The organism is Viridibacillus sp. d25.2, from assembly GCF_055456015.2.
Genome location: NZ_CM196652.1, coordinates 3,805,902 through 4,036,587, shown reverse-complemented (window position 1 = coordinate 4,036,587; position 230,686 = coordinate 3,805,902). Strand labels below are relative to the sequence as shown.

At 35.8% G+C, this 230,686-nt stretch carries 199 protein-coding genes, 4 pseudogenes, 2 riboswitches and 2 other annotated features (2 of these 207 only partly in view); of the genes and pseudogenes, 154 read left to right on the top strand and 49 right to left on the bottom strand.

Going from position 1 to position 230,686, the window contains the following annotated elements; all coding sequences use genetic code 11:
- Together ACZLO7_RS19760 and ACZLO7_RS19755 are read right to left on the bottom strand one after the other, a co-directional pair.
- Positions 1–177 carry the 5' portion of a hypothetical protein gene (locus ACZLO7_RS19760; RefSeq protein WP_464938055.1) on the bottom strand. The gene continues 81 nt to the left of window position 1, outside the view, so the window shows 177 of its 258 coding nt (coding positions 1–177); its start codon is at positions 175–177; the stop codon falls past the left edge of the window.
- Complete coding sequence (locus ACZLO7_RS19755; RefSeq protein ID WP_464938056.1) at positions 149–316, bottom strand: hypothetical protein; 168 nt, start codon at positions 314–316, stop codon at positions 149–151. The genes ACZLO7_RS19760 and ACZLO7_RS19755 overlap by 29 nt, the downstream gene beginning before the upstream one ends.
- 334 nt (positions 317–650) lie before the next feature.
- Between ACZLO7_RS19755 and ACZLO7_RS19750 the strand changes: the two genes are divergently transcribed.
- The 7 genes from ACZLO7_RS19750 to ACZLO7_RS19720 all read left to right on the top strand — a co-directional run bounded on the left by ACZLO7_RS19750 (position 651) and on the right by ACZLO7_RS19720 (position 14,552).
- Entirely contained in the window at positions 651–1,460 is an 810-nt protein-coding gene (locus ACZLO7_RS19750; protein ID WP_464938058.1) for an ABC transporter permease, read from the top strand.
- 23 nt (positions 1,461–1,483) lie between these two features.
- Positions 1,484–2,290, top strand: a complete 807-nt coding sequence (tagH, locus tag ACZLO7_RS19745; protein WP_464938059.1) for a teichoic acids export ABC transporter ATP-binding subunit TagH — start codon at positions 1,484–1,486, stop codon at positions 2,288–2,290.
- Between the two features lie 31 nt (positions 2,291–2,321).
- Positions 2,322–3,875, top strand: a complete 1,554-nt coding sequence (locus ACZLO7_RS19740; protein WP_464938060.1) for a glycosyltransferase — start codon at positions 2,322–2,324, stop codon at positions 3,873–3,875.
- Positions 3,876–4,356: 481 nt separating this feature from the next.
- Positions 4,357–6,921 carry a GW dipeptide domain-containing protein gene (locus ACZLO7_RS19735; protein ID WP_464938061.1) on the top strand — a complete coding sequence of 855 codons (2,565 nt, stop codon included), beginning with the start codon at positions 4,357–4,359 and terminating at the stop codon, positions 6,919–6,921.
- Between the two features lie 503 nt (positions 6,922–7,424).
- Positions 7,425–8,249 carry a hypothetical protein gene (locus tag ACZLO7_RS19730; protein WP_464938062.1) on the top strand — a complete coding sequence of 275 codons (825 nt, stop codon included), beginning with the start codon at positions 7,425–7,427 and terminating at the stop codon, positions 8,247–8,249.
- 605 nt (positions 8,250–8,854) lie between these two features.
- Positions 8,855–12,238 (top strand): toxin-antitoxin system YwqK family antitoxin, encoded by a 3,384-nt coding sequence (locus ACZLO7_RS19725; protein ID WP_464938063.1) that lies wholly within the window; start codon positions 8,855–8,857, stop codon positions 12,236–12,238.
- Between the two features lie 859 nt (positions 12,239–13,097).
- Positions 13,098–14,552 carry an IS1182 family transposase gene (locus ACZLO7_RS19720; protein WP_511261349.1) on the top strand — a complete coding sequence of 485 codons (1,455 nt, stop codon included), beginning with the start codon at positions 13,098–13,100 and terminating at the stop codon, positions 14,550–14,552.
- A 143-nt stretch (positions 14,553–14,695) separates the two neighbouring features.
- On the opposite strand, the gene ACZLO7_RS19715 is transcribed toward ACZLO7_RS19720, so the two are convergent.
- The gene (locus tag ACZLO7_RS19715) at positions 14,696–16,054 is read right to left on the bottom strand and encodes an erythromycin esterase family protein (protein ID WP_464939539.1); all 1,359 of its coding nucleotides are present in this window, start codon (positions 16,052–16,054) and stop codon (positions 14,696–14,698) included.
- A gap of 566 nt (positions 16,055–16,620) precedes the next feature.
- Between ACZLO7_RS19715 and ACZLO7_RS19710 the strand changes: the two genes are divergently transcribed.
- The 7 genes from ACZLO7_RS19710 (at position 16,621) to ACZLO7_RS19680 (ending at position 28,832) form a co-directional block, all read left to right on the top strand.
- The gene (locus ACZLO7_RS19710) at positions 16,621–21,228 is read left to right on the top strand and encodes a S8 family serine peptidase (protein WP_464939540.1); all 4,608 of its coding nucleotides are present in this window, start codon (positions 16,621–16,623) and stop codon (positions 21,226–21,228) included.
- Between the two features lie 69 nt (positions 21,229–21,297).
- Positions 21,298–22,869, top strand: coding sequence for an Ig-like domain-containing protein (locus tag ACZLO7_RS19705; RefSeq protein ID WP_464939541.1), 1,572 nt, complete (start codon positions 21,298–21,300; stop codon positions 22,867–22,869).
- Positions 22,870–23,081: 212 nt separating this feature from the next.
- Positions 23,082–24,446, top strand: a complete 1,365-nt coding sequence (locus ACZLO7_RS19700; protein WP_464939542.1) for a S41 family peptidase — start codon at positions 23,082–23,084, stop codon at positions 24,444–24,446.
- Between the two features lie 686 nt (positions 24,447–25,132).
- Positions 25,133–27,460, top strand: coding sequence for an MORN repeat-containing protein (locus ACZLO7_RS19695; RefSeq protein ID WP_464939543.1), 2,328 nt, complete (start codon positions 25,133–25,135; stop codon positions 27,458–27,460).
- Between the two features lie 210 nt (positions 27,461–27,670).
- On the top strand, positions 27,671–27,901 hold the full coding sequence (locus ACZLO7_RS19690) for a hypothetical protein (RefSeq protein ID WP_464939545.1): 231 nt from the start codon (positions 27,671–27,673) through the stop codon (positions 27,899–27,901).
- Between the two features lie 136 nt (positions 27,902–28,037).
- Positions 28,038–28,238 carry a gamma-type small acid-soluble spore protein gene (locus tag ACZLO7_RS19685; RefSeq protein ID WP_464939546.1) on the top strand — a complete coding sequence of 67 codons (201 nt, stop codon included), beginning with the start codon at positions 28,038–28,040 and terminating at the stop codon, positions 28,236–28,238.
- A gap of 399 nt (positions 28,239–28,637) precedes the next feature.
- Entirely contained in the window at positions 28,638–28,832 is a 195-nt protein-coding gene (locus ACZLO7_RS19680; RefSeq protein WP_464939547.1) for a hypothetical protein, read from the top strand.
- Between the two features lie 8 nt (positions 28,833–28,840).
- Here the strand turns inward: ACZLO7_RS19680 and ACZLO7_RS19675 are convergent, their stop codons facing one another.
- Both ACZLO7_RS19675 and ACZLO7_RS19670 read right to left on the bottom strand, forming a co-directional pair.
- Complete coding sequence (locus ACZLO7_RS19675) at positions 28,841–29,206, bottom strand: hypothetical protein (RefSeq protein ID WP_511261367.1); 366 nt, start codon at positions 29,204–29,206, stop codon at positions 28,841–28,843.
- A 781-nt stretch (positions 29,207–29,987) separates the two neighbouring features.
- Complete coding sequence (locus ACZLO7_RS19670; RefSeq protein ID WP_464939549.1) at positions 29,988–31,715, bottom strand: ABC transporter ATP-binding protein; 1,728 nt, start codon at positions 31,713–31,715, stop codon at positions 29,988–29,990.
- A gap of 307 nt (positions 31,716–32,022) precedes the next feature.
- Between ACZLO7_RS19670 and ACZLO7_RS19665 the strand changes: the two genes are divergently transcribed.
- From ACZLO7_RS19665 to ACZLO7_RS19645, 5 genes are all read left to right on the top strand, one after another.
- Positions 32,023–33,261: an ABC transporter permease gene (locus ACZLO7_RS19665; RefSeq protein ID WP_464939550.1), complete on the top strand. Its 1,239-nt coding sequence runs from the start codon at positions 32,023–32,025 to the stop codon at positions 33,259–33,261.
- A 13-nt stretch (positions 33,262–33,274) separates the two neighbouring features.
- The gene (locus tag ACZLO7_RS19660) at positions 33,275–34,765 is read left to right on the top strand and encodes an ABC transporter permease (protein WP_464939551.1); all 1,491 of its coding nucleotides are present in this window, start codon (positions 33,275–33,277) and stop codon (positions 34,763–34,765) included.
- Positions 34,766–34,791: 26 nt separating this feature from the next.
- Entirely contained in the window at positions 34,792–36,594 is a 1,803-nt protein-coding gene (locus tag ACZLO7_RS19655; RefSeq protein ID WP_464939552.1) for an ABC transporter substrate-binding protein, read from the top strand.
- Positions 36,595–37,100: 506 nt separating this feature from the next.
- Positions 37,101–38,285: a sensor histidine kinase gene (locus tag ACZLO7_RS19650; RefSeq protein WP_464939553.1), complete on the top strand. Its 1,185-nt coding sequence runs from the start codon at positions 37,101–37,103 to the stop codon at positions 38,283–38,285.
- Positions 38,282–38,956: a response regulator transcription factor gene (locus ACZLO7_RS19645; protein ID WP_464939555.1), complete on the top strand. Its 675-nt coding sequence runs from the start codon at positions 38,282–38,284 to the stop codon at positions 38,954–38,956. Before ACZLO7_RS19650 ends, ACZLO7_RS19645 begins: the two co-directional genes overlap by 4 nt.
- A gap of 177 nt (positions 38,957–39,133) precedes the next feature.
- On the opposite strand, the gene ACZLO7_RS19640 is transcribed toward ACZLO7_RS19645, so the two are convergent.
- Positions 39,134–39,277, bottom strand: coding sequence for a hypothetical protein (locus ACZLO7_RS19640; protein ID WP_464939556.1), 144 nt, complete (start codon positions 39,275–39,277; stop codon positions 39,134–39,136).
- A 571-nt stretch (positions 39,278–39,848) separates the two neighbouring features.
- On the opposite strand from ACZLO7_RS19640, the gene ACZLO7_RS19635 reads away from it, so the two are divergent.
- From ACZLO7_RS19635 to ACZLO7_RS19590, 10 genes are all read left to right on the top strand, one after another.
- Positions 39,849–40,880 carry an alpha/beta fold hydrolase gene (locus tag ACZLO7_RS19635; protein WP_464939557.1) on the top strand — a complete coding sequence of 344 codons (1,032 nt, stop codon included), beginning with the start codon at positions 39,849–39,851 and terminating at the stop codon, positions 40,878–40,880.
- Between the two features lie 362 nt (positions 40,881–41,242).
- Positions 41,243–41,650, top strand: coding sequence for a hypothetical protein (locus tag ACZLO7_RS19630; protein ID WP_464939558.1), 408 nt, complete (start codon positions 41,243–41,245; stop codon positions 41,648–41,650).
- A 608-nt stretch (positions 41,651–42,258) separates the two neighbouring features.
- Positions 42,259–44,706 carry a hypothetical protein gene (locus ACZLO7_RS19625; protein WP_464939559.1) on the top strand — a complete coding sequence of 816 codons (2,448 nt, stop codon included), beginning with the start codon at positions 42,259–42,261 and terminating at the stop codon, positions 44,704–44,706.
- A 198-nt stretch (positions 44,707–44,904) separates the two neighbouring features.
- On the top strand, positions 44,905–45,192 hold the full coding sequence (locus ACZLO7_RS19620) for a hypothetical protein (RefSeq protein WP_464939560.1): 288 nt from the start codon (positions 44,905–44,907) through the stop codon (positions 45,190–45,192).
- A gap of 459 nt (positions 45,193–45,651) precedes the next feature.
- Entirely contained in the window at positions 45,652–47,112 is a 1,461-nt protein-coding gene (gene hpaB, locus ACZLO7_RS19615; protein WP_464939561.1) for a 4-hydroxyphenylacetate 3-monooxygenase, oxygenase component, read from the top strand.
- Positions 47,113–47,256: 144 nt separating this feature from the next.
- Positions 47,257–48,102: a ComEC/Rec2 family competence protein gene (locus tag ACZLO7_RS19610; protein WP_464939562.1), complete on the top strand. Its 846-nt coding sequence runs from the start codon at positions 47,257–47,259 to the stop codon at positions 48,100–48,102.
- Positions 48,103–48,217: 115 nt separating this feature from the next.
- Positions 48,218–48,913 carry a YqjF family protein gene (locus ACZLO7_RS19605; protein WP_464939563.1) on the top strand — a complete coding sequence of 232 codons (696 nt, stop codon included), beginning with the start codon at positions 48,218–48,220 and terminating at the stop codon, positions 48,911–48,913.
- 94 nt (positions 48,914–49,007) lie between these two features.
- Complete coding sequence (locus ACZLO7_RS19600) at positions 49,008–49,301, top strand: hypothetical protein (protein WP_464939564.1); 294 nt, start codon at positions 49,008–49,010, stop codon at positions 49,299–49,301.
- A gap of 419 nt (positions 49,302–49,720) precedes the next feature.
- The gene (locus tag ACZLO7_RS19595) at positions 49,721–50,695 is read left to right on the top strand and encodes a nuclease-related domain-containing protein (RefSeq protein ID WP_511261424.1); all 975 of its coding nucleotides are present in this window, start codon (positions 49,721–49,723) and stop codon (positions 50,693–50,695) included.
- A 94-nt stretch (positions 50,696–50,789) separates the two neighbouring features.
- Positions 50,790–50,921 carry a hypothetical protein gene (locus tag ACZLO7_RS19590; protein WP_464939565.1) on the top strand — a complete coding sequence of 44 codons (132 nt, stop codon included), beginning with the start codon at positions 50,790–50,792 and terminating at the stop codon, positions 50,919–50,921.
- Positions 50,922–50,934: 13 nt separating this feature from the next.
- On the opposite strand, the gene brnQ (ACZLO7_RS19585) is transcribed toward ACZLO7_RS19590, so the two are convergent.
- On the bottom strand, positions 50,935–52,260 hold the full coding sequence (brnQ, locus tag ACZLO7_RS19585) for a branched-chain amino acid transport system II carrier protein (protein WP_464939567.1): 1,326 nt from the start codon (positions 52,258–52,260) through the stop codon (positions 50,935–50,937).
- A gap of 68 nt (positions 52,261–52,328) precedes the next feature.
- Positions 52,329–52,581 (bottom strand) — a binding site (T-box leader).
- A 225-nt stretch (positions 52,582–52,806) separates the two neighbouring features.
- Here brnQ (ACZLO7_RS19585) and ACZLO7_RS19580 point away from each other — a divergent pair.
- Positions 52,807–53,394, top strand: a complete 588-nt coding sequence (locus tag ACZLO7_RS19580) for a restriction endonuclease (protein ID WP_464939568.1) — start codon at positions 52,807–52,809, stop codon at positions 53,392–53,394.
- A 311-nt stretch (positions 53,395–53,705) separates the two neighbouring features.
- Here ACZLO7_RS19580 and pruA read toward each other — a convergent pair whose 3' ends face one another.
- Positions 53,706–55,250, bottom strand: a complete 1,545-nt coding sequence (pruA, locus tag ACZLO7_RS19575; protein WP_464939569.1) for an L-glutamate gamma-semialdehyde dehydrogenase — start codon at positions 55,248–55,250, stop codon at positions 53,706–53,708.
- Positions 55,251–55,392: 142 nt separating this feature from the next.
- Between pruA and ACZLO7_RS19570 the strand changes: the two genes are divergently transcribed.
- Positions 55,393–56,715 (top strand): AAA-type ATPase lid domain-containing protein, encoded by a 1,323-nt coding sequence (locus ACZLO7_RS19570; RefSeq protein ID WP_464939570.1) that lies wholly within the window; start codon positions 55,393–55,395, stop codon positions 56,713–56,715.
- A 29-nt stretch (positions 56,716–56,744) separates the two neighbouring features.
- Here ACZLO7_RS19570 and ACZLO7_RS19565 read toward each other — a convergent pair whose 3' ends face one another.
- Complete coding sequence (locus tag ACZLO7_RS19565; protein WP_464939571.1) at positions 56,745–57,716, bottom strand: proline dehydrogenase family protein; 972 nt, start codon at positions 57,714–57,716, stop codon at positions 56,745–56,747.
- A 1,052-nt stretch (positions 57,717–58,768) separates the two neighbouring features.
- Positions 58,769–58,903: a sporulation histidine kinase inhibitor Sda gene (locus ACZLO7_RS19560; protein WP_464939572.1), complete on the bottom strand. Its 135-nt coding sequence runs from the start codon at positions 58,901–58,903 to the stop codon at positions 58,769–58,771.
- 2,526 nt (positions 58,904–61,429) lie between these two features.
- Here ACZLO7_RS19560 and ACZLO7_RS19555 point away from each other — a divergent pair.
- From ACZLO7_RS19555 to ACZLO7_RS19515, 9 genes are all read left to right on the top strand, one after another.
- Complete coding sequence (locus ACZLO7_RS19555) at positions 61,430–65,815, top strand: S8 family serine peptidase (protein WP_464939573.1); 4,386 nt, start codon at positions 61,430–61,432, stop codon at positions 65,813–65,815.
- Positions 65,816–65,978: 163 nt separating this feature from the next.
- The gene (locus tag ACZLO7_RS19550) at positions 65,979–66,215 is read left to right on the top strand and encodes a hypothetical protein (protein WP_464939574.1); all 237 of its coding nucleotides are present in this window, start codon (positions 65,979–65,981) and stop codon (positions 66,213–66,215) included.
- 921 nt (positions 66,216–67,136) lie between these two features.
- Entirely contained in the window at positions 67,137–67,868 is a 732-nt protein-coding gene (locus tag ACZLO7_RS19545; protein WP_464939605.1) for a YybI family spore inner coat protein, read from the top strand.
- 115 nt (positions 67,869–67,983) lie between these two features.
- Positions 67,984–68,130 (top strand): hypothetical protein, encoded by a 147-nt coding sequence (locus ACZLO7_RS19540; RefSeq protein ID WP_464939575.1) that lies wholly within the window; start codon positions 67,984–67,986, stop codon positions 68,128–68,130.
- 169 nt (positions 68,131–68,299) lie between these two features.
- Positions 68,300–68,409: riboswitch (TPP riboswitch) on the top strand.
- Positions 68,410–68,513: 104 nt separating this feature from the next.
- A complete protein-coding gene (locus ACZLO7_RS19535; RefSeq protein WP_464939576.1) occupies positions 68,514–69,506 on the top strand; it encodes an ABC transporter substrate-binding protein in 993 nt (330 codons plus the stop codon).
- 13 nt (positions 69,507–69,519) lie between these two features.
- Positions 69,520–69,810: a thiamine-binding protein gene (locus ACZLO7_RS19530; RefSeq protein ID WP_464939577.1), complete on the top strand. Its 291-nt coding sequence runs from the start codon at positions 69,520–69,522 to the stop codon at positions 69,808–69,810.
- Entirely contained in the window at positions 69,810–70,562 is a 753-nt protein-coding gene (locus tag ACZLO7_RS19525; RefSeq protein ID WP_464939578.1) for an ABC transporter permease, read from the top strand. The genes ACZLO7_RS19530 and ACZLO7_RS19525 overlap by 1 nt, the downstream gene beginning before the upstream one ends.
- Before the next feature lie 5 nt (positions 70,563–70,567).
- Positions 70,568–71,314 carry an ABC transporter ATP-binding protein gene (locus tag ACZLO7_RS19520; protein ID WP_464939579.1) on the top strand — a complete coding sequence of 249 codons (747 nt, stop codon included), beginning with the start codon at positions 70,568–70,570 and terminating at the stop codon, positions 71,312–71,314.
- A 5-nt stretch (positions 71,315–71,319) separates the two neighbouring features.
- Positions 71,320–72,087: a TatD family hydrolase gene (locus ACZLO7_RS19515; RefSeq protein ID WP_464939606.1), complete on the top strand. Its 768-nt coding sequence runs from the start codon at positions 71,320–71,322 to the stop codon at positions 72,085–72,087.
- Between the two features lie 135 nt (positions 72,088–72,222).
- On the opposite strand, the gene ACZLO7_RS19510 is transcribed toward ACZLO7_RS19515, so the two are convergent.
- Entirely contained in the window at positions 72,223–73,359 is a 1,137-nt protein-coding gene (locus ACZLO7_RS19510) for an MFS transporter (RefSeq protein ID WP_464939580.1), read from the bottom strand.
- A 204-nt stretch (positions 73,360–73,563) separates the two neighbouring features.
- Here ACZLO7_RS19510 and ACZLO7_RS19505 point away from each other — a divergent pair, with 204 nt between their 5' ends.
- Positions 73,564–74,700 (top strand): FIST signal transduction protein, encoded by a 1,137-nt coding sequence (locus ACZLO7_RS19505; protein ID WP_464939581.1) that lies wholly within the window; start codon positions 73,564–73,566, stop codon positions 74,698–74,700.
- 11 nt (positions 74,701–74,711) lie between these two features.
- The gene (locus ACZLO7_RS19500; RefSeq protein ID WP_464939582.1) at positions 74,712–75,695 is read left to right on the top strand and encodes a methyl-accepting chemotaxis protein; all 984 of its coding nucleotides are present in this window, start codon (positions 74,712–74,714) and stop codon (positions 75,693–75,695) included.
- Positions 75,696–75,753: 58 nt separating this feature from the next.
- Here ACZLO7_RS19500 and ACZLO7_RS19495 read toward each other — a convergent pair whose 3' ends face one another.
- Positions 75,754–76,071, bottom strand: coding sequence for a YflT domain-containing protein (locus ACZLO7_RS19495; protein ID WP_464939583.1), 318 nt, complete (start codon positions 76,069–76,071; stop codon positions 75,754–75,756).
- A gap of 338 nt (positions 76,072–76,409) precedes the next feature.
- Here ACZLO7_RS19495 and ACZLO7_RS19490 point away from each other — a divergent pair, with 338 nt between their 5' ends.
- The 4 genes from ACZLO7_RS19490 (at position 76,410) to ACZLO7_RS19475 (ending at position 82,135) form a co-directional block, all read left to right on the top strand.
- Positions 76,410–76,868, top strand: a complete 459-nt coding sequence (locus ACZLO7_RS19490) for a hypothetical protein (protein ID WP_464939584.1) — start codon at positions 76,410–76,412, stop codon at positions 76,866–76,868.
- Positions 76,856–77,146 carry a DUF2653 family protein gene (locus ACZLO7_RS19485; RefSeq protein ID WP_427753271.1) on the top strand — a complete coding sequence of 97 codons (291 nt, stop codon included), beginning with the start codon at positions 76,856–76,858 and terminating at the stop codon, positions 77,144–77,146. Before ACZLO7_RS19490 ends, ACZLO7_RS19485 begins: the two co-directional genes overlap by 13 nt.
- A gap of 177 nt (positions 77,147–77,323) precedes the next feature.
- A complete protein-coding gene (locus ACZLO7_RS19480) occupies positions 77,324–78,571 on the top strand; it encodes a hypothetical protein (RefSeq protein ID WP_464939585.1) in 1,248 nt (415 codons plus the stop codon).
- Positions 78,572–79,204: 633 nt separating this feature from the next.
- Positions 79,205–82,135, top strand: coding sequence for a toxin-antitoxin system YwqK family antitoxin (locus tag ACZLO7_RS19475; protein WP_464939586.1), 2,931 nt, complete (start codon positions 79,205–79,207; stop codon positions 82,133–82,135).
- A gap of 480 nt (positions 82,136–82,615) precedes the next feature.
- Here ACZLO7_RS19475 and ACZLO7_RS19470 read toward each other — a convergent pair whose 3' ends face one another.
- Positions 82,616–83,047, bottom strand: a complete 432-nt coding sequence (locus tag ACZLO7_RS19470; protein ID WP_464939587.1) for a hypothetical protein — start codon at positions 83,045–83,047, stop codon at positions 82,616–82,618.
- Positions 83,048–83,371: 324 nt separating this feature from the next.
- On the opposite strand from ACZLO7_RS19470, the gene bioD reads away from it, so the two are divergent.
- The 4 genes from bioD to ACZLO7_RS19450 all read left to right on the top strand — a co-directional run bounded on the left by bioD (position 83,372) and on the right by ACZLO7_RS19450 (position 86,949).
- A complete protein-coding gene (bioD, locus tag ACZLO7_RS19465; RefSeq protein ID WP_464939588.1) occupies positions 83,372–84,052 on the top strand; it encodes a dethiobiotin synthase in 681 nt (226 codons plus the stop codon).
- Positions 84,042–85,403 carry an adenosylmethionine--8-amino-7-oxononanoate transaminase gene (gene bioA, locus ACZLO7_RS19460; protein WP_464939589.1) on the top strand — a complete coding sequence of 454 codons (1,362 nt, stop codon included), beginning with the start codon at positions 84,042–84,044 and terminating at the stop codon, positions 85,401–85,403. The genes bioD and bioA overlap by 11 nt, the downstream gene beginning before the upstream one ends.
- Before the next feature lie 52 nt (positions 85,404–85,455).
- Complete coding sequence (locus ACZLO7_RS19455; RefSeq protein WP_464939607.1) at positions 85,456–86,010, top strand: biotin transporter BioY; 555 nt, start codon at positions 85,456–85,458, stop codon at positions 86,008–86,010.
- A 612-nt stretch (positions 86,011–86,622) separates the two neighbouring features.
- Entirely contained in the window at positions 86,623–86,949 is a 327-nt protein-coding gene (locus tag ACZLO7_RS19450) for a DUF5658 family protein (protein ID WP_464939590.1), read from the top strand.
- Positions 86,950–87,134: 185 nt separating this feature from the next.
- On the opposite strand, the gene ACZLO7_RS19445 is transcribed toward ACZLO7_RS19450, so the two are convergent.
- From ACZLO7_RS19445 to ACZLO7_RS19430, 4 genes are all read right to left on the bottom strand, one after another.
- Positions 87,135–87,275 carry a hypothetical protein gene (locus tag ACZLO7_RS19445; protein WP_464939591.1) on the bottom strand — a complete coding sequence of 47 codons (141 nt, stop codon included), beginning with the start codon at positions 87,273–87,275 and terminating at the stop codon, positions 87,135–87,137.
- A 147-nt stretch (positions 87,276–87,422) separates the two neighbouring features.
- Positions 87,423–87,545, bottom strand: a complete 123-nt coding sequence (locus tag ACZLO7_RS19440) for a hypothetical protein (protein ID WP_464939592.1) — start codon at positions 87,543–87,545, stop codon at positions 87,423–87,425.
- Between the two features lie 89 nt (positions 87,546–87,634).
- Positions 87,635–88,357 carry a WecB/TagA/CpsF family glycosyltransferase gene (locus ACZLO7_RS19435; RefSeq protein ID WP_464939593.1) on the bottom strand — a complete coding sequence of 241 codons (723 nt, stop codon included), beginning with the start codon at positions 88,355–88,357 and terminating at the stop codon, positions 87,635–87,637.
- 97 nt (positions 88,358–88,454) lie between these two features.
- Positions 88,455–89,540: a CapA family protein gene (locus ACZLO7_RS19430; protein ID WP_464939594.1), complete on the bottom strand. Its 1,086-nt coding sequence runs from the start codon at positions 89,538–89,540 to the stop codon at positions 88,455–88,457.
- A 148-nt stretch (positions 89,541–89,688) separates the two neighbouring features.
- Between ACZLO7_RS19430 and ACZLO7_RS19425 the strand changes: the two genes are divergently transcribed.
- Positions 89,689–91,128, top strand: coding sequence for a S1C family serine protease (locus ACZLO7_RS19425; RefSeq protein WP_464939595.1), 1,440 nt, complete (start codon positions 89,689–89,691; stop codon positions 91,126–91,128).
- 158 nt (positions 91,129–91,286) lie between these two features.
- On the opposite strand, the gene ACZLO7_RS19420 is transcribed toward ACZLO7_RS19425, so the two are convergent.
- From ACZLO7_RS19420 to ACZLO7_RS19405, 4 genes are all read right to left on the bottom strand, one after another.
- Entirely contained in the window at positions 91,287–92,036 is a 750-nt protein-coding gene (locus tag ACZLO7_RS19420) for a C40 family peptidase (RefSeq protein ID WP_464939596.1), read from the bottom strand.
- A 537-nt stretch (positions 92,037–92,573) separates the two neighbouring features.
- The gene (locus tag ACZLO7_RS19415) at positions 92,574–93,695 is read right to left on the bottom strand and encodes a C40 family peptidase (RefSeq protein WP_464939597.1); all 1,122 of its coding nucleotides are present in this window, start codon (positions 93,693–93,695) and stop codon (positions 92,574–92,576) included.
- A gap of 256 nt (positions 93,696–93,951) precedes the next feature.
- Positions 93,952–94,878 carry an LCP family glycopolymer transferase gene (locus tag ACZLO7_RS19410; RefSeq protein WP_464939598.1) on the bottom strand — a complete coding sequence of 309 codons (927 nt, stop codon included), beginning with the start codon at positions 94,876–94,878 and terminating at the stop codon, positions 93,952–93,954.
- 340 nt (positions 94,879–95,218) lie between these two features.
- The gene (locus tag ACZLO7_RS19405) at positions 95,219–95,695 is read right to left on the bottom strand and encodes a competence protein ComK (RefSeq protein WP_464939599.1); all 477 of its coding nucleotides are present in this window, start codon (positions 95,693–95,695) and stop codon (positions 95,219–95,221) included.
- Between the two features lie 226 nt (positions 95,696–95,921).
- On the opposite strand from ACZLO7_RS19405, the gene ACZLO7_RS19400 reads away from it, so the two are divergent.
- From ACZLO7_RS19400 to ACZLO7_RS19390, 3 genes are all read left to right on the top strand, one after another.
- Positions 95,922–96,422 carry a sigma-70 family RNA polymerase sigma factor gene (locus ACZLO7_RS19400; protein WP_464939600.1) on the top strand — a complete coding sequence of 167 codons (501 nt, stop codon included), beginning with the start codon at positions 95,922–95,924 and terminating at the stop codon, positions 96,420–96,422.
- Between the two features lie 533 nt (positions 96,423–96,955).
- A complete protein-coding gene (locus ACZLO7_RS19395) occupies positions 96,956–98,284 on the top strand; it encodes an NAD-dependent malic enzyme (RefSeq protein ID WP_464939601.1) in 1,329 nt (442 codons plus the stop codon).
- Between the two features lie 243 nt (positions 98,285–98,527).
- On the top strand, positions 98,528–99,022 hold the full coding sequence (locus tag ACZLO7_RS19390; RefSeq protein WP_464939602.1) for a S4 domain-containing protein: 495 nt from the start codon (positions 98,528–98,530) through the stop codon (positions 99,020–99,022).
- Positions 99,023–99,092: 70 nt separating this feature from the next.
- On the opposite strand, the gene ACZLO7_RS19385 is transcribed toward ACZLO7_RS19390, so the two are convergent.
- A complete protein-coding gene (locus tag ACZLO7_RS19385; protein ID WP_464939608.1) occupies positions 99,093–99,413 on the bottom strand; it encodes a tyrosine-type recombinase/integrase in 321 nt (106 codons plus the stop codon).
- A gap of 194 nt (positions 99,414–99,607) precedes the next feature.
- Here ACZLO7_RS19385 and ACZLO7_RS19380 point away from each other — a divergent pair, with 194 nt between their 5' ends.
- Both ACZLO7_RS19380 and ACZLO7_RS19375 read left to right on the top strand, forming a co-directional pair.
- On the top strand, positions 99,608–100,207 hold the full coding sequence (locus tag ACZLO7_RS19380) for an NUDIX domain-containing protein (protein WP_464939603.1): 600 nt from the start codon (positions 99,608–99,610) through the stop codon (positions 100,205–100,207).
- A gap of 449 nt (positions 100,208–100,656) precedes the next feature.
- Positions 100,657–102,426 (top strand): IS1182 family transposase, encoded by a 1,770-nt coding sequence (locus ACZLO7_RS19375; protein WP_511261366.1) that lies wholly within the window; start codon positions 100,657–100,659, stop codon positions 102,424–102,426.
- 61 nt (positions 102,427–102,487) lie between these two features.
- Here ACZLO7_RS19375 and ACZLO7_RS19370 read toward each other — a convergent pair.
- Positions 102,488–102,823: pseudogene (locus tag ACZLO7_RS19370) on the bottom strand (hypothetical protein); the annotation flags it as partial.
- A gap of 495 nt (positions 102,824–103,318) precedes the next feature.
- Here ACZLO7_RS19370 and ACZLO7_RS19365 point away from each other — a divergent pair.
- From ACZLO7_RS19365 to ACZLO7_RS19355, 3 genes are all read left to right on the top strand, one after another.
- Positions 103,319–103,795 (top strand): RNA polymerase sigma factor, encoded by a 477-nt coding sequence (locus tag ACZLO7_RS19365; RefSeq protein WP_464938210.1) that lies wholly within the window; start codon positions 103,319–103,321, stop codon positions 103,793–103,795.
- A 2-nt stretch (positions 103,796–103,797) separates the two neighbouring features.
- Complete coding sequence (locus ACZLO7_RS19360) at positions 103,798–104,487, top strand: zf-HC2 domain-containing protein (protein ID WP_464938211.1); 690 nt, start codon at positions 103,798–103,800, stop codon at positions 104,485–104,487.
- 155 nt (positions 104,488–104,642) lie between these two features.
- A complete protein-coding gene (locus ACZLO7_RS19355) occupies positions 104,643–104,840 on the top strand; it encodes a hypothetical protein (RefSeq protein WP_464938212.1) in 198 nt (65 codons plus the stop codon).
- 8 nt (positions 104,841–104,848) lie between these two features.
- On the opposite strand, the pseudogene ACZLO7_RS19350 reads toward ACZLO7_RS19355, so the two are convergent.
- The 4 genes and pseudogenes from ACZLO7_RS19350 to brnQ (ACZLO7_RS19335) all read right to left on the bottom strand — a co-directional run.
- Positions 104,849–105,160 (bottom strand): annotated as a pseudogene (locus ACZLO7_RS19350) (helix-turn-helix domain-containing protein); the annotation flags it as partial.
- Positions 105,161–105,181: 21 nt separating this feature from the next.
- Positions 105,182–105,358: a helix-turn-helix domain-containing protein gene (locus tag ACZLO7_RS19345; RefSeq protein ID WP_464938213.1), complete on the bottom strand. Its 177-nt coding sequence runs from the start codon at positions 105,356–105,358 to the stop codon at positions 105,182–105,184.
- Between the two features lie 363 nt (positions 105,359–105,721).
- A pseudogene (locus ACZLO7_RS19340) lies at positions 105,722–107,297 on the bottom strand (FMN-binding glutamate synthase family protein).
- A gap of 206 nt (positions 107,298–107,503) precedes the next feature.
- Positions 107,504–108,823 (bottom strand): branched-chain amino acid transport system II carrier protein, encoded by a 1,320-nt coding sequence (gene brnQ, locus ACZLO7_RS19335; protein ID WP_464938214.1) that lies wholly within the window; start codon positions 108,821–108,823, stop codon positions 107,504–107,506.
- Positions 108,824–109,166: 343 nt separating this feature from the next.
- Here brnQ (ACZLO7_RS19335) and ACZLO7_RS19330 point away from each other — a divergent pair, with 343 nt between their 5' ends.
- Together ACZLO7_RS19330 and ACZLO7_RS19325 are read left to right on the top strand one after the other, a co-directional pair.
- Positions 109,167–110,861 carry a methyl-accepting chemotaxis protein gene (locus ACZLO7_RS19330; RefSeq protein WP_464938215.1) on the top strand — a complete coding sequence of 565 codons (1,695 nt, stop codon included), beginning with the start codon at positions 109,167–109,169 and terminating at the stop codon, positions 110,859–110,861.
- A gap of 303 nt (positions 110,862–111,164) precedes the next feature.
- Complete coding sequence (locus tag ACZLO7_RS19325) at positions 111,165–112,208, top strand: glycosyltransferase family 4 protein (RefSeq protein ID WP_464938216.1); 1,044 nt, start codon at positions 111,165–111,167, stop codon at positions 112,206–112,208.
- A 264-nt stretch (positions 112,209–112,472) separates the two neighbouring features.
- Here ACZLO7_RS19325 and ACZLO7_RS19320 read toward each other — a convergent pair whose 3' ends face one another.
- Positions 112,473–113,552 carry an LCP family protein gene (locus ACZLO7_RS19320; protein WP_464938217.1) on the bottom strand — a complete coding sequence of 360 codons (1,080 nt, stop codon included), beginning with the start codon at positions 113,550–113,552 and terminating at the stop codon, positions 112,473–112,475.
- Between the two features lie 137 nt (positions 113,553–113,689).
- Positions 113,690–114,325 (bottom strand): YigZ family protein, encoded by a 636-nt coding sequence (locus tag ACZLO7_RS19315; RefSeq protein ID WP_464938218.1) that lies wholly within the window; start codon positions 114,323–114,325, stop codon positions 113,690–113,692.
- Positions 114,326–114,508: 183 nt separating this feature from the next.
- Between ACZLO7_RS19315 and ACZLO7_RS19310 the strand changes: the two genes are divergently transcribed.
- The 27 genes from ACZLO7_RS19310 to ACZLO7_RS19180 all read left to right on the top strand — a co-directional run bounded on the left by ACZLO7_RS19310 (position 114,509) and on the right by ACZLO7_RS19180 (position 141,672).
- Positions 114,509–115,663 (top strand): sensor histidine kinase, encoded by a 1,155-nt coding sequence (locus ACZLO7_RS19310; protein ID WP_464938219.1) that lies wholly within the window; start codon positions 114,509–114,511, stop codon positions 115,661–115,663.
- 26 nt (positions 115,664–115,689) lie between these two features.
- Positions 115,690–116,364, top strand: coding sequence for a response regulator (locus ACZLO7_RS19305; protein ID WP_464938220.1), 675 nt, complete (start codon positions 115,690–115,692; stop codon positions 116,362–116,364).
- A 460-nt stretch (positions 116,365–116,824) separates the two neighbouring features.
- Positions 116,825–117,472, top strand: coding sequence for a nuclear transport factor 2 family protein (locus ACZLO7_RS19300; RefSeq protein WP_464938221.1), 648 nt, complete (start codon positions 116,825–116,827; stop codon positions 117,470–117,472).
- Between the two features lie 161 nt (positions 117,473–117,633).
- A complete protein-coding gene (fakB, locus tag ACZLO7_RS19295; RefSeq protein ID WP_464938222.1) occupies positions 117,634–118,476 on the top strand; it encodes a fatty acid kinase binding subunit FakB in 843 nt (280 codons plus the stop codon).
- Between the two features lie 696 nt (positions 118,477–119,172).
- Complete coding sequence (locus ACZLO7_RS19290; RefSeq protein ID WP_464938223.1) at positions 119,173–120,612, top strand: ATP-dependent helicase ComFA; 1,440 nt, start codon at positions 119,173–119,175, stop codon at positions 120,610–120,612.
- Positions 120,609–121,214, top strand: coding sequence for a ComF family protein (locus ACZLO7_RS19285; protein ID WP_464938224.1), 606 nt, complete (start codon positions 120,609–120,611; stop codon positions 121,212–121,214). The genes ACZLO7_RS19290 and ACZLO7_RS19285 overlap by 4 nt, the downstream gene beginning before the upstream one ends.
- A 124-nt stretch (positions 121,215–121,338) precedes the next feature.
- Entirely contained in the window at positions 121,339–121,758 is a 420-nt protein-coding gene (locus ACZLO7_RS19280; protein ID WP_464938225.1) for a TIGR03826 family flagellar region protein, read from the top strand.
- Between the two features lie 1,144 nt (positions 121,759–122,902).
- A complete protein-coding gene (gene flgM / locus ACZLO7_RS19275) occupies positions 122,903–123,166 on the top strand; it encodes a flagellar biosynthesis anti-sigma factor FlgM (protein WP_464938226.1) in 264 nt (87 codons plus the stop codon).
- Positions 123,167–123,184: 18 nt separating this feature from the next.
- Positions 123,185–123,676 carry a flagellar protein FlgN gene (locus ACZLO7_RS19270; protein ID WP_464938227.1) on the top strand — a complete coding sequence of 164 codons (492 nt, stop codon included), beginning with the start codon at positions 123,185–123,187 and terminating at the stop codon, positions 123,674–123,676.
- A 21-nt stretch (positions 123,677–123,697) separates the two neighbouring features.
- The gene (flgK, locus tag ACZLO7_RS19265) at positions 123,698–125,344 is read left to right on the top strand and encodes a flagellar hook-associated protein FlgK (protein ID WP_464938228.1); all 1,647 of its coding nucleotides are present in this window, start codon (positions 123,698–123,700) and stop codon (positions 125,342–125,344) included.
- Between the two features lie 12 nt (positions 125,345–125,356).
- Positions 125,357–126,274, top strand: a complete 918-nt coding sequence (gene flgL / locus ACZLO7_RS19260; protein ID WP_464938229.1) for a flagellar hook-associated protein FlgL — start codon at positions 125,357–125,359, stop codon at positions 126,272–126,274.
- 67 nt (positions 126,275–126,341) lie between these two features.
- Positions 126,342–126,905 (top strand): DUF6470 family protein, encoded by a 564-nt coding sequence (locus tag ACZLO7_RS19255; RefSeq protein ID WP_464938230.1) that lies wholly within the window; start codon positions 126,342–126,344, stop codon positions 126,903–126,905.
- A gap of 2 nt (positions 126,906–126,907) precedes the next feature.
- Entirely contained in the window at positions 126,908–127,351 is a 444-nt protein-coding gene (fliW, locus tag ACZLO7_RS19250; protein WP_464938231.1) for a flagellar assembly protein FliW, read from the top strand.
- Positions 127,351–127,584 (top strand): carbon storage regulator CsrA, encoded by a 234-nt coding sequence (gene csrA / locus ACZLO7_RS19245; protein WP_464938232.1) that lies wholly within the window; start codon positions 127,351–127,353, stop codon positions 127,582–127,584. Before fliW ends, csrA begins: the two co-directional genes overlap by 1 nt.
- A 132-nt stretch (positions 127,585–127,716) precedes the next feature.
- Positions 127,717–128,610 (top strand): flagellin Hag, encoded by an 894-nt coding sequence (hag, locus tag ACZLO7_RS19240; protein ID WP_464938233.1) that lies wholly within the window; start codon positions 127,717–127,719, stop codon positions 128,608–128,610.
- Between the two features lie 549 nt (positions 128,611–129,159).
- Positions 129,160–129,513 (top strand): DUF8042 domain-containing protein, encoded by a 354-nt coding sequence (locus ACZLO7_RS19235; protein WP_464938234.1) that lies wholly within the window; start codon positions 129,160–129,162, stop codon positions 129,511–129,513.
- Between the two features lie 21 nt (positions 129,514–129,534).
- Positions 129,535–131,385, top strand: a complete 1,851-nt coding sequence (locus ACZLO7_RS19230) for a motility associated factor glycosyltransferase family protein (protein ID WP_464938235.1) — start codon at positions 129,535–129,537, stop codon at positions 131,383–131,385.
- Positions 131,378–132,379: an NAD-dependent 4,6-dehydratase LegB gene (locus ACZLO7_RS19225; protein ID WP_464938236.1), complete on the top strand. Its 1,002-nt coding sequence runs from the start codon at positions 131,378–131,380 to the stop codon at positions 132,377–132,379. The genes ACZLO7_RS19230 and ACZLO7_RS19225 overlap by 8 nt, the downstream gene beginning before the upstream one ends.
- A complete protein-coding gene (locus ACZLO7_RS19220; RefSeq protein ID WP_464938237.1) occupies positions 132,376–133,530 on the top strand; it encodes a LegC family aminotransferase in 1,155 nt (384 codons plus the stop codon). The genes ACZLO7_RS19225 and ACZLO7_RS19220 overlap by 4 nt, the downstream gene beginning before the upstream one ends.
- Positions 133,531–133,534: 4 nt before the next feature.
- Positions 133,535–134,698 (top strand): UDP-N-acetylglucosamine 2-epimerase, encoded by a 1,164-nt coding sequence (neuC, locus tag ACZLO7_RS19215; RefSeq protein ID WP_464938238.1) that lies wholly within the window; start codon positions 133,535–133,537, stop codon positions 134,696–134,698.
- 11 nt (positions 134,699–134,709) lie between these two features.
- The gene (locus ACZLO7_RS19210; RefSeq protein WP_464938239.1) at positions 134,710–135,786 is read left to right on the top strand and encodes an aspartate aminotransferase family protein; all 1,077 of its coding nucleotides are present in this window, start codon (positions 134,710–134,712) and stop codon (positions 135,784–135,786) included.
- Positions 135,786–136,862: an N-acetylneuraminate synthase gene (gene neuB, locus ACZLO7_RS19205; RefSeq protein WP_464938240.1), complete on the top strand. Its 1,077-nt coding sequence runs from the start codon at positions 135,786–135,788 to the stop codon at positions 136,860–136,862. The genes ACZLO7_RS19210 and neuB overlap by 1 nt, the downstream gene beginning before the upstream one ends.
- Entirely contained in the window at positions 136,859–137,860 is a 1,002-nt protein-coding gene (locus ACZLO7_RS19200) for a GNAT family N-acetyltransferase (RefSeq protein ID WP_464938241.1), read from the top strand. The genes neuB and ACZLO7_RS19200 overlap by 4 nt, the downstream gene beginning before the upstream one ends.
- Before the next feature lie 17 nt (positions 137,861–137,877).
- Complete coding sequence (locus ACZLO7_RS19195) at positions 137,878–138,543, top strand: class I SAM-dependent methyltransferase (protein WP_464938242.1); 666 nt, start codon at positions 137,878–137,880, stop codon at positions 138,541–138,543.
- A gap of 6 nt (positions 138,544–138,549) precedes the next feature.
- Positions 138,550–139,590, top strand: coding sequence for a nucleotidyltransferase family protein (locus ACZLO7_RS19190; RefSeq protein WP_464938243.1), 1,041 nt, complete (start codon positions 138,550–138,552; stop codon positions 139,588–139,590).
- A gap of 9 nt (positions 139,591–139,599) precedes the next feature.
- Positions 139,600–140,295: an acylneuraminate cytidylyltransferase family protein gene (locus ACZLO7_RS19185; protein ID WP_464938244.1), complete on the top strand. Its 696-nt coding sequence runs from the start codon at positions 139,600–139,602 to the stop codon at positions 140,293–140,295.
- 288 nt (positions 140,296–140,583) lie between these two features.
- The gene (locus ACZLO7_RS19180) at positions 140,584–141,672 is read left to right on the top strand and encodes a DUF2920 family protein (protein WP_464938245.1); all 1,089 of its coding nucleotides are present in this window, start codon (positions 140,584–140,586) and stop codon (positions 141,670–141,672) included.
- 74 nt (positions 141,673–141,746) lie between these two features.
- On the opposite strand, the gene ACZLO7_RS19175 is transcribed toward ACZLO7_RS19180, so the two are convergent.
- Positions 141,747–142,565 (bottom strand): flagellin, encoded by an 819-nt coding sequence (locus tag ACZLO7_RS19175; protein ID WP_511261365.1) that lies wholly within the window; start codon positions 142,563–142,565, stop codon positions 141,747–141,749.
- A gap of 132 nt (positions 142,566–142,697) precedes the next feature.
- Between ACZLO7_RS19175 and ACZLO7_RS19170 the strand changes: the two genes are divergently transcribed.
- From ACZLO7_RS19170 to ACZLO7_RS19125, 10 genes are all read left to right on the top strand, one after another.
- On the top strand, positions 142,698–143,060 hold the full coding sequence (locus ACZLO7_RS19170; protein ID WP_464938247.1) for a flagellar protein FlaG: 363 nt from the start codon (positions 142,698–142,700) through the stop codon (positions 143,058–143,060).
- 26 nt (positions 143,061–143,086) lie between these two features.
- Positions 143,087–145,273, top strand: a complete 2,187-nt coding sequence (gene fliD / locus ACZLO7_RS19165) for a flagellar filament capping protein FliD (protein WP_464938248.1) — start codon at positions 143,087–143,089, stop codon at positions 145,271–145,273.
- A 36-nt stretch (positions 145,274–145,309) separates the two neighbouring features.
- On the top strand, positions 145,310–145,714 hold the full coding sequence (fliS, locus tag ACZLO7_RS19160; protein ID WP_464938249.1) for a flagellar export chaperone FliS: 405 nt from the start codon (positions 145,310–145,312) through the stop codon (positions 145,712–145,714).
- Positions 145,714–146,073, top strand: coding sequence for a flagellar protein FliT (gene fliT / locus ACZLO7_RS19155; protein WP_464938250.1), 360 nt, complete (start codon positions 145,714–145,716; stop codon positions 146,071–146,073). The genes fliS and fliT overlap by 1 nt, the downstream gene beginning before the upstream one ends.
- A 115-nt stretch (positions 146,074–146,188) precedes the next feature.
- The gene (locus ACZLO7_RS19150; protein WP_464938251.1) at positions 146,189–146,581 is read left to right on the top strand and encodes a PilZ domain-containing protein; all 393 of its coding nucleotides are present in this window, start codon (positions 146,189–146,191) and stop codon (positions 146,579–146,581) included.
- A gap of 127 nt (positions 146,582–146,708) precedes the next feature.
- Positions 146,709–147,272, top strand: coding sequence for a ribosome hibernation-promoting factor, HPF/YfiA family (hpf, locus tag ACZLO7_RS19145; RefSeq protein WP_464938252.1), 564 nt, complete (start codon positions 146,709–146,711; stop codon positions 147,270–147,272).
- 185 nt (positions 147,273–147,457) lie between these two features.
- Positions 147,458–149,851, top strand: coding sequence for a bifunctional diguanylate cyclase/phosphodiesterase (locus ACZLO7_RS19140; protein WP_464938253.1), 2,394 nt, complete (start codon positions 147,458–147,460; stop codon positions 149,849–149,851).
- A 78-nt stretch (positions 149,852–149,929) separates the two neighbouring features.
- Complete coding sequence (gene secA / locus ACZLO7_RS19135; RefSeq protein ID WP_464938254.1) at positions 149,930–152,440, top strand: preprotein translocase subunit SecA; 2,511 nt, start codon at positions 149,930–149,932, stop codon at positions 152,438–152,440.
- A 150-nt stretch (positions 152,441–152,590) separates the two neighbouring features.
- Positions 152,591–153,692 (top strand): peptide chain release factor 2 gene (gene prfB / locus ACZLO7_RS19130; RefSeq protein WP_464938255.1). Its coding sequence is split into 2 segments (ribosomal slippage): positions 152,591–152,665 and positions 152,667–153,692, totalling 1,101 coding nucleotides; the frame shifts between segments, so codons are not numbered across the junction.
- A 204-nt stretch (positions 153,693–153,896) separates the two neighbouring features.
- Entirely contained in the window at positions 153,897–154,274 is a 378-nt protein-coding gene (locus ACZLO7_RS19125) for a YhjD family protein (protein WP_464938256.1), read from the top strand.
- Here the strand turns inward: ACZLO7_RS19125 and ACZLO7_RS19120 are convergent.
- Positions 154,252–154,743 carry a competence protein ComK gene (locus ACZLO7_RS19120; protein WP_464938257.1) on the bottom strand — a complete coding sequence of 164 codons (492 nt, stop codon included), beginning with the start codon at positions 154,741–154,743 and terminating at the stop codon, positions 154,252–154,254. The genes ACZLO7_RS19125 and ACZLO7_RS19120 overlap by 23 nt on opposite strands.
- 250 nt (positions 154,744–154,993) lie before the next feature.
- Here ACZLO7_RS19120 and ACZLO7_RS19115 point away from each other — a divergent pair, with 250 nt between their 5' ends.
- From ACZLO7_RS19115 to ACZLO7_RS19060, 12 genes are all read left to right on the top strand, one after another.
- The gene (locus tag ACZLO7_RS19115) at positions 154,994–155,176 is read left to right on the top strand and encodes an IDEAL domain-containing protein (protein ID WP_511261364.1); all 183 of its coding nucleotides are present in this window, start codon (positions 154,994–154,996) and stop codon (positions 155,174–155,176) included.
- A gap of 619 nt (positions 155,177–155,795) precedes the next feature.
- The gene (gene uvrB / locus ACZLO7_RS19110; RefSeq protein ID WP_464938259.1) at positions 155,796–157,778 is read left to right on the top strand and encodes an excinuclease ABC subunit UvrB; all 1,983 of its coding nucleotides are present in this window, start codon (positions 155,796–155,798) and stop codon (positions 157,776–157,778) included.
- Between the two features lie 5 nt (positions 157,779–157,783).
- Complete coding sequence (uvrA, locus tag ACZLO7_RS19105; protein WP_464938260.1) at positions 157,784–160,651, top strand: excinuclease ABC subunit UvrA; 2,868 nt, start codon at positions 157,784–157,786, stop codon at positions 160,649–160,651.
- Between the two features lie 78 nt (positions 160,652–160,729).
- A complete protein-coding gene (locus ACZLO7_RS19100) occupies positions 160,730–161,941 on the top strand; it encodes a DUF4097 family beta strand repeat-containing protein (RefSeq protein ID WP_464938261.1) in 1,212 nt (403 codons plus the stop codon).
- A 210-nt stretch (positions 161,942–162,151) separates the two neighbouring features.
- A complete protein-coding gene (gene ftsE / locus ACZLO7_RS19095; protein WP_427750169.1) occupies positions 162,152–162,838 on the top strand; it encodes a cell division ATP-binding protein FtsE in 687 nt (228 codons plus the stop codon).
- The gene (gene ftsX, locus ACZLO7_RS19090; RefSeq protein WP_464938262.1) at positions 162,828–163,712 is read left to right on the top strand and encodes a permease-like cell division protein FtsX; all 885 of its coding nucleotides are present in this window, start codon (positions 162,828–162,830) and stop codon (positions 163,710–163,712) included. Before ftsE ends, ftsX begins: the two co-directional genes overlap by 11 nt.
- 41 nt (positions 163,713–163,753) lie before the next feature.
- Complete coding sequence (locus tag ACZLO7_RS19085; protein WP_464938263.1) at positions 163,754–165,076, top strand: murein hydrolase activator EnvC family protein; 1,323 nt, start codon at positions 163,754–163,756, stop codon at positions 165,074–165,076.
- Positions 165,077–165,278: 202 nt separating this feature from the next.
- Positions 165,279–165,935, top strand: a complete 657-nt coding sequence (locus ACZLO7_RS19080) for a hypothetical protein (protein ID WP_464938264.1) — start codon at positions 165,279–165,281, stop codon at positions 165,933–165,935.
- On the top strand, positions 165,932–166,507 hold the full coding sequence (locus tag ACZLO7_RS19075) for a peroxiredoxin family protein (protein ID WP_464938265.1): 576 nt from the start codon (positions 165,932–165,934) through the stop codon (positions 166,505–166,507). Before ACZLO7_RS19080 ends, ACZLO7_RS19075 begins: the two co-directional genes overlap by 4 nt.
- A 79-nt stretch (positions 166,508–166,586) precedes the next feature.
- On the top strand, positions 166,587–168,020 hold the full coding sequence (locus ACZLO7_RS19070; RefSeq protein ID WP_511261363.1) for a S41 family peptidase: 1,434 nt from the start codon (positions 166,587–166,589) through the stop codon (positions 168,018–168,020).
- A 225-nt stretch (positions 168,021–168,245) separates the two neighbouring features.
- Positions 168,246–169,415: a PDZ domain-containing protein gene (locus ACZLO7_RS19065; RefSeq protein ID WP_464938267.1), complete on the top strand. Its 1,170-nt coding sequence runs from the start codon at positions 168,246–168,248 to the stop codon at positions 169,413–169,415.
- A 10-nt stretch (positions 169,416–169,425) separates the two neighbouring features.
- Complete coding sequence (locus ACZLO7_RS19060; protein ID WP_464938342.1) at positions 169,426–169,665, top strand: CsbA family protein; 240 nt, start codon at positions 169,426–169,428, stop codon at positions 169,663–169,665.
- Between the two features lie 281 nt (positions 169,666–169,946).
- Positions 169,947–170,054, bottom strand: a riboswitch (SAM riboswitch).
- A gap of 83 nt (positions 170,055–170,137) precedes the next feature.
- On the opposite strand, the gene ACZLO7_RS19055 is transcribed toward ACZLO7_RS19060, so the two are convergent.
- Positions 170,138–170,446 carry a branched-chain amino acid transport AzlD family protein gene (locus ACZLO7_RS19055; protein WP_464938268.1) on the bottom strand — a complete coding sequence of 103 codons (309 nt, stop codon included), beginning with the start codon at positions 170,444–170,446 and terminating at the stop codon, positions 170,138–170,140.
- Positions 170,446–171,153: an AzlC family ABC transporter permease gene (locus ACZLO7_RS19050; protein WP_464938269.1), complete on the bottom strand. Its 708-nt coding sequence runs from the start codon at positions 171,151–171,153 to the stop codon at positions 170,446–170,448. Before ACZLO7_RS19050 ends, ACZLO7_RS19055 begins: the two co-directional genes overlap by 1 nt.
- Before the next feature lie 71 nt (positions 171,154–171,224).
- Here ACZLO7_RS19050 and ACZLO7_RS19045 point away from each other — a divergent pair, with 71 nt between their 5' ends.
- From ACZLO7_RS19045 to ACZLO7_RS19010, 8 genes are all read left to right on the top strand, one after another.
- Positions 171,225–171,779 (top strand): helix-turn-helix domain-containing protein, encoded by a 555-nt coding sequence (locus tag ACZLO7_RS19045; protein WP_464938270.1) that lies wholly within the window; start codon positions 171,225–171,227, stop codon positions 171,777–171,779.
- 69 nt (positions 171,780–171,848) lie between these two features.
- Positions 171,849–172,469, top strand: a complete 621-nt coding sequence (locus tag ACZLO7_RS19040) for a TVP38/TMEM64 family protein (RefSeq protein ID WP_464938271.1) — start codon at positions 171,849–171,851, stop codon at positions 172,467–172,469.
- A 123-nt stretch (positions 172,470–172,592) separates the two neighbouring features.
- Positions 172,593–176,129, top strand: coding sequence for a helicase-exonuclease AddAB subunit AddB (addB, locus tag ACZLO7_RS19035; protein ID WP_464938272.1), 3,537 nt, complete (start codon positions 172,593–172,595; stop codon positions 176,127–176,129).
- Entirely contained in the window at positions 176,086–179,808 is a 3,723-nt protein-coding gene (gene addA / locus ACZLO7_RS19030; RefSeq protein WP_464938273.1) for a helicase-exonuclease AddAB subunit AddA, read from the top strand. Before addB ends, addA begins: the two co-directional genes overlap by 44 nt.
- A 12-nt stretch (positions 179,809–179,820) precedes the next feature.
- Complete coding sequence (locus ACZLO7_RS19025) at positions 179,821–181,011, top strand: DUF418 domain-containing protein (protein ID WP_464938274.1); 1,191 nt, start codon at positions 179,821–179,823, stop codon at positions 181,009–181,011.
- A gap of 39 nt (positions 181,012–181,050) precedes the next feature.
- Entirely contained in the window at positions 181,051–181,953 is a 903-nt protein-coding gene (locus ACZLO7_RS19020; protein WP_464938275.1) for a fumarylacetoacetate hydrolase family protein, read from the top strand.
- 133 nt (positions 181,954–182,086) lie between these two features.
- Positions 182,087–182,461 (top strand): YisL family protein, encoded by a 375-nt coding sequence (locus ACZLO7_RS19015; protein ID WP_464938276.1) that lies wholly within the window; start codon positions 182,087–182,089, stop codon positions 182,459–182,461.
- Between the two features lie 543 nt (positions 182,462–183,004).
- Complete coding sequence (locus ACZLO7_RS19010; RefSeq protein WP_464938277.1) at positions 183,005–184,483, top strand: alpha-amylase family glycosyl hydrolase; 1,479 nt, start codon at positions 183,005–183,007, stop codon at positions 184,481–184,483.
- Positions 184,484–184,531: 48 nt separating this feature from the next.
- Here ACZLO7_RS19010 and ACZLO7_RS19005 read toward each other — a convergent pair whose 3' ends face one another.
- Positions 184,532–185,389, bottom strand: coding sequence for a DegV family protein (locus ACZLO7_RS19005; protein ID WP_464938278.1), 858 nt, complete (start codon positions 185,387–185,389; stop codon positions 184,532–184,534).
- 21 nt (positions 185,390–185,410) lie between these two features.
- Positions 185,411–186,223, bottom strand: a complete 813-nt coding sequence (locus tag ACZLO7_RS19000) for a Cof-type HAD-IIB family hydrolase (protein ID WP_464938279.1) — start codon at positions 186,221–186,223, stop codon at positions 185,411–185,413.
- Between the two features lie 122 nt (positions 186,224–186,345).
- Here ACZLO7_RS19000 and ACZLO7_RS18995 point away from each other — a divergent pair, with 122 nt between their 5' ends.
- Both ACZLO7_RS18995 and ACZLO7_RS18990 read left to right on the top strand, forming a co-directional pair.
- Complete coding sequence (locus ACZLO7_RS18995) at positions 186,346–187,113, top strand: alpha/beta fold hydrolase (RefSeq protein WP_464938280.1); 768 nt, start codon at positions 186,346–186,348, stop codon at positions 187,111–187,113.
- 52 nt (positions 187,114–187,165) lie between these two features.
- Complete coding sequence (locus ACZLO7_RS18990) at positions 187,166–187,474, top strand: metal-sulfur cluster assembly factor (RefSeq protein WP_464938281.1); 309 nt, start codon at positions 187,166–187,168, stop codon at positions 187,472–187,474.
- 80 nt (positions 187,475–187,554) lie between these two features.
- Here ACZLO7_RS18990 and ACZLO7_RS18985 read toward each other — a convergent pair whose 3' ends face one another.
- Positions 187,555–188,250: a Crp/Fnr family transcriptional regulator gene (locus tag ACZLO7_RS18985; RefSeq protein ID WP_464938282.1), complete on the bottom strand. Its 696-nt coding sequence runs from the start codon at positions 188,248–188,250 to the stop codon at positions 187,555–187,557.
- Positions 188,251–188,493: 243 nt separating this feature from the next.
- Here ACZLO7_RS18985 and ACZLO7_RS18980 point away from each other — a divergent pair, with 243 nt between their 5' ends.
- Positions 188,494–190,641 carry an ATP-dependent Clp protease ATP-binding subunit gene (locus tag ACZLO7_RS18980; protein WP_464938283.1) on the top strand — a complete coding sequence of 716 codons (2,148 nt, stop codon included), beginning with the start codon at positions 188,494–188,496 and terminating at the stop codon, positions 190,639–190,641.
- A gap of 84 nt (positions 190,642–190,725) precedes the next feature.
- On the opposite strand, the gene ACZLO7_RS18975 is transcribed toward ACZLO7_RS18980, so the two are convergent.
- On the bottom strand, positions 190,726–190,920 hold the full coding sequence (locus ACZLO7_RS18975) for a YjzD family protein (RefSeq protein WP_464938284.1): 195 nt from the start codon (positions 190,918–190,920) through the stop codon (positions 190,726–190,728).
- A 193-nt stretch (positions 190,921–191,113) separates the two neighbouring features.
- Between ACZLO7_RS18975 and ACZLO7_RS18970 the strand changes: the two genes are divergently transcribed.
- The 3 genes from ACZLO7_RS18970 to ACZLO7_RS18960 all read left to right on the top strand — a co-directional run bounded on the left by ACZLO7_RS18970 (position 191,114) and on the right by ACZLO7_RS18960 (position 193,753).
- The gene (locus ACZLO7_RS18970) at positions 191,114–192,052 is read left to right on the top strand and encodes a beta-ketoacyl-ACP synthase III (protein WP_464938285.1); all 939 of its coding nucleotides are present in this window, start codon (positions 191,114–191,116) and stop codon (positions 192,050–192,052) included.
- A gap of 30 nt (positions 192,053–192,082) precedes the next feature.
- Positions 192,083–193,318: a beta-ketoacyl-ACP synthase II gene (gene fabF, locus ACZLO7_RS18965; protein ID WP_464938286.1), complete on the top strand. Its 1,236-nt coding sequence runs from the start codon at positions 192,083–192,085 to the stop codon at positions 193,316–193,318.
- A 150-nt stretch (positions 193,319–193,468) separates the two neighbouring features.
- Positions 193,469–193,753 (top strand): YuzI family membrane protein, encoded by a 285-nt coding sequence (locus ACZLO7_RS18960; protein WP_511261362.1) that lies wholly within the window; start codon positions 193,469–193,471, stop codon positions 193,751–193,753.
- Here the strand turns inward: ACZLO7_RS18960 and trpS are convergent.
- A complete protein-coding gene (gene trpS, locus ACZLO7_RS18955) occupies positions 193,707–194,696 on the bottom strand; it encodes a tryptophan--tRNA ligase (protein WP_464938288.1) in 990 nt (329 codons plus the stop codon). The two genes, ACZLO7_RS18960 and trpS, sit on opposite strands and share 47 nt — an antisense overlap.
- Positions 194,697–194,742: 46 nt before the next feature.
- Positions 194,743–194,961: a binding site (T-box leader), on the bottom strand.
- Positions 194,962–195,019: 58 nt separating this feature from the next.
- The gene (locus ACZLO7_RS18950) at positions 195,020–195,364 is read right to left on the bottom strand and encodes a DUF3899 domain-containing protein (RefSeq protein ID WP_464938289.1); all 345 of its coding nucleotides are present in this window, start codon (positions 195,362–195,364) and stop codon (positions 195,020–195,022) included.
- A gap of 246 nt (positions 195,365–195,610) precedes the next feature.
- Here ACZLO7_RS18950 and ACZLO7_RS18945 point away from each other — a divergent pair, with 246 nt between their 5' ends.
- The 7 genes from ACZLO7_RS18945 to mecA all read left to right on the top strand — a co-directional run bounded on the left by ACZLO7_RS18945 (position 195,611) and on the right by mecA (position 203,391).
- Positions 195,611–197,305, top strand: coding sequence for a peptide ABC transporter substrate-binding protein (locus tag ACZLO7_RS18945; protein ID WP_464938290.1), 1,695 nt, complete (start codon positions 195,611–195,613; stop codon positions 197,303–197,305).
- A gap of 179 nt (positions 197,306–197,484) precedes the next feature.
- On the top strand, positions 197,485–198,420 hold the full coding sequence (gene opp3b, locus ACZLO7_RS18940; protein ID WP_464938291.1) for an oligopeptide ABC transporter permease: 936 nt from the start codon (positions 197,485–197,487) through the stop codon (positions 198,418–198,420).
- Complete coding sequence (opp3C, locus tag ACZLO7_RS18935) at positions 198,417–199,436, top strand: oligopeptide ABC transporter permease (protein ID WP_464938292.1); 1,020 nt, start codon at positions 198,417–198,419, stop codon at positions 199,434–199,436. Before opp3b ends, opp3C begins: the two co-directional genes overlap by 4 nt.
- A 16-nt stretch (positions 199,437–199,452) precedes the next feature.
- Positions 199,453–200,520 carry an ABC transporter ATP-binding protein gene (locus tag ACZLO7_RS18930; protein ID WP_464938293.1) on the top strand — a complete coding sequence of 356 codons (1,068 nt, stop codon included), beginning with the start codon at positions 199,453–199,455 and terminating at the stop codon, positions 200,518–200,520.
- A 2-nt stretch (positions 200,521–200,522) separates the two neighbouring features.
- Positions 200,523–201,461, top strand: a complete 939-nt coding sequence (gene oppF, locus ACZLO7_RS18925; protein WP_464938343.1) for an oligopeptide ABC transporter ATP-binding protein OppF — start codon at positions 200,523–200,525, stop codon at positions 201,459–201,461.
- 449 nt (positions 201,462–201,910) lie between these two features.
- The gene (gene spxA, locus ACZLO7_RS18920) at positions 201,911–202,306 is read left to right on the top strand and encodes a transcriptional regulator SpxA (protein WP_179078282.1); all 396 of its coding nucleotides are present in this window, start codon (positions 201,911–201,913) and stop codon (positions 202,304–202,306) included.
- 416 nt (positions 202,307–202,722) lie between these two features.
- Positions 202,723–203,391, top strand: coding sequence for an adaptor protein MecA (gene mecA, locus ACZLO7_RS18915; RefSeq protein ID WP_464938294.1), 669 nt, complete (start codon positions 202,723–202,725; stop codon positions 203,389–203,391).
- 268 nt (positions 203,392–203,659) lie between these two features.
- Here the strand turns inward: mecA and ACZLO7_RS18910 are convergent.
- Positions 203,660–203,803, bottom strand: a pseudogene (locus tag ACZLO7_RS18910) (IS5/IS1182 family transposase); the annotation flags it as partial.
- A 467-nt stretch (positions 203,804–204,270) separates the two neighbouring features.
- Between ACZLO7_RS18910 and ACZLO7_RS18905 the strand changes: the two are divergent.
- Positions 204,271–205,530, top strand: coding sequence for a competence protein CoiA (locus tag ACZLO7_RS18905; RefSeq protein WP_464938295.1), 1,260 nt, complete (start codon positions 204,271–204,273; stop codon positions 205,528–205,530).
- 54 nt (positions 205,531–205,584) lie between these two features.
- Positions 205,585–207,402, top strand: coding sequence for an oligoendopeptidase F (gene pepF, locus ACZLO7_RS18900; protein WP_464938296.1), 1,818 nt, complete (start codon positions 205,585–205,587; stop codon positions 207,400–207,402).
- Positions 207,403–207,901: 499 nt separating this feature from the next.
- Here the strand turns inward: pepF and ACZLO7_RS18895 are convergent, their stop codons facing one another.
- The 4 genes from ACZLO7_RS18895 to ACZLO7_RS18880 form a co-directional block, all read right to left on the bottom strand.
- The gene (locus ACZLO7_RS18895) at positions 207,902–208,720 is read right to left on the bottom strand and encodes a ClpXP adapter SpxH family protein (RefSeq protein WP_464938297.1); all 819 of its coding nucleotides are present in this window, start codon (positions 208,718–208,720) and stop codon (positions 207,902–207,904) included.
- Entirely contained in the window at positions 208,717–209,118 is a 402-nt protein-coding gene (locus ACZLO7_RS18890) for a globin domain-containing protein (RefSeq protein ID WP_464938298.1), read from the bottom strand. The genes ACZLO7_RS18895 and ACZLO7_RS18890 overlap by 4 nt, the downstream gene beginning before the upstream one ends.
- A gap of 251 nt (positions 209,119–209,369) precedes the next feature.
- Positions 209,370–210,149, bottom strand: coding sequence for a lytic transglycosylase domain-containing protein (locus ACZLO7_RS18885; protein WP_464938299.1), 780 nt, complete (start codon positions 210,147–210,149; stop codon positions 209,370–209,372).
- A gap of 3 nt (positions 210,150–210,152) precedes the next feature.
- Entirely contained in the window at positions 210,153–210,740 is a 588-nt protein-coding gene (locus ACZLO7_RS18880) for a CYTH domain-containing protein (protein WP_464938300.1), read from the bottom strand.
- 173 nt (positions 210,741–210,913) lie between these two features.
- On the opposite strand from ACZLO7_RS18880, the gene ACZLO7_RS18875 reads away from it, so the two are divergent.
- From ACZLO7_RS18875 to ACZLO7_RS18850, 6 genes are all read left to right on the top strand, one after another.
- Positions 210,914–211,309 (top strand): UPF0738 family protein, encoded by a 396-nt coding sequence (locus ACZLO7_RS18875; RefSeq protein WP_464938301.1) that lies wholly within the window; start codon positions 210,914–210,916, stop codon positions 211,307–211,309.
- Between the two features lie 11 nt (positions 211,310–211,320).
- Complete coding sequence (gene yjbM, locus ACZLO7_RS18870) at positions 211,321–212,001, top strand: GTP diphosphokinase (protein WP_427750237.1); 681 nt, start codon at positions 211,321–211,323, stop codon at positions 211,999–212,001.
- Positions 211,998–212,801: an NAD kinase gene (locus ACZLO7_RS18865; RefSeq protein ID WP_464938302.1), complete on the top strand. Its 804-nt coding sequence runs from the start codon at positions 211,998–212,000 to the stop codon at positions 212,799–212,801. Before yjbM ends, ACZLO7_RS18865 begins: the two co-directional genes overlap by 4 nt.
- Before the next feature lies 1 nt (position 212,802).
- Complete coding sequence (locus ACZLO7_RS18860) at positions 212,803–213,702, top strand: RluA family pseudouridine synthase (RefSeq protein ID WP_464938303.1); 900 nt, start codon at positions 212,803–212,805, stop codon at positions 213,700–213,702.
- Positions 213,703–214,686: 984 nt separating this feature from the next.
- Positions 214,687–216,063 (top strand): magnesium transporter, encoded by a 1,377-nt coding sequence (gene mgtE, locus ACZLO7_RS18855; protein ID WP_464938304.1) that lies wholly within the window; start codon positions 214,687–214,689, stop codon positions 216,061–216,063.
- 48 nt (positions 216,064–216,111) lie between these two features.
- A complete protein-coding gene (locus ACZLO7_RS18850) occupies positions 216,112–216,504 on the top strand; it encodes a hypothetical protein (RefSeq protein ID WP_464938305.1) in 393 nt (130 codons plus the stop codon).
- Between the two features lie 181 nt (positions 216,505–216,685).
- Here the strand turns inward: ACZLO7_RS18850 and ACZLO7_RS18845 are convergent, their stop codons facing one another.
- Positions 216,686–217,201, bottom strand: coding sequence for a CotY/CotZ family spore coat protein (locus tag ACZLO7_RS18845; protein ID WP_464938306.1), 516 nt, complete (start codon positions 217,199–217,201; stop codon positions 216,686–216,688).
- 126 nt (positions 217,202–217,327) lie between these two features.
- On the opposite strand from ACZLO7_RS18845, the gene ACZLO7_RS18840 reads away from it, so the two are divergent.
- The 7 genes from ACZLO7_RS18840 (at position 217,328) to ACZLO7_RS18810 (ending at position 220,459) form a co-directional block, all read left to right on the top strand.
- On the top strand, positions 217,328–217,756 hold the full coding sequence (locus ACZLO7_RS18840; protein WP_464938307.1) for a YhcN/YlaJ family sporulation lipoprotein: 429 nt from the start codon (positions 217,328–217,330) through the stop codon (positions 217,754–217,756).
- Complete coding sequence (spoVAC, locus tag ACZLO7_RS18835; RefSeq protein ID WP_464938308.1) at positions 217,756–218,211, top strand: stage V sporulation protein AC; 456 nt, start codon at positions 217,756–217,758, stop codon at positions 218,209–218,211. The genes ACZLO7_RS18840 and spoVAC overlap by 1 nt, the downstream gene beginning before the upstream one ends.
- Entirely contained in the window at positions 218,211–219,215 is a 1,005-nt protein-coding gene (locus tag ACZLO7_RS18830) for a stage V sporulation protein AD (RefSeq protein ID WP_464938309.1), read from the top strand. Before spoVAC ends, ACZLO7_RS18830 begins: the two co-directional genes overlap by 1 nt.
- 9 nt (positions 219,216–219,224) lie before the next feature.
- Positions 219,225–219,590, top strand: coding sequence for a stage V sporulation protein AE (gene spoVAE, locus ACZLO7_RS18825; RefSeq protein ID WP_464938310.1), 366 nt, complete (start codon positions 219,225–219,227; stop codon positions 219,588–219,590).
- 66 nt (positions 219,591–219,656) lie between these two features.
- Positions 219,657–219,812 carry a YjcZ family sporulation protein gene (locus tag ACZLO7_RS18820; RefSeq protein WP_464938311.1) on the top strand — a complete coding sequence of 52 codons (156 nt, stop codon included), beginning with the start codon at positions 219,657–219,659 and terminating at the stop codon, positions 219,810–219,812.
- A gap of 13 nt (positions 219,813–219,825) precedes the next feature.
- Positions 219,826–220,071 (top strand): stage VI sporulation protein F, encoded by a 246-nt coding sequence (locus ACZLO7_RS18815; protein ID WP_038179588.1) that lies wholly within the window; start codon positions 219,826–219,828, stop codon positions 220,069–220,071.
- Positions 220,072–220,156: 85 nt separating this feature from the next.
- Entirely contained in the window at positions 220,157–220,459 is a 303-nt protein-coding gene (locus tag ACZLO7_RS18810; protein WP_464938312.1) for a hypothetical protein, read from the top strand.
- A 216-nt stretch (positions 220,460–220,675) separates the two neighbouring features.
- On the opposite strand, the gene ACZLO7_RS18805 is transcribed toward ACZLO7_RS18810, so the two are convergent.
- The 3 genes from ACZLO7_RS18805 to ACZLO7_RS18795 form a co-directional block, all read right to left on the bottom strand.
- Positions 220,676–221,104: a GNAT family N-acetyltransferase gene (locus ACZLO7_RS18805; protein ID WP_464938313.1), complete on the bottom strand. Its 429-nt coding sequence runs from the start codon at positions 221,102–221,104 to the stop codon at positions 220,676–220,678.
- Between the two features lie 3 nt (positions 221,105–221,107).
- Positions 221,108–221,623 carry a YjcG family protein gene (locus ACZLO7_RS18800; protein WP_464938314.1) on the bottom strand — a complete coding sequence of 172 codons (516 nt, stop codon included), beginning with the start codon at positions 221,621–221,623 and terminating at the stop codon, positions 221,108–221,110.
- Between the two features lie 87 nt (positions 221,624–221,710).
- Entirely contained in the window at positions 221,711–222,433 is a 723-nt protein-coding gene (locus ACZLO7_RS18795) for an alpha/beta hydrolase (protein ID WP_464938315.1), read from the bottom strand.
- Between the two features lie 102 nt (positions 222,434–222,535).
- Here ACZLO7_RS18795 and ACZLO7_RS18790 point away from each other — a divergent pair, with 102 nt between their 5' ends.
- The 8 genes from ACZLO7_RS18790 (at position 222,536) to ACZLO7_RS18755 (ending at position 230,077) form a co-directional block, all read left to right on the top strand.
- Entirely contained in the window at positions 222,536–223,096 is a 561-nt protein-coding gene (locus ACZLO7_RS18790; RefSeq protein WP_464938316.1) for a phosphatidylglycerophosphatase A family protein, read from the top strand.
- A gap of 114 nt (positions 223,097–223,210) precedes the next feature.
- On the top strand, positions 223,211–223,972 hold the full coding sequence (locus ACZLO7_RS18785) for a thermonuclease family protein (RefSeq protein ID WP_464938317.1): 762 nt from the start codon (positions 223,211–223,213) through the stop codon (positions 223,970–223,972).
- A gap of 255 nt (positions 223,973–224,227) precedes the next feature.
- Positions 224,228–224,638, top strand: a complete 411-nt coding sequence (locus ACZLO7_RS18780) for a VOC family protein (RefSeq protein ID WP_464938318.1) — start codon at positions 224,228–224,230, stop codon at positions 224,636–224,638.
- Positions 224,639–224,678: 40 nt separating this feature from the next.
- Positions 224,679–225,272 (top strand): histidine phosphatase family protein, encoded by a 594-nt coding sequence (locus ACZLO7_RS18775; RefSeq protein WP_464938319.1) that lies wholly within the window; start codon positions 224,679–224,681, stop codon positions 225,270–225,272.
- 322 nt (positions 225,273–225,594) lie between these two features.
- Positions 225,595–226,122: a sigma-70 family RNA polymerase sigma factor gene (locus ACZLO7_RS18770; protein ID WP_464938320.1), complete on the top strand. Its 528-nt coding sequence runs from the start codon at positions 225,595–225,597 to the stop codon at positions 226,120–226,122.
- A complete protein-coding gene (locus ACZLO7_RS18765; protein WP_464938321.1) occupies positions 226,115–227,416 on the top strand; it encodes a DUF4179 domain-containing protein in 1,302 nt (433 codons plus the stop codon). The genes ACZLO7_RS18770 and ACZLO7_RS18765 overlap by 8 nt, the downstream gene beginning before the upstream one ends.
- A gap of 1,026 nt (positions 227,417–228,442) precedes the next feature.
- Entirely contained in the window at positions 228,443–229,063 is a 621-nt protein-coding gene (locus tag ACZLO7_RS18760) for a DUF47 domain-containing protein (protein WP_464938322.1), read from the top strand.
- Positions 229,064–229,078: 15 nt separating this feature from the next.
- Positions 229,079–230,077, top strand: a complete 999-nt coding sequence (locus ACZLO7_RS18755) for an inorganic phosphate transporter (RefSeq protein WP_464938323.1) — start codon at positions 229,079–229,081, stop codon at positions 230,075–230,077.
- 589 nt (positions 230,078–230,666) lie between these two features.
- Here the strand turns inward: ACZLO7_RS18755 and ACZLO7_RS18750 are convergent.
- On the bottom strand, positions 230,667–230,686 hold the final stretch of the coding sequence (locus tag ACZLO7_RS18750; protein WP_464938324.1) for an ABC transporter permease. The gene runs 1,018 nt beyond the window's last position; 20 of the gene's 1,038 nt are visible here — the last part of the coding sequence; its start codon lies off the right edge, out of view — the gene reads right to left on this strand; its stop codon occupies positions 230,667–230,669.

Here is a 230,686-nt window from a genome sequence, read left to right as displayed (position 1 = left end):
GCTAAAGCCCCCGCGAGTAGCGCTAAACCCATCGCGAGTAGCGCCAAACCCATCGCGAGTAGCGCTAAACCCATCGCGAGTAGCGCCAATCCCATCGCGAGCAGCGCCAAAGCCATCGCGAGTAGCGCCAAAGCCGCCGCGAGTAGCGCTAAACCCAGCAAGTAGCGCCAAACCCATCGCGAGTAGCGCCAAAGCCCTCACGAGTAGCGCCAAACCCATCACGAGAAGCGCCAAAGCCCCCGCGAGTAGCGCCAAAGCCGCCGCGAGTAGCGCTAAACCCAGCAAGTAGCGCCAAACCCATCACGAGTAGCGCCAAACCCCGTGACCCCACCAACGCAACTGTAAAATTCTCTCAACTAATTACGTTTTCAAAACGGAATAAAAGGCTATTATATGATATACTATGATGTATGTTTTTATGGTAATATATAAAATATTTGGCGTCATAAAATGCCGTTATCATACACTTTTAAGACTTTTAAAAAAGCTATATAACGATGGAAGATAGTATTGCCAAAAAAGTGGAAAGCATCTTTTCGAAAACAATAGCGTCCTGGTAATCGATAATTCAACACCTAAGCTATCATTTAAACGAAACAATGCGATAAAATCATCCCTTAATGAAATTCGAGGAATTGAGGAAAAACAATATGAACGCACTTATTAAAATCGTTAAAGAACAAATATCATCTTTTTATATGGTACAAAGACTAGCAAAGTTCCAACTAAAGATTGATAATCAGAATAACTATCTGGGCTTCATCTGGGAAGTTCTTAATCCAGCAATTCAAATGGCCATGTACTATGTTGTCTTCGGCGTAGGTTTACGTGGAAAGTCAACATTGGACGGAGTGCCCTATGTCTACTGGATGCTTGCAGGGATCTCGATGTGGTTCTTTATCAATAAAGCTATATTAAATGGTTCAAAAGCAATTTATCAAAAGTATTCCATGGTCGCCAAGATGAACTTCCCGTTATCCGTACTACCGAGTTACATCATTACTGGGAAGTTTTACGGTCACTTAGCATTAGTGGGCGGCATTATGGTCGTTTTTTGGATTAAGGGTTACGCCCCAAGTATTTATTATATTCAGCTTATTTACTTCCTAGCGATGAGTTATATTTTTGCATTTAGTATTACACTATTAACTTCAACACTGACAGTTGTAGTTCGTGATGTACAGATGCTTATCCAATCCGTTTTACAGGGGATGTTCTTCTTATCACCAATCTTATGGGACCGTAGTGGGAATTTTCCTGAATGGCTACAAGGATTATTGGCGTTAAATCCATTCTTTTATTTAGCAAATGGATACCGCGCATCACTACTGTATAACAATTGGTATGTTGTTGAGCACTGGCAATTAACGCTATATAATTGGGGACTTATTCTCGTCCTATTGATCATTGGTTCATCAGCACACTATAAATTCAGAAACCGTTTCTCTGACTTTATTTAAAAGTAATATGGAGGACATAAAACATGGCAGAATCAGTCATTATAAAAAATGTAACAAAAAAATATCGTATGTATAGATCAAAAAAAGAACAATTCGGTGACTTACTTTTCCCAGGGAAAATGGGCTCGGATTTTAATGCCATAGATGGCATATCATTTGCTGTCGAAGAAGGAGATGTAGTAGGGCTAGTAGGTATAAATGGCTCTGGTAAATCTACTCTTAGTAACATCATTGGCGGTATTATTCCTCCTTCATCTGGTGAAATCGTTGCCAAAGGTGAGGTCAATGTCATCGCCATTAATGCAGGTTTAAACAACCAACTAACAGGAATCGAAAATATCGAATTCAAATGTCTACTAATGGGCTATAGCAAAGAGAAAATTGATGAAGTGACACCGAAGATTGTCGAATTCTCAGAACTAGGTGACTTCATCTATCAGCCTGTCAAAAAATACTCTAGTGGTATGAAGTCTAAACTGGGATTCGCTATCAGTGTCACAGCAGACCCTGATATTATTGTCATCGATGAAGCGTTATCTGTAGGGGATCAAACTTTTGCGGATAAGTCACTAGCTAAGATGAATGAATATAAAAAACGCGGTAAAACGATTTTCTTCGTCAGCCATAACTTAAGACAAGTAACGAGCTTCTGTAACAAAATCGCTTGGATTGAAGGCGGGCAACTAAGAGAATTCGGCCCAACGAACATTGTGATGAAAAACTACAATGATTTCATCAAACACTACAACAAGCTTTCATACGAAGATCAAAAGGCTTTCCAACAAAAGCTTGCAGATCGTCGTAAATATGGATCGAAAAAAAAGAAATAAATAAGAGCACTAGAAAGGATGTGAACCCCTAATGAAAAGAAAAATCTTCATGACAGCATGGGATATGGACATCGAAAAAGGCGGCATCAACAAAGTTATGCTCAAGCGCGCCAGCCTTTTTGCTAATGATGAATACGATATTGAACTCCTTACAATGGATTTCAAATTTAACTATGACATCATTGAAAAAGAACTGAAGCTATCAGGGCAACTTCCGAAAAGCGCTAAAATAACAAACGTCTATGATTACTATAGAAGAAAGTTCACAAAGAACAAGATGTCACCTGCAGCTCAAGCCAAATTCGAACAACAAATCAAGAAATTCGAAGAAGGATTTTGGGTAGAAGATGGTGGAGAATTCGCGCGCTACTTCCAAAACGGTACATATATAAAGTACAAAAAGTGGCAGGAAGATGGCACAATCAGCTTTATCGATTACTTTGATGATAACCGAGTACGCACACGTCGCGAAGAATTTCATCATACGGGATTCCTTCAACGCGAAGTCCTTTATCATCCAAGTAACAACAAAAAGAATCAAGAACGTTTCTATACGGAAGATGGTTTTTGCTTCTTATCACTTTGGTATAACAACAAAAGTGGCAAGCTTCAAAAAGTATACTTATTCAGTCCAGATTATGATAAGGTCGAATATTTCCCATCTAGCAAAGAATTTCATGATTTCTGGCTAAACGAAATGTGTCGCGTAGAAGTTGTCAAACCAATCATCATTTGTGATGGCTCCGCACCAACAACGCGTGTGACATCTATTGATGATGAACTTGTCTACAAAATTTATATGCTACACTCAAATCATTTCTCAGCACCTTATGGTTTGGGGAGTTCATATAGATCAGTGTACCAAGCAAAACTCGATGCCATTCCAAAGGGGTATCCGATCGTCGTGCTTACGGAGCAACAACGCCTTGATCTACACAAAGAAATTGGTAACCGTGGTAATATCCATGTCATCCCAAACTGTGTAGATGTGAATGATTTGAACGTCAAAAAGGATCCCAAACTTGTGTCAATGATAGCGCGTTATAGCTCTGAAAAACGATTAGACGAAGCGATTAAAGCTTTTTCACTAGTCGTAGCACAAGTCCCAGATGCGAAGTTGAACATTTATGGCAATGGCAATGAAGAAGAGTCGCTAAATAAACTGATCAAAGACCTCAAGTTAGAAAACAGTGTGGAGCTTAAAGGCTACACAAACAAAGTACATGAAGTACTAGCTGCATCATCTATTTCACTAGTTACTTCAGCGTATGAAGGTTTCAGCTTGGCGATGCTAGAATCCCTTGCAAATGAGACACCAGTTATAAGCTATGACATCAACTATGGTCCATCTCAAGTGATCGAAGACGGTGTAAATGGCTATCTTGTCCCAAATGGTGACCGTGAACAATTAGCGAAGAAAATCATTCATCTATTAAATAACCATGATTTAGTAGTGAAAATGGGGAAAGAAGCACATAACACTGTGCTAAAAGATTACACATCGGAGCGCTACTATGAAAAGTGGTCAAAATTACTACAAGACGTAGTGGATGAAAATCACAATCTATATACACAAGAAAACTAAGAGTTGCCCCTGGCAGCTCTTTTTTTATTCCAAAAACATCATAAAATAATAAAAAACGATGAACAACATACGCCATCTCACAATTTTGTAACATAATCGTAAAGACAATCTCTACTATTAATAAGCTATACTTAACGAGAATGCTAATAGGCCGATATACACATCAGGAAAGTTAACACATTTCGATACAAATTATCTCCTTTCCTTAAACATATAGACAATTACATAAGTCATAAGATGTGATAAAAAAGAACTAATTTAAGTATTACAACACAATTTTAATATAATTTACTATATAATGGAATGCATGTAAGCTAGTAACCTCGTTTATATAAGGCAAAAGTCTATTGTTCTGTATAAAACTGGCCATTGTATACAGACAATTGAGCTCTTCTAGTACGCCCTTCAGCACCAATTAAGTTTCCAAAGTGTCAAACGTTAATACGAATCTATTAAAGTGAAAAAAGAAAGGAAGTAGAAAATGATAAAAAAACACACATGGACTCTCATTTGCACATTACTACTAGCTATTTTCGTCATTGGAGCTAACGGAGCCCAAGCTGCGGAAAGCTACAAAACAACAGCAATCAGCAAAATCTCAGTTATCAAATCTACAAAAGTGAAAATCTATAAACAACCTGATGCAAAGTCTACAAGCAAAGCCACAACAACAGCTCAAACAAAGCAAGTAATGATGAGCGATAAAAAAGCAACAACAAGCGGTGTTACATACTATGCCATCTACAAATTCGGAGATGCGAAAAAAACACAACTAGGTTGGGTGAAATCTACAGACCTTAAAATCCGAAACTACAGCGTTACTTCTACAAAAGCCCAAACGTTCTACTTAAAAGGCTCAGGTAGAGGATATGTTAGCCCATGGGGAAGCACAGATGCTATCTACACATCACTAAAAACATATAAAAACGTAAAATTCTCGGCTACAACAGCGATTACGTCTACAAGCAAATGGTACCAAGGTAAGCTAAACGGTAAAACAGTTTGGATTCACAACAGCCATCTATCAACAAAGCCAACTGTAGATACTTCAGCAGTCCCTGCAGAAAAACCAGTAGAAACTAACGTAAGCTTTGTCGCTAAAGTTAATAGTAGTTCAGCTAAAATTTTCAAAGATATCACTAAAGCATCAACATATACAAAAGCAGGTACAAGCAATATCAACACCGTTTTATATGTTAAAAAGAAGGCTACATATAAAGGGAGCAAGTACTATCTACTAAGCACGAAAGAAAGTGCAGCATCAGGAGTCATCGGCTGGATCAAGTCAACAGATGCGAAAGCTTATAACCATAAAGCCATCAGCACAAAATCTAAAACTCTTTCTTTAACAGGAACTGGCTCAGCCTATACGAAAATTTGGGGCGGCACAAATGATGTTGCTATCAAAACCCTAACAAAATATAAAAACGCAAAATTTGTCGTAACAAAAACTGAAAGAATAGGCAACACAGATTGGTACCAAGGTAAAATTGGTACAAAAACAATATGGATTTCATCAAAATACACAAAGGCATATGTGAAAGTAGCAGCAGAACCAGAAGAAACTGATGTGAACTACCTTGGTCGCCTTTCAAGTAAAACCGTGAAAATCTACAAAGATATCACAAAACAAGAAGACTACATCTTAGCAAATAGCACATACACAAACGAAACATTTTATATTAAAAAAGAAGCGTCATATGAAGATAGCGAGTATTACCAAATTAACCGCGCAAACGGCACATCCTCAACTGTAGTCGGTTGGGTAGAATCAAGTGATGTAAATACTTACGATAATTCACTAGTTAATACAACTAAATTCACAACTTACATTGCAGGTACAAACAGTGCATATAACATTCCTTACGGTACAACAAATAACGTCGTCTACAATTTAAGTAGCCACCGTGCAAAAGCGTTCAAAGTTACGCGCACTGAAAAAGTTGGCTCAAGTACTTGGTACCAAGGAACTTTATCAAGCAAAACAGTATGGATCAATTCAGCGTACGTAGAAACAAATCCATACATCGCAGTAAACTTAAGAAAATCAACAGACCTAACGGCAACTCAAATGCGTTCATTCCTTATTAGTAAAGGAAAAACGACAGACAATGTACTATACAAGCTAGTACCATCATTCTTAGAAATTCAAAATGAAGCAGGTATTAACGCACAGTTCATGTTAGCTCACGCAATATTAGAAACAGGTTGGGGCGGTTCAGCCATTTCACAATATAAAAACAACTACTTTGGCTTCCAAGCTTATGACACATGTGCCTTTACATGTGCGAAGTACTTCCCAACAGGAAAAGACGGCTTAAACGCCTATGCATTTAAAATCTATCGTGATTACTTAACTACTACAGGTGCTTATTACAACGGCCCGACATTATTAGGTATGAATGTAAAATATGCGACAGACAAAGAGTGGAGTCGTAAAATCGCCAATCTAATGGCACAGATGAAAGCTTATAGTTCCTCTGACTATAGCAGTAAAACAGCAAGCACAAAAGTTATGACGGCTCCAAAAGAATATAATCATATTCTGCCAGAGTCTAAAGCACAACCAGTACAATTCTTAAAATTACCAACTGACGTAACAGCAACAGTCTCAGCGAGTAGCTTGAGCATCTATTATATGCCTTACGCGTATTCTAAAAAGATTGGTACTTACGGTAAAGCACAAGTGATCACATTAAAGGCTTACCATACAGATGTACGCGACTTTAAAAACAACAGCGGCAAAAACACTCGCTGGTTACGTATCTCATACAATGGCACACAAGGCTGGGTACGCACAGATGAGATTACGCTAGACAATCTATCATTCACAAAAGACGAATCAAACCTACGCTCAAGTGCAGGTGCCACAGCAAGTAATACAATTCAAGAAGTAGTGCCAAATAACGCGCCACTTAAACACGTTTACACAATTTTCGGCAACAAGAAAAAAGAAACAGTAGGAAAAGACACATGGTACCAAGTATACGCCCCTAAATCAGGCAAAAAACTATGGGTCAGTGGAAGCCTATTAACAACATTCTAATGTATGAGCCCCCTTGCAACCACAAGGGGGCTTTTATTATATAAAAGGAATCACATCGGCACCCACCAAAACGCCGCAAATTACACCAAATAACGCACTAAAAGGACATGGTTATACTGCAATAATCCAAGCAGCTCACATAAAAACGCGCAATAATAGCCCCGCATTCAAAATCGCCCATAGCTCAAATACTCAAAAAGCCGACATAAATAGCAGCTTTCCAATCTTTTTTGCTAAAAATAGATCCCTAGCTGTATAAGTTGCTCACTTTAGCGAAAATTCACCACCAATTAGGACGTGAATATTCTGCTAAATAACAATCAATCGAGTTAGCGCAACAATCGTCGGACTTAACGCAACAATCACCTCACTTAGAGCAACAAACACACCAAATAGCGCAGCAATCCACAACTCCAACCAAACTATTTATATGGATAATATTGGTTTTAAGCCAAATTCCTAGTATAATAAAAAACGAACAAAATAGATTGGAGATGAAAGAAATGAAAATGATGAAGTATATGGTAATGATGGCGGTGATGGTTATTATATCTGTATGTCTAAACAGTAATATAAGCCATGCAGAGGAATATTTTGAAAGAATTCCACTAAACAAAACGCTATCTAAAACATTAATAATGGATAAAAACAAAGAAGGCGGTAATGTGTACAAAGTGAATATTCCTAAGGATGGAGTTGCAAAGCTACAAATTGAGTCCCCGAAAAACAAAGAATTCACTTTGTTCCTTATGAGTAGCATAAAAGATCTAGGTGTAATGGATCCTAAAGTAAATTCACCAATTATTAGCTACGCCATCAGTTCAAAGGAAGCCGATTATAACAAATCAGTTATGAAAGATTCGGTCGGTGTTAAAAAAGGTACATACTATGTATTAGCCTTCACAGAAGGAAATGTAGAGAAAGTAAAATTCAAAGTATCCTTCAAAGCAGCATCCAACTACGAAAAAGAAAACAATAACACGATAAGTACTGCAACACCGATCAAGCTTGGCAGCACATATAAAGCCGACATCAAAATGTATGATATGAAAGATTACTATAAAGTCACAGTACCAAAAAAGACAAAGCTTCAAATTACAGTAAAGAAACAACTAAAAGCACCTTTTAAAATTACGCTACAAAATAGCAAGAAACAAACAATCAAAGGGCTGAAGATGAAAACATTAAACAATACATTAACTCATACTGGAGTAGTAACGGTGGATAAAGGAACGTACTATGTAAATGTATCAAGTGGAGTATATTTCGGAACTTCATCTGATTACGATAAAGCACCTTATACGATAAAAGTGAATACTATGAAGTAGGAATCGGCGTCACTAGTAGTACTGAAAGAATATTACAGCCTGTAACAAAACGTATGCAGGCTGTAATATTTGTAATGGAATTATAGGCATGCTAGTAAAAGAATATTCATATAAATTATAAACTATAAGATGAAAGCGCTTACGTATTTATGAATGAATGCTAAGAATATTGCTATATAATAGGAAGAAACTCTATTTGAATAGTAACGATGAGATTGATAAGGATACAGAGTAGAGCGGATAGCTTCTCATGAAGTATGTATCGTATATTACAGAAAAGTAACTGCTATTTAAGGTAATGGTAAAAATCTTAGTATTTTGTTAAAAATATACCTATAATGGTATTATATGACTAACTTTACAGTCAAAATCATAAGAATACCATAGTGCTTGTAAGAAACTGCTAATATATCTCAATATTACTAAAAATATTGATAAACATATCATTATAGTATTAAAGTAGCTGTTTTATACAAATCTATGGAAGAAAAAAGGGTGGAAATTCTCTTATTTATGGACGATAATTAGGCTAAGCATGATTAGCTGATGAACAAAAAAAAACAGCGAAATGCTAATCATATCCAATAAGGGAGGATTTTTTAATAATGGGTAAATTCAATCTAAAATTTGTAAAACCTGTCGCATCACTAGCAATCGGTGCAGCAGTATTAACAGGATCATTCGCAGTATCTGGTGCTGCTGATACAGCTTTCGCAAAAGCAGCAACTGTAAAAGTTTCTAAAGGTAAATTGGTATCTGCAAAATCAGGTAAAGCGGTGAAAGGTTACAAATCTTACAAAGGTATTCTTTACAAGAACGGTAAGAAATTCACTGGTCTTTACAAAAATACTTATTACAAAACAGGTAAAAAAGGCACTGGCCTTTACAAAAACGTATACTACAAAGCTGGTAAAAAAGGTAGCGGCTGGGTAGGAAGCGGTTCTTCTAAAAAATGGTACCAAGATGGTAAATTACTAACAGGTCTTGGTAAAAACTCTGGTAAACTATTTATCAAAGGTAAATACGCTAACGGTATCGTAACTTACAAAGGCGTAGAAAAATTATACAAAGACGGTGTTGTAGTTAAAACTGTAGTTGATGCAGCTAAAGCTATTAACAACACAACTGTTGAAGTAACATTCGCAGAAGCTCAAAAAGCTAGCGATATCTCAGCTGGACGTTTCGTAATCGAAGGCTTAGAAGTTACTAACGCTGCAGTTAAACAAACTAACGATAAAGTTATCGTATTAACAACTGCTGCTCAAACTGGTGGTAAAACTTACACTGTAGCTCTTGATGGCGTGAAATCACGTACATTTAAAGGTGTATCTAACGTATTACCAACAGCTATCACTAACCAAACTCCTTCATTACAAGGAATTATCGGTAAAGAAGTAACTGTTAAAACTCAAGTTGATGTTCCAGCTGGACAATCTAAAGAAGGTATCGCAGTAACATTCAACATCACTAACTCTGCTGATACTTCTCGTGGTGACTTCGGTAAGAAAATCACTGCTGAAGCATTTACGGATGCTAACGGTGTAGCTTCTTACTCTTACACTCAATATGTTGCTAATACAGATGATACTGTAGAAGCTTACCCAACAGGTAACGCATCAGTAAAAGCTACTGCAGCTAAAGTTTACTGGGGTAATACTGAACGTTTAACTATTACTGAAGTAACAACAGGTAACGCTTTAGCTAACGGATCTAAAAAAGTTTACAAAATTAAAGCTCAAGATTCAGCTTTAGAAACTTTAAATAATTCAATCACAACAGATGATTACAAATACGTAAACGTAGCATTTGCTGAAAACGTAAATGTAGCTCCTGACAAATTAGTTCGTGATGCATTTATTGAAGATACAGGTCTTAATACAAATGATCGTTACCCATCTCAAGTAACAACAGGTGGAGTAAATAAAGTACGTGTTAAATTAGATGCAAACGGTGAAGCAACATTCACAGTTACTGGTTCTAATGCCGCTGTAACTCCAATCGTGTTCGTTGATGCTGGTTCTAAAGGTGATAAACTAGATGCTACTGAATTACAAGCTAAAGCTCCAACTGTAACATTTGCACTTAGCCATACTTTAGGTTTAGCAGTTAAAGCTGAAGGTGTTCAAAACGCTGCTGCAATTAATGTTGGCAATGCTAATAGCAAAGGTACTGGTGAAGGTGGACGTAAATACACTGTAACAGTTACTGATAAAGAAGGTAAAGTGGCTCCAGCTGGTACTAAAGCATATGTAACATTTGCAGAAGGTAGCTATAGCACTGATAAAAAAGCTTACATTTTAGATGGTACAACTAGAAAACCAATAGCAAAAGCTGTTACTCAAGTAATTGAAGTAAAAGGTACTAAAGGTGAAGCGACATTTACTTTAGTAGGTGACCGTGATGCTTACGCAGCACCAACTGTTTACTTAGAAAATGGTAAAGAAGCTGGGTTAGACAAAGCAGATTTACAAACTGTAGGTGAAACTACTTACTTCGTAAATGCAGTAATTAATAATGCTGTTCTAAGTGTTACAAATGAAAAAGGCGATGATGTTACTACATTACCAACTACTCAAGATGCTTACTTCCGTTACAATTCTGTAGATCAAAATGAATTTGATTACTACGCTGGAACTGGAGTCTATGAAGTTTCTTACCAAGTAACAGCTCATTTCTCTGATGTAACAGTTTATGGTAGCCCATTTGGCGAAAAAGTAGTTAAACAAGGTACAACTGCAACTGTAAACGTAAATGCATCTGGAGGTAAAGCAGTATTAAGAATTCATTCTGATAATGTTGCTTCTAACGTAACTGTAAATGCTTCTGCTTCACAAGTAAGTTTACCAGACAAAAAAGCTTCAATTGCATTTACTAAGGGTAGTGAGTTACCAGCAATTCACACTGGTGTAGTAAGAGCTATTGATACAGAAAAACAAACAATTGCATTAGGTACTACTTATGATGCAGTATCATATGCAAATGCTACATTCAAAAATGATAAAGGTGTAGAAATCAATAAATCTACATTCGAATCTTTAGTTTCAAAAGGAACTACAGTTACTTACAAAAAAGATGGAGATAAAGTATCGTTTGAAATCGTAAGTGCAAATTCTGAAACAATTACTCAAGCAGTAGTTGATAGAGTAAACGTAGCAACTACAGAGGCTGAAGTAAAAGCTGCTCTTGCGAATCTTGAGCTATTCAAAAATCTTTCATCAGACACTGTAAGAAATACTGTAGCTACTAATATTAAAACTGCACTTGCTTCAGGAACAACTTACAATGCTTCAACATTGAAAGCAGCAATCGATGTAGAATTTAAATTATTGAGTGCAAAATATACTGATAAAGTAACTGGTGTTTCTGCATTAGCAGCTAATGGAAAAGTTACTGTTGATTCTAAAGACTTCGTAGTAGAAGCAGCAGCTGGTAAAGAAGGAGTTCTTTACAATGGTATTACTGTGAAATTTGTAGATACATTAAAAACAAATGTAACAAACACTATTTCATATGATGTAGATACTAAAACTTTAACAGTTGATTTATCTAATGCATCTGTTCTTGATCCTGCAGTTACAGCTACATTTGAAAGCGTAAAAACAGATGTTGAGGCTTTCGCTTCTCATAGTCTTGGTTTCGCAATTACACTTAATGCTTTAACAGGCGATGCATCTGCATTGATTGGTAAAGAAATTAAGCTTACTGGTGGTAAAGATACAGTACTTGCTGCTGATGCAAAATTAGTATTATCATTTGACCAAAAAGTTACTCATAACAATGCAGATGATGTAGTTCTAACATTGGCTGATTCAACAACAGTAACTGTTGATAAAGCTAAAGTTACTGTATCTGCTGATGGTAAAACAGTAACACTACAAGATACAAACTTAAATGCTTTAGATATTACTAAAGCTATCAAATCTATCACTGGTTTAACTGTAACTGGTAAAACATTACCAACTACAACATCAGTAGTTCCTTCTAAATAATCAATCGGTGCAAGTCACCCAAACAATCGTGAATTTCACGTTTGTTTGAACAATTGATACAGAATAAGTCCTAGTGACTAGCCCCTAATCTCTTCGGAGGTTAGGGGTTTTCTGTTTGCCGTAATAAGTGAGATTTCAAATATATATCATAATCATGATTGAATCAGAAGCCCTAATGCCATTGGTATAGGGCTATTTTTATTGGAGGAGGAATGAAAGATGATTGAAGGTAAAAGAGCTTCAAAAACAAAATGTGATTGAAAGGGAAGGTGAATAAGATTACGACTCTAGGACGTCTTTTGCTAGCTCTAGAAAAGGTTACTAAGGAAGAAGTATAACAAGGATATTGGTTATGAAACAGTAGAATTGTATCGAGATGAATTAGATACAAACTTAATACCAGAGAATGCAATGAAGAACTTACCTTTGAAGTTCTCGTATCATCAGCTAATTTTATAGATAAAAAAGGTGATGTGTACTTAACGAGTAATATCATATTATATGAAAATTCTGAATAATTGAGTACTGTTTGGATGAAAAATGGAGAAGTAATTGAAGAAGTGACTCAATGATTTGGGTAGGGAAACTCACGACAGTTCTTACTAACAGTTCCTTTCAAAAAAGGATCAAAAGAAAAGATTTTCTTAATCATAAGAATCAATCGGTACCATAACCCAAATCAATCAGTGCCACAGTTAAGTTTAAAGAAAATGACTCCGGCACAATACGAGGACACTGAAAAAGTCCACAAGATAACAAAAGCGATTGTGAGAAACGGATTTACGTTTTCACAATCGCTTTTTCTTTCATTGCTCTCATTATAGTATAATAAGAAAAACTTACTAGAGGTGGTGAGACCATGATTTCCAAACAAGAAACATTAAATTTAAGTCCATATATGGCATTGTATGAGTTAATCATTCCAAAAGATAATATGCTTCGCCAAATCAATGAACTCGTTGATTTTTCATTTATTTTAGACGAACTAAAATCAAAGTATTGTTTGGATAATGGTAGAAATGCTATTCCACCTATTCGTATGTTCAAATATTTACTGTTAAAAGCGATACATGATCTGTCGGATGCCGACCTAGTTGAACGTTCAAAATACGATATGTCCTTCAAATATTTTTTAGATATGGCACCTGAAGAAGATGTCATAGATTCAAGTTCCCTGACAAAATTCCGTCGTCTTCGTCTTCAAGACATGAATTTATTAGATTTATTGATTGGTAAGACAGTTGAAATTGCGTTAGAGAAAGGTCTTATTACGAGTAAAACGATTATTGTCGATGCGACACATACAAAAGCTCGTTACAATCAAAAATCACCGAAAGAATTTTTACAAGAAAAATCGAAAAATGTACGAAAAGCGGTCTATCACCTGGATGAAGATATGAAAGGGAAATTTCCAATAAAACCAACCTCTAATGAGGTAAGTGAAGAATTAAACTACTGCCGTCAGGTCGTTCAAGTGGTAGAAACACAATCAAAAGTAGCACAAATACCAGCTGTGAAAGAAAAGTTAAATATATTGAAAGAAGTGATAGACGATTATAATGTACAACTGAGCTATTCAACTGATCCAGATGCACGTGTTGGACATAAATCAGCGGATTCAGCTTTTTTTGGTTTCAAAACACATATTGCGATGAGTGATGAACGTATTATTACAGCTTCGATTGTGACAACGGGTGAAAAAAGTGATGGACATTACCTTAAAGAGTTAGTAAAGAAAAGTAAAGAAACGGGTATGGAAATTGGTACTGTCATTGGAGATACAGCTTATTCTGGGAAAGAAAATTTACAATATGCTCAAGCAGAAAAGTTTCAATTGATTTCAAAATTAAACCCAAACATTACCGGAGAAACTTCCCATCGAAAAGTAGTCTTTGAATTTAATAAAGATGCAGGAATGTATGTATGTCCAGCAGGTCATATGGCTATTCGAAAAGCACGAACTGGAAAGAAAAATCAAGGAGCTAATCAAGCAGAAACATACTCATTTGATATAGAAAAATGTAAAGTATGCCCAATGCGCGTAGGGTGCTATAAAGAAGGATCAAAAAGTAAAACATACTCTATCAGAGTTAAATCTATGGAACATAAGGAGCAAATTCGTCTTCAAGAAACAGATGAATTCAAAACCCTTTCGAAAAAACGTTATAAAATTGAAGCAAAAAATAGTGAAATTAAAAACCCACATGGTTATAAAACAGCAAAATCAGTGGGTCTATTTGGTATGGAAATTCAAGGTGCAACAACGATATTTGCGGTGAATCTCAAACGGATATTAAAACTTCTAAACGAGTAAAAGTAAGAAATAGGAAAGGAAAGAAGGCACATTCTGTTCAAATCGAACGGAATGTGCCTTCTTTTTTTCTAAAAAACCAAGAGTTATAAAAAACGTAAGTTTTTCAGTGTCCTCGCACAATACCGGAGTCAATAAATGGCGCTTTAATACTTCGTAGTCGGCTCTTTCACTTTATCGAAGACGATAATGCCGTCATACTGTTCTTTAGGAACAAACCTCATTGACATCGGTGTTATAATCTCGGATGTCATTCCGTCCTCTGCAGCATAAATGGGTTTGAACATCCAAGCGTTATTTTTATTCGATGATTTGTGCTTGGATAGATCGGCGAATGCAACTTTATAGCCGCTCTGCATCATCAGATGTTCTAAGCTTCCCTTAGGCATAGGCTTGATATTGAAGAGCTTCTGAGTCGTGATTGTACTAGCCTTACCGCTATTCATATACAGACCCATCACATATTCCTTATCCTTCAGCTTTTTGTGAAGTAGTTCTCCCATGCTGGTGAAGCTGTTTATCCATTTTCCATGTTCTTTCGTAGCGATCTTGGAAGTATTCTTCGCAAGATGGTCGTTATGCGCCCATAAAATTACCTTTTTACCTGGGTACATCTCTTTCATTAACCACTCTACATTGTCAGCCATGATACGATCTCTGAATTCATAACTTTCCTTAGCACTGTACATCCCCATTTCGATAAACTTGATGCGATCTTCCAGCGTTTTTACTGCGATATTAACCATTTGAGGGTTTTTAGGATATGCCGTAGCAAGCTGTTCTTTGTTATCTTTTATGAACTGGATCAATGCTTTGTATTTCGGTTCGTATTCATCTTTCACTTTCTTAATTTCCTTCTTGGCTTGAGGATTATTATCGTTATCCATGCCATATTTGTTGAGAACTGTATAGAAATCGGTTAGCCCTTGCAGTTCAAATTCTACATAATTTTTCCCCTGATCTTTATCTACTTTGGAAATCCAATTCCCGATAAATTGCGTTAAATGCCCTGACGTAAACTGCATATCATAGCCGGCAAGGTACAAGGGCTTGTCCGTGTCACGCTGCTTCTTAATATAATCGAACAAACCAAGCGTCTCTTTGGAATGCCATATCGGAAAAATAGAGCGCTCCATCATTTCTCTAGAAGTCAAAGAACTTGCATTCTCATAAGCGGCAAAAGAATCGCCAAGCCCCGACTCAAAAGCAATGACATCAAAATCAAGCTCTTCATGTAAATATTTGATCAGCCTTGTTTTGATACTGCTGTATTCTGCTACGCGATGGAAGTTTTCACCGAGGCTAACGACGGTTTTATCCTTTAGTAGAGGTTTTAGAAACGCTAAATCCTTGTAATCCTTTGACGTTAGAGATTTTATTTCTCGAATATTTTGCTTCAGTTCTGTGTTTTTCTGCGAGGTAGCAGAGACATTTACCGGCGACAGTAATAGAGAAATTGCCAGTCCCGCTGCCATAACGCCGGTACATATTTTGTTTGCATTCATTGATTGTTTTCCTCCTTCAAAACCATTGAGTTATTGTCTTTTAATGCCCTATCCATCGTAACAATAACTACAAATATTGGCAAGAAATTCAATTAATGTGTATCTAAATCAATTAAAATACCGCATCCGCTAGAAATATACATATAACAGAAATCAAAAAAAGAAGCGATTAAGTTAATTAAATAGTTATGAAATATCTGTAGTCATGTCAATTTAGCCATGACTATTTTTAATGTAGAAAAACAGCGAAAAAAGTAGAAATTTATCTAATATTTTTATATTTTCTGTGATAATCTTCTGATATTTTATTTTTAAAGTAATTAATATAATGCATCATTAAACAATTTGAATTTATAAAGAAAATAAATGTAAAAGAAATATTTTAATGAATGTAAATATAATTTGGAATATTCAAAATATTACAAAATTCGCTATTTACTAGCTAAATTTGTAATGCTACATTTTGTATACCTAGTAAAATAGTTGAAATTAGATTACTAGGTTTATTTCCAATAGAGAGGAGCGGGGGGTTCATTATTCCACTATTTGAAAAAGGGGAGAAACGAATGGAGAAAATTCGAAAGCTGAGAAAGAGTGCAATTATTGGTTTAGTTTCTTTATTAACTGTTTCGAATGTTGCTTTTAGCACTAGTTTTGCAAAAGCTGAAACAAGTGATCTGGACAAATTAGTTAAGGTTGAAAAATCGGACAAAAAAGTTGAAGAAGCCACGAAGGAGTATAAGGATAGTGACACTGTAAGGGTAGTTGTGGAACTGGAAGGAGACCCAGCTATCACCTACTCTACTAAACGAGGTATCAGATATAAAGATTTAGGAAAAGAAAAGAAAAACGAATTACAAAATGTTGTGAAGGAAGAACAATCTGAATTTATGACAGAAGTAAAAGCAGAAAAAATAGATTTTGATGTGGAAAATACCTTCACTACGGTCGTCAATGGAGTTAGTGGAGAAATTGAATATAGTCAAATTGAAGAACTTGAAAAACTGCCGAATGTTGAATCAGTGAGCATTGTTAATGAGTACGAGAGACCAACTGTAAAGCCTACAATGCTATCAAGTAAAGACATGGTTGAAGCTATTCAAACTTGGAATGCTGGTTATGATGGAAAAGGTATGGTCGTTGGAATCATTGATACAGGAATCGATAATACACATAAAGATATGGTTTTACAAGAAGATGCCAAACATAAATTATCTTCAGCAAAAGTGGCTGACTTTGTAAAGAATAGCAATCTTCCTGGTAAGTATTATTCGTTAAAGGTTCCTTACGGTTATAATTATGCCGATAAAAACAACGAAATTCGGGATCTTGGACCTGATGCTTCTATGCATGGAATGCACGTTGCTGGTACTGTAGGCGCGAATGGTGATGAAACAGATAACGGTATTAAAGGGGTAGCTCCACAAGCTCAATTACTGGCACTTAAAGTGTTTGGTAATGACCCAGCGATGCCAACAACTTTTGGTGATATTTATATTAAAGCCATTGATGATGGAATACTTCTTGGTGCGGACGTTTTGAATATGAGTTTAGGATCAACTGCAGGCTTTGTTGATTCAAATAGTTTAGAGCAGAAAGCAGTTGAAAAAGCGGTTGAAAATGGTATATTAATGTCAATTTCTGCTGGTAACTCTAGTCAATTTAGCTATAATTATGGAACAAATCCGTTAGCAGCGAATCCTGATATTGGACTAGTTGGTGCTCCTGGACTTACTGCTAATTCAATATCAGTAGCTTCCATTGAGAATGACAAGATTACGTTAGATCAGATGACATTGAAAATAGGTTCGGAAACACTTCCAATCGCCTATAAAACGCAGTCTTCTCCCTTGCCTTTAGATGTATTTGGAAAAGGGACTGAAAAGGATGTTGTCTACGTTGGTGATGGCAGTGAAGCTCAATATAAAGGCAAAGATGTAAAAAAGAAAGTAGTGTTCGCAGTCAGAACGGCAGCTAATCCAAACTATGGAGAAATTCAAGCACAAGCTGAAAAAGCAGGCGCAGCAGGTGTCATTATTAGAGGAACAGCAGCGCATGGTGATTACGTTAGTATGGCATTAAATAACCCAACAATTCCCCTTGTTACTTTAAGTGTAGCAGATGGGACTACTTTAGAAACGAAAATCAAAGCAGCTGGTGGTACAGGGAAAGTAGACTTTAGTGGAAAAACGGCTACAGTTGTTAATGGTTCAAAGGGGAAAATGGCAGCTTCTAGCTCTTGGGGCGTCACGCCGAACCTTGAGATGAAACCTGAGATTACTGCTCCAGGCGGACAAATCTACTCGACTTTTAATGATGATAAGTATGGTGCCATGAGTGGGACATCGATGGCGGCGCCACATGTATCAGGTGGTGCAGCACTTGTATTGGAAAAGGTTCAAGAACTGTTCCCAGGTTTAAAAGGTGTAGAAAAAGTGAAACGTGCGAAAACACTACTGATGAATACCGCTAAAATTGTAACGGATGCATCAAATGATAATATTGCTTACTCACCGCGTTTACAAGGTGCAGGATTAATGCAATTGAATGCTGCAGTGACAACGCCAGTATTTGTTGAAGCGAAGGGCACAAATGAAGGTAAAGTTGAGCTGAAGGAAATCGGTACAGACAAGTTCAGAATGACTGTTACTGCTACAAACTTCAGCAAAGAAGAGGCAACTTATAATGTAGGAGCATCTGTTTTAACTGATGCAACAACAGGTTCGGGCATATCAACAAGTAATGCTTTGAAGGAACAAGTGATTAAAGGCGCAGTAGTAAAGATAGATACTCCGAAGATTACTTTATTTGGAGGAGGATCCAAAGATATTACTGTTGAAGTTGACCTTTCTAATGCAAAAACAGCATTAGAAAATATTCAAAAGAACGGATATTTTGTGGAAGGGTTTATCACGCTTACAAATGAATCACAAGATGTCGTATTACCGGATTTATCAATTCCATACTTAGGTTTTAAAGGCGATTGGAATAAACCACCAGTGTTAGATCAAATGATTTATGACACAGGCTCTTATTATGGTGCTGCAGGAACGGTGGATGAGAAAGGAAGTTATCTTGGACACAATCCGTTTACTAAAAAATACAGCAAAGATTTGATTGCTATTTCTCCAAATGGAGATGGTAAAAATGAAGCAGTAGCACCTGTACTTTCCTTTTTACGAAATAGTAAAACAGTGGAATATGCAATTACAGATGCAAATGGCGATGTATTGCGCAAACTTCGAACTGATAAAGAACAGCGCAAAAATTACCATAATGGTAAAAGTGATAGCTCTATTTATTCATATAAACCGTCTTATACAAAATGGGATGGTAAACTGAAAAACAATATCGCGGCTGATGGAACATATTATTATCAAATAAAAACACAGGTTGATTTTGCAGGGAAAGACCAACAAATTACTAAAATCCCTGTCATTGTGGATAATACAGCACCGGTTGTTTCAAACCTTTCTTACAGCAGTAAATCAGGCATTCTTTCTTTCAATGCTACTGACAACAAAGGTAGTGGATTACAATACCTTGAGGTATATGTAAATAAAAAGCTCTTAGGTCAATTAAACCCTGGTACTAGCAATGAATTTAAAGTGAATCTAGGGAAAGTTGATGATAAAGGGGACATTAAAGTTGTTGCATATGACTATGCGTTTAACCATAGTGATCAAGAAACATCAAGTCCTGGAGACAACACAATCCCTTACATCGTATCTGATACTCCGGAAGCTCTAGGTGTCTATGATACACGTGAAGTACCATTTACTGGTTATGTAACAGATGCATCTAATGTAGATTACCTAAAAATTAAGGGCGAAAAATTAAACCCTACTTCACAAGATGTAAAATTAAAGTACAACGAAGTGACAAAAAAGCATGAGTTTGCCACACATATTACATTCACAGAAGATGGTGTCCATGATATTTATATTGAAGGGGCAGATAAAGTTGGCAATAAAATTGAATTTAGAAGACAAGTAATGATAGATACACAAGCACCTACACTTGCTGTAAGTAACCTACCAGCCAATAATTTTGTTGCTACTGGTGATGAAGGTTCTATTGAGAAACCAGAAAGTAAAGATCCAAAAGAAAATAAAGAATCTAACGAAAATAAAGAACCTAAAGAAGGTACTGAGAGTAAAGAACCTGTTGCCTCTACTGAAGGTGAAAAACCTAATAATGCAACTGAGGGTGAACAACCTAAGGAAGAACCAGAAAGTAAAGAACCTAATGGAGCAACTGAAAGTGAAAAACCTAAAGAAACAACAAAAGGTGTGGATCCTACTGTTACAGTAACAGTTGCGGATAACTTTGATGAGCTACGCTTATTAGTAAATGGTAGCGAAGAATATACAAATGATTTCAAAGAGCCATATGAAATGAGAGCTTTAACACACGATCAACAAGTTCAATTAGTATTAGATGAGGGAAGAAATGATGTTGTTTTCGAAGTTACAGATCTTGCAGGTCATTTGACTAAGAAAACTATATCAATTTATAAAGGGCCCGCTTTAAAAGCACCATTTGTAAAATCTTTAGAGATTTCAAATGGCGGTGGTGATGTAACAGTTGAAAATCCTGCAAATATTCGTGCAGAGGCTTCGGAACCAATTGTGTGGGAAGCTAAAGTTATTGATCCAGAAGGAAATGTACTAGATTTAGAAACTGCTGCTGAAAGTGAAACATATGAAGGTACTTTTACACCTGATACTTTGTCTAAGACAGGTGATTACAAATTATTAATTGGTGCAGCTGGTAGTGCTGATAGTGAAAAGCTTGAAACTAATTTTAAGGTTTCAAATTATTTTGTAAGCGTTGAATCCATTTCAACAACTGATTCAAAAGGTGAAAAGGCTAATTCCTTCACAACAGATAGCAGTGTCAGCATCAAAACAAACCTAAAAAATCAAGGGGAAAATACATTGAATCCTACAGTTGCCTTCCAAGTTAAAGATGAAGAGGGTGCAGTTGTTTACTTTAAAGAAGTGAACTCTAAGGAGATTAATAGCAAATCGAGAAATCGTTTTGGAGTAGATATCCCACTAGAAACATTTGATAAAGGTAAATACACAGTGGAAGTGTTTGTATGGGATAACGATAACAATCCTATTCCACTAGCCGATTCAAGCAAATTAGAATCATTTACAGTTAACTAATAAAAGAATGAGAGGGGGAGGCAGAAATTGCCTCCCATCTTCTTATCTACCAATATGGGAGTGAATGTTTTGAAAAAAAGCCTAATCACTAGTTTAATAGCTACTTTCTTATTTTTAAATGCAGTTTTCCCTGCCTTTGCAGCTAGTAGTGTAACGATTACAGTAAATACTGATACTGAACAATATACTTCTGGAGATAAGATAAATGTTTCGGGAATGGTATTAAAGGACGGGAAAGCAGGAACGGGAACTGCTCCTTTTATGCAAGTGAAAAAAGGGAATACAGTCGTTGAAACCTACCAATGGAAAGATCCTGAAATCGGCGCAAATGGTGAAATTACAAAAACTATCAATCCGAAAAAATATGAAAGTGGAATTTATACGATCCAACTTTCTGCAAGGGATACAAAACCTGTTTCTGTATCCATTGAAGTAACGAATACAAATCCAGTCTCAAAAAAGAGCATAAGTGTGCAAAGTGATAAATCTAAATATGAAGTGGGCGAAAAGGTAAAACTAACTGGGAAAGTTATATTTGATAATAAGCCTGTCGACAGTGAGACTGTTAATATTACTATCGAAAGAGATGGAGAAAAAGTAAGTACAGATAATACGATCAAAACTACAAAAGACGGAACATATAGCTTTAGTTATGACTCCTCAAAATCTAAAGTAGGCATGTATACTGCTTCAGTTAGTCTGGAGGATAAAAGTATTACTGCAAAAACGAATTCTTTCGAAATTGTTGCTTCAAAAAATACACCAGATCCAGTTAATCCAGTAAATCCAAAACCGAAACCAGATCCAAATCCAATACCGCCTGTAGTTCCAACACCAAAACCAGATCCAGTTCCAACAATTCCGTTGGATCCAACACCTGTGCCAGACCCAACAGTGAAACCACATGCGCCAGAAATAAACGTAGTGACATCCGAAAGTATGGAAATTAAAGGTACAGCTGATGCAGGTACTTTGGTGAAAGTAACGGATAAAAATAATTTCTACGGACAAACAGTTACTAAAGCAGATGGTACTTTTTCTATTCCATTAAATAAGAAGATTAAAGGAGGAACAATTCTTTATGTAACTGCAAGTGCTTCTGATAAAGTGAGCTCAGAAACAACAGTTATAGTTGAGGATAAAACACCGCCAACTAAACCAGTTGTCAAGAGAGTCACTGACAAAGATCGTAAAGTAAATGGAACAACAGAAGCTGAAGCAAAAGTAACTATCAAAGTTGGTGGGAAATTTATTGGTACAGGCTATTCAGATAAAAATGGTGCATTTTCTATTAATATCAATACTCAAAAAGCAGGTACTATCCTAACTATGACTGCAACAGATGATGCAGGTAATATAAGTGATTCTCAGAAAATTACAGTAGTAGACAAGACTGCACCAAAAATACCTTTAGTAAACGTAGTGAAAACGACGTCTACAAAGGTAACAGGGAAAGCAGAAGTTGGTTCTAAAGTCTATGTGAAAGCTGGCAATAAGATTATTGGATCAGCGACAGTAACTAAGAAAGGGACTTTCTCAGTAGCTATTAAAAAACAGAAAGCCAATTCAAAGTTATCTATATACTCAAAAGACAAGGCAGGTAATGTAGGTAAAGCGAAAGTAGTCACTGTTAAGAAATAAGTATAGTAGGATAGGAAATCACGTGTATTAAATGAAGAGCTTTGTGTCGAACACAGAGCTCTTTTACATTTGTAATATATAAGTTGAAAGAGCGCCCCAGAAACAACAGTATTAAAATTCCTAAGAACAGAAATAATATACTATATTAGTATCTTTTTTCCTTTAATAGGTGTAAAATAGTCTATAAAATTTACTATTATAAGAGGGATACTATGAAAAAATTATGCTTTTATGTGTTGAGTCTTATTGCCTTATTTGTTTTCTTTACGACGTCTGTTGCGTATGCAGCGGAACCACTGGATGAGGCTAAGGAGTTAGTGAAGAAATATTATTATCCAAACGTATCAAAATCAGCGTTAAATAGTAAGACGATTCAAGAAATGACAAGCCAGTTAGATCCATATTCAGTCTATATGACGAAAGATGAATATGAGGAATTTGCAAATGCAATCGATATGAAGTTGGTAGGGATCGGAGTAATGTTCGAAGAACATCCAAAGGGAGTGGTTATTACTTCCATTATGCAAAATGGGCCAGCTGATAAAGCAGGATTGCAAGCAGGAGATATTATACAAGCAGTAGAAGACAAAGATTTAAAAGGGGAAGCATTTCAAACGGTATGGGGGCTACTTACGGGGAAAGAAAACACCGAAGTAACTTTAACTATATATCGTTCTACAACTGACAGTACATTTACTAAAACGTTAAAGCGAAAAGTTATCAATATACCAAATGTTGAAACAGAAAAACTAGCAGGTAATATTGGTTTTGTACGTCTTAATAGTTTTGCGGAGAATAGTGGTAAAGAAATTCAAAAAGCAATTAAGTCAATGCCTGGTATGAAGGGATGGATTTTTGACTTAAGAAGTAATGGTGGCGGCTATATAACAGCAGCAGGAGATGTCATTGGATTATTCCCAAAAGCCAAAGTTGGTTATTTGTTAAAAGACAAAGTCGACACTTATTCTATGGATCCAGTGAAGCAAAAAGTAAGATGGAACGCACCTGTATCAGTTTTAACGGATGCCTTTTCAGCAAGTGCTTCTGAAATGACAGTAGCATCATTAAAAGACCAAAAAGCGGCAACAATATACGGACAAACTACATATGGCAAAGGTGTTATGCAGGTAGTACTTCCTTTAAAAGACGACAGCCAATTAAAATTGACTGTGGGTGAATTCACAGGACCAAACGGCAAGAAAATACAGAAAATAGGCATCAAACCAAATATCATAACACCAATTGGTAAAGAAGTAGAGTACAGCCATAGTGACTTCTTAAAAAAACAATTGAAAAGTTACAACAAGCTCTCAAGTATTAATCTGACAGCAGCTCAAAAAACGATCACCGTTAAAAGTAGTACGAAAATGAACTGGAGCACTATGAAAAAAGCGAAAGTATCTTTATTACAAATTGGTGGTAAACAACAGTCCATTAAAGTTCAAAATACATCAAAAAAACAATTGAAGCTAACACCAAATGATAAGCTAAAACCTGGCACGAAATATTATGTTGTCCTAAAAAGCAAAACAAAAAAATCTCCAGGTGCTTATGCCGAGATGAAGGTTGCAAACTAAGCGAACCTTAACCATTTTAAAATACGTAGTCGAAAAGACATGTGCTAAATGTGGCCTAGTCTTTTCTGGCTACGTTTTTTTTTGCAGTAAATTATAAATACATCAAGTGTGTTGATTAGGGGAATATTGGGTTATTTTTTACCGCTAAAATGGGTTTTTATGTTCGATATTAACTTATGATACTACATTTTTTAATTGATTGTAGCGGAGGGTGCTCGACTCCTGCGGGAAATGCAAGCGAACCGAGACCCTGCACGGAGCGTAGCAAAGGAAGCGGCTCGGTGCTTGCCCGCGGAAAGCGAGCATCCCGTAGCGGAAATCAACCTGCCACTTTAATTGAAATGGTTAAAATTGGTTGATTAACACACCTGTAAATACATAATACTACCGACAGTTCATATGCCTTTTCTGCGTAACTGATAAAATTTAATCCCTTTTGTCTTTTGAATAGTCTCAAAACTAATCGTTATAATATCATTAACTTCTAACAGAGTAACTTTGAAAATCTTAAAAAATAAATATTTGTCCATTCTGATTAAATTTCAATCCAATTTAAACCTTGAACATGATTGATATATACATTAGGCATTTTTGCATTCGCCTATTCATAAAATACCGTATTTGGTCAATGTTGATTGGTTTTAGGCTTTTAAATTCTGCGTAGTTGAAAAGTGGAGGAGATTAGTATGGGGAAGTATAATTTGAGATTTATTAAACCGTTAATATCATTATCGTTAGGCGCAGCTATTATTACAGGTGCAGTAGTAGGTGGAGCTGAAGATGCCTCAGCGGCGACAAATTACAAAATTTCTAATGGAATATTAGTTTTTAAAGCTACTAAAAAAGTAGTAAAAGGAACAGTAACTTATAAAGGAAAAGTATATAAAAACGGAGAGTTATTCACTGGTACAAAGGGTAATACTTATTACAAAAATGGAAAAAAGGCAACTGGTATATATAAAGAGAGGTATTATTTAAAAGGTAAAATTTATTCGGGTATAGCAAACGGTATTTATTATAAAAATGGTTTTAAGGGAACTGGCACATATAAAGGGACTTATTACTTAAAGGGTAAAGCCTATACAGGTTTAGTAGTAGACATATATTATTCAAATGGCAAAAAAGCGAATGGTACGTATGAAGGCGTATTTTACTTAAATGGGACAGCATTTACAGGACTTCACCCAAATACAGGATATTTATACATTAATGGTGCATTGAATACAGTTCTTAGAGTATTCGATGGCGATTTGTACAACGGTGCAAGATTAAATGAAGGTGTAATTCAATACAATGGTTTATGGTACGCCGGAAAAAAAGTGGCAAACGGTACGATTACAATACCAGGTGGACAAATAATTATAGTAGATAACGGAAGACAAACGGGTACTATAAATTCAGGTCCAGGTAGTTATTATGCCGTCATAAACGAAGCGATTGCTAAATTAGATGCTTTAAAATTTTATGAAGTGTACACAATTAATTATGTAACAAATTTAGTAGATGCTAGAAGGCAATATAACGAAGCAAAAGTAGCAGTTGATGTCGCAGTAGGGAGAGGTGCAGTAACATCAGAATTTGGTGTGAATTATTGGAGGTTAGCAGCTCAGTGGAGAGAGATTGACCGTTATGAAGGAAGAGATACGAAAGAATTAGCAATTAATAAAGCAACAACAGAATTAACAAGACTTGAATATACAGTTGTTAATTCAATTCGTAATGCAAGCAATTTATCATCGGCTAAATACCAATATGATGCAGCAAAAACGGCAGTAGATGCCGCAAGAGTGAAAGGTGCAGTAACGTCAGATTTTGGAACGAATTATTGGAAGTTAGCAGATCAAAAAGTGGAAATTGACCGCTATGAAGCAAAAGAATCGAAAGAAGGAGCAATTTCAAAAGCAACAACAGAATTAGCGAGACTTGAATATACGGCTGATAGTTCAATTCGTAATGCAAGCAATTTATCAACGGCTAAATATCAATACGAAGTAGCAAAAACAGCAGTAGATGCAGCAAGAGCGAAAGGTGCAGTAACGTCAGATTTTGGAACGAATTATTGGAAATTAGCAAATCAAAAAACGGAGATTGACCGCTATGAAGCAAAAGAATCGAAAGAAATGGCAATTACAAAAGCAATAAATGAACTAGGGAACCTCAAATTTACAGGTGTTGAATCAATAAAGGATTCGACAAGTTTAACAATAGCTAAATCACAATATGATGCAGCAAAAACAGCAGTAGATACCGCAAGAGGGAAAGGTGCAACAGTATCAGATTTCGGCCCAAACTATTCAAAATTAGAAGCGCAAGGAAAAGAGATTAATCGCTACGAAGATGTGAAAAAAGAAGCGATTAAAGATGCAGCAACCAAATTATTAGCTCTCACATTCTATATAGACAAATCAATTGATGGTGCAACAAAGTTAGAACAAGCGGAGACACAATATAATGTAGCAGACACAGCACTAAAAGCAGCAATAGCAAAAGGTGCGACAGAAGCTGATTTTGCAAACCTTGCAAATTTAGCAGCGCAAAAAAAGGAAATTGATCGCTATAAAGCAGCAGAAGATACAGAAGCCGAAGCGACAGAAGCTGTAAAATTATTTCATAAAGAACATGCAAAAGCACTAGCATTAACTGTAGAAAAAGCTGGGATTGAAAATGAAGCTGAAGTGAAAGCAGCGTTAGCAGCATATGATAAATTATCAAAAGCAGCGCAAGATAAAGTATCCAATGAAAAGAAACTTCTTGATGCATTAGGAAAAAAAATAGAGGAATTAAAAGCAGCCGAAAATGAGGCACAAATAAAGGCGACAGAAGAAATAATAAAATTTGAAAAAATTACTTGGGAAGATGCGAAGAAAGATGTCTTAGAACAAGGTTTAACAAATATTAAGGATGTAGAATTGTTGATTGAGAAGATAAAAGATAAAGTAGTGAAAGAAGATTTACGCCAACGTTATGAAAATATAAAGAGAAAAATAGAAGAAGAATATGCAAAAAGAAAATGAACCATTCGGAAAGAAATAAATATTAGCTAAAATTAGTTTTAACCGTTTTTCCAATCAAAAAGACAGATTGAAGTTGTTAAAATAGAAAAATAGCCAATAGATCAACAAAAAAATGGAGTTAAGTGTTTCATTATGGATAACCTAGAGAAGAAGTCGAAGAATAAAAATTGATTTAATAATAGTGAAAAAAACTTGAGGAGAAAAACAATCATGAAAGAATTCAAAATAACGTACTTCTTTGATGAAGAGCATTACATTAGAAGGTTTATCTTTGTGGAATCTCAAGAAAAAGCAGAAGCACTAATTCAAAGTGAGAGAGAACAGTATGTAACGTTTACGGATAGTAGAGGTATCTATCACGAGCTACATACTAGTAATGTTCGGATAATTCAAATTTCCGAATACCATAGAATCGACAAGAGTAAAAAAACGATCAATTAGATCAGGTTTTCTGAAGCTTACCGCTCGCTTTTTCCACAGGAGTCGAGCGGACGCTTCTCCAAACCATCCATACATTTCACTCATAATAATCTGTCCTTGAGGGAACATAAAGGCATACCAAAATGGAGGTGTCTTAATGAAGAATAACAACGGGGGCAATTTTACGTCTGCTGGAACAGATATTGATGAGGTAAAAAGAAAAAATGCAGAGTCCGGTTTGTCGTACAATGAAATAAAAGCAGTACTTGCAAAAACTGGCGGATTAGGTACGGCAATGTATAGTGATACGAATAGTGAGGAAGTAAAAAGCAAAAATCAAAAACAGTTTCCAAATTAATTGTGAAACCGTGATAGTTTAAACAATAGGTACCTTTTAATCCCTAATCTCTTTAGAGGTTAGGGATTTCAGTTTATCGACAAAAGCATTCAAAATGCTCACATCCTAAATGCACACGATGCGAAAGATGTTTGGGTATCATCATTACAAACAACATAAGGATGTGGCGGTGTTACAAAAGCTTATATATTTATAATTTTCAAAGAAAAACCCTCCATTATTGTCGCATCCACTGCATCTTCTGTGACCCCTATGTACAGCATCGTGATCGAGGGTGCTGAATGATTAAATAACTGCTCCCTTACCATTATTATTAAAAATTGTTTGTTATTTATTTTTTTGAGTTTATAATGAAAATTAGTAAATTTATGCATTTCATAAGAGGCAGAGGTGATAAAAATGACTAAACAAAATTTAAGTAATTTAGAAGGTAATTTAGGAGATATAGCAGATAATATATATACAAGTTTTAGAGATTTTAATATGCAATTTGAATCAAGTTTGGCAACGACAAACATATTACTAGGAATTATCGCAATAAGTTTGATAGCCCTGACTATTTTAAAATTTTTAGAGTTAAGAAAAACTAAATAAAAACAATTTTAATACATAAAAAAAGACAGCTTAAGCTGTCTTTTTATTTTATGTATTTCTATACCTATTTCTGATTGAACACAAAAAACATTAATATTCTGAATATCTAAAACCGATATCAAAGTTTTACGCATTATTATATCTGAGCCCGCACTATCACCAATAGTAAATCCAGCTTTTGTATATTCAGCTGAAAGAATTCCGTCATCATTTTTCACCGTCTGAAAAGATTTGTATATATTAAATGTGTAGTTGATTGGAGCGAAGGTGGCGACTCCAGCAGGAAAAGCGGGAAGTCCAAGCCCCTGCAGGAGCGTAGCGACGAAGCGACTTCGCGCCCGCCCGCGGAAAGCGTCCACCGTAGCGGAAATCAACGGTCTTATTTATTTGTGTAAAAAGCTAAAAGACCGTAGATAAATTCGAATTTCTTCGCTTTGTCTTTGTCTACAGTCTGAAAGAATCCCGTCATCATTTTTCACCGTCTGAAAAGATTTGTATATATTAAATGTGTAGTTGATTGGAGCGAAGGTGGCGACTCCAGCAGGAAAAGCGGGAAGTCCAAGACCCTGCAGGAGCGTAGCGACGAAGCGACTTCGCGCCCGCCCGCGGAAAGCGTCCACCGTAGCGGAAATCAACGGTCTTATTTATTTGTGTAAAAAGCTAAAAGACCGTAGATAAATTCGAATTTCTTCGCTTTGTCTACAGTCTGAAAGAATCCCGTCATCATTTTTCATCGTCTGAAAAGATTTGTTTATATTAAATGTGTAGTTGATTGGAGCGAAGGTGGCGACTCCAGCGGGAAAAGCCGGAAGTCCAAGACCCTGCAGGAGCATAGCGACGAAGCGACTTGGCGCCCGCCCGCGGAAAGCGTCCACCGTAGAGGAAATCAACGGTCTTATCTATTTTTTTAAAAAGATAAAAGACCGTAGATAAATTCGAATTTCTTCGACTTTGTCTACAGTCTGAAAGGGTCTCGTCATCATTTTCCACCAACTCAAAAGACTTGTTTATATTATATGTGTAGTTGATTGGAGCGAAGGTGGCGACTCCAGCGGGAAAAGCGGGAAGTCCAAGACCCTGCAGGAGCGTAGCGACGAAGCGGCTTGGTGCCCGCCCGCAGAAAGCGTCCACCGTAGCGGAAATCAACAGTCTTATTTAGTTACTTGAAAGCACCCAATGACCAGGCTTCACTTCTTGCAAAGTATTTTGGCTGAAATCATAACGTTGTGCTTCTACCGTTTCTTTTTGTAATTTCTTTGATTCAATCGCGGGATTAGGAACGGGTACAGCAGCTAATAACGATTTCGTATATGGATGAATCGGGTTGCTATAGAGTTCTTCACTGTCTGCGAGTTCAATAATTTTCCCTGCGTTCATCACCGCAACGCGATCACTAATATGTTTTACCATCGATAAGTCATGTGCGATAAACAAATAAGTTAAACCGAGCTTCGCTTGCAAATCCTTTAGTAATTCGACAACTTGAGCTTGTATAGAAACATCGAGAGCAGATAGTGGCTCATCACAAACGATGAATTTCGGATTAACAGCTAGAGCTCTAGCAATGCCGATTCTTTGACGTTGCCCACCAGAGAATTCATGTGGATAGCGCATCGCATGTTCTTTTTTTAAGCCAACTAGCTCTAATAATTCTTCCACACGTGTCAGTCGTTCAGCTTTTATCTTACATAATTGATGAATATCCAAAGATTGACCAATAATATCCAACACCTTCATGCGTGGATTTAACGATGCATAAGGGTCCTGGAAAATGATTTGAATCTCTTTACGGAGCTGTTTCATTTCCTTTTTATTTAATCGATTAATAGCCATTCCTTTGTACAAAATTTCTCCGTGTGTAGCTTTTTGCAACTGTAATAACAATCTTCCTGTAGTTGATTTTCCCGAACCGGATTCACCAACAAGACCTAATGTTTCTCCAGGCTGGATTGAAAAGCTAATAGAATCTACTGCTTTTAAAGTACGACCACTTCCAAGAGGAAATACTTGATTTAAATCTTGCACTTCAATAAGTGGTTTGTCAGGGTTAATATCTGCTGGTAAATGTAGTTTCCCCTTTGGTTTTTTCTTTTCATCCATACGTGGAAGAGCGTTCAATAATTTTTTTGTATAAGGATGTTGAGGAGAAGAGAAAAGCTCCTCAGTCGTATTTGTTTCAACAATTTGCCCTTCTTTCATGACGACGACACGATCGCACATACCGGCAACGACACCTAAATCATGGGTGATAAGAATAATCGAAGTGCCAAATTGCTGTTGCATTTTTTTCATTAAGCGTAGGATTTGAGCTTGTATAGTTACATCTAGTGCAGTAGTAGGTTCATCAGCAATGAGTAATTTTGGTTGGCAAGCGAGAGCCATAGCAATCATGGCGCGTTGACGCATCCCTCCAGAAAATTCATGTGGATATTGATTGTAACGTTCTTCGGCGTTTTTTATCCCTACGAGTTGCAGCATTTCAATTGATCGATTTTTCGCTTCTTTAGAAGAAAGCTGTTGATGTTTTGTTAGGATTTCATCAATTTGATTTCCCACTTTAATAGTTGTATTTAGAGATGTCATTGGATCTTGGAAGACCATACTAATCTCTTTGCCACGAACGGCTTCCATTTCGTGATCGGTAAAAGTAGAAATCGTTTCTCCTGAAAATTCAATAGAACCATCGGTCATTAGCGCCGGTGGAGATGGCAGTAAACGCATAATAGAACGTGCAGTGACACTTTTTCCAGAACCCGATTCACCAACAATCCCTAAAGTTTCTCCTTTATGTAATTCAAAAGAAACCCCTTTAACCGCTTCAAAAACTTCATGATTTGAGACAAATGAAATATGTAAGTTATCAACCTTTAAAATACTATCCATATAATAATTCCTCATTTACTAATAATTTAAAATAATTTCATTGACTTCTAATAAATTAAATTCTATACTTTGTTTCTAATAGTATACTAAATTACTAGGAATAATCAACATTAAAGGAGTGATTTTTCTGAAAATAAAAAAAGGACAGATAAAGGGCAGTTTAGAGCATGTATATAGCAATCTAAGCTCGCTCCTTTTTTATAAGTACATATTATTTTTATTAGGTTTACCAGTCCATATCGTGATGTGGTGCATCTATAAAACAAAATATAAGAGCACGCAATATCAACAAATACGGCTTAATCATATGGAAACAATCAAGAAATCTTCTACATACAGTGAACTGATTCATCGATATGAGGAACAGTACCGAAGCAAAAAGTTATATTTCAATGAGTCCGTCCGTGAACAAGAAATGCGTGAGGAGGCAACGAAGCTTGCAAATGAACAAGTATTGAAAATGGCACAAGCTCAATTGGTAACAACAGATCAAAGTAATACGAGTTATCGGCATTTCTTTGCTAAATGCTTACAAAATCAGAGCTTTGTTTTGGTCAGTTTTATACCAGGAATCCTTATGTATTTGTTCTTGGTAATCTATGCTAGACCGCTCGTTCGTTATATTTTTGAACGATTAGTGATGACTGTCTTCGTCATCATTTCGGTCACTATCTTTGTATTTACCATTTTGCATTTCTCTCCTGCCGATCCAGCGGCCAATATTTTAGGAGAATCAGCGACAGCTGAACAGATTGCAGAATTTAATCATCGATATGGTTTAGATCAATCGTATTGGGTGCAGTTATGGGATGCGACAAAAGGAATTCTGACATTAGATTTAGGCTATTCCTATACAGGTAATGAAGATGTTATGGCAAGCATTGCAAACAAATTCCCTGTCACACTCACTATCGCGTTTTGGTCATTATTAATGGCTATCGTAATAGCGATACCAGTTGGGATGATATCGGCAGCAAAGACCAATTCATTTTGGGATTATAGCTTTATGTTTGTCGCATTAATCGGATTATCTATCCCTAACTTTTGGCAAGGTCTTGTTTTCATTTTGAACTTTTCAATTAAGTGGCACATACTGCCGGCTACGTATTCTCCAGGTGATTGGTTATCGATCATAATGCCTGTGATTGTATTAGGGACTGGATTAACAGCGTCTATAGCGCGAATGACTAGGTCATCAATTTTAGAAGTAGTGAACGAAGAGTATATTGTGACTGCGAAAGCGAAAGGCTTAAAGCCGAGTCGAGTATTTATCAACCATGCACTACGTAATGCAATCATTCCTATTATTACGATTATCGGACTGCAATTTGGTGGCATGCTAGGCGGGGCAGCCGTGACAGAGAAAGTATTTAATATTAGTGGTTTAGGAAGTTATATTGTAGACAAACAATTCGTACCAGATATTCCTTCTATATTAGGAGGAGTTGTATACATTGCTATCACTATTTCGATTGTAAACTTGGCAGTTGATATTCTATACGCTTTCTTAAATCCGAGAATTCGATCGCAAATGAAAAATACTTAACGAGGTGTATGAAATGACAACACAACAGGATTTTGCTTTAAAACGGTCACAAGAGTACAAACATGCGCTCTTTGTCTTTGTTATTTCAATTGCACTAGTGCTTGTTTTTTTAGTGAATGCCTTTGATGTTACAGAGGGAACATGGAACAAAGTTTGGGGCTCTTTGACCATTGCGTATTTAGTGATAGCGTGTTGGCAAGCAATTATTCTATTTTGTATGAAACGAGATTTATTAAATACCGGGGATATCCAAAAAAGAACACGGTTAATGAGTGCAGTAAACTTAGTGACTATTTTAGTGGGGAATGTTTTTACGACAACCTTCGCATTTCGAATGTTACGACGTAAAGCTTCTATTGAGTACACGCTTTCTTATTATATGTTACTGACTCAATTGATAATTGTTTCAGTTTCATTACTAAATCTCTTTAAACCATATGTATCAGATACATTTTTACTTTCAATGATGGTATTTACCGTATTAATCATCTTTGAGGTAGCAGTTGTAGTCATCTTCGGTAAGGTGAATACGGATCACTATATCAAACCTGCATTTAAATGGCTAGGTATTGCTTTAATAATAACAGGTTTTAGTGGCAATATATTCGGCTTCATTTTAGGGTATAGCGTGTTATTAAAAAGTACAAACCGCGACATGTCAACGATTGAAAAGTGGAATAAGATTTGGTCTAAGATCACAAAGAATTTCACAGCAATGCTAGGCTTACTGTTTGTAATTTTCACCTTTGCTATTTCAATCGCTAGCTACGGTACATTTGTTTATGAATTTGCTGTGGAAAACAATTATGAAGCCATGTTATTAGAGCCAAGTTTAGCTAACCCATTTGGTACAGATAACTTTGGGCGAGATGTCTTTTCACGCATTATTTATGGGGCACGTATTTCACTAATTGTTGGGGTAATATCAACCCTCATTCCATTAGTTATTGGCGGATTCCTAGGTGCTGTTGCTGGTTATTATAGTAAGTCAATTGACAACGTAATCATGCGTATTTTAGATGTGCTTTATGCCATCCCTGGTATCTTACTGGCGATTGCAATTATTGCAGCTTTTGGTGCGAATACAATCAATTTAATCATCGCATTAAGTGTAGGGTCCATTCCGTCCTATGCGAGGACCATGCGTGCAAATGTCATGGTGGTATCAAATCTAGAGTTTGTAGAGGCTGCTAAGGCATTGGGTGAGGCAGATTGGAAAATCATCTTCAAGCAAGTAGTACCCAATTCATTTGCTCCAATGATTGTCAAAGCAACCCTAACTATAGGGGGAGCAGTTATTGCGACTAGTAGTCTAAGCTTTTTAGGTTTAGGCGTAGAACCTCATATTCCAGAGTGGGGCAATATTTTAAAAGTAGGAAGCATGTATCTTGAAACCAACCCTTATTTAGCGATTATTCCAGGGATAGCTATTATTTTATTAGTACTTTCCTTTAACTTTTTAGGGGATGGGTTAAGAGATGCTTTAGATCCAAAATTGGATTGATAAATATGATTTATGGAGGAATTCAAATGAAAAAGAGATTAGTACTTTTTTTAGCAGCAGTAGTACTCGTTTTAGCAGGATGCGTGAATACGAAATCCGATGTTAAAAAAGATGACTCAAAACCATCTTCAGATAAGAAAAGCACGTCTATTGAAATTTTAGGAATGAGCACAGGAGAAGATGATTTAAATATACTACGTGACCAACTTACAAAGAATGGATTCAATGTAAAGTTAAACATTCAACCTGATTACGGTAGTTTCACTGCACAAAAAGATGCAGGGAACTATGATTTAGCACTAAATGGATGGACAACAGTAACAGGGAATCCTGATTACGCGGTTCGTTCATTGTTTACAACAGACGGTGATAATACCTTATTTGCAGATGAAAAAGCAGATGAATTAGTAGAAGAAGCAAGTACACAATTAAAAGAAGACTACACAAATACTTATAAAGAATTAGAACAGTTAGTAGTGTTTGACAAAGCTTATATTGTGCCACTTTATGTTTCTTATAAAGCACAAGGGGTTAATAACCAAGTAATTGATGAAAAAACATTACGCTTACCAAAATCAAGAGCAGCAGTGTGGGAAGCAGTATCATTCAAAGACAAGGCTAAAAACGCATCACAACCGTTACTTGTTCAACAAGGAATTAGTGCATTAACATCATTAGATCCGATTAAAGGAAATGACGGTTCTATCAATACTTTAAATACAAATATGTATGTACGCTTGGTGAATTTAACAGATGAAGATGAAGTTGTATCAGATGGCTCATTGTCATTAAATCATGCGATTGCAGATGGTAGTAAGGATTATTACTTCTTATTACGTGATGATATTCATTTTGCATCAGTTAAAGGCAAAAAAGCAGCTGACTCAGGTGAACGTGTAGGAGCAGAGGATGTAAAATTCTCATTAGATCGTGCTAAAGACAAAAACTCTGTACCTGACCACCGTACGTACAGTCTTCATGAAAGTATGAAAGACATTTCAATCGTTAGCGATTTAAAAGAATTAGACGTAAAAACAACAGATGGTCAATCGACTGTTCGTGAACAATTAGAAAAAGGTCTAGATAAAAAGGTTTCAACATTAGTAACAGATAAAACAAAAGCAAACAACAAATCTGGCGCTTATCAAGTTGTTAAAGTAACGACAGAAAAGCCATTCCCACAAGTACTAAATTACTTAGCACACCAATCAGCTGGTATCGTTTCAAAGAAACAAGTTGAAAGCATTAACACGTATGATATTGCTAAATATGATGTAAACAAAGACATCGCGTATGGTGATCAAAAAACAATCACTGAAGGAAAAGATTATAATAATGCTCTTTATGCAAGCGGACCTTACATTTTAATTTCAAAGAATGATTACGAAGCGCATTTTGTGAAAAACCCTGCTTACATGACAGGTACAGAATATGAACCGAAAATTTCATCAGTAACAGTTAAATTTATCCAAGATCCAGAAAGTGCATTATCTGCATTACGTAACGGCGAAATTCATATTTTAAATGGTGTTCCAGAAAGCAAATACGATATTGTGAAAAAAGACGAAAAACTTACATTGCAACAAAATAAAAGTAATGGTGTCTCATATCTTGCCTTTAATATGAAAGGCCGTGATGTATCTAAAAGTGTAGCATTACGCCAATCTATCTTGTATTCAATCAATCAAGAAGAAATTAAAAACTTCTACCAAGGTAATAAAATGAACGCTGTTTCAACGTTGAGCCCTCTTGTAGAAACTGGTCTAAAACTAGAAGCAGATAATAACAAAGCAAAAGAGTTACTAAAAGAGTACCAAAGTCAGAAGTAACAATTTCACTTAGCAAAAAATCCTCTAATTACTCTGTGAAATTAAAGACAAATAAGTGTATATTCTTATTGCAAGAGCTTAGGGGTCGTTAATATTACACATTTTAAGGAAATTTAGTACAGCACTTATATATTAGTGCTGTACTTTTTTTGGTTTTTTATCATTCATTAACATAGTTAAAAACATAAAGAGTCCAGTTAAATCCTCCCAATGTCGGACCTTAATATAAATTTTCATGTAACTTTTGTTCAGCTAAAGGAGTGCTTTAGTAGAAGATCTTTGAGCTGTTCAGCTAAGGGGCAGGTTAATTGAAGAAAGAGTTAAAAAAGAAGGAAATAATTACTTTTGAATGGAAAAATATCATTATTATACCTGGAAGATTTAAAGAAAAACTATACAAGTTTTTCCATTGAAGATAAACTAAACATAATCAATTATACGAACGAAAATAGCGAAGTAGTTTTAGGAACTATGAAATAGATGACGTAGTTGGGGGATATAAAAGTATGAAAGCGGTAATGGATCAAAGGAAATGGCATTGGTTGGACTATGTTCTATTTCTCATTCGTACAATATGGATTACGAATATTGGCTACTTGATATTCATAGGTACGACAGGTTTGAACAAGTGGATTTTACTTTTGTGGGCCATTAGTTTATACATAATACCTCACCTATTTTATAGGCCTGGGCTTATAAAATTCCCAAAATATGTATTTGTAGAGGTATTGCTAACGGGTTCAGCGTTTATTTACCTATCGATCCAATATGAAATATCAGAGACTTACGGTTTTCTATTCTTGCCTATGCTTACTGTAGCTTATGCTTGTCAAGTGAAGCCGTTAATTTGGTTAGGACCTTTCTTATATATTTCTATTTTTTTTGCTGGCACATTGACTGGCGATCTCTTCGCTGATGAGGGTTTCTTTGCTCGCTTCATCGATACAACTATTTTTTATGGTATCGGGTTATGTTTAGGAAGGATGACCATTGTCAATAACGCCAATAAAACGTTAATTGCTTCTATTGAGGAAAAAAACGAGGACTTGGAATATTACTCAAAAAAGATTGAGGAACTGACGATTAAGGAAGAACGAAATAGAGTTTCGCAAGATTTGCATGATACAGTAGGCCATATTTTCACATCAGTCATAACGAGTTTAGATGCTCTTCCTTTTCTATATCGGGCAGATAAAATAGAAGCAGAAAAGAGTATAAAAGAGATTTCGGATTTAGCACGAAATGGACTGCAAGATGTGAGAAAGACAATTCACCAGATGTCGCCCATGACTCATCAAACACTTATTGAGTCTGTGCAAGAATTGATTATTGATTTTAAGAAACATACATCAACGGATATAAAATTGATTGTCGAAGGAGAAGTGACCAAAGTAGGCGAAAGGATAAAGTTAGCCATTATTCGTTGTATACAAGAAGGTCTTACAAATGCGAAAAGACATGGGAAGGCAACCTTTATTAAAGTATCTATTTCGTTTAAACAAGAAGAATTGATTGTTCTCATTGAAGATAATGGAATGGGTTTTAGTGAATTGCATTTAGGGTTTGGTTTACGCTCAATGAAAGATCGAATCTCGACATTGGCAGGTACAGTGGAATTTTATTCGAAATTGAATGATGGTATGAGGATAACATGTCACATACCTATGGCAAAGGAAGTGTCATTATCATGATAAAAGCGGCAATCGTCGAAGATCAAGAGATTTTAAGGAAGAGCTTAAAAATTGTGATTGAAAGTATATCTGACATTGAGATTATTGGAACTGCGGAAAATGGAGAGAAAGCCATTGCTTTATGTGAAAGGGAAAATCTTGATATTCTTTTAATGGACATTCAAATGCCGGTGATGGATGGTGTAAAGGCGACAGAAGAAATTAAGAAACATTGGCCCGATATAAAAATTATTATACTTACTACTTTTCAAGATGTTACACACGTTTTGAATGCCTTAAATGCTGGTGCAGAGGGTTACATATTAAAGGCTGTTGATCCTGAATTTTTGGTTCAGGGAATTAAAATGGTGTATCACGGAGGTTCCCTCATTCCTCAACAATTAGCAAAAGAGGTGTTTGGTCAGATACAATCAAATAATAACGAACACGCGGAACAATTTGACCAGTACTCTATGAAACATCCATATGATTTAAATAATCAAGAATTAAAAGTATTAAAATGTTTAACTCAAAGATTATCCAATAAAGACATTTCAGAAAAGATGTTTCTTTCAGTGGGAACTGTGAAAAATTATGTCTCTAACATTTATTCGAAATTAAATGTAAAAAACAGATCTTCTGCTATTATGAAAGCAATAGAAGAGAGTCTTGTAGAAAATAAGAAATATTGAAGTAAGAGAGTGTGGACAAAGTTAAATTAACTTTGTCTTCACGCTTTTTTTATTGCAACGAACTGGAACGTTCATGAGCAATACATAAGTTCCATCATGCAAAAGATCTCAAGGTGGATCGTCTATTATTAAGGCTGTTTTCGTATAGATTGTTGCTAGATTAAAATGACTTAGAAATTAAAATGTTATCATTCCAACAAAACGACCAACACCATATCCAGCTAATACTATAGAAAAACCACCCATAATATAGATACTTGCTTTAATGAATTGGTCTTGTTCATTGATCTTCTTAATTATGGATTTAACTATGTTGTGCAATATAAACCCTCCTTTACTTACCGCATATAGTATATTATATCAAAATTTTTAATAGTCAATTAAAAACAACAAAGTTTAAGAAAACAGCCATTATTAAAGAGGGCATCAATAAAGTTTCAATAGCCACTTATTATTAAAGAAGCAATATATTTTAGCCAATCATCATAATTAGTCATTTTTTTAAAATAGTTATGACTTATTAATGACTTATCGACACTACAGTATATGACCTTTCCTCTTTAGAATAAAAATATAAATAAAATTTCTAAAAGAGGTGAAAAAAATGAATGCTAAAATCTATTGCAACTTACAACCTGTACACATCTTGAAGTAAATAATGCAGTTTTTTTTGATGAAGACGTAAATAAAGATACAACAATTAAACTTACTGATGAGTAGAAAGGAATGAACAGTGGGAATTAAAAAATAAATAATATTCGAATTTTCTTTTTCAAGAAATGGCGCTTTAGTGGAATAAGGATTTTAAAAAATAATCAATATCCATCACATTACATAAGAACAAGTCTGGATCAATCATATATTTGGATTGTATCGAGCAGAAAGGAATCAGATGAAAAACATAAAGAAATTAATAAAATATATTGGGGTCATTATTATAATAGTACTAATCATAGCACTTTTTTTCCCTACTTGGACTTCGCATATAAAAGGTGATAACAGTATAAGTGCATTAGAACAAGTAGAGATAAATGGAAGTAGTCATGAAATTATGATACGTGGCAAAGATAAGGTTAATCCTGTTATTATTTTTGTACATGGAGGACCTGGATGTTCGGAAATACCATATGCAGAAAAATACCAAGACTTACTGGAAACTAAATTTACGGTTGTTAATTACGATCAACGAGCAAGTGGAAAATCCTATCATTTTTTTGAGGACTATTCTAATCTTTCCCCAGACTTACTGGTGGATGACTTATTGGCTTTGACGGATTATATATCAGAACGGCTCGGCAAAGAAAAAGTAATATTAATTGGTCATTCTTATGGTACATATATTGGCACGCAAGCTGCCCATAAAGCTCCTGAAAAGTATGAAGCATATATTGGTATTGGACAGATGAGTAATCAAGTAGAAAGCGAGATTGAAAGTTTGAACTACGTTATAAATCAGGCTCGAAAAGCTGGCAATACGGATGATGTTTTATATTTACAAGGGTTAACTGAAAAAATTAAAAAGGGCGGCATGTTTACCCCACGAAATTCTGTTACGAAATATGACGGAAGTGTAAGACTCATCGATAACCCCGATGGAGATAACTTAGGTATATTACTCAGTAGCGAGTATAACTTATTAGATCTAATAGGTTATAACCGTGGGGTGTCCTATTCTCAAAAGGTTTTGAGTGAGGGTGTATTAAAAAATCCATTACCAACTATCGTAACGAAACTTGAATTACCGTTTTATTTTGTTATGGGTAAATATGATTATATGACTACATCAAATGAAGCAAAAAAATATTTTGATATGATTGAATTTAATAAAAAAGAATTTATTGCTTTTGAGCAATCAGCCCATTATCCACAATTTGAAGAGAAGGAAAAATTTTATGAATGGATGTGCGATACATTTTTAAAATAAATAGGGTAGTTTTTTCTTACCTTGAAAGAGAGATTGTGAAGAATTGTACTTAAGCTAACGGGGCAGCATCAATACCTTGTCCAGAACCGTAACTGCATTATCAGGGCTCAAGCGGAAAAATTAAAATGCAGCCAGCTCTAAGTTAGAGCAAGGCAAGAAAATTTTAGAAACTATTTTCCCAGATAGAAAAGTAATTACTATAAATAATAAATAAAGGCTGTTTTCTCCAAGATTGTTGCTTCTCGTTTGGCTAGCTTCTTCAACTAAAGCACTACACTACATTGAAGAAGCTTCTCACACCACTCATAAATCCCTTTATTTTACCATTTGTGTTAAAATAACGCTGGGAAGGAGGGGTGTTTTTGAAAAAGCTAATTGGATTAATTTCTATTCTATTCGCTGGTATCACATTATCCGGATGTTCAGATATAATAGAAGATCCCGATGTTGAAATTGCTATTAAAGGAGAAACTGGAAACGGAAGTATTGAATTATTAACATCAAAGATTACAACAAAAGATAATCAATTAGAATTTATGACTGAGGGAATTGATGAAAATAAAGTAACCTTTATTAATGTTGCTAATAAAACAGTATTTGAACAAAAAATAAAAAATGACGAATCCTACAAACTTAACATTATGGATATCAAAGATGCTCATAGGACGGACTACAAGCCCAAGGTTCAACTTTGGCAAACTGTAGATGATACTGAAGATGGAGATATAGTAATCTTTAAACAAGTTAGATATACAGTTGAAAAAGATTAATTTTATTGTTATTTAATTTCAATTTGATGAAAAAAACAAACCCAAAAACTATCTTGTTCAACTAAAATGATTAGTTAGTTGAATAGCAACAGTTTTTACGAAAACAGCACTTAATATTTTAAGTGGTGGTATTCACTGTTTTACAAAGAATATTGCAAATTCAAATAGTAAATAGGTCTTTTAAGCAAGAGATTTTGTGGGGGCATTATCTGCGGATGTTCTAAATAGAATCATCGTGGAACGAAAAGGATAGATGGAGCACATTCTAACGCTGCTCATCTATCCTTCTTTTTTTTATGTTTAATAATGTGTGATATTTTAAAAAATCCATAGTTATCAAGGGTTCTATATTTCTAAATATTTAATAAAACTTTTGATTTTTGGTTTTATATTTACTTTTGATATTTACTTGACATAAATATCATTAAAATGCTCCTGTAGGTAAAAGTGTCATCATATTTATGTGATTTATATGCGGTTTAACACCAGTCTTAAAGTGGAAATCCATGATTTTAAATAAATGCCTATATTATACTATTATTGGGCATTTTGATATACTATTATTAATGGAAAGTAGAGTGTGATATCTATTAAGGAGGATTTTTGAAATGGGGAAATTTAGATTGAAATTTGTTAAGCCTGTCGCTTCGTTAGTAATTGGAGCTGCAGTTCTAACAGGGTCATTTGCAGTAACTGAAGCTACAAATACAGCTTTTGCTAAATCTGAAACTGTAACAGTTACAAAAGGTAAATTAGTTTCAGTGAAGACGGGTAAAGCTATAAAAGGCTATAAATCTTTCAAAAGTGTACTATATAAAGACGGCAACAAATTTACGGGCCTTTACAAAAAAACGTATTACAAAGCAGGGGCAAAAGGAACAGGTATCTATAAAAAAGTCTATTACAATGCTGGTAAAAAAGGAAATGGTTTGTTTGGCACGGGGTCAGTGAAAAAATGGTATCAAGACGGTAAAGAATTAACGGGTATTGAAAGCACTTCTGGAAAATTGTACATAAAAGGAACGGTAGCAAATGGTGTATTCCTTTATCAAGGTACAAAAAAACTATATAAAAACGGGTTTGTCGTTTCAACTACAGTTAATGCAGTGAAAGTAATCAATAACACTACGGTTGAGGTCACATTTGAAAATGCACAAAAGGCTAGCGAAATTACAACTGGGCGTTTTGTGATCGAAGGTTTAATCGTTACAAATGCTGCAGTTAAGGCAACTGATGATAAAGTTGTCGTATTAACAACTTCCGCACAACAAGCTGGGAGAAAGTATACTGTAGAACTTGATGGTGTTAAGCAACCAGAATTTGTAGCGATTTCTGCCGTAATACCAACGAAGGTTTCGCAAAAAAATACTTCTATTCAAGGCATTTTAGGTTCGCAAGTGACTCTTGAAGCACAAGTAGAGGTTAATCAGAATCAGGCAAAATCATATATTCCAGTAACGTTCACTATAGGGAATTCAGCGGATGCAAGTAAAAAAAACACCGTTGAAGTACTGACAGACGAATATGGTGTAGCCAAGTATAGTTACATACAACATGTCTTTACTCAAGATTCTGTATATGCATATCCATCGATAAACCCTGGACTTAAATCATCCGAAACAAGAGTATATTGGGGCGACTCAGAACGTTTAAGAATTACAGATGTTACGAAGGAATCGACTGTAGCAAACAATTCTAAAAAAGTCTATAAAGTTAACGTCAATCCAGTAGATGTATCTAGTGATACAAAAGGTAAATACGTCAACGTAACGTTTGCTGAAAATCTAGATGTCACATCAGATAAGATTAATCGCAAAGCACAGATACTAGAAAGTAATAAGACAACACCTTATCAGACTGCAACTACTCAAGCAGGAGCAAGAGTATATGTTAATGATAGAGGTGAAGGTACTTTTACAATAACAGGTGCTAGTACATCTGTAACGCCAATCGTATTTGCTAATGGCAATGATTCAAGCGAAAGACTAGATGCAACAGAACTACAGGCAAAAGGGTCAACAGTTAAGTTTGAAATTAAGCACGCAATGGCTTTAACTGTTGAAGCGCTAGGGACAGAGAAAGCGTCTAACGTTTCTACTGCGAAAAATGTCGTAGTAGGGAACACATACGGAGCGAACTTTGGCGGTCGCCAATATGTAGCAACGCTAACGGACTTAGCTGGCAATAAAGCACCTGCTAAACTTCCTGTCAAAGTAGCTTTAAAAGGTGATACAGAAACAGCGTATATTTTCCAAGATAACAAACTAATCACTCCTGATAGATATGGAAATTATACATTAGTGACTGATAAAAAAGGCACAGTACCATTTACAATAATCAATAGAAAAATAGACTCTTATATTATTCCGACAGTGTTTATCGATAACGTTTCTAATACGGGAACTGGCCAACTAGATGATGGCGATTTACAACAAACGGCTACAATTACTTACTTTAACGAAGCAATAGTGAGTATTGCTAGTATGAAGTTCGTTAACGCAAGCGGTGAGGATGTAACAACAGTTGCAGCGGATATGCCTGTGACGGTAACCTACCAAACCGTAGATCAAAATGGCTTACCATATGCACCTAAAGTTGGTGGTACAGTTACGTTTGATTTTAATACTGTATTCGCTACGGTTATGTTATCAAACGGTATAAATAAAGTGATTGTGCCTGGAAGCCTGGATAACACTCAAATAGTACCGATTGGGAATAATGGAACCATTTCATTTACCCTTAAATCAAACCTTGCAGATGTAGTGAATATCGAAGCAACTTCTTCTGATAGTTTCATCGTACCTGCTACGGCTACTTTAAATGTGAAAGCTCAGGCAACTGCATTTGAAAAAGCGAATAGTGTAACAGACGTCGATGAAATCCTTGCTGCATTATATGAAATGGATAATTTAAAAGGTAAGTTAAATTCATTGTCAGTAGTGAATAGAACAGCAGTTGCAAAATATGTGTTAGAGAAACGCCCAGCAGGAGCAGGTTATGCTAATCAAGCGGATTTAGAAAAAGAATTCAATGTAAAATACAATGAATTAAGATAATCATTCACCTACAACAAGCCCTCCAAACTTAGATTAGGAGGGCTTTGTTTTTAAGTAATTTAATTCAAAATAAAACAACAACATTCCTCCTACGACATATAGCAAAACTAAAATTCTACATATAATTAATGGTTAATTTTTCCTATTTATGATAAATTAAGAGAAAGAAATAAAATTTCTTAAAAGGGGATGGGAGAAGTGAAGTACTACTATCAAGGGGAAGAAATAATCGACTTTAGTGAAATAACCGTGCATATTATTGAGGCAGATCGAAATGAGCAGAGAATGATATATTTAGTTCGAAAATTATTTCAATTCCCGGTAATATTTATTGTTGATGACACTATGAAGACCAATTCTACTTTTGATATGGAAACTACTGAAACGAGACTTCAAAGAAAAGACTTACATAAGCATATGAAAGAATGGAAAGGATTTAAAACACACCACCATTTTATTACAAGACGAAGATCAAACGAAAAGTAGTACAATTATGCAATTTATATAGATGGAAATGATAAGTTTATTATTAAAATTGTACATTTACTAATACATAAAATAACTGTTGGAAGAATCTTGATGCTATGTCATTAGTGAAAAAGAATGAAAAAACAATAGAATTATTAAAAAGTGAACCTCCTCAAGCTCTCTAGGAGGTTTTTTGCTTTTTAAGTTAATATTTATTGTTGATGGAAAGTGGTAAAAATACATACATCAGTTTGGAAAAAACAACCGATTATTTCTCTCATAACTTCACTTAGGTTGAGGTTTTTTGTTATGTATAATGGTGCTCTTTCTTTATTAATTCGAATGTAAATTTGAGTTCATTATTCGAAGAGTAACAATAGTCAGGTCATATTCATAAAATATGACTAAAGAAATAGCTAGATGAATATTTCCATACAGCTATTTCACCATTAGCGAGTACAATTTAGGAGTGTGTGTATGACAGCAATAACCGGGAAACAGTATATTGACCGAATTAACAAGCTGAAAACGAATGTTTGGATTGATGGTAAGCAAGTAACAGGTAATATTTCTGAGCACCCTGCATTCACAGGAATCATGAAAAGCCAGGCGTTGCTATACGAGATGCAACATGATGCTTCAGTAAAAGATATCCTCACGTATCCATCACCAACTACTGGAAATTCAGTAGGTATATCTTATTTACAACCTCAGTCGAAAGAAGATTTAGCAAAAAGACGAGAAATGATTCAGCAATGGGCTAGATCAAATAATGGAATGATGGGCAGAAGTCCAGATTATATGAATACAACGTTAATGGCATTTGCATCATCGGCTAAATTTTTAGAAGGAAAAGATAATTGTTTTCCTGAAAATCTATTAGCTTTTTATGAATATGCACGAGAAAATGATATATCGATGACACACACATTTGTGGATCCCCAAGTAAATAGAGGTCAATATTATTTGGAGTCTACAGAAGAGCCTATTGCTGCAAAAGTAATGGAAAGTAACGATGAAGGCATTATTGTAAAAGGTGCGAGATTACTAGCAACACAAGGTGGCATTACTGACGAATTATTAGTCATGTCAGCTGCTGGAATATTGGAGGAGGAAAAGGGATTTGCCTTTTCGATACCAAGTAACACTAAAGGATTGAAATTTCTATGCAGAGAGTCATTTGTTGGAGGAGACTCAACATTTAACTACCCATTAAGTTCTCGTTACGATGAAATGGATACTATTGTGGTATTTGATAATGTATTGGTCCCATGGGAGCGCGTATTTTATTATAACAATTTAGGTGTATCCAATAGCTTTATGATGGCTAGTTCTTTTCAACCTTTCGCATTGCATCAAGTAGCTTGTAGACAGATTGTAAAAACTGAATTTGTTTTAGGTGTAGTACAGTCTATCATTGAAACGATTAATATTGGCGAATACCTTCATGTACAAGAAAAGGCTTCTGAAATTATTGTTGCATTGGAAACAATGAAAGCATTGGTTATGAAATCAGAAGCAGAAGCTAAGTTGGATGAATTCGGTGTTATGAGACCAGATCGTACAACATTACAAATTTCAATAAATGTATTTCCTAAGGTATATCCTAGGTTTGCTGAAATTATTCAGATTTTGGGAGCAAGCGGGTTAATGTCAATCCCCACTGAAAATGCATTCCAATCGAATATGAGAAAAGACCTGGATCAATATTTACAATCTAAAGCAGACACTGCAGAAGATCGCGTTAAAATATTCCGTCTAGCTTGGGATATGACTATGAGCGCTTTCGGCACACGCCAAACGCTTTATGAAAGACTGTTCTTTGGCGATCCCGTTAGACTTTCTAGTCAGTTGTACTTCACGTATAATAAGGATCCATACGTCCAAAGAGTGCAGGATGTACTGAGTTCTGATATCACTCAGCTAAAAAATATTTAATGTTCTAAAAGTCCCGATAGCAATAACGAAAATCTTCTTATCATTCGATAAGGGGATTTTTTTGCGTCATAATTCAACTCATTTAGAGGATACTAAAAGTAAATTAACTCGAAAAAAAATTAACGAAAAGAGGGGAGTGGTTTTATGAATCAATATCTGTCCAAAGGTAAAAGAGTGATGTTCCAGTACATAGTTATGCTCATCATTCTAACCTTAATAGGTTGCTCCTCTTACCACACGAAAACTGCTGCAAGTAGTGAGACAACACTTTTAGATATGACAATTTTTAAAATCGGTAAAGCTGACAGTATGCTTCTAATGTCGGGTGGCAAAACAATATTGGTTGATACTGGAGAAGACAAGCATGCCAAAAAGATTGTCACTTATTTAGAAAAGCATAATATAGAAAAAATTGACTACTTGATTTTAACCCATTTCGATAAGGATCATGTTGGTGGAGCAGATACTATTATAAATAGTGTGGACGTCCAGCAAATTATTACACCAAAGTATAAGCGTAGCAGTATACAATATCTAGAGTACAGATATGCGATTACAGCAAATCACATCGCCCCCAAAGCATTGACCCAAATTTATTCCTTTACTGCAGGTACTGCTGAATTCACAGTATACCCACCACAAAAAAGTAAATACAAAGAAGAAAATGATTATTCACTTGTAGTAAGTGTACAACACGGAAACAATAGCTTTTTATTAACAGCAGATGCAGAAGAAGAACGCATGAATGAAATAATGAAACATAGCGTTGTTAAGCATACATTCTTAAAAGTCCCACACCATGGGAAATTTGAAGAGAATACATTGGAATTTTACGAAAAGGTAAACCCTCTTTTTGCAGTTATTACCAGCGCAAGAAAAGCTGGTAAAGCAGTTAAGGCCTTGGAGGAATTGGGAACAAAAGTTTTTGTCACGAGAAATGGAACTGTATATGTGAAGAGTGATGGTAATTCGATTAGTATGCAGCAATAGTTATTGGTAAATAAACCCTGAACTCTTCGGAGTTCAGGGTTTATTTTTTACTAGTTTGAATATATTTATCAAAGGGAATAATAAGCATTGTGAAGTTGTTGAAAGGAGTGATTCAATGAATAAAAGACCTTGGATTATAACGCAGGAATGGCACGATGTATTATTTCTACATTGGTCAGTCTCAGCTGAAGATATACGGCAATACATCCCATCAGAACTAGAGCTGGATCTCATAAATAATAAAGCATGGATCAGTTTAGTGTTTTTTCAAGTAAAAGAGAATCGCCCAAGATTTATACCATCCTTACCCGGTATCAGTTCCTTTCTAGAATTAAATGCCCGCACATATGTTACTTATAAAGAAAAGGCTGGTATTTACTTTTTAAGCATAGATGCCAATAATCAACTAATCGCAAAACTGTTGAATTTTAAAAACTTTATGCCTTTACGACAAGCTAATGTTACATTGAAAAAAAGTGATAATATAATCACTTTTTATAGTAGAAGTAAAAAATTAGAAACGAATTACGAAACTCTTATAGCTTCATATGAACCAATTTCTGGACCAATTGAACGTAGTCAATTAGAATGTTGGCTAACCGAACGTTACCATTGCTGGACAAAAATAAACGGGCAGTTAATCAGACTCGATAATGAACACTCTCCATGGACATTGCAAAATGCCGAATGCACCATCCATGCAAATTCAATCGCTTCTTATCTAAAATATGATGACAAAGAAAACTACCCAATCGCTCACTACTCTAAAATGAAAAAAACCTATCTTTACCCTCCAGTTAAAGAAATGTGAAATTCTATGCACGTCTTTAGGGGGAAACCTCTAAAGACGTGAATATTCTGCTAAATAACAATGGAGTGAGATAGCGCAACAATCCATCGGGTTAGTGCAACAATCAGTCGAGTTAGTACAACAATCAGTCGAGTTAGTACAACAATCAGTCGAGTTAGTACAACAATCAGTCGAGTTAGTACAACAATCAGCAGAGTTAGTGCAACAATCAACAGAGTTAATGCAAGAATCGGCAGAGTTAGTGCAACAATCAACAGAGTTAATGCAACAATTCCCAAAGTTAGCGCAACAAACAAAATTCCCTTCACCCAATCCTCAAATTGCGGCCAGAATTGGTGAGTTTCCAATAAAAACAAGTTTTCCACATACGCGAGATGTCTCAAAATAAAATAAATCAATAAAATAGGACGTGAATATTCTGCTAAATAACAAAGGAGTGAGATAGCGCAACAATCCATCGGGTTAGTGCAACAATCGGCAGAGTTAGCGCAACAATCAACGCACATAGTGCAACAATCCCCAAAGTTAGCGCAACAATCAAAATTCCCTTCACCCGATCCTCAAATTGCGACCAGAATTGGTGAGTTTCCAATAAAAACAAGTTTTCCATACGCGAGATGTCTCAAAATAAAATAAATCAATAAAATAGGACGTGAATATTCTGCTAAATAACAAAGAGATGAGTTAGCGCAACAATCCATCGGGTTAGCGCAACAATCCCCAAAGTTAGGGCAACAAACAAAATATCTATTGAAATATTTTCCATATCATGATAGATTCTATCTAACTATAGTTGAAAGGGAGTGAATTTTCATCAATATTACTAGACCTATTCCAATACAAATTCAAGCACTCAATCGGCTTCTTCACCGAGTACCGAACTCACATCATCAAGCTATCAATGGCATACGGCAAGACATTGAACGTATTCTAGCAGGCTATAAAGGTGAATTGCGCGTCGACCATTTCATTCAAGAAACTCACTTTAAATTGCCAAATATCTATTTTCCCAACGTTGAATTACAAGTATCTAAATTTCGTTTTGTACAAATCGACTCACTTATTATCACACCTAGCTATATTTGTATATTTGAAGTGAAAAACATGCGAGGTGTATTACGATTTCACGAAAATCCTTATCAATTAGTTCAGATAGTAGAAGGTGAAAAACGAATATACGAATGCCCCCAAACTCAAATTATTCGTGCAGTAAGTAGCCTGAAATATTGGCTCCAAAATAATAAGTATGAAATGCCAATTTACTATAAAATTGTTATGCCAAACACCAACACATTTATAAGAAAACGCCCTAAGAAAGTGCAATTACTGTTCAACAAAGAAATCCCCATTTTTTTAGAACAGCTCAATACTCTCCCACACAAACTCAACGACGAAGAATTTCATTTGCTTTGCAATCAACTAAAGTCGCACATCAAGCCGTATAATCCCTTTCCCTTATGCTACAAATACAACCTACAACCCGAAAATTTATATTCTGGTATGATTTGCCCTTGTGGTACAACAATAGAGTATTCATCGAGAAGAGGGCAGCAATGCCCAAATTGTAAAACATCAAAGCAAGTCATTCTAAAGCAAACTTTGCTCGATTGGTTTCAACTCTTTAAACCTACCATCACAAACAAAGAATGCAGAAACTTTCTACAAATAGAAGATAAGTTTACGATATCGAGACTCTTCAAAATGATGAATCTAACCCCTATCGGGAACACTAAATCTCGTGTCTATCATTATGATTACAATCAACCATTATTCAAAAAGTAAAACCAGCAAAAGCTGGTTTTTTTTGTCCAAAAACATTGGAAATGTCGTCCACTAAGGACGTGAATATTCTGCTAAATAACAATGGGGCAAGTTAGTGCAACAATCAATTGAGTTAACACGACAATCAATTGAGTTAGTGCAACAATCAATTAACTCAGCGCAACAATCCCCGAACTCAGTGCAACAATCAAATTTACATCAAGCTATCCTCATAATTCGGCCTTAATCTTTCTCCCAGGTTATTTCTCAACTGGCTGTGAAAGAACCACGGGTGATTTTCCCTTTATGAGATATAGGCAATATCCAATGACAGTCCCTACAATTGCAGGAATGATCCAACCTAATCCAAGCTCTGCAAATGGAAGGTGGCTCATATATTTATCAACTACACCAAACTTTAAGCCGAATGCTTTTAAACCATCATATAAAGCAACTATTCCAGTAAGCGACATTGCTGTAACGTAAACATAAGAAGAACCTTTAAATAGCGGATGGAATAGAGAAATCACGATCAATACAATTGTTAAAGAGTATGCAGCAATTAAAAAAGGAACACTTACCAATAAAATTGTATTTAGTCCGAAGTTAGCTAGTCCAAAACCAATCAATGAAAAGAATAAAGAGATTTTTTTATAACTAACTTTAGGTACTAATGTAGAAAAATAGTTTGCACAAGCAGATACTAATCCAACACATGTAGTGAAGCAAGCGAGTACGAAAATAATACCTAATAATAAGTTACCATATTGTCCGAATAATAAGTAGGAAGCAGATGAAAGAAGGGTGCTACCATTTTCAAATGTACCTGTTCCTGCCATTTTCACACCAATATAGCCGAGTGAACAATATACAACAGTTAGTAAAAATCCAGCTAAAAGCCCCGCTTTAAGCACCTCTCTTCGAAGCATCTTACCTTCCGTAGCACCTTGTTGCTTCAATGCGCTCAAAATAACAATACCAAATGCAAGAGCAGCAAGAGCATCCATTGTGTTATATCCTTCTAAAAAACCTTTTAGGAAAGGAGATTGAGCATACTCTGTTGTTGCAGGAGCTAATGCGCCATTTTGTAAGCGAACAAAACCTACTACAACTAAAACAATCATACTAATTAATAATAGTGGTGTAATGATTTTGCCCATTAAATCCATCATTTTACTTTGGTTTAAACTAACTAAAAATACTAAAAGGAAAAATAAAGCCGTAAAACCGATTAGAGCAAAAGTGGAATCAGATATAAAAGGCTTTAACCCCATCTCGAATGCCAGTGTTGCATTACGAGGGATAGCAAGAAATGGTCCTACTGATAAATATGCGGTGATTGTATAAACGATACCGAAGATAGGGTGGACACGACTTCCTAGTGTACGAACACCACCTTCAACAAATGATAAAGCTATTAATACAAGTAATGGTAGACCAACTGCAGTCACGATAAATCCAGTTATAGCGAGTGGAAAGTTTGTCCCTGCATTAGCACCTAAAGACGGTGGGAAAATAAGATTACCGGCTCCAAAGAACATTGAAAATAACATTAATCCAATAAACAAAGTTGTAGATTTTTTCATTTCATTCACTCCTTCAAAATAGTAATCCATATTCAGTGAAAATAGGCACAAAAAAAACTCGCCCCTATAAAAGGGACGAGATTACTCGCGATACCACCCTAATTCTGGAATTTTGTTGTTCACAAAAAGTCCAGCACTCAGCCACCGTACTAATATACGTGATCCCTTGGTAACGGAGGATTTGCCGGCAAAATTTACTTTAGGTTCAATTTTGCTTCTCAGAGATTACTTCAGAAATGGATTTAAACATCGACTTTCAGCATGCGTCGACTCTCTATGGATTAAGTGTCCATCCGTACTTATTCTCTTCAACGAATTTGGATATGTTTCATAGCTTATCAGCTAAAAAAACAATTGTCAATATAAAATGAAGAATTAGACAGTTCAGTTAATTGGATGCGTAAAATTGGAATTTAGTGCACGTATAAAATATAAACAGTATATTAGTTGTGGTAAATAGTATCCATTAAGTTCTAATATATTACATTTTATGGTTTAATAGTATGAATAGGGATGTTGATTATTGTGTAAAGAGGGTGGTAAGCAATGCGGAATCGCACGAAAAAGGAACAAAAAATGATAGATGAATTCATTGGACTATTACTACTTATAGCCGCAATATTAGGTTGGTTTTCTTCTAATACGTTGTGGGGCGTTTTTAAAGCAGTTGGATTATGTTTAATTGTGATTATAGTATTTTCAATTTGGAGATCTATTCGTTTTAATAAAAAGATGCAGCAATCTGGTATACAAGAAATCGATAAAATGACAGGTAGACAATTTGAGGAATATGTTGGAGCGATCTTTAAGAGTCAAGGTTATAAAGTATCCTATACTTCTACAACGGGAGACTATGGAGCCGATCTAATTTTAAAAAAAGATCAACAAGTTATTGTTGTGCAGGCAAAGCGTTATAAACAAGCAGTTGGAGTAAAAGCAGTTCAGGAGATTATCCCCGCCATTAAAATGTATAATGGAACAGTCGCTTGGGTAATTACAAATAGTACATATACGAAACAAGCCTTGATACTCGCGAAAAAAAATCATGTTCGGATGATACAACGAGACGAACTAATCAAGATGAGTTTAGATATGAAAAATAAAGAAGTAAAAGTAGGGCTAAAGACAGAGTAACTTTATTGATATAGACTGAAGAATTAGATTTCGTATCACCATAAATTAGTGGCAAAACTGATATTCAATAAAACAATTTATAATGTGAAAACACCTTCGATGATATTATTTTGCGTATAATCATAAAAGGTGTTTTTATTTGTAAATATGAAATAAAATAGTATTTTTTTGCTTTATACGAGGTATTAAAAATCATTAAATGAAGATAAAAGATACGAGTTTTTTATCTCTTAATAAAAACTCGACGTATAAACTATCATACGTCGAGCATAAAAAATCTAGAGTTTCTTCCTATATAATAGGAGATGAAATTATAGAGTTTCTGAAGTTGTTTTTGCTTGCATATGAAGCTGTAAATAATCAGGGCCACCAGCTTTAGAATCTGTACCTGACATGTTAAAACCACCGAATGGTTGGTATCCTACGATAGCACCAGTACAGCCACGGTTAAAGTATAAGTTACCTACATGGAAACGTTGACGTGCATATTCGATATTTGCGCGATTTTTTGAAATAACAGCACCAGTTAAACCATATTCAGTACTATTAGCAATTGCGATCGCTTCTTCGAAATTAGAAGCTTTAGAAATAGCTACAACTGGTCCGAAGATTTCTTCTTTCATAATACGTGCTTCAGGAGATACATCTGCAAATACTGTTGGTTGAACGAAATAGCCTTCTGATTGGTCAGCAGTACCGCCAGCGATTAAGCGACCTTCTTCTTTACCAATTTCGATGTAGCTAGTAATTTTATTGAATGCAGCTTCATCAATAACTGGTCCAGTATAGTTAGTAGGATCTTCTGGATTACCTACTTGTAATGCTCTAGTTAATTCTTCTACACGTGCAACTACTTCATCATAAACTTCAGCCACAATTACTACACGTGAACATGCTGAACATTTTTGACCACTAAAGCCGAATGCAGATTTAACGATAGATTGAGCAGCTAGTTCTAAATCAGCCTCTTTATCTACTACAATCGTATCTTTACCACCCATTTCAGCGATAACACGTTTAATCCAAATTTGACCTTCATTTACAACAGAAGCGCGTTGATTAATACGAAGACCAACATCACGAGAACCAGTAAAGCTGATGAAACGAGTATGCTTGTGATCTACTAAGTAATCGCCAACTTCAGCGCCTGAACCAGGGATGTAGTTAACAACACCTGCTGGAAGTCCAGCTTCTTCTAATACTTCAATGAATTTATAAGCAACAACAGGTGTAGTCGAAGCAGGTTTTAACAGTACTGTGTTACCGGTTACAACTGCTGCTACAGTAGTACCAGCCATGATTGCAAATGGGAAGTTCCAAGGAGAGATGATAACACCAACACCTAATGGGATATAGTCATAGCGGTTAAATTCGCCTACGCGACTTTCAACAGGTTGACCATCTTTAATCGCTAACATTTGGCGACCATAATACTCAAGGAAATCAATTGCTTCAGCAGTATCAGCATCAGCTTCATTCCATGGTTTACCAGCTTCGAATGTTAACCAAGCAGAAAATTCATGTTTGCGTCGGCGAATGATTGCCGCTGCTTTAAATAAAATATCTGCTCTTACTTCAGCCGGAGTATATTTCCATTCTCCAAAAGCGGTATGTGCAGCTTGCATAGCTTTTTCAGCTAATTCTTGGCTTGCTTTTGATACAACACCTACTAATTCTGTTTTTTTAGCAGGATTGTAAGACGAGATCTTTTCCTCAGTTGTTACTTTTTCGCCGTTTATGATTAAAGGATATTCTTGTCCTAATTGTTCTTTTACTTGTTTTAATGCAACTTGATATGCATCTGCATGCTCTTTCGAAGTGAAATCAGTAAATGGTTCATGTTTGTATGGAATCATTAATTTTTTTCCCCCTAAGTTCTAAGGTGCAAAATGAGTTTGCACTTTTCTGAAAAGTATATATATAATAATGCAATATCATTTGGCATATTACAATAAAAATATTCTAAAAATTATAAAAAAGTTAAAGGGGCAGCTAAAATTGGAACTAGATGGTCTACTTCAAGTGTATAAATTTATTACGGAAATGAGTGATATCGGTATTAGTGCAATTGATGCAAACGGAATGCCGGTTATTTATAATAAAAAAATGAAAGAGCTTGAGGGCATAACAGCAGAAGAGGTTAAAAAACGCACGGCATGGGAAATTATTAATTTTGAAGCTAAAGAGAGTTTATTGCTTCAAGTGTTACATAAAGGGCAACCGATTCGAAATCATAAAAAAACATTTTGGAATCGAAAAGGGCAGGAAATCACGACCATCAATAATATTTTGCCAATTGAAAAAGAGGGACGAATTCTAGGGGCAGTGGAATTTGCACGCGATATATCTACACAAGAGTTTATGATGTATCAGCCACTTCGCCGTTATGGGCAACCATTAACGTTTGAAACAATCACAGCTGTTTCAGCATCGATGAAGAATGTTATTTCAACAGCAAAATTAGCTGCGACTAGTCGTATTTCGGTCATGCTCATAGGGGAGTCAGGTACAGGGAAGGATATGATTGCTGAAGGAATCCACCACTCACTTTTGATACCCAACGAACAATTTATAACACTCATTTGTAGAAGAGACGAAGAAGCAGTAATTACACAGTTAGAAAAATATATAACTGAAAACAATAATATTACATTCTTCGGTGAACGTATTGAGTATTTATCGATGTCTGCACAGGAAAGAATCGTAGAATTGTTAAAAATCCATGAAACAAAAAATCACGTCTTTATCGCGAGTATTGGAGGAGATCCAATTGAGCTAATAAGTGATGGGAAGCTATCAAAAAGTCTATACTTTTTCTTTTCATCACTTACAATCCGTGTTCCCTCAATCAGAGAACGGAAAGAAGACATTATGCCTTTCGTGAATGACTACTTTTCAAGGCATCGACAAGACTTCGGTTCCTTTGTGAAAGGCCTTGAGGAAGAAGTTGAAGAAATCTTTTTATCTTATGATTGGCCAGGTAATTTAAAAGAATTAGAAGTGTTATTAGACGAAATAGCATCTCTTATCACTACGGAAGAGAGTATTACTTATGAGATGTTACCAGCTTATTTTCGCTGGAAGGTTCAAGATATTCACCGTCTGGAAAATAATGCACAAAGTGAATTGTTTATCGTGCAAACAGTCAAAGATCTCCGTCCACTCGACCAATATATTCGTGAAGTAGAAGACTATTACGTGGTTAAGGCACTAGAATTCTTTGGTGGCAATGTTTCAAAAACAGCGAAAGAGCTAGGATTGAAAAGACAAAGTTTACAATATCGTATGAAGCGAATGAAAGATACTGAAGAGAAGAAATAAAAAAATCCCGCCTTTTGAGCGGGTTTTTTTTATTTGCGTTTTGATAGACGACCAACAATGAATGCTGATGCAGCTAAGCCAATCGCAGTGTTAGTTTTTTTGTTGAAAACTTGTTTTGTAACGAGTGATAAGTTTTGAGGACGCTCTGCTAATCGACGCATGAAGTATCCATACCAATCACTTCCAAATGGTACATAAGTACAGAAGTTATAACCTTCTTTTGCTAACTGAAGTTGCATATCTTTACGGAAACCATAAAGCATTTGGAACTCAAATTTATCATTCGGAATATTATTTGTTTTAACAAATTGTTTTACATGGTTAATGACACGGTGATCGTGTGTTGCGATTGAAGTAAATTTACCATTCAGTAAGTGATACTCGATTAATTTAATATATTTTGCATCAATCTCTGCTTTATCTTGATAAGCGATATTTGCTGGTTCTTTATAAGCACCTTTTACGATACGCAAACGATAGTTTTTATATTTTTCGATATTTTCATCAGACTCATGGAAGTATGCTTGAATAACGGTACCGATATTTTGATGCTCAGAATTTAGTTGCTCCATCAACTCAAAAGAAGGGTGTAAACGATCATAATTCTCCATGTCAAAGTTAACGAAAATATCGAATTGATCAGCTAGGGCAACAATTTCTTTTAAATTTTCATAACAGAAGTCGATATCAATATCTAACCCCAATTGTGAAGGTTTTAAAGAGATATGAGCATCTACTTTATGATCATGAATAGCTTGAATTAATTCTAAAATTTGATTTTTAGCAGCAGTAGCTTCGGATTTTTCAAAAACAAATTCACCTAAGTTATCAACTGTACATGCAATACCATGCTTATTTAATTCTTTAATACTATCAATCGTTTCTTGAATATTAGTACCGGCTACAACACTTTGTGCCCCCATCTTTAAACCGTATCTTTGAGCAGCTGCATTTAGTGTGCGATTTTCCGATAAATACATAAAAAAGTCTCTTAATATCATAAAAAATCTCTCCCCATCATTTGTGAACTAAATTCCAAGCGATTATATCACAAAATTTAAAATTGCAAGAGTTTTCTTTTAAAATAAATTTTTAGAAAAATGTATACTTTAGATTAAATTTCCAGTTAAAGATAGCTAGGAAGCACCAGTTTTAGGTAGAAAAATACAGTCATAATAAGAGTTTTATGAAACGAACAAATAGAAAAATGAATGATGGTATCAAAAGAGGTTTATTTACAGCGTAAATAAAATATTAATATAATAATTGTGGGTAATGAATTATGTAGGATCACAAAATAGTTGGAATAGTAATGATGTGTTTGAATATAACAGTAATACCCCAAAAAAAGAAGCATATCTGTATTGGTTTCCCATGTTTAGTTGCTTATTTATAAGCTATTTTACATAATAAAATTGTGAAAAACGTTGGATTATGAATGTTCTTATATGAGTATAAAATAAGGGGAGAGAAACTGAATTAGAGATAGTTGGAAGAGTTATAAGTGAAAAAGTACTTCGTTCAAAGTTATTTAAAAATAGTTAAAAATGAAGGGCACATTAGTATATCTAGCTAATGTTTGTTAATGGTTCTATTAGAGAAGGTCAAGGCGGAACTTACATGCTTGTTGTTAAAATGGATTGCCAGAGTGATAGGAAAACACCACTCTGGCAATTATAAATTCTTTATTACTAAATCTATTATTTTCTAGATATCTTTATCAAGGTTATAAAATCATTGTACTTTTCATTGGTGTATAAAATTCATCAGTTGAAATCACTATCATCAACTTATAATAATACTTTCAAATCTTACAAAAGATTTAGAGACATCGGTTATGAGTTTCCGTACAATCAGCAGATAAACTATCAATTAATAAATGGTGATATGGTGCGTATTATTAAAATATTTTAAAGTTGAAATACATGACAATGTATCGGATATCTAATTCACGTTGGTGTTCAAACGAAGAAATAAATAGCTGCTTATATTTGAAATGCCTATCATTAACAAGAAAAGCTAATTCCTCATTTTTTTAAAATGCTGAATCAGTTTAACATGGGATTTTCTTAATTAGAGAGCGGCGTATAATTTCAGTTTTTAATAGGTAAATAAAATCTGGATTTAACATGCTATTAGTTGCCGTGACGTAAGCTTTAATCAATAAATCGTCCGATAATTTACTCACGAATTAGTTCACCTCCGTATTTTTGTGAGTGGAGTTCTAAATCTAAACAAGATGTAATATATTGATAGTTAACTTTGCTATAAATAATGTAGCAAATTGCTTGGATCAAGACAACCACTCCTTTATCCACAGACTTTCGTGGATAATTTGTGATTAACTTATGGATATATTGGAAGAATATAGAGGTAACAGTGTGTGTAATGTGTATAAAGTTATCCACAGTTCTATATACCCTTAAATTTTGTCGAAACATTTTTTTGAATTATCAGCTTTTCGTTGGTATTTCGAGTTGAATTGACATCATAAATGGTATTCTTTTTCATAAAAATAGAGATATTAAACATTCATAAATCAGCGCGGGAGCTAGAATCCACTAATATTAAGACGTGAATATTCTGTTAATAATTAATTTGAAAGGTTAATACAATAATTAGTCACTGTATTACAAAAATTATCAATACCAACGGAGCAATTATTACAAACTCCACAACAATCACCGTTTTTAGCTCAATAACCCTACAGTTCCCTTTCTTCAAAACTAAATAACCTGGATTTTCGTGAAATTATGTCGATTATAGTTTTATATGTAATTATGGGCAAAAGAGTCCTTGTTTAGTTATTCTCTTAATCAAAATAATGATCAGGTTTTCCGAAGCTTACCGCTCGCTTTCCGCGGGCGAGAGTCGAGTCGCTTCTTCGCTACGCTCCTGCAGGGTCTCGTCTGTCTCGCTTTCCCGCAGGAGTCGAGCGGACGCTTCTCCAAACCAATAAAGTGCTACCTGCTTCTAATTTTCTACCTCATTCATTTTAATAGATGTTAGGCTGTAGACAAATTGCGAAGAAATTCCGGTTTATCTACAGTCTTTTTAATTTGTATACAGGATAGATCAGGTTTTCCGAAGCTTACCGCTCGCTTTCCGCGGGCGAGCGCCGAGCCGCTTCGTCGCTGCGCTCCTGCAGGGTCTCGTCTGTCTCGCTTTCCCGCAGGAGTCGAGCGGACGCTTCTCCAAACCAATAAAATGCTACCTTCTACTAATTTTCTATATCCTCATTCATTTTAATAGATGTTAGGTTGTAGACAAATTGCGAAGAAATTCAGGTTTATCTACAGTCTTTTTATTTGTATACAAGAGAAATCAGGTTTTCCGAAGCTTACCACACGCTTTCCGCGGGCGAGCGCCGAGCCGCTTCGTCGCTGCGCTCCTGCAGGGTCTCGTCTGTCTCGCTTTTCCCGCAGGAGTCGAGCGGACGCTTCTCCAGACTAATAAAATGCTACCTTCTACTAATTTTCTATATCCTCATTCATTTTAATAGATGTTAGGCTGTAGACAAATTGCGAAGAAATTCAGGTTTATCTACAGTGTCTTTTTATTTGTATACAGGATAAATCAGGTTTCCGAAGCTTACCACTCGCTTTCCGCGGGCGAGAGCCGAGCCGCTTCGTCGCTACGTTCCTGCAGGGTCTCGTCTGTCTCGCTAATCCCGCAGGAGTCGAGCGGACGCTTCTCCAAATCAATAAAATGCTACCTTCTACTTTTCTATTGACTCATTTATTTTATTAATTGAAAGTAATAATAATCTTGAGTTGATGGAAAATAACGGGGTAAACAAAAATCATGAAATTGGAGTGAGTTCAATCAGTTGCCTTTTGACTTCAATCTCCTAATCAAAAAAACTAGGAGATTTTTTGATTGTATTTCGCTTTAATCAAGTTTTTATAAAACCTTCATAAAATTATTAGTTCAGTGGAAGAATTAGATTATTTTTTTTCTTTTCTTTTCTATAACCTTGAAAGAGTTATTATGTCGTTTTAAACCTTCCTAGTTAACGAATCAAGAATGTGTGTTGAAAAGCTTCTCAATACAATTTGTTACTATTAGGATATAAGTCCTTTAAATAGAAATGGTAGAATCAATATTTTAGATTTTAATAAAAATGAGAAGGAGTATATTAAGAGCTTGTAAATGATAATCTAAACCTCATATTTTAAAGGTTTTATGTAAAAAGTTGGTATCATGAAAAGGTAGGAGATTTTTATAAGGTGATAGTCATTTAGTGCTACCTATTTATTGTGAAAAACTAGAAGGTTTATTAACCTGCTTTGGATTTTGTGGGTATATTTAGGTGTTTTACATGTAAATTGAAAATTCAGTAAATTTAACATAAATTCACTTATGCCTCATAAATATTGTCATATCAACATTTCTGTACTTTTTCGATTGATTACTTCAATAAAAAGGAATAGTGTTTTTGTGATTTAAGTCCTGTGGTTGAATGGTAAATTGTTAGTGTTTATGAAAAAGGAGAAAAAAATCGATAAAAAATGACAAAAATTTGAATTGTAATCTTATATAGTTGTAATTACAACTAGAGATTGATATTTGGCACCATTGATTCTGTTTACCAAAATGACTGTTTGGGAAAGGAGGCAAAGGTGTTTTTCTTTGGTCTTTTTAGGGTGACTTTAAAAGACTATTGGCTTTAGCAAAGAACAAATATCTTTATAAAATTAGGGGAGGAATGAAGATGAGGAAAAAAAGTAGTTCTGTCAAAGCATTTAGCATCGCTGCATCTGTACTCATGGCATTTTCTTTAGTCGCTCCAAATGTTGCTAGTGCAAAAACGACTGGTAAGCTTCATCAGTCTTTCAGAGATTCAAATTCTAATACAACTCTAGTGAAAGATAAGCTAAGCGATCGATTACTCAATAATTTTAAAGATGACGAAAAGGTAACGTTCCTTATCAAATTTAAAGAAAAATCCGCTGCAAATAAGGTGGCAGCTGAAGCTAAGAAAGATGCACAGACAGATAAAATGACTGCCCATCAAGCTAAGCTTTTTCAACGATCTGCAGTTGTATCAGATTTGAAGGCAACTTCACTTGAGTCGCAAGAGACAGTCAAGCAATTCCTCGAACAGGAAGAGAAAAAAGGAAATGCTAAAGACATCACATCTTACTATATCGTTAATGGAATGGCTGTTACGGCAACAAAAGAGATTGCTGAAAAAGTGGCGACATTTGCAGAAGTAGAAAAAGTATTACCTAATGAAAAACGTCAATTATTTACGACAAAAACAATAGATACACCTGCTCCTAAATCAAAAACGGCAAATGTTGAGTGGAACGTAGAACGTGTTAAAGCTCCACAAGTTTGGGCAAAAGGTATTGATGGGGCAGGAACAGTGGTTGCAAGTATTGATACTGGCGTGCAATGGGATCACCCAGCTTTAAAGCAAAAATATCGAGGCTTTAATGCGTCAAATGGACAAGTTACTCATGACTTCAACTGGTTTGATGCAACTGTAGGACGTAACACTCCGTACGATGACGTTGGTCACGGTACGCACGTAACAGGAACAATGGTTGGTAGCGAACCAAATGGCTCTAACCAAGTTGGGGTTGCACCCGGTGCGAAATATATTTCTGTAAAAGCATTTACTTCAGAGGGAGGATCAGATGAGGATCTTCTGGAAGCAGCACAATGGATTTTAGCACCGACTGATGCAAATGGAAATGCACGAGTAGATATGGCTCCAGATATTGTGAATAACTCTTGGGGTGGCGGTCCAGGTCTTGATGAATGGTACCGAGACGTAGTACGCAATTGGCGCGCTGCAGAAATTTTCCCAGAGTTTTCTGCAGGGAACACAACTAGAACAAATCCAGGTGGACCGGGTTCTGTTGCTGCACCAGCAAATTACCCAGAAGCGTTTGCAACTGGAGCAACTGATATTAATAACAAAGTGGGAAGTTTTTCTCTTCGTGGACCATCGCCATATGATCAAATCAAGCCAGACATTTCAGCGCCTGGTGTGAACATCCGATCAACTGTACCTGGCAGTGGCTATGAAGGTGGCTGGAACGGGACATCAATGGCTGGACCAGCAGTTTCAGGGGTATTAGCTCTTCTTCGTCAAGTAAATGCAAACATAACGGTTGACGAAATGGAACAAGTTTTAATGGATACAGCACTACCATTAACTGACTCTGAATATAAACAAACACCTAATCATGGATATGGTTATGGATTAGTAGATGCTCAGGCAGCTGTTTCTTCAGTAATGACAGGCCTAGGTACGTTAAAAGGTCAAGTAACAAAACAGGGTAATGACAATGAAGCACCAGTATTAAAACATAAAAGTCCTGCAGAAGCATATGCAGGGATGAATTTAGAGTTAACAGCTTCAGTAACTGACAATATTAGCGTTTCATCTGTTGTGTTAAATTACAAAGATGCAGAAGGAGCTTGGCAATCGATTACCGCAACTCACAAATCAGGGGATTATAAATCAGGGGAATTCGGAGTGACAATCCCAGGTGAGAAGATTAAAGTAGGTTCATTCAAGTATAAGTGGACAGTCAACGACTTTGGTAACAATGAAGTAAGTAGTGATGAATTTGCAATTCAAGTAAAATCAGGTATTACAGTAGGATACTCTGAAAACCTAGAAACAAAACCTACTGGTTGGACTTCTTATGGCAATAAAAACAGCTGGGAGTGGGGAACACCGACGTCAGGTCCAGGAAAAGCTGCGTCTGGTGACAAAGTGTATGCAACAAATTTAGCTGGTAACTACGACAGCCAAATGAATGCAACACTAGAGATGCCTCCAGTTGATCTACCACAAGGAAAATCTTATTTACAGTTCAAACAATGGCATAATTTCGAGGAATCCGCATCGGGTAGAGCTTGGGATTATGGACATGTCTTTGTCTCAACTGATAGAGAAGATTGGACACAAGTAATGATGGTCCAAGGCGCTTCAAACGGTTGGACCAATGCAGAAGTTGATTTATCAGCTTATGCAGGTCAACGTATTTATATCGGATTCAATGCGTACTCAGATGGAAGTATAAATAAAGAAGGTTGGTATATTGATGACATCGCACTAGTTGATGTCTCACAAACAGGTAAAGTTTCTAAAGACAAGAATAAAAACAAAGGTGCGAATGGTAAATCTAATAACGCTAACGATAATAACAGCAATAACAAAGGTAATATAGGAAAGGATCAAGATAAAAACGCTATGAAAGAAGCGGTTGATCCTAAAACTATTCGTCCTGTAATGCCTACAAAAGAAAAAACACCGATAGAAGAAGCTGTTGTGAATCCAACACTTTTACCACTTGGTGCACAAGTAAGTATTCTTGAATCTGGAAGATCAGTCTATTCAAATCCTGCTGATGGTTCGTATTCATTAACACTTGCTGCAGGAACATTCACTGCGAAAGCAGAAGCATATGGATTCACTTCTAAGCAACAATCCGTTTCTATTACAGCAGATGGCACGTCGACTGCAAACTTCACATTGAATGAGGTTGCACAAAATACAGTTAGTGGTAAGATTACTGATAAATCAACAGGCGAAGGCTTAGCAGGAGTAACGGCCTTACTCGTTGAAGATGCTAACATTACGCCAGTTACTACAGATGCAGAAGGTAACTATTCATTGACTGCATATGAAGGAGACTACACATTAAAAGTAATCGCTCGTGGTTACTATAGCCAAGAAGTATCAGTTAAAGTTGGTAAGCAAACTACGACACAAAATGTTGAGCTTAAACCATTCAACACGTACCCAGGTGGCGAAATTGGCTACGACGACGGTACTCCTGAAAATGCGCGTGCATTTAATGCAGCTGGCAACGCTTGGGCAGTGAAAATGTCTCTTCCTGAAGGAAAAGAAAACGGAATCGTTACAGATGGCGTATTCCGATTCTGGGACACTGAATGGCCAGTTCCAGGTGGTACGGCATTCGCAGTTGAAGTGTGGGACGCAACTGGAGCAGATGGATCGCCTGGTAAGAAACTTGCAGGCCCAATTGATGCAACAGCTCTACGCAATGGTGAATGGACAGTTGTAGATTTAAGCGAGCACAATATTATTGTAAAAGGTGATTTCTACATGGTGTATCGCCAAACATTCGCTAGTCCGAACACACCAGGGCTTGCAACAGATGAAAGCGGAAAAAATGCAGGACGAAGTTACCAAGGTGTTTCTGATGCTTGGTCGCCATCACCAGCTGAAGAAGGCAATTACATGATTCGTGCTCGTGTAAGCTACGAAGTACACGGTCCAATTATCACTTCACCAGCAACAAAATCTGTTACAAACCAAGCATCAACAAAAATTGAAGGAACAGCTTCACCAACAACAACGATTAAATTAAAACAAAATGATAAAGAAGTTGGATCTGCTGTCGTAGGAGCAGATGGTAAATTCTCAATCGAAGCTAAATTATTAGAAGGTGCGAATGATTTCGTAGCAGTGGCAACTTTAGATAATCGAGTGGTAGGGGAATCTGAAGCCGTCAATGTTATTTTAGACACAGTGAAACCTGAACTGAAAATCGAAAGTCCTCTAGATGGAGATAAAACAAATCGTGAGTCAGTAACAGTTGAAGGTACTGTTGATGATGCGAATCTAGATTGGGTTCGTGTAAATGGAAAAGACGCACCAGTAGTCGACGGAAAATTTTCAAAACGCATTCTTCTCGACAATGGTGTAAATGAAATCAAAGTAGTAGCCAGTGATAAAGCAAATAATAAAGAAACAAAGAAAATTAGCATAACAGCAAATTACGATGCACCTGTCATTGAAAACTTAACACCAGTAGAAGATCTTACTTTAGAAACAGGTAAAAGCGTTAAAATCGAATTTGATAGTGCTCCAGGATTGAAAGCTACTTTCGTAATCCATATGCCTTTAACGAACGTTAATAACGAAGTGCAAAATGCAACTGAACTACCTATGTCTGAACAAGCAGATGGTCATTACGTAGGCTATTGGACAGTACCATCAGGAACAGTAGCAAAAGGAGCAGTAATCGAAGTAAAAGCTGCTGACAATTTCAAAAATGAAGTGCGTCAAGAAGCGAAAGGTAAGCTGTATATTAATGTTGAGAAATAAATGCTAGTGAGTGATGAACCCCCTTTTCTATTATTAGGAAAGGGGGTTTTAATGTCTTGCAGAAAATGTAAAAGAAAAGACTCCTTTTTTATTCACTATTGCGGACCATCTTGTGCACTAATACATATCTTATAAAGAATGAATGGAAAAGGAGTGAAATTGAATGGTTCAACCTCTACACGGAGGACAGTGGCAACGCGAAAGTTCTAATTTTTGGCGAGGGCAGCATTGGAATCAAGGTAACAATTGGAACATGGGCCAAAACTGGCGTCCAGGTCATCAATGGAATCAATGGAATCAGTGGAATCCATGGCAACCATGGAATCCATGGAGTCCTTGGCAGCAATGGCAACCATGGAATCCATGGCATCCATGGCATCAACACGGTCACCGCTGGTAATGAAAAAATAGAACAAGTATAGTCACACACATACACTTAATTTCACACAAGTTTAATGACTATAAAGCATCCCCTGATTCTATTGAGTCAGGGGATATTACTATGCTCCAAAGGTAAATAAAAGTGTAAGGGAGAAGCAAATTATCTAAACGAAGCATGCATATAATAGATTAAAAGGTGGGGTGAATATTGGAGGAATATGCAAATATACTGAGGGGATTTTTGCCTCCAACTGCAACTATTTTAGAATTGCAACAACCTGAGAAAAGGCCAGCGATACTACTAGCAGATATAGATGGAGATCATAAAGAAGAGCTGATAGGAGCATACAATTATCATGGTCAAAATTATATTATGATATTAAAGAGCAACAATAATCAGTGGATTCCATTAGCAGACATCAAAGGAAGCGGATATGGAATAACGAAGTTAGTAGTTGTGCCACTCGTCAATACAAGTATGAATACCTTAATTGTAGGTTGGCAAATAGGCAGTATATGGTCCAGATTAGATCTATTACAATGGACAAATAAAGGTTTTGTCCATATACCTACAAATAATATGGTCTATAGTAAATTACAAGTAGAGGATATGCCGAGTACTAAAGGTTCGGATGGTAAATATGAGTTAGCAATATGGGGCCACGATACGGGGGAGGCATATAAAATAGCTGTCTATCGTTTTAATGGAAATAGACTTGTAAAAGCAAAGGATGTTTACCCATATTATTTCAAAAAGGTAGAAGAATATTATAAGAATCTATTGAAGAATAATGATTATCCTTTTTATTGGTATTATTTATCGGATGCTCAAATGAAGTCAGGAGATTTAGAACAGGCGCTCATTTCACTTGATAAAACGCTGTCATTTAATGCACCATACCCATCTAAAGAAACTCTACTAGAAAAAAGAAAACAAATTATGAATAAGTTGAAGCAACATCATGTGATAGCTCAAACCGTCATAGATAAAAAAAGAGGCGATGTTACGGGTGATGGCTTAATTGATACAATTCTTCTTACTGGTGAGAAAACCGAAGGAAGTCCATATTTGAAGAATATTACCCTTGTTGTTTTTAATGAAAAAACAAATTTTTACGAACAAATTCCATTAAAAGAAAATGCGGGTTATAACCCCACCATATCGCTCGGGGATTATACAGGAGATCATGTAGATGACATATTGATAGTCATAGATTCAGGCGGAAGTGGCGGCATAATATTCGCGTATGTATTTACATATGTGAATGGACAAATGCGCCAAGTATTTGACTCGGAAGCCTATAATGAGCTTTCAAAATACGAAGTTAATTATCTGGATCATTACAAAGTGAGCGTTACTAGCTCCTATCCAAAGAAAAAATATATCTTAGATTTAACGTATAAAGGAAAAGAATATTTATCTGAAATTTATAATATAGATGGCACGCTTAAAGAACCAATTCAAGGCTGGGTTGATCCGATTGGCGGACTCTATCCTATTGATTATGCTAGAGATGGCACCTACGAATTTTTGGCTTACCAAGAAATCGCGGGTAGATATCATGCCGACGGATTAGGATATGTGGAAACTGTATTGAAATGGAATGGACATGAATTCGTTCCAGATCGCCAAACCGTATCGATTTTCGGTGAAGATTTGCTTACGAAGTAATCGGTATTTATGTTAATACTTCTTCAACTAATATATAGTAATTAGAGAGTACAGAAGACGTGAATATTCTGCTAAATAACAATGGAGTGAGTTAGCGCAACAATGAGTCGAGTTAGTGCAACAATTACCAGAGTTAGCGCAACAATCACCACAAATAGCGCAACAAACCACCAACCCACAGATATCACATCCAAATAAATATTGGATTATTTTGTTTTTTGATATTAGAGAGTACAGAAGACGTGAATATTCTGCTAAATAACAATGGAGTGAGATAGCGCAACAATGAAGTGAGTTAGCGCAACAATCACCAAAGATAGCGCAACAATCACCACAAAAAGCGCAACAAACCACCAATCCAGGATATCACTTCCAAATAAATATTGGATTCTTTTGTTTTTTTGATATAATAGGTGAGAAAGTTCATATGTGCAAGAATGTGGGGGGGCTGGTGTTGCCAGCTGAGAATGTATCCGATAGATGCTGACCCTTAGAACCTGATCTGGTTAACACCAGCGGAGGGAACATCAGCTAAAATCTTGAGTATCATTGTATTTTAGAATGTATGTTAACGTCCGGAATAGTTCCGGGCGTTTTTCTTTTTGCATGGAACTTGTCAAAATAATATAGATGGAGGCAAGGGAAATGAAAAGATGTATGTTGCTCATTGTAGCATTATTGGCTTTAGTAGGTTGCCAATCAAGTGAGTCGAAAGGAAATGAAAAAGATTCAAAAAATGCATTAACAAAAGTAACTGTTGTTTTAGATTGGACACCAAATACAAATCATACAGGGTTGTATGTAGCACAAGAACAAGGCTTTTTTAAAGAGCAAGGATTGGATGTAGAAATAATTCAACCAGGTGAAACGGGAGCAGCTCAACTAATAGCATCAGGTAAAGCCGAATTCGGTATTACAGCGCAAGAATCGATTACACAAGCAAGAGTTCAAGGGGTTCCACTCGTGTCAATCGCAGCGATTATTCAGCATAATACATCTGGGTTCGCATCCCCGATAGACAAAAATATTAAATCACCAAAAGATTTTGAAGGTAAAACTTACGGTGGATGGGGTTCCCCAACCGAAAAGGCAATGCTCGATTCTCTTATGAAAATCGAAAAAGCAGATAGTAAAAAGCTAGACATTGTTAATGCTGGAGATGCTGACTTCTTTACAATGGTCAAAAAAGATGTAGATTTTGCATGGATTTACTACGCATGGACAGGTGTTGAAGCGGAACTGCGTGGAGAAAAATTAAACATGCTCTACTTAACAGACTATAGTGACAAACTAGATTACTACACTCCTGTCCTAACAACTAACGAAAAACTGATACAGAGCAATCCAGAAACGGTGAAAGCATTCTCTAAAGCAACATCACAAGGATATGAATTTGCTATAAAAGATCCAGAAACCGCTGCTGATATCTTACTAAAAGCTGCCCCAGAATTAGATGCAGAACTAGTTAAGAAAAGCCAAAAATGGCTAGCTGACAAATATCAAGATGATGCAAAACAATGGGGAGAGCAGAAGCTTGAAGTTTGGGAGAACTATGCAGAATGGATGAGTGAAAATAACATATTAGAAGGAAAATTCGATCCTGAAAAAGCGTTCACAAACGAATTTTTACCGCGATAAGGAGGAGAAAGACATGACCAATTCATTAATCAGTGTACAAATCATTCCAAAAACAAAAACATACGAGGATGTTATTCCTTTTGTAGATGCAGCAATCAAAATTATCGACGATGCTGGTGTGAATTATGAAGTGCATCCACTTGAAACAACAATGGAGGGCGAACTTTCTGAACTACTAGAAATTATCCAAAAAATGAATGAAAAAATGATCGAACTAGGTAGCGTAAATGTTATTACACAAGTGAAAATACTATATCAACCAACAGGTATTACACTTGGGACTTTAACGGAGAAATACAGATAATGAAATGGATACGGGAAAAAGGAGGAGCGTTTTTTCTGCTCCTTTTCATTTTAGGTTGTTGGGAACTGATTGTTAGATTCAAGGAAGTTCCGGGCTGGTTGCTGCCTGCTCCGACAGCTATTTTTTCTGAAGCAATCAAAGCGATCCCTACAATTTCAACTGATATTCTTGCAACAATTCAGTTAGCGATTTTAGGACTTACAATTGGAAGCCTTGTAGGGTTTATCATAGCGGTATCTCTACATATGTTGCCGAAAGTTCAAAAGCTTGTATATCCGTTACTTATTCTATCGCAAAATATTCCAATCATTGTTTTAGCACCTCTTCTAATTATTTGGTTCGGTTTTGGTTTATTACCAAAACTGATCATTATAGGTTTAGTCTGCTTTTTCCCAATAGTTGTAGCTGCATTAGATGGCTTTAAAAATACAGCTCCAGAGCTCAAATACTATATGGAAATGGCAGGAGCTTCGAAAAGCCAATTATTTTGGAAGCTAGAATTACCACATTCACTTCCTTCATTATTTTCTGGGCTGAAAATCTCAGCGACTTATAGTGTCATGGGGGCAGTTATATCTGAATGGTTAGGTGCTAAAAAGGGGATTGGTGTATACATGACTTTATCTCAGTCTTCGTTCCGTACAGATCGTGTGTTTGTAGCTATTTTCACCATCATGCTTTTAAGTGTCCTCGTATTTGGTTTGCTACGGTTGATTGAAAGAAGAGTAATTAAAGGCAAACTAGAGAGGTGAATTCAATGTTACTTAAAATGGACCATATTGAAAAGGCTTATGGAACAACTCAAGTTTTACATGATATTTCTATACATGTAGAGGATGGTGAATTTGTTGTATTACTTGGACCTTCAGGGAGTGGTAAGAGCACCATTTTTAACTTAATTGGAGGAATTGCTACACCAGACGAAGGGACTATTTCTTTGAATGACAAAACCGTTCATGGCCAAAAAGGGTTAATCGGCTATATGCCTCAGCAACCTTCACTGTTGCCTTGGAGAACCGTCATTGACAATGTCGTACTTATGCAAGAGTTAACCGGTAAACCGAATTACGAAGAAGCAAGTGAATGGCTAGAGAAAGTTGGATTACGAGATTTTCAGAATGCCTACCCAATAGAATTATCAGGTGGTATGAAGCAGCGAGTAGCTTTTATAAGAGCGTTACTCAGTAAACAAAACTTATTATGTCTAGATGAACCATTTTCAGCTTTAGATGAATTTACAAGAATTGAAATGCAAAAGTGGCTCCTTTCTGTATGGGAAGAGAATCGAAAATCCGTACTATTCGTCACCCATAGTATTGAAGAAGCAATTTTTTTAGCGGATCGAATTTATATACTAACAAAGCGCCCTGCTACAATAAAAGAAGAGATAAAAGTTCCTTTTGTAAGACCGAGAGAAGAAAGCCTCATAAATTCAAATGAATTCTTTCAACTCAAACAGAAACTTTTTAATATGTTGAAGGATGAAATTGAGGTAGGTGACTAAAATTGATGATTGATGCTCATATTCATTTTGATCAATATAGCGAAGAGCAGCGAGAAATACTATTAAACGAAATGGCTCAATTTAATGTGTCACATCTAATAGCAGTATCTACTCACTTAGCATCGAGTAAGGTCAATTTAAAATTAGCCCAACATGATAAGCGGATTCTTCCTGCATTTGGCTTTCATCCTGAACAAGTAATGTTAGAGGATAGAGAGCAAGTTCAATTGTTTGAATGGATAAGAGAACATATCGAAGAGATGGTTGCAATTGGTGAAGTTGGTCTACCTTATTATTTGAAGCAAGAAAAAGCACTCCCGTATCAACCATATATAAACTTACTTGAAAAGTTCATTGCACTTGCAGCTGAGATGGATAAACCGATTATTCTGCATGCTGTTTATGAAGATGCACACACAGTTTGTGATCTTTTAGAAAAATATAAAGTAACCTCCGCGCATTTTCATTGGTTTAAAGGGGATATATATGTAGTTAAACGAATGATTGCAAATGGATATTTCATCTCCATAACACCAGATGTATTGTATGAAAAGGAAATTCAACAGCTCGTAAAGGAATATCCCTTAGAGCAAATGATGGTAGAAACAGATGGGCCTTGGCCATTTAAAGGGATTTTCTCTGGTAAGATGACACATCCAATCATGATAAGAGCTTCTATTGAAAAGATTGCTACGATTAAACAGCAAGCATTTGAAGAAGTTGCTGCTACCTTATATGAAAATACACAGAAGTTTTATCGCTTGAAGTGCTAGCAAATCACTCACCTTAATAATAAAATCCTCTTTGTCTTCGGGCAAAGGGGATTTTATTTTGATATTGAGGTCACTATCTAGCTAAGCAACAAACACCACAAAAAAAGCCAGAGATATTAAATCTCTGGATGATCTTTAAGCTATAGCAGCTTTTCTATTTAATAAAGTTACACAAGCAAAGCACAGTAGCAAGATTCCGGTAAATACGAAGCAGCCTGTGATGCCAAATGACAACCAACCTAGAAGTGAAGATCCTACAACTACACCTAATGAGAAGAACGCATAGAAGTAACCATAAGCTTTGCCTCGGACCTCAACAGTTGTCGAATCAATCAGCAACGAATTTAATGAAGGGAATAAGAATGCGAAACCAAAGCCATAGCAAGCCATTGCAATGTAAAGCAACGTACTTGTGTCCGCTTGACTAATTAATAGTTGACTTAAACCCATTAAGCTAATGCCAAGCGCTAGCGTTTTAATCGGCTTAACTTTATCAAAGATTCTATTAGTAGGTGATAAGAATACAAGAACAGCTACAATGCCAAATGTACTCATTAACGTCCCACTCACTCGTGAATCAAAACCTAATTCTTGTACCTTTAAAGGTAACAAGTAAGCGATGGCTCCTTGGGAAAACATAAGGAAAAATGCGCCAGAGAAAGCTTTAAGTGTGCCGGCGTTTTTGAAAAAGGCTCGAATTGGGACGTGGACACTAGTAGATGAATCTTTTTTTATTTGAGTTGCTTTTAAAATAAAGGTAGCAAAAATGGCGAGCACTAGCATGCAGACAGCCGTAATATTAAAAACAAATGGAACGCTTGTCCGACTAGCTAAAATTCCACTAAATGCAGGACCAGTAATGGCGGCAATACCTATAAATGCTCCTGATATTGCACTGCTCTTACCACGTTTTTCTTGTTCCGTTTCATTTGCTAAAAAAGTAAATGCTGCTGGAACGATTAATCCTGCTACTAAGCCGTGGATAAAGCGAACAACTAAGAGCATTAACGGAGCATCCGCTAACATATAAAGCAACAAAGAAAGACCAGTAGTGAATAATCCTACGATCAAGATTGTATAGGGACCTTTGCGATCCGTTAAAAACCCCGAAATGATGTTACCAAATGTATTTGACAAAGAATACATACCAACCGCCAAGCCTGTTAGAAAAGCCGAGGCTCCAAGCGATTCAGCAAATGTACTCATGACAGGTAGTTGTGTAAACAAATCGAAGAACGAAAAGAACACAATGACATATATAAATTTTTTCATTAAAAACATCTCCAACAATTAAATTATCTATATATTATAGCTTATCAATGCCAATCACCCAAAATTTTGAAAGTTTTGGGAATGAAAAAAGGGATATTAAGTAAAAAAACTCATACACATGTTATAATAGATTGTAAGAAAGGACTACTTTCTATAATTAATCGTATTTCGAACTAACTATCACGATAAACTAGAGGTGTTACTATGGAATTAATATGTTCCAATTCTACCAAGCAACAAAATACAGTAGAAGCTGTCAAAGAAGTTACGAGTAAACTACATACTGAACCTGCATTACTATTATTTTTCACAAGCACGACACACCAATTTCAAGAAATAACAGCACTATTTAACGCGCAATATCCAAATAGTGAAGTTGTCGGCTTAACGACGACAGGTGAAATTGGGCCATCTGGCTTTTTAGAAAATGGTCTCGTAGCAATGAGCTTTGCAAAGAATATTGGGCAAATAAGTACTGTTTTGATGAACGATATTTCGAAATACCCTGTATTCTCTCGTAATGATTTAATTTCCGCAGCAAAACATATAGGTATTAATCTTACTAGTCAAACACTTGAAAAAGAAGGGGTAGCATTAGTATTCCCGAATGGATTAATTGCCGCAGAAGAAAAGATGCTATCAATTGTCAATTCAATTTTCTCTCATGAGGGATTCCCTGTATTTGGCGCAACTGCTGGAGATGATGCGGAGTTCATCGAAACTTTTGTGAGTTTAAATGGAGACGTATCAAGTAGGGGTGGCATCGTTATCTTTATGAAACCCACTGTCGATTTTGTCATGCTGAAGGAAAATATTTTTACTAGCTCAGGGAAATCGATGAAAGTCACAAAAGTCGACACTGAACAACGAATTGTCTACGAATTAGATGGCAAAATGGCAACGTCAGTCTATGCAAATCTAGTAGGTATAAGAGAAAATGAATTAGATCAATATTTTATGACAAACCCACTAGGTAGAAGATTTAACGATGAAATTTTTATTGCTTCGCCTTTCCAGGTTCTACCGAATGGTGCGATCCAATTTTATTGCCAAGTTTTCCAAGATTCAATTGTTGAGATATTAGAACCAAAAAACCCAGTTGAAACTTTACAACAAACGATACATATATTAAAGTCCGAATTTACCAAATTAGAGGGCGTTCTGGCCTTTAACTGCATTCTAAGAAAATTACAATTTCAAAGTCACGGTCTATTTCCTGATTTAAATCGAGAACTTGAGAAATTGCCTAGTCTAGGAGGATTCTGCAGTTACGGTGAACAATTCAACAAATCCCTTGTTAATCAAACACTAGTACTTTTAGGTTTAGGGAAGAAAAGATAGGAGTGTTTTGCATGCTTAAAAGCTTTTTCAAACAAAAGGACGAACAGTCTGATGTTATAGTGGAAGAAATTGCCGGTTTAACGAAAAAAGAAAAAGAATTAATGATCGAAGGGTTACTTGATCTAATCACATTATTAAAATCATCCAATGAAAAAAACGGGAAAGGAGACAGTGTATTTATCGAGCGTATTACAGATGTCAAAAGTACTGTGGAAGAGGGCAGAACAGCTTTAATTATCTCAAGTGATAATATCCAAAGAATTATTGAAGAAGCGCAAAACATACATAGTATTACAGCTACAGTGGAAGCACAAGGCGAGGAAAATATTCGCTTAGTAACTGAAGGTCATGAAAATATGGACAAGCTCGATGCTCAAATGGATTATGTCAAAGAAGTATTTACTAATTTCGAAAAATCCATCGTCGAAGTACAGCGAGAAACAAATGACATTATAGCTATTACCAATATAATAGCAGGAATAGCAGACCAAACGAATTTACTAGCTCTAAACGCCTCGATTGAAGCGGCAAGAGCAGGGGAACATGGTAAAGGTTTTGCTGTAGTAGCTGCCGAAGTGCGTAAACTAGCTGAACAAAGTAAAAATGCATTAGTAAATGTTAATAAAAAAGTAAACGAAATTGTTGATAAAGTCTCAGTTCTTTCAACAGCTATCGCTGAAAAATCAAAAGAATTCAATCATACTCAAGAAATGACACGTTTCACAAGTGAGTTTTTCGGGAAAATAGCAACATCTGAAAAAGAGCTCTTTACAAGTATGTCAGGTATTAAGCTAGCAACAGATAAAACGATGGCCGAAATCATCACATTCCGTAAGGAACTTGAGGCGATTGTCCATCTATCAGAACAATCAACGAAAAGAATTGATGAACTGTACATATTCTCTCAAGATAAATTTTTCATTTCAACAGATATGACATCCTATATTTCTCAAGTAAAATACTTAGTTGAAGCATTAAAAAATAACCAGCTTTAATATAAACAGAAAGAACCCTCGATCATAATTGCGTGATTGGGGGTTCTCTTCATATGCATTAGTTAGCTATAATAATTAATTTACCTTGATCTAGTTTCTCTTCGGCATTAGCAGCTTCTTCTTTTGTTAAGCCGGCAGCCCCCATCTTATTGCGTAGTTCATCACCACGTGAAGTGAACATGTTTTTCATACTATTTAAGATACCTTGTTCTTTTATTCCAACTTCAGCAGTATCTAGAGTATTATTGATATCTTCAGATCTTTCTTTGAAGTGAGCAAAGACATAGATATCATTTCGAGTACGGCCTTGCATTTCTAATTTTTTGATTTCTTCCAATGCTTGCACGGCATTTTCTACGGTTAATTTTAATGTCATTTGAATCCCTCCGATTTTAATTTATATATAATCTTTACCCTAGAGTTTTAGGGTCTAAACAAAAAGCAGAAAAAGACTAAGAGGTAAACAATAAAATGATTTACTTAAAACGGGACTATATATAGGAAGTAAAATAATTCGAAGGAAGAAAACTAATTGTATGATTCTTTTTGAAACTTTTTATCCTTCCACACGTATATAAAGTAGATCGCGATAATTATCCGTGATTCTATGGGCTACCGCTCCTATATCAGTGTAAATATCCGATAGTGCATGATACACTGTTTAGTGGGGTTTGCACCAAAGAAAAACTACCAAAATTGACGGAGGGTCATACATTGAAAAAATTAGTAGCAGCTTTATTTGCAGCCACTCTTGTATTCTCAAGTGTCGGAAGCTTTGTATTCAACGATCAAGCAACAACTGTTGAAGCAAGAGGTTATAAATCAGGTAAAAAAGGTTTCAATACGAACAAGAATTACAACAATAACAATAACCAACCAACAAACTCAAATATTCAAAAAGATAAACAAGATACAAAAACAAAGAACGGAACATCAGCTACAAAATCAGGCGGTGGCTTCATGAAGGGCGGCCTTATGAAAGGTCTTATGCTTGGTGGACTAGCGGGATTACTATTCGGCGGTCTATTTGGTAACATGGGAGCACTTGGTTCTATTTTAGGATTCGCAGTAAATATCCTAGCGATTATCGTATTAATCGCATTAGTTCGTAAAGTATTCACTATGCTAAAAGCAAAAAAACGTAAAGAGGAAGCAAACCCATGGAACAGATAATTATTCCAGAACAAGATATTATCAATGCAATCTGTCTTTTCCAAGCTCGTAACAAAAACGTTATGCCAGAAGATGTTGAAGTTGAATTGGCTTACGATGATGATGAAGGCTTTTCAGCAGAATCATTCATTAGAGGTCAAGTCGAAGCAGTCAGTGAAGCGGGTTTAATAGCAGCGGTTCGTTTATGGATTTCTGAATTCCTAAACCGTGATCCATTTGCTTCAGGGATTGAACTTGTATTAGATGATGAAGAAGGCATTATTGCCTTAGTAAATTAATGAAACACATAGCAAAAACAGCACTGATTTTTAAATCAGTGCTGTTTTTTATATTGTTTTAATAATAAAACAAAAATACCATCATTTCTCAAATAAATAGGCTTAAATGTGGTAAAATAAGTATGATACATGAAGTGGAAGAACTAAATACATAAAAATGAAGGAGCTTTAAAATCGATGCAGAATACTAGCAAAACCCGTACCAAACGTTTTAGAACGCTTATGCTTTGTTCCATACTATTAATCCCTTCGATAATAACATTAACGAAAACAGACATCGCTCAAGCTGCCAATTCTACTAATTTACAAAAAACAAAGGTAGGCTTTCAAACAACGAGAAAAAAGCCAACTACAACTAAGAAAAAAACAACTACAACTAAGAAAAAGATTGTAAAAAGCTATAATGTAAAAAACGGCAAACTGTATAAAGGAAACAAGCTCTATAAAAAACAAAAGCTTTATCAAGGAATCCTCTATATAGATGCAAAAAAAGCAACCGGTCGATACACGGTTGCTGGTAGTGAACGATACTATAAATCCGGTCAACTTTTTACGGGTTTATTAGAAGGGTACTATTACGAATTTGGTAAAGAGCCTGGAAGATATGTCGTTTATCAAAACAAACTTTATACCCCAGAAGGTTGGCCAAATGAAGGCTTTAGAATTTATAATGGCTTACTTTACGACGGGGAATATTTAAATGAAGGTGCGCTTATTTATAAAAGCCAATTATATTACGGGCCAAAAGTAAGTAGTGGCTTTAGAATTTTTGATGGCGAGCTTTATTACGGTGCGACTTTAAGAAAAAGTAAGACGGTATATAAAGATAGATTGTATTCTGACGCAAAACCGAATGTTGGCTTTACTACCTATAAGAAGAAACTATATGATGGACCAGATTTAAATGAAGGCCTCATCCTATATAACGATTTCCTTTATAATGATGGAGATTATAATACAGGATATACATTATTTGAAGATCGACTTTACAATGGTAGAGATGAAAATTATGGAATTGCGAAATTTGATGGTAAATATTATTACCATACAGATATCGCAAATGGCAAATACGGCGGAAATTTATACGAAGATGGAGATTTAGTTAGAAATGCGACGACTATTAAATCTATTCGTATTATTGATACGAAAACGCTAGAAGTAACCTATAGCCAAGCAGTCAATAATAAGAAGCCTTTGATCAACGTAGAAAAAAATGACGTTCTATATACAATCTCTGCATTTAAATGGAACAAGGCCAAAACAGTATCTACCTTTGATATATCAGGACCAGTCACTGCAGGAAAATATAACATTACTATTTTCGGCATTGATAACATTAAACTATTCGGTTCTATTACAGTTGAAGGTGAATCAGCACTCCATATTGCAGATACCAATTTTGGTTTTGAAATTGTAGAAGAATAAAGAATAAGAAACGTAGTCAGTATCTTCTGGCTACGTTTTTATATTTTATGGGTAAATGTACTGGAAGTATAGAATACCAATCTATATGATTTTGTATAAAAAGATACATATAATGGTTTTACTAGAATAATTAAACTCAAAAAATTAACAAGGAAATAATTATAGTTAATCCTTTTTATTAACATAATTCGCAAAAATATTATTAAAAACATCCTAAATATACAATAAAAGGTAATATTTTAAGTCTAAATAGATTGAATATTAAAACTATTTAAAAATGCGGATATAATAGGTTTATAGTAAATTTTTATTATTTATAACCCAATTTAAGTAATTTTTAAACAACATTTTACGAAAATAAGTTGATTTTAATAAATTTTTAACAGGAAATTATCTTGGAATAGTATAGTTTTATTTTATCATTATGTGGAAATTTATATAAATTTAATAGGAATATACTATCAAAAACGAACAAAATGGTAAAAAACTCAAAAAAATAGTAAGTATACCTTTTGATATGTGTTAATATAGTCAATAAGGATTACGTAAAGTAAATTTAAAGGATATTTAACGGTATTAACTACATGACTTTAAAACTTTTAGATAGTCCGCACGTAAAGGAGAATGAATAAAATGGTAAACAACAAACTTAAACTAGTAAAATCGGCTACTGCCTTTGTCATTGGTGCTACAGTATTAACAGGAGCATTCGCAGCTGCTGGATCAGATACAGCATTCGCAAAAAACTCAACTTCAGTAAAGGTGAGCAACGGTAAACTTGTAAATAAAAGCACAGGTAAAGTTGTAAAAGGTTACAAAACTTACAACAAAGCTCTATATAAAGACGGTAAAAAATTCACTGGTCTTTACAAAAAGACTTATTACAAAGCTGGTAAAAAAGCGACAGGTACTTATAAATCTGTATACTACAAAGCAGGTAAAGCATACACTGGCGTAACTAACAAAACTTATTACAAAGCTGGTAAAAAAGCGACAGGTACTTACAAAAACGTATACTACAAAACTGGTAAAGCATACACTGGCGTAGTTAACAAAACTTATTACAAAGCTGGTAAAAAAGCGACAGGTCTTTACAAAGGCGTATACTACAAAACTGGTAAAGCAGCAACAGGAATCTTCGAAGGTCAACTTTACATTTCTGGTAACCTAAGCAAAGGTTTAGAACTTTACAAAGACCAACTTTACAAAGATGGTTCATTAAACAAAGGTTTAGTAGTATTCAAAGACCAACTTTATAAAGATGCAGCTTTAAACAAAGGTTTAGTTGAATTTGACAAAAAATTCTACTTCGACGCAGCACTTGCTAACGACACTTACACAGTAGAAGGCGTTGAACGCGCATTCGAAAACGGTATTGAAGTTGGTGCTAAAGTTAAAGCTGTAGAAGCGATTAACGGTACAACTGTTGAAGTTAAATTTAACAAATCAGTAGATAAAACTGAAGCTGAAAAAGCGGGCGTAGTAACAATTGAGGGTGTTTCACTTTCTGCTGGTAAATTATCAGAAGATGGTAAAACGTTAACTTTAACTACAACTACTGCTATTAAAGTTACAGATGCTACTGTAGTAGTTAACGCAATCAAAACAAAAGCAGATGCTAAAGTATCTACTGAAAAATTCGTAAGCAAAATTACTTTTGAAGATAAAGTAGCTCCTTCAATTTTAAGCGTTGAAGCTCAAACAAACGGTACAGTAGCAAAAACTGCAACTATCCAATTATCAGAACCAGTAAAAGCTGGCGTACTAGTTAAAGTTGATGGTGATTATGTTGCAGTAACTTCATTCACAGGTACTTCTGATAAATTAGAATTAACAGGCTTAAATCTTGAAGCAGGTAAAGCACATACTTTAGAAGTAATCAATGCAGAAGATACAGCTGGTAACAAAGTAGTATCAATTTCAGCTAACTTCACAGTATCAGTAGATGCAGCAATTCCATCTTCAACAGTTTCAGCGGGTGCTAGCGATAAAGAAATTTTAGTAACATTCAGTAAAGCAATGAATGTAGCTAAAGTAGCTAATATCACAGTTAAAGATGAAGCTCTAGCAGATGTTAAAGTTAGCGGTGTAGCAGTAGTAGAAGGTTCAAAGGATACACAATTCAAAATTACTGTTACAGAAGATATTTTCAAAAATAAAGATAGCCGTACATTCAGCGTAGTATTACCTAAGGATATGGAAGATAAATTAGGCAATAAAACAACTGATTCAGTACTAAAAGTAACTTTAACAAAAGACGCAGTTAAACCAGTAGCAACTGGCTACAACGTAGTTAAAGATAAAGATGGTAAAGTTGAATCAATCGAAATTAACTTTAGCGAAGGTTTAAAAGCTGGCTCTGTAGCAACAGATACTACAGTACACGGTGCAGCAGCTTCAATCGTTAATGCAAACGGTGTTCTTGATACAGATACATTTGCAAACTTCAAATCTAAAGAAGTAAAAGCTGGAGATAAAAAATTAGTATTTAAAGCAGCAACTGCTGAAGCTATTTCAGGTCAATATGCTATCTCATTCAAATCTGACTTAGTAACTGACCAAGCTGAAGCTAACAACAAATCAGTAGCATTCAACTACACAATCGATTTCGGTCAAAGTCAACAAGCTACTGAATTTGTAGTAACAAAAGCTGAAGCATCATCTAATGTTATTACTGTAACATTCCCAGAAGCAGTAAAAGGCGGAGCAGTAGCTGGTTCAGCAACTGACCTTGCAAACTATACTTTAGGCGGTAAACCACTTCAAGCTCTAAATGGTACTACTATTACTCTTGATAAAGATCAAAAAGTGGCAACAATTACTTTACCAGCAGAATCAATTGCAAAAGACGATAAAGCATCTGTATTCACAGTAGCTAACGTTAAAAATATTGCGGGTTCAAAAACAGTGAAATCTTACACTGGTACTGTAGATGTTAAAGATAACATAGCTCCTAAATTACAATCTGCCCAACTATTAGCAGATGGTAAAACATTTGTATTAGCTTATGATGAAGCATTAAGTTCATCATTAACTGGAGATGTAGTTTCTGCATTCAAATTTACTGAAGACGGTAAAGAAGTAACTGTTACTAAAGCAGAAATTAAGAGTGTAACAGGTAAAACTTTAATCGTAGAAGCACAAAAATCTGTAAATGCTACAACTCCAGCAGTTAAAGCAACAGCAGACGGTTTCTATGCAGCAGATGGAACAGCCTACACAGTAAAAGCTGGAGATGCAATCGGTGCAAACAAATTCTATGCTAAAGATTCAGTAATCGTTGTAGCAGACCCAGCAAATGGCGTTGAAGAAGTTAAAGCAACAGCAGATGGATTCTATGCAGAAAATGGTACAGCTTACACAGTAAAAGCTGGAGATGCAATCGGTGCAAACAAATTCTATGCTAAAGATGCAGTAATCGTTGATGAAAAGACAGAAGCAAAACCTGTAAACTTTGACATTACTAAAGTTGTAACACTTGAAACAGTAGTAGCTAAAGACAAAGTTGAAGATGCTGCAGGGAATGACCAAAAAGCAGAAATCAAAGTTACTACAACTCGTTAATTATAACTTTTTATTAAATCCTTTTTAAAACCTTATTGGGTGAACGGATTCAAAGACTCCTATCTTCTTCGGAAGATGGGAGTTTTTTTGTTTCATAGCTTCTGGATTCTCTTTTTTAATAAATATTATTATTTTGAATTCTAGTTCTCATGTACTTGTGCATGGGGGCTTTTTAACTACGGGGGAGATTCATGAGTTTTAGAAGTTAATAGCATCTAAAGGCATTTTAAGAGTGAAGGGAGAATTAATATGAAAGTAGGTGATACTATCGCAATACCAACTGTTGCTGCTTGGACATAGAGCCCATAATTTCATTAGAAATTATGGGCTCTTGATTTATTTGTAAATAAATTAATAATGAAAACTCTTGATTTAGGATGTGAATATTTAGAAAGAAAAAGTGTTCCATCAACAAATAAAGTGCTTTGAGCGACAAATCTTCTAAATTATTTAATCAATCGGAGTGTTCCCTTAAATTAATCAATATTCTTCACTTAAAATTTCTTGAGGAATACTTAAGTAGCTTTCTGCTATCGTATTCATTAGTTTATTTTCTTTAAAATCATGATCAAGATTTACTTGTTGTAATTCTTCGGTAGGACCAAGTAAAGGGTTATTATGGTCATCCTGATTTTCTACTATATCACTTTTAATTTCATCTTTTTCTTTATTTAGTAAGTTTCCTATCTTATCATCAACGAAGTCAATTGAGTCGGATATGATGATCTTGAACTCATCAAATACGATTTCTAGGTTTTGGGGAAGAATAGAAATTAATTCAACACTATCTTTGAATATTGATTCCTTGTTCCAATCAAGGAGCTTATTTGGAGAATTGTTCATTGTATAATACGAACCGGCGAAAAAAGAAATTGAACCTATTAGTAAAATGGCGAAAAGCTTCTTAATCATAATTTATCATCCTTCTTTCATTGATAAATACATACTTTCCAAAAAAGGATGAAATTATAACTGTAAGTTAGCATCCCAATAATTAGAAAATGTTCATATGAGAAGAAAACCTTCTATATCGGAAATATATGATATTAATATTCTTCGAATAGAGTTATTGCCGAATGCCTATCAGGCTAATACCAGAAATAGCTGCTAAAAATGAAAGAGAAGATTTTGATTAAATCATTTACGTGAAACTCCATTTGTGTTAACCTGTTTTAAATTAAAGGTTAACACATTTTTAATTTACCTTTAAAAAAACACGTAAATGAGGGAGATTCATTGCAACATTTTTGGGTAGTTGGTACTGACACAGATGTTGGGAAAACATTTATCACAACATTATTCATGCGTTATCTCCAGAAGCAGGGACATAAAGTAATACCATACAAACCTGTACAAACGGGGGAAGTCTCGGATAAAGGTCGCTATTATTATCACGACACAACAAGCTATTTAGACTATAGCTTACAACCTTTAGTCGAAGAGGCACTGAATACATACTCTTTCTCGATTCCTGCATCACCGCATTATGCCGCTGAGCTTGAAGGAGAAACAATTAAAGAAGACAGGCTTCTAAAAGCAATTGATATGCTAAAACTAGAATATGACACGGTTATTTGTGAGGGGGCTGGGGGATTGTATGTGCCACTTCAATCGGATACTACTTTGACATTGCTTGATGTCATTCAGCAATCGGCACTACCTGTCATACTCGTAGCAAATACGAAGCTTGGTACGATCAATCACACTCTGTTATCTGCTGAGGTACTGAAGGCGCGGAATATTGGTTTACTAGGCATTGTGTTCAACCAATTCGAACAGAGTGCATTAGAAAAAAATAATATCGACACAATTCGAAAATTTATCGATGTGCCAACATTGGTCATCGAGGCTAATCGTACGATTGAAAGCTTCGATGATGAATCGGTTTTTGAAAGGTTGATGACCCATGACATATAAAGAACTTCAAGCGCTTGATCTTAAACATATTTGGCATCCTTGCTCACAAATGAAAGACTATGAATCCTTTCCGCCGATTGTGATAGAACGTGGCGAGGGGGTGTGGTTGTACGATAAACAAGGTAATCGCTATTTAGATGCGGTTTCATCGTGGTGGGTCAATTTATTTGGGCATACGAATAAGCGGATTAGCCGAGCTTTAGCTGAGCAAGCGCAAAAATTGGAGCACGTCATTTTTGCGAATTTTACCCATGTGCCTGCTATTCATGTGGCAGAGAAACTCGTTGCATTGACACCAAAAGGTTTGGAAAAGGTGTTTTTTGCCGATAACGGATCCGCCGCAATTGAAGTCGCGTTAAAAATGAGCTTTCAGTACCGTGCCCAAACGAATCAGCCAAAGAAAAAACGTTTTTTAGCGTTTACAAATGCCTATCATGGCGAAACACTCGGTGCCTTATCTGTTGGTGGGGTCGATTTATACAACGAAGTATATGCTCCTCTGTTATTAAATGTTGTACAGACACAGGGGCCGGATTGTTTCCGCTGTCCTTTTGGCGAGTCATCCGCGACCTGTAACGCCCCTTGTACACAGTACGTAGAAGAACAATTGAAACAACATGGCGATTCAATTTCCGCGGCCATTATTGAGCCATTAATTCAAGCAGCAGCAGGTATGAAGATGTATCCAGCAGTTTTTTTGGAAAAATTAAGAGTATTATGCGATAAATACGATGTGCATCTCATTGCAGATGAGGTGGCGGTTGGCTTTGGCCGTACTGGTACATTGTTCGCTTGTGAGCAAGCTGATATTACACCGGATTTTTTATGTTTATCAAAAGGAATTACGGGCGGGTACTTGCCCCTCTCTGCTGTACTGACAACGAATGAAGTGTATAACGCCTTTTATGACGACTACGGAACGATGAAGGCATTCTTACATTCGCATAGTTATACAGGTAACCCGCTCGCCCTACGTGTAGCAGAGGAAGTACTGACAATTTTTGAAGAAGAACAAGTGTTGACTAAGTTAGCACCCAAACAACAATTATTAAAAAAATTAGCACATGAAGCATTTGATCATTTACCTTATGTAGGTGAATACCGTCAAACTGGCTTTGTTGGTGCAGTTGAATTAGTCATGAATAAAGAGACGAAGGCGCAATTCCCAAGTGAAGAGCGCATCGGCTATCAAATTTATCAGCGTGCACTAGAAAAAGGGCTCCTAATCCGTCCGCTTGATCATATTATTTATTTCATGCCACCATATGTCATTTCGGAAGACGAAATCAAATGGATGATTGAAACAACGAAGGAAGTCATCGACCAATTTTTTAAAGAAAGGTGCGAATAAATTGAAAACATCACGAACCTTATCGCTTACACTAGTCGCGATTTTTGCCGCAATGACCGCAATTGGAGCCTTTATTAAAATTCCGTTACCGATTGTACCCTTTACACTGCAAATTATTGTTGTGTATCTAGCAGGTTCATTATTAGGAAGTAAGCGAGGTTTACTAAGTCAATTGGTTTATGTTCTCGTCGGTTTAGCTGGACTACCGGTTTTTTCACAAGGCGGAGGTTTTACGTATGTATTACAGCCGACGTTTGGTTATTTAATTGGCTTTGCTGCAGGTGCCTATACGATCGGCTACATCATTGAAGGTGTAGAGCAACCCACACGTAAACATTTTATTATCGCAAATGTAATCGGCACTGCTGTCATTTATGCTTTTGGCGTCAGTTATCTTTACGTAGCATTAAATCTCTGGCTAGACATACCAACTAGCCTATCACATGTACTTGCAGCAGGGTTGTTTAGTACGGTAGGTGTTGACATAGCACTTGCTATTTTTACAAGTTTATTAGCTATACGCATATATCCATTGTTGAAAACAATCCATTCAACGAAAAGAGGAGTACAAAATAAACTGGCAAACACTAGCTCAAGAAGTTATTAAGGGTAAAAAATTAACAAATGAAGAAGCGATAGCAATTTTAATAACAGAAGATGATGAATTGCTTCCTTTACTGCATGATGCTTTTACGATTCGTAAACATTACATTTAGGCTCATAGGGCTTTTTAAAGGGAATGTTAAAGGACAAGTAGTATATTTAATGTTACAAGATTTAGGTTTCAAAATCGAGATTGCAGAAAAACAAGCTGAATTTTTAATGTCATATAGCCAACGGAAAAACGAGAATCTTATACACTGATTCAAATTTCACTCATTTTGAAAATTGATTACTTACTTCTAATTTTTTGCGGCTAAAATGGAATATCAGGCTTTCGAAATATCTCTTGAAATTAAGCATCTCCAAAAATGCACCATACACTTTTGGAAATGCTTTTTTGTTATTTTGTCATCGTTTAGAATTATTTAAATCTCTGAAGCTTGTACTCTCAAACTCCGAATAATTGTTGGATTCATGTCTGTATATTATTTAATTTTAAGCATATATAAGAATACAGTATCAGTAATTGGAATTATTTCCCCGGTTATAAGTATATTTCTCCATCGGTTTTACCAGAATAGTACAAGTATACTATTGCATGAAGGAGGGATATTTTTTGGAAAAGAATCTTACGTTTTCTCCACGTAACAAACTATTTTTAGCCGGATTACTTCTATTAATCTTATCCATTTTAGATTCTATATTTACCGACTTTGGCATTCGAAATAACCATATTACTGAAGCAAATCCACTTATGCAAATAATATATGAATATAGTGTTATTGGGTTTTATTCGTTGAAAGTTATGCTTCCCTTTTTGTTATTGTACATCCTCAGCAAGGTTCAGCTAAGAAAACCTTTACAGCTATTAATGGGAGCGGCTATTATCCTTTATACTGTTGTGTTCTTTCAACATATTTTGTGGATTTCATTAGTAGTTTAATCGTAGGTTCCAGTCTCTAATGGTATTAGTCCTTAATCTCTACGGAGGTTAGGGGCTTTCTTTTGCCGAAGTAAGCCCAATTTCAAATATATTTTATGATTCTGATAGCATTTACAGTCTTCGCAAGTTGAAAAATTACTCTTTATTCAAATAAAAACCTATCTTCTAAGGACGTGAATATTCTGCTAAATAACAAACAGTAGAGTTAGCGCAACAATCAGCGCAGTTAGCGCAACAATCAGCAGAGATAATGCAACAATCAACTCAGTTAATACAACAAACAATGCAATTAGAGCAACAATCCCCAAGCCAGCCCTCAAAAACACAAATAAGCCGCCCAATCGAGCGGCTTACCAAATCATATTATCTAAAAAACAACCCCGCTACCCAACAAACACTTTACAGTCTTCGCAAGTTGAAAAATTACCCTTTATTCAAATAAAAATCTATCTTCTAAGGACGTGAATATTCTGCTAAATAACAAACAGTAGAGTTAGCGCAACAATCATCGCAGTTAGCGCAACAATCAGCAGAGATAATGCAACAATCAACGCAGTTAATACAACAAACAATGCAATAAGAACAACAATCCCCAAGCCAGCCCCCAAAACACAAATAAGCCGCCCAATCAGGCGGCTTACCAAATCATATTATCTAAAAAACAACCCTGCTACCCAACGAACACTCATTTCCGCCCATTTCTCCTCACAGCGAGTAAAAACTGCGGAATCTTCAACATCCTTTTCCAGCGAGTAGGCTGAGTAATCAAACGGTGGAACCACTCCAAATTAAGCTTAAGGAAGATGTCTGGCGCACGATCAATGTTCCCAGACAGTATATCCAAGCTTCCGCCAACGCCCATTAAAATGGAGTTAGGGAACTGTTCGAGATGTGCAGCAATCCATTCTTCCTGTTTTGGAGCACCTAGTGCTACAAAAACATAGTCAGGAGATAGAGCTGAGGCTTTCAAAGCAACTTCATCAGCGTTACCGTCTCCGCCAAAGCCGTCAGCGACACCGACTATATCTATATTAGGGTACTGTGCTTTTGCCGCCTCAGCCGCTTTAGCTGCAATACCAGGCTTACCGCCATACATGAAAATCTTATTGCGCGTTCCGGTAGCATTAGCAACTGCCATAAACTCATGCACTAATTCAAATCCTGGAATACGTTCTTGCAAAGGTTGGCCGAGCATTTTAGAACCAATGACAACGCCAATTCCATCCGCTACTACATAATCAGCGGCGTGTAATAGTTTTTCATAGGTAGGTAACTCTTTGGCAAGCATGATAATTTCAGGGTTCGCGGTTACGATCCAAACTTGTCCATCTTGTTTTGTTATTGTATTTACAAACTCTTTTTTTGTAGTATCCGCAATCGGAATTGATAAAATATCTATTTTTTTCATACATAAAACCTTTCTTCATCAAAGCATTTCTTTCTATTATATAGTAAACCATCTGAAAGGGGCTTGGATAATCCGTATGCGTTTAATGTGATGATTATTAATCATCCAGACCAACAGTCTCTTTTACCCAATCAGTAGATCTAAAAGCCCGATTTTCAACATTTTTTAAATGTTCTACATAATAAAAGCCGTCTTTAATCATAATCGCAGTTGGGGAAAACCTTGGCGAAACAACCCGTATAGCCCCTTCAGCATTTTTTACAACACTTAAGGAAGCTATGCCGCTAACATAAGTAGCCGGATCTTGCTGAGCTGCAAAGAAATTACCTAAAGAGTAAAATACGTGCGTCTCATGTCCGTTTTTAGCCGTTATTTTCTCATAAGGTTGCAAGACATGTGGATGGTGGCCAAAAATAATATCTGCACCAGCTTCGGAGATGACTTTAGCCATTTGTTTTTGCTTCTTATTGGGTGTAGATTGGTATTCAATGCCCCAGTGCATATTAACGATGATAACGTCGCTAATAGGGCGCATTTTTTTGATATCCTTTTGAATGGTTTCGAGATTGATACGATTAACTAAATAGTCTTTCCCTGCAGGTGTTTCATTATCATTTGTTCCGTACGTGTAAGATAACGTCCCTACTTTAATACCTTTAACATCGATAATACGCATCTTTTCTCGATCTTTAGCCGATTTATAAGCCCCAACATAAGGCAAGCCGTAAGATTTGATGTTTTTTAAGGCAGCAAGAACACCTTCTTCACCAAGATCTAATGTGTGATTATTAGCTACTGATAACAGATCAACACCAGCTTCTTTCAAATCGCGAACAATATAATCTGGGCTTGCAAATTTAGGGTATCCAGATAATCCAAATTCTTTTCCTACGGGCAAGGATTCCTGGTTTGCTAGCAGAAAGTCATAGCTTTTTAACGTATCTTCCACCGCTGCAAAAGAAGGGGAGTAATCTGGGTAATATAATAATTGGGTATGCAATAAGATATCACCAATCATAGCGATAGAAATCTTCTTATCTTTAATGATGGGCGCAGCTTGCTCAACTTTTTCTGGTTTTATATCAGTAGTAGTTTCATTTGATGGTATTTGTTGATACTTTTCAGAAATGGTGCATGCACTAAGTAAAAAGAGGGTAAAACAAATTAATAGAATATTTTTCAAAGAAAATCATCCTTTCTAAGTCCATTTTCTTTAGATTGTGCTATGATAAAATTTGTGAAAAATGAATACTACATTTTTGAAACTTTAGATGTAGTTCATCCGTCTATAATAGTAATGAATTTTATGCAGACAGGAAGTGGATGTGAAAGTGACTAATAATAGAAGATATCGACCGAAAAAAACATCCTTTAAGCGTGTAGCGGCTTCCATTATTTTAATCATAGCAGTTATTGCTGGATTATACACACTCCTTACAAAAAATGATGAAGCTACAGATGAGCCAAATGTAAAAGTGGCTGATACCGAAAAAACAGCTCAGGAAAAACCACAAAAAGATGAAGATGATGATACTTCTGAGAAAAAAGAAGGAAAGGTCACGACGGATGTTAAAGATGGCGTTACGAATGAAGCTGTTACAGATGTGACAATGCCTAAAAATGATACGTCAGCTATTATTGCGAATGCAAAAACGCAAGTGTACACTGTCTATACGGACTTGCAACAAGGATCGGGTTTTCTTTTCAATAGAAAAGGGGACATTATAACAAATGCCCATGTTGTAAAAGATGCATCCTATGTATTTGTGACAAATGAACATGGTCAAGAATTCCAAGGACAAGTAATTGGTATTTCTAAAAAAACTGACATTGCACTAATTCGAGTGCCTGGTTTGCAAGGAAAAGACCCGCTTGTACTGGATACTACAAAAGCAAAAGTAAATACGCCAGTTATTGCCATAGGAAGTCCTAATAACAAAGGTGGTACATCAACAGAAGGCGATATTAGAGCGTTAAATGGCAATTTTACAGATGAATATACTTATTCAAATCTATACGAGATCACAGCACGTTTAGAGCAAGGTTCAAGTGGTGGACCTCTAATTAACGCGACAACTGGTAATGTTATCGGCATTAACTCCATCATATTAACGGATCAACCTGAAATTGGTTATGCAATCCCTGTCTATTCAATTATGTCTCTCATCTCCCAATGGGCAGATCAAGATGTCGAAATTAAATTAGACGATGAAGAAGATTACGACCATAAGCAAGATGCCTATTTAGATAAAAAATTAATCAAAGACTATATAAATGGCTACTATGAACTATTCCCATACGCTATCAAAGATAAAAATAAAAACTACTACGAAACTTACTTATTACCAAACAGTAGTGCAGCAACAACAGCAAAAGAAATGATTGCAAATTATTCATCGAAAGACAAACAGTATCAAGATTTAACATTTACGTTTGGCTCAGTACACGTCTATGATGACTATGCGACAGCAAATGTTAACTCTACATATACTTACAAAGACGTCAAAACAGGTATTAAAGGAACGATTAAACAATCCATCCAATACACAATTATTATTGATAGATATGGTGATTATCAGTTCACTAAAATTGATATCTTATCAACAAATTCGGACCTACCTACATCAGGTTCTGGTGAAAAAGAAAAAGATAAAGAAAATGTAACTACTCCACCAACTGATGATAATGAAAAAGCAGATGAAGAAGAAGAAGAAGATTCTGTGGAAACACAAGGTACAGAAACACCGACAGATGGAAAAACAGTAGAATAAGTACCAAAACCTCGAGTTAGCAAAGCTCGAGGTTTTTTTATGATTTTTAGAAGAGAAGTAGGGATTGCTAATTTCACACATAAAAACCTCTAAGTAAAGGGCTTTTATCTAAAAGTCCAATACTTAGAGGTTCTAAAATCAATGATGATTAATTTTAATTAGTTGAAAGTACCGTAGCTGTGTAAATAGCGATTCCAGTATCCATTATTGATAGATTGTACTTGAACTTGGCTTCCAGCTGCATGTACGATTTTACCGTCACCCATATAAATGGCTACGTGATCAATTGCCCCTCCACCTTGTGTGAAGAATACTAAATCACCAGCTTGTGGGTTGCTTGTATATCTTGTTTCACTACGTTGTGAACGACTTGTACGTGTGATAGATTTACCTTGTTGTTGGAAAACATATTGTGTAAAGCCACTGCAATCGAATCCAGAAGTAGTCGTACCACCATAACGATAAGGGATTCCAATATATTGAAGTGCTTGATCGACGATTTCGCTACCAGAATCGTTACTAGAAGAAGCTTTTGTAATGCTTTTTGATGTTTTTGATAGGTAAGCGCCTGACATCCAGCCTTCTTTACCGTTTACTGAAACTTTGTACCATGTTTTGTTACCAACAGTTTTTTTAGAAGAAGCCTTTACAACAGTGCCTGAAGCAACAGATGTTTTTACTGTTGAGTTTGTTGAAGCATCAGAACGTAGATTCAAGCTTGCAGTTGTTTTAAAGTGAATATTAACTTTAGTAGCAATAGGATTTGAAACTTGAGTTACTTCAACTGTTTCAACTTTTGTATTTTCTTTAGTGTTGTTGTCGTTTTCAGCAGCTTTTGCACTTCCAAAGGCAAGTGTTAAAGCAAGTGTACTTGATGCGATTGCTGTAAATAATGCTTTCTTATTCATCAATTCATCCTCCAACTTTTCAACGATATTTTTTGTATATAATGTTCAATAATTATTGTAAATTTTAGTTTGTTCGACTAAGTAATACTTTAAAGAATTCAGAAAAGAAACACAATGCTATTTCGTTTACAGTTATATTACAGTTGTGTAACAAAAATGAGGATAAAGTTCTAATGGTAAGTGGTATTTAAGTCTTTGTAGTTTAAATTTTGGTGGGAAATTACTAATTAGTTGTACTTAAAAGTTAAGTAATTTTTGTAAAAACTGAATTGATGTATTAAATCAGATAATTTAAGTTTTTAGCGAAGAGTTTTGCAACATAATGTTACAAAATATAGCTGCTACTGAAATATTTCATTTTAAAAAGAGCTTTAAAGTTGTTCTAAACGAGGCGTTTCAGTAATGAATGAGTATTACTTGAGGTTCTATAAATAGTTTTTTGAGCATCTTAACAATATAAAAAGCATTTCCAAGGCAATATTATCGCCATGGAAATGCTTTTGGTGTTTATTGTTCTATAACAACAGTACATAAGATTTAATCAAGTGAATAGAAACGTTTGTAACTATCAAAGTGCTGTGCCCAATAAGGTTCGTTTACAGAAGAGACTTGAACATGTGTACCACCAGCATGTACGAATTGACCATTGCCAATATAAATGCCTAAATGTGAAATACCAGTTTGATATGTATCACGGAAAAATACTAAGTCACCTACTTGAGGTGTATTAATATAGTAAGATCTAGCTTCGTAACCTGCAGCGTTTGTGCGTGTCATTGAAAGACCTGCAGTATTAAATACATAGTGAATGAAGCCGCTACAATCGAAACCTGATGGAGTTTGTCCACCCCATACATAAGGTGTATTTTGTAAGGATAAACCTAAGTTAACTGCCTTTTGTTTAATTTCATTTGTCGAAACAGTTGGTGTAGTTGGTTTTGAAACATTTGTTGTATTTTCTTTGTCTTGTTGGGTAGTAGAATTTGAGCTGTTTTTGACTTTTAATGTTTGTCCAACACGTATTAAATCAGAAGTCAAACCGTTCCAAGATTTTAATTGTGTAATCGTTATGCCGAATTTATAAGCAATACCGGATAAAGTATCACCAGCTACAATTTTATAAGTAGTAGCACCGACATTTGTTGGAGTTGATGGTTTAGTTGTTGTTCCTGGCTTAGTTGTTGTTGTATTACCAGTTGGTTTACCTGCGCTCGTTGTTGTAGTAGGAATTTTAATCGTTTGTCCTACATATATAAGATGATCTTGTATTTTATTGGTTTTTTGAATTGCGCTGACAGACACTTTATATTTTGTTGAAATTTTTGAAAGGGTGTCGCCTTTTTTCACTTTATAGGTAGCGGTATTATTTGATGAAGAAATTGCAATTGCATTTGTATTTACCTTATTAGAGGGTACCTTTGAAATTTGTGTAGATACTTTGCCGGAAAGTAACAATTTTTGTTTAGGATAAATTATATCTGATTTCAAATTATTTGATTTTTTTAGTTTAGCCACTGTTGTACCGTGCTTAAGTGCGATTTTGTATAAAGAATCACCACTTTTCACAGTATATGTATTTGAACTTGCTTCTGTCGATTGACTATTAATACAAAGTGCGAGTGCACCTGTAGCCAAGATGGAATAGGTAGCTTTTTTCATGAAAATCACTCCTCTTTATAATTCAAATTATCATACCTGTTCTTTGTACCCTCATTCTAGTGAAAAAAAACATAGAAAACAATGAAATTAGTAAAAAGGGGTAATAAGATAGTCAAAAAATTTTTTTAAAAAACAAGATTCTAAAGTAATGGTTATATAACACTATAAAAACCCTTGTTATAAAAATAACAAGGGTTTTTATTCCTAATTAAAAATAATAAAATTATATCAATAGTATTAAAAATAAACTATTTAACTATTTCAAGATTAAATGAGCTTTTAATTCAGCAGATACATCCTTAAGTTCTTTCTTATTCATCATATAATACCAAATACCATTAATAGTCTGTCCTTCACCCTTTTTAAAATAGAGTTGCTCAATAGAATTAATGGCGTTTTTATGTTTTTTTTGTAACTCCATCATTTGTTCAAATGTTAAATTTGTTGAAATATTGTCACCAAGTGCATTGAAAATGTTTTTATACTTCCATAGGCTACTAACAGAAGCACCTTCTTTTAAAATCCCTTGAATGAGCTGTTTTTGTCGTTCTTGTCGACCAAAGTCCCCGGCAGGATCTTCCTTCCTCATACGTACATATGCGAGAGCATGTTCACCGTCTAATTTAACTTCTCCTTTTGGAAAGCTATAGCCTTCTTCTTTAAATGTAAGCTCATTATTTACTGTAATGCCGCCAACAGCATCTACAATATCTTGGAAAGCTTCCATATTCACTTCCGTTACATAATCAATCGGGATATCTAGTAAATTTTCGACTGAGGCCATTGCCATTTTAATACCTCCAAAAGCATAAGCGTGATTCAGCTTATCACTCGTCCCGTGACCAACAATTTTGGTATATGTATCTCTCGGAATACTTAACATTTTCGTACTTCCTTCATTAGTATTGATCGTTAGTACAATAATCGTATCCGATCGTCCTTTATCATTCTTCCGTTGATCTACACCCAATAGCAAAATGGAAAACGGCTCTTTTTTCTCTAAATGGACTTTTTCCACCCTCATATCGGATTTTTCTCGATCAATTTCTACATGCACCCTTTTTAAATTAGAAGTTAAATTGGCATATACGTTACATACATACATACCAATTCCTAAAATAATTATGCCAATAATCCACGGCCATTTTCTTTTTTTCTTCTTCTTTTCTATCTCAATTTCCATTGATATTATACCTCCAAAAACAGGAGATTCGACTCTTCTGTGTATAATCGCGAAAAACGTCGACAATTTTACCTGTTATTTAACTTCCTTTAAATTGATAAAATTATACAAATAATCGCAAACAATATGTGTTATCGACAAATGTCGTTTTATCTATCGATTTACCGAAATTAATGTCTTAATAGGTAGTGGGAATACGTAATGGAAATGAGGGATTGCTATCGTTGCATCTATTTTTCTTTATTTCAAATTCGGCATTATAGGTAGTTTAATACAACATAGAATGTGTTTTGAATAATAAAAAAAGCTCACTTTTCTTAAGAAAGGGAGCTTTATCGTATTACTTTCGACGAATTAGTGTTTGCTGTTTATTAAAGCGCAAAGATAAAATAATTGAGGCTAATCGTTGCTGTTGCTCCATAACTGTATGTAAAGAAACATCCAATATAATTATTTCGCCATTATCAAAATAAAGAATTGTCTGTCCTTTACTATATGCCTCATATCGATAATTATGATAAAACACCCATACACACTCAGGGTGATAAGGCGATCGTGTCGGATATGCGTAAATTCCTTCGCCGATATAAAGTGGAAGCTTTTTTGAATAACCTAGGAGCTCTTTTACTGCATCAATACGACCTTGAAAAGTGGAACCATAGCGAATACATATCTTTTGGAGTAACTGAATAGGCGTTAAAGTCGAGTGTAAATATCCATCTTTAGTCATTACCTTCGACTTCGTCTTTCCTTCAAATACAGGAGATAAAACAAATGAATTGGTAGTGATTAAATCTAAATCCTTATCAAACATCATCAAACACCTCGCATTTTCATCCATCATACGAAAATAACCAACTTAAATCAACAAAATATTGTATATTTTCCAAATATTATAAATAATTAGTAGAGTAAGTACAGAGGAAACGTTGAATTTCATGTATCGAACGTTAACTATAGTCATTCGTCTTAAACTATAATCCCATATACGATAAGTATTACCCGGGAATAAAAGTGTTGTGCACAACTAGAAAGGCCATCTAATGGAGCAATTTGAAATTGTTTTAGCACAATTCGAACCAATGATTACAAGTGTTATAAAACGCTGTCGTATTTACCGAGAACACGAGCAATATAGACAAGCAGCACGTATCGGACTTTGGAAAGCTTGGTCAAAATATGAAGACAGTCGAGGTGACTTTGCTCCATATGCTTATAGATGTATCCAAGGTGCCGTTTTAGATGAATTGAAAAAAGAGTCGCGCAATGAAGAACGTAATATACCTGCCGAGTCAGATACGTTAGAATCATTGACAATAAACAGACACGTAGTAAAGTCAGATACACATATACTAGATACTATTTTAGAAGCACTACCACCAAAGGACTTACAGTTGCTCATTCTATTGTATATAAAAGGATACAGTTATGACGAATTAGCGGTTATGGTAGGGCTCACAAAAGGTGGGATTAAAAAAAGAAGAGATCGGATTATGAAGCAAATACGAGAAGGAAAAATGAAAAGCCTTAAAAAAATCAAGTAAAGTTCACCCTTTCGTAGTGATGGAAGGAAAAAGTCTGATAAAAACTAAGCGAAATTGAAAAAAAGTTATCAGATTACCGTAATAAATGTCGAAATGAGCTGCTTCCTTGGAAGCGATACAAGGTATGATGCAGAAAAAGTCATAGGCAACTGAGAACCAGGAGCTTGAAGTACGTGTAGGTTGTCGAATTACTAGTATTCAGTAACATAATTGAGTGGACCAAGAAAAAAGTTACTAATGTTAAGAGTATATACTAATACTTCACGAAAACGCATGAAGTTAAAATCATGCGTTTTTCTATTTTGTAGATTCTATAAGGAGTAATAATTGTAAATGGGATTATGAATGTGATACGTTAAGTAAAATACTCAATTGAAGAAATAAAGTAACAAAAATAGCAAAAAAAGCATTAATTCGCGAATATTTATGGTTTTTTATGATTTTAATAGGCAAACGTATTTACGTATAGTATATAGAGTAGTATTATAAATTTCATGAACATTAAAACGTTTGCATATTTGGGAGGAAAGAAATTGAGCGTTCAAAGCATTATTCGTAATTTAATAGTAGAAACACCATCTCAGCCAGGGAATTTGGCAAAAGTTGCAACAGCAATTGGCTCAATTGGTGGTGATATTGGTGATATAAAAACAATGAAGATCGGCGCTTTATCTACGATTCGTGATATTTCATGTACATGTACAGATATCGCTCAGCTCGATAAAATTGTCGATGCCATTAATAATATTGCCGACAATATTCACGTCCGTTCAGTATCTGATGACGTCATGAAAGCGCACGAAGGTGGGAAAATTCATATGACGAGTCGTGTAGACGTGCGTTCATTAAGTGATTTACGTCGAATTTATACACCTGGTGTGGCGAATGTATGCCAAGAAATCCAAAGAGAACCAGAAAAAGCACACTACTACACAAGTATTGGTAATACTGTTGCAATTGTTACAGATGGTACGGCTATTCTAGGATTGGGGAATATTGGACCAGTTGCAGGTATGCCTGTTATGGAAGGTAAAGCTGTACTATTTGATCAATTTGCTGGTATTAGTGGTATTCCGATCTTACTCGATACAAGTAATCCTGATGAGGTAGTTGAAACAGTAAAACATATTGCAAAAGGTTTTGGTGGTATCTTATTAGAAGATATTGGTTCGCCACATTGCTTCGAAATTGAGGAGCGTTTAAAGGCCGAGCTTTCAATTCCTGTTATGCACGATGATCAACATGGAACAGCCGTTGTTACATTAGCTGCAGTAATATCAGCTTGTCGTTATGCCGGAGTTGAATTAAAAGATGCTGTAGTTGGTCAAATTGGCCTTGGAGCAGCAGGGCAAGCAATTTGCCGTATGCTAATGGCCTATGGTGTTAAAGAAGTATGTGGTGCGGACACGCAAGAAAGAGCATTAGCTCGTCTGCGTAGTATTGGAGGAACAGTAGTAGGATCAGTTGAAGAAATGATGGCAAAATGCGATATCGTCATTGCAACGACAGGAGTATCTGGGCTGATTAAACCGTCAATGGTGCGCGAAGGACAAATCATTTTGGCTCTTTCAAATCCATACCCAGAAATTACACCTGAAGATGCGATTGCTGCTGGAGCATCATTTGCTGCAGATGGACGCCTTGTCAACAATGTTCTAGGCTTCCCAGGGATTTTCAGAGGTGCATTAAATGCCAATGTTAAAAGTATTACGTACCCAATGTTATTAGCTGCGGCTAATGCCATTGTAGATGCAACGCGAAACGGTGATCTTGTACCACACCCACTGGATCCAAATGTCCATAAATCAGTAGCTGAAGCTGTTGAACGAGTAGCTTTAATAGAGATGTCAAATTTAGATTAATAACAAAAGACCGATTATCTAGCGGTTTCAGACTGTAGACAAACTCGAAAAAAACGAGTTTTCTACAGTCTTTTTATTTACAAGAGCTTCTTCAACTAAAGAGGCAGAATAGTGAGATAAGAAAGGAGGTCCTTGTGTGGGATCTCCTTTTTAATTTTTTTAATTTTATTTTATACTATACTGCGCAGCAAGATATCCAAATAGATGCTTGCATACCTTATCTTAATAAGAGGTGAAGGATTAATGTTAAATATAACATTTCACTGGAAACTTTCTCAAATACCAGAACGAGCTGTAAAGAAGCACTGCAAAATGTGTGGCAAATTATCAGTTTTTACGGACACCAATGTGAGAAGGCATAACTCAAACGGAAAAAGCATATACAAATATGCGATTTATAAATGCGAAAAAAATCATACGTGGAACAAAAAGTTAGCTATTTATAACACGTTCTCAGAGCATATTGCTGAAATTGAAGAGCAGAAAGAAGAATCTTCAATTATGTCAGCCATTCCAATAAGCAGCTTAGCAGAACAAGGAGTAAAGATAATACACATTGTACTAGATGATGTGATAGGAAAACATCGAATTGATAAAGTACTTGCAAACCAAATTGAGGATTGGAGTCGATCACTTATCATAGAAAAGATTGAAAAAGGAACGATTCAATTAAATGAACAAGTCATTAAACCTAGTTCAAGATTGTCAAAGGGAGAACGTATTTCCATTTTCGTTTGATGAAAAACATGAAAAACATTTAGCAACCGAACTAAACCTGAAAATTAGTGAATAGGATATTTAAAATTACTCAACTACAAGTTTCACGAAGAAGTTTAATTTCCTTTTCAGATAAATACTTAGGTATTCGTTTTCCCACTTTAGGCTCTTTAATTTTTGAGGCGGGATTCATCTGTAGGTATCCTTCTTCATGAGACCACCGAAACAAAGACCTCATAAAGCGAATTCTATGTGAAAGGCTAGAGGGTTTTAAATGCTTCCCTGAAACCGAAATATATTCTTTCAGTATATTTGTTTCTATATTTGTTATTTCTATAACCTTAAAAAATGTAATTAGTAATGATGCTTGGATTCTATAAGCTTTCAATGTCTGTGGGGAAAAACCTTCAATTCGTTTGTCAGATTAGAATGCTTCCCATGCTTTTGACAGTAACATTGTGTCTACCTCCTAAAAAGTTATTATTAAAGGGATTCTTGCCATCTATCGAAATATAGACATATTGATATTTTACTAACGGAACAGGTTAATTAAACAAGAGTAATAAAATTTTTGATCAAAATCTAATTAGGAGAGGGGAAATTTAAATGACAAAGGATCAGGATTATCAAAAAAACGATTTGGACTTAATGAATTGTTGGAAGACAGAAGAAATGGACGGAATCCTAACCAAACCAAACCAAACCAAACCAAACATTAAAAAAAGAAATGCTGAAGCTATGATTAGATATGCTGTAGGAGGCATTATTAAATCGGATGATACCATCCTGTTAGTGAAAAAAGGAAAAGTCATGGACACGGAAAAATCGATGGAGGTTAAACCCGAATGGGATTTTCCGAAGGGGGGCATAAAAAGAGAGGATCTGGATATTCAGGAAGCGTTATTCAGGGAGCTTGATGAGGAAACCGGGACGAGAGACTTCCGGGTTATAGGTGAACTAGGCACGCTTGAATTTGAATTTCCAGCTGCTATGAAAGTAAAACTACATTTCGAACGGCAAGTCACGCATATGTTTCTCTTGGAGTTTTTAGGTGATAGGGCTCAGTTAAAACCAAAAACGGAGGAGATTAGTGAAGTTGTGTTTGTGAAGATTGATGAAGTGGATGAACATCTAAAGCTAACAGAGACGAAGGCGTTTTTTCAGGATAATTTGGATGGGATAAAATCAGGGATTGTTTTGAGGTAGAGAATGGGGTAAGCATAACGAAACCAACCAGTTTCGAAGTTGTTATGTAAAGGGGCAATTAATTCAATAAAATACTAAACTCAGTATTCAACTAAAGGGGCAGGAGTTGAATAAGTACAAAATAAAAAAGACCAATAAGTGATCTTTTTTAAAGGGAAAAATCTAAAGTTTTTAGTAACGTATCAATTTCTGTTTTAATGGTGAAAAGATGAGGCTTATTTTTATCATCAAATATGAGTAAATAAGGCTTCTCATCTTAAGAGGGAGGTTAGTTCAATAAGAAATTCATAGAATTGTAAGAGGAAAAGGAAAGAAGGGGCTGTCCCAAAAGTCGGTGAAAACCGACTTTTGAGTGCAGCCCTATTTCTTTAAATTTAAATACAAAAAAATCGCCTTTTCTTGTAAAATGTAAGTGACAAAACAAACAATTACGGAAAGGGCGATTTTTTATGAGCAATCCAAAGACTACTAACGAAAATTATAACATGACTCAAACAACGCTTCCACTAGAAATTGGGGAAGAAACTCTCGTTTCTAGAAATCAAAATGAAAACCCTACATTCATTCCATATAATAACCAACAAAGTATATGCCTCTTCGATCTTCAAGACCTTATTCCAATTAATCATATTGCGCGAGTAGTGGATGAAATGATCGAAGGAATAGACGATGAATACTTCTTCGAACCATACAAAGGTGGTGGTCGCAGTGCATATCATCCTAAAATGATGGTAAAAGTCCTTCTCTATGCGTATTCGCAAAAAGTATATTCTTGCCGAGAAATCGCCAAATTACTGAATGAAAATCTCCCAGCAATGTGGCTAGCTGCGATGCAAAAACCAGATTATCGTACAATTAACCGTTTCAGAACATCGTTTATGGTTGAACGAATTCAACTATTATTTGAAAAAATGATTCATCAACTTATCGAACAAAAGTATATAACAATGGAAAACTACTTTTTAGATGGCACAAAGATTGAAGCTAACGCTAATAAGTATTCTTTTGTATGGAAAAAAGCAACAACTCGTTTTGAAGAAAAACTGAAAGAGAAAATTGATGAGACTTATCAATTTATTCAATCTGTCGTAAAAGGGGATGAATGCTCTATCGTGAGTGAGGACAACCAGTCCTCTATTACGCCAAAAGAGAAGCTAGAACAAGCAGAAGAGATTCTTACACGCCAAATCAGCAAGCAAACCAAAGAATTCCAAGATGAAACAGAACCAGAAGCCCGAAAGGAAAAACGTAGAAAGTTAAGCGAATCCAAGAAACTCAAAAAGCAAATTCGTGAAGATTTTCGTCCACGCCTTGAAAAGTATGAATACCAACAACAGTTATTCGGTGAGCGCAATAGCTATTCTAAAACGGATACCGACGCCACATTCATGCGGATGAAAGAAGATCACATGCAAAATGGACAATTAAAACCGGGTTACAATATACAAATGGCAACAGAAAATCAATTCATTCTTTTTTATACTCTGCATCAACGTCCAACTGATACACGATGCTTTATTCCACATTTGGAAGAATTGAAAAAATCATCCGTTCCGTTCCCAAAAAACGTCATAGCAGATGCCGGTTATGGAAGTGAAAGCAATTATCTCTATTCAATGGACCAAGAATTTCAGGCATTGATTCCTTATGGCACATTTTTAAGTGAACAAAAACGAAGTTATAAAAAAGACATTCGTCATGCAAGTAACTGGGTTTACAACGAACAAGATGATACATACATATGCCCTAACAATCGAAAAGTACCTTTTAAACGTTATTCTACACGTACAGATAAATATGGTTTTTCACGAGACTTCAAAATATATGAATGTGAAGATTGTACAGATTGCCCATTGAAAGCACAATGTTCAAAATCTAAAGGGAATCGACAGATTCACTACAATACCGTTTATGAAGAACTCAAAGCAAAAGCACAAACTAGCCTTTGGTCTGAACCAAACGCACAAATTTACGCTCGACGGAAAATCGAGGTAGAGAGTGTATTTGGTCATATCAAGGGCAATCGGTCGTTTCGTCGATTCTCACTTCGAGGTTTAGAAAAAGTGAGAACGGAGTACGGCATTGTGGCAATGGCCCACAATTTACTGAAAATAGCTGGAATCCTCCAGCTATTTTCACCAAAACAGAGAAAAACGAAAAAAGTTCCAAAGAAAAACAGTACGTTTTTCTTTGGAACTTTTATTTTAGGGACTTATTAGACAGCCCCTTCTTTTGTTGTATGGTAAGGGAGAACCATCGTTTTATTACTGATTAGTTAATTTATTTCTTCCATGGAGTTTCAGTTTTATGCTCGATAACTTGTATTACTATTGGTTCAATATTTTTTAACATTTGCTCGTATGATCTACTATTGCCATTATTTTCACCCTGAAGTTGTGCATCAGCCTGTGTTTTTGCAATGACATTAATTACTTGTTGTTTAGAAACGTTTTTAGAAGCTGCAATCTCCACCACAGATTTTCCTGTTGCCAATTCTTGTTTTAATTCTTGTGCGTTTATTTTTAATAAAGACAATAAAATTCCATCGTTCAAATAAAAGTCTGCAGTATAATCAGGTTTACCATTTGTAGAAAATAAACCTTCGACTTTAATATTTGGAGGTGTAGGTTTACCTTCTAATACTGTTTGAATTTCTTCAGGAGTTGGTGCTTTAATAGAATTCACAGTTTCTACCGATTCATTTCTTTCTTTTTGAGCAGCATAGGTACTGCCAGCTCCTACTAATAATACTGTTGAAATTCCAAGTGCAGTGAATAATTTTGTCTTAGGATTTAACATTTTAAAACCTCTTTTCATTGTTTTATTGGGTGTTACAAGTACTAATATAAACGCAGCATGTAAAGATGAAGTGAAGATGAGATAAAGTTGAAATCAAACTATATTCTTCCACTAATCGGTGCTTCAATTAAAAGAAGCTGAAATGCTTCTTTTTTGTTATGCAGTTAAAGGGGCAGGGAGGATAGTTATAGAAGGAATGCGATTTTGCAAATAGAATATGACTTAATGTCAGACGTATAAGTCTGCCAATTTTTTATTTTTTTGTAACGAAACCCTCTTAACTTAGTCTTACTTATGAAAGGAGGTTGAAATGTGACTGAATTTGAGAGTATTTATAATCAATATTTTCGAGAGGTATACTCATTTGTACTATTTTTAAGTCGTAACGAAAAGATAGCTGAAGAAATAACACAAGAAACATTTTTTAAAGCATTAAAAAACATTGATAAATTTAATGGGAAATGTAAACTCAATGTTTGGCTTTGTCAAATAGCAAAAAACACATACTTTACCTATCTCGACAAACAAAAGCGGTTTGATAAAGACGAGATACCTGAAGAAAATGAAAATAGTATTGAAGAAATGATACTAAATAAAGAAGAGACTTTCCGTATTCATAAAGTCTTACGTCGCTTAGAAGAGCCTTATAAGGAAGTTTTCACGTTAAGAGTATTTGGAGAACTTTCCTTTAAACAAATAAGTGAACTTTTCGAGAGAACAGAAAGTTGGGCGAGAGTCACATTTCACCGAGCGAAACGTAAACTTCAAGACTTGCTGAAGGAGGAATAGAATTGAGTAAAGTATCATGTGAAATAGTTAAAGATTTGCTTCCATTGTATTATGACAACGTATGCAGTGGTGATAGCAAAAGAATGGTAGAAGAACACCTTGTCGAGTGTGATAGTTGCAAAATGGAATTAGACAGTATACAAGCTGATTTAAAATTACCAAAAGAAGAAATTGAAAGAAATAAAAATGATGGTAATGTTATAAAAAATATTTCTTCTTTCTGGAACCGTTCAAGAGCCAAATCATTTATTAAAGGGGGAATAATTAGTGCATTATTTATTTCTCTTATCATACTTGGATATTTTGGTTTATTTCATTGGAACATCACAAGCGTTCCGACAGATGTGGTAGAGATAAAGAACATTAGTGAAATGGCAGATGGCAAAATTGTCTATTATGCCGAGATAAATGATGGTTATAGTTTGAATAGCTTAAAATACGATATGGATGAGGAAGGTAACTTATATATCATTCCTTTACGGCCAATTATTAAGCAAGAGGCGGTACAACCACTAGGTATTTTGGAAAAGGGATATGACATTATTGACATTAAGGACCAAGAAATAGTTCGTGGTGAGGGGATAAAGGCGTTGTATTATGGATCCCCAAAGGATAATATTTTGATTTGGAAAAAGGGAATGGATTTGCCCAAAGCAAGCGAAGAAATAGAGAATATGTTCCACTTTAATTAAAAGTAAGGATTTTATGCACTTCAACTACCATGAAAATTAATTTCTTCAAGAAAAGAAAAATATCAATACTAAAGAAGACCCCTGCTTAATCGTTAAAAAAGAGGAGAGCGTATATTCCTCACAACCGAATCCGTTAAGAAGTTTCTTTTTTTAAAATGAATGTATTAAAACTCGGCGTGGGGCAGCTGGTAATTGATTTAGTTTTGACTCTTTTATCGTGGATGGTAGAAGAAGAGCGTAATCGAAATAAAAAAGCACAGCGAGAAGGGATTATACTTGCAAAAGAACGTGGGGCCTTCAAGGGGAAGTCTAGAAAATATCATACTGAAGCAAAGGGTAAATTCGTTCCTTAGTTCATACACTACTTGCGCTTTGTCTTTCGTTGTAATGCTTCCTTTTCTTGAACTAAGGCATTCAACTTTTTTAAATAAGCATTCTCCATACGTAAACGTTCATTTTCTGCTTGTAAAGCCTCAATTGATTCTTCAGTGAGTTCAGTGTTCTTCATTTTCTTTTTCATGGATGAACGCCCCTTTTTCTTTAGTTTTAGGGCGTCTACTCCTTTGGTTTCGATGATTTTCGACCACTTCCTTATCAATCCAGGTGAAGGAATATTAAATAGTGCAGCGGCTTCGATTGAAGACGTCCCATTTTCGTTCATATAATTGAGTACGTCTAGTTTAAACTCTAAAGATTAACTTGTATAGGACTTTATAAACGCCTCAATTCCATTAGTTTCGTATTGTTTAATCCAATTTAAAAGGTTTGATCGTGCTGTGCCGACTGATTTCGCAATCGAGTTCATACTTTCTATACCCAACTGATAGCGTTTTACAGCTCCTAATTTATCTTCTACCGTAAATTTTGGCATATGAAAAACTGCACCTCCTGATTGTTATACTGTGTCTAATAATTGGGGTGCAGTTCAAATTGAAGTAGTGTCTCCTTTACGTTTTTATAAGTGAATTTTAATGGCTTTCTTATCCTATTCATAGGAACTTAATATCCTGAGTTGATAGGAGATGATTTTAAATGTTTATCTTAATTAATAATGCAATCCCATTATCCTTCTTCCGCTAACCTGCCCTGATAGCTAAATAAACTAATTACGTCTAATTTCACCGTGAAACGGTATATTAATCTTTTGTTATGCCATTAGCAACAATCTTTACGAAAACAGCCTTTTGTATAAAAAAAGCATTCCGCAGTTGCGAAATGCTTCCTCTAAAATATGCTATTTCTTATCTAAATCCTCAACAGAGAATATTCGACCATAAGCATCCTTATAAACAATATGTTCACTACTAAATTTTGTAGGGGAATCAAGTCCAGCAGCAGCTGCTACACGGAAAAGACCTTCACGCATGGAAACGATATAGTTCGTTACACGGTATTTTTTTTCATCAATAATCAGTCCATTTTGTAACTTAGGATTCGTTGTAGCTACGCCTGCTGGACAATCATTTGAATGACAACGTTGTGCCATAATACAGCCGACTGATATCATAAAGCCACGAGCAATATTGATTAAATCTGCACCTAAAGCGAGCATGACAGCTGCACGGTCAGGTGTAATAATTTTCCCTGATGCGATAATTTTCACGCGATCATGAACACCATGACGAACCAAAGCACCTTGTAATAACACTAGGCCAGAATGTATATGTAAGCCAACACCATCAGCTAGATCTTGGAATGTAGCGCCCGTACCACCTTCAGCACCATCAATTGATATGAAATCAGGACCTTTACCAGATTCCTTCATATAAGCAGCTAACTCATCCGCATCTTGTGGACTACCCACAACAATTTTAATACCTACAGGAAGACCTCCATGTTCTCTAATCTTTTCGATGAAATCAAATAGAGTAGGGAAGTCATCAAATTGACGGAAGCGGTTTGGACTATTAATAGTGACGAATGGTTCTATATTCCGGATATTAGCAATTTCTTCAGTAACTTTTTCTGCTTCAACGTGGCCTCCACGTGTTTTAGCACCTTGCGCCAATTTTAATTCAAATGCTTTTACATGAGGCATGGCTGCTTTTTCAGCGAGCTTATCCCAACTGAATTCACCATCTTTTGTACGATAACCGAAGAGACCAGATCCGATTTGTGCGATTAAATCTGTTTTGCCTACTAAATGGTGCTCTGAAATACCACCTTCACCGGTATTCATCCAAGAGCCTTTCGCCATACCAATTCCTTTTGATAGCGCAGTGATGGCATTTTTTCCAAGTGCACCGTAACTCATAGCAGATTGACCAACTAAGCTACGAACGTGGAAAGGCTCACGGCAATTAGAACCGATTACAACAGCATTGTCTTCTGATAAAAGCCATGGATTGATATCAACATCTTCAGTGTGTTCTTTACGTGAAAATAGATTATCCGCATCCATTACATATTTCTTTGTGTGAATACGTTCCTCTGCATCGACATGTAATTCATCCACTTGTTTCGTAAACATTGCATTCCGTATATAAAATCCAGCTTCATCCAAAATCGCGTTTAGAACCGAAACCAATGACGTTCCCTAAGTATTTCCCAGGTAATACAATATGTAGAAAATCTTCGCGATTAAACGGTTTCCCTAAATGATCATCATCAAATAAGTATTGACGGAATTCAGGACCGACCTTTTCAAGGATATATCTCATTCTTCCTAAAATAGGAAAGTTTCTTAGAATAGCATGTTGCTTTTGATGACGGTCAAGGTAATACAAAAAGATTACAGAAATTAATGGAATAACGACTAAAACGACTAGCAATATGAGTAATATAGAAGAAATACCTTCAAACCACCCCATATGCCGCACACCCCTTTTTTATATAAAAATCTTAATCTATATCAATAACTTATATAACATATCACAATTTGAGATAGGTTCAAGAGTCTGAAAATAGATAAACAATACAGAAAATGCTTTACTACCAAAATAATCAGTAAGGTTAATTTAAATTAACGCAAAACTACCCAGAACGTTAAGTTCTGGGTAGTTTAATGTAAAGTATCTTATTTTCTTATGAATAATGAAATAATCCAACCAATTATCGTTCCAACGATTGCAGGAACTAACCAACCAATACCCTCTGCATATAAAGGTAAGTGCTTTAATAAGTTTGCATAAGCTGGGATGTCCAAATTTGCGACATGTAAACCGTCATATACACTAACCAGAGCAGTAGCAATTAATGCAACTGTGTAAACAATTGATGCGCCACTGAAGAATTTATCGATTAAAGCTAAGCACATTAACACGATTGCAATCGGGTAGATTGCTAAAAGTATTGGTAAAGAGATTTTAATTAGTTGTTCTAAACCAAAGTTTGAAATGACCGTACTAAAAATTGCGAATATAAATACTAAACCTTTATACGGAATTTTCGGGAATAGTTTTGCAAAGAATTGTGATGATGCAGTTAATAGACCGATTGAAGTTGTTAGACAAGCGAGCAGGATAACTGCTGATAATAGAGCATTACCGAAATTACCATAAAGAACGTTTGCGGATTTTTCGATAATTTCTGCGCCACTACCTTGAGCGCCAATTGTTTGGAAACTTGATGCCCCAATATAACCTAGTGATATATAAACTAAAGCTAAACCAGCTGCAGCAATGAATGCGGCGAAAATAGTAGTTTTAACAATTTTAGAGCTTTCTGTTACTCCTTTAGCTTGTAGGGCTTGGATAATAACAATCCCAAATATTAGTGCTGCTAAGAAGTCCATTGTTAAGTAACCTTGCAAGAAACCTTCTGTGAAAGGCTGTGTAGTATATTTACCAACGGCTTCACCTGGACCATCCATTGGTGTAATAATACTTTTCGCTGCTAATAACGCAATTACTAATAAAAGAATAGGTGTAAGAATTTTACCTACACGGTCAACCAATTTAGTTGGGTTTAAAGCAAAGAAAGTAGTAATCCCAAAAAACACAATCGTAGTTAATAATAGGGGGATTGGTGAATCTTTCATCGCATCAGTTAGAAATGGTACAACACCAATTTCATAAGAAACTGTACCTGTACGTGGAATGGCGAAGAATGGTCCAATTGCTAAGTAGACGATGGAAGTAAATACGATTCCAAAAACAGGGTGAACCTTACCGGCCATATCTTGTAACTGACCGCCAGATTTAGCGACAGTGATGACACCAATTAAAGGTAAACCGACACCAGTGATTAAAAATCCAAGCATTGCTAGACTAAATGATTCTCCAGCTTGTTGACCCAATTGTGGTGGGAAGATGATATTACCTGCACCTAAGAATAATGCGAAAAGCATTAAGCCTACAGCGACTTGCTCCCCAAGAGATAAAGATTTGTTCTGCATAAAAAAAGCTCCTTTGGAAATTTACTTGCGTAATGATTTCATCTATGAAAACAAAACACTAATTTTTCTTCAGATAAATAAATATTCTTTGTAATCTGAAAATTCAAATTACAAAAGTTATAAAAGTTACTAAACAACCTTAACATGAATATGATAAGAATGGAACCTAAAAAAAAGACAAGATAGTAGGTTTTTTCTTAATCAAGAACTTTGTGGTATTAAAACGCTTTCATTACACGTAAAATATTTGTGAAGATAGTGTAAAGGAACTGTTAAGAGTTTGTAGAATGAAACTTTTAGTCTATTTTATATGCTAGATTACTTTTAAGGAGGGGTAATATACATGTTTAAATGGAATAAAATGGACTTGAGGAAGAAATATTTTCTTTCACTTAGTATTACTTTACTATTATTCGCAATTATGACGGTCACACTCATCTTTCAAGTAAATGAGAATAGAAAATGGTCTCAAGAACTTGATAGTTTATCGAAAAATATTAATGACATAGATATGTTATCAAAGGAATTTAGTACATTATATATAGCAATCATCCATTATGCAGGAGATCCTCTTCCTACGCATGATACATCCTATAATACATCGATTTCTACTCTTGAAAGTTTACTAAAAAAATCTGGTGATGTTGTACTACCGGTGAACTTGGAAGCAATCGAAGTGGAACAAAAAAGGATTCATGAACTATACATAAAACGCTTGAAAGTATCAGTGGAGAAAAAAGACAATATCGCAAAACGGCGTCAACTGAACTCGGTTTATCAATCGTACGACAATATTGAAAAAACCTTACATAAAATCCGCTCTGGAGCATCAATGGAACGCGAACAGATTTTACAAAATATGAATGAAAGTCAGAAACGCACTTTAATCGTATTATGCGCTTCTTTTATACTTGCAGTGGCAATCTCGACAGTACTAATGATGATTACAAATCGACAAATTCGACACCAACTTGAGTTAGTTGCAGGAACAGCAGGTAGTATTTCAAAAGGTAATTTAAGCGTTGCTGATTTACCAACTCATACGAATGACGAGATAGGACAAGTTTCAACAGCGATGAATCATATGAAGCATCAACTTGTAGAAATGCTCCAAATAATTAAATCATCAGCACACGAAATATCTAGTGACAGTCATGTCCTGCAAAATTATTCAGTACAATCTTTAGAAGGATCTAAAGTTGTATCAGTTTCACTTAAAGAATCTTTGCAAAATGCAAAAGCACAGCAACATTCATCGGATGGCATTGTTGCATTTATGGAACGCTTCTCAGATAATTTGCAACAAATGGTAGGCCAAGTAGAGCAACTGTCCGAAAAAGGGCTTCAAGCGGAACAGTATGTGGAAGATAGTAGTGTTTCGATGAATGTAGCTGTAAGCAAAATGACAGGACTACAGCAACTTCTAATAGAAGCAGAACAGGAAAGAATACTTTTGCAAAAGCGGACAGATGAAATTGTCCGTGTCTCTCTTTTAGTGAAACAGATTGCCAAACAAACGCATTTGTTAGCCTTGAATGCTGAAATTGAAGCGGCACGGTCTGGAGAAGCAGGGAAGGGGTTTGCGGTTGTTGCAGAAGAAGTCCGTAAATTAGCGGAAGAAGTTTCAAATGCTGCTCACAATATTCATAATTTGTCCGATGATATAACTGTGCAAGGCACAACAATGGCGAATACTTTTAAAGCGGGTCTCATAACATCAGAAGAAAGTGCAACAGCAATTCAACAAGCGGCACAGCAAATGACAATTATCATACAATATATAGGCGATACGCGTGATCAGTTTAACGCAATGTCCAAACAAATCCGAACTGTTGAAAAAGAAAAGGAAAGCACCAAAATGCTCATTCATCAGTTAAATGATGCCATTTTTCAAAATACCGAACATATTGAAGAGACGACAATGTTCGTAAGTGATAATCTATCGACTATTGAATTACTGTCATCACGTATACATGACGTTTCTGAACAAGCGATGACAATGCATCAATCAACAACGAAGTTTGAGATGCGCAGATAGATGTAATATATGGAAAATGTTTAGCCCCCCTGAGAGGGGGGTACAATAAAAAGAAAATGCCGTAATGCTTCTCCTAACTGCATTGTTGGGGGAATTTTTCTGTAGAAGGTGGAACTATTGAATGAGACGCGTCGTCCTATAAACGAAATGAATAGAGTTTAAGAAAGTATAATTTCTGTGAAACGAAGTGTGTTTTCTAGTATTTCATGCTATAATACATTGTAAATAAATTGTAAATATAGTGGATGCATATTTTATGTGTCTATAAAATATAAATGAAAAGGGTTATTAAGGAGGAAGGGTATGACATACCTTGCATGGATTGTAGCATTTATAGCTTCAATTTTACTGACTCCGCTTGTGAAACGACTCGCATTTCGTGTCGGTGCGGTCGATCGTCCAAATCATCGAAAAGTGCATGCTAAAATTATGCCAAGACTTGGTGGCTTAGCCATCTATCTTGCATTCCTCATAGGGATTTTGATTTTACAACCTAAGCATGAAGCAATGCTTCCTCTATTAATTGGGAGCTTTGTCATTATTGTGACAGGTGTCCTTGATGATATGTTTGAGATTTCAGCGAAGGCTAAATTACTTGGTCAGTTAATTGCTGCTACAATCGTAATATTTTTTGGTGGAATTCAAATTGATACCATCAACCTTCCATTCAGCAATGGAGAATTTGATTTCGGTTTCTTAAGTATCCCAGTGACAATTATTTGGATTGTGGGTATTACGAATGCGATTAATCTAATTGATGGACTAGATGGTCTTGCTGCCGGTGTGTCAACCATTGCGTTGGTAACACTTGCTGGAATGGCCTTTATCATGGGAGATACATTTGTTATTATCATGGCTACAATGTTAGCTGTAAGTACTATCGGGTTTTTATTTTACAATTTCCATCCTGCGAAAATTTTCATGGGGGATACCGGGGCATTGTTCCTTGGCTTCATGATTTCTGTTTTGGCTTTACTAGGATTCAAAAGCGTTACATTTGTTTCATTAGTTATTCCGATTATCATGCTTGGCGTACCAATCTCGGATACATTTTTTGCGATTGTTCGCCGCTTATTAAATAAACAACCACCATTTTCACCAGATAAGTCACATTTACATCACTGTTTATTAAATGTTGGTTTCACACATCGTCAAACTGTATTAATCATTTATGGTATTGCCTCGATGTTCGGCCTTGCAGCTCTTGTTTTCTCTATGGCTAAGGTATGGGGAGCCATTCTACTCATAACGGTATTGCTTGTTGCCATTGAATTATTTGTAGAAGTGATAGGACTTGTAGGATCAAATTATAGACCGCTATTAAATTTAGTGCGTAAAAGTAAATAATAAAAGACGATATTGCAGGGTGACTGCGATATCGTCTTTTTATTTGCTGTTAGATGAATTCTTCGGGAATGATTATGAATGTGAATGTGGGCTAATAATTTTGATAGCATTATTATCAACTTTACAAATGTTAAATTTGAAATACGTACAGGTCAATCTCATTTGGTGAGGTGAAACTAATTCATATACTTAACTAACAACTTACTGTAACTTGTTAAATATAATAAAATCCCTTAGTCGAAGACGACTGAGGGATTTTCGTGATTATTGATTCTTATCTGATTTGTAATTTGATTTGAATCCAGAGCCATCATCATTATTTTTGTCTGATGTATTATTTGCGTCACCTGATTTATCTGTTAGTCTACTATCTGTTAAACCAAGTTGAGTACGTAAGGTGTTTTGTGTTTCTGCTAATGCATTTTGATCTAATTGATAGTAGTAAATGCCGGTAGAAGTATCATCATCACCTTTAAGAGATAATGTTTCTACATCTGGCATGCCACCTTTAATATACTCAAAGAATGATTTCATTTCATTGAAAGTCATATTTGTTTTCATATTTTTACCAACAGCTTCAAGTATATTATCGTATTTTGTAAATGATGTAACGGAAGATGCTTTTTTCAATATAGCAGCTAAAATCATTTGTTGACGTTCGCCACGTTGAATATCACTATCTTGTTTACGCGTTCTTGCAAGTGCTAATGCTTGACGACCATTTAACTTTTGCACACCAGGTTTTAGGTTAACTGTACGTTTATCATTTTCATCAAGTTCATGAAGTTCGTATGGAACGTCCACTTCAACACCGTCAAGAGCATCAACGATTTCGATAAAAGCATCAAAGTTTAAACGGTAATAATAATCAACCGGAACATTTAATAAATTCTCAACAGTATCAATCGTTGCGTTCGTACCACCAAGATGTGCGTGCGTAATCTTATCTTGCTTGTTTACATTTGGGATATAAACATAAGAATCACGAGGAATACTTAATAGTTTTACTGATTTTGATTTATTGTTTAATGTTGCAAGTAATAATGCGTCTGAACGGGAATGATCTGAACCTTGACCTCGTTCTTCACTATCATCGATACCAACAAATAGAATTGAAACATTATCCGTCATTGGTTTTACTGCCGATTTACGTAGATCCGACTTTACACGTGTATTGTCGTTGTCATATGCCTTATTAGCAGCTTCTTCTGCTTTCTTCGTTAACCAATATGCGTAGGTCCCAGTTGAGACAACCATCAGGGCAATAAGGATTAAAAATGTGCGTAATATCAGTTTTTTCTTTGAGGGCTTCTGTTTTCTTTGGCCCATTCTTAAATTCGTCATACATTATCTCCTCTAAATTAGGAATAAAAGCTATATATAAATATTGGACGGTTAGCCTATCCAAAAAGTTTCAATTTTGAATCTATAGCGAATTATATTATACTATGCGATTTTGTAACAGTAAAATTAAATTTATATTACTGTTTGTCGAATTCTAAAAACTCTTGTTTATGACAATTTATTTTACATTGTCCATTAGTCATTTCAATCATCCAATTCGTAAAGTCCTCTTCTTCCTCTTTTGGTACAAAAATATAAAAATCGACATCATCCGTATATTCAATCTTCTCTAATATATATGAGGAACTGCGAATAGTATTTTCTACTTTTCCTAACCATGTATAGCTAGTGGAAACTTTTATCAAACTATGAAGGCGACGTTCAACTACAGTTGCAGCTCCAATTCCAACTGTGGTTGATTTACCGTAAGCACGGACCAAACCACCAGCTCCCAGTTTAATGCCTCCAAAGTAACGAGTTACGACTACAACAGTATCTTTCAACTGTTGTTTTTTCAAAACTTCAAGCATAGGTACTCCGGCTGTACCACTAGGTTCACCATCATCATTCGCTTTTTGAATTTGATCGTGTTCACCTATTAAATAAGCCGAGCAATTATGGGTTGCAGAATGATGCTCTTTTTTTATCTTGTTAATAAATGCAATAGCTTCTTCTTCAGTCTCTGCACGCTCGCAATGCGCGATAAATCTCGATTTTGAGATGATTATTTCATCAGTTCCAAAGCTTTTTAGTGTATAATAGTTTTCTCTCATGGTAAACTCCTTAAATAAATCAATTTTTTTTTTGACATTTAGTTGACATGAAATTTTAATAAAAAATAATCATAAAAATGCTATAATTGAATTTGTGATACAGGAAAATAGGTACATGTATAGAATTTTAATATATGCTCATTATTTCTTCTAAATGTAGCACAAATTGTAAGGGGTATGTGTATGTTGGGAGACAAAATTGATATAAAATCATTAGATTTAATTTTTAATCGAATGGTAAAAACAATAGACGAATCTAAAAGCGATATTTTTACGATTAGTGAACAAAGTAGACGAACATTTGAAGAAATGAAAATCGAACTGGAAGAAGTTCGTGAAAAAATCGCTGATGTAATTACTGAAAATGACATTCTAGAGAACAAAACGAAATTTGCCAGAGGAAGATTAGCAGAAGTTTCAAAAAACTTCCAAACGTATTCTGAGTCTGAAATTCACAAAGCATACGATCAAGCAAACCAACTTCAAATACGTCATTCTGTTATCAAGGCTGAAGAAAAGCAGCTCCGTGAGAAAAGAGATGACCTAGAGAGAAGGATGCGCAACTTACTTGATACAATTGAAAAAGCAAATCACCTCGTAAACCAAGTGAATGTCGTATTAAACTATTTAACATTTGATTTGAAGCACGTCGGTCCTGCGCTCGAAAATGCGAAGATGAAAGAAGACTTTACAATTAAAATCATCGAAGCAACAGAAGACGAGCGTAAACGTATTTCTCGTGAAATTCATGATGGACCCGCACAAATGTTAGCCAATGTATTACTTCGCACAGATTTAATAAATCGCACATACCAAGAACGAGGGGTAGAAAAAGCACTACAAGAAATATTACAATTAAAAGACATGGTACGCGATGCGCTACATGAAGTAAGACGCATTATTTACGATTTACGTCCAATGGCTTTAGATGACCTAGGTATAATTCCTACACTAAAGAAATATCTTTCTTCAGTTGAAGAGTATAATAAAGGTACTGCAATTCATTTTCAGTCAATGGGTGAGCAAAAAAGAATGGGTACCAATTACGAGGTAGCCATTTTCAGACTTGTACAAGAATGTGTAAATAATGCTATAAAACATGGTAAATCACTTGAAATATGGGTTAAATTCGAATGGTTGGAAGAACATGCCAATGTAACTATAAAAGATGATGGTGTAGGATTCGATACTAATATTGTGAAAAAGAATTCATTCGGTTTAATTGGTATGCGCGAACGAGTTGAATTACTTAGTGGTAAAATGGAAATGATTTCTGAGGTTGAAAATGGAACTAGAATAATATTCAAAATTCCGCTAAATCATGAACAAAAGAATTAGAGTAGTATTAATTAGGAGGAATTTATATGACAAAAATAATAATAGTAGACGATCACCAATTATTCCGTGAAGGTGTAAAACGCATTTTAGATTTTGAAGATACATTTGATGTAGTAGCAGAAGGCGATGACGGTACTGATGTAGTCCAACTTTATGAAGATTATAGTCCAGATGTTGTATTAATGGATATCAATATGCCTCAAAAAAATGGTGTTGAAGCAACAGCTGAACTTTTAGAAAAATACGCTGATGCAAAAGTTATTATGCTTTCTATCCATGATGATGAATCATATGTTTCTCACGCATTAAAATCAGGTGCTCTTGGTTATATGTTAAAAGAAATGGATGCTGACGAAATTGTTGAAGCTATCAAGATTGTAGCTTCAGGCGGTTCTTACTTACATCCGAAAGTAACTAAAAACCTAGTTGCTGAATACCGTCGCTTAAGCGAACGCGAAAATAAAGGTTCATTCCATCAAACAGAAATTCGTCGTCCATTCCATTTGTTAACTAAACGTGAATGTGAAGTATTGCAATTATTAACTGATGGTCAAAGTAACCGTGCAATTGGTGAAACTTTATTCATCTCAGAAAAAACAGTTAAAAACCACGTATCAAGCATTTTACAAAAAATGAACGTAAATGACCGTACACAAGCTGTAGTTACAGCAATTAAAAACGGTTGGGTTGAAGTACGATAATTGTTCTGCTCTGTCTACATGATGATAGATTTACTCGCTGTAAGTGAATGTTCCGACGCATCGCTTGTGCTAAGTTATGAATTAGCCTATTATTAAGATTGCAGTTCAACTTTGAACATGACGCAATGTCAAAGCCTGCATTTAAAACTTGAAAAGTATTGGTCGAAAGAAATCTAATTTTAGTCTGCGATTAGCACTGCAAATTCATTTGCACGCATTCTATCATTATGTATTTTATGGTACCAAGCACACCCCTGTTTCTCTTTGTCGAGAAGCGGGGTTTTGTGTTTTTGTGCAACTTTAGCTTGATACAAACGTCATCTATTTGTAAATATTTTTTGAAAAGATATAGTGTTTTCATCGATAAAAAGGATTACTCTATTAGATGGAACTTTGTATAAAGCTATAAATTTTTAGGCAATCTGCAAATGTGCTACAATATCCGCGGGAGGTTTTGGAATTGAATATAAAAAGATGGTTGCTTGTCCCAGTATGTGCCTTATTGTTAGTGGCATGTGGCAATGATGACAGCAATAAAAAAGAAAATACTGGTTCAGTCAACGATGGTGAAAACCAAACAACTTCTAATGCAGTTGACCATAGTATTAAAGATAAAAGTGAAGATGCAGAAAATGGCGTAACAAAATCAGAAAAATCAGCTGCACCAGAAGCGACGTCGGCTGACGATAAATCAGTAGGTATTGAAATGTCAGGCGGTACAGTAAAAGAGGCTACAAACGTCCCTGCTGATGAGGAAAAGGTAATTCTCCAAGCATTTGACGAATACATTAAGGCTTTTAATGCTGAAGACATTAATCGATATAGCGAAACGCTGTCTAAAAAGCCTCAAGGATTTACTTTAGATGAGGATTTGGAACAGTTAAAGCGAATTTTTGAAGATTATAATACTAAGCGTACAGTAAAAGACGTTCGTATCATTAAGTATAATGAAAATGAAGCGCAAGTTTATGCCAATATTACAGTCGAAATGGAACAAGAGGATGGCAACAAATTTAAGCAGCCAGCCAAACAAGTTACTGTCTTTGCTAAAGAAGATGGCAAGTGGCTTGTTACAAGTTTATTCGCTGTTGGTTCAAAAGAAGACTAAGATATAAAGAAGCAGCTACTTATTAATAGGTAGCTGCTTTACTATTTTTTGTGAATAAAAACGAATAGTAGCGAAAAATAACATTCTTTGTAAACGTATTATTTTTCATTTCACTTTCTTACGATATTAATATACTATTGAAGTAGGAGTGTGAACGATTAATGACAACTGCCATAGTAACAGATAGTACAGCATACTTAACGCAAGCCGAGCGTGATCAATATAATATTCGCATGGTACCTTTAAGTGTTGTAATTAAACATGAAACTTTTGAGGAAGAAGTAAACTTAACAACTACTGATTTTTATGATAAAGTGCGAAATGAAAACGAGCTTCCAAAGACGTCACAACCAGCAATTGGTACTTTTGTGACATTATTTGACGAGCTTTCTAAAGATTACGATGAAGTTGTGGCTATACACTTATCGAGTGGTATTAGTGGTACATATTTAGGAGCTTTACAAGCTGGTGAAATGGTTCAAGACATTGATGTCTATGGATTCGACAGTGAAATCTCTTGTGCAGTTCAAGGCTTCTATGTATTAAAAGCTGGTGAAATGGCCCAAGAAGGAGCATCTGCTAAAGAAATTTTAGAAGCGCTTGAAGAAATGCGAAAAACATTGCGAGCATATTTCATGGTAGACGACTTAGCGCACTTACAACGAGGTGGTCGCTTATCTGCAGCCCAAGCACTAATCGGTGGACTTTTACAAGTTAAGCCGATACTACATTTTGAAAACAAAGTCATTGTACCCTTCGAAAAAATTCGTACACGTAAGCGTGCTCTTAAACGTGTAGAAGATATGCTCGGCGAAGACGCCGCAAAATACGATCATCTTGATGCAGTAGTAATACACGCTAACTGTGAAGATGAAGCAAAAGAGTGGATGGCAACGTTGCAAGATAGATTCCCAAATGTTAACGTTAAATTAAGCTACTTCGGCCCTGTTATTGGGACTCATCTAGGCGAAGGCTCTATGGGTCTAGGTTGGGTAAAAAAATAAAGTAAAAGAAGAAACCTCCTTACACGATGTAGGGCACTGAAAAAGTCCATAAAATGAATTTTAGCCATGGTGGCAACGATTAATGTTTCCGCCATGGCTTTTTCTTCGATGCCGTTAATTTCCGTTCCGGCGGACGCTTTCCTGGGGGCGAACCTTGAGCCTCCTCGTCGCAAACGCTCCTGCGGGGTCTCAAGATGTTCGCTAGTTCCCCAAGGAGTCGCCACCTGCACTCCAATCAACTAGTTTTATCGTTTTTCTGAGTATTTCAGTCTTACAGATTCACACCTACCCCTTAATAATGAAAGACTAATTCAAGGTGGTGCTGTCCATGATTTCTAAACAAGAAACATTCAAAATCCGCATGGCTACAATACGGCAAAATCGGCAGATTTATTTGGCCTGGAGGTCCAAGGAGCTACAACAATATTTGCGGTGAATTTGAAACGTATCTTGAAGCTATTAAAGAAGAATAAGGGAAATACAAAAAAACACAGGCAATTTCTGTTCAAACTCGAACAAAAGTGCCATTATTGAAGATCAATACATTTTTAAAATAAGTTTTTCAGTGCCATTACATGATGTAGGGGTGGTTTCTTGATTAATTTTAATAAAAATTTGATATTCTATTGGACTTGAATACTTAATTGATTAATTGTAAAATAAATCCATACCTAACCCCTAGTTAGGAGGAATTAGTTGAAAAAACACTTAGTAAGGAAACGAAATAAGATCCATAGATATATCGGCACCTTAGAAAATCCGACATTGCGTGATTTCCTAACAGGTCGCATTTGGTTACGCGACTATTCACCCTTCTCAGATGAACTAATCACCCAACACATCAAACTTGGCTACATCGCCACTCTCCCAGGTGTGAAGAAAAATTCCAAAATGAATTCCCGATTTAAACGTTCGAACTATACATGCAATCGATGTGCTAATAATAAACAATACTTGTTTGTAACCTATAATTGTGCGGCCTGTCAGCAAGCTTGTGTCTATTGTAGACATTGCATCCGTATGGGCCGTGTTAGTAGTTGCTCTGATCTTATTAAATGGGTTGGACCAACAACTAGAAAATCAACCAACCATAGATTTGCATGGACAGGTACCTTTACGCCCTATCAGCAAAAAGCTTCCAAAGAACTTATTCAAAGTATAAAAGCAAACAGAGCTCATTTAATCCATGCAGTTTGCGGTGCCGGAAAAACAGAGATATTATTCCCGGCTATTCACGAATGTTTAAAGAAAGGAAAACGAATTGCGGTTGCAACACCTAGAACGGATGTTGTATTAGAGTTAGCACCGCGCATTCAACAAGTTTTCCCAAAGACAAAAATGCAAGCGCTCTATGGTGGCGCAGAAGTCGACAATACTTACGCCCCGTTGATCATCGCGACAACGCACCAGTTGTATCGTTTTGAAAATGCTTTTGATATTATCATTGTCGATGAAGCTGATGCATTCCCGTATACACATGATGAAACTTTACAACAGGCAGTTATCAAAGCTAAAAAAAGGACAGCACCCATAATGTACGTAACAGCAACACCATCTGAAAAATTGCTCGGTCAAATAAAAAAACAGCAAGGCGGGTATTCTTTCATTCCAAGAAGATATCACGGACATCCACTGCCAGTGCCACGCTATGAATCATTATGGCGATACTCAAAACAAATTGAAGCAAATAGATTACCAAGAAAACTTATTCAATGGACAAAAAAACAGGTACAAGAAAATAAACCTTTTCTCATTTTCTTCCCAACTATTGCGCTAATGGAAAAGGCCATCTCATTATTTCAGCAGCTTGACCCAAGCATTCAAGCAGTTCATGCAGAAGACCCGAAGCGAAAAGAAAAAGTATTAGAACTCCGTGCAAAGAAAGTAAGGGGATTATTAACAACAACTATTTTAGAACGAGGTATTACAATTCCAAACGTACAAGTAGCGGTAGTGGGAGCTGAAAGTGGGATTTTCACTTCCAGCGCGCTCATTCAAATTGGGGGGAGAGTTGGACGCTCCTTTGAATGTCCTACTGGGGATCTCGTTTTCTTTCACCACGGTATCTCGATTGAAATGGATCGAGCAACAAAGGAAATTAAACGTTTCAATAATACGGAGCTAACAACGATATGAGTATTATTTGTTACCTATGTTCAAAACCACTAACAAGACGTTTGACATGGAAACAGCTCTTTATGTATGAACAACAGGCAGTCACTTGTGCTTCTTGCCATAACAAATTTGAAATTGTTAAACCCGAACAACAAAAGTCTCAAGATATCCAAGCATTATTTCATTATAATGAAGCAATGAAAGACTTCCTTCATCAATATAAGTTTTTTAAAGATATTGTGTTAAAAGATGTGTTTAGATTTGAAATTGCCCAAGCGCTTAAAAATACTGATGCAGTCATTGTGCCAATTCCGATGCATCCAGATAAAATAAAAACACGCACCTTTGCCCATATTGACGAATTACTGAAAGCGTCAGGAATTCCCTATACACATTTGCTCGAGAAAATTTCAATTGAATCACAATCATCTAAATCAAAAATAGAACGTGAACAAAGCGTACAGCTATTTCAATTAAAAGCAAATAGTAAAATTGAAGATCGACCTCATATTTTAATAGATGATATTGTGACAACTGGAACTACATTAAAACATGCCAAAGCGATACTCACTGCGGCTGGAGCACCCTCTGTGAAAGCGTTCACTCTAATTCAAGGTTTGTAAAAAAGATACAAGAAAACGTGCAATTCTGTACAAACTCCCTATACTTTATAAATTTTAGGTTGATTTTGCCGACAATATAACTAGTATATTAAGTAGTAGAAATTAAATTCCAGGGGGTAAGAGCATGGGTGAATTGCGAAGTTGTCCTAAATGTGGGGACTTTTATAACTATACTGGCATTAGAGAAGTTTGCGGAAAATGTGCCCAAGATGAAGAGAAAATGTACGAGGTAGTCTACCGCTTCTTACGCAAACGCGATAATCGAGCAGCAACAGTCGACCAAATTGTTGAAGCAACAGGTGTAGAAGAAGACTTACTACATAAGTGGGTAAGGAAAGGGCGCTTACAACCAGCTATGTTCCCAAACCTAGGTTATCCTTGTGACAGCTGCGGAGGTTTAACGACGAAAGGTAAACTCTGCACTAAATGTCAAGGGGATCTAAAATCAGATCTCAATAAATTCGAAGCAGCAAGAGAATTTAGAACAAGCGTAGAAGAATCAGAACGAGCAACATACTACGCAGACGTTAACAAGAAAAAGTAATAGAATGTAAATCTTCGCATACGTAGTATGTGGGGATTTTTTGTTTTTGATGATAGATGAGGTTTATGGGTAAGTAGCTTGTGAGACGGGCTAAAGCGGGAGTGAGAAGCGCTAAAGCGGGAGTGAGTAGGGGTAGAAGTTGAGTGAGTAGTGCCAAAGCTGGGATGAGTAGCGCTAAAGCGGGAGTGAGAAGCGCTAAAGCGGGAGTGAGAAGCGCTAAAGATGGAATGAGTAGCGCTAAAGCCAGTGAGTAGCGCCAAAACGAGAGCGAGTAGCGATAAAGCGAGAGCGAGTAGCGCTAAAGCGGGAGTGAGAAGCGCTAAAGCCAATGAGTAGCGCTAAAGCGGGAGTGAGAAGCGCCAAAGCCAGTGAGTAGCGCCAAAGCGAGAGTGAGAAGCGCTAAAGCGGGAGTGAGTAGCGCCAAAGCCAGTGAGTAGCGCCAAAACGAGAGCGAGTAGCGCCAAAGCAGGAATGAGTAGCGCTAAAGCGGGAGTGAGTAGCGCCAAAGCGGGAGCGAGTAGCGCTAAACCTGGAGCGAGTAGCGCCAAAGCGGGAGCGAGTAGCGCTAAAGCCAGTGAGAAGCGCCAAAGCAGGAGCGAGTAGCGCTAAAGCGGGAATGAGTAGCGCCAAAACGAGAGCGAGTAGCGCTAAAGCGGGAGTGAGAAGCGCTAAAGCCAGTGAGTAGCGCCAAAACGAGAGCGAGTAGCGCCAAAGCCAGTGAGTAGCGCCAAAACGAGAGCGTGAAGCGCTAAAGCGGGAGCGAGTAACGCCAAAGCAGGAGTGAGTAGCGCCAAAGCGGGGCCGAGAAGCGCCAAAGCAGGAGTGAGAAGCGCCAAAGCAGGAGTGAGAAGCGCTAAAGCGGGAGCGAGTAACGCCAAAGCAGGAGTGAGTAGCGATAAAGCGAGAGTGAGTAGCGCCAAAACGAGAGTGAGTAGCGCCAAAGCGGGAGCGAGTAGCGCTAAAGCGGGAGCAAGCAGCGCCATAAACCCCATCAACTCTCCTCCAACAAATAAGGCATATAGCACTAGCTACTAAAAAACAGAGTAGGATGTCTTTCGCTTTTATTACAAAATACTTAACATCGATATAAACTAACCGAAATAATGAATATATAAAAGGAACGATTGAGAGGAGGCCATTCTATATGAAAATTTTCAACTACGGCGTGAATGCTGTAAACCCATATAAAAACCAGCCTGTAAAATCAGATTTTGCTAAGCAATCAGTAGCTAAAACGGCAGATCAGCTTGAAATTTCATCAGCTGCAAAAGATCTTCAAGGAATCGTTAGTTATGCAGATGAAAGAGCAGAACGCGTACAAGCATTAAAAGCACAAATTCAAGAGGGCAACTATAAAGTAGACGCAAAACAAGTCGCTTCAGATATATTGAAATATTATCGCCCATAACCAAAAGGAGTATGAGAAATGTCCATTGAAATGATTTTATCCAAGATGGATAAATTAGAAAAAATGCATAAAAGCCTGTTAGAACTTGCGTATAAGAAAACAGAGTTCACCACAACAGGAGACATGGACGGACTCGATCAATTGCTCAAGGATGAGCAATCGCATGTAGCTGCAATCTCACAGCTCGAGCAACAGCGTCAGCAAGCGGTAACGGATTACCTTAGAGCAAAAGGAATTGCTCCTGCTGAACACGCAACTGTCGCTCAAGTAATGGAAGTAGCTGATACGCCAATTGAACAACACAAATTAGACGAAGCACGCAAAAAACTTCTACTCGTCATCGAAACACTGAAACATCAAAATGACCTAAACCAAAAAATGATTTTCCAATCACTACAGTTTGTCAATCTGACATTAGATATGCTGCGACCACAACCCAATCAAATTAACTACTCACAAAAAGAAGTTCGCGGTAGTACTTTAAAAACAAGTTTTGATTCACAAGCATAATAAACTAAAGGAGGAAACAAAATGCGCTCCACATTTATGGGATTAGAAACAAGTAAACGAGGTCTATTCACACAACAAAGTGCTCTGTACACAACAGGTCATAACATCTCTAACGCCAACACAGTTGGGTATTCACGCCAACGTGTCAACATGCAAGCAACACTAGGTTATCCAGGTGTTGGCTTAAACGCTCCGAAGACAGCCGGTCATATAGGTACGGGAGTAGAAGCAGGGTCTGTAGAACGTATTCGTGATCAGTTTGTTGATAGACAGTATAGACAAGCCACGACGGCATTAGGCTACTGGGGTGCAAAAACAGAATCGATCGGTCAAATGGAAGATATTATGTCTGAGCCTTCTGACTATGGCTTAAAGCAAGCATTCAATGACTTTTATAAGTCAATGCAAAACATCGGTACAAAATCAGCAAATTCAGCTACACGTACAGTCGCTTTAGAGCGTGCTGCTCATTTAGCAGATTCTTTTAACTACATAAATGGACAACTCAAGGAAGTTCAAGGAAACTTAAAAAACCAACTAAATGTTGAAACAGATAAGATTAACTCAATATTACGTCGAATAGCTGAAATTAATGAACAAATTCAAAAAGTTGAACCAAATGGCTACTTACCTAATGATTTGTATGATGCACGCGATAATTTAATTGACGAATTATCGGGATATGTACCAATTGAAATAAGCTATACAAAATCAGGTGGAAACGCCTTAGGGATTGCTGAAGGCTCAGTAGTTATTAAATTTAAAGGTACGGATACAACACTTGTTGAAGGTAATAAAGTCGCACAATTACAAGCACAAGGTAAAAAATTAGATAAAGATGGTAATATAACTGGAGGGGCCGAAGCGCTAACTAAAGATTTAACCGAATTCCAAGCGTTTACTGGCTTTGGTGTTTCGGACTTAGTTAAAGTAGAAGAAGCTATAAATTTACAGTCAAATCAATTTGCAAGCAAAGCCATAAAGGTAGCTGACTTGACAATTGGTGGAGGGAAGATGATTTCTCTAGCTCATTCATATGGATATGAAGATGCTGGAAGTGCATTACCAAAAGGTGATTATCCAAGCACCCTACAAGATTTAAGTAAACTTGCAAAAGCATTTGTCAGTGCATTTAATCAGATTCATAAAGAGGGTTACCAATTGAATAGTTCTACAAAAGGAGAGGACTTCTTTGCAATTGATGCTGACGGTAAAGTAACAGTTAAGATTACAAATCCTTCAGAAATTGCAGCATCAACGGCACCTGAAGAGGAAGGTAATGGTAAATTAGCTAATGTTTTATCTAATTTAGAAACAACCTCTTTATCAGATGGTAAAGTAATTGATTTAGGTAATGGGACTTCAATTACATTATCGTTCCCAAAAGATATAGATTTAGAAGGAGCTACAACACAGTCATTTTACCAAGGTCTTATAGGTAAAATAGGTGTAAATGGATCAGAAGCCCTAGATAAGGCGTCAAGTATAGCACTAAATCAATTAAATATTAGTAACCGTCGTGACTCCAATAGCTCAGTATCACTAGATGAAGAAATGACGAATATGATCATGTTCAATCAAGCATATAATGCTTCAGCACGTATGATAACAGTAGTAGACGAAACATTAGATAAAATCATCAACGGCATGGGCCGAGTAGGGATATAGGGGGCTAGTTAAATGCGAATGACACAATCGATGTTATCCAATAATATGTTGCGTAATTTGAGTAACAGTTACAACAAAATGGGTAAGTTGCAACAACAAATAACTTCAGGTTCTAAGCTTACACGCCCCTCTGATGATCCAGTAGCAGCAGTTTTAGGGATAGGTTATAGAACAGATCTAACAAAAGTATCTCAATTCACTCGTAATATGAATGAAGTAAACAATTGGCTAGACACGACAAATGAATCACTTAGTCAAGTAGGTAATGCTTTAAAACGTGTACAAGAACTTGTCACACAAGCTGCCAATGATACAAATACAGATGAAGATCGCCAAAAGATTAAAACTGAGATTGATGAAATACGTAAACAAATCCGTGATGTAGCGAATACACAAAGTGGAGAACAATATATCTTTAGTGGGACCAAAACGTTAGAACCATTATTTCCAAATTCATCTGCCAATGCTGGTGCAACTGATCCACTTCCAACCCTTAAAGGAAATAATGAGTCTGTAGACATCGAAGTGTATAACGGTGTGACATTGGGCGTGAATATTAAAGGTAAGGAACTTTTTGCAAACATTGATAAACTAATGCAAGATATTCAAGTAGCAATGAACGATACAGATACACTCAATGCAGGTACTACATCTGGGACAGCTATTGGGAACTTACTAGGTGATATTAGTAAGGAACAAAATTCAGTATTAGATTCCCTTGCTCAAGTTGGTGCAAAACAGAATCGTGCAGACATGATGACGGATCGCCTCTCCGCACAAGAATTAAATGTTACGAGACAAATGTCTAACAATGAAGATATAGACTATGAAAAAGTAATTACACAATTAATCACAGAAGAATCGATCCACCGTGCATCATTATCTGTAGGTGGCCGTATCATTCAACCTACTTTAGTAGATTTTCTATAATCAATACTTAGCCAAAAGGCTCTCGCTACTATAGAGCGAGAGCCTTTTTCAAAGGAGTGAAATTGCTATGAAGCTTGATCAAATTCAAATTCGTACTACAGATGCAAAAGTGGGTCTCAATATTATTGATCCAGTACAGGTTATTAAACAACCACGAGCGCAGCAACATATCGAACAACCTGCAGCTACTTTACAAATGAGTTCGGAATCGGCTAAATTACTAATAGATTCTTCTCAGGCTCATCGAGATTTAGGTTTATATACAACTCGCGAATCTATTCAGAAATTTGCGAGTGACGGCCGACAAAAAGGTTTAGAAGGCGTAGGTAGACGAGCTAGTGAAGGTCGCCAAATGATGAATATTGGTAAAGGAAAAGGTAATGTAATTCCTTCTATTGCCCAAAGTAATGCAAACCCGCCACCTAAAAATCTCGGAATTGCTTGGAAGCCATCAGTCGGAGCAGTGAAAATAAAATATGTACCTGATCAACTAAATATTAATATTACCCGTCAAGATCCAAAAATTAGCGTTCAAATTGGTAAAGTAGTACATGACTACAAACAAGGTGATGTAACTGGAACAATGCTACAATATCCATCAGTAGAAACTACGGTTATTAAAGGAGAATAAAGATGAACATCGAAACAAAATTTTTAGGCTCAGTAGAAATTGAAAAAGAAAGTGTAGTTACATTTGAAGAGGGTATTCCTGGTTTTGAAGAATCCACAAAATATGTTTTACTACCATTAGAAAAAGATTCACCATTTGGTATATTGCAATCGATTGAACATGTCGAAGTCGGATTTGTCGTTGCTTTTCCCTTCTTAATTAAAAAAGATTATGCATTCGACTTATCAGATTCAGATAAAAAAGCATTACAAGTTAAAGCGGAGTCTGATATTATTACATATTCCATAGTTACATTAAAGGACCCGTTCGAATCATCCACTCTAAATTTATTAGCACCAGTGCTCATTAACGTCAAAGAAAAAGTAGGGAAACAAATCGTTCTCCAAGATAATGAGAAATACGCACTACGCCATCCGATCGGTACAGTGGAAGGAAGTGTGAAATAATGCTAGTCCTAACTCGTAAAAAGGGAGAATCTATTATGATTGGTGACCAAATTGAGCTAAAGGTACTTTCGGTAGATGGTGAGCAAGTCAAGCTAGGAATCGTTGCCCCGAAATCGGTGAAAGTGCATCGCTCAGAGGTTTATCAAGCCATTCAAGAGCAAAATAAAGAAGCGCTGAATATTCCACAATCATTATTAGAACAGCTCTCAAAAAAAACTTTTAAAAAAATCTAAAAAACTATTAAACATTTATATAAAGGTACGATATAAGAAGTGTAAAGCAGGAGGTAAGCATAAGCGAACCACTAGCTAAGCAATCCACATGGATGTGGAAAAAATAAAACAATTTCAAGGAGGAATCTCACAATGAGAATTCAACACAACATTTCAGCTTTAAACACACACCGTAACTTAGGTTTTAACAATGCACAATCAGCTAAAAACCTAGAAAAATTATCTTCAGGTTACAAAATCAACCGCGCTGGAGACGACGCAGCTGGTCTTGCTATCTCTGAAAAAATGCGTGGACAAATCCGCGGTCTTGACATGGCTACTAAAAACTCTCAAGATTCAATCTCTCTTATCCAAACTGCTGAGGGTGCACTTAACGAAACTCACTCAATTTTACAACGTATGCGTGAATTAGCTGTACAATCTGCGAATGATACAAATACAGACACTGATCGTACCAACCTTCAAGATGAGGTAAACCAATTAGCTTCAGAAATTACACGTATTGCTAATAACACAGAATTCAACACTAAAAAGTTAACTGATGGTTCATTCAGTGGTACAGATTTAACATTCCATATTGGTGCTAACGAAGGACAAAACGTAAAATTAACAGTTGGCGCAATGGATGCTGTTACTTTAGGTGTGGCGAAAGATGGATCAGGAACTAATGCGAAGGCTGGTGCAGATGCTAGCGGTAAAATCACACAAGCAAAAACTGATACAGGTATTAATATTTCAACACAATCTGGCGCAGATGCTGCAATTACGGATATTAATACTGCATTAGAGACAGTTTCAAAAGAACGTTCAAAACTAGGTGCTTACCAAAATCGTTTAGAACATACAATTAATAACTTAGGAACATCATCAGAAAACTTAACAGCTGCTGAGTCACGTATCCGTGATACAGATATGGCTGCAGAAATGATGGCATTCACTAAAAATAACATCTTAACTCAAGCAGCACAATCTATGTTAGCTCAAGCAAACCAACAACCACAAGGTGTGCTTCAATTATTACAATAATCTTTTAAAAAAAGAAGTCAAACTCAAATTGAGTTTGACTTCTTTTTTAGTTTTATATTAAAAATATAAGAGGCATGATATCAATAATAACTAAGAATGAATATAATTTTGTATTTCTATGTTTATTGATAATTGAATTAGGGACTTTATTATTTTTTACATAATATCCTATTAATTGTTGGAAATGAATAATTTACGCTATTCAATATTTACGAATACGAATAAAGAATTACTTTAAATTGGCTGAACTATTATGTTTGGTAGTCATGTATTTTGTTTGTCAGTTAACGATAAAGAGTGCATATAGCAACTCTGGGGAATTACACAAAATTAATCAAAGTTTGAGGAAATCATATTCTCAAATAATACATATTAATATTAAAATACTTCTATAAAGAACTTTTTTATAATCATAGTATGATGAGTATTTTTTGAATCTTCTTTGTATATCTCAATAAATATTATATAGACTTTATTTTTTACTAGAATAACCGATATTAAATATATTAAAAAGTTAATGATTCCAGTAATAGAAAAGAGGATAATGAAATGAATATAGAAATAATAGAAATACAAAATTCGTATTATGATTATGTGAAAAAAGTGGGGGAAGGTTGCACTGTTATTGCAGATTTAATACAACAGGAAAAAACACAAAAAGCACTCTTGAATATACTAAATTTTACAGAAGGTCTTAATTGGATATTGAGGGTTGAAGATATTATGTTAGGACATCAATATTCTATAGAAAGTTCTATGCAAAGAGCTAACGAGTTTCTAGTTGAAATTAATCACGCGTTAGAAAATAATGATTATGTACTTGTGGCAGATTTATTAGAATATGAAATCAAACCAATATTTGACCAAGCGAAATTACGTAAATTCACATTAGTCAGCAACTAAAAATATAGGGGTTAGTTTAGAATGAGGAATATTTACGATATATTAAAAGAGAAAAACTTTGAACTCTATGAAAAGATGATGAACAATAAAATTAAGAATAATGTATTAATAGAAGCGGCGAAAAACAATGAGAAAACTTTAAAATATGTCACAAATGAAAAAGCTATTTATATTCATAGTAAGTATAATCCACTAAAAGAGGCAGATATTTATATAGAGCAATTTTCAAATATACATGAATACGAACATGTCTTATTTGTAGGGACTGGATTAGGGTATCATATTAAAAAGATAGTAGATAAATATCCAGGGATTGAATTTTCTATATATGAACCTAATTTAGATATATTAAAAAGCTTTTTTCAAATGCCATTTTCAAAACATATAGTTTCAAATAGATGTCATTTAATATTTAGTCAAGCATCTGAATTAGATAATATTGATGCAAAATCAGTACTATTTATTAAGAAAACATTAATTATCAAGCTACCATTTACAAAAAGAATTTATACAAATACAATCGAACACGAATTAACAAAAATAGTAAATGACCTGAAAAATAAGAAAAGGAGTTTTGCCATTGATTCAACTTTTCAAAAAAGATGGATAGTTAATTCAATGCTAAATTTCCCTAAATTAATTGAAACACCAAATATTCTTAGGGATATTGATCGGGAGTTTATTAAAAATAAACCAGCTATCTTAGTGTCAGCAGGACCATCATTAATGTTAGAATTAGACAGGCTACGATATATAAAAAAACATAAACTAGCATATATATTTTCTGTGGGATCTGCTATTAATACATTGATCGAAAATAATATATTTCCTGATGCAGCTTGTACTTATGATCCATCAATGGAAAATCAGTTTGTCTTTGATAAAGTTAAGGAAAGGGATATTACAACGATACCCCTGATTTTTGGAAGTTCAGTTGGATTTGAAACTTTGGAAAATTATCAAGGTCCATTAATCCATATGATTACAAGCCAAGATAGAATTTCAGAAAAATTAATCGATAATAGAGAGAATATTGAAATAGTATTAGATGCACCTTCTATAGCTATTGTTACATTACAATTGTTATTATCTTTGGGGGTATCTAAAGTAATATTAGTTGGACAAAATTTTGCTTACCTTAATAATAAACGATATGCAGAAGGTATTAATTATGAATTTATTGAGAATAAATTAAGTGACAATGAATTAGAAGAAATAATTATGATAGACGATGTCAATGGTAATAAAGTTGCTTCATCAATGGGATATATATCCATGAAAAATAACTTTGAATATTTTTTATCTCAAAATTCTTATACAAGTATCATTAATACTACTCAGCATGGTGCGAATATTAAAGGGACAACTTTTAAGTATCTTGAAAAAGTAATTGAAGAAGACCTATACATAGATAATATTATTGATGAATATTGGTACCTAGCAAGACCGAGCTATAATCTAAATCATATTGAAAATAAAGTAAATCTTTTAAACGAAATGCTAAATGAATTACCAAATAAAATAAATGAAGCTTTAAATAAATTGCAGGAAATAGAAAAATCCTTAGATAATAACAAATTGTCTAAAATGGAACTACTTTTTCTTGATTTCGACAAATCTTTATCTGCAATAAAAAGTAATGATTTTTATAGTTCAATTATAGAACCGATGGTAAGTGTAAAAAATGATATTCTCTATGAAAAATCTAAATTTATTAAAGAGGAAAAAAATATACGCAAGAAGGCAACTCAAGTGTTGGATAACTTTGGGGACTTTTTAAAGGTAATCAGAAGTAATTATGAATTTATAAAGCCAATTTTTAAAGAATTTGAACAAGAAATGAAGAAAAAAGGTGTACGAATAAATGACTAAAAAAATCCTAGTAACCGGAGCAGATGGTTTCATCGGCTCTCATTTAACAGAGGAATTAGTAAGACAAGGTTACGATGTACGTGCTTTTGTTTACTATAATTCTTTCAATTCATGGGGATGGCTAGACCAAACCTCAAAAGATATTAAAAATTCATTGGATATATTTTCTGGTGATATCCGTGACCCTTTTGGAGTAAAAGAAGCGATGAAAGGTTGTACCCATGTATTGCACCTAGCATCGCTTATTGCCATTCCTTATTCATACCATTCACCTGCTACGTATATTGATACAAATATAAATGGGACGCTTAATATTGTACAAGCTGCACGCGAGTTAGGTTTGGAAAAGGTGGTGCATACGTCTACTAGTGAAGTTTATGGAACAGCTCAGTATGTACCGATTGACGAGAACCATCCCTTACAAGGACAGTCACCATATTCTGCTTCTAAAATTGGTGCAGACCAAATGGCATTGTCGTTCTATCGTTCATTTGATACACCAGTTTCAGTGATTCGTCCTTTTAATACATACGGTCCTCGTCAATCAGCACGTGCAGTAATTCCGACAATTATTAGCCAACTAGCTAATGGTAAAACGGTAATTAAATTAGGCGCTATTAGTCCAACACGTGACTTCAACTATGTGAAGGATACAGTTGGTGGCTTTATTTCGGTTATGGAGTCTGAAAAATCATTAGGTGAAGTCATTAACGTGGGCTCAAATTATGAAGTATCGATAGGGGAAACAGCTAAAATGATTGCTGATATTATGGGTGTGAATTTAACAATTGAAACAGACGAACAGCGTTTACGTCCAGAAAAAAGTGAAGTAAATCGCCTATGGGCTGAAAATAAAAAAGCTAAAGAATTAATTGGCTGGCAACCAAAGTATGGTAGTAAGGATGGCTTCCGCCGGGGCTTAGAAGAAACGATTGAATGGTTTACTAATCCGAAGAATTTAGCTCAATATAAGGCAGATGTATATAATATATGAACACTCAATGGTTAGGATTCACAAAACAGATTAAAGAGCATTATAAGAAGGATTTTGTGCCACTGCATGAACCCACATTCAATGGCAAAGAGTTAGAGTATGTTACAGACTGTGTTCAAACTGGGTGGGTATCGTCCGTTGGTTCATATGTGACACGCTTTGAGGAGGACTTAGCACGCTTTACAGGTGTAAAACGTGCTGTTGCCGTCATGAATGGTACAGCTGCATTACATATTGCGTTAAAAATTGCAGGTGTACAAGCAAATGAAGAAGTTTTCATGCCTGCTTTGACATTTATTGCCACTGCGAATGCGACGTCTTATATAGGAGCGGTTCCACATTTTGTCGATGTTTCTGAAAAAACATTTGGTCTTGATCCTCAAAAGTTAGAAACACATATCCTAGCAATTGGCAAAGTGAAAAATGGACAATTAATCAATAAAGAAACAGGTCGTGTCATTCGAGCTGTCGTTCCGATGCATACTTTTGGACATCCTGTTGAACTAGAAGAATTACAATTGGTCTGTGAAAAATATCATTTAGTATTAGTAGAGGATGCTGCAGAATCATTAGGATCTTACTATAAAGGGAAGCATACAGGTGGTTTTGGTAAAGTAAGTGCGCTTAGCTTTAATGGTAATAAAATCATCACAACAGGTGGTGGTGGTGCCATTTTGACCGACGATGAAGAGCTAGCAAACTATGCTAAACATATTACAACAACAGCAAAAGTACCGCATTGTTGGGAATACGAGCACGATGAAGTAGCTTATAATTATCGTTTGCCAAATATTAATGCGGCATTGGGTTGTGCACAGCTTGAGAAGATATCACAATTTATTGAACAGAAGCGAACATTAACAGCTTTTTATGAAAAGATAGTTGCTCCGTTAGAAGGTGTTACACTTTTTAAAGAACCAAAAGACACATTAAGTAACTACTGGCTACAAACATTAATTTTAGATGATAAATTAGTTAGAGGTGAAGTGCTAAACTTCTTAAATAAAAACGGTATAATGAGTCGCCCGATTTGGACACCAATGCACTATTTAAAACCTTATATAGAATGTCCAAAATCTGATTTATCAACCATTGAAAGTTTGAGCGAGAAAATTATTAATATTCCGAGTACACCGATAAAAGAGGGGTAAATATTTGAAACGAAAAATATGTGTTGTTACTGGAACACGAGCAGAATATGGCTTACTTTCTAGGCTAATGAATGAAATCAAGGAAGATGCTTCTTTAATTTTACAAGTAGTAGTAACAGGGATGCATTTATCCCCTGAATTTGGTTTGACCTATCAACAAATTGAAGAAGATGGTTTTAAAATCGATGAAAAAGTAGAAATGCTCATCTCAGGAGATACTACTATTGCTATTACAAAATCTCTTGGATTAGGAACGATTGGTTTTTCAACAGCATTTGAACGTTTACAACCAGATCTTATTGTCCTATTAGGAGATAGGTTTGAAATCTTTGCAGCTGCTCAAACTGCGTTAATTATGAGAATGCCAGTAGCTCATATTTCAGGTGGAGAACTAACTGAAGGTGTAATTGATGAAGCAATTCGGCATTCGATTACAAAAATGAGTCATATTCATTTTCCTGCTAATGAAGAATATCGTAATCGGATTATTCAACTTGGGGAACAGCCGAATAAGGTATTTAATGTTGGGGATCCAGGTGTCGAGAATATAAGGAAAATGAAGCTACTTTCTCTAGATGAATTACAATATTTTTATCAAATGAAAGTAGAAAGAATATTTTTGGTAACTTTTCATCCTGCAACATTGGAGAATAATATTGCTGAGGAGCAAATGGAGAACTTGCTAGCAGCATTAGATGAATTTCCAACATATCCTGTAATATTTACAAAATCAAATGCTGATACAGATGGTAGGAAAATCAATGAATTAATTGATAATTACGCGCTAAAACATCCACAAAGAGTGAGAGTCTACTTCTCCCTAGGGCAACTAAGATATCTTAGTACATTAAAATACAGTTCAGTTGTAATAGGAAACTCTTCAAGTGGTATCGTAGAGGCGCCTGTAATGAAAGTTGCGACTGTCAATATTGGTGATAGGCAAAAGGGGCGTTCAAAAGCTACTAGTATTATTGATTGTGGTACTTCCGTTAGGGAAATTTCAGATGCTATTCGTAATGCTATATCAGAAAAATTCCAACGACAATTAACTGATATTAAATTAAAGTACGATGGAGAGTCTACTTCTGAAGAGATTAAAGAAATATTAAAAAATATTTCTTTAAATGGAATTTTAAAAAAGAAATTCTACGATAATGTAAATAGATAGGATGATTTAATTTGTATCGAATTGGTGGAGATATTGAGATTGATACTTCTCTGCTGTTATCCACCAAAAAGCGTGAGATAACAGAGTTAACACGAGAATATGAACATATAATTTGGACTGATATTGGCCGATCGGCACTTTATTTGGCATTAAAAGATATAGAGAAACGTAAGGGTAAAAAGATAGCCTATTTGCCTTCATTTATTTGCGATGCAGTTAAGCAACCATTCATTGAATGTAATTTTCAAGTTAAGTATTATTCAATGGGATATGATTTGCAAACTCCTACTTTTTTACCTGAAACACTTAATGGTGAAGTGTTTTTATTTGTAAATTATTTTGGGCATTATAATTATTCAGTGAGTAATTGGATTAGCAAAAAAAAGAAGGAAAATACATTCTATGTAATTGAAGATTGTGCTCAAGCAGCTTTTACAGTTCTCCCTCAAAATAACTCTGATTATATTGTATATAGCTATAGAAAATTTACTCCACAACCAGATGGTGCATTACTTATTGGTAAAAATAAATTTATAATTGGTAATTCAATTGATAGATACAATGAAGAGTTTTTGAATAATCAAGTAAAAGGGAAAATTATTCGTTCCTTAACAGAAGATTCTTCATGTTTTTTGAATTTATTGAAATCTTCTGAGTGTAGTTTAGACAATCGCATTATTCCACATCAGATGTCACAATTATCTATATTTTTAATGGAAAGAATAGATTTTAATGAATATTGTAATTCACGTAAAAAAAATTGGGTACTATTAAATTTAGCGCTACAAGAAAACATGTCGTTAAAAAATAAATTACATGCTATGTTTCATAAACTTGAAGAATGGGAAGTTCCTTTGGGTTATCCACTGGTTGTTTATAATGGAATGAGAAATAACTTGCGTAGTTATCTAATGCAACATAATATATTTTGTCCCATCCATTGGAATATTAGTTATGCAATGGATGAAAATGATGACAAATTAAGTGCAAGTATTATTACTTTACCTATTGATCAAAGAATGAATGAAGAACATATTTTATATTTAATCAAAATTATTAATCAATTTTATTTAAAGGTGGAAAAATAATGGGTACATATATTATTGCTGAAGCAGGAGTTAATCATAATGGAGATATGAAATTAGCGAAATTACTTATAGATATTGCTGTAGAGGCAAAAGTGGATGCTGTGAAATTTCAAACATTTAAAACTGAAAATGTAATTAGTGCAAAAGCTCCTAAAGCTGAATATCAAATTACTAATACTGGTAACGACGAATCTCAATTTGAAATGGTGAAAAAATTAGAATTATCTTTTGATGATTTCAAAGAATTGAAAAGCTATTGTTCTAAAAAAGGCATTGAATTTTTATCTACCCCGTTTGATATCGATAGTGCTATTTTTTTATTAGAGGATATTCAAATGCAGACAATTAAAATCCCCTCGGGCGAAATTACTAATGCCCCATTATTATTAAGTATTGCTAGAAAATCCCCTAAAATAATTCTCTCAACAGGAATGGCTACACTTGGAGAAATTCAAAATGCGTTAGGTGTTTTAGCTTTTGGTTTATTAAATGAACAAAAGGAGCCTTCAATTGAGGCTTTTCAAACCGCTTACATATCTAATGAAGGGCAAAGTATATTAAATAAACATGTAACATTACTACATTGTACAACCGAATATCCTGCTCCGGTAGAAGATGTGAATCTATTGGCTATGAATAGTATGAGATCAGCATTTGGTTTACCTGTAGGATATTCTGATCATACTGAAGGAATTGCAATAACTACCGCTGCTGTTGCACTAGGTGCTACAGTTATTGAAAAACATATTACTTTTGATAAACAAGCAGATGGTCCAGATCATATTGCATCGCTTACACCTGAGGAATTAATTGCAATGGTAGAAAACATTCGACTTGTGGAAAATGCTAAAGGAAATGGAATTAAAATCCCATCAAAATCAGAGTTAAAAAATATAAATATTGCACGAAAAAGTTTAGTAGCTAAAAAGGAAATTCTAGTGGGAGAAAAATTTTCTTCAGATAATATAACATTTAAACGTCCTGGTAGCGGAATATCCCCTTACTTTTTTTGGGACATTCAATCTCATCGTGCAATACATGCTTTTAAAGAAGATGAAGAGATTAAACTAGTATGATTGTCTCTTACAAGGAAGCCGTAAAGATCTTTGACAAAATACCAGATGCACAGAAATCTCTTTATCTTCATCCTGATTATGTAATTTTGGATGCTAAGGCTAAAGGTGATGTGGAACCATATTTCTTTGCAATTATGCAAGATGAAAATATATTTTACCATGCTTTTCAAATTGGGGTTGTAATGGATACGTCATATAAAGATATTCAATCTGCATATGGATACGGAGGACCAATTTGTATTGGAAGTCAATGTTTTCTAAGACAAGTAATTGATTCGTATTTAACATGGTGTACCGAAAATAATGTAATAGTAGAGTTTATTCGTTTTCATCCACTTCTAAAAAATCATATAAATTATTATGGAAAAGTTATAAATAACAGACAAACAATTTATATTGATTTAACAGTAGTCGATTTATTAAAGAGCTTTAGTACGAGAGTTAGAACAGCTATCCGTAAATCACATAAAAGCGGGGCTAGTGTTGTGTTCTCAAAGTCTCCAAAATATCTTTCTGCGTATATTAAAATTTATAATTCCCTAATGAAGGAAAAAGGTGCAGGAATTGATTACTTTTTTAGTCAAGAATATTACATGAAATTGCTAAATAATGAATATACCCATTTAGTAAGTGTACTAAATGCCGATAAAGAGATAGTAGGTTCAGCAATCTTTTTTACATGTGGTGATATTGCAGAGTATCATTTATCGGCTTCTAATGAAGAAGGTAAACAATTAAATGCTTCCAATCTTCTATTGTATGAAATAGCTAAATTTTCAAAAGAAAAAGGATATAAAAAGATGTATCTAGGTGGAGGAACTACTTTCAAAAAAGAAGACTCACTACTGTTTTTTAAAAAAGGATTCTCAAAAGAAATGGAATCATTTTACATAGGGAACTATATATTCAATGAAAAGGTTTATCAACAAATAAAAATGAACCAAATTAATTCAAAAAATAATGATATTAATTCTGAAAAGATACTATTTTATAGATGATTTGGGGGAGAAAACTAATGTCATGGGATAAAAAATGGGAAACTATCTTTAATGAGCAAGAGTGGGGAAAATATCCCTCTGAGGATTTAATTAGATTTATTGCTCGTAATTTTTATCAAAAAAAGAATAGAAAGCAAATAAAAATATTAGAAGTGGGATGTGGGACTGGGGCTAATCTATGGTACATTGCCAGAGAAGGATTTGCAGTTTATGGTGTTGATGGATCAAAAACTGCTATTAGTAAATCTATTAATAGATTAGATGAAGAAGTTCTTGGTTGGACTGGAGAACTCTCAGTAGGAGATATAATAAAATTACCATATCAAGATAATTTTTTTGATGCAGTAATCGATGTTGAAGCTATTTACGCAAATACATTTGAAAATTCTCAACAAATTTTCAGTGAAATTTATAGAGTTTTAAAAAAAGGAGGAAAAGTTTATACTCGACAATTTGCAACCGAGTGTTATGGAGATAAAACTGGATTATCTGTTGGATATAACGCATGGTTACCAGCTGTAGGACCTATGCAAGGTAAAGGTTTTACAAGGTTTGCTACACTGGATGATGTACGTTGTCTACTGTCAAGTTTCGATATTTTGGAAATTGAGAAATTAGAAAGAACCTATAATAATTTAGATGATAGAGTTATAGAGTGGATAGCGACTGCAGAAAAATGGTGATATATGATGGAGAAATGGAAAAAAATACTTGTTAATAAGTCTCATACAATAATTGAAACAATGCAAATCATTGAAGAAACATCTCGACAATTTGCTGTTGTAGTAGATGATAATGAGCAATTATTAGGTACTATTACCGATGGAGATATAAGAAGAGGAATATTAAAAGGAATTTCATTTGAAGAATCTATTTGTAGGGTCATGAATGAAAAACCTATAGTTATCAAAAAAGGTGAAAAGGAAAAAAATTATAAAGACTTAATGAAAAGAAAAAATTTACGGCAATTACCTGTTGTAAATGAAAATAATATAGTAGTAGATATAATTTTTTTAGAGGATTTCTATTCTCAGAATCAGAAAGATAATATAGTTGTTTTGATGGCTGGTGGTTTAGGGGCGCGATTAAGACCATTAACAAATCATACTCCCAAACCAATGCTGAATGTAGGAAGTAAACCAATACTTGAAACTATTATTGAGGGATTCAATTGTCATGGATACAAAAATTTTATTATATGCGTAAATTATAAGAAAGAAATCATTAAAGAATATTTCCAGGACGGAAGAAAGTGGAATGTCCAGATAACTTATATTGAAGAACAAAAAAAATTAGGTACTGCTGGTGCATTATCTTTATTGAATAAAAATCCTGAAAAACCTATTTTTGTGATGAATGGGGACTTATTAACTCAGGTAAATTTTGAACAGTTAATGCAGTTTCACGAAGAAAATGAAGCTTCAGCAACTATGTGTGTGCGCGAATATGAATATCAAATACCGTATGGGGTAATTGAGACGGAGGGACAACAATTAATGGCTATAAAAGAGAAGCCAATGCATAAAAGCTTTGTAAATGCAGGAATTTATGTATTGAGCCCTGAGGTATTTGATTGTATCCCTAAAAATGAATTTTATGATATGCCTGAATTATTTTCGAATATTATTGCAAAAAATAAAAAAACAGTAGCTTTTCCAGTCCGTGAATATTGGTTGGATATAGGCCAAATGGCAGACTTTGAAAGAGCGAATGAGGATTATAAGGAGTAAATGCGTATTATGATACCAACATTTTTAGCAATAATTCCCGCAAGAGGTGGATCTAAAGGTGTTCCGCGGAAAAATATTAAACCTTTAGCAGGAAAGCCACTAATTGCTTGGACGATTGAAGAAGCAAAAAAATCAAAGTATTTAACAAGAATTATTTTATCATCAGATGATAAAGAAATTATCAATGTTTCAAAAGAGTATGGATGTGAGACGCCTTTTGTAAGACCTTCTAAATTAGCAAAAGATACAACCCCGGGTATAGAACCCGTATTACATGCTATTAATCAATGTCCTGGCTATGACTACGTAATATTACTACAACCAACTTCTCCTTTGAGAACCGTAGATGATATTGATAATGCTATTGAAAAGTTACTTGAATCTAATAGCGACTTTTGCGTCAGTATTGTAGAGTCTTCAAATTCACCTTATTGGATGTTTAAGCTGAATAAAGAAAAAAACCTAAAGCCATTATTTCCAAATGAATCTACTCTTACAAGACGTCAAGATTTACCACTAATATATTCTTTAAATGGCGCAATTTATATAGCTAAAACAAAAGGTATTCTGGAGGAACAAACATTCATCACGAATGAAACAGTTGGATTTGAAATGAGTAAGGAGCACTCATATGATATTGATAATTTAGTGGATTTCATGATTTGTGAATCTTTGATAAAAGAAAGGCAAGAACCTAAAACATGATAGAGTTATATTGATTCTAATTTTCAAAAATATTACAAGTGTTGTGACGAATAGGCGATATGTTTGAGAAATTAGGTTGAAGTCGGACTGAGAACTGATTTCATTTTACTCTATATCCAATCTCTTTTGAGACTACTCGTGGATCTCGTGTTATTTTACATAATGAAAGATATATCAGTCAAAGTGTTGAAAATGTTCTATATTAGCTTTATTTTTACTACTACATTTGACCCGTATATAAGAAATAATTGAAATTATTAAGAAAATGAAAAATTGGAGTAAAAGATTATGACTGAACATCAAAGCATAAAAATACCAGCACATCATAATATTTATACTGGTAATAGTGGCCGTGATTTAAGAATAGATTTTGCAATCCCTGATGCAGGGACTAATAGTGACACAGGCTTAATAATTTTTGTTCCAGGTTTTGGTGGACATATTGATTCTAAAGTTTATAAAAAAATGAGAGGGCATTTTGCAAACCAATATAATTTAATTACTATACAATGTGATTATTTTGGTAGCGAATTTATGCAGTCAGTAGAGCAATTTCGATTCAAAGAAAGCTTAAATGAAATGTCTCATTATTTTTCGAATCAGGAACTAGATGTTATTAAACAAGATGAAACACAAATTATGCCTATATTAATAAAAAAAAATGCTGTAATAAATGTTTTAGCGAGTACAAAGGAATCTTTAGAACATTTTGCTGATATGAGTTTCATGCAAGCAATTGATGTAATTACAGCAATTGAGGCAATGAAAATATTGCTCAAAGAAAATAATTTGGAGTTTAATGAAAATAGGATAATGGGCTATGGTCATTCACAAGGAGCTTATATATTACATCTCTGCAATAGATTGGTACCACATCTATTTTCGTTAATAATTGATAATTCTGCATGGGTCTCACCAGTTTATTTAACAGCAAATAGATTACTACAACAGCGTGTAAGTAATTTGATTATGAATATTGAGTTTGATTATTTAGCCAAACAAGTTATTGAGGATAAAGACGCATTATTATTATGTAACATGTATCGAAATTTTGATAATGGTGCAAGAATTATATCTTATTTAGGTACAGATGATAATTTGGTGAATATTTCAACAAAGAAATCATGTATTTCTCACCTGGATTTTGTAGAATTTGAAGAAATTGATGATAGTAAAGTGGATGGGAAAATATTTAAGTCCACAGAACATGGTTTAGATGCCGATTTTTTAGAATTGTTTGATTACAGCTTGAACAAAAAACATAGTATTCATAATAATACAAATGAAAAAAGAACACAGTACGAGATTATTCTATCCAATACGTATATTTTTGTAGATTATTCTTTTGGATTACCTCTCTTTAATGTCACTCTTTAAAATGTGATTTAAGAATTTTTTTATGTATTAAGGAAAATCCTTTAGCGGATATCGCTAAAGGATTTTTCTTTTTTTTATTCAAACAATTCCAACACGGCTTGAACATTACGATTTGTATTTTGAATCAGTAATTCATTGCCTTTTTGAACAATATTTTGTTTTATAAAATCCATCATTTCTAGTGCTATATCAGGGTCACGAATTGATGATTCAGATTTTTGTAGGCTTTCTTCGGAACGTGCTGTGTTTTCATGCTGTGCAGATAATGCATTATAATTAGATCCTACATTCGATAAGTTATTTGAAATTTGTTCGAGGGCTTTGTCGATTTTACTTATTAGAGCATCAGCATCTTTACTGTTTTCCAAGTTTGCAATTTCAAGTCCCAATGCTTTTGTACTCACATCAACTGTATCGATAGCCAATTTTTGCCCTGAGTTTGATCCAACTTGAATAAATAGAGGGCGAATTTCTCCAAGAATTCTTTTTGTATTAAATTCTAAATCATCCGCTGTATCGTCGATTGATGCCATTAATTGTTCTAATTCTTTTTGAGCAGCGATACGGTCATCTTTCGTTAATGTATCATTTGCCGCTTGAACTGCTAATTCACGGCTACGATGTAAAGCTGTATCAACACCTTGTAAACCAGAATCCGTTACTTCCAAAACAGATAGTCCATCCTGCATATTATGTTGTGCACGAGATAGGCCTTTAATCTGTGAACGCATCGTTTCTGAGATACTGAGTCCAGAAGCATTTAATGCAGCCCTAACAATTTTATCTCCACCTGATAATTTTTCAAGTGTTTTCGTGATTGAAGATTGATTCTTTTGAACACGGTTATTTGCAAAGGTCGTCCATGCCTTATCTTGTATCCTCAATCTATTCACCTCCATGTGAAATATTTGATTCAAATGTAATATCGGCAGAAACTTGTGAAATTTTTAGATTTGCTGAAAGTTTCCCAGATGTCTCCGATAATAACAGTAAGAAATATTGTGCACGTAGGAGGATTGAGTTAAATGCGAATATCGTCACAAACAGCCATGGAGAATTCAACTACTACTGTTGTACCACAAGCTAAGGCATCCACTGTCGAAGGAAAAGACATGGAGAAAATGATAAAAGTACAACAGCAGTCACAACAAGAAGAACAACCAACTAAAGAAACGTTAGAAAGAGCAGTAAATGCCCTTAATGAATTTATGGAGTTTCACAACAAAAGTTCTAAATTTGTGTTACATGATGGGCTAAATCGCTATTTTGTCCAAGTAGTAGACGCTAAAACAGAAGAGGTGGTACGTGAAATCCCACCGAAAAAATTGTTAGATGCCTATTACACAATGCAAAAATATTTAGGAATGGTAGTAGATGAAACAATATAAAAAAAGATTACTAGGAGGAAATATAAATGGTAAATCGTGTAGGTGGATTAGCATCAGGGATGGATATTGATGCATTAGTAGAAAAGTTAATGACAGCAGAACGTGTACCACTAGACAAATTAAATCAAAAGAAAACAACATATGAGTGGCAACGTGATGCTTATCGCGGTATAAATACAAAAATGAAAACATTTAGTGATTATTTATTCGATAATTTTTTATTATCAAGCAATTTTGTGAAAAACAAAGTTAATGTGTCAAATAGTAAGGCTATTTCTGTATCCGCAGGTTCAGGTGCTAGTGGTAGTTTAAATATTCAAGGGATAGGGAAATTGGCAACTGCAGCAACTTCAAAAGTTACAACTACTGCTACACTATCTAAAAATGCGCTCAGTAGTAATGATAAATTGTCGGATTTTGGTGTGGCAACTTCTGGAGAATTGAAAATTAAGGTTAATGGTGAAGAAAAAACATTATTATTAAATGCAGACACAACACTTTCTGATTTGCAAACTACATTAGGATCCGATGTTTTAAAGGTATCAGGCGGTAAATTAACGTTTGGAAATTCAAACGTAGTAGTGGATGATGCAAATACAAAAAATCAATTAAAGAATTTAGGCGTATCATTTAGCGATACTTTTGATGTGGGTGGTTCAAAAAAAGTAGATATAGCTAATACTGCAGATCTTACTTCTTTAGGGATTAATGGAACTTTGACTTTTAAAGTAGGAGATACTACTAAGACATTAACTGTAGGCCCTGATAATTCAGATCCAGATACAATTACAACAGTTCAAGATTTAATGAATAAATTAGGCAGTGATTTTAAATTATCCCTGAAGGATGGAAAGTTTTCTTTTGGCAAAAGTGAGATTAGTGTTACAGATGATAATACTAAGGAAGCATTAGAAAAACTTGGTTTTGATGTAGGGAATAAAGTTGCTTCAACAGAGTTAAAGTATGCTACTGGAGGTAGTAAAGGAACTTTAACAGATAAATCTCTTCTAGGAGAGTTAGGGATAACTAATGGTAAATTAGAATTGGAAGTAATTGGTAGTAACGGGAAAATGACTACTTCAACTGTTTCATATAAAGAATCAGATACAATTGAATCATTTATGAAAAAGTTAAATGGTGCAGGATTAACAGCTCTTGTTACAGAGGACGGGAAAATGTCCATCACAGCTAACTCTACTGGACAGGGAATAGATGGTGCTGCGATTCGTATAAAATCTGAAAAAACTGATGAAGAAACTCCGACTGAAAAAGATGCTAACGAGGGGGTACTTAAAAAGTTAGGATTTAGTACAGGTAACGATGGTAAAACGATTGCAGACGGAACTGATTCTGCATATATGGTAAATGGTTTAGAGATGACAAGTAAATCGAATACAGTTACAATTTCTGGTTATTCAGTGACCTTAAACGAAACTTATAATGCTACAGTTGATGGTACGGGTAATATACTTTATGGTAGTGAATCTGCAATTTCTGTTTCAGCAGACAAAGACATCGATTCAATGGTAGACAAAATAAAAGAGTTCGTCTCTAAATATAACGATTTAATCGCAGGGATTAATGATCAATTAAAAGAAACAAAATACCGTGCTTATGCACCATTAACTGCTGCACAAAGGAAAGACATGACCGAAAGTGAACAAAAACTTTGGGATGAAAAGGCTCGGAGTGGACTTTTACGAGGCGATTCAATTTTACGTAGTGGTTTAGGTGACATGCGTAATGCTATTTATAGCCAAGTTAATGGCCTTGGCGATAAAGTTATCGACACAATGTTTGAAATGGGTATTACGACTTCAAGTACAGTAAGTGACGGGGGAAAGCTAGTAATTGATGAAAAAAAATTACGTAAAGCCTTAGAGGAAGACCCAGATCGCGTTGTTAAAACGTTAACACAAACCGGTAGTAAAACAGATGCTGATGGAGATACACGCGGTATCGTAAAACGCTTACGGGACTCAATGGATGATTTTACGAAAAACATTGAGAAAAAAGCAGGTCGTGCTACAATGACTGACAGCCAATACACAATTGGTAAAAGCTTAATTGGTTTTGAAGACCGTATCACCGCTCTAACAGCACGCCTAAAAGACGTAGAAACGCGGTACTGGAAGCAATTCACTGCCATGGAGCAAGCAATTAACAAAGCTAACTCACAATCGTCATATTTTGCCCAATTTAGTGGACAATAACTGGTATAATAGTAGTAAACATTTTGAAGGAGTTGTATGATTTTGGCAGCACAATCAGCGCATCAAGCCTATAAACAAAATAGTGTGACGACGGCATCCCCTGGTGAGCTTACGTTAATGCTTTATAATGGATGCATTAAGTTTTTGCATAAAGGCAAACTGGCTATTGAGGCTAAAGATGTAGAATTGAAGAATACGAATTTATTAAAAGCGCAAGCGATTATCTCTGAATTAATGTCAACCTTGAACATGGATATCGAGATTTCTAAACAGATGCTAAATTTATATGAATATATGAATCGTCGGTTAGTTGAAGCCAATATCAAGAATGATGTAGCGATTATTGATGAAGTTGAGGGCTATGTTGTAGAATTCCGTGATACTTGGAAAGAAGTTATTCGTTTAAATCGTCAACAACAATTCACAGGGAATCAGATTTGATGGATAACGTACAGCAATTGTTACTTGCCTCAGAACAGCTTTACTCACACTTAACCAATTTGCCTGCTGATAAAGACCGTGATGCTTATATAGAAAAAATAGATACTCTATTGGATGCCCGTGGAGCCATCATTGATGCTTTACAAGCAAATGAACCAGATGTATTGAGTAATCATCCATTACTAAAGAATCTTCTTGTATTGGATAAAGGAATTCAAGAACGTCTTTTGAAAGTGAAAAATTTGATTAAAGTTGATATGCAGCAACTCCAAACAACTAAAGCTTCGGAACAAAAGTACACGAATCCATATGCCTCTGTTCGTACCATGGATGGCATGTATTATGACCGAAAAAATTAATTTCAACCCTCCTCATTCAATGAGGAGGGTTTTGTAATCATTTATACCTATACATTTACCAAAATAAACAATTTATGTATAATTGATTTTATATAAAAAGAGAAGGTGAGTTCTAATGAAATACAATCGATTAGAGTCGTTTCGGCATATTCTTCAAGAGCCAGTTAAAGCTGAATTTCGTTTGTGTATGGATGGCAAAGAACAGGGTAAATTATCGAGTAAAGTCGACTGTTTGATTTTAGATATGAGTCCGAGTGGCTTGAAGTTATCGACATCATTAAATTTACCTGCGGAGAATTATTTAATTCGAATGGAGTTGACGTTTATTCTTTATTCGAGGCCTATTCGTACATTAGGTGAAGTTAAGTGGAAAAAATTTGATCATGGATCATTTCTTTATGGCATTGATCTAGATGAAGATGAAGCGGTTGAAGAGATGATTATTTCAGAACTGAAAGCGAGACGACGCACTGAAGTAATTAAAAATAAAACGTCATCTGAGAATTAAGTGTTCAATGTTTCGACAAATTTCTACGAATTCCCTAAAATTTTTAAAAGTTTTTTCCGGTTTAAGAAGGAGTTTTTAGGGAAATGTAGAATTAGTAAGACATGGTTGAAATAAAGGAGGAGTTTACATGCTAACATTTAACATTCGTGGTGAAAATATTGAGGTGACTCCAGCAATGCGAGAGTACGTTGAAAGCAAAATTCAAAAAATGGAGCGCTATTTCAACGAAAATTTCGAAGCAACAGCTAACGTTAACTTGAAGGTTTACAATGATAAGTCAACTAAAGTTGAAGTAACGATTCCTATGAAAAACCTAACATTACGTGCTGAAGAGCGCAATGCAGATCTATATTCTGCAATTGATTTAATTATTGGCAAACTTGAGCGACAAATTCGTAAGCACAAAACAAAAGTGAATCGAAAATTCCGTGAAGGTGAAGGTGTAGGCTATTACTTTGCTACAGTTCAATCATCGACAGCAGCAGCGGCAGCGGTTGCCGAGGAAGAGGACGAATTGACAATCGTGCGTACTAAACAATTCTCATTAAAACCGATGGATCATGAGGAAGCTGTACTTCAAATGAACCTACTTGGCCACGACTTCTTCATCTTTACAGATGCAGAGACAGATGGTACGAACATCGTCTACAAACGTAGCGACGGTAAATACGGCTTAATTGAAACTAACTAACAAATTAATCTTTACACCCCTCTTTTAAAATGAGGGGTGTTTTTTTATTAAAAAAATGATTTACTTAAAAATATGTGTAAAAAAATACCTTTTTATTCCAATTGAATATTTATATTGCAATATTTTTCCCATGTAATAAAATAGGTATATATTAGTTCTAATGTATTATAAGATGAGGTGTGTTAGTGGTTAAAAAGTTTTGGCTGAATGAAATAAGCTTTACTTGGAAAGTTTTAGTACCTATGTTAATTGTCGTACTTTCTTTTTTTATACTTACTGCAACTTACACATATTCGAATACAAAGAAAATACAATTACAGCAATTGGAAAAGGAACTTTCACTTGAAATTCAAAGTATTGAGAAGCAATTTTCAAATGAGCTATCCCAGAAAAGGTTGATTGCAGAGCGAGTTGGTGAAAAAAAAGAAGTAGGAGCATACTTACAAAAAGTATATGCACGTGATAATGCGAAATTTTATGACTTAAATAAGTCTGTACAAAAATTATTAGATGATGCCAAAAGCAACAATAGTCATATTGATCGGATGTGGATTTCTGATGGTGATGGAGAAATTGCGCTAGGGAATTCAGGACTGTTGGCTGAGGATTTGATTGGTATAAAAAAGCGGCATTGGTTTACACTAGCTAAAAAAAATGAAGGCGTTTTTTATACAAAGCCCTATCAAAATGAACATACGAAAACGCGTACAATTAGCGTAATTTATCCAATTATTAAAAATGATAAGAGACTTGGCTATATAGGTATTGATATGGCGTTAAAAAACCTTATGCCAACTGCAAAATCAAGTGGTATCTCAGGCGAAAATATCGTTCTTTTTTCATCAGATGGTCAAATATTATTCGATGAGAATCGAATGTGGTCATTATTTAAAAATGAGCATATTCCTTTAAACGTAAGCTCTCCTGTTCCAATTAATAAAGGTGAATATTATGTCGAATTACGCAAAGTGAGTAATAGTGATTGGGAGATGGGGGTTTACGTCCCCGAAGAGAAAGTTTTAGCACCTTTAAAGGATTTCCAAAAGAGAATTATTTTTTTCTGGTTTATCGCAATTGTTTTATTACTTGTTGTGATAAAGGCTGTGATGTCCTACGCAATGAGAGATTTCAATTCAGTTGTAGACCAATTAAAGTATATTGAAAAGGGAGATTTTACAAAGAAAATCAATGTTCATAGTAGAGATGAAGTAGGAAGAATAGCTGATGCAGCGGAACATATAGGTCAACAATTACATAAGCAGATGGAAATTTTGAACTTTCAAGCAAGCTTTGATATGCTAACAAAACTACCAAATCGTAGCTCCATTGAGCGTCGGATAGATGTCGGAATTCGTCATTGTCGCTTGCAAAATGAAGAAATGACTGTCGCTTTTATTGATGTAGATAATTTCAAAGAAGTAAACGATACTCATGGTCATGCTTTTGGTGATGAGTTATTAATTCAAGTTGGGCAACGAGTGCAAGCGAGGTTAAGTAAAAATAAATATATAGGCCGCTTCGGTGGGGACGAATTTATACTATTACTTAAATCAAATTGTGAGGTAGCTACTCGGCGTAAACTAAACGACATACTACAACTATTTAATGAACCGTTCGATTTGAACGGTCATGATATATACGCTACTGCATCTATAGGTGTTGCAAGATATCCGAGTGATAGCATAACAAGATCAGGTTTATTGGCGAAGGCAGATACGGCTCTTTATGAAGCTAAGAAGCAAGGGCGAAACCGGATTGAATTTTTTCAAGGTGAGATGCAAGAGAGTTTTGAAAAGAAGATGCGTTTGGAGGCTGGGTTACGAACAGCACTTGAGAATAATGAGTTCGAGTTATTTTATCAACCGCAATTTAATTTCTCTTTAGGTTATATGGAGAGTGCAGAAGCCTTAATTCGCTGGAATCATCCAGAATGGGGAATGGTGTCACCCGATGAATTTATCCCTTTAGCGGAGAGTTCTGGTCATATACGTTCGATTGGTGCTTGGGTCATTGACGAAGGTATCAAGATGGCAAAGGTGCTAAAGCAGCATTATCCGAGACTACGTCGCATTGGTCTAAATGTTAGTTCGGTGCAACTAAGAGAACGGAATTTTGTAGAGCAAGTAAAAGCGGCGCTTGCAAAATATAATATTGAGCCTTCATTAATTGAATTAGAAATTACAGAATCTGTTGTCATCGATCGATTAGAGGAAACAATTGAAAAACTTTTAGCGTTAAAAGAACTAGGGATTTCTCTTGCTTTAGATGATTTTGGAACAGGGTATTCTTCACTCAATTATTTACGTCGCTTACCAATTGATCAAGTAAAGCTAGATCGCTCGTTTATTCAAGAAATGGATGAGGATTCTAAAAAGGCAACAATGGTGCATTATATTATTGAAATGGCACATAGTTTAGGACTAAAAGTGGTGGCTGAAGGCGTCGAAACAGAGAAGCAAATGCAGATGTTAAATACGCTACAAGTGGACAAAGTGCAAGGGTATTTTTATAGTAGACCTATAACACAAGAAGGACTTTTCACATTTGTAGATGAAAAATATGGAGAAATTCAATTGTAAAATAACTACGGTTCATTTGCACTAAGCATCAAATCAGTGTTAAAATGAACTTTGAGACTATATGGGATGTGAAGATAAATGCTTGGCATATTAAATAAAGTTTTCGATTTTAATAAACGTGAAATTAAACACTTATCAAAAGTTGCAGATGCTGTTGAGGCGTTTGCTGGACAAATAGAGAAATTATCCGATGAAGAATTGAAAGCAAAAACAGAAGAATTTAAAGAACGCTATGCGAATGGAGAAGATTTAGATTCACTTCGTCCTGAGGCATTTGCCGTTGTTCGTGAAGGAGCTCGCCGTGTTTTAGGTATGTTCCCATTCCGCGTACAGCTTATGGGGGGAGGTACTCTTCATGAAGGTAATATCGCCGAGATGAAAACTGGTGAAGGTAAAACGTTAACTTCTACTTTACCTGTGTACTTAAATGCGATTACTGGTAAAGGTGTACACGTGATTACGGTCAACGAATACCTTGCAAGTCGTGATGCTTCACAAATGGGTGAACTTTATGAATTCCTTGGCTTAACTGTAGGGTTAAACTTAAATAGTTTAACTAAAGATGAAAAGCGTGAAGCATACAATTGTGATATTACTTACAGTACTAATAATGAGTTAGGGTTCGATTACTTACGTGACAACATGGTTCTTTATAAAGAAGAACGTGTGCAACGTCCACTTTTCTATGCCGTAATTGATGAAATTGACTCCATCTTAATTGATGAAGCACGTACGCCGTTGATTATTTCTGGACAAGCTGCGAAATCAGCTCAACTGTACAAACAATCAAATGCATTCGTACGTACATTAAAAATAGAAGAAGATTATACGTATGAAGAACAAACAAAAGGTGTTACGTTAACAGAGCAAGGTATTGAAAAAGCTGAAAGTGCATTCAATATCGATAACCTTTTTGAACTAACACATGTCGGTTTAAACCATGCAATTAACCAATCGTTAAAAGCACATGCATCAATGCATCTTGATGTAGACTATGTTGTTCAAGAAGGTGAAATTGTTATCGTTGACTCTTTCACAGGTCGTTTAATGGATGGTCGTCGTTATAGCGATGGTCTTCACCAAGCGATTGAGGCGAAAGAAGGTCTTGAGATTCAAAATGAATCCATGACAATGGCAACGATTACGTTCCAAAACTACTTCCGTATGTATGAAAAGTTATCTGGTATGACAGGTACTGCGAAAACAGAAGAAGAGGAATTCCGTAACATTTACAATATGCAAGTTGTAACAATTCCTACAAATAAACCGATTGCTCGTGATGATCGTCCGGACTTAATTTACGCTTCAATGAAGGGTAAGTTTGAAGCTGTTGCAGATGACATTGCAGAACGTCATAAAAACAAGCAACCAGTTCTAGTAGGTACAGTTGCTATTGAAACATCAGAATTAATCTCGCATTTACTTACAAAACGTGGCATTCCACATGAAGTATTAAATGCAAAAAACCATGAACGCGAAGCTGAAATTATTGCAGATGCCGGTTCAAAAGGTTCTGTTACAATTGCGACAAACATGGCTGGTCGTGGTACGGATATTAAATTAGCTGATGGAGTATTGGATATCGGCGGTTTAGCTGTAATTGGTACTGAACGTCATGAATCACGTCGTATTGATAATCAGTTACGTGGTCGTGCTGGTCGTCAAGGTGACCCTGGTGTGACTCAGTTCTACCTTTCTCTTGAAGATGAATTAATGCGTCGTTTCGGTTCTGAAAATATGAAGAATATGATGACTAAACTAGGTATGGATGATTCTCAACCAATTCAATCTAGTATGGTATCTCGTGCTGTAGAATCTGCTCAAAAACGTGTTGAAGGTAATAACTTCGACTCTCGTAAGCGTTTATTACAATATGATGATGTTATGCGTCAACAACGTGAAATTATCTATAAAGAACGTTACGAAGTACTTGAAACTGATAATATGCGTGATTTAGTTGAAACGATGATTGATGAAGTATTAGTAAACACAGTGAGCGCTTATACTTCTGCAGATTCGACAAATGATTGGAACTTAAAAGCAATCGAAGACTTCGTTGCAGCGAATTTATTACCTGAAGGGGTTATTACCGTTGAAGATTTACAAGGTAAATCAGTTGATGGTATCCTAGATGAAATTCGCGAAGAAATTAAAGCTCATTATGATGAGAAAGAAGCAGAACTTTCACCAGAGCGTATGCGTGAGTTTGAAAAAGTAATTTTACTTCGTGCAATTGACTCTAAATGGATTGATCATATTGATGCTATGGATCAATTACGTCAAGGTATCCATTTACGTGCATACGGTCAAACTGATCCACTTCGCGAATACCAACAAGAAGGTTTCGAAATGTTCGATGCTATGGTTGAAGCTATCCGCATAGATGTTTCAAAATATGCGATGAAAGCTGAAATCCGTAGTAATCTAGAGCGTGAAGAAGTGGCGAAAGGCCAAGCTGTTAACCCTAAAGAAGACGGCGAAAAAGTGAAGAAAAAACCAGTCCGTAGCAAGGATGCTAACATTGGTCGTAATGATTTATGTCCTTGTGGTAGCGGTAAAAAATATAAAAACTGTCACGGTGCAGTATAATAAAGCCTAATTGTATGATTAAATGAATAGGTGGCAACTAACAAAACATGGGGGGATTTTATCCTCTCATGTTTTATGCCGTCCTAAGGGGAATCATGTAGGCACAGATTATTGTGAAATAATCAAACCAAATTTGGAGGAATACAATCAATGTTTGAATTAGCAGACGTGCGTAACGAGTTAGACAATTCAGCTAAGAAATTAGCGGACTTCAGGGGGTCTCTTTGACTTAGAAAACAAAGAGGCACGAATACAAGAATTTGACGAATTAATGCTTGAACCAGAATTTTGGAACAATCAACAACAAGCACAAAATGTAATTAATGAGTCAAAAGGCTTGAAAGAAGTTGTGAATGAATATAAAGAATTAGAAGATACGCAAGAAAACTTAGAAATGACACTAGAATTATTACGTGAAGAACCTGATGAAGAATTACAAGAAGATTTAGGCGTTGAGTTAAAAGAATTCGTAGCACGATTAAAAGAATTTGAACTACAATTGTTATTAAGTGAACCTTATGATAAAAACAATGCAATCTTGGAACTTCACCCAGGAGCTGGTGGTACCGAGTCCCAAGATTGGGGTTCGATGTTATTACGTATGTATACTCGTTGGGCTGAAAAACGCGGCTTTAAAGTAGAAACAATGGATTATTTACCTGGTGATGAAGCTGGTATCAAGTCAGTTACATTAGCAATCAAAGGGCATAATGCATATGGCTATTTAAAAGCTGAAAAAGGCGTTCACCGTCTTGTACGTATTTCGCCATTCGATTCATCGGGTCGTCGCCATACTTCATTCGTATCATGTGATGTGATGCCTGAATTCAACGACGAAATTGAAATTGAAGTTCGTACAGAAGACTTGAAAATTGATACGTACCGTGCAACTGGTGCTGGTGGTCAGCATATTAACACAACTGACTCCGCTGTTCGTATTACACACTTACCAACAAATACTGTTGTTCAATGTCAGGCTGAACGCTCGCAAATTAAGAACCGTGAAAAAGCTATGGGTATGTTAAAAGCTAAATTGTATCAATTAAAAATTGATGAACAACAAGCAGAATTGGATGAAATTCGTGGAGAACAAAAAGAAATTGGCTGGGGTAGTCAAATTCGTTCATACGTATTCCACCCATACTCAATGGTAAAAGACCACCGCACAAGTGCTGAAACAGGAAATGTGCAAAATGTTATGGACGGTGACATTGATCAATTTATCAATGCTTACTTACGTTCTAAACTATAATTTCTTTCAGCAGAAGCCTCCGGCCGATTCCGGACGCAATTATGCCGAGGCATAATTGATTTTAACTATGAAAAGCCATTCGACGGAGTAATTCGTTGAATGGCTTTTTTGCATGTAAAAAGGGTATGCTTCCTACTTGCAATTTCTTATAAACGTAGTAAAATATTAAATAGGAACAAACGTTCTTATTTTGGAGGTGGAAGCATGTCGCGTATCCCAAATGAAGCTCTTGTAGTGCTTGAAACAGTTATTTACTTACCAATGGTACTTTCCATTTTCGAAAGAGACTGTAAAGCATTTGAACAAGGAACATTCAAATTGAAGCGGCCATATATCGATTTAGTGCATGAAGCGATGAAGCAAGTGCAAAGTGAATTAAATGCAGCTCATCAATATTTGCAAAAAAACCGGCTTAAAATTATGCGAGGAAATCGTGATGAGTTATTTTCTGAATATATCTTTGTTTACAATAATACTAAAGAACATCGTCGGTATTCTAATATTCGATTACGTAACCGAGTAGAAGAGCTGTTAACAATATATTTAACAAAAGTCCAATTTAAAAAAGAGAAGGACGTTTAATCTCAAAACGTTGCTGTAAAAAGTATGCCATCGCTAGTTGAGTTCTCATTGTGATGACTGAAACGTCTACTTCTACATCTTGTCCATTTTTAAACGAAACAAGACTTCTTGATGGACCAGCGTCTTCAAAAAACTCAATTGCATGCATAGCAAACCAAACATTATAGTGCGAATTAGGCGATAAAGTGGGCATGAAAATACAAGGTGTACCATAATCATATGCAACAACAATTGGTAGTTTATGACGTGCGCCAAGATATTCTTTTGACTTGTTAGTAGCAAGCTTAAAAGAAGTACCATAGTCAGAACAAGATTTATGGATTACTCGAGATGGTCTTGCATCTACAAGAAATTCCCTCTCCTTTTCAATTACTCTTGTGTAAATGCTATTACCCTCAAAAACTGGCATAAGTGCAAACGTACTAAAAGACAAAGTGAAATTAGATAATTTTGTCAGTTTTTCTCCCAATATATATTCCTCCCTTCAAAAATAATCGAAATTAGTATAATTTAACTATCATTTTAACTATAATTGGTATAAAGCGCAACGAATAAATGGAATATAATATTAAAAATCCTAAATATTACCTAATATACGAAATAAGATTGCTTATTTTTCTGAAATTTCTTATAATAGAAAAAAGGCATTCGAGGTGAGATCGTTGGATAAATATTATTCCTATACTGATTTTTTAAAAGCTCTTGGACGAACTGATAACATGAATAATGCTGAGAAATTGTTGGATACAATCTATTTAGATTTGTTTTTAAACCATGTACATCGTGCACAAACTGAAGAGTATTTATTAGCTTGCATTGACTCGGCTTTAGATGAAAGAAATGAAGTCGCCTTTTATCAATACGTCCAAGAATTAGAGAAATTACAGACAACCGTCGGATAAGCATTGTTAGACAATTATTGATTGATATTAGACATGCTAGTATAAGTTTTAAGCTTATACATAGAGAATTTATAACATAGCAAAAATCGTTCCTTTATGGGGACGATTTTTTTATTGGATAAACTGTCGCGAAAGGGTGAGTAATTAAAAAGGTGTAAGTAATGTTAGAAAGGCAGATTTAACACCTTTCAGCAGAAGTCTCCCACCTATATAGGTGGTGAGATGAATGCGGATTTAAGCTGCTTTTCAGCGGGTGTCCAAACACCCGCTGAAATTGAGGAACTTAGTCTAAGAACGCCACGTCCGGTGGCAACGACTGAGTGACCAACATCGTGTTGGCCCAAAGCCTCCGGCGGATGTCATGGAATCGGAAAGGGGTTCTTTGTGCAAGCACAAAGCCGATTCCGGACGCAATTATGCCGAGGCATAATTGATTCTTGTTTTATTCTGAAGTTATCAAAGATAAAAAAGAGAAAAATGCTAAATACCAAGTATCCTCAAAGTATAATTATCGCCGAATCAATGAAACTATTTCGAAAAACGTATGTTCGCTTATTGCTCGATATTTCCAATTTGCTATGGTAAAATATATGTAATTAGTAACAAGGAGGACGTGGCTATGGTTCAGGCATTTGATTTACATTCACCATACAAGCCAAATGGCGATCAGCCAGCAGCAATCGCAGAGCTTGTCGAAGGTGTCCGTAAAGGTAAACAACACCAAACCTTACTAGGAGCAACTGGTACAGGTAAAACATTTACAATTTCTAATGTTATTAAAGAAGTCAAAAAACCGACCCTTGTGATCGCACATAATAAGACACTTGCTGGTCAATTATATAGTGAATTTAAAGAGTTTTTTCCAAATAATGCAGTAGAATATTTCGTTAGCTATTATGACTATTATCAGCCAGAAGCTTATGTACCTCAAACGGATACATATATCGAGAAGGACTCTAGTATTAATGATGAAATTGATAAGCTGCGACATTCGGCAACATCGTCATTATTTGAAAGAGAAGATGTCATCGTCATCGCGTCTGTTTCTTGTATTTATGGTCTCGGTTCACCAGAAGAGTATCGAGAAATGGTATTGTCTATCCGAACAGGAATGGACATAGAACGGAATCAATTGTTACGTAAACTAGTAGATATTCAATATGAACGCAATGATATTAATTTTACACGCGGAACATTTCGTGTACGTGGTGATGTTGTCGAAATTTTCCCGGTATCGAGAGATGAGAGATGCTTGCGTGTAGAATTTTTTGGTGATGAAGTAGAACGTATCCGGGAAGTCGATGCTTTAACAGGAGAAATTCTCGGCGAACGAGAGCATGTCGCCATTTTCCCAGCATCCCACTTCGTTACACGGGAAGAAAAGATGATAAAAGCTATCGAGAATATAAAAGTTGAATTAAAAGAGCAACTTGAGAAACTTCGTGAAGAAGATAAATTACTCGAGGCACAACGCTTAGAACAAAGAACAAATTATGATTTAGAAATGATGAGTGAAATGGGCTTCTGTTCTGGTGTCGAAAACTATTCGCGTCATTTAACCCTAAGACCATCTGGCGCAACACCGTACACATTATTAGATTACTTCCCAGAGGACTTTTTGTTAGTTGTGGATGAAAGTCATGTTACGCTACCTCAAATTCGAGGAATGTATAATGGTGACCAAGCGCGCAAAGGCGTTTTAGTTGATCATGGATTCCGTTTACCGTCAGCACTTGATAATAGACCGTTAAAATTTGAAGAATTTGAGAAACATGTTCATAACGCGATTTTCGTTTCTGCTACACCAGGACCTTATGAATTGGAACATACACCTGACATGGTAGAGCAAATTATTCGTCCGACTGGTCTACTTGATCCAGAAATTGAAGTACGTCCAATTGAAGGGCAGATTGATGATTTAATCCATGAAATTAATTTACGGACTGAAAAAAATGAACGTGTATTAATCACAACCTTAACGAAAAAAATGTCTGAAGATTTAACGGATTATTTAAAAGAAATTGGGATTAAGGTACAGTATCTACACTCAGAAGTAAAAACGTTAGAGCGAATCGAAATAATTCGTGAATTACGTATGGGAACATACGACGTATTAATCGGCATTAACTTACTACGTGAAGGTATCGATATTCCAGAGGTTTCTTTGGTAGCCATACTGGATGCAGACAAGGAAGGCTTCTTACGTTCAGAGCGTTCGCTCATCCAAACAATTGGACGAGCGGCACGTAATTCGAATGGTCACGTTATAATGTATGCAGATCGTATGACGGATTCGATGACAAAAGCAATCGACGAAACGAATCGACGTCGTACAATTCAAGCAGCCTATAATGAGGAGCACGGGATTACACCAAGAACTATTCAAAAGGAAATTCGCGATGTAATTAGAGCAACTCAGGCAGCGGAAGAACCAGAAACATACGTAACGAAAGTAATGAAGGGTAAAAAACTTACAAAGCAAGAAAGAGAAACGCTCTTATTATCTTTAGAAAAAGAAATGAAGGATGCCGCAAAAGCGCTCGACTTCGAACGTGCTGCAGAGCTTCGTGATACAATCCTGGAACTGAAAGCGGAAGGATGAAGGAATTGAAAAACCAAGAAATTATCGTTCAAGGTGCACGTGCAAATAATTTGAAAAATGTAGATGTTAAAATTCCGCGTGATAAGCTCGTTGTAATAACTGGCTTATCAGGTTCTGGAAAATCATCTCTTGCGTTCGATACGATTTATGCGGAAGGTCAAAGACGTTATGTGGAGTCTTTATCTGCATATGCTCGTCAGTTTTTAGGTCAAATGGATAAGCCGGATGTTGATGCAATAGAAGGGCTATCGCCAGCAATTTCTATTGACCAAAAAACAACAAGCCGAAATCCACGTTCAACAGTTGGAACCGTCACAGAAATATATGACTACCTACGCTTATTATATGCTCGTGTCGGCAAACCGATTTGCCCAAATCATGGTATAGAAATTACGTCGCAAACTGTGGAACAAATGGTTGATCGTCTTGTGCAATTTCCTGAACGTACGAAAATGCAATTGTTGGCTCCAATGGTTGCAGGGCGTAAAGGGACACATGTGAAACTTCTTGAAGACTTGAAAAAGCAAGGCTATGTTCGAGTTCGTGTCGACGGAGAGTTACGTGATTTAGATGATAATATTGAATTAGACAAAAATAAAAAGCATAGTATTGAAGTGGTCATTGACCGTGTTGTATTAAAAGAAGGCGTAGAAGCTCGTTTGAGTGATTCCTTGGAGACGGCACTTAGATTGGCAGAAGGTCGTGTAATGGTTGATGTAATGGAGCATGAGGAATTGCTATTTAGTGAGCATCACGCTTGCCCAATTTGTGGCTTTTCAATTGGAGAATTGGAACCGAGAATGTTTTCATTCAACAGTCCATTTGGTGCTTGTCAAAAATGTGATGGCTTAGGAACAAAATTAGAAGTCGATCCAACACTCGTTATTCCTGATTGGAACCTTACATTAAATGACAATGCACTCGCGCCTTGGGAACCGACGAGTTCGCAATATTATCCTCAACTATTAAAAGCAGTTTGTGACCATTACGACATCGATATGGATATGCCGGTTGAAGAAATACCGAAAGATAAAATGGATAAGATTTTAAACGGCTCAGGCACGGATAAAATCCACTTCCATTATGAGAATGATTTCGGTAATGTTCGTGACCAAGATATTGTTTTTGAAGGTGTCCTACGTAATATTGAAAGACGCTTTCGTGAAACGTCTTCTGATTATATACGCGAACAAATGGAAAAGTATATGGCACAGCAACATTGTCCGTCATGTAAAGGATACCGTTTAAAAACGGAGACTTTGGCGGTTAAAGTTGATAGCAAACATATTGGAGAAGTGACGGAGTACTCCATTAAGGACGCATACGTGTTCTTCTCGACCTTATCGCTCTCTGAGAAGGATATGCAAATTGCTCGCTTGATTTTAAGAGAAATTCTAGAACGTCTAGGGTTCCTTGTAAACGTTGGTCTTGATTATTTAACATTAAACCGTGCTGCGGGTACATTATCAGGTGGAGAAGCACAACGCATTCGCTTAGCAACTCAAATTGGTTCGCGCTTAACAGGTGTTCTGTATATTCTTGATGAGCCATCTATTGGTTTGCATCAAAGGGACAATGACCGTTTAATTGATACACTAAAAAATATGCGTGATATCGGTAACACTTTAATTGTAGTTGAGCATGATGAAGACACAATGCTAGCGGCAGATTATTTAATCGATGTTGGTCCAGGAGCTGGTGTACATGGTGGAGAAATCGTTGCTGCAGGAACACCTGCTCAAGTTATGAAAGATAAACATTCTTTAACTGGACAATATTTAAGTGGCAAAAAATTCATTCCGCTCCCAACAGAACGTCGTAAGCCAGACGGACGTTTTATTACTATAAAAGGTGCTAAAGAAAATAATTTAAAGAATGTCAAAGCGGAGATTCCGCTTGGCTTATTTATTGCTGTAACTGGAGTTTCAGGGTCAGGGAAAAGTACGTTAATTAATGAAATTCTATATAAATCGCTAGCTCAAAAACTGAACCGTTCTAAGGTGAAGCCAGGTGAAGTGAAAGAAATTACAGGCATCGAACAACTTGAGAAGGTAATTGATATCGACCAATCTCCAATCGGTCGTACACCACGTTCAAACCCTGCGACATATACAAGTGTTTTCGATGATATTCGTGATGTTTTTGCTACAACGAATGAGGCGAAAGTTCGTGGATATAAAAAGGGACGCTTCAGCTTTAATGTCAAAGGTGGACGTTGTGAAGCTTGTCGCGGTGACGGGATTATTAAAATTGAAATGCATTTCTTACCTGATGTTTATGTACCATGTGAAGTGTGTCATGGCAAACGATATAATCGTGAAACATTAGAAGTAAAATATAAAGACAAGAGTATTGCTGATGTTTTGAAAATGACCGTGGAAGACGCGGTAGAATTTTTCACGAACATCCCTAAAATTGCCCGTAAGTTACAAACGATAGTTGACGTTGGATTAGGCTATATGGAACTTGGTCAGCCTGCTACAACCTTATCAGGTGGAGAAGCGCAGCGGGTAAAATTAGCGTCTGAGTTGCATAAACGCTCAAATGGTAAGTCAATTTATATATTAGACGAACCAACAACTGGTTTACATGCAGAAGATATCGCCCGATTATTGAAAGTATTACAACGTTTAGTTGAAAGTGGTGATACGGTCTTAGTAATTGAACATAATCTGGATGTCATTAAAACAGCTGATTATTTAATTGATTTAGGTCCAGAAGGTGGAGATAAAGGTGGTATGGTTATTGCGACAGGAACGCCTGAAGAGGTAATGAAAGTAAAAGAATCATACACAGGTCATTATTTAAAGCCGATTATCGAACGCGATCGAGCAAGAATGGATAAAGTATTGACAACTGCTACAAATAAGTAGAGACAAATTCTTTAGGTATGTGAAACTTTTTCCATAAACTTTCGTAAATAATAGTAATACGTAAAAGGAGGCCGAAAAATGCAAAGTGAGCGTAAACGCATTTTAACATTGCTTGAAAATGGCACCATTACAGCACAAGAGGCAATATTACTACTAGAAGCATTGGAAAAGAAAACAGCTACCCATACATCAGCTGGAGAGAATTATTCAGGTTCCAGCCAAACTGAGATGAATCATCAAGAAGAGCAAGTGCAACCTGAAAGAGAACAAAAACAAACAAATTACGATGACTTCTTCGAGAAAAAAGAAGAACCAAACCAACAGTCAACTAAACCAAAATCAGCTTCGGAGCAAGAATTCTTTGATGAGATTAAACAAGATTTCTCACAATTTAGTACAAAGTTTATGGACTTTATGAATACGGCTTACTCAAAAGTGAAAGATATTGATTTTGACTTTACATTTGGCGAAAAGAGCGCATTTGAACATCGGTTTGTTTTAGACAATACAGAATTTACACATATCAGTGTAGATATTCCGAATGGTCAACTTCAAATTAGACCTTCTACTGATGCAACCGTTCATGCGGAATGTCGTGTACGACCTACAATCGTACGTTCAGGGGAAGATTTGCAGAAGGAATTTCTCGATAAATTTATCTTCACGAATGATCAAGGGAAACTGCGTATTATTAGTGATTTGAAATCGATGCGTGTTGATATCGTACTTTACGTACCGAAAAGACAATACGAAGCAATTTCAGCAAACTTATTTATTGGTAGTTTTGTATTAACTGATTTGGATGTTAGTAAACTTAAAGTGAAAACAAAAAATGGTCTAATTGATTGTGAAAGATCGGCATTTAAGAGTGCGGAGTTAGAAACTGCTAACGGTGCTATTAAAGTTAAGAATGTAGCTGGAGAAGACCTTGAAGCCGAGACGTTAAATGGTCAAGTGTATATTGATGGTGCAATTCGAGACATTGAAGCAAAATCCGTAAGTGGCCATGTTGTAGTGACTACTCGTGCAATCGATGCGACAAGAGTAAAGGCGCAAACTGTTGCGGGTGCTGTTGAACTTTATATTCCAAGTACACTGTCACTAGAAGGTGAAGTATCTTCTAATCTTGGCAAAATGGATGTTCGATTGGAGGATGTCCAATATCGCAATGTGCAGGAGCAATTTTTACAAAAATCGGTGCGCTTCTCTAAAAAGTTACCGGATACTTCAACATTAACTATTGATGGTGAAACTAAAACAGGATCTGTCGTTGTTCGATATAATCCTTAATATGAAAGAATTTAACGAAGGAGATTTGATCTCCTTCGTTTTTTTAATACAAATTTATGATTAATTCGCTATCATAGCAAATTTTTTTTGTAATAAGTTAGAATTGAAATTTCAATTTAATTGAAATGAAATTGTAATAGTAGACAGGCTATTCAATGATATAATAGCTTTATAATAGAGTTGGGCTTATAGAAAATAGGTGGTAAAAAAATGATCGAAATGAAGAATGTTTACAAGAAATATCCGAATGGAATTGTGGCGGCAAATGGATTAAGTATTAAGTTTAATCAAGGCGAATTTGCGTATATTGTAGGACCAAGTGGCGCTGGAAAGTCGACATTTATCAAAATGATGTATCGAGAAGAACGAGCTACATCAGGAGATGTTATTGTAAACGGTATGAATTTGACAACACTAAAAAACAAAGAAATACCTTATCTCCGTCGACAAATTGGCGTGGTGTTCCAAGATTTTAAATTGTTACCGATGTTGAATGTCTATGAAAATGTTGCATTTGCACTGGAAGTAATTGAAGAACAACCTGCTACAATACGTAAACGCGTTATGGAAGTGCTAGAGTTAGTAGGGTTAAAACATAAAGCTCGAATGTTCCCGAATGAACTATCTGGTGGGGAGCAACAGCGTGTATCAATTGCGCGCTCGATTGTTAATGTACCGAAAGTTGTCATTGCTGATGAGCCTACTGGAAACTTGGATCCTGAGACATCTTGGGATATTATGAATCTTTTTGAGGAAATAAATGCACGTGGAACAACGATTATTATGGCAACACATAATAAAGAAATTGTTAATACAATAAGACGTCGTGTTATCGCTATTGAGGGCGGATTGATTGTTCGTGATGAAAATGGAGGTAGTTACGGCTATGAAATCTAGAACTATAAGTCGACATTTCCGTGAAAGTTTAAAATCAATAGGTCGTAACAGTTGGATGACAGTTGCTTCTGTCTCAGCAGTAACAGTTACACTATTAATAGTTGGCGTATTTATCATGATAATGATGAACTTGAATAAAATTGCGACAGATTTAGAAAATGATGTCGAAATTAAAGTGCTTATTGATTTAGAAGCTGATAAAAAAGCTGAAGAAACTTTGCAGAAACAGATTAAAGAATTGTCAGGTGTAGACTCTTATAAATATTCAACAAAAGAAGATGAACTTAAACATCTTGTAAAAGACTTTGGTGAAGATTTAAGTCTATTTAAACAAAGTAACCCATTACGCAATGTTATCTATGTAAAGGCTAGTGATCCGCAGAAAACGGCTACAGTAGCTCAAGAGATAGACAAGCTCGATAGTACATATGAGGTATTATACGGAAAAGGCAAGATTGAAAAGCTATTCAACTTCTTAAATATTAGTAGAAACGTAGGAATTGGTTTAATCGTAGCATTGCTATTTACGGCAATGTTCCTGATCTCAAATACAATTAAAATTACAATTGTAGCGAGAAGAAAAGAAATAGAGATTATGAAATTAGTAGGGGCAACAAACTGGTTTGTACGTATTCCGTTTATTCTGGAAGGTATGTGGTTAGGCCTATTAGGTTCAATCATTCCTATTACGGCTGTGACTATTGCTTATGTGAAATTACATAGTGTATTGCAACCAAAATTACAAGGTGAAATGTTCCAGCTGTTAGATGTAACGCCATTTATTATCGAAGTAGATTTATTAATTTTAATAATGGGTGTATTTATCGGTGTTTGGGGAAGTTTCATGTCCGTACGTAAATTCTTAAAAGTATAAGTAAACGAGATATGATATTAGAGAATGAGGGGGGTTAATTGTTGAAGAAGCAGTTGAAAAATATTTTATATGCTATTACAGCTACATTAACTTTATCATTAGTTGTCCAACCAATAGCGAATGCTGAATCACTAAACGATTTAAAGTCTAAACAGCAGAAATTAGATCAAAAGAAATCGAAACTTAATTCCAACATAAATGAAAAATCAAGCAAGATTAAGTACAACAAATCTAAGCAAGAAAAAATTATGAAACAAATCCAAAAGCTTGATAAAAAGATCAACAAAACGGATGAGAAAATTAGTATTGTAAAATCGACAATTGCTCAAACAACTAGTGAAATTGAGGATTTGGAAGCATCTATCAAAGAATTAGAAATTAAAATTGCAGAACGCGATGCATTATTGAAAGAACGAGCGCGCGCCATTCAAGAAGGCGGCGGTTCAATTAATTATGTTGACGTACTATTTGGTGCAAGTAGTTTTGTAGATTTAATTGATCGTTTTTCTGCAGTAAATACTTTATTAGATGCGGATCGCAAAATTTTGCAAGAACAAGCAGATGACAAAAAGAAATTGGAAGAGCAACAGAAGAAACTTGAAGAAAAACGTGCAAAACAAATCGACAATCGTGATCGATTAGAAGACCTAAAGAAATCTTTGGACTCACAAAAAGCAAGTAAAAATAAATTAATCGATGATTTAGAGAAAGAGCAATCGAAGCTTAAATCTCAAAAGAAATCACTTGAGAAAAAATATTCTGAAGCGCTTAAAGTAAGTAAAAAAGTGCATAAGGAAATTCAAAATGAGCAAGCGCGTTTAGCCGAAAGAGCCCGTAAAGAAGCTATAGCAAGAGCGAAGGCTCAAGCCCGAGCGAAGGCTGCATCAAATTCTAGTGGTGGAACATCAAACGTTGCAAATGATCATGAATCATCAAATGTCCCGTCAGTATCTAGCGGTACATGGACAAGACCGACAAATGGTAATTTTACTTCTGGTTTCGGCTGGCGTAATATAGGGGCAGGTCCGGAATTCCATTATGGAGTGGACATTGCTAATGCACAAGGAACACCGATCGTAGCAGCAGCAGATGGTATTGTCTTCCGTGCGAGCCCTCTATCCACTTACGGTAATGTCATTATGATGACACACTCAATTGATGGGAATACATTTACAACAGTATATGCACACTTAAGTGGTTATAAAGCAACGGCTGGACAATCTGTATCAAAAGGTGAAGTAATCGGTTATATGGGACAAACGGGTCGTGCATTCGGAAGTCACTTACACTTCGAGATTCATACAACAGCTTGGCAAGGACAACAAGTAGGGGCAGTTAACCCACTTCGTTATATTTCATTCTAATCATGTTAAATAAAGGTCGTCTGGAAATCGGTTAAATTACCGACTACAGGCGACCTTTCTTCTAGGTAAAAACGATTTGTAAATAGAACTTAATACTGTAAAAAATAGTACAGTCACCAATAGTAAAAACAAAAATCTTGTATTCTGTAATAATACCTATTAACATACGGTATAGGGTATACAAAGGGAGTAGGTGTGAACATTGCCAGTAACAGAATGGTATACTATACGCGGAGTGACATTACCGACATCGTGGGTTTCAGTTCTTATCGCCTTTACTTTGACTGGACTTATTCTATGGTGGCGTTATAGCAGAAAAGAAGCGAGCGTATATGCAGATCATGCCATATTTTTCATCCTAATTTGGAAGTTTAGTGTGATTGTCACAGATTTGTCGTTGGTAATAAAACAACCTTTAATTATACTATTCTTTAACGGGGGAACTGAAGGTTTCTATATAGCGGTTGTTACAACATGCATTTCTATATTCCGTCAATTGAAAAAGAATGCATTTGCAGCTTCTCAATTACGTACATTAACAATGGCTATTATTTTAACGCAAGGCGTGTATCAAATTACAATGGTCATACAAAATGACGGTCTTGAATGGCAAAGATGGCTAACAGTTGTAATCTTCTTCATGTGGCTCCTTATTGCCTTAAAGAATGGTCTTGATCAAGCAATTTGGCGTAAGCAACTCATCGTTTTGTTTAGCTGCACGCATACAATTATCGCATTATTACAGCCAGGTGGTTTTTGGCAGAAATCATTAATGGCAACTTTTATATTTAGTTTGTTTTTGTTACTTGTCCATTTCTTAAAAGATAACAATCGTAAACAGATGGAGGCTTCTACATGAAGAAAAAAATATTTGCATTGCTACTAATTGCAGCGATGATTGGAATTGCTGTCACAAATTTTGTGAAAACGAAAGTCGCTGAGGAGCAGAAAGTGGATATGAGATCAACAATTGTCGAGGACAAATTAGGTGTCAAAAGTGGCTTAGCAGTTGGAGAATTGGCACCAGACTTTGAATTAGAAACGTTGGATGGGAAAAAAGTAAAGCTATCTGATTATAAAGGGAAAAAAGTTATTTTAAATTTCTGGGCAACTTGGTGTCCTCCTTGTAAAGCAGAAATTCCTCATATGCAAAAGTATTACGAGGAATTTGCAAAAGAAGATAATTTTGAAATCTTGGCGGTCAATTTAACAAGTTATAAAGAAAATGTAAAATATGTGAAAAAGTTCATTAAAACGTATGAGATGACATTTCCTGTATTATTAGATACTGAGGGTGAACAAATGAATGCATATGATATTCACATCATTCCAACGACTTACTTCTTAGATACAGAAGGGGTTATTCAGAAGAAAGTAAGGGGTCCTGTGGATCAAGATAGTATGCAGGAAAGTGTTAAAGCGTTAAATTAATAAAGAAAAATCCACTTTTTGATAGTGTTAATCCTTTCTATCCGTTCATAAACTGAATATGGATATGAAAGGGGTAGACATGATGCGGAAATATTGGATTTTTCTTTTTTTTATAGTGTTGTTAGGGGCGACAGGGGTTTATGTAGTATCAAAAATGCAAGTATCAGAGCCTTCAAGTGCAAAAGTGAGTAAGCTAGATAAAATTGATGAGGCTTACAAACTAATTAGAAAGGAATCCGTGCATGAGACTTCTGAGGAACAGTTAGTTGAAGGTGCAATTAAAGGGATGGCGAGTTCACTGGGTGACCCATATAGTACCTATTACACGAAGGATGAAGCTAGAATGCATAAGGAGTCGTTGTCTGATTCTCGTGTTGGCATAGGAGCAGAAATCACATCTAGTGACGGACGATTTATTATTGTTTCACCGGTTAAGGCGTCTCCGGCTGAAAAGGCAGGATTAAAACCTTATGATGAAATTGTACAAGTAAATAAAGAACGATTAGAAGGTAAATCAATGGCACAGCTCTTAGCTCTTATTCAAGGCGAAGAGGGTACAACATTAAAAATGACTATTTTCAGACCATCAGAAGACCGTCATATTGTGGTTACAATGACTAGAGCAGCAATTTCTATGGAAACGGTGCATAGTGAAATTTTACAAGCTGATGATAATCTTATAGGTTATGTGTCTATTTCATTATTTGGTGAAAAAACTGCTGAAGAATGGCAGAAGCATACGTCTTCTTTAATGAAACAAAAAATATCAGGTCTTATTATTGATGTTCGTAGCAATCCAGGTGGCTATTTACGTAGTGTTGAGCAAGTTATCGGAAGTTTAGTTAAACCAGGCTCTACATATGCTTTTATGCAAAATGCCAAAGGCGAGCTTGGACCGTTAGTAACTGATGAGAAGAAAGCGAAGTTGACTTTTGATGCGCAATTGAAAAAGGTACCAATTGTATTACTTCAAGACGAAGGAAGTGCCTCTGCAAGTGAAGTTTTAAGTGGAGCATTGAAAGAGTTGGACCGAGCTACTATTGCGGGTGTGAAAAGTTTTGGCAAAGGCACGGTACAAGAAACGTGGCCATTATTAAATGGCGGAGAATTAAAGTTATCGACGCATAAATGGCTTACACCTGATAAGGAATGGATTCACGGTAAAGGAATAGAATCAACATTACATGTAGTGCAGGATGAGCTATATCATATGGAATTACCGCCATTAACAGGTAGCTTCAAAGAGGGCGATTTCAATGAGCAGGTCCGATATGTACAAGAAGTATTATCTAAGATGGGCTATAAACTAAAAAGAACAGATGGTTATTTCGATCGCCAAACAGCTGAAGCAGTTCTGTTATATAGAAAGACAAAAAAACTAGCACAAGAACCAATTATTAATGAATCATTCTTTTCAGCATTACATAAAGAAATGGTAGAATATAAGGGTAGCAATGAAAACGACCATCAATTGCAAATGGCTATCGGGTATATGCTGAAAAATTTAAAATGAATAATATTGTAACCAATTTGTTTGTTAAAAGTAGCTAACGAAATAGGTATAGTCTTATCATTTTAAGAAAGAGCCTTACCTTTATAAGCTTTTTTCTAATATTTCACCCAAAATAGGCTCTAATTATGAAATATAATCCAAATACCACTACGTTTTCAAACAGTCGTTTGATACAATTAAGAAATAATCATACTACTAGATACACAACGGAAGGTGATGCGGAAAATGTACTTAGATATAATAGTTGAGCTTGTAAAAGGCATTGGCCGTTTCTTTTTAAATCCAATTCTATACATTGCCATTATTTTTGCCATATTAATAGGCTATCGACGCGTGATTAAAGAGCGTGAATCATTCAACACAAGGATTCGCTGGGGCTGGACAGAAACTCTTTTCTTGTTAAAAGACGGATGGCTATTAGCATTAGGTATTTCGATAGTAAGTATTGCTATTGGGTTAGTTATACCATTTGAATACTTAATATTATTTATTTGTGCAAGTATCATTTGTATTTTAACTTTTTATTATTATACAGCTTCAGCAGTTTATCCTTTCGCCATAGCTTTTAGTGTAATTTGGTATTTATATGCGAGTGATAAGTCTTTTGACTTTTTGAAATGGACATTCTCTGGCGGATCAATGGACAAAGGGCTATATGTTGTAATACCAGCATTTATCGGTTTACTTCTGTTAGCTGAAGGTATACTTATTTATAAACACGCAGCGAATTTTGCTTCACCTAGATTAGAAAAGTCTGAGCGTGGTATGCCGGCTACTACATATTTAGTGAAGCGATTATGGCTACTCCCGATTTTCTTCGTTATCCCAGGTGGATTAATACAAGACTATCTACCTTATTGGCCACAATTTACGATGTTCAATACTACGTTTTCAATAATATTAGTACCAGTAGTGATTGGATTTCAGCAGCGCACACGTAAAACATTGCCTGCTCACTTTTATCCTCGAATGGGGAGAACAATTATCTTACTAGCTCTAATTGTGTTAATAGGAGCAGGTATTGCTTATAAGGTAACTATTCTTGGCTTTATCGCTGTTTGTATCGCTGTATGTGGGCGTGCTTTAATTTCGATTATATATGCTTGGACTGAGCGAAATGCAGGCTATGCGGTAACGCCAAACAATTCTGGTGTGGTCATAGCGGCTGTCTTACCAGGATCTCCTGCACAGGCGATGGGATTACAGGTGGGGGAATGTATCCGTAAGGTGAATGGTATTGAAGTGCAAAAAGAAGAAGAATTATATGAAGCTTTGCAAATAAATGCCGCACATTGTCGTATTGAAGTATTAAATCATGAAGGTGAAGTTCGTCTGCGACAACATGTTATTCATCGACATGACCATTACAAAATTGGTCTACTCGTCGTAAGATAAAGGAGAAAAAATAGAATCTATGGATACTAAAGTAATTTTAGCGCTGTTCATTCCAGGATTACTCGTTGTATTATTTACACGGATCACATTCAGTCATTATGTAGCTTTATTGTTATCTGTAGCGCTTATAGCAGCTTCAGTTTATGCTGGCTTTACACATACAACATTTTTATTCGTCATTGATGCATTTTCATTAACAGTTGGCTTCTGGTATGCCACACGTATGATGAATCGTAATAAAGAGCAATAAGAATACAAAAGAAAGCCCGAATTGTCGAATGAGACAATCGGGCTTTTGCTTTTTCAGGAAATGACCTGGACGGAATGTGAGCTACAAATGAGTAACGGATGGAATGACTAAACTCGAATGGGAGTTATGAATAGATTCTCTCGCAAATGGGCGATACTCAAATGAGAGTTTCTTAGCAAACAATTGATATCATCAACCTTCTTTATTGAACGAAAAGAGCCTATTGCTCCTTTACCAGAAAGAAAACAATAGGCTCTCAAAAATATACGAAAACCATCTCGTTCTCATCTTTCAAGCAAATGATGCTTGTAGGAATTGGCACAGTGTTCATACGTGAATCTGTTGCCGAGACTTCATAGGGCCTGTCCCTCAGTCTCTCTGGATAAGAAAGTGATGTTACTATGTAATTGTTGTAAGAATTATATATTACTATATACTGCATTGAGTGAAAAGTCAAATAATTTTAAAGGGATTAAAAAATTAAACTATAAATTGATAAAATAGCAATAGCACCAATTACAACAATGATAACATTAGCGCCAGCAAATGCGATAGCAAAAGCAGTTACAGTACCAACTAGGCCAAATAAAATATCGCCTTCTTTAATTAGTAATATTGCAGGGAAGATCATAGCACCTAATATTGCATAAGGTATGTTTTGTAAAATACCCGATATGATAGGGGGTAACTCTTTTCCTTCTAAAAAGGTTAAAGGAATTGCACGTGGAATATACGTTACAACTGCCATACCGATAAGCATCCACCAGTACCAAGAACCCATTACATAAAACCTCCTTTACTTTTCGCACGATTTGCATAAATGATTTCAACCGTTATTGAAGAAACCAGAGCAGCAACTAATAACGCCCAGCCGGTTGATAACAATTGAGTCCAATAGAAGAAGCAGTTAATAACCGCAGCGAGTAATGCAAGCATGATTACTTTGCGATTACCTTTCATAGAAGGAACTAAAAGTCCGACGAACATAGCGTATAGAGCAATCCCCATAGCAATTTGTAGAAATGCTGGCAAATTTGCGCCGATTAAGTGTCCTACTGCTGTGAAAACAACCCAACTCCCATATGCGATGAGCATTACACCTACACCAAATGAGGTAGGTAGTTTTTCTTCATTTCGTGTTGCAAGTACAGAGAATGACTCATCTGTTACCCAAAAAGCATAGATTGATTTTTTCCACTTTTTATCAGATTGCATCTTTTCGTTCAGTGATGCCGTCATTAAAAAGTGACGGATATTGACGACAAAAGTATTAAGGACAATAAGTAAAGGATCTGTCCCCGTTGTTAATAAATTTAAAGAAATATACTGTGAAGCCCCAGCGTAAACGAATATACTCATAGCCGTTGCCTCAATCATTGACAGGCCGGTTGTCTTTGCGAGCAAGCCAAATGTCAGTGCAATTGGAAAGTAGCCGATCGCAATACTAGAACCTGCCTTCATACCTGCTGAAAAGCCGAGTTTTTTCATGTGTTGGTCCTCCATTAAAATGTTTAATAAAGTATACAACTGTATGATAAAATATACAAGAGGTGAAATTAATGGAAGAAATAAGCCGTAATTTAGGGAAACAATTGAAGAAGGTCCGTCATCAACGCTCGCTTAGCTTAGATGATATGGCCAAATTAACAGATGTCAGTAAAGGTCAATTAGCGCAAATGGAAAAAGGAGAATCTAATCCAACTGTGTCGACGATTTGGAAAATCGCCGCCGGTTTACGTATATCATTTTCAACATTATTACAACCAGCTAAGGAGCAATTTATTAAAATAAGTGGTTCAGAAATGCCATTTGTCACTGAAAATGAAGGAAGATATCGAGTATATTCAATTATTCCTTATGACCCAGAGCGTGGTTGGGAATTATTTAAAGTAGAGATGGATCCTGGGTGTAGTCATAAGAGTGAAGCACATAATGATGGGGTAGAAGAAACGATTACTGCTATAAAAGGACAAGTAGTTGTCGAAGCTGGTGACATGAGTGAAACCCTAGATGTTGGTGAAACGCTCGTATTTAAGGGACATCAAAGCCATCAGTATACGAATACTGCGGATGAAGTGACTGTCCTACATTTTATTTTACAGTATAAACAGTAACTTTTAGGGTAGCGATCATCCTCAGTTGGGATTCGAACAAGACGCTATTTTCTAGAGAGGAAGAAATACATGCCGGATTGGTTAACATTAGAAAATTTTCATGCATTAGCAACAGAATATAGATTATTTGGAACGCTTCTTGGCATCTTACTACCGTTTATAGAAGCATTTTTGCCATTTCTCCCATTAGCTGCTTTCGTTGTTGCAAATGCCAGTGCATATGGGTTATGGATTGGTTTTTTACTCTCTTGGAGTGGAGCGGTGTTAGGTTCTTATTGTGTATTTTTGGTCGTACGAAAGTATGGGCAAAGTCAATTATTGAACTTTGTGACAAACAGTGCTACGGTGAAAAGATTAATCCGTTGGGTTGAAATAAAGGGTTTTACTCCCTTGTTTTTATTATTATGTTTCCCTTTTACACCATCAGCACTTGTCAATATTGTTGCAGGCTTATCCAGTTTAAAACGCCATCATTATTTATTTACAGTAATGGCTTCAAAACTTGTTATGATTTTCTTGATTAGTTGGATTGGCTCAGATTTAAGTGCACTTATAACAGATCCTATTCGTACTGGTATAATTGTAATATTGATAGGAGTTATGTGGTGGGGTGGGAAAAAGGTTGAAGGACATCTAAATGCTAAAGTAGAGGAAGATATGAGAAGTGTCTCCCGAGCAAATAAAAAGTGAAGTAATTTGCCATTGTGCTATTTTTAATATAAAATAGAACAAGTGTTCTTATTTTATTTAAGGTTAACATAAATAATAAAAGTAGTCGGATTTTTTACCGTCATTGAAAGAGGAGGAGTTAGAATGTCACTGCGTATCGTTTCCGGAAGGTCAGGCTCTGGAAAATCAACGCTTATTCATCATGAAATAGTTGATATTATAAAGGAGCAGTCGATAGGAGCACCAATATTCTTACTTGTTCCTGACCAAATGTCATTTTCTTCTGAATATGATTTAACACATCGCTACGGTGTATCAGGGCTTATACGAGCGCAAGTTACGACCTTTAAGCGTTTAGCGTGGCGCGTTCTGCAAGAAACTGGTGGCATTAGCCGACAAGAGATTAACGGCTTTGGCTATAGAATGCTCATCAAACGTTTACTAGAGGATAATAAAGAACAGTTTTCATTGTTCCGTCAAGCAGCTGGAAAACGAGGTTTTACAGATGAGATGGAAACGTTGTTAAAAGAATTTAATCGCTATAGTTTAGATAGCAATACATTAGAAGCGCTTATATCAGATTTTGAAGGTTTGAATGCACCACAGACATTGCGCGATAAGGCACATGATCTGCAATTATTATTGGCAGCTTTAGAAGAGCGGTTAGGTACTACATATATTGATAGTGAAGGTTACTTCCCTTTACTAACAGCACAGCTAAAGGATTCGGAAATGATCCAATCTGCAGACATTTATATTGACGGATTTACAGCATTCACGACACGAGAATTCGAACTAGTGCAAGAACTTTTAAAAGTAGCGCGTAGAGTTACTGTTGTCTTACCTATGGAGTCAGATGCTGATGCAGAGGATGAACAGGCGTTATTTTATCAATCTGCTCGGACAAGTGTACGCTTAAAAGAATTAGCATTTGAAGAAGGTATTGAAGTAGAGCCGACTGTACATTGCCAAACAACTCAACGTTTTCAAAAAAATGATTTAAAATTTATAGAAGAAAAATTTAATTCACTTAATGATGCAATAAGTAATTCTTCGGGTAATTTTGAGATCATTGAAGCAGCTAATCGCCGTGCTGAAGTACATGCAATTGCTAGAAAAGTTAGGGGATTTATACAAAATGACGCCATTCGTTATCGTGATATGGCTATTTTGTATCGTCAAGCAGATGTATATGATCCGTTATTTTCTACAATCTTCCCTCAATATGATATCCCGGTCTTTGTGAGTCAAAAAAAACCAATGCTCCATCATCCGTTAATAGAACTTAGTCGCTCGGCCCTGGAGGCTATCCAATCGGATTGGAAGTACGAGCCTATTTTCCGTGCAGTAAAAACGGATTTGTTTTTCCCAGTAGATGCGGACTTACAAGTTTGGCGGGAGCGAGCAGACCGTTTAGAAAACTTTGTTATAGCGCAAGGCATTTATGGTGAGCGCTGGTTTGATGAGGATCGCTGGCTATATAAAAAGTACCGTGGACTAGAATTTTTAACGAAAAACCAAACAGATGAAGAGCGTGCCTTCCAGCAAGAAATTGAAGCAGCTCGTAGTAAAGTGAGAGAACCTTTAAAAGAGTTAGAAAATCAATTAGCTAGCTGCCAAACGGGTCGCGATATCGCAACAGCTCTGTTTAATTTTATTGAGAATCTTTCAGTTTATGAAAAACTACAAGCTTTAAAAGATAAAGAAATAGACAAGGGTCAACTCTTAGCTGCAAGCGAACATGAACAGGCTTGGAACCAGTGGGTAGACGTACTAGATCAATTTGTCATGATGTTCGGTGAACAAGAAATGACATTAGAAGAAGCACTACACACGTTAGAAGAAGGTTTTGATACTTTAGAGTTTTCGCGTATCCCACCATCATTAGACCAAGTGACGATTGCAACGGCAGACTTATCTCGTTTAACAAATATGAAAGCTGTTTTCGTAATTGGTATGAATGAAGGGATATATCCGCAACGTATGGACCATGAAGGGCTGCTATCGGATTCAGAACGTGAATGGTTTATGCAGCTTGGAATGGAGCTCGCACCAACATCTAAAACACGATTATTAGAAGAATCATTCATCACCTATCGTGCCTTAACAATGGCGTCTGATAAACTTGTTGTTAGTTATGCTATTGCAGATGAAGAAAGTAAAGCGTTATTACCATCACTATATGTGAAGAAATTACAGCAACTTATTCCAGATACGCCATTTACAAGAGCGTTAATGGATCCAACTGAAGCTTTATCAGAGCTATCGGATCTCCCTTATATTAATCACCCTAATACGTCTTTAGCCTATTTAATGATGCAACTAAGACAAGTGGAGCATGGAAAAGAGCTATCACCTGAATGGCGTGCATTGAGGGCATATTATGAAAAGGATCCTTATTGGTCAGATATTCTAGAGCGTCTAATGCGCCCATTAACAGTACTAAATAAAGCAGAGCAACTTACACCGGATATCACTGATGCTTTATATGGCTCAACGCTTACCTCTAGTGTTTCACGTATTGAGAAGTTTTATGGTTGTCCGTTTTCTCATTTTTCTACTTATGGTTTACGACTTGAAGAGCGCGCGGAATATCGTCTTGAAACACCGACAATCGGAGACTTATTCCATGCCGCATTAAAATGGATTTCAGAGGAAACACATGAGAAGAATATAAAATGGGGTCAGTTAAACCCAGAGCAGTGTGCTGATTTAGCGAAAAGAGCGGTAGATAAAATTTCCCCATTATTATATCACCAAATATTAATGAGTACGTCTCGTTATCGATACATTCAACGAAAGTTAACATTAATCGTGCAAAGAACAATGCTTTCTTTAAGTCAACATGCACGGGTATCAAATTTCAAACCGATTGCTTTAGAAGCTGCATTTGGACCAGGAGAACCCTTACCACCTCTGATGATTAAATTAGATGGAGGTAAGAAAATGCAAATGCGCGGTCGAATTGACCGAGTAGATGCTACAACAATCAGTGACAAACCGTATATTCGCGTTGTAGATTATAAATCTTCTGCGAAAAAACTAGATTTAAATGATGTATATTATGGTCTATCTTTACAAATGCTCACTTATTTAGATGTAGCTGTTGAAAACTCTGAGGCATGGTTACCATTGCATTCAGAAGCTGGTGGTGTGCTATATATTCATGTCCACAATCCGATGTTAAAGCCTCATGATAATTTGGATGGGCAACAAGCGGAGATTGAACGATTGAAAGAATTTAAAATGAAAGGTCTTTTATTAGATGATAGAGAGACTTTGATTGACATGGATGAAGCACTTGAAGAAGGGGGCCATTCACAAATTGTCCCAGTTTATGTGGGTAAAAAGGATGGCACTGTTTCTCCAAAAATGTCTTCAGTTATATCGACTCAAGATATGGGACATCTGCGGAATTTTGTACGTCACAAGCATCAACAGGCTGGTGAGGGCATTTTAGCAGGACATACTGATATAAGTCCTTACCGTATGAAAACACGTACCGCTTGCGAATATTGTTCATTTAAGAGTGTGTGTCAATTTGATACAACAGATGCAAATCAACATTATCGATACTTACAACCAATCGGTAAAAAAGAAGATGTTATAGAGCAAATTCGAAAGGAGACTAGAGTAGATGTTGACAATTCCTGTGAAGCCGGCGACAGCAACTTGGACTGATGAGCAGTGGAAAGCAATTTGGACTACTGGTCAAGATACTTTAGTATCAGCAGCAGCGGGCTCAGGAAAAACCGCTGTATTGATCAATCGAATGATTGAAAAGGTTATCTCAACAGATAATCCAATCGATGTTGATGAATTATTAGTTGTAACATTTACAAATGCATCTGCAGCTGAAATGCGTCATCGTATGGCCGAAGCGCTTGAAAAAGCAATTACTAATCAACCAGACTCAAAGCATCTTAGAAGACAACTAAGCTTGTTAAATAAAGCGCAAATTTCTACATTGCACTCATTTTGTTTAAATATTGTTCGACAATATGCTTATTTATTAGATATTGACCCTGGCTTCAGAATTGCAAACGATACAGAAGCTGCACTGTTAAAAGATGATACTTTAGCTGAGGTATTAGAAGAAGCTTATAACAGTGACCAAGTTGACGATGTTTACCGTTTAGTTGACAGTTTCACATCCGATCGAGATGACCAGGCAATTGAGACGTTAATTGATAAGTTATATGATATGTCACGTGTTAATCCAGAGCCAAAGAAATGGCTAGAATCCCTACCAGACCAATATGACCTTAACGGTATTACATCAATTGATGAGTTGCCAATCAGTCATATAATTAAGCGTTCGGTTAGTCACGCTATTGAAGCTGCATATGCACTTATTAAAGACATGCGAGAACTAAGCTTAGAACCAAACGGACCTTCAGCTTATGGTGAAACAGCTGAGAAAGATTTTATTTTATTAACTGAGGCACGTGCATTTTTACATGAACGTTCGTGGGAAGAGGCGTACGAATATTTCCATGCCGTAAGCTGGGCTAGAATTTCTACGAAGAAAATGGATTGTGATTTAGAACTAAAAGCTTTAGCTCAAAACAAACGTAAGCAAGCGAAGGATTTATTTGACACTGCTAAAAAACAATATTTCACAAGACGACCAGATAGATTGCTAGAAGAGATTCGTTTAATGAAGCCTATACTCGAAACACTAGTGAAAATTGCTTCAAGTTTCAGTCAAAAATATGCTGCAGCAAAAAACGAAAAAGGCCTTGTGGATTTTTCCGACTTAGAACATTTTGCTTTGCAAATTCTAACGGATGAAATAGATGGAAAACTTGTCCCATCAGCAGTAGCACTTAGCTATCAAGAAAAATTTAATGAAGTACTTGTTGATGAATATCAAGATACTAACAAGCTTCAAGAAACCATTTTACAGCTTGTGAAAAGTGGTGGAGAAGCGGATGGCAATATGTTTATGGTTGGTGATGTGAAACAATCTATTTATCGTTTCCGATTAGCAGAGCCAACACTCTTTTTAAATAAATATCTGGCATTTGAAGAAGAACCAATAGATACAGGTATGAAAATTGACTTAAATGCAAATTTCAGAAGTCGACCAGAGGTTTTACACGGTACAAACTATGTTTTTTCACAAATTATGGGCGAAGAAGTCGGAGAGATTAATTATGACGAAGCTGCAGCGTTAAAGCCGCAAGCTCCTTATAATGAAAAAGAAGCGCCTATTGAATTGACCGTCTTATATACAGACCAATCAGAAGATGAAGTCACTAAGGACTCTGATGATAGTCAAGTGGAGGTCAGTTCAGAGCTGCAAGCCGAAGAAGAATTAAAAAAATCTCAACAAGAAGCACGCTACATGATCAAGAAAATTAAGCAATTAATGGATTCTGGACAAATGGTTTATGATACAAAGAAAGGCACAGAACGCCCTTTAGAATATCGTGATATTGTCATATTAATGCGCTCGATGACATGGTCGGGTGACCTAGCAGAAGAGTTTAAGCTGGCAGGTATTCCATTATATGCAGAGTTGTCTAAAGGCTATTTTGAAGCACTTGAAGTGATGATAATGGTAAATACATTAAGAGTTATTGATAATCCATATCAAGATATTCCATTAGCGTCTGTACTAAGAGCGCCATTTGTTGGCCTAACAGAGAATGAGTTAGCAAAAATTCGTTTAGCTGACCCTAAAGCACCTTTTTATGATGCGTTGAAACAATTTGTACGCATCGAAGGGACTGGTCTAAAATCTAGTACTGCTGAAAAGTTACAACGTTTCCTACTGCAATATGAAGATTGGCGTGATTTAGCACGCAGGGGTTCTCTAGCAGGATTAATTTGGCGCGTATATATTGATACAAATTATTATGAAATGGTTGGTGCAATGCCTAATGGCAAGCAGCGTCAAGCGAATTTACGTGCTCTTCATGATCGTGCATTATCGTATGAAAAGACTTCATTCCGTGGGCTGTTTCGATTTTTGAGATTCGTAGATCGTATGCGACTACGTGGTGATGATTTAGGAACGGCTCGTGCTATTAGTGAAACGGAAAATGTTGTGCGTTTAATGACGATTCACTCATCTAAAGGATTAGAGTTCCCTTATGTTTTTGTAGCAGGATTAGGTCGAGAGTTTAACAAAATGGATTTCAATTTACCTTATTTATTTGACCAACAATTTGGCTTAGCGGTGAAAATGATTGACCCTGAAAAACGTATCCAATATACTTCGCTACCATTCCTTGCAATGCAAGAGAAAAAGAAGCTTGAGTTGAAGGCAGAAGAGATGCGCGTTCTTTATGTTGCGATGACACGAGCAAAAGAACATCTTTATCTAGTTGGTACAGTGAAAAATTGGGATAAGACAAAAGCTGTTTGGGAAGACGCTAAACTATTAACTGCAGGGGAAATGCTGCCTGATCATGTCCGAGCATTAGCAAAAAGTTATTTAGATTGGATTGGTCCTGCTTTAGCGAGACACCCAGACTATGACCGATGTCTAAATGATGGAGATCAGAAAGCGGTAAACGAATTATCGAGGTGGAAAGTTCAAGTTATAGGTGCAGAGCATTTTAAAGCGCCATTAGAAGTAGCAGAAATAGAAGAAGAGGTTGTTGAAGATGCCAAAAAGTCTGCTCAAGTAGATGAGGGATTATTAACAACAATTAAAAAGCGTTTTGATACAGCGTATGCGTATGATAGAGCGATAGCAAAACGATCTAAAACTTCTGTTAGTGAGCTAAAACGTCTGCAAACTTTAGAACAATCGGAGCAACCTGAACTTTTTTGGAATGCTCCCAAAAAACTGCAGCAAGTGTCGAAAAGACCAAACTTTTTACAACAACGTTCGTTAACTGCTGCCGAAATTGGAACAGCTATGCATACGGTAATGCAACATATACCACAGCAAGGTTTGCATTCAATCGAGGAAGTTGATGTTTTTGTGCAAGGACTTGTTGACCGCCAACTCCTGACGAAAGAAGAGGGGACAGCTGTGCAGGCACCAAAAATTATAGGTTTCTTTTCTACACCTGCGGGGCAACGCTTTATGAATGCAGTGGAACTTTATCGAGAAACGCCATTTACTTTTAGTATTACTGATGAAGACGGTGATTCACAAATTGTGCAAGGGATTGTCGATTGTTTGTTTAAAGAAGAAGATGGCAAATGGATATTACTCGACTATAAAACAGACCGTATTAATGGAATGATGAAAACGGATGAAGGCTTACAGAAAGAGATGAAGGAACGTTACGATGTACAGTTGAAGCTTTATAAAAAGGCACTAGAAGAAACTTTAAGGATTACTGTTGCAGAAAAATTAATTTATGCATTTGACGCACAGCGATCAATTGAATTATAGGAGTGAATGGTTTTGAAATTAACAGCAACACCTATGCAAAAAAGGATTGATACACTCGACATAATACGTGGTTTTAGTTTGCTAGGTATTTTTTTAGTAAATATGTTTGCATTTAGTACTCCTTTACCACATATTGATTTAAAAACTTGGTTTGAAACACCAATAGATAAAGAATATCATCAGTGGCTAGATATTTTTGTGCAAAGTAGCTTTTATCCGCTATTTTCAATGTTATTTGGATATGGTCTAGCGATGCAATTTACGAAAGCAACAAATATAGGAGACAACTTCTATAAAATTGGTTCGAAGCGTTTAGCGGTGTTATTTGGCATTGGATTGTTACATGCCTTCCTTATTTGGTGGGGCGACATTTTAATGACTTATGCATTTTGTGGTTTCTTCTTATTAATCTTGTTACGCTTGAAACCAGTGTGGTTAATAACAATTGGTGTAGCGCTATATGGAATAGTACAGGGCTTCTTAGTAATGTTAATGGGATTAGCATCATTTGTGGAAGATTCTACTGATCTATCAGAGTTTGTTGATATAGCTGCTATTGAAAGTGCAATTGCAGCATACGGTTCTGGTTCATGGACAGAGGCGTTCATGCAGCGAGTAGCAGATATACAAGTACAGGCTTCTCCAGGTATGTGGATAGCAGCGTTGTTTACAATTTTACCTTATATGCTATTAGGAGCTGCTGCATCCAAATGGCAACTTGTTGAACGTGCAAAGGAAAAACGAGTATTTTGGATTGTTTTAACTGCTATTACCATACCGGTTGGGGTTGCGCTTAAAATGTTGCCATATAACTTAGAGCGTAATCTTTTCCTTGACTATGTCCAAGTTTCATTCGGTGGACCGATACTTGCGATAGGTTATGCGGGTCTAATCGTCTTAATATGCCAAATTCCGGGATTCATAAAAATCTTGTTCCCTGTAGCAAAGGCAGGCCGCATGTCGATGACAATATATTTAATGCAATCTATTATCGGAACATTCATTTTCTATCACTATGGATTAGGATTATATGGTAAAATCGGTGTCGATACCGTTACTTGGTTAGCTGTAGGGATTTTTGTTCTGCAATTAGTATTTGCTGAGCTTTGGTTCCTTAAATTTAAGCAAGGGCCGGTTGAAGCAGTATGGAAACGATTAACTTACGGAAAAATGTTAGAGAAAAAAGAGGAAATTGGTCGATAATTAATGTATCATTGAAAAAAAAGAAGGAGTGCCAATGTTATGAAAATTTTATCATTTCGTTATAACGATGTAGTAAGTTTTGGTCCGAAAGTAAAAAAAGAAGAAGCTGTATGGGATGTTTTAGCGATTCAACAAGTTCTTCAAGTACTACCTTCTTTCGCTACAACAATTGTAGAGGGAATGACAGCTGGTTTCGAGTTTGTAGAACAATCTCGTAAACTTGTAGAAGCTGCACAGAAGTCAGAAAACCCAGAGCAATTTAAATATGCATTTACTGAAATTGAGTGGTTAGCACCAATTCCACGTACAACGAAAAATATTATTTGTGTTGGTAAAAACTATCAAGATCACGCCAAAGAAATGGGCGCTGAATCTGCTCCAGAAAATTTAATGATCTTCACTAAAGCGCCAACTTCAATTGCTGCAGATGAACAAACGATTTCTGCACATGCAGACGTCACTTCATCACTTGACTATGAAGGCGAACTAGCAGTTGTTATTGGTAAAAAGGGTAAGAACATCCCTACTAAACTAGCATATGATTATGTATTTGGTTACACAATTGCTAATGACATTACTGCACGTGATTTACAAGCAAAACATAAGCAATTTTTCTTAGGGAAAAGCTTAGATGGTGCTTGTCCAATGGGTCCATATTTAGTAACAAAAGATGAGATTCCAAATCCGGATTCTTTATCAATCGTTACAAAAGTGAATGATGAAATTCGTCAAAATGGTTCAACAAAAGACATGATCTTCACAATTGAAGAAATCATTTCTGAGATTTCTAGATTAGTAACTTTAGAACCTGGTGACGTAATCTTAACGGGTACTCCAGCAGGTGTTGGTAAAGGTATGAATCCGCCAACATTTTTAGCATCTGGTGACGTAGTAAAAGTGTCAATCGAAGGTATTGGAACTCTAGTAAATCGCTTCGAATAATAAACTTAATAGAATTTTATAGATATTATGACAGACCGGTGGGTAATTTTCCATCGGTCTGTTATATTTGTATAGTTTACCACCTCATGATAGGATATAAATGATTATTAATACTATTTAAGGTGGGGTAATAATGGATTTTTTTGCAAATACTAATCTACACATTGCAACTTGGGTAATCGCGATTATCTTGTTCCTAGTTTCTGCTGCTATGCAAAGTGGTACTAAAGGACAAAAAGTAACACATATGATTTTACGCGTATTCTATATTTTAATCATCCTTACTGGAGGCGCATTATTTGCTAAAGGCATGGGTTTTGATATGGGTATGCTTTATGGCTTCAAATTTATTGGTGGTATTTTAGTGATCGGTATGATGGAAATGGTATTAGTGAGAAAAGCAAAAGGCAAACCAACAACTATGTTCTGGATCCTATTTGCAGTATTCTTATTAATCACTATGTTCCTAGGATTTAAACTACCTATGGGTCAGCATTTCTTAGCTTAATAACTTGCAAGAAAAACAGCCACATGACGATTCCGTTGTGTGGCTGTTTTTTGTTTGAAAAGATGTTTTATTAATAGAAAAACTCTCGTTTTTAGGACGTGAATATTCTGCTAAATAACAATCAGTATAGTTAGTGCAACAATCAATGAAGATAATGCAACAATCATCGGCTTTATCGCAACAATCAAGGCGCTTAGTGCAACAATCAATGAAGTTAGCGCAACAATCAATTTTTTGAGGAATATTCAAGCCTTCCAGTGCTTGTCGCAGCTAAACAAGCGCCTTCAGCATTAAATCCAGATGTCCAGCTTCAGGCGCTAGCTGCTCGGGTCACTTCGTTCTCTCTGACAAAAGCTGAAATGACGCTTTTGTTTCGAGCCCTCCAGTGCCTGTCGCAGCTAAACAAGCGCCTTCAGCATTAAAGTAAATTCACATTTTTGTCGAATTTGTTCGGCTTTCGTTTGTTTTTGGTGTTAAAGCGTAGCGGGGAGGGTGGGGGTTTGGTAAAATTACGTTGGACAGTTCTGCAGAGGAGGACTATAAGTGAACGTTGCAAAGTGGATTAGTACAGTAGTTGCGTCAGCTCTTTTGGCTACGACAATGGGGGTTGCACCTATTGCGAAGGCAGAGACTGAAGTGACGCATAATATTAAAGACGAAAGTATCTATGATCTCTTAGTGGATCGTTATTTTAATTCATCGGTCGAAAATGACTATAATGTAGATGCTCGAGATCAAAATGAATTTGCTGGTGGTGACCTTTCAGGGATTGCTACTAAGTTGAAGCATATTCAAGATATGGGTTTCACTGTTCTATCGATTGGGTCGATTTTTTCGACTGAATCTTATGATGGAAGTTCAGTTGTAGATTACAAAAATATTGATCGTCATTTTGGTACAGCAAAAGAATTTAATTCTTTACTGGCTGATGTTCATAAAGGCAAGATGAAGCTAATGGTTGATTTTCCGCTAAGTAATGTTAGTGAAAATCACGTTTGGGCTACAGATAAAGCCAATTCAGATTGGTACGATACCGCTGATAACGGCCGTATTAATTGGAAAACAGATAATCCTCAGGTACAAGAGGAATTAATCAATGCAGCAACTGATTTTGCGGAGAAGTACGATATCGATGGTATTCGCTTAACTAATTTAGGCAATAGTAATACATCATTTTTAAATGAAATGATTCAGTCGTTAAAAAATACTAATAAAGATATCTATGTTTTATCTTCAGAAGACAGCGATGCAAATTTTGATATGTCTATAAATAAAGAGACTATTGATATTTATCAATCTATTTTCAAAAATGTCGATTTGGATTCATCAAAAGTTGAACAGCCACTAGGCACAATGAAAAAAGGTGATGAAGAAAAACCTTCAGCTATTATGTTAGATAGTTTAAATAGCTCTCGTTTCACATTTGCTTCTGCAAATGAAAATATGTATCCACCTACACGTATTAAAGTAGCGATGGCGGCAATGTTTACTTTACCTGGTGTACCAGTAATGACATATGGTACAGAAATTGCACAAAATGGTAAGCAAGCTCCTGAATCACATGCAGTATTTGATTTTAAAACGAAGGATGATATCGTTTCGTATATTGGTGACGTTCAATCTGTTCGTAATAAATCAGAGACACTTCGTACTGGTGACTTTAAACTATTAGAGAATAAAGATGGCTTTATTGTATTCGAACGTTCTTCTGATGAAGAGCAGTGGATTGTCGTTGTGAATAACACAAAGAGTACTCAACATATCGATTTAGGTAAAGATATCATTGGAGAAAACAAAGAGCTACGTGGTTTATTTGAAAATGATATTGTACGTCCGAATGATGATGGTAAGTATCGGTTAGTGGTTGATCGTGAAATTGTCGAACTCTATCAAGTAAAAGACCATAAAGGCTTTAATGTCTCATATATGATTTCATTAGGTTTTGTCTATGCACTATTCATAACATTTATCGTATTAGTTTTACGTAGAAGTAAAAAAAATCGAAAAGCAAAAAATAACTAAAATAAAATCCCTTAGAGAGTGTAAGTAATCTCTAAGGGATTTTGTATTTTAAGCTGTGGGTTGTTGATTTAAGAAGAAAATAGCTAATGTACCAGGACCTGCATGTGATGCAACAGAAGAACCGATTAAATGGATTTCGACGGCTTTAGGCTGGAATTTGTCCATAATCATGGCTTTCATCTCTTCAGCAGCAGCTAAATCATCACCGTGACTAATAGCAATTACTTGATCACTTAAATGGTCACCTGTTTCTTCCATCTTGTCTAGTATACGTTTCATTACTTTCTTACGTCCACGATGTTTTTCAATCGGTATGAGTTTACCATCTTCAACATGAAGTAATGGTTTTATACTTAGTAAGCCACCGATAAATGCGCTTGCTTTTGAAACGCGTCCACCGCGTGCTAAATAATCTAAGTCTTCTACTGTAAAGAAGTGTTCCATATGTTGTGCGTTGAAACGAACTTTCTCTGTTATTTCATCTATGCTTAAACCTGCTTCACGAAGGCGAACAGCTTCCTTTACAACTAGACCGTATCCTAATGAGGCGCATTTAGAATCTACAATCGTTAATTTTAAATCAGGGTATTGTTCTTTTACCTGTTGGTAGATCATTACAGCAGTGCTGTATGTACCAGATAATTCAGATGAGAAGGCTATATAAAGTCCTTCTTCACCTGATTTTGCTAGCTCTTCGAATAGTTCTAAAAACAATTCAGGAGATGCTTGAGAAGTCTTTGGCTGACCGCCTTGACGGATAAATTCATATACTTTTAAGACCTCAACTCCCGTGACATCTGCATATTCTTGGTTGTTCATATGAACTCTTAATGGGATTAGTGTGACGTTATTTTCTTCATAAAAAGATTTAGGTAAATCAGAAGCGCTATCTGCATAGATTCTCATTTATATACCTCCTAGTGTAGTTTATTTTAAGTTTAGTCGGTCGATTAGGAGGTTAGCTATACCATCCTCATTGTTGGTTTGTGTTATTTCATTTGCAATGTTTTTGAGCTGGCCAATACCATTACCCATTGCAACGCCAATACCTGCATATTCTATCATTTCTAAGTCGTTGTCTTCGTCGCCAAATGCAATTATTCGATCACGAGGTATTTGTAGGTCTTTGGCAACATGGGATAGTCCGACAGCTTTATTCATGCCACGACGAACGATTTCAATGACTTCCCAAGGGTCACCCCAGCGACGGTGATCGATTAGCTCGGCTTTTGTATCAGCTAAATGTTGACGAATTAAGGGTACATTAGAAGAGCTAGCCTGAATTAAAAGGCTTGTAGGATTATCTTTTAAATAATCACGTAAAATACCTGTCGTTACTTTTGGTTCGCCCATAGTTAAAATATCTAAGATTTTTTGATCATGGTATTGAACATACACATCATCCATAACCTCGGCGATTAAATTTTCAATTTCATAATGGTTGATGGATTCCACTACATCTTTTACAACTGATAACTCTATTGGGCTATGAAGTGTTTGCCAAGAGGTGTTGGTTGGATGATGTACGAAGGCTCCATTAAAGTTGACGATTGGTGTATGTAAACCTAATTCTTGATAGTATATTTTACTCGCACGATAGGGTCTTCCAGTAGCAATCATAACTTGATGACCTTCTTCTTTTGCCTGTAGCAAAGTGCGTTTTGTTTTCTCAGAAATAACTTTCTTGTCGGTTAAAAGTGTACCGTCTAAATCTAAAACAATCAAATGAGGTTGTACCATATGAAAAAACTCCTTTCCTACTATAATAGAGTGTATCGTTAATCTTACTTGTTCGTCAAAACTTTGTCATCGTGAAAAATTTTTGTTACGATATTAGGATAAACTATCAAGGAGTGAATTCAGTGAAGGTTCAACAAGAACAGTGGGGTAAAATTCCGTTACTTCACATTTATGATGAAAAGACCGTAACATCAGCATCACCGGTTGTCATTTTTCTCCATGGCTTTATGAGTGCGAGTGAACATAACTTGCACTATGCGTATAAACTAGTTGAAAAAGGCGTTCGAGTACTATTGCCAGATGCATATTTGCATGGTGAGCGAGATGAAGGACTCGATGAAATTCAACTTAGTTTACGTTTTTGGGAAGTGGTCTTAACTTCAATTGAAGAAGTTGATTTTTTACATAAGCAGTTAATAGAAAAAGGTTTGCTGCCAGCAGGTAAGATTGGTTTAGCAGGAACTTCTATGGGTGGGATTGTTACATTAGGTTGCTTACGTGTATACCCATGGATTCAAACAGCATCAGTTATGATGGGTGCACCTGGTTATGTGGAGCTTTCGAAAGCTCAGATGGCTCAGTTTGAAGAACGAGGTTTCAAAATTCCAATATCAGATGAAGAGCTTCAAAAAATGGAGCAAACACTTAGCTACTTTGATATGTCAAAGCATCCTGAATCGATGGCAAACCGCCCAGTGTTATTCTGGCACGGTAAGAAAGACCATATGGTTCCATTTACACCTGCATATCAATTTTATGAAAGTATACAGGCAGATTATGCAGACCACCCTGAAGATCTTGTTTTCATTGTTGATAAACAAGCAGGGCATAAAGTATCACGTCCAGGGATGCTTGCTGCTACGAAATGGCTTGCAGACCATTTGGCATAAGTCGTTTCATTTGTTATGATATATTAAACACTATGCAGAAAGGGGAAACACTATGGATGCAGAAATGAAAGAAGTAATATATGGTGCTTTAGAAAATGTAATCGATCCTGAGTTAGGTATTGATATCGTGAACTTAGGTTTAGTATATGAAGTGGATTTATCTGAAGAAGGATTATGTGTAGTAACCATGACATTAACATCAATGGGTTGCCCACTTGGTCCAGTTATTGTTGACCAAATCCGTACAGCATTATTTGAATTGCCTGAAATTAAAGAAGTCACTGTTGATATTGTATGGAATCCACCATGGAATAAAGACAATATGTCACGTTATGCAAAAATTGCTCTAGGCATTCGCTAATTTTATAAAGAAAAAACCCGTTCAGACTGGAAAAGTCGAGCGGGTTTTTTTGATGACATAAATGGGTATAATACCTGAGGTTAGTCAATTCTACAAATTTGAAGAGGACAGTTTTCACATTCACATTCATCTTTTAGGAATTGTAAATTGAGAATTGTGATTGTGCTCTTATCAAATGTAATAATGTTATTTTTCTTGAGGTCATTTAACATACGGTTAATGACTTCACGGCTAGTAGCACAGAGATTTGCTAGCTCATTATTGGTCAATTTATAGTTAATATGGGTTGAACCATCATCCAACTTTTCACCATAAGTGTTTGCTAAACGTATCAGTGTAGAAAATAACGCACCCTTTTTTCCGTGTAACAATAAATCGCGAAGTCTAGATTGACTTTTCATATTTTGTAACTGTATCCAACGCAAACATGCAATCATCAACGAAGGTTCTTGACTAAGGTAAAGTTCAAGCATGTTGTTATCGATCGTTAAAATAGTAGTCGGCTCCATAGCTGTAGCCGTCGTTGAATTATAGTCTAAGGAACTAAAAATAGTACTTTCCCCAATTAAATTATTGCTACTACATATACGAATCGTCAATTCTTTTCCACTTGCAGTTTCTTTTGAAATTCTCACCTTACCAGACACAACGAAAAAAACATCTTGGGTACGATCGCCTTCTAAGAATATAGGGGTGTCTTTGGCGAATTTGAGAACTGTACCATGTTCTTCGAAAAGTGAATGGAGCTTAGGTGGGATAGTTTCAATTTCCTCCAAAAAAATTCACAACCTCTTCTGTTTTCCCTAATTATAACATACAGCTTTCCTGTAATTGGGCATATTTGAATATATCAAATATTTCCAATATTGAGGTGATGAAATTCAGGTGTATAGAGTTTCGAAATGGAAAAATATAATAGTCAAAAAAGGTCAAACTAATCGCTTTACTTTCAAAGGAGAACGATAATATAATGAAGTTAATCAAAAGGTCAAATAAGGTCAAATAAGGAGTGAACTATAATGCAAATGAATATGAATAATGCAGAGCAAAAAAGTCCACTTGAACAATTTGGACGTAATTTAGTAGAAGAAGTGAAAAATGGCAAAATGGATCCTGTTATTGGTCGTGACCAAGAAATCCGTAATGTCATCCGAATATTATCTCGTAAGACAAAAAATAACCCTGTATTAATCGGAGAACCAGGTGTTGGTAAAACAGCAATCGTTGAAGGATTAGCACAAAGAATCGTAAAAAAAGACGTACCAGAAGGTTTAAAAGACCGTGAAATTTATGAGTTGGATATGAGTGCATTAATCGCTGGTGCCAAATATCGTGGGGAATTTGAAGAGCGCTTAAAAGGCGTATTGAAAGAAGTGAAAGAAAGTGAAGGACAAATCATCCTTTTCATCGATGAAATTCATACAATCGTGGGAGCAGGTAAAACGGATGGTGCAATGGATGCTGGGAATATGCTTAAACCGATGTTAGCAAGAGGTGAGTTACATTGTATCGGTGCAACTACATTAGATGAATATCGAATGTATATCGAAAAGGACCCAGCACTTGAACGTCGTTTCCAACAAGTATTAGTTCGTGAACCATCTGTAGAGGATACGATTTCTATATTACGTGGTTTAAAAGAACGTTTCGAACTGCATCACGCCGTGAAAATACATGACCGAGCAATCGTTGCTGCTGCAGAATTATCAAATCGCTATTTAACTGAGCGTTTTATGCCAGATAAAGCAATTGATTTAATCGATGAAGCTTGTGCCATGATTCGAACAGAAATAGATTCCATGCCACAAGAATTAGATGAGGTAACACGTCGTACTATGCAGCTTGAAATTGAAGAACAAGCATTGATGAAAGAAAAGGATGAAGCTAGTAAAAAACGTCTTGTAGCACTTCGTGAGGAATTATCGGAGCTAAAAGACTCTTCTTCTAATATGCGTGAGCAATGGGAAGCCGAAAAATCTTCACTTCATGTTATCCAAGAAAAACGTGAAACACTTGATCGTTATCGTAGGGATTTAGAAGAAGCTGAAAATAATTATGATTTAAATATAGCAGCAGTGCTCCGTCACGGCAAAATTCCTGAATTAGAAAAAGAATTAGTAGAACTTGAGCAAACTTTGCAACAAGGAAATGATCGTCTGCTCCGTGAAGATGTGACGGCTGAAGAAATTGCTTCAATTGTTTCAAGATGGACAGGTATTCCAGTAACAAAATTAGTTGAAGGTGAACGTGAAAAACTACTCAACTTAAAAGCTACTTTACAAGAGCGAGTAGTTGGGCAGGACGAAGCAGTTCAGCTAGTGACAGAAGCTGTTTGGAGAGCGCGTGCAGGCATTCAGGATCCACAAAAACCAATCGGATCTTTCTTGTTCTTAGGACCAACAGGTGTAGGGAAAACAGAATTAGCAAAAGCATTAGCCGCTCAATTATTTGACTCAGAGGATCATTTTATTCGAATTGATATGTCTGAGTACATGGAAAAACATAGCGTATCTCGCTTAGTAGGAGCACCTCCTGGCTATATAGGTTATGAGGAAGGCGGTCAATTGACAGAAGCTGTCCGTAGAAATCCATATGCAGTAGTGCTTTTAGATGAAATTGAAAAGGCGCATCCAGATGTTGCGAATATTTTATTGCAAATTTTAGATGATGGTCGTATTACGGATAGCCAAGGTCGTATGGTTAATTTCACAAATACCGTAATCATATTGACTTCTAATATAGGCTCAAGTTACTTACTAGATATGCCTAATACTAGTGAACATGCTGTTGAAGACCTAGTTATGGCGTCTTTAAAAGAGCATTTCAAACCAGAGCTATTAAATAGATTAGATGATATTATTATGTTCCATTCATTAACAAACGAACATTTTTATCAAATCACTTGGAAGTATATTCAGTTATTAAAAAAACGAGTGGCTGAACAAGAAATTGAACTACAAGTAGATGAAAATGTCATTGAGTGGGTAGTAGCAGAAGGAACAGACCCAACCTTTGGTGCAAGACCTTTAAGAAGATTTGTACAGCGATATATTGAAACACTCGTTGCAAAAGAATTGCTAAAAGGGGATACAGTACCAGGGGATCGATTAGTCATTTCAATGAAAGATGATAAAGTAATAATCCATAAAGAATCAGCGCACACATAAAAAGAGTCTGAGCAACCTTTATATAAAGGTGCTCAGACTTTTTTTAAAGAAAAAACCCCGTCCAATCTATGGACAGGATTTTCATTATTGTTGGTGGCCTACTTGTTTAGGTGATTCGTTTGGAATAATATTGCCAATAATAATTAAGAATACTGAGAAAACTACTGAAAGCCCTAATCCAAGATTTAAGTTAAATCCAACATTCTGAATTGAACTTACTACGTAGTTCAGTACAGAAACTAATAATGCTGACCATAAAAATAGCATAATATATCTCATTAATTTCACCTCTAACTAACTTTTTTACCTGTTCTATCATATCATATTGCCACATTTAAATAAAAGAATCTTTTCAGTATTATGCCCCGTTATTTGGACAAAAATTGACGAAGTGTTGAAAAAATATAAATCTTTCGTTATAATTATTACCAGGTACTAATAATTGATAACAAAAGAAAAGAGGCGCTACTTCATGAACGCTGGAATAATAGGCTTAGGAAGATGTATCCCTAATCGTGTAGTCACAAATGCTGACTTAGAAAAAATGATGGATACATCGGATGAATGGATTCGCACTAGAACAGGAATCGAAGAACGAAGAATCGCATCAGATGAACATAACTCTTCTCATTTAGCTTTTGAAGCTGCGAAAAACGCAATAGCTAATGCTGGTATTTCGGCTGATCAAATCGGGCTTATTTTAGTTGCAACCGTAACACCTGACCGACCATTTCCGAGTGTAGCGTGTATGATACAAGACCAACTTGGTGCACACAATGCGGCTGCAATGGACTTGTCCGCTGCATGCGCAGGATTTATGTACGGCTTGGTAACGGCTAAGCAATTCATTGAATCTAAAACATATGATTATGTTTTAATAGTAGGTGTTGAGAAGCTTTCAAAAATTACAAACTGGGAAGATCGAAATACTGCTGTCCTATTTGGTGATGGTGCATGTGCAGCTGTGATGGGTAAAGTATCTGATAATAGAGGGATTTTATCATTTGAGCTTGGTTCAGACGGCTCAGGCGGAAAGCATTTATTCCAAAATGATGCAGGTCACATTGAGATGAATGGCCGTGAAGTATTCAAATTTGCGGTACGTCAAATGGGTGAATCAGCTTTAAATGTCATAGAGAAAGCGGGATATACTAAGGAAGATGTTGATTTCCTAATTCCGCATCAAGCAAATATTCGAATTATGGAATCTGCAAGACAAAGACTAGATTTGCCAGAGGAGAAAATGTCTACGGCTATTAAAAAATATGGCAATACATCGTCTGCTTCAATCGGCAATGCATTAATAGAAGAACTAGAAGCCGGCAAAATTCAAGATGGCGATTTACTTGTGCTCGTTGGATTTGGTGGCGGCCTTACATGGGGCGCCGTTGCAATGCGCTGGGGAAAATAACAATATTAGAAAAGAGGGAGTTAAAAGAACATGACAAAACGTCGAGTAGTTGTTACAGGTATGGGTGCTGTGACACCTTTAGGAAATGATGTAGAAACAACATGGAAAGCGATTAAAGAAGGAAAAATTGGTGTTGGCCCGTTAACACGTATAGATGCTGAACAATTTCCTGCAAAAGTTGCTGCAGAAGTAAAAGATTTTGATATTGAAGCATATATTCCTCGAAAAGAAGCACGTAAGATGGATCGTTTTACACATTACGCATTAGCGGCGTCTATTATGGCTGTAAAAGATGCAGAGTTAGAAATAACTCCTGAAGTTGGTCTGCGTACAGGTGTTTGGATAGGCTCTGGAATTGGTGGAATGGAGACGTATGAGCAACAATTCCGCAATTTCCTTGAAAAAGGACAACGTCGTGTTAGTCCGTTTTTCGTACCAATGATGATTCCTGATATGGCTGCAGGTCAAGTATCTATCCACTTTGGTGCAAAAGCAATTAACTCATGTTCAGTAACAGCTTGTGCATCAGGTACAAACTCAATTGGTGATGCGTTTAAAGTTATTGAGCGTGGCGATGCAGATGTCATGATTACTGGAGGAGCAGAGGCGCCGATTACGAATATGGCGGTTGCAGGATTTTCCTCAAACACAGCACTTACGTTAAACCAAGATCCACAAACAGCATCTCGTCCATTCGATGCAAATCGCGATGGTTTTGTTATCGGAGAAGGATCGGGTATCGTTATTTTAGAAGAATACGAACATGCAGTAAAACGTGGTGCAAAAATTTATGGTGAAGTTGTAGGATACGGTTCAACTGGAGATGCGCATCATATTACAGCACCTGCTCCTGAAGGGGAGGGTGCAGCTCGCTCTATGAAGCAAGCGATAGATGATGCTGGTATTGATGCAACAGAAATTGGTTATATCAATGCGCATGGTACGAGCACACCTTATAATGATTTGTTCGAAACAAAAGCTGTAAAGACTGTTTTCGGAGAACATGCTTATAATTTAGCAATGAGTTCAACGAAATCGATGACAGGTCATTTACTTGGAGCAGCTGGTGGGATTGAAGCAATCTTCTCAGTACTTGCATTAAAAGAAGGTATTTTACCGCCAACGATGAATCTAGAAACAACAGATCCTGAGTGCGATTTAGACTATGTTGCTAACGAAGCAAGAGAAAAAGAAATTACTTATGCGTTAAGTAATTCATTAGGTTTTGGTGGGCATAATGCTTCACTATTATTTAAAAAGTATTAATAAGTAACGAATGACCACAGGGTGAATTTCCTGTGGTTTTTTTATCTTTAGAACTTTATTGTAATATTTTTAAATCAAATGAATACGGCAAGCGAATTATAGTAAGTGAAAGACTATTAAGGGTTTTGAATATCATATTTTCGCATAAAAATGACCTCGTTAGTTATAACGAAGTCATTTTTTCATATAGTATTAAAAACTAGAAAAGGAAATATGCAAATGCGCTTACTATTTTTCTTAACTTTTTATGGTCTTATTGTACTGAGTTCAACACATATGATTCTATATTTGAACTACCGAGCACTAGGTTATACATGGACAGCCGTTTTTATGTTTATTTTGCAAACAGTTGATTTCAAAATTTTCATCGGCTCAAGTATTGGACTAGTTATCGTCTATTTCTCCCAAGGCCCATCACGTCTTCCATTTTCTTAATTGTTGCACTTGCAATAGCGTTCGCTTTTTCAGCACCAGCGTCTAAAATATCATCTAATTGTGGTGAATCGATTAATTCGTTAAAACGTTCTTGGATAGGTGCTAGATGATTAATAACACTTTCAGCAACTCCTGCTTTGAAAGCGCCATAACCAAGACCAGCGTATTTTGCTACAAGGTTATCAATGGATTCATTTGTTAATGATGCTTCAATTGTTAGTAAATTAGAGACACCAGGTTTAGATTCAATATTGAAAGCAACAACGCCTTCAGAATCTGTCACGGCAGATTTAATTTTCTTCTCGATCTCTTTTGGAGTATCTAGAAGGCGGATTGTTGCTTTTTTATTTTCATCCGATTTGCTCATTTTTTTCGTTGGTTCTTGAAGCGACTTAATGCGAGCTCCGTTTTTTGGTAATTGAATAGTAGGAATCGTGAATACTTTACCGTAACGTTTATTGAAACGTTCAGCTAAGTCACGTGTAAGTTCTAAATGTTGTTTTTGGTCGTCACCAACTGGCACGATATCTGTGTTGTACAGAAGAATATCTCCAGCCATAAGTGGCGGGTAAGTAAGTAAGCCTGCAGAAACTGCCTCTTTACCAGTAGATTTATCTTTGAATTGTGTCATACGCTCAAGTTCACCAGTGTAAGAAATACATTGTAACATCCATCCAGCTTGTGCGTGTGCAGGTACTTCTGATTGAATAAATAGTGTTGACTTTTCTGGGTCGATACCTGTTGCTAAATATGTTGCAGCAAGTGTGCGAATACTGTTACGAAGTTCTTTACTGTCTTGTGGCATTGTAATTGCGTGTTGATCTACAATACAAAAAATACAATCGTACTCATCTTGCAAAGTTGTAAACTGTCTAAATGCACCAATGTAGTTACCTAATGTAATGACACCTGTTGGTTGTACGCCTGAAAAAATACGTTTCATAATTGAGTTCCTCCTTAGATATAAAAAAACATCATGCGTCTCCTAATATAGGGACGAATGATGTTGAATCCGCGGTACCACCCAAGCTTGTCGATAAATCGACCACTCATCCTCATAACGTGAGGTTAACGAACTGAGCTACTACTAACAAGGTTCACAAAGTTAACTCGGAAGTCCATTCCATTTAGCATATCATCTGTTTGCACCAACCACAGACTCTCTTTACATACGACATAAATGTACTACTCTTCGTCTTCGTTTTTTATAATGCTTTTTGTGATTATAATATAGCCGAAAGCTAAAAATCAAGTATTGGTTACAGTTTACAAATAATAAAACATAAGGGCAATGAACATCATCATAATGGTAGCTCCACCAATTTGTAAAATACCCTTAAAGGGCATTGAAACAATTTGAGAAGGGGCTCTCATGTTTTTAACATCCTCTAGTCTAGATGATCTAACAAAAACCTTACGCGTACTAACTGTGAAAATGTCAAAAAAGCCCGATGACAGTATATATGCTGTGAGTCCAACAAAAAGCACAATACCCCCTGCTACAAATGAGACATTAATGTAATCGATTAATTTCAAATCTTTATATCGAAAAAGCATTATGAGTACGATTAAAAATTGTAATGCTAAAAAGACAATTCCTTTCTTTTTCAAATGAAAAACCCCCGATTCTTTATTCATTTTAGTTGAATAATAATGAAAAATCAAAAATATCAAACATTATTTTAAATTCAGAATATTATATTTTTGTAGGTATAAACGCTGGTATCGCTAGATTCATATATCAAATATATATTAAAAAAAGACTTATATATCAAAAGGTTACTTTACAACGTTTTTTGTTTATGTATAATTAGCAATGTAATGATTTTTCAGAATATTCAAGGGGGTTAGTTATACATGAAAAAAAGCAAACTATTATGGCTATCAAGTCTAGTACTTGTACTTAGTGTTTTCTTAGCTGCTTGCGGTGGAGGAAAAGACAAAGATAATAGCAAAGATTCTGATAGCAAAAAAGATTCAGGTAGCCTGGATGCAACTCAAGAGCTAAATATCATTGAAAGTGCTGAAATTCCAACAATGGACTCAGTACTAGTAACAGATGTAGTAGGATCTACAGTATTAAACAACGTTAATGAAGGTTTATACCGCTATAACGAGGAAAATATAGCAGTTCCAGCAATAGCAACTGGAGAACCAGAAGTAAACAAAGTTGGTACAGTTTATACTTTCAAACTTCGTGATGCCAAATGGTCTGATGGATCTACAGTAACTGCCAATGATTTTGAATACGCATGGAAACGTGCGATTGATCCTAAAACTGGTTCTGAATACGGTCCATATATGATGGCTGGCATTATTAAAAACGCTACAGAAATTGGTAAAGGGAAAGCAAAAGCTGCTGACCTTGGTGTTAAAGCATTAGATGACAAGACGTTAGAAGTAACGCTTGAAAAACCAACACCTTATTTCTTATCTTTAATGGCATTTAGCACATTCTTACCGCAAAAAGAAGAATTCGTTAAAGAGCAAGGTAAAAAATACGCTTCAAACTCAGAAACAACTTTATATAATGGTCCATTCGTTCTTAAAGGGTGGGATGGTACAGGCCTAAAATGGCAATATGTTAAAAACGACAACTATTGGGACAAAGACAATGTGAAGTTAGATAAAATCAATGTTGACGTAGTAAAAGAAGATCAAACTGCAATTAATCTTTATACTTCAGGTAAAAAAGATCGTGCAGGTTTATCAGGTGAATTCGCAATGCAATATGCAAATGATCCAGAAGTATTAAAAGATGTAGAATCTTCACCTTTCTATTTAAAATTCAATCAAAAACGTGAAGGTAAAGAAGAAACTGTTCTTGCCAATGCGAATATCCGTAAAGCAATTTCTATGGCTTTTAACAAAGAAGACTTATCAAAAGCAGTATTAGCGAACGGTTCATTTGAAGCTAACTACTTAGTGCCAGCTGAATTTGCTTATGATGAAGATGGTAAAGACTTCCGAGAAGTAAATGGAAATATGAATAAATTCAATGCTGAAGAAGCAAAAACTTATTGGGAAAAAGGTTTAAAAGAACTTGGTACTGATAAAGTTGCATTAGAGTTCTTAGGCGGCGATAGCGATTTATCTAAAAAAATGGACGAGTATTTGAAAAATCAATTAGAAAAAAATCTTCCTGGTTTATCAATTAAATTAAAAGAAGTACCTTTCCTTGTCCGTGTGGATCTGGATTCTAAACAAGATTATGATATCCAATTTGCAGGCTGGTCTCCTGATTTCCAAGATCCATACACTTTCTTAAATTTATGGTTAACAGATGGTCAACAAAACAAAATGAGTTACTCATCTGCTAAATACGATAAGTTTATGAAAGATGCAGAAACAACTTTTGCAAATGATCCGGCAAAACGCTGGCAAGCACTTGCAGATGCAGAAAAAGTCTTAATTGAAGAAGATGCTGCAATTGCACCTGTATATCAACGTGGAACGATGGCACTTCAAAAAACTTATGTAAAAGATTTAGTTAAACATAGCTTTGGTGCTCAATATAGTTACAAATGGGCATATATCTCAGGAAAAGAGTAATAGCTAATTTTATAGACTATCAGTAAAACCCTGAATGGGGAGAGTATGTGATTGATATAAATCCACATACTCTCTTTTTACATCAAAATTAAATGTATAGAAAATTCGAACAATTAATATGTTTGTATATTGTTTTAATAGGTTTCATGTATACGAACACTATTTTAGGAGGTGCAAGGATGGCTAAATACGTTTTTAAACGAGTTATTTATATGATATTAACACTATTCTTGATCGCATCATTTACATTCTCCTTGATGAAAATGTTGCCAGGGTCCCCTATTTCTACCTCATCTAAACTAACCCCAAACCAGTTAGCTGCGGTGGAAGCAAAGTATGGATTAGATAAGCCACTGCCAGTTCAATATGGGATTTATATGAAGAATATGGTGAAACTTGATTTCGGTACATCTTTCCAATTCAAAGAAGCTAGCGTTACTGAGCTAATTATTAACAGAGCAGGTCCATCGTTTATTTTAGGTATTCAAGCGCTAATACTTGGAACTATTGGCGGTATTATTTTAGGTATGATTGCAGCTTTAAGACAAAATACAGCATGGGATTACGGAAGTACCTTAATCGCAATTTTCGGCATTTCGATTCCATCATTCGTATTTGCTTCTTTATTACAATATTGGATTGGTGTTAAAGGTGGTTTTCTTCCTGTTGGGCTATGGGAGAATGGCTGGAAATCGAGCATTTTGCCGACAATTGCTTTAGCAATGGGTCCTCTAGCGACATCAGCTCGTTTCATTCGAACAGAAATGATAGAAGTATTAGGAACTGACTATATTACTCTAGCAAAAGCTAAAGGAGCTAGCGGCATTGAAATTGCATTTAAGCATGCATTTCGTAATGCTCTGATTCCATTAATAACAGTAATGGGACCATTAGCAGCAGGGTTAGTAACAGGTTCCCTCGTGGTTGAACAAATTTTCGCTATTCCTGGTATTGGAGAACAATTCGTTAAAGCGATTAACGTTAGTGATTATTCAGTAATTATGGGAACGACAATGTTCTTTTCAGTATTATTAATTTTAGTTATTTTCATCGTTGATATTTTATACGGTATTGTAGATCCGCGTATTCGTTTAGCAGGAGGTAATAAAAAATGACAAAAGAATATCCTAAATTACCACCTGAAGCTTTTAAACATGTGCACATGGATGGCAGCCAAACTGAGAAAATTTCAAAACCGTCCTTGAACTTCTGGCAGGATGCTTGGTTACGTATAAGAAAAAATAAAGCAGCAGTTGTAAGTATATTTGTGCTTACCTTCATCGTCTTAATGTCCTTTATCGGACCGATGATTAGCCCACATGACTTTGAAACACAAGAAATTACCCATGCAAATTTACCTCCGAAAGTACCTGGGCTTGAAAAGATAGGTATCTTTGATGGGACAGGTAAAATGGGGGGGGAAGAGATCAATTTGTATGAAATGAAAAACGTGGATACTTACTACTGGTTTGGGACCGATGGTCTTGGCCGTGATATGTTCTCACGTGTCTGGAAAGGTACTCAAATTTCATTATTCATCGCTCTTATTGCCGCTATAATTGATATGGTCATTGGGGTGGCTTACGGTGGTATTTCGGCATACTATGGCGGCCGTGTTGACGATACGATGCAGCGTGTTGTAGAAATTTTGTATGGTATACCAACACTTGTTATTGTTATATTAATGATTCTCGTAATGGATCCGGGCATAATAGCCATTATTATCGCCATTTCAATTACCGGTTGGATTGGGATGTCTCGTATCGTTCGTGGACAAGTATTGAAATATAAAAACCAAGAATTTGTACTTGCTGCTAGAACATTAGGAGCAAGTAATGGACGTATTATAAAAAAACATTTATTGCCAAATGTAATGGCGATTATCATAATAAATACAATGTTTACGATTCCAAGTGCGATATTCTTTGAAGCATTTTTAAGTTTCATCGGTTTAGGTTTACAATCACCAAATGCATCACTTGGTACCTTAATTAATGATGGTTACAGGTTAATACAATTCCAACCACATATTTTGGCTATTCCAGCAGCAATTTTAAGTCTTTTAATGATTGCCTTTAACTTAATTGGTGATGGCCTACGTGATGCACTTGATCCGAAAATGAAAGATTAATAGGAGGAAAGTAGTTATGGAGAAAATACTTGAAGTAGAAAACCTTGAGCTTTCCTTCCACACATTTGCTGGCGAAGTGAAAGCGATTCGGGGTGTAAACTTCGATTTGAAAAAGGGAGAAACGCTGGCAATTGTTGGTGAATCAGGTTCAGGTAAATCTGTTACAACAAAAGCTATTATGCGTCTTCTACCTGAATCTAGCTCGGAATTTAAAAACGGTCAAATTCTATTTGACGGAAAAGATTTGACGAAATTAACTGATAAAGAAATGCAGAAAATTCGTGGCAAAGATATCTCAATGATTTTCCAAGATCCGATGACATCATTAAACCCAACGATGACAATAGGTAAACAAATAATGGAACCAATATTAAAGCACCAAAATGTTCCGAAGTCAGAAGCTGAAAAAATGGCCATTGATCTATTGCGATTAGTAGGTATGCCGCAACCAGAACAGCGTATTAAACAATATCCACATCAATTTTCAGGTGGTCAACGTCAACGAATCGTTATTGCGATTGCATTAGCATGTAATCCTAAAATATTGATTGCCGATGAGCCGACAACTGCACTAGATGTTACAATTCAAGCGCAAATCCTTGAACTGATGAAAGACCTGCAAAAGAAAATCGATACATCTATTATTTTCATTACACATGACCTTGGTGTTGTAGCGAATGTGGCGGACCGTGTAGCTGTAATGTATAGCGGTAAGATTGTAGAAATCGGTACAATAGATGAAATATTCTACAATCCACAACATCCTTATACGTGGGGGCTTCTAAGTTCTATGCCTTCACTGGATGTTCAAGAATCGAAATTATATGCAATTCCTGGTACACCACCTGATTTATTGAATCCACCAAAAGGAGATTCATTTGCACTTCGTAGTAAATACGCTATGCAAATTGATATGGAAGAAACTCCACCGTTCTTTAAAGTAAGTGATACTCATTATGCTGCAACTTGGTTATTACACCCAGATGCCCCAGAAGTGACTCCACCTGCTGCTATTATTGAAAGAATGAAACGATTCCCTAGCAGCCGATATTACGAAGGCGCTAATGGAGGTGTATTAAAATGAAGATACAAAAGAAACTATTAGAAATTAAAAATGTAAAGCAATACTTCAATCATGGAAAACCAAATGAAGTAAAAGCAATCGATGATATTACATTTGATATTTATAAAGGAGAAACTTTAGGTTTAGTAGGGGAATCAGGGTGTGGAAAATCTACGACAGGTCGTACGATTATTCGCTTATATGATGCTACTGATGGTGAAGTTCTTTACGATGGTGTAAACGTCCATGGTCGCAAATCAAAAACAGAACTAAAAGCGTTTAATCGTAAAATGCAAATGATCTTCCAAGATCCTTATGCATCATTAAATCCACGTATGAAAGTAATGGATATTATTGCAGAAGGTTTAGATATTCATGGTCTCGTGAAGAACGCAAAAGAACGTCAGGAACGAGTCTATCAATTATTAGAAACAGTAGGCTTAAATAAAGAACATGCTAACCGTTATCCACATGAATTCTCGGGAGGTCAACGCCAGCGCTTAGGAATTGCTCGTGCACTTGCAGTAGAGCCAGAATTCATCATTGCTGATGAACCAATCTCTGCACTAGATGTATCAATTCAAGCGCAAGTTGTTAACCTATTAAAAGAGTTACAAGAAGAAAAAGGCTTAACCTACTTATTTATTGCTCATGATCTCTCTATGGTTAAATATATTTCGGATAGAATAGGGGTAATGTATTTTGGTAAACTAGTAGAGATTGCACCTGCGGAAGATCTTTACAAGTATCCTATGCACCCATATACACAATCACTACTATCGGCAATTCCACTGCCAGACCCTGACTATGAACGCAATCGAGTACGTAAAACATACGATCCAAAATCGCATAATTATAAAGACGGAGAAAACGTGAAAATGCGTGAAGTACGTCCTGGGCATTTCGTCTATTGTTCTGATACGGAATTTGCCGCGTTACAAAAAAAGCATGAAAGTAACTAATCATTATTATTAACTAAATGTTGCCCCTTTAGTCAATGGAATTAGTGGACTATAGGGGCAGTTTTGTATTTTGTCAAATTTGATTTGTGAAATCTAACTATAATTGAAACTTTTTTTGCAGTTCCAACGTATAATTAGTGTAAATATAATATTCATTTTTTCAATATAGAGATTCTAAATGAGAATATTTATTTGGAATAAAAGGTTTACCATAATGTGTTTTGGGGGATACTACATATATACGAGTAGTGAAGTTGTCCAACCTTTACGGAAAAACTAAAAATGATAGAAAAAACGGTCATAACTTACAATGGAAATTTTTCTTAATAGCATATATTCAAATTGGACAAAATGTTGTATAATATGCTTACAGTTCTTTTTTTAAAGTCATTCTAATTTAGGAATGTTATTATATTCGCTACACATTTTGAAAGGATGTGTTTTATATGATGGTGACATTATTTACTTCACCCAGTTGTACATCTTGTAGAAAAGCAAAAGCATGGTTAGAAGAACATGATATTCCATATACAGAACGAAATATTTTCGCTGAGCCTTTAAGCATAAGTGAAATAAAAGAAATTTTACGCATGACTGAGGATGGTACAGATGAAATCATCTCAACTCGCTCTAAAATTTTCCAAAAACTAAAAGTAGATGTAGAAACTTTACCGTTACAACGTCTTTATGAGTTAATTCAAGAACATCCAGGACTTTTACGTCGTCCGATTATTTTAGATGAAAAACGTTTACAAGTTGGGTATAACGAAGATGAAATTCGTCGTTTCTTACCACGTAAAGTTCGTGCTTACCAATTACAAGAAGCACAGAAGATGGTTAACTAATTTTAAATACCTTTTTAATGTGACTTATCTCGCTTAGAATATACAGCAGTATGCATATATATAATAAGTATATTGATTAGTTTGGATTCATACGTAACCATATCTTCAATATGTCTTCAGGGCCAGTTGTTGTTAAGTATCACACAACTGGCTCTTTTTATGTGTTAAAAAAAATGCATTATTTACGATATAAAAGGGACTAGTAAACCTATACATAGGACCGTTATAACTTGATTTACTAAACCTTGTCTACTACAATTCATATACTGTTGTAATTTTCCGAGTTATTTCCTTTCCATTTTCAACAAACTCATCATACAATAGTATTAGACACTGTATTATCAAGAAATTTTAAAGACTTGTTCATAAGTGGACTCGATGCATCTATTAGTATTGACCGAAGGGAGTTGTGTAATATGGACATCGAACGCATAAATGAGAATACACTCAAACTCTTCATTTCTTATCATGACATTGAAGAACGTGGATTCACGAAAGATGAAGTATGGTATAACCGGGAAAAAAGCGAAGAACTCTTCTGGTCTATGATGGATGAAATAAATGATGAAGAATATTTTGAAGTTGAAGGACCATTATGGATCCAAGTGATAGTTCAAGAGAATGGTCTAGAATTAACTATCACACACGCTAAAATTTATAAGGACGGTCAGCATATCGAACCGCCCTTCGATATAGAAGATAAACAAAGAATGATGTCATCCGCATTTGGTGGCGATGAGCCAAAAGTGCACGAATTTGACGATTTTGAAGATCTTGTAAATAGCACAATTGATGAAGATTCCGATTTTATTTTTAAATTACAGGAATTTGATGATATTATTCCTCTTGCAAAAAAAATGCAAGAGACAGCCTTATACCATAATGCTTTATATGAATGGGAAGGCGGCTATTATTTGCACATCCGTTTTAATGAAGAGGTTTTACATGATGAGGCCGAAGACATCTTCAGTGTTATTACTGAATTTTCTACGGACGCAGATGTAACAATCCACATTCTTCAAGAATACGGTAAAACATTAATGGCAAAAGACTGTTTTGATACTGTCATAAAGTATTTTTCTTAAATGACATTGAAAGTCCTCCGAATCCGAGGGAACTGAAGAATTTACGTTTTTAAAATGTAATGTTCTTCAATAGTAAACACCGGCACTTTTTGTTCGATTTTGAACAGAAAGTGCCGGTGTTTTTTTGTATTTCCCTTATTCTTCATTTAATAGCTTCTAGATCCGTTTCAAATTCACCTCGAATATTGTTGTAGCTCCTTGGACTTCCAGGCCAAATTAACCCTCCGATTTTTTCAACTGTTGCCACAACTGCCGCTGTAATAATTCATTCATCATTCATCGCAATGTGCGTTTTAAATCCAAAGAAAGATGAATCGGCCGATTTATGTCCTAAACTCGCATCTGAATCCGAAGAGTAACTTAGTTGTACGTCATAATCTTCGATGACTTCTTTGATGACGTTTAACTTCTTTCAGCAGAAGTCTCCCACCTCTATGGGTGGTGAGATGAATGCGGACTTAAGCTGCCTTTCAGCGGGTGTCCAAACACCCGCTGAAAGAAGTTAAAGCCTCCGGCCGATTCCGGACGCAATTATGCCGAGGCATAATTGATTTTCTCTTGTACGGCAGGGACTTGAGCGACTTTGGATTGTGTTCCTACAATTTCAATGACTTGACGACAATAGTCTAATTCCTTTGTAATTTCATTTGAATTTGGTTTTAATGGAAATTTTTCTTTTATTATTATATAAAGAGGTAGGTGTGAATCGGAAAGAATGAAAAACTATAAAACTAGTTGATTGGAGTGCAGGCGGCGACTCCTTGGGGAACTAGCGAACATCTTGAGACCCCGCAGGAGCGTATGCGACGAGGAGGCTCAAGGTTCGTCCCCAGGAAAGCGTCCACCGGAACGGAAATTAACGGCATCGAAGAAAAAGCCATGGCTAAAATTCATTTTATCGACTTTTTCAGTGCCCTCCCGAATCTTGGTGGATTTTTTCCTTGCAATTTATCCTATAAATTTATAAGATGTATAAAAATAGGAGGTGGTCGCATTTTAACTGCTATAACAGCAAATAATGATCTATTTATACTGTCTACTACACATACGAGAGAAAACCTAAAACATTTAAGGCGAACCCTTAAGTTTTTCTGTCCACAATGTAAAGCAGAATTACAACTCCGAGTAGGGGATATTGTTATTCCTCATTTTGCTCACAAAAAGGATGCGGTTTGTCCTCAGTTATTTTCGGATGGAGAGTCGAAGGACCATTTAGAAGGTAAGCAACAACTTTATCATTTTTTTGAAACGAAAGGATTAACTGTTCAACTAGAGCCTTTTATAAAGGACTTGTCACAGCGGCCGGATTTATTGGTAACAACTCAAAATGAGCAATATGCCATTGAATTTCAGTGTAGTAATATTCCTATCGAGGTGGTACAAGCTCGTACGAAAGGCTATATGAGTGCAAAGATAATTCCGATATGGCTCCTTAAAACCCCTAATTTTAAGCAGCAAAAATCTACAAGTATTCAACTCATCCAACTCTCTCCGTTTCGTCAACAATTTATCACACGTCATCCCCAGCATGGCACAACCCTTCTCACATACAATCCGACTACAGCAATGTTTATGTACTATTCACATTTACTATTTATACAAGGGTATCGTTTTATCGCTAAAGTGCAACAGCTTCCGATTGCTCATCAGCATTTTCCGTTTCTTCAATTAAAAGAGCCAACAAAGGAGGAATTTGGTCTATATTGGCAAGTACATTTACATATCCGAAACGGCTTTTTACGTCAACGATTCTACTTAAGTAGAAAAGGAGTGCAGGATTTGTTCTTAAAAGGCTGTTACAGTGCGCGTATGGGGCTTGAACAATTACCTCTATTCATTGGCTTGCCTGTCCGAAATGCCCAGTATATCGATGTCTACATCGTAGAATGGCAAGCTTCCTTATTGTTCTTCTTACAAGATTGTCAAACTAGTATATTCCAAGTGGATGATGAGCTTGTTTCAATATTTATGAAGAATAATCAATTTTATTTTCATGATGAACGAGGTAAGGAAGCAATTCTTCACTATATTTCATTATTGAAAAAGTTGCATATTCATTCCATCCACTCTTCTACAAAAGAAGCTGAAATTTTACAATTGTTGCATAATGAATTCCTTGCAAAGTGTTATGAAAATTGAGAAAATAATATAGTGATTGTTTCTCAATGTATTTACAATAGGAGGTCATAGATTATGACAACGAAATCAGAGACAAAAGTATTAACAAGACAAGAGGTACCTGTTGAACTTACTTGGCGTCTGGAAGATATCTTTGAGACAGACGAGGCTTGGGAAGCAGAGTTTAAAGAGATTAGTGCTTTAAGTGAAAATGCTGCATCTTATCAAGGTACAATTGTAAACGGTGCACAGGCACTATTAGCAGCCCTTCAATACCGAGATAAATTATTTTCAAAATTAATGCGTCTTTATACTTATTCTCATATGCGCTTGGATCAAGATACAGCAAACAGCTTCTATCAAGCAATGGACAGTCGTTGTAAATCACTTTATGCGAAAGTTTCAACAGGTCTATCATTTTTAACACCTGAAATTTTATCATTAGATGAAAATATAATTGAACAATATCTAGTTGAAAATGAAGAACTTCAACTTTACAGACAAGAATTACTTGAAATTAACATTGGGCGCCCACATATTCTTCCAGCAGAACAAGAGGCAATCCTTGCACAGCTGTCAGAGGTGACGGGTGCATCGTCTGAAACATTTAGTACATTAAATAATGCTGATTTACAGTTCCCTATGATTGAAGATGAAAATGGTCATCAAGTTCAACTAACACATGGGAACTATACACATTTCTTAGAAAGCGGCGATCGTAAAGTACGTGAAGCAGCATTCCGCGCAATGTATAAAACATACGGAGAATTCCGTAACACATTTGCAACGACTCTTGCTGGTAATGTTAAAGGTGATAACGTTAGTGCGCGTATTCGTAAATACGAATCTGCTCGTCAAGCTGCTATGGCAGCGAATCATATTCCAGAAAAAGTATATGATCAACTCATTTCGACAATTCATAAGTATTTACCGTTGATGCATCGTTATATTGCTTTGCGCAAAAAAGTATTGGGTGTTGAAGAACTTCATATGTGGGATATATATACACCACTTGTACAAGAATCAAAGGTAGATATGCCATATGAAGAAGCTAAAAACAAAATGTTGAAAAGCTTTGAAGTACTAGGTGATGAGTATGTAAACATTGTTAAACAAGGTTTAGAGGATCGCTGGGTAGATGTACTTGAAAACAAAGGTAAACGAAGCGGTGCATATTCTTCTGGTGCATATGGTACAAATCCTTATGTCCTAATGAACTGGCAAAATAATCTAGATAATCTATTTACTCTTGTTCATGAATTTGGACATAGTGTCCATAGTTACTTCACTCGCAACAACCAGCCGTTCGTATACGGAAACTATTCTATTTTCGTTGCAGAAGTTGCATCCACTTGTAACGAAGAGTTATTAAACCATTATTTGTTAGATACGATTGAAGATCCACAACAACGTATTTATATACTGAATCACTGGTTAGAAGGATTCCGTGGTACAATTTTCCGCCAAACTATGTTTGCTGAATTTGAGCATATTATCCATCAGCTTGATCAAAATGGTGAAGCGTTAACAGCGGAAAAAATGACGGAAGTCTACTATAACCTAAATAAACAATATTATGGGGACGACATTGTGGTAGATGAAGAGATTGGTCTAGAGTGGGCGCGTATCCCTCACTTCTACTACAATTACTATGTGTATCAATATGCAACAGGTAAGAGTGCAGCTACTGCGCTAAGTGCTCAAATCCTTGAAGAAGGACAACCTGCAGTAGATCGTTATATTAACAATTTCCTGAAAGCGGGATGTTCAGACTTCCCGATTGAAGTATTAAAAGCAGCGGGCGTTAATATGGAATCTGCTGAGCCAATCGAAGAAGCTTGCAAAGTATTTGAGAAAAACTTAGAGGAACTAGAAAAACTGCTTAACGTATAATAGTGAATGATCGAAAAGTCGGGGAGAGAAATATTTCCCTCGGCTTTTTTAATTAGAAAACATTCCTTATGGGGGGGATTTGTGGTGGCTAATATTTGAATAAAAACTTAAAAATAGTAATTTCAAGGCTCGACAAAACCATGTCAATATTAAGTTTAAAATGCTTATTACTACATGCAAACGCTTTCCTTATGACAACTTTGTGAATTCAATTCTGAATCGTTGCTATATCAATTTTTCCATGCTAAAGTGTTAGATGTGAAATAAATCACAAACAAACATACACCCCTTTGTTTGAACGTGAACATTTCTCCCATCCCCTTTGTGAAAAGAAGGCGTCTCTCGTAGAGGCGCCTCTTTTATTTTTTATATTCTATTAACTGCTAACTATCATCTCCATGTTAACTCTAGTACCTTACATATAATCAAAAAGACTTTTAATAGTTACATTAAAAAAGCTAGCAACGACTAAAAAAATCGTTACTAGCATATATATAATTTATTTTAAACGCCACAGCGATGATTCTTCATAATTGATGCGGTCGACTTTTTGTTGTAGCATTTTCTTTTTTAACTCTCGGTCAGCAGTTTGTTCAGTAATATTATAAATTGATGCTACTTCTTTAGTTGTTAATGTATGATACCGTTTAAATAATTCTTCTACTGATGGAGGCTGTTGACAAATAAGTTCACCGTCTAATAATTCTTCTAATATTTGTTCATAAACTTCATATGAATAATTTCCACTAACTTTTAAACCTTCATCTTCAATATTTTCATTAAAGAAAACGAAGCTTGGTACCTCTTCAACTTCCATCTCACGCGTAATGCATAAATCACTTTGAAATGCACGAGAAGCTTCTAACGATTGGAAGTCTGTTTGGAACTCTTGAATATCTAATTTAGCCTCTTTAGCTATTTCGACTAGGGTTGAGCATGAGCGAACGTTTTTCGTATTCAACAATACATATTCTTGTAATTTCATTAGGTAGCGATAGCCAGCTTTTTTTCCTTGTAATTCAGCGGCCTTGACTGCGATTGAAGGAAGAACGGGATGAGAGACATCAATTTCTTCATATTCACTATTACAGCTATTTACACGTTGGCAAGCAACATTAAGCGAGGCTAATTCTGTACTAAGAACAAATCGTAAAGTAAAGTACTGATTATAATTTACTTGAAGCTTTCGAATAATTGCTTGTAAATCCCAACTGCCTGGAGCAAGTGGATCGACGAATACATAGAGCTCAATCGGTCTACTAAGAGTTTGAGTTGTAGTAGGCGATGGCGGTGCCGGCATGATCTGAATAGTATTCACTCTAATACCTCCTCGTCGTTATCAGGTGAATTAATCATGTGGTGCGCTGTAAGGACGAGTCGTTTATAGTATATTTCTCGAATCTTTCCATCTAATCCAACTTCATCCATGGCTTCGGCCATACATTCTAACCATGCTTGTGCACGTTCAGGTGTAATTTTGAAGTGCATATGGCGGGCTCTCATCATTGGATGCCCATGCTCTTCAGTAAAAAGATTTGGACCACCTAAATATTGAGTTTGGAATTGAATTTGCTTGCGGGCTGTTTCAGTTAAATCATCAGGAAATATCGGCTTTAGCTTCGGATTTTTAGCGACTTTGGAGTAGAAAATCTTAATCATTTTTGATAGTGTTTCTTCGCCAATTTCCTCATAAGGAATAATAGGTTTTTGCGTCATTGATGATGCTCCTTTGCTTTAGCTGTAATTCTATTCTATCAACCTAAACGTTTTTTCTCAAACAAATCGATTAAATTACATTACTTTTTTCATATAGTTTAATAAAAATGGCAATAAAAGTGTATGATTACAGTGAAAAGTCGTACTTTCAAAGAAAACTAATTAAAAAAAGAATCGACATATTGGTAGCTAAAATGTCGATTCTTATTGTAAATATATATGTAATTGTTCGACAGCTACGGCATTGTGTCTTATGCTTGATAGCTATTCATGATCTTACTCACATAGTTTGTCGTTTCTTTAAATGGTGGAACACCATTATATTTAGATACATTGCCAGGTCCTGCATTATATGCAGCTAACATTAGATTCATATTACCCCCGAATTTATCATACATTTGCTTCAAATACTTAGTGCCCCCCATAATGTTTTGTTCAGGGTCAAAAACATTAGAAACACCAAGGAATTTAGCTGTACCTGGCATTAATTGCATAAGACCAGCTGCTCCGGCATGACTAACTACAGAGTTATTAAAATTAGATTCTTGTTTGATCACAGCTTTAATCATTTTTTCGGGAATTCCATAAGTTTCGGAAGCTTTTTTTATAATAGTATCATACTGCGTATTTGATGTAACACTAGTAGGACCCGCTGTATAGCCAGTTAATACTGGATTCAAAGGTGTCATACTATACGTATTATTAGTCACAGAAGTTGGTCTATAAATAGGTGAGGTACCGTTATAGTATAAGCTTGAAAGTTCATTATTCGAGCTCGTTGTTGAAGCCCCCATTAAGCCGCTACCTAATAATGAAGTAGCATTTGAACTGTTCGGGCCTGCTACCGCGTTTGTTAAGCCAAGTAATTGGGACATGTTGCTTTGAGATGTTGATGAAGTCATCATTTCATTCATTAATTGTGTGAACATACTAGATGAAGAAGATGAAGAATCATTTGCTGATAAGCTAGTCGATCCCATGGATTGCAATCCTTGAATTTCAAGGAGTGTTTTTAAAGTCGAGATATCCATCTATTAACCTCTTTTCTTATTGGCGGCAGCCATGAAGCGAGCAATTTTTTTATCCGCTACTCTAACTGGTATTGAATGTTTTGCTAAAAATTCCTCGAAAATTACTTTACCTGTCCCCTCATCAGTCACTTCAAATTCCAGTTCATAGTCATCGGTGTCCAAATAGCGAGAATGGTCAAATACGAGAAGTCCGCCATTATATTTTATTTCGGCACGCTTTGTAAAAAGTGTACCTAATAGTTGTAGATCTGCCGGATTAATTTGAAGTTTTTTTAATCGTGTATCTACTTCTTCTGATTTAAGAGTAGCCCCATTTAGCACTTCATGTACTTGTTCTGAAGTTAATAAATCAGTTGTTTCCAATAGCCCAATACCAGATGCTGGTTCTTTTAATGTGCATTCAAAGCGGTTTTGAACCTCTCGAATTCGAAGGCCACAACGTGCTTTCTTTAATTGAAAATCTGCTGTATCGAAATAATGATTTGTCTGTTCATGAAATTCTTCATTTAGAATGGCGAAAGTAGTACAAAGTGCTTCATATTCCTCTTTCGAAAGTAGGTTTTTAAATTCAATTTCTAGTTGTTGTGCCATGCCAATGACCCTCTCTTTTTATGAATTCGTAATAATTAATTATAGGTGAAGTATAGACGGCATTGCAATGATTGTCGATATGGGAAAAAGCATAACAATTCTCCGAAAAAGTGGGTAGTATTGAGGCTTACTATGATAAAATGATAGGAGATTCACGGAAAGGAAGATAGGCTTTGCGTAAAACATATACAGTAGAAAATGGATCACAACTAGAAAAACAAATTCATTTGCAAATTTGCGGAGAAACACCTGATTGTGAATGGCGAGCTGCAGGACAGGTTATTACTGATTCAGACGCCATGGCTTTTATCTATCTAATGGATGCTGGGGAAGACTACCATTACATAAAATTCCCGCAAACTATTTGGCCACTATTAGTCAAAACATTACAATCTGATTTTGAACCATTATTAACCTGGGGCGATAAACAGACTGAATTGATCAACTTCCAGGATGAATTAAATGCACTTATATTTAATATTGAAGGAAATCATAATTATGGAGCAGACTTTTCAACAGCTGTTGAAGAAGCCTTTGCAGAAATATTGAACGAATCCCGAGAAGATTAGGGGGACTTATCATGGGACAATGGGATCGCTTTTTACAGCCCTATAAGCAAGCCGTAGATGAATTGAAAATTAAGCTAAAAGGAATGCGCGCACAGTTCGAAAAATCGAATGAAACGTCACCAATTGAATTTGTAACTGGTCGAGTGAAGCCACTTGCGAGTATTTATGACAAGACGTTAGAAAAAGGTCTAGTCTTCGAACCGTCAGATATGCTAGCACATGAGTTACAAGATATCGCAGGGGTACGTATAATGTGCCAATTCGTGGATGAAATTCCGACTGTTATTGAATTGTTACGTCAGCGCAATGATTTAATAGTTGTAGAAGAAAGAGATTATATCACCAATGTAAAAGTTAGTGGATATCGCTCCTATCATATGATTGTTGAATACCCTGTCGCAACCATTCAAGGTGAGAAAAGGATTTTAGCTGAAATTCAAATTAGAACACTTGCAATGAACTTCTGGGCATCTATTGAGCATTCATTGAACTATAAATATAAAGGTATTTTTCCAGAGGAAATAAAAAATCGTCTGCAAAGCGCAGCAGAGGCAGCGTTCCGCTTAGATGAGGAAATGTCTTTAATTCGTGAGGAGATACAGGAAGCTCAAAAGTATTTTACGGAATACAAGGAGGCTTCAAATCCAAAAGTTAGAGAGAATAATTCGAAGGGAGCTCATGAAAACCTATGAAATTTGCCGTTCAATCACGTAATGATCCACAATCAAATGAATTAATGGAAAGAGCCATCTCTTACTTAACTGACTTTGGTTTAGAAATAGATGAAGAGAAGCCAGACATAGTATTGTCGATTGGCGGAGATGGTACACTTCTACATGCATTTCATCGATATAGTCATATATTGTCGGATGTTGCATTTGTCGGTATTCATACAGGACATCTAGGTTTTTATGCTGACTGGAAGCCAATTGAAATTGAGAAATTGGTTATCTCCATAGCAAAGAGTGACTTTAAAGTAATCGATTATCCACTATTAGAAGTTGTGATTAATTATCAAAATTCAGATGACAATTACACCTATTTAGCTCTGAATGAATCTACGGTTAAATCCCCAGAGGTAACGTTAGTGATGGACGTTGAATTAAATGGGCGACCATTTGAACGCTTCCGTGGTGATGGTCTTTGTGTTTCTACACCTTCAGGAAGTACTGCTTATAATAAGGCGCTTGGGGGCGCCATTTTACACCCATCAATAGAGGCAATTCAAGTGACTGAGATGGCGTCTATTAATAATCGCGTATTCCGTACAGTAGGGTCTTCACTAGTGTTACCTGCACATCATAATTGCGTGCTAAAGCCAGTAAAGGCAAAAGATTTTATGGTCACAGTCGATCATGTGCAATTATTGCATAAAAATGTAAAATCAATTCAGTACAAAGTTGCTAAAGAAAAGGTGCGTTTTGCCCGTTTTAGAGCATTCCCGTTTTGGCAACGAGTGCATGACTCATTTATCGATAGTGAATTGAAATAAGATGAAAGATTTACGGTATCGCTTAACATTTAAAGTAGAGCAGGAACAACTTTTTAGAGATGCACTTGCTATGTGGGGAATTTCTAAGAGAGCTTTAACTGCTATAAAATTTCAAGGTGGACAACTTTTAGTAAATGATATAGAGCAAAACGTCCGTCATAGTCTAAAGCAGAATGATTTAGTCACGATCATTTTTCCATCAGAAGAAATTAGTAAGGGTTTAGTTCCTGAAGATGGGAAACTTGATGTCATCTTCGAAGATCATGAACTACTGGTCATTTCTAAACAGCCTTTTCAAAATACTATTCCTTCACATGACCATCCAAATGGCAGTGTTGCTAATTTTATAGCTGCCCATTTGCAACAGCAAGATTTAGCTTCAACGGTGCATATTGTAACACGTCTTGATCGTGATACATCAGGGATTATGTGTATTGCAAAGCATCGCCACGTTCATCATTTAATGAGTGAAGCTCAAAAGAAACATGAAATAAATCGGACATATGAAGCGATTGTACATGGTCATGTGGAGATTGAGCAACAAGAAATAATAGCTCCTATAGGGAGAAAAGACGGTAGTATAATTGAACGTGAAGTAAGAAGTGATGGACAATTTGCACACACCGATGTTGTTGTGTTAAAACGTACAACCATAGGTGGAGAAGCCATTACTCATATTCGTTTAAAACTACACACAGGACGTACACATCAAATTCGTGTACATATGGCATCTATTGGACATCCACTTGTAGGAGATACATTATACGGTGGACGTAGGGATGTAATAGATCGCCAAGCATTGCATTGTGTAGAGCTTCAATTATATCATCCGGTGACGAACCAATATTATTGCTGGCATATTGGTTTGCCAAAAGATATGCAATCACTACTAATAGAATAATCGATGTAAGGTGCTTATATAAAAAAAGCTCCTCAGACTGTAGACAAACTCGAAAAAACCGAGTTTTCTACAGTCTTTTTCTTTTTATACAGGATATTCCGAAGCTTACCGCTCGCTTTCCGCGGGCGAGCGTCGAGCCGCTTCGTCGCTACACTCCTGCAGGGTCTCGTCTGTCTCGCTTTTCCCGCAGGAGTCGAGCGGACGCTTCTCTAAGCCAATAAAATTATACAGGATAGATTAGGTTTTCCGAAGCTTACCGCTCGCTTTCTGCGGGCGAGCGTCGAGCCGCTTCGTCGCTACGCTCCTGTAGGTCTCGTCTGCCTCTCTTTTCCCGCAGGAGTCGAGCGGACGCTTTTACAAGCTAATAAAATGCTAAAGTAAGACTAATATTGAGGAAGCAATTCCAAACTTCCTAATTAGAAGATAAAATCACTCCGGTCCTACCTTTACTCGTTCAAAAACAAAAGACAAGAATATGTTTATGAAGAATTTTATGATTGCTATTCCTGCAGTGAAGGGGAGATTTTAAAACACAACCACAATGAGAGAAGGATATTGTCAATATAAATTCAATACTTTAAAGAGTGAAAATTGTCCACTGTTGCTCAATGTACGCAAAGTCAGAATTACCAAAAGTTGATTCAATGATATATTTGGGAAGAGTATTTGGAAGAAGCTGAACATCTGCTTCATACAAAGACCGTTAAAGAAAAGTATGCGCGATGTAAAATTGGAAATAGCGCAATCCAACTGCCTTCTGTCTTCAATCTGAGGCGCTTTTTCTTAAAATAACATCTTATTTTTGATTTCCCGGGAAATTTACAGACTCCATTTGTAATAATGTATTGCTGAATGTTAGTATTAGGGGTGTTCAAGAGCAAAAAAAAATTTTTTAAAAAAATAATTGCTCTTTTGAAGGTCTACACACTATTATAGTAAGGTGTTATTTTAACTGACTTAATGAGTCGAGAGGAGGGGACATGCATGATAGAAGAAACAAAGGAAAAAGATGAAGTACAATTCAATGAGCAACATCTACGTCAATTACTGGAGAATTCTGAGACAGATAATTTTCGTGAGGAATTTCTAGCACTTCATCCGTATGATCAGGCAAAGTTTTATGAAAAGGTGGGACCAGACATACGTCAGATTATCTATCAGTATCTCTCCCCTAAAGAGATGGCTGATATTTTTGAGGCTATTGAACTCGACGATGACGAATATAAAGGTATCTTAGAGGAAATGGATACGACGTATGCAGCACAAATGATTGCAGAAATGTATACCGATGATGCAGTTGACGTTTTAAATGAATTAGATAAAGATCAAATTACTCACTTTCTTAAAATAATGGATAAAGATTCGGCTCAGGATATTAAAGAACTCCTTTACTATGAGGAATATACAGCGGGTTCTATTATGACGACAGAATATGTCGCTATTCCTGAGAATTCAACCGTACGTTCAGCGATGACTATTTTGCGCAACGCTGCACCTGATGCAGAAACAATTTATTATATATTTGTTGTTGATGATACAAATCATTTAACGGGTGTCATTTCATTGCGTGACTTAATCATAGCAGAAGAGGACACATTAATACGTCAAATAATGAATGATCGTGTTGTAAGTATAAGCGTGACTGACGATCAAGAAGCAGTCGCACAAATAATGAAAGACTATAACTTTTTAGCCGTACCGGTTATTAATTCAAAAAACGAAATGCTCGGAATAATTACAGTCGATGATATTATCGATGTCATTGATGAAGAGGCGTCTGATGACTACTCCAAATTAGCCGGTGTCTCTGATATGGTAACATTTGATAAAAGTCCATTTGCTGCAGCAAAAAAACGATTGCCATGGCTTGTTGTATTATTATTTTTAGGTATGTTAACAGCTAATTTAGTAGACTTATTTACCGGTACATTAGAAAAAGTTGCTATCCTTGCTGCCTTTATTCCTTTAATAGGTGGTACATCTGGGAATAGTGGAACGCAAGCATTAGCCGTTGCAGTTCGAGGGATTGCAACCGGTGATGTTGAAGATGAAAGCAAGATGAAATTATTATTACGAGAAGCAATAACAGGCATTATAACAGGTGTTGTTTGTGGTCTTATTGCATTTGGTATTGTTTTCTTTTGGAAACACATGTGGCTCTTGGGCCTATTAGTAGGTTCGGCTATTTGTTGTTCAATTATCGTTGCAACAATTGCGGGTTCCTTTATACCGTTGTTAATGCATCGTTTGAAAATTGACCCCGCAGTTGCATCTGGTCCGTTTATTACAACTTTAAATGATATAACAAGTATTTTAATTTATCTCGGTATTGCAACGATGTTCATTAGTAAATTAATGTGAACATCTTTTCCGGAGGAGCATACAATATGAAAAAAAGGATGTGTTAACTTGGGGAATCTTCCACTCCTTTTTATCAAAGCTCCCCCGGCTTTTTTTATTGATATTAATAATGATAGTACTCCTGATACTGAGGATGCTATTGAAGAAGTAGTTGTAGAAGATGTTGTAAAAGAGGTAATTGAACAAGAAAAATCCATAACTCCAGTTATAGAAGATGCTGAAGTACGCCGTAAAATAGAGCGTTTGGAATTTTTATCTCAGCCATTTCAACAACAAGCGTATCAACCATTGCAATTTAGTTTATCCGATGGTCGAATTATTGATGGGATTGTCGATCGTGTAATGCAAGATGAAGTACTTTTAAAAAGTTATTCAGGTGCCGTTTATCCAACGAAAATAAATGAGCTCGTGGAAATTAAATGGCGTGGAAGAGTGTTTTAATAGCTGTCCCTTAAAGGGGATGGCTTTTTTTATGCAAAAATAAATCATTATTGCATAAACTGAAATTACAATAACACAAAAAGCCCCAAAAGTTAGATACCTAACTTTGGAGCTCATTGCCTGACACTGCTATTATCCAATTTAAAACAAAGACACTACTGCCAAGTCTTTTGACTTGATATTAGTCGCATACACCTAAAAAGACGTCTTTTATACATTGAACTGCACAGAAGCAATTCAAGTCAACAGTAACACAGCTAGTTGATGCTTCAAAATCCACAACTTTACAGATCCTTGATAAATCTACATCATTACCACATTCTGTTAACAAATCAGCTACATGATCACCGTGTTTTAAAGGAATTAATACGCGTAAAGTAGCACAGCAACCATCGAAGATATCCTCTACTCGGAAAAAGACCGAGAAGCAGCTATGATCACCAGTAGCTTTAGTTCTGAAAAACGCTTTGAAAGGAGTGCCGTCTTTGTTTAATAGCATAAATACACGAGTATCAGCTTGCATACGCGCAGGGCTTACTAATGAACCAAGAGGTTCTAGGAAACAGTTAGTTGGGCAAGGGCCACAACCCTCATCAACGTTTTGGTCTTGGATGTCTTTAATTGCGCGAACTACGTCGCAAACACATCCTTTTGAAACTTTATGACCAACTGCATCATCATTTCTTCCACATCCCATTTAATTTCACCTCCTTTTCAATCTCTTTATACAATATGTCATATTAGAGAATGAACTAGGGCAACTGCCTCACTTATGCATAATTTTTCAAAATAAACGCATACTGTTTAAAAAAAGGTGACGTATATGAAGATGAAGAGTAATGTCTTACGGTTCTTGTTATTAATATGTTGTATTCAATTATTGGTGGCTTGTAATGGAGAGCAAAAGGAAAAATTCGCCACGTATCATGCGGAAGGGGATAATGAATCGCAATCGATAATTGAAAAGCTTCTGAAAGAAGAAAAATCGATAATAAAAGGTACTGCCGTCTTCCTGGATGACGTTGTATTGGTTGGGGTGCAGATAAAACCTTTTTCAAAATTGAAGAGATCCAAAATAGAGAAAAATTTACAGGATAAGTTTGAAAAGAAATTTCCTGGTAAAGAAGTACTCGTTAGTACTGACTTTAAAATATCTTGGGAAGCTCAAAAGCTTATGAAAAAAAAGTTAACAGAAGAAGAGCTGAAAAAGAAAATTAAGAAATTACAAGATCTTGCAAAGGAAGAAACCTGATGAATCAAAAAGATTACGAGCAATTACAAACGAAACTGTCGCCTAAAACGCCAATAGGAATAAATTTACTAAAAGCTTTTTTAGTCGGAGGTATTATTTGTACCGTCGGACAAGCTATTTCTTTTTTCTATATATTGAACTTTGATTTTACTGAACGTACTGCTGGCAATCCTACTGTAGCAACAATGATTTTCATTTCTTTATTACTTACAGGATTTGGACTTTATAAAAAGATTGGACAATTTGCAGGAGCAGGCTCAGCCGTACCAGTTACTGGTTTTGGTAATGCAGTTATTTCAGCAGCTATTGAGCATAAGACAGAAGGTTTAGTGCTCGGAGTTGGTGGTAATATCTTTAAATTAGCAGGCTCTGTTATTGTATTTGGGGTTGTTTCAGCCTTTTTTGTAGCACTTGTTAAATTAATTTTAGTAACGATTGGGGTGACCCACTGGTGATGGATAAAGGTGTAATTTATTTTCCTTCTAAGCCGTCCATTTTAGCAGCCGGAGTAGTAGTTGGTCCATTGGAGAAGAGAAGTGTTTTCGCTCAAAACTTCGATTTAGTACTTGATGATGAAAGGGCAGATCAAAAAACTAATGAGCAAGGACATCAACATTTAATTGAAGAAGCCGCACAAATCGCATTACAAAAAAAGAAACTGACCATGGATGAAGTAGATTTCTTTTTAGGAGGAGATCTAGTCAATCAAATGACGCCGACGAATTTTGCAGCTGCTACTTTAGGTAGCCCTTATATCGGCTTGTACTCAGCATGTGCTACGTCCACATCAGCCGTTATTATCGCTAGCTTACTAACTGAGTTGGGTGGGAGTCATTATGCAATTGCTGGGGCTGCAAGTCAGCATAACGCTATTGAAAGGCAATTTCGATATCCTGTTGATTATGGAGGCCAAAAACCAGCGACAGCACAATGGACTGTAACGGCTGCGGGTTTTGCACTTATTGGTAAACATCAGGAAGGGGAACCTTGTATTGAGGCTGCGACTATCGGAAAAGTAGAGGATTTCCAACAATCAGATCCATTTCATATGGGAGCAGCAATGGCGCCTGCCGCATTTTCTACAATTCGAAAACATTTAAAAGGTAGAGGCCAAACAGTGCAGGATTACGATGTTATTATGACAGGTGATCTGGGCAAAGTTGGCTTGCCTATCTTAAAAGAAATGTTAAGACAAACTGGATTTACTACAAAACAGTTAGAAACAGTTCGAGATGGCGGTGCTGAATATTACGGTGCTGATCCATTATTTTTAGCTGGTGCAAGTGGTGCAGGTTGTTCCGCATCTGTGTTTTTTAGCGAAATATTAGCTGAGCTAAAAAGCGGACGGATGAAGCGGGTGCTTTTAGTAGCAACAGGTGCTCTTTTGTCTCAGTTATCAGTGCAACAAAATCAATCAATTCCAACAGTTGCACATGCAATCGAAGTAACGATGAAATGAGGGAATAAAATGTTTACTACTTTTATAATTGCTTTTATTATCGGTGGATTGATATGTGTAATTGGTCAACTGCTGATGGATGTGGGTAAATTAACGCCTGCTCATACATTAAGCATACTTGTTGTTACAGGTGCAATCTTAGATGGCTTTGGCCTATATGAACCCCTTATTGATTTTGCTGGCGCAGGCGCAACAATCCCTATTACGTCATTTGGTAATTCCTTGACACATGGTGCTTTGGCAGAAGTTGAATTGCATGGCTGGATAGGAGTTTTAACTGGAATGTTCGAAGTGACGAGTTCAGGTATTAGTGCAGCTATTCTATTTGGATTTATTGGCGCTTTAATTTTCCGTTCTAAAGGAAATATCGACTAGTTCAAACGCCCTCTTCTTTCTGTAAACCGTTGCATACAATACGGTTAGAGAGAGGAGGGATTTCTTATGTCTGGATTCTCAGGTTATGGTTACGGCTACGGCGGTGGCTTTGGCGGCGGAAACGAATGCTACTATGGCGGCAACCGCGGCAATGGCTCAACGTTTATCCTAATCGTTGTTCTGTTCATCTTGTTAATTATTGTCGGAGCAAGCTTTATCTAAAGGGGGGACTTAAATGCAAAGCTCATTCTTTCGAAAAATTGAAGGAAAAACGGGCGTACCAATGGAAGATGTACTTGCATTAGCAAACGCTATTCAATATGCAGATTTTCAAGACGAACGCCAAATTCGCCAAATTATTCGTAAAGTTTCCCAACTAGCAAATAAACCAGTAACAAAAGAGCTAGAAGAAAAAATCGTCGCATCTATCTTAAAAGATGGTAAATCTTTAGATTTAAATAAAATTCAAAAAATGCTATAGCATACAATTATATTTTCAATAATATAATAACTTAAGTCGGAAAAATGTCTTTGCAGGAAAAGTTATAGTATAGGAGGTGGTTGTGATGGGCTACATTCTACCAGTTCAGCCTTTACAAGCAACGCAATATGCAGAACGTATGAACATGAAACCGTATAATTTTGCTCATGTAAATGCAATAACAAAAGTAAAGAAGCAATCTCATTTTGAACGAGAACTTGAAAAGCGTGCTGAACTCACTGGAAAAAAATTGAACAATGAAAAAAACAAAAATCGTTGGAACTCCCTTCAAGTCCATCAACAATTCATCCATCCTAACCCAGCAGATTTACCAAAATTTGAACTAAAGGTTACTGATAGAGGTAAATATTACAGTAAATATGTTTAAAAAACACTATAGACGATTATCTAACAGGTACTTCGAATAATAAAAAGGAGCCAATCCATGGTTGAGTTTGCAATCAACCGTGGATGGCTCTTTTTGTTGTAGATCTTAGTTTTATATCTAATTATGATCTTTATAACCAAAAGTGATAGAACAAATAAAACATTTACTAAATAAAAAAGCTACTAAAACGTTATTCAGCGTTTTAGCAACTTATTACTAGAATTCCTTTTCCATTGCGCGATGTGGAATGCCAGAATCCAAAAATTCAGGTGATGTAATAATATAATTTTGTTTTTCGTAGAAAGGAATAGCATGTGTTTGAGCATTTAGCTTCACTTTTGCTAATTGATGACCTTTAGCGAATTTCTCTAAGTGTGTCATCATTAAAACACCGATTTGCTTTCTTCGAAAATCAGGTAAAACACAAACGCGGTCCACTTTAGCTATATTACCGTCAACTATTTGTACTCGACCTGCTGCAATCGGTACTACGCCATTGTATGCTACGAAATGTGTTGCTTCACTATCGTATTCATCTTTTTCTAAAGGTAGAGGAACACCCTGTTCTTTAACGAAAACTTCCTCCCGAACAAAGAAAGCGTCTCGTAACTCTTTCTCTGTCTCAACAATTTTAGCAAAAACCAAAAATTACTCAGTCCCAGACAGTCGGAAAGTTTCGTAAACCGTCCAAGAACCGTCTTCTAATTGATAAAGTAAATGAATACGATCAATAACTTCTTCTGAATCGACATCTGTCATGCGTAGTTGACCATAAATATCATCGTGTTCACCTGAGGACATATCTTGTGCAATTGTAATATGCGGCACAAATTTATATTCTGGTTGTTGTCCGAATGATTTAGCATGCAATGCTTCATGTAATTTTTGAAGCTGTTCTGTTGCTTCCACTTTTAGATATATAGCATTGTTCACTGGCGCAAATGAACTTACTTTTGATACGTGTATTGAAAGCGGTTTAAACTGTTTACTAATTTCTTGAACCATATTAGTAACGTCGTTCACTTTTGAATCATCTACTTCAAAGCCACTTTTTAAAGTAATATGAGGTGTGATTTTAGAAAAATGCGTGTCATATCTTTTTCTATATGAATTCGCAAAATCTTGTAAGTTCTTAGATGGAAATGCAACGATACCGTATTTCATTATTCCGTACCTCCTAAGTAGTTTTATATAGTTTTTCTTAATTTTCAGTATAACAGAAAAAAGGTAATATTCATTATGAAATCCATGTTATCTGCTAAAGTTTTGTTTTATGACACGTTTTAAGTCAGGTTGCCAAAACTTCCATGAGTGATTTCCTTCGAATTCATCGTAGAAAGTAGAAAAGCCTTTGTTGACAATCAACTCATGTAATTCGCGGTTAGGAGTTAGAAAATCCTTCACACTCTTATCCAGTGTTACTACCTCGTGTTCTTTTTTACCAATTACGTGATAAATAGAAAAAGCACTAACATCTTGTACTTGGTGCACTCTTTCTAGAACATCGTCATTTACTAGAGGTGACTGCATTAATACTTTACCAAAAATATTCGGATATTGTATTGCTGCTAGTAAGGATACTGTTGCAGCCTGCGAATCTCCAATCAATGCGCGGCCCATACCCATCTGATATGTGGAATAATGCTCATCTATATAAGGAACAAGTTCATGTGCTAAAAATCGTAAGTAAGCTTGGTGTTTTTCTCCATTTGGCAAATATTTTTGCCGTCGATCCTCTACGCTTTTATAAGGTATACCTACAATTATTAAATTTTCAATTTCTCCCTGTTCTAAATAGTCATCCACTACTCGAGAAATACGACCGAGTTGAAAATAATCTTTACCATCGGATGCGATTAAAACTGAGTATTTATAAAGTGGTGAATAGTTTGCAGGTAAGTAAACTAATAGATGGATATCCTCTTGTAAGGATTCGCTGAAAAAATCTATGTCTGTAATTGTGCCACGAGTCAAAACTGTCACTCCTTCATTTTTCTGTACGAAGATTGTAACATATAAGAAAGTAAAGGTATAATGGTAATCATAAAGAACTATATATAGAAATGAGGATGGGTCATGTATAATAAAAAACTTCAAGTTTCATCAGAAGTTGTCGCTAAAGCAGCACGTGATGCTTTAGAACGTCGCGGTGTTACATTAAAGGATATCGCGGAAATTGTGTATGAAATGCAATACGCATATAATGATGGACTATCACTAGATCATTGCATTGAATCTGTTGATAAAGTACTCTATAAACGTGAAATTCAACATGCAATTTTAGTTGGGATTGAGTTAGATGAATTAGCAGAGAAAAAGTTATTATCGGCGCCACTACAACAATTAGTTGAGTCAGATGAAGGACTATTTGGCGTTGACGAGACAATCGCTCTAGGATCAGTATTTACTTACGGTAGTATTGCTGTAACAACTTTTGGACATTTAGACAAACAGAAAATCGGAATAATACAGCAGCTTGATACTAAAGCTGGAGAGGGTGTACACACATTTCTAGATGATTTAGTAGGTAGCATTGCTGCATCTGCTGCATCACGCCTTGCACATCGTATTCGTGATCTAGAAGAGCAAGGGAAATCAATCAAAGACATTGATCCAAAAGGTACTTCAACAGTTTAATAAAAATCTAATCAATACCCAGACCTCTGCCGAAGACTGGGTATTTTTTTACGTTAAATGCTGAAAGTAAGCTGATAACTAATAGTTTATGTTAAGATTGCAAGGGTGATGACAATGAAAAAATGGGGACTCCTTCTTATCAGCTGTCTAGTATTCATACTACAAGCATGTACAGAAGCAACAGAGACAAAAACAAATGACTCAAAAAATCGAATCGATGTCGAAGTGGTAAGTATTATGGATGGTGATACGATTAAAGTGAAATACGACGGAGAAACAAAAAAAGTACGTTATTTATTAGTAGATGCACCTGAAATGTATCATAAGCAATTAGGGGAGCAACCTTTTGGACGAGAAGCACAAACTCGTAATCGTGAAATATTGAACAACGCAAAGCAAGTTTCAATTGAATTTGATGTCGGTGAACATGAAGATAAATATGGTCGCCTTCTAGCTTACATATATGCGGATGGGAAAAGCGTTCAAGAGCAACTGATTCGGGAAGGTCTTGTGCGTGTTGGCTACATTTATGAGCCGAATACGACAAATGTGAAAGCTTTTGAGAAAATACAAGATGAAGCAAAATCATCAAGAAAAGGTATTTGGCAATATGATGGCTATGTAACAAACCGAGGCTTCGATAAATCGGCCGTGAAAAATGGTCTGCCTACTGAAAGACAATCTAAAACCACAAATAAATCCGATAACTCATATCAATTTAACAAAGCTAGTTGTTCTATTAAGGGTAATATTAATAGCAAGGGTAATAAGCTTTATCATATGCCAGGTTCCAACAATTATGATGTAGTAAAAGAAGAAAAAATGTTCTGTACTGAAAAAGAAGCGGAGCAAGCAGGGTTTAAAAAAGCCAGTTAGAAAATGAAAAGGAACTTCTCGCATTTGCGAAAAGTTCTTTTTTTATCTTTACTCGAAACTTTTTGGCTTTGCATCATTTAGTGAAAATAATACATCGTCCGTCGGTTCCATAAGTATAACCCCTTTCAAATTAACTTTATTATGTAGTGTAGAAATAAAAGCGTAATACATCAAAAGAGTGAGATTAAGTTCAACCAAATGAAGGAGTTAAGTGATTTTGATAGATGCTAATATTCTTTCAAAGGGGTGGTTAGTATGAGTAGCGAATGGTCGGCAAGTATGCAAGTGGTTCAAGTAAGAGTTGCAAGACCTACAGATCAATTACAACAATTAGAGCGTTTTTATTGTGATGGTTTAGGGTTGAATAAAATTGGGGCATTTACCGGGCGGGGCTATGATGGTTTATTAATTGGACTTCCAAACGCAACATATCATTTGGAATTTACACAACATATAGATGGGAGTCCTTGTCCAGCACCCTCTAAAGATAATTTAATAGTATTTTATCTCCCAAATCAGCAACAGATTGATGTGATTATCAAGAGATTAAGTGAATTAGGCTATAATACAGTTCCTCCAGAAAATCCTTATTGGGAGAAGGAAGGTAATACAATCGAAGACCCTGATGGATGGAGAGTTGTGTTAATGCATACAGCTGGAATTTAATATGATACTCTAAAGTAAAGTTGGTTTAGGGGGTGCTCATATGACTGAAATTTGTGTAGTTAGGCATGGAGAGACAGATTGGAATACACTTGGAAAATTGCAAGGTGTAACGGATGTGCCTCTCAATAACAGAGGTATCCAGCAAGCAAAAGAGTGTGGTGTGTTTTTCAAAAATGCTAACTGGTCTGCAATTTATACAAGTCCATTATTAAGAGCTAAACGTACAGCAGAGATAATCAACGAACAATTACACATACCGCTCATAGAAATTGAGGAGTTTAAAGAACGTTCTTTTGGTGACGCAGAAGGTATGGACATGGAAGAACGTATAAAGGTATTTCCAAATAAACAATACTCAAATCAAGAATCTTTGGACGCATTGCTTGCAAGGTTACGAAACGGGATTGTTGAAATTCACGAGCAGTATCCAAATGACAGAGTTATTCTAGTCGCTCATGGAGCGGTTATTCATGCACTTTTTACATTACTCGAGAATGGTGATGCTTTTCCGCAGGAAGTACGATTAGCAAATGCAGGAATCAGTTATATTTCAATTCAAGATGACAGATGGCTACTAGGTGATTTCAACCAATCAGCGCATTTATCGCAAGTCAGTGAAATAGGAAAGATTTAAGATGTGTATGATTTTATGCACATCTTTTTTATTTTAGATATAGATTCCCACTATTCTATAGACGAGCTATTAATTAAGGTGTTTTTTGAATTGCAATTGGCGTATTTTTAATAGGATTACGATATCACCACTGAGAGATAGATTATTTACTTTAGACATCTATTCATACATAAGAATATAAGCTTTTGAAAGAGATGGTCATTTTACATTAATAAAGGTACTAGCCTTTTTAAATTTTTTTCGAAATCAATATTTTAGGAATTATTTGAAACGAAATGATACGTTCGTTTGTCTAACGGTTGCCTAAGAGAGGAGAAAGCAAATGTTTCAAAATACACTAGTGAAAAAAGCGCAGCATGGTAATGATCAAGCATTCCTCAAGTTAATACATACTGAAAAAGATAAGCTTTATAAGATGGCTTTCTTGTATGTCAAAAATGAAAATGATGCTTTAGATGTTGTGCAAGAAGCGATTTATAAAGCGTATATATCAATCGAACAGCTGAAAGAGCCGAAGTATTTTTCTACTTGGATTACACGGATTTTGATCAATGTTGCACTGAACTTTATCCAAAAATCGACGAAAATCATTTCCATTGAGCAAGAGGTTGTTGAGCGAATTGAGTCTAAGGCAAAATTCCCGTTAGAAGATAAAATGGATTTACTACTAGCGATTGAACAGTTAGAAGAAAAATATAAAACAGTCATAATCCTTAGGTATTACAAAGATTTATCTGTTAAGCAAATTTCAGAACTACTCGACTATCCAGAAGGAACAGTCAAAACAAATTTACATCGAGCTTTGAAGAAACTAAAACTGGAATTCAAGGAGGCGTGTGTTAATGAATAAACAATCATCAGACATAAAAAAAGCGATTGATGATATGAAAGTGCCGACTGAAAAATTAGATGAATCGATTGAAATGGCGATGAAGCGAGGGAAAGCAAGTCGGAAAATCCGCAAAAGCAAATGGAAACCAATCGTTGGTGCAGCTGTAGTAGCAGGATGTCTTTTTGTCGGTTCAGCATTTGTTTCTCCAGCGATGGCTAAAGTCTTATCTTCCATCCCCTTAATTGGCCATATTTTCGATACCACAGGAGATAAAGGTTTGAAAAAAGTAACTGATCAAGGGTTATCAAATGCAGTGAATATAACGAGTACGGATCAGGATATTACTCTCACTATTCAGGACGTTTTTTATGATGGAACAAGGCTATCTATAAGTTATTTACAAAGTGATACACAAAATTTAGGTGAGTTTGATTTAAAAGTAAATGGTGAGCGTATTAATTTTGGCGACAGCCGTACGGGTAAAAAACTGGCTAATGGCCAATATGCAGGTATTATGAATATTAAAACATTTGACGCCTTACCGGATTCTTTTGAATTAAGTATGGACTTAAAGATGATAGGAGAAACAGCCGGCAATTGGCACTTTGATGTGCCGGTGACAAAATCTAAAGCAAAAGTAAAAGAAATTATGGTTAATAAAACGGGCATTATCGATGATACTAAATATAAAGTAAAATCGATTCAAATGGGGCCTGCAGGTGTAAAGGTGAATATTGATATATTTGAAGAGTCGATTATGTATGAGGATAGAGTTTTAGAAATGTATGTATTAGATGATGATGGCATACCTCTACAAACAATTACAGGTGCCTCTGGGACTGGTTCTGAAGATGGTAAAGTCATGCATATGGAATATTTATTTGCACCACTAGAAAAAGAAGTATCGACTTTGACCGTTAGCCCGTTTTATATAAAAATACCGGTAGAGGGTGAGCCAAGTGAAAAGACATTGGATGTAAAACATTTACCAATTATACTAGATCAAGGGAAGATTGGCAAAGTAGTTGTGACTGATTTAAAAATAGAGAAAAATCAACTGTTGCTTTATTTTGAAGCACAAAGTGATTTTCCTTATGGAGCCCATTTTGACTACAATCGTATTTGGGTTGAAGATGCTAAAGGAAATGATTTAACAAGTGATGAAAAAGGGTATGCTGAACGAATTTCAGGCAATCGATACGTCCAAACATTTGATTTGCCAGATGAAGACGGAAAATTGACAGTAAAGGCTGTGCAAATGCCATTTATGGAATTGAAAAAAGAAGCACAAGTAAAAGTCCCGCTTAAGTAGTCAGGTTTTAATAGAATAAATTTGAACTAGAAAACTGTAGCTAGGGTTCCGCTTTTACAAGATCAATGAACAAGTGATACATCTTCTGCCATGTGCAGAAGGCACCTATTGACATAAAAGTCCGAGGGGAAATGTTCAGTGTATTTCGTATGCACTGATTTTTTCCTGCTCGAACTTTTTTGCATTTTAGATGAAATAGGCAGTTGAAATGAATTTTTAAAGTATATAAACAAAATAAGTCGCATGCATAAAAAAGGAAATAGTATGTCAGGTATTAGTAAAATTGTTTCAGCTTATATTTGGACAGCTTTAATATTGTTCATATTTATTATTTCTGTTCCTTTAAGCTCCTCTTAAATGAGGAGTTTTTTTGTAGAAAAATAGGGAATGCGCAGAAAACGTCAATATTTGCAACTTTTATGATTTCTTTTTTTGATGTTGGTTATACTACTTTGAAATGAATTTGCTTTGATTCATTTTTAATTTCCCCAACTTGCATTTGTTTTATGACAGTTTTCTTTCTTTGTATTTTTGTGGAGTTTGATGGTTGTGAAAAGCGATCTGTTTGGAACGAGAACCAAATTAAGAAGCAAAATTCAAAAGTTGCCTGTTGTGTATTAATAATTACAACTTTTATTTTTGAAGGTCTGCAAGAATTCCCTTCTAATGTTTAACAATTCTATAGTTTTGTAAATTAAAAACCCTACCTACTATATTAAAATGGTTGGTATTTTGTCGAAAAATAATTCATTTGCAAAAAAGTTTGATATTGACAAGGAGATGTTAGATTTATCAATGGATTGAGCCGATAATTAAGGGCATTATTACACCAAAATATATATATTTCGACAAAATTCGATAAAGAAAACGAATATTTTTGCGAAATTGTGAACGCTAATATTACAGGATTGTAAAAGTTGTTATAGAATATTAAAAAATAGCAGATATTCTATTAAATTATTGTTAAGCTAATTTAGCGTTCAGAACAAATCTACGTTTTGACACTAACTTTTTCAGGAGGAATTTATGTTTAATCGAAAAAAGCCAGATCCATTCTTTGAAGCTTTAGCAAATATTGCTGTAAATGTGCAGGAGGCAATGCATTATGCCAATGACTTCCGCATTCATAGTTTGGAAGACTTAGAAGAAATTAGCAAACGAATGAAAAAATATGAAACGGATGGGGATTCTCTCATTCATGAATTAATCGTGATGCTTAATAAATCATTTATGACCCCAATTGAGAGAGAGGATATTCTAGCGCTTGCCAACAGTATGGATGACGTTCTTGATGGTATGGAAGAATGTATTGCACACTTTGACATGTTCGCGTTAATCGATATCGATGAATCAATGAATACATTTATCAGTTATATTGTGAAAAGTGCTGATGAAATTGTAAAAGCAATGGAATTATTAAAAACGAAAAACTTAATTGGTATGCGTGATCATGCCATTTTAATAAAAGATTATGAAAGCAAATGTGATGAAGTGCTTCGTACGTCCATTAAGCAACTATTCTTGCATGAAAAAGATCCAATCCAACTAATCAAGTTCAAGGATATCTATGAACAATTAGAGGATATTGCAGATGATTGCCAAAATGTAGCGAATACTATGGAAACTATTATTATGCGTAATGCATAGGAGCAGGAGTCACGAATGGATACAATACTCTTATTAACAGTTCTTGTTGTTATTTTTGCACTGACATTTGACTTTATCAATGGTTTCCATGATACGGCAAATGCCATTGCTACGTCAGTTTCAACACGAGCATTGCCACCGAAAGTAGCTGTAATGATGGCAGCAGTTATGAACTTTATCGGGGCAATCACTTTTACAGGTGTTGCAAAAGCAATCACGAAAGACATAGTAGACCCTTTCGCATTGTCAAACGGTTCTGTCATCATTTTAGCTGCATTACTTGCGGCAATTATTTGGAACTTAGTTACTTGGTATTACGGAATTCCGTCTAGTTCATCTCATGCAATTATTGGTGCTATCGCTGGTGCGGCTATTGCAGCAGCAGGCTTTGGTATCTTGAACTACACAGGTTTCTTGAAAATATTACAAGCTTTATTAATCTCACCATTTATTGCTATTGCGGCTGGTTTCTTGATGATGTCTTTATTCAAAGTCATTTTCAAAAATGCCAATTTATATCGCACAAATAAAGGAATCCGTTATTTGCAAATTTGTACTGCTGCACTTCAATCGTTTACACATGGAACGAATGATGCGCAAAAGGCAATGGGGATTATGACAATGGCTTTAATCGCTGGCGGATTACAATCTGGTGATGATATTCAAGGTTGGGTTCGAGTTTCCGCAGCATTAGCAATGGGACTTGGTACGTCAATCGGTGGTTATAAAATCATCAAAACCGTTGGTGGTAAGATCATGAAATTGCGTCCTGTTAATGGTGCAGCAGCTGACTTAGCTTCTGCTTCAGTTATCTTCGGTGCAACATTAATCCACTTGCCAGTTAGTACTACACATGTTATTTCTTCCGCTATTATGGGGGTAGGATCTGCACAACGTGTTAAAGGTGTTAAATGGGGAGTGGCCCGTAAAATTATTTTAACTTGGATTATTACGATGCCATCAGCAGCAGCTATGGCAGCGTTAATATTCTATATTTTAAATTTCTTCTTCTAAAAACTTAGTTAATAACTGCCTGACAACTGATCACAAATCGGTTGCAGGCATTTTTTATTTAAACAATTAATTGAAAATATAATTGTTATTGGTAAAAAAGAAAGTGGGGAGCTGAGTAAGTTGATTTCGTTTGAAGTGGGTTTTAATAGAAAATTTTCTTTTATCATTTCATCGAATTGATAAACGGCTTTTCGGATACTCTTTGATTTTTCTTGTGAAAATTCTTTTGGTGACTTTTGATTATAACGATATAAGGGCTTACCACCTCGAATTAGTCCTTTTATTATAAAGAGTTAGGTGTAAATCGGAAAGGAAGAAAAACTCAGAAAAAAGATAAAACTAGTTGATTGGAGTGCAGGCGGCGTCTCCTTGGGGAACTAGCGAACATCTTGAGACCCCGCAGGAGCGTTAGCGACGAGGAGGCTCAAGGTTCGTCCCCAGGAAAGCGTCCGCCGGAACGGAAATTAACGTCATCGAAGAAAAAGCCATGGCAGAAACGATTAATCGATTCCGCATGGCTAAAATTCATTTTATGGACTTTTTCAGTGCCCTTCGTTTGAAAGAGCGTTTTTTTTATTTATACACGATATTAAATAGCACGATATTTTT

Excerpts from the sequence above, each read along its gene's own strand:
- ACZLO7_RS19750 (WP_464938058.1), top strand. The coding sequence starts at position 651 with ATGAACGCACTTATTAAAATCGTTAAAGAACAAATATCATCTTTTTAT.
- tagH (WP_464938059.1), top strand. The coding sequence starts at position 1,484 with ATGGCAGAATCAGTCATTATAAAAAATGTAACAAAAAAATATCGTATG.
- ACZLO7_RS19740 (WP_464938060.1), top strand. The coding sequence starts at position 2,322 with ATGAAAAGAAAAATCTTCATGACAGCATGGGATATGGACATCGAAAAA.
- ACZLO7_RS19735 (WP_464938061.1), top strand. The coding sequence starts at position 4,357 with ATGATAAAAAAACACACATGGACTCTCATTTGCACATTACTACTAGCT.
- ACZLO7_RS19730 (WP_464938062.1), top strand. The coding sequence starts at position 7,425 with ATGAAAATGATGAAGTATATGGTAATGATGGCGGTGATGGTTATTATA.
- ACZLO7_RS19725 (WP_464938063.1), top strand. The coding sequence starts at position 8,855 with ATGGGTAAATTCAATCTAAAATTTGTAAAACCTGTCGCATCACTAGCA.
- ACZLO7_RS19720 (WP_511261349.1), top strand. The coding sequence starts at position 13,098 with ATGATTTCCAAACAAGAAACATTAAATTTAAGTCCATATATGGCATTG.
- ACZLO7_RS19715 (WP_464939539.1), bottom strand. The coding sequence starts at position 16,054 with ATGAATGCAAACAAAATATGTACCGGCGTTATGGCAGCGGGACTGGCA.
- ACZLO7_RS19710 (WP_464939540.1), top strand. The coding sequence starts at position 16,621 with ATGGAGAAAATTCGAAAGCTGAGAAAGAGTGCAATTATTGGTTTAGTT.
- ACZLO7_RS19700 (WP_464939542.1), top strand. The coding sequence starts at position 23,082 with ATGAAAAAATTATGCTTTTATGTGTTGAGTCTTATTGCCTTATTTGTT.
- ACZLO7_RS19695 (WP_464939543.1), top strand. The coding sequence starts at position 25,133 with ATGGGGAAGTATAATTTGAGATTTATTAAACCGTTAATATCATTATCG.
- ACZLO7_RS19690 (WP_464939545.1), top strand. The coding sequence starts at position 27,671 with ATGAAAGAATTCAAAATAACGTACTTCTTTGATGAAGAGCATTACATT.
- ACZLO7_RS19685 (WP_464939546.1), top strand. The coding sequence starts at position 28,038 with ATGAAGAATAACAACGGGGGCAATTTTACGTCTGCTGGAACAGATATT.
- ACZLO7_RS19680 (WP_464939547.1), top strand. The coding sequence starts at position 28,638 with ATGACTAAACAAAATTTAAGTAATTTAGAAGGTAATTTAGGAGATATA.
- ACZLO7_RS19670 (WP_464939549.1), bottom strand. The coding sequence starts at position 31,715 with ATGGATAGTATTTTAAAGGTTGATAACTTACATATTTCATTTGTCTCA.
- ACZLO7_RS19665 (WP_464939550.1), top strand. The coding sequence starts at position 32,023 with ATGGAAACAATCAAGAAATCTTCTACATACAGTGAACTGATTCATCGA.
- ACZLO7_RS19660 (WP_464939551.1), top strand. The coding sequence starts at position 33,275 with ATGACAACACAACAGGATTTTGCTTTAAAACGGTCACAAGAGTACAAA.
- ACZLO7_RS19655 (WP_464939552.1), top strand. The coding sequence starts at position 34,792 with ATGAAAAAGAGATTAGTACTTTTTTTAGCAGCAGTAGTACTCGTTTTA.
- ACZLO7_RS19650 (WP_464939553.1), top strand. The coding sequence starts at position 37,101 with ATGAAAGCGGTAATGGATCAAAGGAAATGGCATTGGTTGGACTATGTT.
- ACZLO7_RS19645 (WP_464939555.1), top strand. The coding sequence starts at position 38,282 with ATGATAAAAGCGGCAATCGTCGAAGATCAAGAGATTTTAAGGAAGAGC.
- ACZLO7_RS19635 (WP_464939557.1), top strand. The coding sequence starts at position 39,849 with ATGAAAAACATAAAGAAATTAATAAAATATATTGGGGTCATTATTATA.
- ACZLO7_RS19625 (WP_464939559.1), top strand. The coding sequence starts at position 42,259 with ATGGGGAAATTTAGATTGAAATTTGTTAAGCCTGTCGCTTCGTTAGTA.
- hpaB (WP_464939561.1), top strand. The coding sequence starts at position 45,652 with ATGACAGCAATAACCGGGAAACAGTATATTGACCGAATTAACAAGCTG.
- ACZLO7_RS19610 (WP_464939562.1), top strand. The coding sequence starts at position 47,257 with ATGAATCAATATCTGTCCAAAGGTAAAAGAGTGATGTTCCAGTACATA.
- ACZLO7_RS19605 (WP_464939563.1), top strand. The coding sequence starts at position 48,218 with ATGAATAAAAGACCTTGGATTATAACGCAGGAATGGCACGATGTATTA.
- brnQ (WP_464939567.1), bottom strand. The coding sequence starts at position 52,260 with ATGAAAAAATCTACAACTTTGTTTATTGGATTAATGTTATTTTCAATG.
- ACZLO7_RS19580 (WP_464939568.1), top strand. The coding sequence starts at position 52,807 with ATGCGGAATCGCACGAAAAAGGAACAAAAAATGATAGATGAATTCATT.
- pruA (WP_464939569.1), bottom strand. The coding sequence starts at position 55,250 with ATGATTCCATACAAACATGAACCATTTACTGATTTCACTTCGAAAGAG.
- ACZLO7_RS19565 (WP_464939571.1), bottom strand. The coding sequence starts at position 57,716 with ATGATATTAAGAGACTTTTTTATGTATTTATCGGAAAATCGCACACTA.
- ACZLO7_RS19555 (WP_464939573.1), top strand. The coding sequence starts at position 61,430 with ATGAGGAAAAAAAGTAGTTCTGTCAAAGCATTTAGCATCGCTGCATCT.
- ACZLO7_RS19550 (WP_464939574.1), top strand. The coding sequence starts at position 65,979 with ATGGTTCAACCTCTACACGGAGGACAGTGGCAACGCGAAAGTTCTAAT.
- ACZLO7_RS19545 (WP_464939605.1), top strand. The coding sequence starts at position 67,137 with ATGAATAAGTTGAAGCAACATCATGTGATAGCTCAAACCGTCATAGAT.
- ACZLO7_RS19535 (WP_464939576.1), top strand. The coding sequence starts at position 68,514 with ATGAAAAGATGTATGTTGCTCATTGTAGCATTATTGGCTTTAGTAGGT.
- ACZLO7_RS19530 (WP_464939577.1), top strand. The coding sequence starts at position 69,520 with ATGACCAATTCATTAATCAGTGTACAAATCATTCCAAAAACAAAAACA.
- ACZLO7_RS19525 (WP_464939578.1), top strand. The coding sequence starts at position 69,810 with ATGAAATGGATACGGGAAAAAGGAGGAGCGTTTTTTCTGCTCCTTTTC.
- ACZLO7_RS19520 (WP_464939579.1), top strand. The coding sequence starts at position 70,568 with ATGTTACTTAAAATGGACCATATTGAAAAGGCTTATGGAACAACTCAA.
- ACZLO7_RS19515 (WP_464939606.1), top strand. The coding sequence starts at position 71,320 with ATGATTGATGCTCATATTCATTTTGATCAATATAGCGAAGAGCAGCGA.
- ACZLO7_RS19510 (WP_464939580.1), bottom strand. The coding sequence starts at position 73,359 with ATGAAAAAATTTATATATGTCATTGTGTTCTTTTCGTTCTTCGATTTG.
- ACZLO7_RS19505 (WP_464939581.1), top strand. The coding sequence starts at position 73,564 with ATGGAATTAATATGTTCCAATTCTACCAAGCAACAAAATACAGTAGAA.
- ACZLO7_RS19500 (WP_464939582.1), top strand. The coding sequence starts at position 74,712 with ATGCTTAAAAGCTTTTTCAAACAAAAGGACGAACAGTCTGATGTTATA.
- ACZLO7_RS19495 (WP_464939583.1), bottom strand. The coding sequence starts at position 76,071 with ATGACATTAAAATTAACCGTAGAAAATGCCGTGCAAGCATTGGAAGAA.
- ACZLO7_RS19485 (WP_427753271.1), top strand. The coding sequence starts at position 76,856 with ATGGAACAGATAATTATTCCAGAACAAGATATTATCAATGCAATCTGT.
- ACZLO7_RS19480 (WP_464939585.1), top strand. The coding sequence starts at position 77,324 with ATGCAGAATACTAGCAAAACCCGTACCAAACGTTTTAGAACGCTTATG.
- ACZLO7_RS19475 (WP_464939586.1), top strand. The coding sequence starts at position 79,205 with ATGGTAAACAACAAACTTAAACTAGTAAAATCGGCTACTGCCTTTGTC.
- ACZLO7_RS19470 (WP_464939587.1), bottom strand. The coding sequence starts at position 83,047 with ATGATTAAGAAGCTTTTCGCCATTTTACTAATAGGTTCAATTTCTTTT.
- bioA (WP_464939589.1), top strand. The coding sequence starts at position 84,042 with ATGACATATAAAGAACTTCAAGCGCTTGATCTTAAACATATTTGGCAT.
- ACZLO7_RS19455 (WP_464939607.1), top strand. The coding sequence starts at position 85,456 with ATGACCGCAATTGGAGCCTTTATTAAAATTCCGTTACCGATTGTACCC.
- ACZLO7_RS19435 (WP_464939593.1), bottom strand. The coding sequence starts at position 88,357 with ATGAAAAAAATAGATATTTTATCAATTCCGATTGCGGATACTACAAAA.
- ACZLO7_RS19420 (WP_464939596.1), bottom strand. The coding sequence starts at position 92,036 with ATGAATAAGAAAGCATTATTTACAGCAATCGCATCAAGTACACTTGCT.
- ACZLO7_RS19415 (WP_464939597.1), bottom strand. The coding sequence starts at position 93,695 with ATGAAAAAAGCTACCTATTCCATCTTGGCTACAGGTGCACTCGCACTT.
- ACZLO7_RS19410 (WP_464939598.1), bottom strand. The coding sequence starts at position 94,878 with ATGGAAATTGAGATAGAAAAGAAGAAGAAAAAAAGAAAATGGCCGTGG.
- ACZLO7_RS19405 (WP_464939599.1), bottom strand. The coding sequence starts at position 95,695 with ATGATGTTTGATAAGGATTTAGATTTAATCACTACCAATTCATTTGTT.
- ACZLO7_RS19400 (WP_464939600.1), top strand. The coding sequence starts at position 95,922 with ATGGAGCAATTTGAAATTGTTTTAGCACAATTCGAACCAATGATTACA.
- ACZLO7_RS19390 (WP_464939602.1), top strand. The coding sequence starts at position 98,528 with ATGTTAAATATAACATTTCACTGGAAACTTTCTCAAATACCAGAACGA.
- ACZLO7_RS19380 (WP_464939603.1), top strand. The coding sequence starts at position 99,608 with ATGACAAAGGATCAGGATTATCAAAAAAACGATTTGGACTTAATGAAT.
- ACZLO7_RS19375 (WP_511261366.1), top strand. The coding sequence starts at position 100,657 with ATGAGCAATCCAAAGACTACTAACGAAAATTATAACATGACTCAAACA.
- ACZLO7_RS19355 (WP_464938212.1), top strand. The coding sequence starts at position 104,643 with ATGAATGTATTAAAACTCGGCGTGGGGCAGCTGGTAATTGATTTAGTT.
- ACZLO7_RS19345 (WP_464938213.1), bottom strand. The coding sequence starts at position 105,358 with ATGCCAAAATTTACGGTAGAAGATAAATTAGGAGCTGTAAAACGCTAT.
- brnQ (WP_464938214.1), bottom strand. The coding sequence starts at position 108,823 with ATGCAGAACAAATCTTTATCTCTTGGGGAGCAAGTCGCTGTAGGCTTA.
- ACZLO7_RS19330 (WP_464938215.1), top strand. The coding sequence starts at position 109,167 with ATGTTTAAATGGAATAAAATGGACTTGAGGAAGAAATATTTTCTTTCA.
- ACZLO7_RS19325 (WP_464938216.1), top strand. The coding sequence starts at position 111,165 with ATGACATACCTTGCATGGATTGTAGCATTTATAGCTTCAATTTTACTG.
- ACZLO7_RS19320 (WP_464938217.1), bottom strand. The coding sequence starts at position 113,552 with ATGACGAATTTAAGAATGGGCCAAAGAAAACAGAAGCCCTCAAAGAAA.
- ACZLO7_RS19315 (WP_464938218.1), bottom strand. The coding sequence starts at position 114,325 with ATGAGAGAAAACTATTATACACTAAAAAGCTTTGGAACTGATGAAATA.
- ACZLO7_RS19310 (WP_464938219.1), top strand. The coding sequence starts at position 114,509 with ATGTTGGGAGACAAAATTGATATAAAATCATTAGATTTAATTTTTAAT.
- ACZLO7_RS19305 (WP_464938220.1), top strand. The coding sequence starts at position 115,690 with ATGACAAAAATAATAATAGTAGACGATCACCAATTATTCCGTGAAGGT.
- fakB (WP_464938222.1), top strand. The coding sequence starts at position 117,634 with ATGACAACTGCCATAGTAACAGATAGTACAGCATACTTAACGCAAGCC.
- ACZLO7_RS19285 (WP_464938224.1), top strand. The coding sequence starts at position 120,609 with ATGAGTATTATTTGTTACCTATGTTCAAAACCACTAACAAGACGTTTG.
- ACZLO7_RS19280 (WP_464938225.1), top strand. The coding sequence starts at position 121,339 with ATGGGTGAATTGCGAAGTTGTCCTAAATGTGGGGACTTTTATAACTAT.
- flgM (WP_464938226.1), top strand. The coding sequence starts at position 122,903 with ATGAAAATTTTCAACTACGGCGTGAATGCTGTAAACCCATATAAAAAC.
- ACZLO7_RS19270 (WP_464938227.1), top strand. The coding sequence starts at position 123,185 with ATGTCCATTGAAATGATTTTATCCAAGATGGATAAATTAGAAAAAATG.
- flgK (WP_464938228.1), top strand. The coding sequence starts at position 123,698 with ATGCGCTCCACATTTATGGGATTAGAAACAAGTAAACGAGGTCTATTC.
- flgL (WP_464938229.1), top strand. The coding sequence starts at position 125,357 with ATGCGAATGACACAATCGATGTTATCCAATAATATGTTGCGTAATTTG.
- ACZLO7_RS19255 (WP_464938230.1), top strand. The coding sequence starts at position 126,342 with ATGAAGCTTGATCAAATTCAAATTCGTACTACAGATGCAAAAGTGGGT.
- fliW (WP_464938231.1), top strand. The coding sequence starts at position 126,908 with ATGAACATCGAAACAAAATTTTTAGGCTCAGTAGAAATTGAAAAAGAA.
- csrA (WP_464938232.1), top strand. The coding sequence starts at position 127,351 with ATGCTAGTCCTAACTCGTAAAAAGGGAGAATCTATTATGATTGGTGAC.
- hag (WP_464938233.1), top strand. The coding sequence starts at position 127,717 with ATGAGAATTCAACACAACATTTCAGCTTTAAACACACACCGTAACTTA.
- ACZLO7_RS19235 (WP_464938234.1), top strand. The coding sequence starts at position 129,160 with ATGAATATAGAAATAATAGAAATACAAAATTCGTATTATGATTATGTG.
- ACZLO7_RS19230 (WP_464938235.1), top strand. The coding sequence starts at position 129,535 with ATGAGGAATATTTACGATATATTAAAAGAGAAAAACTTTGAACTCTAT.
- ACZLO7_RS19225 (WP_464938236.1), top strand. The coding sequence starts at position 131,378 with ATGACTAAAAAAATCCTAGTAACCGGAGCAGATGGTTTCATCGGCTCT.
- ACZLO7_RS19220 (WP_464938237.1), top strand. The coding sequence starts at position 132,376 with ATGAACACTCAATGGTTAGGATTCACAAAACAGATTAAAGAGCATTAT.
- neuB (WP_464938240.1), top strand. The coding sequence starts at position 135,786 with ATGGGTACATATATTATTGCTGAAGCAGGAGTTAATCATAATGGAGAT.
- ACZLO7_RS19200 (WP_464938241.1), top strand. The coding sequence starts at position 136,859 with ATGATTGTCTCTTACAAGGAAGCCGTAAAGATCTTTGACAAAATACCA.
- ACZLO7_RS19195 (WP_464938242.1), top strand. The coding sequence starts at position 137,878 with ATGTCATGGGATAAAAAATGGGAAACTATCTTTAATGAGCAAGAGTGG.
- ACZLO7_RS19190 (WP_464938243.1), top strand. The coding sequence starts at position 138,550 with ATGGAGAAATGGAAAAAAATACTTGTTAATAAGTCTCATACAATAATT.
- ACZLO7_RS19185 (WP_464938244.1), top strand. The coding sequence starts at position 139,600 with ATGATACCAACATTTTTAGCAATAATTCCCGCAAGAGGTGGATCTAAA.
- ACZLO7_RS19180 (WP_464938245.1), top strand. The coding sequence starts at position 140,584 with ATGACTGAACATCAAAGCATAAAAATACCAGCACATCATAATATTTAT.
- ACZLO7_RS19170 (WP_464938247.1), top strand. The coding sequence starts at position 142,698 with ATGCGAATATCGTCACAAACAGCCATGGAGAATTCAACTACTACTGTT.
- fliD (WP_464938248.1), top strand. The coding sequence starts at position 143,087 with ATGGTAAATCGTGTAGGTGGATTAGCATCAGGGATGGATATTGATGCA.
- fliS (WP_464938249.1), top strand. The coding sequence starts at position 145,310 with ATGATTTTGGCAGCACAATCAGCGCATCAAGCCTATAAACAAAATAGT.
- fliT (WP_464938250.1), top strand. The coding sequence starts at position 145,714 with ATGGATAACGTACAGCAATTGTTACTTGCCTCAGAACAGCTTTACTCA.
- ACZLO7_RS19150 (WP_464938251.1), top strand. The coding sequence starts at position 146,189 with ATGAAATACAATCGATTAGAGTCGTTTCGGCATATTCTTCAAGAGCCA.
- hpf (WP_464938252.1), top strand. The coding sequence starts at position 146,709 with ATGCTAACATTTAACATTCGTGGTGAAAATATTGAGGTGACTCCAGCA.
- secA (WP_464938254.1), top strand. The coding sequence starts at position 149,930 with ATGCTTGGCATATTAAATAAAGTTTTCGATTTTAATAAACGTGAAATT.
- ACZLO7_RS19125 (WP_464938256.1), top strand. The coding sequence starts at position 153,897 with ATGTCGCGTATCCCAAATGAAGCTCTTGTAGTGCTTGAAACAGTTATT.
- ACZLO7_RS19115 (WP_511261364.1), top strand. The coding sequence starts at position 154,994 with ATGAATAATGCTGAGAAATTGTTGGATACAATCTATTTAGATTTGTTT.
- uvrB (WP_464938259.1), top strand. The coding sequence starts at position 155,796 with ATGGTTCAGGCATTTGATTTACATTCACCATACAAGCCAAATGGCGAT.
- ACZLO7_RS19100 (WP_464938261.1), top strand. The coding sequence starts at position 160,730 with ATGCAAAGTGAGCGTAAACGCATTTTAACATTGCTTGAAAATGGCACC.
- ftsE (WP_427750169.1), top strand. The coding sequence starts at position 162,152 with ATGATCGAAATGAAGAATGTTTACAAGAAATATCCGAATGGAATTGTG.
- ftsX (WP_464938262.1), top strand. The coding sequence starts at position 162,828 with ATGAAATCTAGAACTATAAGTCGACATTTCCGTGAAAGTTTAAAATCA.
- ACZLO7_RS19075 (WP_464938265.1), top strand. The coding sequence starts at position 165,932 with ATGAAGAAAAAAATATTTGCATTGCTACTAATTGCAGCGATGATTGGA.
- ACZLO7_RS19070 (WP_511261363.1), top strand. The coding sequence starts at position 166,587 with ATGATGCGGAAATATTGGATTTTTCTTTTTTTTATAGTGTTGTTAGGG.
- ACZLO7_RS19065 (WP_464938267.1), top strand. The coding sequence starts at position 168,246 with ATGTACTTAGATATAATAGTTGAGCTTGTAAAAGGCATTGGCCGTTTC.
- ACZLO7_RS19055 (WP_464938268.1), bottom strand. The coding sequence starts at position 170,446 with ATGGGTTCTTGGTACTGGTGGATGCTTATCGGTATGGCAGTTGTAACG.
- ACZLO7_RS19050 (WP_464938269.1), bottom strand. The coding sequence starts at position 171,153 with ATGAAAAAACTCGGCTTTTCAGCAGGTATGAAGGCAGGTTCTAGTATT.
- ACZLO7_RS19045 (WP_464938270.1), top strand. The coding sequence starts at position 171,225 with ATGGAAGAAATAAGCCGTAATTTAGGGAAACAATTGAAGAAGGTCCGT.
- ACZLO7_RS19040 (WP_464938271.1), top strand. The coding sequence starts at position 171,849 with ATGCCGGATTGGTTAACATTAGAAAATTTTCATGCATTAGCAACAGAA.
- addB (WP_464938272.1), top strand. The coding sequence starts at position 172,593 with ATGTCACTGCGTATCGTTTCCGGAAGGTCAGGCTCTGGAAAATCAACG.
- addA (WP_464938273.1), top strand. The coding sequence starts at position 176,086 with ATGTTGACAATTCCTGTGAAGCCGGCGACAGCAACTTGGACTGATGAG.
- ACZLO7_RS19020 (WP_464938275.1), top strand. The coding sequence starts at position 181,051 with ATGAAAATTTTATCATTTCGTTATAACGATGTAGTAAGTTTTGGTCCG.
- ACZLO7_RS19015 (WP_464938276.1), top strand. The coding sequence starts at position 182,087 with ATGGATTTTTTTGCAAATACTAATCTACACATTGCAACTTGGGTAATC.
- ACZLO7_RS19005 (WP_464938278.1), bottom strand. The coding sequence starts at position 185,389 with ATGAGAATCTATGCAGATAGCGCTTCTGATTTACCTAAATCTTTTTAT.
- ACZLO7_RS19000 (WP_464938279.1), bottom strand. The coding sequence starts at position 186,223 with ATGGTACAACCTCATTTGATTGTTTTAGATTTAGACGGTACACTTTTA.
- ACZLO7_RS18990 (WP_464938281.1), top strand. The coding sequence starts at position 187,166 with ATGGATGCAGAAATGAAAGAAGTAATATATGGTGCTTTAGAAAATGTA.
- ACZLO7_RS18980 (WP_464938283.1), top strand. The coding sequence starts at position 188,494 with ATGCAAATGAATATGAATAATGCAGAGCAAAAAAGTCCACTTGAACAA.
- ACZLO7_RS18975 (WP_464938284.1), bottom strand. The coding sequence starts at position 190,920 with ATGAGATATATTATGCTATTTTTATGGTCAGCATTATTAGTTTCTGTA.
- ACZLO7_RS18970 (WP_464938285.1), top strand. The coding sequence starts at position 191,114 with ATGAACGCTGGAATAATAGGCTTAGGAAGATGTATCCCTAATCGTGTA.
- fabF (WP_464938286.1), top strand. The coding sequence starts at position 192,083 with ATGACAAAACGTCGAGTAGTTGTTACAGGTATGGGTGCTGTGACACCT.
- ACZLO7_RS18960 (WP_511261362.1), top strand. The coding sequence starts at position 193,469 with ATGACCTCGTTAGTTATAACGAAGTCATTTTTTCATATAGTATTAAAA.
- trpS (WP_464938288.1), bottom strand. The coding sequence starts at position 194,696 with ATGAAACGTATTTTTTCAGGCGTACAACCAACAGGTGTCATTACATTA.
- ACZLO7_RS18945 (WP_464938290.1), top strand. The coding sequence starts at position 195,611 with ATGAAAAAAAGCAAACTATTATGGCTATCAAGTCTAGTACTTGTACTT.
- opp3b (WP_464938291.1), top strand. The coding sequence starts at position 197,485 with ATGGCTAAATACGTTTTTAAACGAGTTATTTATATGATATTAACACTA.
- opp3C (WP_464938292.1), top strand. The coding sequence starts at position 198,417 with ATGACAAAAGAATATCCTAAATTACCACCTGAAGCTTTTAAACATGTG.
- ACZLO7_RS18930 (WP_464938293.1), top strand. The coding sequence starts at position 199,453 with ATGGAGAAAATACTTGAAGTAGAAAACCTTGAGCTTTCCTTCCACACA.
- spxA (WP_179078282.1), top strand. The coding sequence starts at position 201,911 with ATGGTGACATTATTTACTTCACCCAGTTGTACATCTTGTAGAAAAGCA.
- mecA (WP_464938294.1), top strand. The coding sequence starts at position 202,723 with ATGGACATCGAACGCATAAATGAGAATACACTCAAACTCTTCATTTCT.
- ACZLO7_RS18905 (WP_464938295.1), top strand. The coding sequence starts at position 204,271 with ATGGCTAAAATTCATTTTATCGACTTTTTCAGTGCCCTCCCGAATCTT.
- pepF (WP_464938296.1), top strand. The coding sequence starts at position 205,585 with ATGACAACGAAATCAGAGACAAAAGTATTAACAAGACAAGAGGTACCT.
- ACZLO7_RS18890 (WP_464938298.1), bottom strand. The coding sequence starts at position 209,118 with ATGACGCAAAAACCTATTATTCCTTATGAGGAAATTGGCGAAGAAACA.
- ACZLO7_RS18885 (WP_464938299.1), bottom strand. The coding sequence starts at position 210,149 with ATGGATATCTCGACTTTAAAAACACTCCTTGAAATTCAAGGATTGCAA.
- ACZLO7_RS18880 (WP_464938300.1), bottom strand. The coding sequence starts at position 210,740 with ATGGCACAACAACTAGAAATTGAATTTAAAAACCTACTTTCGAAAGAG.
- yjbM (WP_427750237.1), top strand. The coding sequence starts at position 211,321 with ATGGGACAATGGGATCGCTTTTTACAGCCCTATAAGCAAGCCGTAGAT.
- ACZLO7_RS18865 (WP_464938302.1), top strand. The coding sequence starts at position 211,998 with ATGAAATTTGCCGTTCAATCACGTAATGATCCACAATCAAATGAATTA.
- ACZLO7_RS18860 (WP_464938303.1), top strand. The coding sequence starts at position 212,803 with ATGAAAGATTTACGGTATCGCTTAACATTTAAAGTAGAGCAGGAACAA.
- mgtE (WP_464938304.1), top strand. The coding sequence starts at position 214,687 with ATGATAGAAGAAACAAAGGAAAAAGATGAAGTACAATTCAATGAGCAA.
- ACZLO7_RS18845 (WP_464938306.1), bottom strand. The coding sequence starts at position 217,201 with ATGGGATGTGGAAGAAATGATGATGCAGTTGGTCATAAAGTTTCAAAA.
- ACZLO7_RS18840 (WP_464938307.1), top strand. The coding sequence starts at position 217,328 with ATGAAGATGAAGAGTAATGTCTTACGGTTCTTGTTATTAATATGTTGT.
- spoVAC (WP_464938308.1), top strand. The coding sequence starts at position 217,756 with ATGAATCAAAAAGATTACGAGCAATTACAAACGAAACTGTCGCCTAAA.
- ACZLO7_RS18830 (WP_464938309.1), top strand. The coding sequence starts at position 218,211 with ATGGATAAAGGTGTAATTTATTTTCCTTCTAAGCCGTCCATTTTAGCA.
- spoVAE (WP_464938310.1), top strand. The coding sequence starts at position 219,225 with ATGTTTACTACTTTTATAATTGCTTTTATTATCGGTGGATTGATATGT.
- ACZLO7_RS18820 (WP_464938311.1), top strand. The coding sequence starts at position 219,657 with ATGTCTGGATTCTCAGGTTATGGTTACGGCTACGGCGGTGGCTTTGGC.
- ACZLO7_RS18815 (WP_038179588.1), top strand. The coding sequence starts at position 219,826 with ATGCAAAGCTCATTCTTTCGAAAAATTGAAGGAAAAACGGGCGTACCA.
- ACZLO7_RS18810 (WP_464938312.1), top strand. The coding sequence starts at position 220,157 with ATGGGCTACATTCTACCAGTTCAGCCTTTACAAGCAACGCAATATGCA.
- ACZLO7_RS18800 (WP_464938314.1), bottom strand. The coding sequence starts at position 221,623 with ATGAAATACGGTATCGTTGCATTTCCATCTAAGAACTTACAAGATTTT.
- ACZLO7_RS18790 (WP_464938316.1), top strand. The coding sequence starts at position 222,536 with ATGTATAATAAAAAACTTCAAGTTTCATCAGAAGTTGTCGCTAAAGCA.
- ACZLO7_RS18785 (WP_464938317.1), top strand. The coding sequence starts at position 223,211 with ATGAAAAAATGGGGACTCCTTCTTATCAGCTGTCTAGTATTCATACTA.
- ACZLO7_RS18780 (WP_464938318.1), top strand. The coding sequence starts at position 224,228 with ATGAGTAGCGAATGGTCGGCAAGTATGCAAGTGGTTCAAGTAAGAGTT.
- ACZLO7_RS18775 (WP_464938319.1), top strand. The coding sequence starts at position 224,679 with ATGACTGAAATTTGTGTAGTTAGGCATGGAGAGACAGATTGGAATACA.
- ACZLO7_RS18770 (WP_464938320.1), top strand. The coding sequence starts at position 225,595 with ATGTTTCAAAATACACTAGTGAAAAAAGCGCAGCATGGTAATGATCAA.
- ACZLO7_RS18765 (WP_464938321.1), top strand. The coding sequence starts at position 226,115 with ATGAATAAACAATCATCAGACATAAAAAAAGCGATTGATGATATGAAA.
- ACZLO7_RS18760 (WP_464938322.1), top strand. The coding sequence starts at position 228,443 with ATGTTTAATCGAAAAAAGCCAGATCCATTCTTTGAAGCTTTAGCAAAT.
- ACZLO7_RS18755 (WP_464938323.1), top strand. The coding sequence starts at position 229,079 with ATGGATACAATACTCTTATTAACAGTTCTTGTTGTTATTTTTGCACTG.